The organism is Gottfriedia sp. ABJ_BB2_2, from assembly GCF_055484705.1.
This window is the reverse complement of record NZ_JBVFKR010000002.1, coordinates 519,045-745,108: the sequence shown is the minus strand read 5'-3', so window position 1 is coordinate 745,108 and position 226,064 is coordinate 519,045. Positions and strand designations below refer to the sequence as shown.

Genomic DNA, 226,064 nt, shown 5'->3' with positions numbered 1-226,064 from the left:
TAAGACCCCTGAGAGATGATCAGGTTGATAGGTCAGAGGTGGAAGCGTGGTGACACGTGGAGCTGACTGATACTAATCGGTCGAGGACTTAACTAACAAGTTTGATAATGACATTATCTAGTTTTGAGGGTACAAAAATCATTAATATATTCAATAATATTTCCAAAAAGTCATTGACTTTAGTAGATATTTTGATATAATGATTAATGTCCCAAGGAAATTGAATCAAGTGATGATAGCGAAGAGGTCACACCCGTTCCCATACCGAACACGGCAGTTAAGTTCTTCAGCGTCGATGGTAGTTGGGGGTTTCCCCCTGTGAGAGTAGAACGTCGCTTGGTTCTGATTATTCCGCAGTAGCTCAGTGGTAGAGCACTCGGCTGTTAACCGAGTGGTCGTAGGTTCGAACCCTACCTGCGGAGCCATTTTGGAGAGCTGTCCGAGTGGTCGAAGGAGCACGATTGGAAATCGTGTAGGCGGGTAACCCTGTCTCAAGGGTTCAAATCCCTTGCTCTCCGCCACATTTTAATTAGGACTTCCAATAAATTGGCCCGTTGGTCAAGTGGTTAAGACACCGCCCTTTCACGGCGGTAACACGGGTTCGAATCCCGTACGGGTCACCACTTATAATATGGAGGATTAGCTCAGCTGGGAGAGCACCTGCCTTACAAGCAGGGGGTCGGCGGTTCGAGCCCGTCATCCTCCACCATATTTTTAAAATGAATTTTCATGGATCTAATAAAATAGTATCCACATTATCGCGGGGTGGAGCAGTCTGGTAGCTCGTCGGGCTCATAACCCGAAGGTCGCAGGTTCAAATCCTGTCCCCGCAACCAAATGGTCCCGTGGTGTAGCGGTTAACATGCCTGCCTGTCACGCAGGAGATCGCCGGTTCGATCCCGGTCGGGACCGCCATTTAAGTTGGCTCGGTAGCTCAGTCGGTAGAGCAGAGGACTGAAAATCCTCGTGTCGGCGGTTCGATTCCGTCCCGAGCCACCATCTTAATTAAAAAGATAAAGATATAAAAAATGCCGACTTAGCTCAATTGGTAGAGCAACTGACTTGTAATCAGTAGGTTGGGGGTTCAAGTCCTCTAGTCGGCACTCTTTAACCGGAGGGGTAGCGAAGTGGCTAAACGCGGCGGACTGTAAATCCGCTCCCTGTGGGTTCGGCGGTTCGAATCCGTCCCCCTCCACCATTTATTTTTATAGGGGCATAGTTTAACGGTAGAATAGAGGTCTCCAAAACCTTTGGTGTGGGTTCGATTCCTACTGCCCCTGCCAATTTAATCATAATGGCGGTTGTGGCGAAGTGGTTAACGCATCGGATTGTGGTTCCGACACTCGTGGGTTCGATTCCCATCAGTCGCCCCATATAAATTATTGTAACAATTGAGTAATATAAGTAATTTTTACATTATATAATATATAAATTGATGGGCTATAGCCAAGCGGTAAGGCAACGGATTTTGATTCCGTCATGCCCTGGTTCGAATCCAGGTAGCCCAGCCACATGCGGAAGTAGTTCAGTGGTAGAATACAACCTTGCCAAGGTTGGGGTCGCGGGTTCGAGCCCCGTCTTCCGCTCCAAATTACGGCGGTATAGCCAAGTGGTAAGGCAGAGGTCTGCAAAACCTTTATCATCGGTTCAAATCCGGTTACCGCCTTTTTAAATTATCCCATGCCGGGGTGGTGGAATGGCAGACACACAGGACTTAAAATCCTGCGGGGGTTGACCCCGTGCCGGTTCGAGTCCGGCCCTCGGTATCAAAAAAACCTCTTACAATTGTAAGAGGTTTTTATATTCAGCTTTAGTTGGACAATTAGTAGTACTTGTACTATAATTGTTGTATATCGTTTTGGCGGTGTGGTGGAATGGCAGACACGGTAGACTCAAAATCTATTGTCTTCACGGACGTGCAGGTTCAAGTCCTGTCACCGCTATCATATAAACAGAAGAAGGGTTTTGCTATATGCAAGATCCTTTTTTGTTGTTTACTGTGAAATGGAAGAATATGAAACAAGCGTTATGAAGGGAATTATATAAAAAGACAAATTTACTGATATATTTTTTTCCAATATTTACTAAGACTAAAATTCGACAAAATGTGATTTTATTCTTGAGTTCCTTCCATATGTATGTTAAATTTATATACATAGTTCAGCAATTACTACTTTTTACCTATTACTTAATAGATATATAGTTAGTGGTATGAGCGTTCGAAGATTTATAATAACTTGATAACAACGCAGTGTATTGATTCCATAGAAGAACGATACATTGCGTTTTTTTATGGTTAGTTTAATAAATATCTAAAATATGTAATATGGTGTATGATCATTTTATCTGTACTATTTAAACTATGAACTTTCTGACTAGAATAGTTAATAAATACTGGTACTAATAACTGTAAGGTGATATAGATGAATATTAAAGAATTTCAAAAAGAATTGATACTATATAGTAAGGAAATAGGCATTGATAAAATTGGGTTTACTACAGCAGATCCTTTTGTTACCTTGAAAAGCAGGTTATATAAACAACAAGAATTAAACTATCAATCAGGTTTTGAAGCAAAAGATATTGAACGAAGAACAGACGCGAGAAAGATTATGGGTGAAGCACATTCAATTATTGCAATTGCATTAGCATATCCCTCTAAAATGAAAGATGCTCCGAAAAGTAAAAAAGGTTCTACTAGGGGGATATTCTGTCGTGCTTCATGGGGAGAAGATTATCACTCTGTTGTTAAAAAGAAATTGTTACAACTTGAATCATTTATATTATTGCATTACCCAAATGCAAAAGTTCAATCAATGGTAGATACTGGTGAGTTAGTAGATAGAGCCGTAGCTGAACGAGCAGGGATTGGATGGAGTGCTAAGAATTGTTCGATTATCACCCCAGAATATGGGTCTTATGTTTATTTAGGTGAGATGATAACTTCATTGCCTTTTGAGCCGGATACACCAATTGAAGATCAATGTGGGGATTGTACAAAATGTATGGATGTATGCCCAACAAGTGCAATTGTTGCTCCAGGACAGTTAAATGCTAAAAACTGTATTGCTTTTTTAACGCAATCAAAAGAAATGATTCCATTAGAGTTTCGTAAAGAGATAGGAAATCGTGTTTATGGCTGTGATACATGTCAAACAATTTGTCCAAAGAATAAAGGGATTAATTTTACGCACCACGAAGAAATGACACCAGATCCGGAAACGGTTAAGCCTTTATTACTTTCAGTATTGAAAGTTAGTAATAGAGAATTTAAAAGACAATTTGGTCAAATGTCAGGTTCATGGAGAGGCAAGAATCCAATTCAAAGAAACGCTATTATAGCATTAGCTCATTTTAAGGATGATACAGCATTAGATGACTTAAAGGATCTTGCTATTCATGATGCAAGGCCAGTGATACGCGGAACAGCAATTTGGGCTATCTCAGAGATAGATCCTGAAAAGGGAACAAATTTTATAAATGAATGTCTTAAAACTGAAAATGATGAAATAGTAATTGAAGAAATTCATCGTATTCTTTCAAAGTAATAATAGAAGAGAGGTATAATCTCCATCTTCTCAACATCGTATAGAATATAAGCGATTGTTGAGAAGGGGGGATTTTCTTGTTAAATCGAGACCTTTTAGAACGCTATGTTACAGAGCGTTTAAAATTATACTTTGGAGATGGATCAAGAAGCCATCTCATTCAAGAAAGTGAATATTTAGCAATTCAACGTAAGGTTGAGTTATATGATCAACGAAATGCCTCACTTGTAAAAGCATATGGGAATGTAGAAGTAAAAAATATATGGAACGATGATGACATCACATACGTTAATTATACATTGCATATTCGCTACTTCTTAAAACAAACAGACTTATACTTTGAAGAAGAACAACAAGAAAGACAGATGGCTTTAAATCAGAATGAGATGGTGTACGATATAGAATTTCCAATTGAATATGAAGATGAACATACTGATATTGAAATGATGGTAGAAGATGAGCAAGAAACACCAATGGATCGTAACAATGTATACAATCGATTCAATGCAGTAAAGTATGCTGAAACATGGTGGGATGGGCATAATAAGGAGTACCCTCTATACGCGAATGATTGTACAAATTTTATTTCGCAATGTTTAAGAGCAGGTGGATTGAAGATGACTGGTATGCCTAAAAACGCAGTTGGATGGTGGTATAAGAATTATTCATCGAGTAGCTATAGCTGGAGAGTAGCACACGCATTAAGAAAATTCTTACCAATATCTCAAACTGGGATTAAAGCGGAAGAAGTAGGAAATCCAAAGGAACTAAGTCTAGGTGATATCATCTTATATGATTTTGAAGGAGACGGCAGATGGAACCATTGTACGATTGTAGTTGCCAAGGACGAGAATGGAGAACCGTTAGTTAATGCGCATACTCAAAATAGTAGAAAACGATATTGGTCCTATTATGACTCAACAGCTTACACAGAAAATATAAAGTATAAATATTTCCATATTATAGATGGATTAAATAAACTGTAAATGGAATAATTCCATTCATTATTCTGAATTGGTATAATAGAAGACATTGAAACAATTATAGAGGTGAAATTATGGGAATACACGTTGTATTATATCAACCACAGATTCCAGCAAATACAGGCAATATTGCACGTACTTGTGCAGGAACAGATACTAGTTTGCATTTAATTCGTCCATTGGGATTTTCTACTGATGATAAAATGTTAAAAAGAGCTGGACTAGATTATTGGGAGCATGTGGATATTCACTATCATGATTCTTTAGATGAATTATTCTCAAAATATAAAAATGGAAAGTTTTATTTCATTACTAAATTTGGAGAAAAAACATATTCTAATTTTAATTATTCGAATCAAGATGATGAAATATTTTTCGTATTTGGAAGAGAGACAACCGGCTTACCTAAAGAATTAATTGAAAAAAATATGGAAACATGTTTAAGAATACCGATGACAGATCACATTCGTTCATTAAATCTATCTAATACAGCTGCAATTTTAATTTACGAAGCATTACGACAACAAGATTATCGAGAATTGCTAAAAGTTAAAGATTACTCACAATAAACTAAAAAGTCACCGTTCAGGTGCTTTTTTTTATACAAAAAAAGGTGCTTTTTTTATACAAAAAAAAATGCTTCTTAAATGTGGATTTTAGCGTAACATAACTTTTAAATCCATATTAAGAAGCATCTTCTACTTATTATTTGTTTTTTAGTCCAGGTCTATCATTATAGCCAGAAGTAAAAATTGCAGCTAAAAACGTAACGATAACTAATAAAATTAGTGTTAATCTCATCAGTATGTATCCTCCCAATTGAAAATTTCCATATTCCCTAAACTTATTATACAAAAAAAATATAGAAATATGAAAGTAAAATTATGTATTCTGTGAAATTAGTCTCGATTAAAAAATATTTTCCCTCTTAAGATATAGCATGAGTACGGACATACTCGCATATCTTTTAATAATCTCTCTTACAGATGAGAAAAAGGAGGTACTTGTCCATGGATATATTAAAGAAACTTGAGCAGCATCGTGACATGGAACAACGATTGAAATGGGAAGGCACTTTTGCTGAGTATCTTGAAATGTTAAAAGAGGAGCCATGGGTTGCCCAAACTGCACATTCAAGAATTTATAATATGATTAAAGACGCAGGAATTGAAGAGGTAAACGGAAAAAGAACCTATAGCTTCTTTAATAACAACCTTTATGGATTAGAGGAAGCATTAGAGAGACTCGTTGAAGAATATTTCCATCCAGCTGCGAAAAGATTAGATGTAAAGAAACGTATCTTATTGTTAATGGGTCCTGTAAGTGGTGGTAAATCAACACTTGTTACAATGTTAAAGAGAGGTTTAGAAGCTTATTCACGAACAGAGAAAGGTTCTATTTTTGCTATTAAAGGTTGCCCAATGCATGAAGATCCATTACATCTAATTCCAAATCATTTAAGAGATGATTTTTTCAATGAATATGGGATACGCATTGAAGGAAATCTATCTCCATTAAATCTAATGAGACTTGAACAAGAGTTTGGAGGAAGAATAGAAGATGTAATCGTCGAAAGAGTGTTTTTATCAGAAGATCGACGAGTAGGAATCGGTACATTTAGTCCATCAGATCCTAAATCTCAAGACATAGCTGATTTAACAGGAAGTATAGACTTTTCAACAATTGCACAATTTGGTTCAGAATCAGATCCTCGTGCTTATCGATTTGACGGCGAGTTAAACAAAGCTAACCGTGGAATGATGGAATTCCAAGAGATGTTAAAATGTGATGAAAAGTTCCTATGGCACTTATTATCCCTGACACAAGAAGGAAACTTTAAGGCAGGGCGTTTTGCATTGATTTCTGCGGATGAATTAATTATTGCTCATACAAATGAAACTGAGTACAGATCATTTATAAATAATAAGAAGAATGAAGCTTTGCATTCTAGGATCATTGTTATGCCGATTCCTTATAATTTAAGGGTGAGTGAAGAAGAAAGAATTTATCAAAAAATGATTTCTGAGAGTGATGTAAATAATGTTCACATTGCGCCGCATACTTTACGTGTAGCAGCGATGTTTACTATTTTGACTAGATTAAAGGAACCAAAACGTGGTGATATTGATTTAGTTAAAAAAATGAGATTATATGATGGTGAAATGGTAGAAGGCTATAATACAGTTGATTTGGAAGAATTGAAAAAAGAATATTTGGATGAAGGAATGCACGGAATTGATCCGCGTTATGTCATTAATAGGATATCTTCAACAATTATCCGAAAAGAAATACCTTCTATTAATGCTTTAGATGTTTTACGTTCTTTAAAAGATGGGTTAGACCAGCATCCATCAATTTCGAATGAAGATCGTGAACGGTATATGAACTTTATTTCAATTGCAAGAAAAGAGTATGATGATATTGCTAAACAAGAAGTTCAAAAAGCATTTGTTTATTCATATGAAGAATCAGCAAAAACGCTTATGGATAATTATTTAGATAATGTCGAAGCATATTGCAATAAAAACAAATTACGTGATCCGTTAACTGGAGAAGAAATGAATCCAGATGAGAAATTAATGCGATCAATTGAAGAGCAAATTGGTATTTCTGAAAATGCTAAAAAAGCTTTCCGTGAAGAAATATTAATTCGTATTTCTGCCTATGCACGTAAAGGAAAACGATTTGATTATAATTCACATGAACGATTAAAAGAAGCAATACAAAAGAAACTTTTTTCGGATTTGAAGGATGTTGTTAAAATTACGACGTCCACAAAAACGCCAGATGAGCGTCAATTGAAGAAAATAAATGATGTAGTCAGTCGATTAATAGATGAATATGGTTATAATTCAACATCTGCAAATGAATTATTACGCTATGTAGGTTCATTACTAAATCGATAAACTCTTAAAGCGGCTATCTTTTTGGATAGCCGTTTTTTTTTGCATTTATAAATTTATATTTTTATAATAAGGTAAGATAGAAAAAGAAGGGTGCTACTAATAATGAAAAAAATACGATTAGCAGAAAATCTTGAGTTTTCACAAATAATCCACGGTTTATGGCGCTTATCAGAATGGAATATGTCATCTGATCAATTATTATCATTTATAGAAGAATGTATAGAGTTAGGTATTACAACATTCGACCACGCAGATATATATGGTGGTTATACTTGTGAAGAGATTTTTGGAAACGCGTTAGCACTTAAACCAGAGCTTCGTGAAAAAATCCAAATTGTTACGAAGTGCGGAATTAAATTAAAATCATCAAAGTTTCCTGATCTTAAAATGAATCATTATGATACAAGTAAGGAACACATTTTAATGAGTGTAAATAATTCATTAAAAAATCTACAAACAGATTATATCGATTTACTATTAATACATAGGCCAAATCCTTTCATGAATCCAAAAGAAGTTGCTGAAGCATTTAATCAACTTCAAAAAGAAGGAAAAGTTCGCCATTTTGGTGTATCAAACTTCTTACCTTCTCAGTTCAATATGTTACAGGAGCATTTAGATATGCCTTTAGTAACAAATCAAATTGAAGTATCGCCAATGCAGTTTGAGCATTTTGAAAAGGGAACAGTCGATTTACTTTTAGAAAAATGCGTCGCACCAATGATTTGGTCGCCACTTGCAGGAGGCCAAATTTTTACAAGTCAAACTGAAGCTGCTGTTAGAGTCCGTTCAATGCTAGAGGAAATTGGTGCTGAGATCGGTGCAAATTCAATAGATGAAGTTATGTATGCATGGTTATTAGTTCATCCTGCAAACATGATGCCAATCGTAGGCTCTGGAAAAATTGAAAGAGTAAAAACTGCTGTAGAAGCTTCAAAATTAAGTATGACATCTGAACAATGGTTGCGAATCTATGTGGCCGGAATGGGACATAATTTACCATAATAAAAAGAAGTGGTTATCCTTTTCGTAAAAGGGATACCACTTCTTTTTTTGCTCTTTTCTAAAGATTGTTGTTGATTGGGTTAAGCATCAACTGTCACATTTTTTTATATTAATATACTGTATTTCAAAGACTTGTCCTATTTTCTGAAAAAATGGGTGCAAAAAATAAAAGAAAGATTGTCAATAATTGTGCCGTCTTGCATATGATAGAGTAATCCATAAAAAAGGGTAGAAATCCACCTACCGAATTAGTGTATGCATAGGTGTATTACTGTGTGACGATTTTTTTTATTTTTAAGCTATAAATACAACGAGAGTAAGGGAGGGAAAGAAAATGAGTAATGAAAATATAGAACAAAAGCATAATTTTACCATTTCACAGGAAGACTGGACCCTCCATCGTAAAGGACATGACGATCAACAACGCCACCAAGAGAAGGTACAAGAGGCGATAAAAAAGAACTTAGCAGATTTAATTACAGAAGAAAGTATCATCATGTCCAACGGTAGAGATGTAGTAAAAATCCCTATACGTTCATTAGATGAGTACAAGATTCGTTATAACTATGATAAGAATAAACACGTAGGTCAAGGAACTGGTGATAGTAAAATTGGTGATGTAGTCGCAAGAGACGGATCCCAGAGTGGTCAGCCTCAAAAAGGAGCAGGCAAAGGGCAAGGAGCCGGAAAAGAATCAGGTGAAGATTATTACGAAGCAGAGGTTTCACTAATGGAATTAGAGGAAGCTCTATTTAGTCAGTTAGAGTTACCAGATTTAAAACGAAAAGAACAAGACTTAAATACGGTTGAAAATATAGAATTTAATGATATAAGAAAAACTGGGTTAATGGGAAATATTGATAAGAAACGGACGATGATGTCCGCATTCAAGCGAAATGCTATGAGAGGTACACCAGCGTTTCATCCAATATCACCAGAAGACTTAAAATTCCGTACATGGAATGAAATTAGAAAACCTGAATCAAAAGCAGTTGTTCTCGCAATGATGGATACGAGCGGTAGTATGGGCTTATGGGAAAAATATATGGCTCGCAGCTTCTTCTTTTGGATGACAAGATTCTTAAGAACAAAATATGAATCAGTAGATATTGAATTTATTGCTCATCATACGGAGGCAAAAGTTGTTACTGAAGAAGAATTTTTCACGAAAGGTGAAAGTGGAGGAACAATTTGTTCTTCTGCATATCGAAAAGCACTCGAAGTGATCGACTATAAATACTCACCTGATCGCTACAATATTTATCCATTCCACTTCTCAGATGGTGATAACTTAACTTCTGACAATGCACGTTGCGTCAAGCTAGTGCAGGAACTAATGAAAGTAAGTAATATGTTTGGTTACGGAGAAGTAAACCAATACAACCGTCACTCTACTCTAATGTCCGCATATAAAAACATAAATGATGAAAAATTCCGCCATTATATCTTAAAACAGAAATCAGATGTGTTCCATTCTATGAAGAGCTTTTTTAAACAAGAGCAGGAGAAAGCAGCGAAATAGAAATAGGAAATATGAAAAGGAGCGGGAATCAGTAGAAATTGAAAACAGAAAAACCCTAATGAGGGTTTTTCTGTTTTTTTGAAGTAGGAGCGAATTAATCAATCAAAGTCTGTATTCTAACCAATATTGGAATAGATTAGAAGCTTGTTAGTTATCTATATTTTTGAATTACATTTGTTAGAAATCATTAAAAACCGGGAAAACTTAATATGTATCTCTTAGTTTTAAAAATTAATGTTATTTGTTTTTTACTACTGTTTCACCATACAGCTCTTCTAAATGTACTAGATGAAGATTTCCCCATTGGTTCATTAATTCCAACATTGGAATGATCCCTTTTCCATATTCGGTAATGGAATATTCAACCTTTGGCGGGATTTGAGCATAAACTTTACGATGTACAATATCATGATATTCTAATTCTCTTAGTTGTGATGTCAGCATTTTTTTTGTGATCGCGGGGACTAATCGTTGCAATTCACTAAAACGTAACGTTTCATGTTGAATAATATGAAAAAGTATAATGGGCTTCCATTTTCCTACTAAAATATCTAAAGCAGTTTCAACTGAACCATTACATTCTTTTTCCATTAACATTCCTCCAAGGTATCATTTTGTATACTAGGTCACATTAAAGTGTCTACTTCTAATATGAATTCTTAGGGATTATTATAACAGTAGTAACAATTTTTAAACAAGGAGGAAGAAAAATGACAAGTGCAAAACTATCAATCGGAATTATTTTAGGTAGTACAAGACAAGGGCGAGTAAGTCCACAAGTTGGTGAATGGGTAGAAGGTATTGCTAAACAACGTGGTGATGCGAATTACGAAATTGTTGATATCGCTGATTTTAAACTACCATTTTTAGGTACAACTGATGGAACAGAGCCAGGAATTAAAGCTTGGTCTGAAAAACTATCGAGCTTAGATGGTTTTGTATTTGTTGTTCAAGAATACAATCACAGCATTAGCGGAGCATTAAAAAATGCGGTTGATTTTGCACGTGATGAATGGGCTAATAAAGCAGCTGGAATTGTAAGCTATGGTTCAACAGGCGGTGCTCGTGCAGCTGAGCATTTACGTGGTATATTAGGAGAATTACAAGTTGCAGATGTAAGAGTGCATCCAACACTTTCTTTATTTACAGATTTTGAAAACTTTTCGACTTTTAAACCTGCAGAATTACATAAAAAAAATGTTAATGATATGCTTGACCAAGTTGTCGCTTGGAGCGGCGCATTAAAAACATTAAGATAATATGTTTTAAAGAAAAAGGGATATCAATATATCCCTTTTTTTGTTATTCAAAATACCCTCTCTTTGATAAGAATTATTTTCAAATTGATAAATAAAGGAAAATTTACGTCTAACATAACCTTTACGTGCTTATACTAAAAGTGAACACAAAGGAGTGAATTAGATGGATTTTCGAACAAAAGAACAAATTATGGCGGAGCAGCCTTCAATAGAACGAAAGATTAAGTTTAGAGGAAATACATATAAATTAATCAATACAACTCACGACATTTCAAGGGGCGAATTCACAGACCTTACGTGTTATACATATCGAAATGAAGAGGTACAGCAGAATATTTTACTGTATTGCAAGATAGGTAAGATCGTCATCATTGAGACAGAATAAACAGATCATTGTCATATTATTGAAAAGATCGCTTCGGCGGTCTTTTTTTGTTGTTTATGGAATAGGTAACGAAAAAATTTTGGTAGAAGCTCACAGTTAAACCTTGCAAAACGTAATGAATACGTTTTATAATGAGTTGTTCATTTATAATACGTAAATATTACGTTTTAGTTAATTTAAATTTTGGACCAATTAGGAGGAATAAAGATGAGAGTACCAATTACCGTGTTAAGTGGATTTTTAGGATCTGGAAAAACAACGCTATTAAATCATATACTAGCTAATCGAAATGGGTTGAAAGTTGCTGTAATTGTAAATGACATGAGTGAAATAAATATTGATGCCCAACTTGTAAAAAATAAAGGATTTTCACGTACAGAGGAAAGGCTAGTGGAAATGGAAAACGGATGCATTTGTTGTACTTTGAGAGATGACTTAATGAAAGAAGTAGAAATGCTAGTCGATGCAGGAGGAATTGATTATATTGTCATTGAATCCTCAGGTATTAGTGAACCGATTCCTGTGGCACAAACATTCACATATGTAGATGAAGTATTAGGAATAGATTTAACTAAAAAAACTCGCCTAGACACAATGGTAACAGTTATTGATGCCAACCGATTTTGGGAGGATTATTCATCAGGCGAAACATTATTAGATCGTAATCAGGGAACAGATGAAACAGATAAACGGGAAATTGCAGATTTGCTTCTAGAACAAGCAGAATTTGCTGATGTAATTATTTTAAATAAAGTAGATTTATTAGAAGAACATGATGTAAGGGAGTTATCTGCATTTTTAAAGAAAATTAATGCCGACGCCAAAATTATTCAAACTAAATTTTCTACTGTAAATTTAAAATCTATCCTAAATACACATCTTTTTGACTTTGAGAAGGCAAGTCAAGCAGCAGGATGGATCAAAGAGTTGAATGAGGAACATATTCCTGAATCAGAAGAATACGGAATAAGCTCATTTGTTTATCGTCGTATAAGACCTTTTCATCCAGAACGATTAAGTATGTGGCTAGAAAATTGGCCAATTGATGTTATCCGTGCAAAAGGTTTCTTTTGGTTAGCATCAAGAAATGATACGGTGGGCATGTTATCGCAAGCAGGTTCAACAATTACTATACAAGGAGCGGGTGAATGGATTGTCACGCTACCTAAAGAAGAACAAGATGAATTGAGAAGGGAGGATTTAGCCTTAAATAAAAAATGGGATGAGAATTTTGGTGATCGCATGACAGAACTTGTGTTAATTGGAATTGATATGAATCAAAGAAAAGTAGAGTCATCGCTTGATAAATGTTTATTAACAGATGAAGAAATGCAATCAAATTGGAATGATCTTTTTGATCCCTTGCCAGTATTTGTCCAAGCATAAAGACTATTAAACTGTAACAGAACATTTTTTATCTTGCATTAGATCAAATTTTCCTTAAAACTTCATTAAGACATCACAATTATATATTATACTTTCCCAGGTAGATGAAATTAACCTGAGAGGTAAATGAAATGGACGTAAATACGAATTATGATTCACAGCCAGAACAAGTGATATCTAAAAAAATGTCATTGTATAAGACAATCTGGAGATGGCATTTTTATGGGGGGATGATATTTGCACCTATATTGATTCTGTTAGCAATTACAGGTTCGATTTACTTATTCAAACCTTATGTAGAACCAATGTTGGACCCTAATTTACACTATGTTGAAAAAGGCTCAAAAGAATTAACACCAAGTTTACAATTAAAAGCTGTAAGAGATAAATATCCAGTTGACGCAATAACATCTTTTACAAATGTGAAGGATCCAGAACGTGCAACAGAAGTTGGAATTGCAAAAGGAGACGTTAGTTTTACTGTTTTCGTAAATCCATATACAGGAAAAGTATTAGGAGAACTGCAGAATGATAAACGTTTGATGGAGATCATTGTCAAACTACATGGGGAAGTAATGGTTGGAAAAATCGGGGACCATCTTGTGGAATTATCAGCATCATGGGCAATTATATTGTTAGCTACAGGATTATATTTATATTTCCCTCGTAATAAGCAAACATTTCTTGATGTGATTCGCATTCGTTTAGGCAAAGGATCACGTGTATTTTGGAGAGACTTGCATGCAAGTACTGGATTTTGGATGACAATTATTTTATTAGTTCTAGTTTTAACAGGCTTACCTTGGGCTAGTTCATTCGGAGAACGTTTAAATACATTTGTTGCAAAAGCTGATTTATCAAATGCGCCTGAGCATTTATGGGATGGCAGTGTTCAATCGACTAAAGTGACAAAGGACGTTGCAAAAACACCATGGGCTGCAGAGAATATTCCGGTTCCAGAATCAGTTTATAACAATAAAGGGATGCTACCAATTGAAAATGTAATTAAAATTGCCGAGGAGACAAAGATTCATCCTGGCTATACAATCAATATGCCAGAAGGTGATACAGGTGTATATTTAATTTCTTCGTACGGCTTTGCAGCGGGTAGTGTAAATAATTATGTAACGATGGATATAGATCAATACAGTGGCAAGGTCTTACTTGATTATCGATGGAAAGATTACAGTCTTTTTGATAAAGCGGTTGAAACAGGTATCGCATTACATGAAGGTAGATACTTTGGAGTGGCAAATTTAATCATAGATTTAATTGCTTGCTTATCACTAATCCTAATTGTTTTAAGTGGAATTACAATGTGGTGGAAACGTAGACCAATTGGTAAAATAGGCATACCAAAAGCTTCTGAGGGTAATAAATTTTATTTAGGTGTTTTATTGATTTCTATCATTTGTGGACTTTTAATGCCTATGGTAGGTATATCAATCTTCTTAATTGGTTTAATTGAGTTTATTATTAAATTAATAAAACAAAAAGTACGTCGTCCTGGGATAGAATAAACAAACCATTTTCGTAATAGAATAATAGATTGCTAAGTTTTCGTAGTAACGAGTACTTAGCAATTTTTTGCGACTAGAAAAAAATTTAATTAACGAGAGGTGCAAAATGAGATTAGGTAAAAAATATATTATATTTCCTTTATTAATTGTGATGTTGTTGTCTGGCTGTGGAAAATCAAAAGAAGCTGTTTCTAATAAATACTTAGATAGTCTTACAGTTGCACTCTTAGATGAGCCAACTTCAAAGAACGCAGAGCATACTTATCAAGTATCTGTAACAAATCCTAAAAATGAATTAGTAGATGTTGATTCCGTAGAAATTATATTGACAATGAAAAGTATGAACCATAAAGCTGAAGGGAAACTGAAAAAGACTTCAAAGGGTGTTTATCGTGGGGAAATTAAATTACCAATGGATGGGTCTTGGAGTAAAACTATTGTCTTACATCAAGGGGAACATACTCGTAAAGTAAATGGGACATTTATAAAGTAATCGATAAAAAAACATCTTGGAAAAAGATGTTTTTTTGTTTTAAGAAGGCACTTATTACTCCTGAAGATTCCGTAGAGGAATTCGTTAATAGTTAGAGAATGAATAAGGAATGAAATAAATAAAGATAAGATAGAATGAAAGAGATACTCCATATAACCCATAGGAGGCAGAGGATGAAAAAGAGAGTATTCATTCCATTATTGATTCTAATTTTGATCGCTTTCTCTATCAAACTCATATTATCTGACTATGAATTTGGTAAGTACGATACTTTTGAAGAGGCTATTTATAAAGGGATTCCTTATAAAAACAAGTATATTATTCATACAGAATTACACGATCATGTAACTGTTGTTTTTTATACAACTGTCCCAGTTCTAGATGATGCTACTCCTGTAAATTATGAGGTAATATCAGTTGCTTTCTTTAAAGGTAGCGATGAAAAAGGTTGGGTAAATATTGGACATAATGGTTGGACACATTATGAAAATGACAACATGACAGTTTATTACGAACATCTAAATGTATCTGATGATAAAGGGAAGTTACTCCATGATTTTCATGTGGTTTTTGGTGAAATTCATAATAGTGTAATAGAAAAAGTAGAAACAACAACAGAAGAAGGAATAGAATTTAATCAGGCTAATATGATTACTGATCAAGGGAAACGTTATTATTATCAATTTGGAAAGGACATTATTGTTAGAGGTCTTTCAAAAGATGGAGAAGTAATTGATCGACAAGGTGGATAAATATTGAATAAAAAACAGAAAAACTAATCTCAGGTTTTTCTGTTTTTTGTATTAATATTCTCTTTTGTTCCCTTTTTTTACATAGTTCCAGTCGACTTCAACATTTTTTCTAATTTTTTGAAGTAGGCTAAAAACGATTTCAATTTCGTCTGAAGAAAGACCGGATAATGCTACTTGATTAGAATGGTCGCCTTCTCTTTTTAGAAATGGATAGATTTGTTCTCCTTTATCTGTTGGAAATAATCCTTTGTTTTTTTTATTAACGCCGTCATTTTTCTTTTCAATTAATCCTTGCTGTTCCAGTTTTTGAATGGCGCGGGCTGCAGTTGTTCGATCTACTTTTATCATTTCGGCTAATTTTTCTTGAATAATTCCTGGATTTTCACATATTCTGACAAGATATAAATATTGCCCTTTAGTCAGTTCGAGTTCTTTAAATTCAATATTACTAATAGAATCTAACGCTCTTGCGATCATTCCGATTTCACGAAGTATTTCCTTCATTGATAAAACTCCTTATTATTTTTGTTGTATTTGCAACAAAAATGGTATTATACTGTTTACTAAAGATAATTATATTATGACTCACATATTGAAATAAATCTAGAAAAGGAATGATGAAACATGAATACTAAGAAAATAATTGAAAATCACGATTTGGAAGTGGCTTTTGAAATCAGAAAAAGCGTTTTTGTAGAGGAGCAAGGTGTGCCTTTAGCAGATGAATTTGATCAATTTGATTCACTAGATGGATTAGCAGAGCATATTTTAGCTTATTATGATGGCAAGCCAGTTGGAACAGGACGAATAAGATGGGTTGATGAATTAGGTAAACTGGAAAGAATTTGTATTTTAGAGTCCTATCGAAAGTTTGGCCTGGGAAAAGTGATTATTAAAGCGTTAGAAGCAATTGCGGTAGAAAATGGCATTACCAAAGTAAAATTACACGGACAAACACATGCTGAGGGATTTTATGAAAAACTAGGTTATCAGACTTCATCAGACGTGTTTATGGAAGACGGGATTCCTCATATTTTAATGACAAAAGAGTTAGCTAGAGTATAAGTATTACTTTTAGGAAGGTGAATAAGACGAGATATTTAATATATGGATTAGGAATCATCATTTTAACCTTAGGGGTAGCTTTAACAATATTATCAGATATAGGTACATCGCCCTTTGATGCACTGTTAGTCGGATTATCTAAGACTGTTGGTTTTACCGTAGGGACTTGGGAGATCATCATTGCACTAATCTTGATCTTTTGTAATTCAATTTTAAAAAGAAATAGACCAGAATATTTGGGTTTGGCTACAGCATTAATTACTGGTTTAAGTATTGATATCTGGTTATTTTTACTGGAGCATTTCATACAGCCTGACATTTTTTTAAGTAAACTGATCTGCTTTGGAATCGGTTTAATTGTCACTGGAATTGGCAGTGCAATTTATCTTCTTACAAACTTTGCACCGATTCCTGTAGACCAATCAATGTTAATTATTCGAGATTTATTAAAAGTGAATATTATGTTTTCAAAAACGATAATCTACGTTCTCTTTTTGATATTAGCATTCATTTTTAAAGGACCTATTGGTATTGGTACTGTATTAACAGTTTGTTTAGGCGGTCCAATTTTAAACAGTTGTATGCCATTTATAGAAAGACGTATAAACAAACTACTGATGAAAACATCTAATCATGTGGAAAATAGTTCTTCTATTTAGATAGAGATTTTACTAAAACACATAAAGATAGAAAGAACCCCCTCTTGTAATAGAGGGGGCACTGTTATGTAAGCAAAATATTAGATAAAAATAGACTAGGTATTCATTGTTTTTCGGTGCAATCAGAAATTGCTTTATATAAAATATTTAGCATTTCTTCTAATTCAGATTTAGTAGATGCTAATGGTGGCATAAAGACGATTACATTTCCAAGTGGACGAGTTAACAAACCTAATTCTTTTGCTCTTTTTGTAACTAAAACGCCAATTCGATCATTCCAATGAAATGGCTCTTTTGTCTCTTTAGAGAGGACAAGTTCAATTCCAATCATGACTCCGCTTTGACGAATATCCCCAACATGCCGCAAGTCATAAAATTTTCTTAATGAATCTTGAATATATGATGTTATTTCTTCAACATGGTTTAATAATTGATTTTTCTCAAATAGGTCTAAGTTTGCTAGTGCAACTGCACATCCAAGTGGATTACCTGTATAACTGTGACCGTGGAAGAAAGTTTTTTGTTCTTCATAGTTTCCTAAAAATGCCTCATAAATAGTATTAGTCGTTAAAGTTGCGGAAACAGGAAGATATCCGCCGGTTAATCCTTTTCCACATGTCAAAATATCTGGTGTAATTCCTTCTTGTTCACAAGCAAACATTTTTCCAGTACGACCAAAACCTGTTGCCACTTCATCCGCAATTAATAATACTTCATATTTTTTACATAATGCATCCAATCCTTTTAAATATCCAGGTGGCATCACAATGATACCACTTGCACCTTGAACAATTGGCTCAATGATTAACGCAGCGATTGAGTGTGCTTTTTCCTTAAATAGATTTTCAACATCATTTAAATAAGCTTGTATGATATCCTCACGCGATCCTTCATACTTTGAACGATAAAGATGTGGATAGGGGAGTTTAATACTCGGAAATAGTAAATCACGATAAGCTTGATGAAATAAATCGATTGCTCCTACTGAAACGGCTCCAATAGTATCCCCGTGATAAGCTTCCTTCATAGTGACAAATGTGCTTTTTTCACTTTTTCCGATATTTCTCCAATATTGATAGGCCATTTTAATAGCAATCTCAACAGCTGTTGCACCTGAATCTGAATAAAATACCTTTTCTAAACCATCAGGGGTAATATTGACTAGTCTTTCTGCTAAAAGAATAGCTGGTATATTTGCCATTCCTAATAATGTTGAATGCGCAACCTTGTTTAATTGTTCAGTAATTGCTTCGTTTAATTCTTTAATATTATGCCCGTGAACATTTAACCAAATTGAAGATACGCCATCGTAATATTCATTACCCAAAACATCAAATAATTTTCTATCTTTTCCATGTGAGATGATGAGTGGTTCATCGTTTATGTAATCCTGCATTTGAGTAAATGGGTGCCATACAAATTGTTTATTTTTCAAAGCCAGGTCTTGATAATGATCTTTTTCCATATGTTAACCTCCTATTCATATATGTTAACCTAATTTAATTATTTGGTTGACATATATTTTATTAGCATGTTAATTTAATTTTATTAGTTTGTCAATTTGAAAGATTAATAGGGAGGATGTTATGCAAAACAAAACTTTATCATTAACCGTCATATCTTTATTTGCATCATTAACATCAATTGGAGCATTTATAAAAATTCCTTTACCAGTCATTCCTTTCACGCTTCAGGTATTATTTGTGTTTTTAGCTGGGTGTCTGTTGGGAAGTAAACGAGCATTTTTTAGTCAGTCACTATATGTTGGAATGGGATTAATCGGCATACCAGTTTTTGCTTCTGGGGGAGGTCCAGAGTATATTTTAAAACCGACTTTTGGATATTTAATTGGATTCATTGCTGCTGCATATGTGATTGGATTGATCATCGAAAAAATAAAAGAGCCAAATCACAAGCATTTTATGATTGCTAATTTAGTCGGTTTACTGATTGTTTATGCCTTTGGTGTACTTTATGTTTATATTTCATTAAACACATGGATAGACAGTCCGACTTCATTTAAAGCAGTACTGATGATGGGATTTGTTTATAGTGTTGGTCAGGATATTTGTTTAGCCTTCATTGGCAGTATATTGGCGAAACGATTATATGTACATTTTTCAAAAGTAAGAAGTAATGAAAAGAAGTTGGCTGCGTGATATGGGAAAAGGATATTTTATTACAGGAACAGATACGAATATTGGCAAAACATTTGTCACCTCCCATTTGGTTTCAGCTATGCAGCAGATTAGGGTTGATGCGATTCCTTATAAACCGATTCAAAGTGGAGTTGTGAAAAAGAATAATAGATTAGTAGGGGAAGATGTTGCATTTTATAAAGAATATTTAGATCTGAAGCAGGATTTTTCTTATTACAATACATATACACTTGAAACACCTGTATCCCCACATTTGGCTAGTAAGCTAGAAAATGTAATGATTCATGAAGAGATTATATTGGACCGTTATAAAGAATTAGAACAACAGCATGATGTCATATTTGTGGAAGGTGCTGGAGGCGTAGCAGTTCCTTTAAAAGAAGACTTTGACACCATTGATTTAATGAAGAAATTAAAAATACCTGTCATCATTGTTACAACATTAAAGTTAGGTACATTAAATCATACGTTCTTAACAACTGAATACTTAAAATCTCATCAAGTAGAAATGAAAGGGTTAATTATAAACAAAGTTCCATCCAGATTAAATGTAATGGAAAAAGATAATGTATTGATGATGAAAAAAATGACGGGTCTGGATGTAATTGGATTAATTCCTGAATACAACAAGCCAGAGGATTTTACGAAAATTAGTAGTCATCAGATTCAAAATATGATTATGACTGAAAAATTGATATAAAGTGAGGGATATGATGAATTGGACTAAGTTGGCGCAGGAAGTAATTTTAGGTAAAGAAATCACTGATGAAGAAGCAATGCAAATACTAACATGTGATGACGATGAGATGCTTCTACTGTTACAAGGTGCTTTTACAATACGAAAACATTATTATGGAAAAAAAGTGAAACTAAATATGATCATTAATGCAAAAAGTGGTTATTGTCCAGAGGATTGTGGGTATTGCTCGCAGTCATCTATTTCGAGCGCTCCGATTGAAAAATATCCTTTTTTATCTAAAGAAGAAATTCTAGAAGGGGCAAAGCGTGCGTTTGAGCTAAAAGCTGGAACTTATTGTATTGTAGCAAGTGGTAGAGGTCCAACAAATCGTGATGTTCATACAGTAACCGAGGCTGTAAGAGAGATTAAAGAGATGTACGGATTAAAAGTGTGTGCTTGTTTAGGGATTATTAAAGATGAACAAGCAAGCGAATTAAAAGAAGCTGGTGTAGATCGATATAATCATAATTTAAATACTTCCAAGGAACACCATGATTACATAACGACAACTCATACATATCAGGATCGTATTGATACTGTTGAAAAAATTAAGAAGTCAGGCATTTCACCTTGCTCTGGTGCAATCATTGGTATGAAGGAATCGAAGGAGGATGTTGTTTCCTTAGCAAGATCTTTACGTGAATTAGATGCAGATTCAATTCCAGTAAACTTTCTACACGCAATTAAAGGAACTAAGCTAGAAGGTGTGAATGAGTTGAATCCCCGCTATTGTTTAAAAGTGTTAGCACTTTTTAGATTTATGAACCCAACAAAAGAAATAAGAATCTCTGGCGGTCGAGAAGTAAATCTCCGTAGTTTACAACCACTAGGTTTATATGCAGCTAATAGTATTTTCATAGGTGATTATTTAACTACAGAAGGTCAGGAAACGAATAGTGACCATAAAATGTTAGAAGACCTTGGCTTCGAAATTGAATTGGTACAAAAACAAGAAGAGCTTTGTTTTTAATATGAATAGAAGTTACGTAGTAAAGCTGCTATATATATGCAGCTTTTTCTATTTCTTATGATTGGTAGACAGGGATATTTTGACATAAAAAGAATATCTTCATAACAGGTACTAGTTTGAGAAAGGGTGAAGTATATGTCATATCACTCTAGATTTAAAACGATTAATGGAATGGAAGTCCATTTCACTGAATGGGGGGACTTACAAAAGCCCACAGTCGTATGTTGGCATGGATTAACTAGAAACGGACGTGACTTTGATATCATAGCGCGTAATTTGTCCAAAAACTATCATGTCATTTGCCCGGATACAATCGGAAGAGGATTGAGCCAATGGAGTAAAAACCCTGAGAATGAGTATTGCTTTGAGCACTATAGTAATCTTGCTATCGCATTACTAGATGAACTTGGAATTGACCAAGTAGGTTGGATTGGAACTTCTATGGGAGGTGCAATCGGTATTCGAATTGCCGGAACTCCAGCTCATCAAAATCGCATTAGTCACCTAGTATTAAATGATATTGGTGCAGGTGCATCTGAAAATAGTACTAAGGATATTGAAGGCATAAAACGAATTATACGCTATGTTGGAGCACCGCCAGTTTTCAATACGTTTAGTGAACTGATGACTTATTATAAAATGATTTATTCCTCATTTGGTCTATATAATGAAGATGAATGAAATTACTTTACAAAACATTCATGTAGAAGAAGAGATACTGGTGGGCTTAGTCCAGATTATGATCCAAACATTGCATTACAATTTCAGCATGAAGAAGATTTAAACCTTTGGTCGTTTTGGGAAAATGTTCAGTCCAAGACATTACTAATTAGAGGAGAAATATCTGACGTTTTACCTTTGGACGTTGCGCTAAAAATGGAGCAAAGACAAAATTGTCAATTCGTTACGATTCCCAAAATAGGTCATGCACCAGCATTAAATACAAACGAACAGATTACAACCATCGAAAACTTTTTGCAATCTTAAAAGAAAACAGAAAAACCTTAAAAGGTTTTTTTCTGTTTATATATTAAGTTTTAAGTCTTCTATTTTATATATGATACAATGATTAGTAATTAAATCATTTAAAGGTAAGGGATATTTTATGAAGAAAAAATTAAGTAAACTTTTATTAGGATTACTATTAATCTTTCTCATTTTATTTGGATTGTACAAATTAATGATTTCAAGATCGTATCAATTATTTGGTGGACTGACGGATTCTGTGGAAACAAATCAAAAGGTAGTCGCTTTAACATTCGATGATGGTCCTACTAAAAATGTTGATGAAATTCTGCCATTGTTAGAACAATATAATGTAAAGGCTACTTTTTTCTTAATTGGTAATGATATAGAAAAACATCCTGAAGAAGCTAAAAAAATAGTGAGTGCTGGTCATCAAGTAGGAAACCATACATATTCACATGACCGAATGGTTTTAAAATCGCCATCCTATATAAAAGAAGAAATTGAGAAGACCGACGAATTAATTAGAGAAGTTGGATATAAAGGTGAAATAGATTTCAGACCGCCATACGGTAAAAAAATGATTGGATTACCATATTATTTGAACAAAGTACATAAAGAGACAATCACTTGGAATATTGAGCCAGATACATACTATAGTTCTGCTAATGACAAAATAGAGTATGTTAAAAAAAATATAAAACCAGGTTCAATCATATTACTTCATCCAATGTATGATAAAACTGGAGATGAATTGAAAACAATTGAAGAAATCTTACATTCTTTAACAAAAGAAGGTTACAAGTTTGTGACTGTAGATGAACTTCAAAAAATGGAATAAATAAAAAGTATACATGCCTTGAATGTGAAAACCACCTAAGAGAATTAGGTGGTTTTTTCCATTATTGTTTTTTAATACTTACTTTTATCGGATCCAGTTTTACAGGAGGTGAATTCAAGCCTAGAATGCCAAATGGCACCATTAGTAAATAATCATTTTCATTAAATCCTTTAATGTGTTCGATAGGAAAGATAGATTGATAATGTAATGTTTCTTCATCAACAACACTAGCTTTTTTAGCGTAAAGTATGGAATCTGTTTTTAAATTTTCATATAGAGATTGACCAGTTAGTCCATTTGTATCTTTAGATTTGACTAGTTTAATCTGATCCACAAAGTTTTGTAAAACGTCTTTTCCTACATCTGATGTATTGATATTTTTAAGTGTGTAATCAACAATAAAAAGTTGATTATTTTTTTGTACTTTTTCAATATTTACGATAGATCCAAATCGCCCGCTTACTATTTTAGTAGGAAGTAGACCAATGGATTGAATTGTATCATCTTCAAACCTCGAGAACTCAGGATAAATCATTAAATAATTAGCTTTTTTATCTATTTCACTATTAAATGTAGCTCGTTGATGATCTACTTGTTCTAAGTTTAGTTTTTTTCCATGATCATCATATACTCTCATTGTTAATGCGTCACCTTCATTCATTACTTTCGCTTGATAGTTAATGATTGTAGTTGCTTTGCCTTTGATGACTGACTGCATTTTTAAGGAATAACCACCGTCTTGTGACGAACTTTGGGCATTCGAAGTTATCTCTTCAGCAAGTATTTGTTGAACAGGGACATGAAAACTCCAATTCCCTTTTTTTCCGCCCATATATGTAAATGTTAAAGGTACATTCATTCTTGAAGGTAACGTTTTAAGTGGGTATTCTAATGTCATTGCTCCAATGTATTCATCACCTTTTTTCATTAGCGGCTCTCTTGAACCATCCCACTGTTTTTGTTCAATACCATCAAATAGTTGGAGTGAATAATCTGCCTCGGGTCCAGCACTACTATTAAGACTCTCTGAGAGCCCTTTTCCGTCAGCTTTAAAGGTAATGCCAATATTATTCCCATCATAATAAGCACTGGTAACCGTTACATCAATTCCATTATCAGTTGCTTTTTCATTAAGTTTGCTAACTAGTCCGTTGGATTCTAGTTTTTTTCCTACGTCTGAATGAAAATTCTCATAGATTGAACCTATGATTGGAACACTTGCTAAAACGGCGGTGATAGGTTGAAAAACAAACCCAGACGCAAATAAAAGTGAAGCAGCCATAGTCGTTATATATGCCACTTTCTTTGGTTTAAATTTTTTCTTTGTTTTTTTAATCTCTTCCTTACCTAAAACAATTCCTCTATGTATTGCAGCAAATACTTCCTCTTTTGGAACTTCTATATCAGCTAATTGTTCATTAAACCATTCTTTGTTCATAATTCTTCGCTCCCTCTATCACTTTTTTTAATTCAATTTTGGCACGCCTTAGGTAGGTCTTTATGGTACCTTCAGGTTTCTCCATCGCTTCAGCTATACTCTTAATCGATAAATCATGATAATAAAAAAGAATAATAGCTGTTTGATAGGAATTGTCCAAAGTAGAGAGGGCATAAGGCAAATCGACTTCCATTTCTACATTTTGATGATTCGTTTCTAAAATTTTATGAATGAGTGCATCGCCAGATAATACAGTTTTATTTTTCTTATTTAAAAGCTGGTAAGAAGTATGAATTAAAATTCTTATTAGCCAAGTACTAAAATATTCAGGATTATTTAATTGATTAATAGAAACAAATGCTTTATATACCGTTTCTTGAATAACATCCAATGCATCTTCTTTACTGCGGACATACAAGATTGCGGTTTTATATAACTTATCGCTTTCTGCTTTAATAATTGACTCGAAAGCTTCTTCATCTCCGTTAATAGCGTCCAGTATAAGGTTAGTATCAATCACTCATTAACCCCCTTTCATATATTAGAGTATTTAGAGAGGGGAAAAGTTTCAAATCATTAAAAAATTATTAAAAGAGGTAGTAAGAACTATGTCTTATGTACAAAATTGGGAGCAGTATAGTGCAAATAGACTGAAGAGAACGCTATCCCTAAAAATTATGATAAAATATACTAACTTGGTCATCAAAGTGGAAAATGATGAGAATTCGATTCATCAAGTGAACTTAGTTAAAATAATTATGGAGGAATTTTAGATGGAGCATTTAGAACACGGTTATAATTGGAGATATTATGCCGCAATCATCGTTTTTTTAATTGCTTACGCATTTATTATTAGTGAAAAGATTAATCGAGCGCTAATTGCACTATTGGGTGCGGGAATTATGGTGGCAATCGGTGTAGTTGATTTACATTTTGCATTAACAAAACATATTGAATGGGAAACAATTACGCTATTAATCGGGATGATGATTATCGTATACATAACAAGCACATCAGGATTTTTTGAATTTATTGCGATTAAGGCTGCAAAAATTTCAAAAGGACAACCTATACGAATCTTGGTCACATTGTCATTATTAACAGCATTAGCTTCAGCATTTTTAGATAATGTAACAACTATTTTATTAATAGTTCCGATTACATTATCAATCACTAAAATGTTAAAAGTAGATCCAATTCCTTTTTTGATGCTAGAGGTTATTTATTCCAATATTGGAGGAACAGCAACTTTAATTGGAGATCCACCGAATATCATGATTGGATCTGCTAATAAGCATTTAACATTTAATGAATTTTTATTTAATTTAGCGCCTGTTATAGCAATCATTGTAGCCGTCATAACAGTTATTATTTATTTTATTTATCGAAAACGATTAATAACAACGCCAACTGAAATTCAGAAGCTAATGTCAATTAATGAAGCAGATTATATAAAAAATCGTTTACTAATGTTTAAATCCCTTTTAGTTCTTGGTTTTACATTATTAGGATTTGTCTTACATTCTGTTTTACATTTAGATGCAGCACTTGTTGCAATGTTTGGGGCAACCATATTAATGGTAATTGGTGTAAAAGAACATGATTTAGAAAAAGTATTTGCGAGTGTAGAGTGGGTGACAATCTTTTTCTTTGCTGGTCTTTTTGTTTTAGTAGGTGGATTAATTGATATCGGATTAATTGGATCGTTAGCGAAAAAAGTTTTGGAATTAACGAATGGTGATATGAATGTAGCTGCCCCGTTAATTTTATGGGTCTCAGGAATAGCATCTGCTACGATTGATAATATTCCTTTTGTTGCTACCATGATTCCGTTAATTCAGGACTTAGCTGTTGGCATGGGATATTCACCTGACTCATCTCAGGTTGAAGTACTATGGTGGTCACTGGCTTTAGGAGCTTGTCTTGGTGGGAATGGTACTTTAATTGGTGCTTCAGCCAATGTAGTTGCAGCGGGTATTGCTACTCGTGAAGGATATAAGTTTGGATATTGGGATTTTTTGAAAATTGGTCTACCAATTACAATATTATCACTAGTGATTTCACATATTTATATATTCCTTCGATATTTAGTGTAACAGAACATGGTAGGGTTTAGCTTGTCATCTCAGACTACCCGCTAAACGTTCGCATTCTTCGTTGCTTAGCCTGCTCGCAGTGGCTTATTACCGTCAAAGGTAACTCCGCTCCTCATCTGGCTCCTGAGCCTCGAAAGACAAGCGTTTTTTTCAATCAGTCTGAATCTCTTTGTTTTTGTACTTTAACTACAAACTGAGATGATAAAATATAGCTTTTCAACTTACAAATCCTTCAGATAGGGATGTTATTTCTTTATCTGACCACTAAAAGAATGTTATTTCATTTTAAGAAGTTGAATGGAACGGAAGGTACTCGACTCCTATGGGAATTGCGGGAAAGCTGAGACCCCACAGGCGCTAATGCGCCGAGGAGGCTCAGCTCACGCCCCATGGAAAGCGAGTTCCTAGAGTGGAATTCAACACGCTTCTTTTATCCGTCCTTATTGGAGTATTATCTTAAGATGTTGAATGGTTAGGAATTTAAATTGCACTTACTTCAAATAAAGAAGTAGTGCTTTTTTATATAGAATTAGGATTTATCCTTTTCGAACAACATATATTTAGAAAAACGATGAATTTATAGTATTGATGAAGGGAGTGACAGAATATTATTAAAGATGACTTATCTAATTTAAATTTTGTGATAAATGCAGGGGATATCCCATCCATTCAAGCTGGAACACTTTCTAAACGTCCAGTGAATCCGGAAAGTGGGAGTCTATTTTTAGATACTAGAAATCGAGTATTTTATCGATTTAATGGAATTCGTTGGGAATTATTAATTACAACTGTAAATCTTGGAACATACGGATATTCGGCTCCTCCAATCCCACTCCAAACATCAAATTTATTGTTTTTTACATATTCGGATGGTGTAAGGTCAGTATACACAAGTAAAGATGGCTTAGAAGAATATGGAATCACTGACATCATGTCACCGAATCAGGTATCATATATTAATTTATTTATTAATGGGGTTTTGCAACCTACTGTGAACTATAAAGTTGAAAAAGGTAAGTTAACTTTACTGACAGAAGATATACCAATGAAGGGAGTTGTGATCATTCTTCAATTTATTTCAATTTATCAATCATAATGTGCAAAGCTAAAAAAGTTCCTTTGCGGGAACTTTTTTTGATGCAGTTCATTATGTTGAAACTGTAATATCTGAAGTAGGTGTAAAGCTAATAATTTCTAGTACGACCGGCGTACCTGTCAATATGCTTCCACCGACTGGAACTGCAATTTCTAGAGAACCAACACCTGTTGCACCTGGAGTGTATGTTGAGATACCGTTCATTTGTAAAACACCGTTAATAAATACATTAAAGTAACTATTATTTGTAGGAAGTGTAGGAAGGGAAGTAACAGCTGCACCAGTATCATCTAAAAAACTTGCAGCGTCTATATCTAACGTAGCACCACCTGCTGTAGTTGAAGTAGTAATATAAAAATATCTGGAAGAAGTAGGGTCAGTTTCAATTGTAGCGGTAGCATCAACAAGAATTTTCATTAATTGAAGAGCCATAGGATGTCTCCTTTCTTTGTAAGAATTTTACTCTGAATTATAATATTATGAATAATTCATGTATTATGATTGGGGGACAAACTATATCGTAAAAATCTTTTTTAAAGAACGAAACATTGATAAAAATTGGTAGCTTAGAATTGGTGATAGGAGAAGAAGAAGAAGGCTTACTATGCTTTTAGGACCGTCAAAGACGGTCATTTTTTATTGTTTTTTTACTTCATTTAGTGCCTCTGTATTTGATTTACTTGGAGCAAAATAGCCTTCAGAATTTACGGCAGCAGGTTCTGGTTGACCATTATTTTGCTTTTTCTTTTTTACATGTGCATGTGGATTTTGATTGTGACCCATTTATATCACCTCCAAAAATAGTATGCGCGATATTTCATATATATTTTCGAACAATATCTTAACAATAAGTGGAAGGAATCAGCAGAATAATTGTTGGTGTAATATTAGAAAATAAAAGGACAAATAAAATTGAAAGAAGAATTCTAATAAAGCTGGGTCAGAATTATCCTCAACACAAAAAAGGAACTACTATGAGTTCCTCTAATTATGATCTACTAATTCTAAATGTCGATATTCAGTTGGTGAACAATTTTTAATTTGTCTAAAGATTTTATAGAAGTTTGAGGGACTTTGATAACCTACTTGATAACAAATTTCTAAATTCGTTTTGTCTGTGTTTTTTAAAAGATAAGCTGCTTTATCAATTCTAATCTTTTCTAAATAAGTGCGAGGAGTTTCTGATGTTTCTTGCTTGAAAAGCCTTTCGAGATAGAAAGGGCTAACGCCCACATGATCTGCAATATCTTGTAACACTAGTTTATTTTGATAATGCTTTAATAAGTAGGTAATCACATTTCTAATTAGGGTGACTTTAGGTGAGTAATCGATTTCTGGCTGACATCTTTTACAAGCTCGATAACCTGCTTTTTCAACTTCATTTATGTCATAAAAAAACGTTACATTTAATTTTTTGGGTTTCCTTGACCTACATGAAGGACGACAATATATTCTCGTTGTTTTTACTGCTGTAAAAAATAAGCCGTCATACTTGCGATCACATGCAATAATTTTCTCCCACATTTCTTCAAATGAAAGATTAATATTAGTCATCTAGCACTTTCACCCTTTCATAATTAAACCTCATATAAAATCGATGTATCTTTTCCATTAATTAATTGTTCAACTGTTTTTTCCAAATGTAAGATAATCTGATCTGACAAAGCGTTACCGAAACTAAAGCGTTTCACACCAAGTTCTTTAAGCTTATTACAATTTGTTAATCCAGGTAAAGATAATATGTTAAGTGGTGCATCTATTTGTAAAATGATGTTTTTTATTTCTTCTTCATTTTTTAATCCAGGTATAAAAATGCCACTTGCTCCACTTTCGACATATGACTTTGCGCGATTCAATGTATCAATCAGTGGATTCTCAATATGGAAATAAGAATCAATTCTAGCATTAATGTAAAAGTCTTTAAAACCATTGCTGTCTAAAGCATTTCTAATTTCTGATAAGAGTTTACTTTGTTGTGATATGCTTTTTAGACCCTTATGACTTTTAAATGAATCCTCAATATTAATCCCAGCAACACCAACATCTGCAGTTCGCAAAACATTTTTGACAATTGTTTTAATATCTTCACTATAGCCTGCTTCTATATCTGCTGAGACAGGAATGTTTACATTCTCCACAATAGATTGGATGATTCTTAAATGTCTATCAAAATCAATTAATTCTCCGTCTGCTAATCCGATTGAATTAGCAATTCCCCAACTAGTTGTACCGATTGCCTTAAATCCAACTTTTTCAAGTGTTAATGCTGAGAGTAAATCCCAAGCATTGCCTAAAAATAATAAATCTTCTGATGTATGAAGCTCATTAAAAATTTGTATTTTATTCATGTTTATTCCTCCTAAAAATCAAGTTATTTCCCATTTTAGCAATGAGTTTGATCAAATTCGTCCTCATTCTTGCTCTTATAGTCAAAATTAACGGAAATTTTATAATAAATAGGTATTGTTTAGATAATGCTGTAAACGGATTACAGGCAGTTATAAAAATTAACAAAGGGACAATAACTTAAGATAAAGAATAATAAAAGGAAAACCAAATCATGGTTTTCCTTTTTTAATACTAAAATAGAAAGAATTTATTTAGATAAAGGAGTTAATAGGATGCCTTTCATAGAACACCAACAATACATTATGGCACCAATTGATGTATGTTTTGATCTGGCGAGAAATGTAAATATTCATACGTTGACTACTTCAAAAACAAAGGAAAGTGTTGTTGGCGGTGTAATGGAAGGACATCTAGAGCTTGGTGACACTGTCACCTGGGAAGCCATCCACTTTGGTATTAAGCAAAGATTAACTGCGCAAGTCACATTAATGGATAGACCATATAAATTTCAAGATGTAATGGTAAAAGGAGCGTTCCATTCGTTCACTCATACTCATGAGTTCATGGAATGTAAAGGTGGCACTTTGATGATTGATCTCTTTGAATATAAATCTCCTTTCGGATACATTGGTGAATTAGCTGATTTATTGTTTTTACAGAAATATATGAAATCATTTATTGCTAATCGAGCAAATGAACTGAAAAAAATTGCTGAGACAATGGTATAAAGCTATCATTTTAAATTTCTATATCGATGAGGAGGATGACAATAGGATTTTGATGAATAAAGAGAAATAGATAGTTTGTAAAATTTGTCGAAGGGTTTTATCTTGAAAGTTACGTTTACGTAAACTTTATAATAAAAATAAGTACCAGAAAGGGGAGGGGATTTTGGAGTTTTACACAATTCGTGAACTGACAAAAGAGTTTGAAATGACGCCTAGAACGCTAAGGTATTATGAAGAAATAGGATTGATCCAACCTACTTATTCTGAAAGTGGAAGAAGAAAATACTGTCAAAAAGATCGAACTCGACTTTATTTAATTCAAAGAGGGAAACATTTAGGTTTTAATTTGCAGGAAATAAAAGAAATGATTAATTTATTCACAATTGATCGTACAGGTGAAAAGCAATTGAAAAAGTCGATCGAATATGGCAATCAGAAGATTGAAGAACTTGAACAAAAAATAGATGAACTTACATTATTAAAAAAAGAGATTGAGAAAATGAAAAATATGCTTGAACGTACACTATCCGATATAGAGGTGTAGAGACGAATTTATCTAGTCTGTTACAGATGAATAACAAACAAAGGAAACATTTATTGGGGAAAGGTTAAATACAGGAGACCTAGCAAAAGTTGGTGAACATGGTTTCTATTGGATCGTTGACCAAAAAAGATGTCATCATTTCTGGCTGTGTGAATATCTATCCAAAAGAAGTGGAGGAAGTGCTATTAAACATACCAATGATAAGGGACGTTGCAATTGTTGAATTCATCATGATACGTGGGGAGAAACAGTGAAAGCATTCCTAGTTGTTGATGATCAAACGACTAATTATGATGATTTATGTAAACGTTTTCTTGGTGGTGAATTAGCAAGCTATAAGATTCCTAGATTGTATGAAGTGGTAAATGAGCTTCCGAGAAATGCAACAGAAAAACATTATTAAAAACACGTTAGGAGGGTATGAAAATGAATTTTTATGAAGAAGACGACCATTTACATGAGTTATTAAAAAAACATTTAGATAAAGACTTTTTCAAGTGGGCAAATAATGAATTAATAGAATTCGGAAGTCTATGTGCAAATGAATTTGATAAACGTGCAATTCACACAGATCGCGAAGGGCAGCCTCGATTGATTAAGTATGACGCATACGGAAATGATATTTCTCATGTGTGGGTAAATGAAGGTTATCAACAAACAGTTAAAGATACTTATACTAGAGGAATTGTAGGTTATATTCACAAACCGATACCTGAATTAGGGATAAAAGGAAATTATATATATTCATATGCACAGGGATACTTATTATCTCAAACGGAAGCGGGTTTCTATTGTCCAGTGACATTATCAATGGCAGCAGCATTTTTAGTAGAACGATATGCAGATGTAGCTTTGAAGGAAAAGTATTTACCACATTTACTATCAACGGGAGAGACAGATTTATACGAAGGAGCAACTTTTTTAACAGAGAGACAAGGTGGTTCTGATGTAGGGGCAAACGTTGTAAAAGCGATTAAAGAAGATGAACATTATCGAATTTATGGTGAAAAATATTTTGCTAGTAATGCAGGTCAATGCGGGGTAACAACAATCCTTGCAAGAATTGATGGTGCATCTCCTGGAAGTAAAGGATTAAGTTTATTCTTAGTACCATGGAAAAATGAGGATGGCTCCAATAATGGGATAACCATTCGTCGTTTAAAAGATAAATTAGGTGTGAGAGCAGTTCCTTCCGGGGAAGTAGAATTTGATGGTGCAAAAGCATTTTTAATTGGAGATGCTAGTAGGGGCTTTTATTATATGATGGAGGCATTGAATTTATCTAGAATTTGTAACGCTGTTGCATCTGTTGGCATCATGAGAAGAGCTTATAATGAAGCAAAACAGTATGCAGAAAATAGACCAGCATTTGGACAGATATTAACAAATTATCCGATGATTCAAGAGACCTTATCGAAGCTTGCTTCAATCCAAGAAGTACAAACAAGTGCAGTTTTTGATTTGATAGCATTATACGACCGTGTAATTGGTAAAGAAAATGGAACAAATGAAGAACAAGCCCTAGTCCGATTACTAATTGCAGTTTTAAAAATGCGTACAGCAGAAGAAGCAATTCACTTTTCTCATGAAGCAATTGAAATGCACGGAGGAAATGGATATATTGAAGACTTTGTTACACCACGTTTATTAAGAGATGCTCAAGTATTGACCGTTTGGGAAGGCTCTGCCAATATTTTAGGCTTAGAGGTTCTTCGATTGCTTAAGAAAAACGTTCTTCCAACATTTATTTCATTCATTGAAGCAAAATTAGAAGATTCTCCTGAATCATTAGCGGATGAAACAGAATTAGTTACTCAGAAACTAAATGACTTAAAAGAGGTAGTAAATTATGTTTCAACATTAGATTTTGATATGCAAACATTTTATGCGAAAAAAATTGCAAACAAAATGGCTGATTTATTAGAATCAACGATCGCAATTGAGGATGCTAGTAGAAATACTCGAAAAGTGTATATTGCAAAGGTGATAGTTCAAGAACGATATCAAAGTAATGAATTGAATAAAGAGCCATATACGATAAAGTATTATAATAAAATTGTTCATAACAAAATGAGTATAAAGAAATAAGTTACAGTATACGAAAGCAGGAAACCAAATTATTGGTCTCCTGTTTTTTGTTTCCATCTATTAGAAAAGGTCTTGTAATTGACTTGTAATATGAATGTAGTCTAATTGGCATGGCAACGTTACATTCCTAAGTTAACATGTATAAGTATATGTCAAGACTTAGGGAGAAGAAGATGAAACGAGTTGTTAATAAGTTTGCACTAGTAGCAATAGCAAGTAGTTTGTCATTTGCTTTACTGCCTAATGGCGTATTTGCTTCCAGTAATAAAAGTACAGAGATAAATAGAATTCAAGATAAACGGATAAAGGTTCAAGTACAAGCTCAAAAAGCAAAAAATGAAATAGAGCAATTAAGGAATAAACAAGAAGTTTTAGTAAACTCTTTAGATTCTATCAATACTTCTATTGAAAACGCTAGAGAAGTAATGAGAGAAAAAGAAATAGAATTAGTAAAAGGTAAAAAAGAAATTGCGATCATGCAGGATGAAATCATGAATCTTCAAAACCGTTTAGATCAACGCCAAATCATTATAGACGATCGATTGAGAACACTTCAAAAATCTGGAGGAAATAAGAAGTACTTAGATATCTTATTCGGTGCATCTAATATTGGAGAGTTTTTTCAAAGCATAAATGCAATTGCAAAATTTATGGATTCAGATCAAGATATTTTAATCGACCAACAAAATGATTTGAATAGAGTTGAACAAAAAGAAAAAGAATTATATATTTCTCAAACTAAATTGGAGAACGATAAAGAAACGCTTCAAAATCTAAATCGTACACTTGTAAATCAAGAAATTCAGTTGAAGGCTATACTAGAAAAATTGAAATCTGAAATACATGAAAAAGAACATGATGTACTAAGTTTAGAGGAACAGGAAGAGTTACTAGCAGATCAAGAAAAAGCAATAAAATCTGCCTCAAAAAATTCTCATTCAAGTGGTGATTTTACGCGACCAGCAGATGGTTATGTTTCGTCAGGATTCGGCTACCGATCGTTCGATAATGAAGAGCATTGGGGAGTTGATATTGTCAAAAAAGGAAATGTACCAATCGTCTCAGTTGCTGACGGTGTCGTGATACGTGCATACAAATCATCTAGTTATGGTAATGTTGTATTTATTACACATAATATTAATGGGAAAGTATTTACATCTGTATATGCTCACATGAATAGTTTTAAAGTGTCCTCTGGTCAAAATATTTCAAAAGGCGAAGCAATTGGAACAATGGGGAATACAGGAAAATCATTTGGCCAGCATCTACACTTTGAATTACATGAAGGACAATGGAATCAGAAAAAATCGAATGCAGTTGATCCAACAAAATATATTCATTTTTAAACGAAGCAATTTATTAGTTCTTTAAATAAATCCTTTCATCGATGAAAAAGGCATCCAATTTGGATGCCTTTTTTTGTATAAACAACTTACGAAAATTAGAGATTAAGTTAAAACGATGGGAAACTTCTCTTTTATTGAGAGTGTGAATTATGAGTATCATTTGAAATAAAATTACTTTCAACATGAGAAAAAGAATAATAAACAGTAAAAATAATCAGCAGGCTAGAAATGAAAACTGCTGGAAAGAATGAGGATAAAAGCTTTGGAAATTGATCGCTTAAGAACATGATTGAACAAAAAATAGAAGTACAAGTGACAAGCAATAAACAAATTAATAATAGTGTTTTTGCTTCTGTTACTGTTAGCATTGATACCATCATACTCCCCATCATCCCCGACATCATTCCTGTAAATATTCCTTCTAACAATGCAAGGAAGTTAAGACGCATTCCAATACATAAACCAATTAATGCTGAAAGCCCCATTGAAAATAAAAGTGAATAGAAAAATTGTTGAGGCATCGTGAGTGTAACTAATACACCAATTGCTAACCCAATTGTCATACTAATCATCATCATATACATCATTTGATTCATTCGATCATCCTTAGTTGGACGATTATAAATAGATAGAAAGGATATGAGAACTGATACGCTAATGCAGATCCAACCCGTTAACATATATAATACCCCCTAATTAGTTGCTTTGTACCATCATATGGACAACTAAAAAAAAATAGAATAAAAAATTGACACCTATACCCCCTATGAGTATATAATGTGAGTGAGGTGATAAAATGGAAAATTGTCATGACGATTCTATGGTACCTAGAAGTGAAGAGGAAATTGAAAATTTAATGAAACGTCTTCGCAGAATTGAAGGTCAAGTACGTGGTATTCAGAAAATGGTCGAGGAAGACCGTTATTGTATAGATATATTAACTCAAATAATGGCCATCGAAGCTGCTATGAAAAAAGTAAGCTTTTCATTAATTGAAAGACATGCAAATCATTGTATGGTAAAAGCCGTGAAAGAAAACAACGGAGAAGCATCTGTCAATGAATTAATGGAGGTTATTAAACGCTACGTAAAATAAAGGGGTTTGGTATTTATGAGCGAGGCTAGGCAGTTAACAGTCGGTATTGAAGGAATGACGTGTGCTGCATGTGCAACTAGGATTGAAAACAGCTTAAATCGAATGGATGGCGTTGAGGCGAACGTAAATCTTGCTTTAGAAAAAGCTACTATTATGTACGATCAGAAATATCAAACAACGGATATAATAGATAAAATTCACGACATCGGTTACGAAGTTGCACTTGAACATGCAACACTTGATATTGAAGGTATGACATGTGCAGCATGTTCTGCACGAATTGAAAAAGTAATCGGAAAAATGGAAGGTATAACAAAAATTAACGTAAACTTAGCGATGAACACTGCAACCATTGATTATGTACCCGAAGTTCGTTCACTTCAATCGGTTATAGATAAGATACACCATATTGGTTATAGTGCAGCTGTAAAAAACGAGGATATAAAAAAAGGAAATTCAAAGAGAAAAAAATTTCTTCAATTAATGATCTCAATTATTCTTTCACTACCATTATTGTACTCAATGGTTACGCATTTACCAATTTCAACTAATATTTGGATGCCACATTTATTAATGAATCCTTGGTTTCAATTGATTCTTGCTACACCAGTTCAGTTTATTATTGGTTGGCATTTCTACGAAGGTGCATACCGTGCTTTACGGAATAAAAGTGCGAATATGGATGTACTTGTTGTACTTGGTACTTCTGCCGCTTATTTTTATAGTTTAGTGGAAACACTTAAGACAGTAACAGATCCAATGTATATGCCGCATCTTTATTTCGAAACAAGTGCAGTTCTTATCACATTAGTATTGCTTGGTAAATATTTTGAGCATATTGCAAAGGGTAGAACAACTGAGGCAATTTCGAAATTATTGGAACTACAAGCTAAGGAAGCAACTCTCTTAATAGATGGAAAAGAAGTAAAAGTATCATTTGAAGATGTGAAAGTTGGAGATCACCTTCTTGTGAAACCGGGAGAAAAGATACCCGTAGATGGTATGATTCTTTCAGGAATATCTACTGTAGATGAATCGATGATTACAGGGGAATCCTTGCCAGTTGATAAAAGGAAAGGTGATAAAGTAGTTGGTGCAACTGTAAATGGAAATGGTTTCTTGACGATACAAGCTGAAAAGGTTGGAAAAGATACTGCTTTAGCAAATATCGTGAAAATCGTTGAAGAGGCTCAAGGTTCAAAAGCACCAATTCAACGACTAGCAGACCAAATTTCAAATATATTTGTTCCAATTGTCATAATCATTGCGACTATAACGTTTTTAATTTGGTTTTTCTGGGTTGACCCACAAAATTTACCGAAAGCAATCGAAGCTGCAATTGCAGTTTTAGTGATAGCTTGTCCTTGTGCACTTGGTTTAGCAACTCCTACTTCTATTATGGTAGGAAGTGGAAAAGGTGCAGAACACGGTATTTTATATAAAGGTGGAGAATATTTAGAAACCACTCAAAAAATCAGTGCAATCATTCTTGATAAAACTGGCACAGTAACAAAAGGGAAACCAGAAGTAACTGATGTAATTAATCTTCATCAACGTAATGATTTCTTGAGTCTGGTAGCAAGTGTGGAAAAAATGTCAGAGCATCCTTTAGCACAAGCTATAGTTGACTACGCTAAACAACAAGATTTGAGATTAAGAGAAGTGAAGGAATTCATTGCAATTCCGGGGTACGGTGTAGAGGCAATGATAGAAGAATCTACAATTACGATTGGTACACGAAAACTAATGCAGGAAAAGGATATAAATACTTTCTCTATTGAAGAGCAGCTAATAGAATTCGAAGCTTCCGGTAAGACTGGCATGATTGTTGCCATTAATGGAGAGCTTGAAGGTATTGTTGCAGTTGCAGATACAATAAAGGAAACTTCTAATGAAGCTATTCTGGCATTAAAGAACTTAAACATTGAAGTGTATATGGTAACCGGAGATAATGTACGAACTGCAAAAGCAATTGCAGATGTTGTTGGGATAGAGAATGTATACGCGGAAGTATTACCAGAAAAGAAAGCGGAAATAGTAGAGACACTTCAAAAACAAGGGAAAGTCGTAGCAATGGTGGGGGATGGAATTAATGATGCCCCGGCACTTGCGAAAGCTGATATTGGAATGGCAATTGGAACTGGAGCAGATGTTGCCATTGAAACAGCTGATGTCACACTAGTTGGTGGGGATTTAACTCATATTCCTAGGGCAATTTCACTTAGTAAGAAAACAATGCTTAATATACGACAAAACTTATTCTGGGCACTATTTTATAATAGCTTGGGAATACCAATTGCAGCTATGGGATTACTACAGCCCTGGGTTGCTGGTGCCGCAATGGCATTTAGCTCAGTTTCGGTTGTCATAAATGCACTACGATTAAAAAGAGTAAAAATTTAAGGAGGAAATATCAAATGGAAACAATCTTAAAAGTAAATGGAATGACTTGTGGACACTGTAAAGCAGCAGTTACAAAAGCGGTAGAAAGTGTATCAGATACTAACAATATCGTTGTAAGTTTAGAAAATAAAGAAGTATCATTCAAACATCTAGAATCAGATACTGTAGAAAAAGTGAAAGAAGCAATTGAAGATCAAGGATACGATATCTTATAAAAAAACAAAGGCGGACTAAGGTTCGCTTTTTGTTTGACTGTAAAGAGAAAAGAATGATGTTGAAAGAGAATATACTTATGGGGAGAGTATTGCAATGAAAAAATTGCTGTTAATTCTTAGTACAATCGCATTGATCGGATTAAGCGGATGTGGAACCGATGGTCATCATAATGAATCGAATCATCATGGGATGAATCATGAAAAGGAAGAAAAAGAAAAGCCGACTAAAGTAAGTTTTACATTCAATCAAGATCCAAAAAGTGGAGAGAATTCAGAGCTAGCTATTAACGTAAAGGATTCAGAAGATAAAACAATTAAGGATTTTGAAGTTGAACATGAAAAGTTAATGCATTTAATCGTTGTAAGTAATGATTTATCTTATTTTGATCATATTCACCCAGAATATAAAGGCGGTGGATTATTTACAGTTAAACCTAATTTTCCCTCAGGTGGAAAATATACATTATTTGCAGACTTTGTGCCTAAAGGGTCGGCTAAAACTGTAAAAATAAAATCGGTTCAAGTATTAGGGAATGAACGAAAACCAGTGGTTCTAAAAGAAGACCAGGACCAAACAAAAGTAGTCGCAGGTAAAGAAGTCACATTTAAAACAGATGAGTTGACGACAAATAAAGATATCACTTTATCCTTTACTATGAAGGATGAAAAATCAAAAAAACCGATTAGTGATTTACAACCATACTTGGGTGCAATTGGACATGTAGTCGCAATTAGTGAAGACACTAAAAACTACCTACACGTTCATCCAATGAATGAGGATGCAACAGGACCTGAAGCAAAATTTATGACAAATTTTCCAAAAAGCGGCATGTATAAAATATGGGGACAATTTCAGCAAAACGGACAAAAGTTTACAGTCGATTTTACTGTAAAAGTAAAATGATCTTTAAAAAGAAGTTGAGTCATCAACTTCTTTTTTATTTTGAGAATCAAGAGCAATTGTTACATATTTCTAGTTGGAGATTAATGGTAGTATTTTACTGATATATTTCAAAATAATATTATTGCGAAAGGTAATCTGATAATGTAAGCTAAAAGAAAATGTTGTTGAAATTTGAACGTTTTTGGAAATACCTATCGAATTATTCGCAGATATTAAATTTTTAGATGAGGTAAATTCTCATTATTAAATTTAAAATTTAACAATCCACATGTCTAAATACGTATCACTACTTCTTAGAAAACTACACAAGTCTAAAAGAAAAGTTGGACAGTTCCTCCTTTTGAATTATTAATTCGTAAGATAAACCAAAAATAATGGTTCCTACCTAAAATTCTTTTTTAAAGACGAGCATCCCACAGATTATGATAAAAACTACAGATTATGATAAAAACTTTTATAGTTTGATATTTTGAGAGATAAATTGAAAAAGAAATGACGATAAAATAAATAGTTGGATCATCAATTTAGTTCAATATTTATAGTAAAAAAATGAAATAAACTTTAAATTAGTGGTCAGGTATCACATCAAGTGTAAGGAGGTACCAATGAGGGTATTGATTACTGGAGGATACGGGTTTATCGGGTCCTTCGTTGCAGAAAAGTTTTATCGTGAAGGCCACGAAGTACATATACTGGATAATCTTTCTACGGGTATTAGGAGCAATATACAATTTCGTCACCAATCATATTTGCTTCACGCCCAAGATGAGCAGTGTGAACAGGTTTTTCGAACAAACAGATTTGATATAGTTATTCATTTAGCGGCACAGGTAGATGTTAATCAATCAGTTGAAAACCCAGCAAATGATTCGAAAATTAATTTGTTAGGTCTAATTAACATATTACAATTATCAAAAAAGTATGGCGTCTCAAAATTTGTTTTTTCTTCTTCGGCAGCGGTATATGGAAATAATTCTGAAGAAATTCCACTAAATGAGGAATCAACATGTATGCCCGTTTCACCATACGGAATTAACAAGCTACTAGGAGAGTACTATTGTCAAAAATGGACTGAGTTGTATCAGTTAGACACAATATGTTTCCGATTCTCAAATGTTTATGGACCTAAGCAAGGTGTTAAAGGTGAAGGTGGAGTCGTTTCTATATTTACGAACCAAATCTTAAATAATGAATCATTAACAATTTATGGTGATGGTACACAAACAAGAGATTTTATTTATGTAGAGGATGTGGCAGAAGCTATATTTCGTGCGGTATTAAGTGATGTTTCTGGCGTAATGAATCTTTCTACCAACACAGAAACGAGTGTTAATCAATTAGTTGAGCAATTTGAAAAGTACGCTACTGTGAAGGATATTGTTTTTGCTGATGCAAAAATTGGAGATATACAATTTTCAAGATTAGACAATCATATCGTAAAAAAGGAAGTAGATTGGATACCTAAATACACTTTAGACGAAGGGTTGAAAAATACATTTAAATGGTTCCAAACTCAGAAAAAAAATCAGTTAAAAGAAGAAAAAACTACAAAAATAAAGAAAAAGTTAACGCCGAATCTATTTGATCAAACTGATAAACCTTTCCTACCATACATTGAAAATGGGTTACTTTTTTGTTTTATTGCATTTCTACAACATTCCATTGGTGATGTATTCTATCATATCGATTTATTACTATTATATATAATTACAATCGGTATCATGTTTGGGAAAGTACAGGCTATGCTAGCAAGTGCCTTATCTGTCATTTTATATAGTTGGCAAGGCTTGATAAATGGTAGAGAAATTGTTTCATTATTTACTGATCACAATTCGTTAATTCAATTTGCAGTTTATTTATTTGTAGGATTACTTGTTGGATATGTCATTGAAAATAAGAATATAAAAGAGGAAACAGCAAAAGACGAGTTGCAACTGTTTAAGGAAAAGTATGAATTACTAAACGAGATATATACAGAAACAAGAAAAGTTAAAGATGAACTACAAAATCAAATTTTATTTTCTGAAGATAGTGTCGGAGAAATTTATTCTATTATTAAAAAGATTGATAGTCTAGATCCTGAAGAGGTATTTAATGGAGTTATTAATGTACTGGAACAGATAATGAAAACGAAGGAAGCAGCTATTTATCTAGTTGGACAAGGTGAACGTTATTTAAGACTTGTGTCTAAATCTAATGTAGTTAATTCTAATTTTCCTTCTTCTATCGAAGTAATTCCAAATGGACCGTATGAAAAAGCAATTAGACAAAATGAATTTTTTATTAATCGCAGATTAGAATCAGGGTTACCAATGCTAATCGCACCAGTTTGGAAAGATAATCAAGCTGTTGCCATTATTTGTATTAATGAAGTAAAATTTGAAAATTTAACGCTTTATTATGAAAACTTATTCCATGTTGTTACTAGTTTAATTACTACTTCAATTACACGTTCATATGAATACGTAAGTGCAACACATCACGAGCGATATATAAATGGTACTGTTGTTCTGAAGCCAGAGTATTTAAAGAAAGTAATTGGAAATAAACAAAAAGCATTTGAGCAATTAAATATTCCTTACACTAAAGTGAAGATTGAAAAAGAAAAAAATATGGAACAGCTTGTCAAGGGAATATCTTCCTTACTTAGAGATACAGACTATATCGGTATTGATGAAGTAGATGATTATTGGGTAATTCTATCGAATACGAATCAAGAAAATGCAACTGGTGTAATTCGACGTATTCATTCTTTTATTGATCGATCTCATGTACAAGAGGAAACTTTATATGTTTAAAGCGCTATTGATTTATTATATTATTTCAATCTTTTACTTGTTTTTTCAGTATCGAAAAGATCGTAAAAACATCGTTATTAAACTATTAATCATAGTATTTGGACCTTTTATTGGATTCATTATTCTATATTTTATGTTTCATAATATTGAAAACGATAAGGATTTAATACCTGAAGGATTAATCGAGGTTGATCATGAGGAATCTGAAATATTACGAAAGGTAGATGTTGAAAAAGAGACAAGTATTGTCCCAATGAAAGATGCACTTTTATTAAATAATAATCAAACAAAACGAAAGATGTTAATGGATATATTGAAGAATGATTCTTTCGGTCATATTGAGATTTTACAAACTGCACTAAAAAATGATGATACAGAGACATCACATTATGCTGCAACCGCAATTCAAGATATAATCGGAAAGCTACATAATTCAATCCACCAAATGGAATTTCAACTTGAGAAAAATCCAAATGACTTTACAATTTTAACTTCTTTTGCACAAGTAATTAAGCAATATTTAAATATAGGTTTTTTAGATGAACGATCAGAGAAACAGTATCTTTACCGATATTCACAAATATTTGAGAGACTAATAGAAATCAAACCTTATGAGAAAGAACATTATATTGAAAAGATTAATTGTGATCTTCAATTAGGAGATTTAGAAACTGCTGAGAAATTTACGCTAATATTTATACAAAATTGTTCAAATGAAGAAGAATCTTTCTTTATGGCTATGAAGCTTTACTATATATTGAAAGACCAATTGAAGTTTAAAGAGATATTACAATCACTTAAAGATTCATCTATAAGACTTTCTCCACAAGGATTAAATAAATTAAGATTTTGGTTACACGGTGATAAAAATGGATGATAAATTTAAAATAGGAAATACATTATATTTGGTTATTATTTTTGTTTTCATAATTGGACTCTCATTAGTATTGATAAATTCTAATTATATTCTGAAGTTCTTACCTAAAGGCACTGTATTTTTTGCGAATGAAACAAGCCAAGTCTCTAGATTATCTAAAGATACGATTAATCATTTTGGGGTTGAAGAATACTTAGTCATATATAACGAAGATGATCAGTCAAGTATAAGGATGAAGGATAATATTTCTTATACATTGGCTATGATGAAAAAGCCTGTAAAGGAAACGACAATTTCTAATTTACCTCCAACATACAATCAATATAAAAATGTCATTATTACATTTGAGTCAATTAGTAAAATATCAAATCTTAATACCTTGGAGTCATATACAGCTGAGGGAGGTAAAGTATTTTTTGCCATTCGCCCGGAAATTAATAATTCATTACAAAACATTTATCGTAAGCTAGGAATATATGAAGTAGGCGATTATATTAATCCAGAAGGTATGAACCTAACAACAAATGTATTAATTAAACAAAAAAATCTTGAAATGAAAAAAGACGAGATTTCCCTAAACTCATCATTGCAGGTTGGATTAGATGATAAATGTTCCATCTATATAAAGTCTTTAGATAATGTGCCTCTACTTTGGGACATGCCATATAAAAAAGGTAAATTTATGGTTTTTAATGGGACAATGCTCGAAACGAAGGAAAATAGAGGGTTAATATCTGGTGCAATCAGTATGCTAAATGAAGACTTTATTTATCCAATACTAGACATGAAGATGGTGTTTATCGATGATTTTCCTGCACCAGTTCCAGAAGGGATAAATAAAGATTTATATAAAGAATATCAAAGAGACATTTTAAGTTTTTATCGAGATATTTGGTGGCCAGATATTTTAAAGAGTGCAGCAAAATATAACGTAAAGTATACAGGTGTAGTTATTCAAACATATGAAGATAAAGTTGCGCCTCCATTTAAAAACAGTGAAGTTCAAAGAAATACATTTGTCCAATATGGACGTGAACTATTAAAAATGGGTGGAGAAATAGGTATACATGGTTACAATCACCAATCTTTAATGTTAGATCCTAATAGTGTTAAAGATTTAGGATACAATGCTTGGAAAACTCAAGCGGATATGGAAGCAGCACTGAATATTACTGAAAACTATGTTAAGAAAATGTTTCCTACTTATGATTTTAAAACATATGTCCCGCCTTCAAATCGAATTGATCAAGTAGGAGAAACTGCTGTTAAAAATGCGATTCCTTCTATTAATGTATTGGCTTCTTTATATTTGGCTGATGATAGTCAATACACTACTGTGACAGAGTTTGAAAAAAATGATAGATATATTTATCTTCCAAGGATCACATCTGGATATGAATATACAAAACAAAAGAAGTGGGCGATAGTAAATGCGATCACTTCAATCGGCGTATTTAATCATTTTATTCATCCAGATGATATTTTAGACATCGAACGATCAGGTGGGAAAAACTGGATCAAATTAGAGAAGGAATATGATCACATATTAAGTGATGTAAATAAAAACTACCCATGGCTTGAAAGTAAAACTGCAAGAGATGCCAGTACGAAGCTTTCTAATTATTTAGATTCTGAGGTTTATATAAAAGAAGAAAAAAATCGAATAGTAGTCTCGATTGATCGCTTTTCTAATAAAATGAGTTTTATTTTACGTTCGAAACATAAAATAGGAAAATTAAAAAACTGTACTGTTCATAAAGTGGATGACGATGTTTACTTTGTGGAGGCACAAAAAGCCACTATTGAGATCGGACTGGTTGATTAATATGAAGATTTGTATTATTGCAGAGGGGTCTTATCCCTATATAACTGGGGGAGTTTCTAGTTGGATTCAAACATTGATTAAGAAAAATCATGACCATGAATTCATTATTTATACGATTGGTGCTGAAAAAAAATCAAAAGGAAAATTCAAATATCAAGTGCCATCTAATGTTGTACAAATTCATGAGACCTTTTTAGACGAATTTAATTATGAAGAAAGTAAAAAGCGTCCTAATTATTCATTAAGTATAGAAGAGAAAAAAGCAATAAAGTCATTATTAGATGGAAATGATCCTGACTGGGAAACGATTCTGTCAATGTTCTCGAGTGGTAGAATTGATTCAGCTGTAAACTTTTTAATGAGCAAAGTTTTTTTTGAAATTGTTCATGAGATTTGTTTAGAAAAATATGATCAAGTACCTTTTACAGATATGTTTTGGTCATTACGTTCAATGGTATTGCCGCTTTTTCTATGTATTCAAAACCCTCTGCCTGAGGCAGATCTATATCACAGCGTCTCAACTGGATATGCTGGAATAATTGGAAGTTTAGGTAAATTTTTATACAAAAAACCATTTTTGTTAACCGAACATGGAATCTATACTCGTGAACGAGAAGAAGAAATCATTAAGGCTTCTTGGGTTAAAGGTTACTTTAAAGATTTATGGATTCAGTATTTCTATAATATGTCTACTTGTGCATACCATTTTTCTGATCAGGTTGTAACACTGTTTCAGAAGAACAAAGAAATTCAAGTAGAGCTTGGTTGTCCAAGCCAGAAAATATCGATTATACCTAACGGAGTGACCACCGAGGATTTTAGTTTGTTACCAACTAGAAAAAGAAGTTCATCAGAAGTGTTTAATATAGGTGCTATTGTTCGAGTCGTACCGATTAAGGATATAAAAACAATGTTGCAAAGCTTTTCACTTGTTAAACAAGAGTTAGAAAACGTTAAGTTTTATATTATGGGGCCAACAGAAGAAGATAAAGAGTATTTTGAAGAATGTCTTCAGATGGTAGAAAACTTACAAATTCAAGATGATGTTATTTTTACAGGTGAGGTAAATGTAAAAGATTATATTCATAAGATGGATGTGTTTGTATTATCTAGTATAAGTGAAGGCCAACCATTAGTTTTATTAGAAGGGATGGCATGCGGAAAGCCATTCGTTTCAACAGATGTTGGGAATTGTAGAGGAATGTTGTTAGGTGAAAGTGATGATTTTGGAGAAGCTGGAATCGTCGTACCTATTATGCGTTATGTTGAGATGTCGAGAGCGATCATTCAACTATGTAGAGATGAAAAGCGAAGAGTGAATATGGGGAATGTAGGTAAAAAACGAGTTGCCAGCATTTTTACCGAATCACTGCTAATAGAAAGTTATCAACAATTATATAAAGATATGGTGAATAGCAAATGGCCGGTATAGGTTTTCAACTAAAAAAAATGTTTAATGGCAGAGGATTATTAACAAATATACGTGCATATGGTTATTCAACGATTGTTACAGTTGGTCCACTAGCATTATGTATATTATTAATGACTGGTGCGCAGCAGTTGCTTCTTTCTGTTGATACGCCACATTCTGAGAGGGAATTATTTTTAGCATCAACAGAATATGCGTTAATTTTCTCTCAAATCATTACTGGTGGTTTTAATCTTATTGTCTCCAGATATGTTGCAGATCAGATTTTTTTGAATCAGTATAAAAATATTTTGGCTTCAATGTATGGTGTAATGAGTATTTGTATTTCAATCGGAGGGGTTATTGCATTTGTATTTTTTAGTTTCTCACCATTAAATCTGACATTTAAATTTGTATCATATATCTTTTTTATGGAATTGATCATTATATGGATTCAATGTATGTATGTTTCGGCATTAAAGGATTATATGAAAATAGTAAAAAGTTTTTTCATTGGGGTATTTATTTCAGGCATTGCAATCGTAATTTGTATCACTATTTTTAAATTAAAGAGTGCAACAGCAATGGTGATATGTCTAGATATGGGATTCTTTTTTATGATTGTAAAGTTCACACAATATATACGAGAATTCTTTAAAGTAAATAATTATAAATACTTTGATTTCATTCCTTACTTGAAGAAGTATCCAGTGCTATTTTTTTGTGGTTTTTTATATACATTAGGTCTATATGGTCATAATCTTGTTGTTTGGCAAAGTGATCTTAAGTATACAGTTGCTGATACATTTGTTATTGCACCATACTATGATGTACCTGTCTTTTTTGCCTACTTAAGTGTCCTACCAGCAATGGTATTATTTGTTGTTTCGGTTGAAACAAACTTCTATTCAGCATATAAAACTTACTATAATCGTATATTAAACTCTTTCCCACTAAAGGATATTTTATTAGCAAAAAAAGATATGTTTAAAATTCTCTCACTAGAGCTTACTTTTATCGCAGAAATACAATTACTTGTTGCAATTATTTCTATTGCAATAGGATTAAAATTTCTACCGTTACTAGGTTTTACGTTTGACCAAATTCAAATTTATATCATATTAGTTCTTGGTTATCTCTTTTTTATCATTATGTATACGATTGTTTTACTTTTACTATATTACGATGATCAAAAAGGAGCGAATTGGACGACTGTAATATATACAATAGGCAGTATGCTTTTATCAGTCCTATTTTTACATGGCGGTAATTTTGGATTTCCAGTATTCATATCAGCGTTTTTTAGCTTGTTATTTGGATTATGGAAGTTAACCCATTATTTGAACAATATTGATTATTATACGTTTTGTTCACAACCACTGATACCGAAAGAGAAGTAAGGAAATTAAAGTTAATAAATTGTAAAAAACATCACTAGTTACTATTCAAATAGAGAGGTTTTGCTAAAGCAAAATTAAGTATGCTCTTTTAGACATCCTCTTTTATTATGTTGGAGGAATGAAGATGAGTAAAAGAATCATTTCTTTTATGATGGCAATCAGCATGATCGTTGCTACGGGTTGTTCAAAGGAATCAAAAAAAGTTGATGTAATGGATCAAACGAAAGTTACAAAAATAGAAACAACAAATGAGGCATCGGATGAACTAAACGATGATTCAAGATTATATGAGATGGAAAAAAGAGATTCAATAGATACTTTTTATGTAACGATAGCAGAGGATAATGCTACATCATTTTATGAATTGGATAAATGGTACAGTATACATGATAGCACTACAGATGCCCCTAAACTTGATATTATTATTCAAGAGGGAACAGAAAAAGGAATTAAAAAGGGTGCCTTAGGTTCTAATGAAATAAATCCAAATGCTTCTATTGAATTGAGAGGTAAATCTACTAGAGTTGCAGCACAAAAATCTTTTAAAATTAATTTTTATGACAGTGCGGGTCTTTGGAAAGGTCAAAAAACGCTTAATCTAAATAAACATCCCTACGATGCTACAAGAATACGAAATAAGTTATCATTTGATTATTTTACACTAATTCCACATTTGACAAGCTTGCGTACACAATTTGTTCATTTATATGTAAGAGATTTAACTGATAAAAATTCAAAAGGAAAATTTGTAGATTATGGATTATATACTCATATTGAACAAGCTAATGAAAGATTTTTGGCTTCGCATGGTCTTGATTCAAATGGTAATTTATATAAAGCTACTAATTTTGAATTTTATCGATATCCTAATCAACTGAAACTAGAAACAAATCCTTCTTTTAAGAAAAGTGAATTTGAAAAAATTCTTGAAATCAAGGGTAGTAAAGATCACGAAAAACTTCTGAAAATGTTAGATGATGTTAATGATTATTCACAAAATATAAATGATGTAGTTAATAAACATTTTAATAAAGATAATTATTTAACATGGATTGCAACAAGTATTTTGATGGGGAATAAGGATGTTATTACTCAAAACTTTTACTTATATAGTCCTGTAAATTCAAATAAATGGTACTTTCTTCCATGGGATTATGATGGCGGGTGGAGCACTTCTTTAAAAGTTGAAACAAAAGAAGTACTTCCAGATTGGCAGAACGGATTATCTAATTATTGGGGAGCTGTACTTCATAAACGATATTTTAGGGATCCTAAAAATGTTGAAGCTTTGTCACAAAAAATAGAAGAATTATCAAAGATTATCACTAAGAAACAAACGAAAAAATTCTTAGATGAATATTATCCTGTAGTTAGTAAATTTGTAAAAAAATCTCCGGATAAGGATCATTTAGATATTAAAGTATCCGATTATGAAAAAGCTTTTTACGATTTTTTAGATGAGTCAGACGAGAATAAAAAGATTTATTATCAAAATATAGAGTTTCCAATGCCCTTCTTCTTAAATGAAATTGAGAAGGAGAATAGTTATGAGTTTGAATGGGATGCATCATATGATATCCAAGGTGACGATCTTTCTTATACATTTCAAATAAGTAAGGATCCTTCTTTTTCAAATATGGTTGTTCAGAAAAAAGGTTTAACGAATACAACAATATCAATAAATAAATTAGCTAAAGGAAGTTATTACTGGCGAGTGATTGCGAGTGATACAAAAGGACATAAAAGATTAGCTTTTGATATTTACGAAGATGCAGAAGGCACGAAATATTTTGGGGTTAAGAATTTTGTAGTTAGATGAGACCCCACAGGCGCGAATGAAACAAGGAGGCTCACAGCCAGCCTCAATGGAAAGTGAGCATCCTGGAGTGGAAGCAACCCTTTTTTTGTAAGATATATATAAAGACTATGAAATAGCCATAAATTTAAAGGACATAAATAATGAAAAAATTACGTCATGAACTAAAGTTTTATATAAATTTAAGTGAATATGAAATATTACGTGAAAAATTAAAATTCATCCTGAAAAAAGACAGTTTCTCGGTTGATGAAAATGGTTACCATATTCGAAGTCTATATTTCGATAATGCGCTTGATAATGATCTTTATGAGAAAAGTTTTGGCATTTTTAAACGAAAGAAATTTAGAATTCGAATCTATAATAAGAGTGATCGTGTCATTAAACTTGAAAAGAAAAATCGTTATGGCGAAATGATCAATAAGGAATCATTAACAATCACAAAGGATGAGTATGAAAAAATTCTTTCATGGGATTATGATTTTTTACTTGAAAAGGAAGACCCATTAGCGAGAGATTATTATTTATTTTTACGTAGTGAACATATGTCACCTAAAATTATTGTTGATTATATAAGAGAAGCATATATAGGTGATATTGAGGATGTTCGTATTACATTTGATAAATGTTTAAGTGCAGGACTAAATTCTATCGATCTATTTGACGAAAATATGGTAATAACCGAAACCCTTACATTTCCAATGATGATTATGGAAGTGAAATTTAATTCTTATTTACCAGACTATATACGTGATATTCTTCAGCTTGATAGTCATCATCGTTCAGCGATATCAAAATATGTCATTTGTAGAGAGTCTAATAAATATTTTTATAAGCAATAATTAGAGAGGAAATAAAATTGAATGAGTGATCCAATTAATTTTAATGACGTAATTAAAAAAAGTTTCTTAAATATGGATTCATTTAATAGTGTAACGATTCTTGAGATCTTCTTTGGTACTTTCTCATCTTTTCTAGTCGGTTTATTTATCTATTATGTGTATAAGAAATCATTTCGAAGTGTTGTTTATAGTCACAATTTTAATGTCACATTAGTTTTAATGACAATGATTACGTCACTTGTCATTATGACAATTAGCACGAATGTTGTTTTATCTTTAGGGATGGTCGGTGCCCTAAGTATTGTACGTTTTCGTACAGCAATTAAGGATCCTTTAGATATTGTATTTTTATTTTGGGCAATTGCATCAGGTATTGCGATTGGAGCTGGCATATATCCAGTTGCAATGATCGGCTCTATTTTTGTTGCTCTAGCTGTGTTATTCCTTTCTAAAAACAAGTGGAAGGAAACTACTTATCTATTAATCATTCATTATGATGAAGAAGTGAATGACCAAGTAAAGTCACATTTAGTCAGATTAAATTATGAGTTAAAATCAAAAGTGGTACGAAATAATGTGACTGAATTAACGGTGAAAATAAAACTAAAAGTAGATAATACGGCATTTGTTCATAAAATTTCAAGTATTGAAGGTGTTAAAGACGTTTCACTTGTGCAATATAGTGGAGATTACGCCTCATAATAGAATAAAAATAGAGACAGGCTATCCAAACTACTTCTTGTTTGAAAAGGACTGTCTCTTTTTTTATTTATCATAAATACTATTTTTATTTTGATAAGGGATAAACCCTAGTTTTTTACTGTAGCTTGAACTATTACTTTCAGGTGTAACAGTGAAAACAGCCTTATTCTTTTTCTTTTTCATTGTTTGAAAGTAACTGATCCAATTTTGAGCCCATTTGCTTGAAGATAATTTTTTCTGATTAAAATCTTCCCACATAATTGCATCAACGTAATCTTTTGAAGTTGTATCTAATGTATTAAATCCCCAGTTTTGTAATAATAACAAGTTTTTATATTTATTATTAATAATTTGTAAGAGTCTTAAGTAACCTTTTCGGAGTGGTTTAGCAATTTTCTCATTTTTACTAAAATAGTCATCGATATCCCCAACAGTATCTAAGAGGGTACCATCAAAATCTTTTTGAATGAGTTCAGCATTTATTTCATTAATGAGTAACTGTTGATAATGTTTATTTGATAGATCCATTAAATAAGTGTCCCATTCTTTTATATACACTTTTTTTCCATTTACTTTTAGATAATCACTTTCACTCACATTTTTCATAAACTCTGCATCCCACAATTGTACCTCCATAATACTAATATAACCGAGTACAATTGTTCCTTTTGCTTTAAGAGCAGAAACTTGATCTTTCGTTATTTCGTGAGAGTCAATTACGACCATATCGTAACTACCAAGTTTATCAATAGTGGAATCATTAATGCTGCCATAGTATATTTTATAGCTATTAACATCCAATAAAGGATTATGTGCTTGACTAGAAACAGGAGTACATTGGGTTACCAATAGTGGAATCATAAAATTAATCACAAGAAATAGTTTCTTCAACAAGGATACTTCTCCTTTACATTTCCTTTATGAGGAGTAAATTACAGAAACCGAGCTGTCAAAGAAATATACTTGGATTGAGATTTTCATTTGATCATATCTACTGATTTTCTGTTTCTTATATTATATAGCAATGAAAAATCATCTAATAGGGTCAATTGAATGAAAATAAAATTAATAAAATTGTTTTCTGTTATCTTCACCGATGGTTTATGATTTTGTTATAAATGGTCATTGCTTCGTTAGGTTGATTTGTCCCATGAATAATCGCTCTGCCATCTTTAAATAATACGAGTCTATAATTCTCTAACGTACATGAAAGTAAATATGGATTCACAATTAAGTCCTTCACATATTTCATTAATCTCTTTGATAATTCTTCAAGAGAAAGTGAGAGAGGAGACATATTTCTTAACTGTATTGCATCCCTTCCACATAATATATCTGTTTTCACCTCTGTTTCGCTTTTTAAAAATGGAAAAATAGGTAAATCACCGCATGTAGGACAATTCTTATTTTTTAACTTTTCGATGTTTATGTCGGCCTTTTCATTTTTCCATACATCATAAGATTGTAATAGAGGTAATACTTCTGAACCTGTGATGAGCTTTAAAGCAGAAGTAACTTGAAAAGCAGTGATAATCTGAACAATTGGATTAATGACACCGATCGTATCACAAGTATCATGTAAGGTTGGTATATGTTCTAATAAACAGTTTAAACATGGTGTTTTTCCAGGAATAATTGGAAAAGTGATACCATAGCTAGCGACGCATGCGCCAAAAATAAATGGAGTATCAAATTTTATAGCTGCATCATTTACAACCATTCTTGTTTCAAAATTATCAGTTGCATCAATTAAAACAGTTTGCCCCTTAACATACTTCTCAATATTTTTAGCATTGATGTCGGTTATAAAGCTGTTAATTTTTATGCTGCTATTTAATGATGATAATCTATTTTTTGCTGCAATTGCTTTCGGTAACTTATTGTTTGCATCATCTTCTGAATATAATTGCTGTCTTTGCAAATTACTCCATTCAACATAATCGCGATCAACAATCGTCAATTCTCCAATGCCTGCACGTACTAGCATTTCCGCTATTGATGAGCCGAGTGCTCCTGCTCCAATTACTAGTACACTTGCCTGTTGTAATTTTTTCTGTCCGTCATTTCCTAAAAATAATGCTTGCTTCAAATATCGGTCAATCAAGAACTCACCAACCCTGTAATTGGACTACTTGCCACTCCATAATTTTTTTCACTTATTCTTCCTGCTTCAAAGCCGAGTTTACCTGCTTCAATAGCCATTTTCATAGCAATAGCCATCTTCACAGGATCTGTAGCATCGGAAACAGCAGTATTCAGTAACACACCATCCGCACCTAACTCCATAGCATACGCTGCATCTTTCGGAGAACCAATTCCAGCGTCAATAATAACAGGAACTGACGATTGTTCGATAATAAATTTTAAATGTAAAGGATTTAAAATACCTTTTCCAGATCCAATAGGCGATGCACCAGGCATGATTGCATGGACTCCTAGTTCTTCAAGTCTTCTTGCCAAAACGACGTCATCTGAAGTGTAGGGTAATACAGTAAATCCTTCTGCAAGTAACATTTCTGAGGCTTTTAACGTTTCAACTGGATCCGGTAAAAGCGACTTGTCACAACCAATTACTTCAACCTTAATCATGTCACATAGTCCTGAAGCTTTCGCTAGTTTCGCTATTCTTACTGCTTCTTCAGCTGTTTTAGCGCCAGCGGTATTTGGAAGCAATTTATATTTTGTTAAATCTAATTGTTCAAGAAAGTTTGGTTGAGATTCCTCAAAAATATTCATTCTTCTTACAGCAAACGTTAAAACTTCTGTCTCTGAAACCTCAACAGCTCTTTTTTGAATATCAAAGGAAGGGTATTTACCTGTACCTAGAAACAATCTTGAATGAAATGAATGTTTTCCAATTGTTAACATCATTAACCTCCACCTACAAAATGTATTAATTCTACAATATCTCCGTTTGAAAGAACTGTAGTACCGTACAGTTCTCGATACAATATTTCTTTATTCACTTCTACTACAACGATTCGATTCGCTAATTGATAAGAATGAAGTAAATCTTCTACTGTGCAGATACCTTCAGCTAGCTGAATACTTTTACCATTTAATTGGATGAGCAATATTCATACACCTCTCTTTAAAATTATCGATTCACTTTAAACGCTTCTACCCACTCAGGTCTGACTTTTCGTTTAAGAATAAAATCACGAATCATTTTGCCTGTAGCAGGGGCAAGAAGAATGCCATTTCTAAAGTGTCCAGTAGCAAAAAATATATTGTCGTCATCTGGGTGTTTTCCGATATATGGTTTTTGATCAAATGTTTGTGGTCGTAAACCTCCCCAAAAAGATTCAATGTTCATTTTGCTAATATCAGGTAGCATCTTTTTGGCAGTATTAATTAATGATTCAATACCTTGTAAGTTTGGTTTTTCATCCCAATCGTTTTGAATCATAGTTGCACCAATCACAAGCTTTCCATTGTTTCTAGGAACAATGTAGTTATGATCATGGAAAATTGTATGCTCCAGCGTCATGTGTTCACTTGTTACCGAAAGACACTCCCCCTTAACCGGGGTAAGACGATTACTTAATCCGAGTTGTTCAAAAAAAGATGTGCTCCAAACCCCGTTTGCAATTACGATATTTTTAGCTGTAAACTGACCATTTGTAGATTGAATGGTAAATGTACTTTCATTTTTTCGAATCTCTATAACACTAGTATTCTCGTGTATTGTAGCTCCGAGTACTTGTGCACTTTTACAAAAAGCATTACAGACAGAAGTAGGTAGGACGTTTACATCATCTTCTATATATGCTGCTCCAATTATATTTGTTGTGATATTAGGTATTTTTCTTTGAATTTCATTTGGTTCATACCAAATGACCGTTGGTTGTGAAAGAAGGGAAGCTAATTGCATTTTTTCTGCATTATTATAAGCTAGTTTGAAAATCCCACCAGTTTTCAACTCAATGTCGATGTGACTTAGTTTTTTTAGGTCCTCTTTCAGTTGAAAATAAGATAATTGACTACTTCTTGCAAAAGGCAAAAAAATCTCTGTATCATTACACTCAGAATGAGCTCCCAGCATACCTGCTGCAGCGCTAGTAGATTTAGAACCTATTGTTTGTGCTTCGAGAACGGCAACGTCTATTTTTTCCTTTGCCAAGTAATATCCGATTGAGCATCCAATGATTCCACCACCAATTACAATTACTTCAAAATGTTGTTTCATAGAATACTAATGCACCTCTCCACATATTTTAGAGCAGAATCGCGCGGATTTTCAGAAGAAAAAATACCCGACATGACTGCAATTCCATCAATCTGACATTCTTTTAATATTGGAAGATGATCAGGAGCTATTCCACCAATTGCGTAAACTGGAATTGTAAGAACATTTTTTATCTCAATTAACGGATCAATTCCATTTGGACTTAAACCTTTTTTGCAATTTGTCTCAAAGCAATGTCCATAAATGACATAATTGGCGTGATCTTTTTCAGCTTGTATTGCTTCAGCTACTGAATGGACTGAGCGACCGACATTCATTGTTGGATAATGTTCTTTTACTAACTTGACTGGAAGTCCGTGAGTTGGCAAATGAATGTTGAATAGATTTGTTAGTAATGCTACGTCTAATCTGTCATTCATGATGATCTTGTTCATAGGTACTCCGTTATCGCTTAAAAGGTTTAAAAGCATAAGTAGTTCTAAACTGCTTTTCGATTTTTCTCGTATATAAACAAAATCAACAACATCATGTATTTGAATAATCATTGTTGCAAGTTCATGTATTGAATACATATTATTCGTCACTGCAATTAGCTTCAAATTTGCTCCTCCTTTTTGAAAAATTAGGGTGTATGTATTTTTAAATAAGAAAAACCACTTCCCAAAAATGGAAAGTGGTTTGTAAGTTACACAAATAAACGCATAAAAAGACATTGCGCCACTTTCCTACGCAGGTACGAGCCTGTTCAGGTTATGAGGGTTTAAAAGTAACTACTTTATTCTCAGCCCTTATCAAGGGATCCCCTAGTGATGAATACACTATGAAAATTAAGTTTAGCATAGCATAAAAATAAAATAATTCAAGATTAAAAAAATGATAGTTTGTAAATGGTATTTCAAAAGTTATCAAAATAGACACTGAAAGTTAGCGAAAAAAATAATTTTTTAAATCGAAAATAGTGAATGTTTCCAAGGGTATATATGCATTTTCATACAATATTGTAAAATTTTAGGGGAATAAAATGATTTACAAGATTGAAGCTTAGGTTTATATTAAGTCTGTACAAATGAATAGTTTGACTAGGGGTGTCCAATAAGTTGGGCTGAGAGAGAAACGCGTTTTAAGTTTCTTAACCCTCAGGACCTGATCTGGTTCATACCAGCGTGGGGAAGTTAGCGTTTATTACAGTAGTGTCAATTTAGCATTATTGTAGTCAAACTAACCAATAGCCGGGTCTTATCAAGATAAGATACGGCTTTTTTTCATGCTTATTGTGGATTGGATTTTGTTCTTTTTAATCACATTAAAAAGGGGAAATCATAATGAACAATTCTGTAAATGAAATGAATTTTTCTATCATGTCTAGTTTTTCGGGAAGTAAAAAAGTATATGTCGAAGGATCAAGACCGGACTTGTTGGTTCCAATGCGTGAAATCAAATTAAGTCCAACAACTGGATCATTTGGGGAAGAGGAAAACGCTCCTGTTCGTGTCTACGATACAAGCGGTCCTTATACTGATGAAAGCGAAACAGTTGATATTCGAAAAGGTCTTAAGTCGATAAGAGGAAAATGGATTATCGAACGTGAAGATGTAATCGAGTATGAAGGACGTGAGGTAAAGCCTGAGGATAATGGTTTTAAAAGTGATATTGTACAGAAAAATATAGAGGTCTTCAAGGGACTAGATAGAAAACCATTACGAGCAAAAGATGGTGCAAATATTACACAGTTGCATTACGCACGACAAGGATTGATCACACCGGAAATGGAATTTATTGCAATTAGGGAACATGTTTCTCCTGAGTTTGTCAGGTCCGAAGTAGCGAGAGGAAGAGCAGTCATTCCTTCAAATATAAATCATCCAGAGAGCGAGCCAATGATAATTGGACGTAACTTTCATGTGAAAATTAATGCCAATATTGGTAACTCAGCTGTTACTTCATCTATTGAAGAAGAAGTTGAAAAAATGACTTGGGCAACACGCTGGGGAGCAGATACAATGATGGATCTTTCTACCGGAAAAAATATTCACACAACTCGTGAATGGATTATTAGAAATTCACCAGTACCGGTTGGAACAGTACCTATTTATCAGGCACTGGAAAAAGTTAATGGAATCGCTGAAGACTTATCATGGGAGGTATTCAGAGATACATTAATTGAACAAGCGGAGCAAGGTGTCGACTATTTTACAATTCATGCAGGTGTACTTTTACGCTATATACCATTAACTGCTAAACGTGTTACAGGTATTGTTTCTAGAGGTGGATCGATTATGGCTCAGTGGTGTCTTGCACATCATAAAGAAAATTTTTTATATACTCATTTTGAAGAAATTTGCGACATTATGAAACGATATGATGTGACATTTTCACTTGGTGATGGGCTAAGACCTGGCTCCATTGCTGATGCAAATGATGAAGCTCAGTTTGCTGAATTAGAGACACTTGGGGAACTGACGAAAATAGCATGGAAGCATGATGTCCAAGTAATGATTGAAGGACCAGGTCATGTTCCAATGCATTTAATTAAAGAAAATATGGATAAACAATTAGAAATCTGTAATGAAGCACCTTTTTACACTCTTGGACCACTAACAACTGATATAGCACCAGGTTATGATCATATTACTTCTGCAATTGGTGCAGCCATGATTGGTTGGTTTGGTACAGCAATGCTATGTTATGTAACACCAAAGGAGCATCTTGGATTGCCGAATAAAGAAGACGTAAGAGTAGGTGTTATTACGTACAAAATTGCTGCGCATGCCGCGGATCTAGCGAAGGGCCATCCAGGTGCTCAAAAAAGAGATGATGCGTTATCTAAAGCCAGATTTGAATTTAGATGGAGAGATCAATTTAACCTATCATTGGATCCAGAAAGAGCAATGGAATACCACGATGAGACATTACCTGCTGAGGGTGCAAAAACAGCCCATTTCTGTTCTATGTGTGGTCCAAAGTTTTGTAGTATGAGAATTTCACAAGATATTAGGGATATAGTAAATGAAAAAGAATTTGAATTAACGATTGATGAGGGTCTCAAAGAAAAGGCTGATCAATTCAGAAAAAATGGTGGAGAAATATACCAATGATTGAATGGAGGAGCCTTGTATGAACCGGGTGATCCAAATAGCAAAGCAATTAAAAGAGCTAGAATTAGAAGTAAATCAACTGAAAAAAGAATTAAGCAATATTCAAAAAATTTGCGAACATGAATTTCAAAAGAACGATTCAATACGTGTATGTAAAAAGTGCCACTATATCGAAAGTCTGTATTGGTAAGTAGAAAAATAAACCTCCAATTTTGGAGGTTTATTTTTTTATTAAAGCTCCTCTATTAAGCTGTTTAATGATACTTCTTCTTCGTTCTCCGGTTGACCAAGCGGATAAATTCTAGCAGTTTCTGTTTGATTATCGACGTGTTGAATATAAATTGGAACTCCATTATAAGTAACATTAGCCATAACTGCAGATGAAGCGATTTCTTGTGCGCGCTGTTTATTCATACAATAACCTCCACTAATTATTAAACCTCATATAGTTTGTGCATTGATGATGATTGTATTCAAATTAATTAGTGTTTTTTGCGGAAAACAGTAAGGCTAAGTCGCTCAAATAAGAAAAATAGATTTTATAAAGAAAGAGAGAAATAGAATCCAAAAACTAATTGACAATGATTATCATTATTGTTAATATTTTATCGATAGTGATAATCGTTTTCAATAAATGAGGTGGCAACTGAGGCGACTAATATAATCTAAAATAATTTACAAGTACTAACAACATGATCAGTAGAGGATGCCCAATGGGACGCTTCTAGGCAAAAGAATTGGAGACTAAAATTAATGGAAAAAATGATGCATCTAATAAAAGAAAAGGCATTTCAAGCATTATTCACACTGATGCGAATTCTTTTTGGAGTAGGATGGTTATTTGCTGGAATCACCAAAATAACGCAAAAAAATTGGTACAGCGAACCTGGAGTATTTATTAAAAATTATTTAATAATGGCTGTTGAAAAGCCCAATGTACCTGAATTTTATAAGTATTTCATTCAACACTTTGCTTTAAAGCATTATATGTTTTTTAATTACACGATTCCTGTAGTGCAAATTACAATCGGTATTTTATTGATAGTAGGTCTAATGATCCTTCCTTCAATTCTAATTTGTCTTTTCATGCATATTAATTTTATTCTATCAGGTAATATGAACTTAATCAGTCTTACACTTTATACCAGTGCATTTGCAATTTTACTTTCTTTAAACCGTAGCTATGTATTAAGTTTAGATCGTTACTTAGGATTTGAGAAATATATTCAAGTTAAAAGACAAAAGATTGCTGAAAAACGAAATTATCAACAACCACATGTATTGAACACTTAAATTTATAATAAATAAACTGTTAATCAAAAAACCTCTTGAATATATTCAAGAGGTTTTATAGTTTTTAGTTATTACCAAGCTCCATAGCCGCCTCCAAAATGATCACCTGCGAAACAAGCTGCTCCTACAATGATCAATAGGATGAATAATACAACTATCAATGCAAAGCTGTTATGATGTCTAAATCCATCACTCATACATTATACCTCCTTCATTCTAAATTTGTGGGGCTTTCGAAAAACTTCCCTGTAAGGGGAATGTAGCAATATTACAATTAGGAGAGGTGGATAATGTATCGTATGTTTTTTTGATAACTTTGGAACTAGTCTATACCTAAATAGGCTTTAACCCAATAAGAAATAAGAAATGTTGCTAAAAAAACATTTTCGTTTTGTAAATGAGAATGTTATATAAATGGTATTTCATTATTTGTTTCCTTAGGTGTAGAGATTGCTGAGTCTACAACATATCCATTAGCGAATTTAACCGCGATTGTACCCAAATAGGTATCAGTAGGTTGAAGTGTTTCAGTACAAGTAAAATAACGGATATGTACAACATCAACTGTATCCTTGCTAATCTTTTGACATGCAAGTAAATTACTCAAGCGTTTTAATGCAACTTCTCTTTTCAGTCCTATGATGTCATTTTTAATAAAAGATTCATAGTAATTTTTTAAAGGGAACATTTCATCAACTCCTGTTATCCAAACCTTCACGTTGATTCAAAGTTATTTGTAGATTGAGGTGTTTCTTTTCGTATGGTATGTCATGTTTTGTTTCTAAGATTGGTATTTGATCAATATGCTCAGGGATTTTGCCAGAATTAGTATGATCATAAACTCCGAATTGATTTGAGGAAGATACATTCTTTTTTGTCATTTGGTAAATCATTAAAATACTGATTGAAATCACTAATACTCCAATAAAATAGCTCATTTCAAATCACTCCTAAAATATGATTATCATACTTCCATTTTCAAAATAAATTCAACTATTAAGATACTATACCTTATCATACAAAAAAATATCCCATTATAGTTATCTATAATGGGATATTTTTTAATTAAGCTGAGTGATCCGAATCATTAACTTTGTTTTCAGGATTTAAACGGCTATTTCTGTATCCGTAAGCAGCGTAGATGATTAAACCAATGATTAACCAAATTACGAAACCTTTCCAAGTAAATGCTGAAAGTTGAAGCATTAAATATACACAGAATACGATTGCTAGAACTGGGATAACTGGTACCCAAGGAGTTCTAAAGCCACGTTTTAAATCTGGTTGAGTTTTTCTTAATACTAGAATTCCAAGTGATACAGCTGAGAATGCGAATAGTGTACCAATATTTGTTAATTCTGCTAATTTATTTAATGGAATGAATCCAGCGAATGCTGCAACTAATCCACCAGTGATCCAAGTACTTACTACAGGCACTTGAGTTTTCTTGTTAACTTTAGACATTTTGTTTGGAAGTAAGCCATCTCTACTAATTGCATAGAATAGACGAGTTTGTCCAAACATCATTACCATTAATACTGTTGTAATACCGATGATTGCGCCAAGAGAAATGAATCCAGCTGCCCAATCTTGATGAATGAAGCTTAAAGCAAATGCTACAGGATCTTTAACGCCTAATTGAGCGTATGGAACGATACCAGTAAGAATTAATGAAACAACAATGTAAAGAATCGTACATACTGCTAATGCTGAGATAATACCGATTGGTAAGTTACGTTGAGGATTTTTAACTTCCTCAGCAGCAGTTGATACTGCATCAAATCCAAAGTAAGCAAATACTACAACAGCAGCACCAGCTGTTACGCCGCCAAAGCCCATTGGCATAAATGGTGTCCAGTTTGTAGGCTCAACATACCAAACGCCAATTACGATGAAAAGTAATACTACAGCTAATTTGATAAATACCATTACAGTGTTAAGTTTAGCTGATTCTTTAACACCTCTTGTAAGAATGAATGTAACAATTAAAACAATTAGTACTGCTGGTAAATCAATATACGTTCCTTTACTAGGATCAAATGCACTTGTTAATGCAGTTGGAAAATGAATATTAAAACCAGACAATAAACTTTGGAAATAGCCTGACCATCCACTAGCAACTGCAGATGATGCTAGTCCATACTCAAGAACCATATCCCAACCTAAAATCCAAGCAACTACTTCACCGAAAGCAACATAACTATACGTATAAGCACTTCCTGCTTGGGGAATCATAGAAGCAAATTCAGAGTAACATAAAGCAGCGAAAGTACAGGCTAAACCTGCAATAATAAATGAAAGAATAAGTGCTGGTCCAGCATAATCAGCAGCTGCTACACCTGTTAATACGAAAATACCAGTTCCTATGATAGCTCCAATACCTAGCATTGTAAGGTCAAATGCACCTAGTACCTTATTAAGTGAACTAGATGAAGTTGCACTTGTGACAGTTTTTTTACGAAATAAACTCATATGAACCTCCTTAAAATTCTTGTTGTTATTTTCTAAAATTAACCTAACTAATTTTAATAGTTTTGTATAAAAATAGAAAATTCTGACAATTACTAACGAAAAAATATTATTTGTTAGGATTAATTGAATTTTATAATAACATACGTTTAGAGTTTATACAAAGAATTTTTCGACTATTTTTTCAAAAAAACGCAAAAAAATCTAGGGAATATGTCACTAATTGGTAGAAAATTCGAATAAATGCATAAAAATTACATTGTGCAATTGTTATCTAAAAATAATAATGTAAAAAGACATGAAGTATTTTCATGTCTTTTTTATAAACAAAAAAATGTAAAGATTGATAGTAACAATGAAGTAATCGTAATTGCAATTAAAGGACGAACTGCTTTCATTCTTAGCTCTTTTGCATTGATGTTTAAACCTAAACCAGTCATTGCCATCGTTAATAGGAAAGATGTTAAGAAATTGATCGGATGGGTAAGTTCCTTTGTTTCAAGAAATTCGCCAATATAGAAGCTTCCTAAAAAGCTCATCAGGATAAAACCAATTAGAAACCAAGGGAATGTAAATTTTACTGAATCGTCTTTTTTTATTCCTTTTTTATTCATCCATATAATAAATAAAAAACTGACAGGAATTAGAAGGAATACCCTTGAGAGCTTAGATAAAAAAGCAAATGCTAACGCGTTTTCTCCTGCTGGTTCGGCTGCTAAAGCAACATTTGCAATTTCATGAAGGCTAAGACCGACCCAAGTTCCGTATTCTGCTGGTTTAAGATGTAAGATAGGAAAGAGGAAGGTATAAATAATCGAAAATATCGTTCCCACTAGTGCAATGATTCCAATCCCCATTGCTGTATCTTCTTCTTTCGCTTTCATAATTGGCGAAATAGCCGCGATGGCAGCAGCTCCACATATTCCTGTTCCAATACTTAATAGTAAGGAAAGATTCATATCTGCTTTTAGCCATTTTGCAATCAACATTAGTATGATAAAAGAAAAGAGTACTGTTAGGATACTTTTTATTAGTATCGTAAGACCTTGGTGAAAAATAACATTCATATTTAATTTTAATCCATATAAAACAATCGCCAGTCTTAGAAAGTATTTGGAAGAAAATTGAATGCCAATTCGTATCTTTTCTGGATATCCAAAAATTTGTCGATACAGAACACTAAAGAGAATGGCGTAGGCGAAAGGTCCAATATATCCAAGCTTTGGGATTTTAGATAATCCAAATCCAATGCATGCGATTAATATTGTAAATCCAATTCCAAGTAATAACGAGTAAATTTTCTCCGTATATACATTTGGTTCTTTTGGATTTTCTTGTACGGATAAATTCGGCTCCAAAATTTTTCATCTCCTAATCATTCATTCAAACTATATATTTATCGTACGCGATGATTGACGATAAGAAAAATAAATGATTATGATAGTTATCATAAGTAATAACGATACTAAGAGGTGGACAGATGGATCATTTACTTTTAGTTTTTATTGAAGTGGTTGAGAGAAAGAATTTTTCTCGTGCAGCTGAAGAACTTCATATGACTCAGCCATCAGTTAGTCAACAAATTCAAATACTCGAAAAAAATGTAGGAACAAAGTTATTAAATAGAACAAACAAGTTTGTTGAGTTAACGAAAGCAGGTGAAATAGTTTACTCACATGCAAAAGAAATTACAGGACTGTATAAACGAATGTCTACTTTAGTAGATGATTTAATGCACGAAGCAAACGGATTATTAAAAATTGGAGCTAGTTATACATTTGGAGAATATGTACTTCCGCATATATTAGCAAAATGTAAGCAACAATTTCCAAATGTTACCCCTTCTGTACAAATTGGAAATACAAGAGAAATCGCTCAAGCAGTCTTGACGCATCAAATAGATGTTGGAATAGTCGAGGGCGAGTATGTTCATCAAAATTTATTTATGGAAAAAGTTGCTACTGATGAGTTGCATATTATAGCTGGGGTAGATCATCCTATAGCAAAAAATAAAAAAGTGACATTTGAACAATTAGAACATGAAACCTGGATTGTTCGTGAAGTAGGGTCTGGGACTAGAGAGGCTACTGAACGTTTATTTGAAACATTAAATATTAGACCAATGAAATTAGTTGAGTTTGGTAGTACACAGTTAATTAAAGAAGCTGTAGAAGCTGGTCTTGGAATCAGTTATTTATCCGATCTAACAGTGAAAAAAGAAAAATTACTCCAAACCATTGTACTATTGAATGTAGAAGGTACACCGATAAAAAGAAATTTCTCAATTTTAACAGAACCTATTCAATTGCAAACTAAGTCAATGCAAGTGTTCATCGAGCTAACACAAGATTTTTATAAAAATCGAAAATAAAAACCTCCATTTGTCGTGGAGGTTTTTGTATTGAGTTAGTGTTCCGTCAAATTACTTAATGAAACTTCTTTATCATTATGAGGCTGATCTAGGGGATAAACTCTAGCGGTTGATTCATTTTTATTTACATGCTGAATATAAATTGGAACTCCATCACAAGTTACATTGATCATATTAGGTGAAGCAATTATTTCAAGTGCTCTTTCTGTATCCATTATAATGACCTCCTTTTATTTAGAACCCATCATATTATTTACGAATGCAATAAATAGTATTCAACAAAGGTTTATGATTTCCAATTTTTCTTTTTAAATATTTGCTTTTCTTGTTGTATGATAGCGATAGAAGCAAAAAGTAAGATTGTACTGCACATAAAAATTAAACAAAATAAACCAAATAAAATATTCATATTTGTTCCTCCTTTTTCATTTGAATTTAGCGTAAAGTATGGAACTGGTTTCATAGCAAGAAAAATTTTGAAAAGGTGAAATTATGTCTAATATTAAGGATATTGCAAGGATTGCTGGTGTTTCAGTTACTACTGTTTCAAGGGTATTAAACAATGAACCTTATGTTAGTGATGAAAAGCGTAATGCAGTTTTACGAGCAATGGAAATAACGAATTATCAAAGAAATTTAAATGCTGTTAACTTAAGTAAAGGGAAAACTCATTTAATTGGTGTAGTCGTACCGTATTCTAATCATCCGTATTTTGGGTTATTAATAGAGGGAATTTCTATAGAGGCGATTAAGAAAAATTATAAGCTTGTCTTATTTCAAACAGACTATCATAAGGAGCGAGAATTAGAAGCACTTGAAATGTTGAAGCATAAACAAATAGATTCTCTCATTATTTGTTCAAGAATCTGCCCTTTAGAAGTAGTTGATGCTTACTTAGAATATGGTCCTGTAATTTTATGTGAGGATACAAGGAATACAAGGATTTCTTCGACTTTTGTTGACCACTATAAGAGCTTTACCATTGCTTTAGAATATATGTACAAAAAGAGGCACAGAAAAATTGGATATTGCATCGGACGTAGTAGTGGTACAAATAGTCTTCAAAGAAACTTGGCATATAAGGATTTCCTTCATAAATACAACCTACCTTTCAATGATGAACACATTATGAAGAATTGTAGTTATTTTGAAGATGGGGAACGAATCGTTAATACGTTAATTGAATTAAAAAATAGACCGACAGCTTTACTAGTTACGAGTGATCAAGTAGCAGCCGGGATTCTAACTTGTTGTAATGAGAAAGGCATCGTCATCCCAGATGATCTAGCAATTATTAGCTTTGATAATCAACCAATAGCCAAATACATGAAACTAACAACTGTTGAAATGCCGATAAAAGAAATGGGGCAAAAGCTATTACATCAAGCGCTAATGAATGAACAATCGCAAAAAGAGATGTCAGTTAAATTGATTGAACGTCATACTGTTTAAGTAAAAATTGAAATGAAAAGCACGACCAATTCCTAAATCCTCAATGAAGGTTTGACTCGGATTGGTCGTGCTTTTACTATAAATTCCATCTGCGAGCATGCTCCCTCACAATTTCCTGGAACTTTCTAGCTGCATGGGATTGCCATCTATTTTTATGCCATGACATGATTGTAAATACACTACCAAGATTTGTATCCCATTTAATAGATTGCATTTTTCCTTGTTCAATTTCTTGGTTCGCTGTAACGAGTGGTAGCATAGAAATTCCTAATCCACACATTACGCATTGTTTTATCGCCTCGACACTCCAAAACTCAATTCCAGTTTTTGTTTGGATTCCTTTACTTAACAAAAATGCTTCGAAATAATCACGATAGCTTCCTTGTTCTGTCAGTAAAATATTTTCATTTTCATGAATTGTAAATGAAGAAAGTGTCCTCGTTGAGTCTGAGTGAGTTGGTAATAAAATGACAAGTGGTTCTTCAACAAGTGTTTCCATCATTAATTCAGAATCAGTCACTTTAGCTTGTAAGAAAAATGCAATATCAAGATCGCCTCGTTTTAATGATTCTTGCAAGTCCCAGCAGGAACCAGATTTCATAATGATGTTTACTTTTGGGTATTTTTTTCGAAATGCTTGGATGATAAATGGAAGTCGATAAATCGTTAATGACTCAGGTGCACCAATTCGAAGTGTTGACGTTTCTTCCTTATCCATTTGAAAGACATCCTTCGCTTTTGAATATAATTGAATCATTTCTACCGCATGAGTTAAGAAATGCTCACCAACTTCTGTTAATTGTACCTTTTTACCGATTCGATTAAATAATGGTACGCCAAGTTCTTGTTCTAATGCTTGAACATGTGCTGTTACAGTGGATTGTGCATAGCCTAAATGAACTGCAGCCTTTGAGAATCCACCCATATCTACAATTGATTTAAAAGTAATCAGATGGCGAATTTCCATAGTAACCCCCAATTATCGGAAAATCCGATGGTTTATATCGTAACTATTCATTTTACCGATTGAATCATGTTTCATATACTTAAAATATACGAGATTAGTATTTGATTCAATAACTTTTGAGGTGATTTATGAGAAATCGTAAAATTGGATTTTTATTGCTTAGTGGCTTAATGGTTGGTCCTATTCTAGGTTCGGGTATCATTATATTACCTCCAGCAGTTTTTAATACAGCTGGAAATTACGCAATATTTGCTTGGTTGATTATGTTAGGATTGAGTATGTTATTTGCACATATGTTTGGAAAGCTAAGCTTGATGATCCCTGGAGATTCCGGCGTACCTTTAGCAGTTGAAAGAGCATTCGGGGCTCAAATAAAAAACCTATCGGCTATTTTCTTTTTACTAGCAGTTTGTTTCGGACCAGTTGCAGTATTAGGAACAGCAGGACATTATTTACAGCTCCTTACATCGCAATCACTTTTTCATGAAAAATGGTTAGCACTCGGACTTTTATGTTTTGTTTATTTGATTTTAACAAGAAATATAACAGATGTAGGTAAGTTTGCATTTATTATGTCCACATTTATTGTTGTAACTTTATTAGTAGGAAGCTTGCACACATTATTTACAGTAGATGGTAACATCACATTATCGAATCCAATTACTGTTTCTGATTTTGGTCAAAGCTTACTTCTATTATTTTGGGCACTAATTGGATGGGAAGTCATTGGTAGCTATTCGCTAGAAGTAAAAACACCTGAACGTACAATACCAAAAGCAGTTGCTTTAAGCTTTTCCATTATTGCTGTTGTCAGTCTAACGGTTGCACTCGCATTTCAATGGATTCACTCGGATTCCGAAAGTATAGGAAATCAATCGTTGGCACCATTGCTTGAAAGCTTATTTGGAAATTTGGCCACTCCAATCATATCAACAATTACAATCGCACTATGTATTAGCACCGTCTTGCTTGTTATAGGAGCTGTATCAAGATTAATTTCAGATCAAGCTAAAAACGGATTATTACCAACATGGTTATCGTACAAAAATAAAAATAATGTTGCGACCCGTGGCTTACTAAGTTTGTTTTGTATTCATATTATTGTGTTTACACTTTTCTTTCTGAACATCATTTCCATTCAGCAGTTAGTTGCAATTGCTAATGCTTTCTTCTTATGTAACGCTTTACTAGGCGTCTTAGCATGTATGCGAATTTTTGATTCATTATGGCTAAAAATCGGGTCAGCAATTCTAGCGATTTGCTTTTTTGGTATATTATTATTTTCGTCAATTTATATTTTATTAGCAATTGTTATAGTAACGGTATATTTTGGTTGGAAACAAAGAAAAGAGTCAATGAAAGAGCAAAAAATGATTTGTCAGGTCGGAAATGACTTGTAAGAGGAAATGTGTATATTATAAAAAAATATAAGGCAATTTGACAAAAAAATGATAAGTAAAACATAGAGAGGATCATCAATTTTAGTAACTAGTTCTCCTATTGGAGAGAAAAGTAGAAATTAAATTGCCTAAAGACAGACCAATTTACAAAAAAATGGTCTGTCTTTTTTATCGTTAAATCTGGTTTTCGTTAAATAAGAACTGAAAATAGCAGTAAATTAGCATATTAATTAACATTGTCTCTGCTGATTTATGTGTTATTTTTATGAAAAATAGGCTGTTGAAAACTATGTTATTTTCAAATAAAAAGCTCTGTTAATATTAATTGTTGATTTTAGCAAATGCCATTAGAGTATGAAAAGAGTATCGTACGTTAGAGAGTGATTGGAATGGAAGGTACGAAGACTCCTATGGGAGATGCGGGAAACTTGAGACCCCGCAGGAGGCCCACAGGATGTGGGTCATGCATGCGTTACGACAGGACGTCGTGGTTTTAGCATCCCTACCTTTAGGAGGAGGCTCAAGTCACGCCCCATGGAAAGCGAAGTACCTGGAATAAAAATCAACAGTCTTCTTTAACAGAGCCAAATAAAAAAAAGAGCATTGACTGTTATATCAATTCTCTTTCAGTGTTATTTATAGTGTTAATTTGTTGCGATATATTGCAATTTATACCGTGAAAAATTGTTTTCCCTCCTAGAAGAGAACCCCTTACAATTTTAGGTGATCTTTTTCTTTTTTTATCTCAGATTTTTACTAGAAAAACATAGGGATCCACTAATATTTTAATATTTCTTTTATTAAACTTGAAATCTATAATACTTTACTTTGAATAATTTGCTAGTTATAATGAAACAAATTTGATAATTAGTGTGTCCTTCGGGGTCGGGTGAGAGTCCCAACCGGCGGTGTTGTATAAAATTTTTTTTATACTAAGCCCGTGAGCTGCATATGATTTTTATATGTTTGCTGATCTAGTTAGAATCTAGAGCCGACAGTATAGTCTGGATGGGAGAAGGATGGAGTGCATATATCAATACGAATTTGATTTTTTCAAATTTACGATTGATATAGGCTTAGTTTGTTGTGTTTTTTAATCAATTACACAACAATAAACGCGCAACAATCATGAAAATTTATGAATTGTTTTGGCGTTTATTTAAGTATGCTTCCTTTCTTAAACATCTAAAGCCCCTTAAGTACATTCTTAAGGGGCTTTTTCACTTTTTCAAATTAATTTGAATTAGAGGGTGTGATAAGTTGGATCAACTATTTATGAAATTAGCAATTGAACTTGCGAGCTCAACAATTGGACAAACAAGTCCTAATCCACCAGTAGGAGCTGTGGTTGTAAAAGACGGATCAGTAGTTGGAGTAGGGTGTCATGTAAAAGTAGGCGAACCACACGCAGAGGTTCATGCTTTAAATATGGCTGGTACAAAATCAGTTGGATCAACTGTTTATGTAACATTAGAGCCGTGCAGTCATCATGGTAGAACACCACCATGTGCGGATTTATTAATCGAGAAAAAGGTTAAAAGAGTTGTTATAGCCATTCAAGATGACAATCCAAAAGTTAGTGGTAAAGGATTTTCAAAGTTAAAAGAAGCAGGGATTGAAGTTGAGGTAGGAGTATGTCATGAGGAAGCTAAAAATTTATATAAAGGCTTCTTTACGTTTATAAACAAAAAAAGACCGTTTATTACTTTAAAAGCAGCGCTTAGCTTGGATGGAAAACTGTCGACATATTCAGGAGATAGTAAATGGATTACTGGTGCAAAGGCTAGAGAAAAAGTGCATGAAGAACGTCGTATACACGATTGTATTTTAGTAGGCGTTGGAACTGTTCTTCAAGATAATCCATCTTTAACAGTACGATTGGAGAGTGAAACTAGACAACCTGTTCGAGTCATTTTAGATTCGAGTTTAAGAACGCCAATCGACTCAAAAATAGCAAATACGATCGATACAAAAACAATTATTTTTGTTGGTAATCAAATAACTGAAAAACAACTGATTCCTTATCAAGAAAAAGGAATTGAAATAATAAAAACAAGTGAGTCAAAGGTCAAGGTACGAGAAGTCATTTCTCTATTAGCAGAAAAGGGTTACCATTCCGTTTATGTTGAGGGGGGAAGTGAGATTCACACATCCTTCATAGAAGAAAATCTATTTGACGAACTAATACTATATTATGCACCTAAACTAATTGGTGGCATCCACAATGCTAATCTAGTAAATGGTTTAGGTAATGAAATGATGAAGGATGTTACCAATTTAACATTATTATCGGTCGAAACAATTGGAACTGATATTCGAATGCATCTTCAAAACGAGGTGAATTAACTTGTTTACAGGAATTGTAGAGGAAATCGGAACAGTAAAAAATACAGTTAATAAAGGACAAACACTAGTCCTAACAATTCAAGCGAAAAAAATTCTTGAAGATGTTCATTTAGGGGATAGTATTGCGATAAACGGAGTCTGTTTAACAGTGACTAGTTTTACGAAAGACGAATTTACAGTAGATGTTATGCCAGAAACCTATCAATCTACTAATCTAAAAATGTTATCAAATCACCATAAAGTAAATTTAGAACGAGCAATGGCTGCAAATGGAAGATTTGGTGGACATATAGTTTCCGGACATATTGACACAACGGGTGAAATACTTGCGGTTAAACCTCTTGAAAATGCAGTTATTTATAAACTAAAAATTCCAAGTCGTTATTCGAAATATTGTTTAACAAAAGGGAGCATCACAATTGATGGTACGAGTTTAACAATATTTAAGGTTGAAAATGAAGTCATTACTATATCACTGATTCCTCATACTCGCTTTCATACAATATTAGGAAGTAAAAACGTAGGTGATACGATCAATATCGAATTTGACTTACTAGGTAAATATGTTGAGAAAATGCTTGGGTTACAAGAAATAAAAAAAGACTCAAGCATAACAACTTCATTTTTATCTCAAAATGGCTATTTATAAAGGAGTAATCATATGTTCTCTAACATAGAAGAAGCAATTGAAGATTTAAAAAAAGGCAAAATTGTCATTGTTTGTGATGATGAAGATCGTGAAAATGAAGGCGATTTTGTTGTTATAGGTGAATATGCAACGCCAGAGAATATTAACTTTATGGCTACTTATGGACGTGGATTAATTTGTGTCCCAATATCGGAGGAGATTGCAAATCAGTTTGAGTTGTATCCAATGGTAACAGAAAATACGGACACACATGGTACAGCTTTTACAGTAAGTATTGATCATCATACTTCAACAACTGGTATTTCTGCATTTGAACGATCGAATACAGTTTTACAGTTGTTAAAAGAAGAAGGTAGTGCGAAAGATTTTCGTAGACCGGGTCATATGTTTCCTTTAATTGCAAAAAGTGGTGGAGTCATTGAACGACCAGGTCATACAGAGGCTGCTGTAGATTTAGCACGTCTGTCTGGATCTAGGCAAGTTGGAGTCATCTGTGAAATTATGAATGAAGATGGAACAATGGCAAGAGTACCAGAATTAATCCAAATAGCTAAGAAGTTTCAGTTAAAAATGATAACGATTAAAGACTTAATTGCATATAGACAAAAAAATGAAAAGCTAGTAAATCGAGAAGTTGAAATAAAATTACCAACTGATTTTGGTGATTTTAATATGATTGGTTATTCCAATACAGTCGACGATAAAGAACATGTAGCCATTGTGAAAGGAAATGTTGATGATGGTACGCCAGTCCATGTAAGAGTTCACTCTGAATGTTTGACAGGCGATGTGTTTGGATCATGTCGTTGTGATTGTGGACCTCAATTACATTCTGCTTTAAATATGATTGAAAAAGAAGGAAGAGGCGTAATCATTTATTTGCGACAAGAAGGAAGAGGAATCGGTCTACTTAATAAATTAAAAGCTTATAAACTTCAAGAAGAAGGTCTTGATACTGTTGAAGCGAATCTCCATCTTGGCTTTGAAGCGGATTTAAGAAATTACGAAATCGCTTCTGAAATTTTACAGGACTTAGGGATTACGAAAGTTAATTTATTAACAAATAATCCACATAAAATTGAAGAGTTAACAGCTTATGGAATCAAAATTAATGAGCGGGTTCCTCTACAAACTGAAATGAAAGCAGATAACGAACAATATTTACAAACTAAACTTGAAAAAATGGGTCATTTACTAAACTACTAATAGGAGAGATTAATATGAAAATTGAAGGAAATTTAATAGGATCTGGATTAAAAATTGCAGTTGTTGTTGGACGCTTTAATGAGTTCATCACATCAAAATTACTTGGTGGTGCACAAGATGCTTTACAACGTCATGGTGTAGAAGAATCAGATATTGATGTTATCTGGGTGCCAGGTGCATTTGAAATACCACTTATCTCGAAAAAACTTGCAGATACAAAAAAATATGATGCAATCATTACACTAGGAACAGTAATTCGCGGAGCAACAACGCATTATGATTACGTATGTAATGAAGTAGCAAAAGGAGTTGCTTCAATTTCACTACAAACTGGTATACCAGTCATTTTCGGTGTTCTTACGACTGAAAATATCGAACAAGCAATTGAAAGAGCAGGTACAAAATCAGGAAACAAAGGTTGGGATGCTGGTATATCTGCAATTGAAATGGCGAATTTATTACGAGAAATTAACTAATATCACAATAACACAAAGAAGAGAGGCCACTATGCCTCTCTTTTAATTTTCTTTTGCCATTTGAATACACTCTTGAATTGCGTTAATAACTAATTCTGGTTCGGATAGCTGAGGAAAGTGACCGCTATTAGTAGCTAATATGTGTTTTCCTTGATTACTTAGTTGTACAAGATTCATTTGATTTGATCTTCTGATTTGAATAGCGTGCTCAGGCATCATCTTTGGCATTTTATCTCCAGAAACTACGAGTAACGGGACATTAGGAAAAGAACCTGCCTGCTGTATTTGTTTAACTGTTTCTTCTACATAATTAACTTCATTCCATTTTTTGTGGGACGAAAATGAGTCGAAAACTTTAAAGAATTTATTAATTCCACGGATGAGTAAACCCTGTGTTTCATTAATACTTACATCCTCTGGATGACTAGAATCCAATAAAACAACCCCTGCAATTTCTTCTGGATATTGTCTAGCAAACAAGTTGGTATATAATCCACCTAGGGAATGCCCAACTAGAATATAAGGAGGACTTACGTTTATTTCCTTCAGCAGTTGTCTTAGTGTGTTTACAATAAAAATTCCATGTTGGGGACCTTTAGGCTGATCGCTTTTTCCTACACCTAACCGATTATATGCTAACACAGTAGTGTCATTAGCTAACTCGTGAAATACTTTGTACCATCCTTCAATTGGACCACTTCCTCCATTTATGAGGATGACAGTAGGTACTCCTTCGCCTAATCGAGCGAATTCGATTAAACCGCTATTCGTCAAAATCTTCTTTTTTTGAATCGGTTTCATATTTGCACCTCATTATTTTTTATTGGTTGTTCCAGTCACAGAATCACCGCGAATCAATTGTATGTTGTTTTTGAATGAGATTGGAATTGTTACTGCGTTCGATTGATTCATTTGTGTTGATACTTGAAAATGTATATGGGGCTCGGTGGAGTTTCCTGAATTACCACACTTCCCTAGGAGTTGACCAGCAGTAACTTTATCGCCTGATTTTACTTTGAGAGAACCATTTTTCAAGTGAGCAATTGTGCTATATTCTCCATTACTATGTTTAATGGTAATAAAATTCCCAGCAGGCTGGCTTTCATTAACCTTTCCAACTGGAGAATTATCCACTATGCCATCTATGGACGCAACGACTAATCCGTCTGCGGGAGCTAGAACATCTTCATTAAAGGCGAAATAATTTTCATTTCTATTTGGATTTCCTCTATAGGTAAACCCATTCTGTTCTTTAACAAAATCATATGCATAACGCACCTGTTCATACTCATAGTGGTAATTGACGAATATATTTTTTCCACCCCAGAAGACAAGCCATTCCTTTTTAAATGGCAAATCGAATTTCGTCTTGGAGTACGCTTCATCAGTCTTCGGATGATAAGAGTAATGAATGATTTGAATTCCAGTTATCATTCCTTTTGAATCTATTGTTGCCGTCAAACCTTTATTCCCGGATTGATCATTCCAAACAAATGACTCACTCCCATTTAACTTTATGTTTGAAATTTGATTGAATGAAACAATGTCAGAAACAAATGATTGCGCCATAGAACTGAACTGCTCCAGATTTACAATAGTCTTTAATGAAAGACTAAACTGTTGATAGAGATTTTCATATTCACCAGCTAGTAACATAGAAGCAATGTTTTCTCCGTGAATTGTATTTGTATTACTTTTAATTGTATCTAAATTAGAGTTCATTGAAGCAGCCTCATGATTATTTTTAGTTTGAACTCCACAACTTGCTAAAAAAGGGACTAACATGAATAAAAGTATGGTGGTAATTCCTATTCGTACAAAGCGTCCTTCCAAATAGTTCTCCATTCTTCTGCACCTCCGTTTGATTATGTAATTAAACTTAGTATATTGCACGAAACTTATCTCCCGATTACTTGAAAATTAACTCTACATAAACTATTTATCGTTTAACAAAGAAAAAGTTAAGGTAGTATTAAGATTCCTTTAACAGTGGGGTTATGCAGATATGATAAAATGGAATATATTTCTAGTTGGAGGAATGGGAAATGAAGGAAGTCAAAATCTTGATAGTCGACGATGAACAATCAATTGTAGAAATGATGGTTACTGTGCTTAGAAAAGAAGGTTTTTCTCATATAGATACGGCATTTGATGGTGAGTCAGCTCTTAAGGCATGTGAACAAAAACGGTATGATATTGTGCTGCTAGACGTAATGATGCCTGGTTCAAGCGGTCTGGATATTTGTCCATTTATTCGTCGGACTACTGATGCGCCAATATTGTTCATTACGGCAAAAACATCGGATTTTGATATATTATCAGGATTCGCAGTCGGAGGAGACGACTACATAGCTAAGCCTTTTAACCCGTTGGAAGTTGTAGCAAGGATGCGAGCACAACTACGCAGGTACTTGCAGGCTAAACCACAAGAAAACTCTACTACTGTTTTATTTGATTTTGGCCACTTCCAAGTTGATGAATTAGAAGGAACGTTGACAGTAGACGGCCATACCTCTCATTGTCCGGCACTCGTTTTCCAATTGCTATTGTTTCTCTGTAAGCACCCTAATCGTATATTCAGTAAAAGTGAACTATATCAACGCGTATGGGGTGAGGAAATGTATAATGATGACAACACTGTTATGGTTCATATACATCGCATTCGTGAGAGAATTGAAAAGAATCCATCTAAACCCAAATTCCTTGTTAATGTAAGAGGAATGGGGTATAAACTGATTCAACCTAAAGGGGAAGTATAAGATGATTCGTAGGCGGTTTGCAATACGATTTGCGTTGCAGTTAGCGATGACAGGGCTTTTTTTGGTGGGAATAGCAATTATGATTGTGATTTGGGTGTTGGGAAGGTTAGAAGATATCGAAATTAATCGTAACTTTGCTCCAATGGGAATATCACGTCTCATTTCGGATGCGGAAGTTGACTCGAAAGGGTTGATTGTCGATTCAGTTTTTATAAGGCAGTTAAAAGCAGATGGAGGTTGGTTACAGAGTCTAGATTCGAATGGGAATGTCGTTCAGTCTTTCAATACACCTAATGACTTACCTTCTAGTTATATTCCCGGTCAACTGATGGATTATTGGCTAGACAAAGAGACATTTCAATATAAATTAGGATTATGGATACAAGAGAAGGATGGACACTATTACACATTACTTTACGGAGCACCCAAATCTCCAACAAAGGATCTGCTTCAACAAGTAAAAAATGATGGCCAAATACAGGAACATCAGATTTCATTTTCCTATAGCACAATCGTACAGTTAAACAAATCGGGCAGTTGGGTTCAAGTACTGGATCGTAAGGGGATGGAAGTTGCGTCTTGGAAAAAGCCCAAGGATGCCGTGACATCTTATACCATACAGGAACTTGCGATGAGAACTCATAACCAAGCTCTTTATGGCATCGTGATGGATACGCAATATGATAAAAAAAAGGATCTAACTTGGGTCTTACAATCTCCAATTGAAAAAGCCACAAGTCAACCAGTGCCTGCCCCACTTCTTAAAACTGAAGAACAAGTTATCATTATTGGAATTACTGCTTTCTTAATATCAGCTTTACTAATCTTCATCTTACTTTCCCTCTGGTATGCAAACAGGTTTGGAACGCCAGTCCTTTCTATACTCGGTTGGATTCAAAAGTTAGGAAAAGGTGATTACACTAATATTCAATCGGAAAATGAAGGAAGGAATCAAAAGGGGGATTGGAAGCACGAATATCGTATTTTTAGCGAAGTCATGGACTCCATTAATGCACTAGCAATAACGCTTCAAGCAGGCAAGGACGCTGAAGTGCAAACCCAGAAAAACAGAGAAGATTGGATTGCTGGCGTTACACATGATATGAAGACACCGCTCGCATCTATTCAGGGTTATGCATATATGCTAGAAGCTGAGAAATATAGTTGGTCTGACAAAGAAGTAAGGCAATTTGCTTCTACAATATTAGAGAAGACTCTTTATATGAACAAACTAATCAACGATCTTGCTTTGACGTACAGGCTTAAAAACGGGGTTATCCCTATCAATTTAGAGGAAAAAGACTTATGCTCCCTATTGTCCGATTCAGTATTACGAGCTACATCGCATCCTATATATGTAGATAGTCAAGTTCATTGTATAACTCCGTCCACACCAATTATGGCGAAGATATATCCACAAGGTTTTGATAGAATAGTAGATAATATCGTAGCAAACGGCCTTATTCATAATTCACCAGGAACAAAAATGGATATTGAATTAGTCGCACTTCCAGAAAACGGTTGGCGTATTGATTTTAAAGATAACGGTAAAGGGATGGATCAACAGACGATTGATCGATTATTTGATCGATACTATCTGGGGACGAATACAGATAGCACAATTGAGGGAAGTGGATTAGGTATGGCTGTAACGAAGGAATTAGTTCAAGCTATGGGAGGACAAGTCAAAGTGAACTCTAAGGTTGGACATGGGACAGTAATCAGTATAATTTGGAATGGTATTTGAATTTTGTGGGAAGTTTTACACGCAGTCTTTATGAGCCCGATCATTATTTAAAAAATAGATTATTATTATAGGAATTTAACATAGTTTTAGACAAGACCACATATATCTATGTGGTCTAATTTTTTAGGAGAAATGAATAATGAAATTGATAGATTTATTTGATGAAATAAAACTAGTTATTACCAATATTATCTATTTCATATGAAATGAATTAATACATGTTAAAATATGATTAAAATTATTTCAAGTTTGAATGAAGGGAAGAACATTTTAATGGCAATTTTTCAATTAACCTCGACGAACCCTGATTTTTCATATATTATTTCAAAAAATCCAACATCCGGAATGAGTATTAAATCAATACGAAAAGGTCTTGGTTTTGCTTGGTATTCAAGTAATGACACTTACAATGTTTTTTTTTAAGATGCGGATAATGAAATATCTTATAAAGAACAAGCAGAGGAAGCATTTGAGTACTTAAATACAACTCGATACTGTTCAACATTATTTCCTTTGAATGCTATCAACACATTTTTTTCATCAACAATCAAAAAGTTACATGACAAAGATAGTGCTAATCATTTCACTCAAAGTGTAATGATTAATGCGATTCATGTTCAGAACCCAAGTTATTTAATGTATTTTCAAAAACATTTACCAAATTTTAATTTAACTTTTGAGGAAATAGCTAGTAAAACTTTTCAAATTCGTATAAGTACCTCATACTCACTACATGATTTACTACATTATACAACTGTTTTATGTGTATTTTTAAGTATTGTATCTGAAGAATATATTGATTTTACTGATGACGTTGTTCGAAAATATGTTACTAGCATGGTCACAATTGATGCACCTTACTATATTCGTTATTTATTTGCGCGTAATGTACTAACTAGTCGTAAAAGATTTGTTGAATTTAAAGCGTTGCTTGAACAAACAAATCATGATGATATTGATTTTAAATTTGGTGGGACAGCTAGACAAAGACAAGACTGGATATCAGGTCAACTAAATTTTGATAAACCCATACTTGATATTGGTTGTGGGGAAGGGGCCTATGCAATTCCTTATAGTCAGAAAATCGTAGAACATGAATACTATGCAATAGATATAGATTCTGAGATTCGTGAACGTTTACGTTTTAAGATAAGTCGAAAAGAAATTGAAAATATAGCAATCTACGAGTCTTTATCACATTTTTTAGAGTTCTATGATCGAGATCAAAATGTAGATGTCATCCTAACTGAGGTTGTTGAGCATATGAGTATAAAAGAGGCAACAAAACTAGTTAGGACCATTATGAAAAATATTTCATTTGATACTTTTATCTTAACAACCCCAAATGCAGAATTTAACACGTATTACCAGTTGAACGGGTTCCGTCATGATGATCATAAATGGGAAATGACAAGTGAAGAGTTTAAGAATTGGGTTGAAGAAGTAGTAATTGATACGGACTACAATTATTCATATCAAAAAGTGGGCGATATTGTTAATGGGATATCACTTTCACAGGCAGTCGTTATTACAAAAAAGAAAAATAAGGAGATATACTAGATGAAAATTTCAACAAAAGTGCATACGATTTTTCTCTTAGTTGGATCGACTGAATGTGGAAAATCAACCTTTGCCAAAAATATTCTAATCCCATCTTTATCACATGAAGATCATTCACGCCATTTTAAAACAAATGTACAGTATATTTCTTCAGATGATATAAGAAGAGAAATATTAGGTGCTGATTATGATAAACATAGTCGAATTATGCTTGAAGCAAGTGAGCAATCATTTGAACTATTATTTGCAAAGTTAAGAATGGTTACTGCTTTTCCTATTAATGCAGAATTTATAGTTGTTGATACTACGGGTTTGTCGGAAGCTTTCCGTGATGAAGTTCTAGAGATTGCTAAAGAACATTCATATAATGTTGATTTAATTTTATTTGATTATAAAAATGTAAGAGATTATTATCACTCAGATCGCTCAAAGAAATTAATAGAAAACCATGTGAGACGCCTTAGAAATGAAGTGATTCCTAACTTAAAAAGAGGAAAATACGAAAATATCCATCGAATTCGTGAAAAGAATTTTCTTGATCCCACTGTATTTGAAGTCGTTATTGAAAATATAGAAGACTATCTTTCTCGTAAGCTACCAATTGACTATAAATATACAATTGTTGGTGATGTACATGAACAAGTTCAATCGCTGCTAGCTTTACTTTCAAAAGCAGGTTTTCCTGTTCATAACAATATAATTGAGGAAACAGAAAAAAATAGAAATCATCGCATTTTATTAGTAGGGGATTGGATTGATAAAGGGCATAAAACAAAAGAAATCATAGAGTTTTTATACGCGAATCGATCTTGGTTTTATTTTGTAAAAGGAAACCATGAAAATTTTGTAAGTAAATATTTATTAGGAGAACTGAAAAACTCTTCAATTGACCAAACTTTACTCGAAAGTTTCTTCACTTCAATTCAAACATTGGAACAGGATGGAGAGTTGCGTAAAAAGTTCTTTGAATTAGTCAACGAGAGTAAAGATTTCTTCCACTTTATAGGAGAAGATTTACCCTCTTATTTCATTACACATGCACCTTGTAAAAAGAGATATATAGGAAAAATGGATGCAAATTCTTCTCGTCATCAACGAACTTTTAGACTTGATCGTAATAAAGATGTTGAAGAACAATTATCATTTTTGAACGATGAAGCTGTATCTAATCATCCATTCCATATATTTGGACATGTTGCTGCAAAAAAAATGTTCAGAATAAAAAATAAGTATGGTATTGATACCGGGGCAGCAAGTGGGAATGAATTGACAAGTATACGTATTTATTCAAGTAATCCATTTTTACTAAGTGTGAAAGCAACAGATGAAGAGGTTGTAAAAAAAGAAGAGCTTCCTATTCTTTTTGCACATAGAGAGAAATCAATTAATATAAATGAATTAGATCATAAAGATAAGAAAAGATTGCATTATGTATTAAAAAATTCTATTAATTTTATTTCTGGGACAATGAGTCCGGCTGATAAAGATGCTAATTCAAATGAATTAGAGTCATTACAACAAGGGTTAAAGTATTTCAAAGATCGAAATGTAAAAGAAGTAGTTCTTCAACCAAAATATATGGGGTCACGTTGTAATATTTATTTATCACGTTCAAATGAAGAATGTTATGCAGTAAGTCGCAATGGATTCCGTGTTAAAAATGTTGATTTAACAAATGTCTATTCAACTCTACTCAAACGTTTTAGTCATTTTATGAAAGAAAATAATATTAAAATGCTTATTCTTGATGGTGAGTTATTACCTTGGAGTACACTTGGAAAAGGGTTAATTGAGGATAAATTTAATGTATTATCTAAGTCTTTAAGAAATGAGTTACAGTTGTTAAAGGAAACGGGATTTGATCAACATTTCAATCAATTGTATGAGCGTTATAAAGAATCTGGATTCCATGAAGAGGTTAGTAAAAGTACAAAGCAAGAGCTTTCTACTAAATATGGTCACAATGATTATTCAACTTTTAATGCCGTCAAAGATTCTTTAAAGTCTTATGTATCTGTTGAAGAGCATGAAGAATTATTAGAAATATATGATAAACAATTGGATTTATATGGTAGTGAATCTTCTGTTGAATATAAACCATTTAATATATTAAAAATGATATATAATGATGGAACTGAGCGATTTTCAACATTAACATCTTCTGAAGTATTTTCATTTTTATCTGACGATGATTATTTAGTACTATCACTAGATGATGTTGATTTTTTCGAGCAGGCAAATGCTTACTATCAAACTTTAACGACGAATAGAAAGATGGAAGGTGTCGTCATTAAACCGAACCATCAAACATCTAATTGTGTACCTTTTTTAAAAGTAAGAAATCCAGAATATTTAACACTGGTATATGGTTATGACTATAAACTGCAACATAAATATCAAAAGCTATTAAATCAAAAACGAATATCCAAAAAATTAAATGTTTCATTAAAAGAACATAAACTTGGTCAAAAGATGCTAGAATACCCATTAGCTTCGATACAGATTGAGAACGAAGAATATAAGCAATTAGCTGCTAATAAAATATTTGAAGAGCAAAAAGAAAAAAGTATCGATCCAAGGCTATAAATTTAACAATTGTCTTATCTAACAAAACTAAAAAAAAGCACTTTTTATGTCCATCATAAAAGGTGTTTTTTTGTTCGACAAAAGTATGAAGTATGGGAGTTATTCTTTATATTTGTTTAACAGTAAAACTATATGGTAGTGTTAAAAAAAGCAAGGATTTCAATATTTAAAAAATTAGTTAACAAGGTTTGATCGTTTAACGGATTTTACTTGGAGGGTATTTAGAAAATGTTCTTTATCATTATTTTATTGGTGATCATTCTGATTGCCTTTTTGTTTATGAATAACTATCCACATTTCGGTAAGACATACTCAAAAGAGAAAAAACAATCCTTTCAAAAGTTAGAGAACTATCAGAATGGAAAATTCCAAAATCAAATTCCAACTAGTATGAGTACAGATTTGAGAACGACTTATACAATGTTAAGGGATTTTGCAAAGACTAATCCAAACAGAAAACCAAGTGTTCCAATTCCAATGACAAATATGAAAAATTTTATTTTGTCAGATCAAGATGAAGCCAAAATAACTTGGTTTGGACATTCGGCTGTTCATATCGAAATCGATAAAAAGAATATTTTAGTTGATCCAATGTTTGGTAACGCCCCATCCCCATTCCCTCAGTTTGGAGGAAACCGATATAGTGGAAGCTTACCGTTTGAGATTGCCGATTTGCCAGTTATCGATGCAGTTATTTTGTCACACGATCATTATGATCATTTAGATTATGGAACAATCAAAAAAATAAAGCATAAAGTAAAACATTTCATTGTTCCACTAGGTGTAAGGAATCACCTTGAAAGCTGGGGTGTTGAAACAGATAAAATATCAGATCACAATTGGTGGGATGAATTTTCATTTGAAGGCTTAACAATTGCTTGTACACCTGCAAGACATTTCTCAGGGAGAAGTCTAACAGATCGAAATGCTTCTTTATGGTGTTCATGGATTATAATGAGTAATCAGCATAAAATCTTTTTTAGCGGTGACAGTGGGTATGCGTCGCATTTTAAGGAAATTGGTGAAAAATACGGTCCGTTTGATATCGCATTAATGGAATGTGGCCAATATGATGAACGATGGTCTGCGATACATATGTTGCCTGAGGAAACAGTCCAAGCATTTATTGATGTGAAGGGAGAAGTACTAATACCGATTCACTGGGGGGCATTTACACTTGCATTTCACGATTGGTATGACCCAATTGAAAGAGTATTAAAAGCTGCGAAGCAAAATAATTTGAACATTGCTACTCCTAAAATAGGTGAATTGATCAATATTAGTACAAAAGAATTTCCGACTTCAATTTGGTGGAAATAATACTGTTGATGAAGGATGTTCCGTTAGTATATAGAATTATTACTACATTATAGTAGAAAGAAGTGATCACGATGGGCGTTTTAAAAGAAAGTGCACAAATGGTACAAGACGTGATTTTACAATCAGGGTATAATAATCAAGTAATTGAATTGCCGCAGAGTGCTAGAACTGCACAAGAAGCAGCTGATGCATTAAATTGTAAAATGGCTCAAATTGCCAAGTCAATTATCTTTCGATTAGTAGAGAGTAATCAACCTTTATTAGTGATTGCAAGTGGTGTAAACCGAGTAAATGAACAACAAATTGAACTGCTGTTGAATCAAAAATTGGGGAAAGCTGATGCAGAATTTGTTCGTGAGCACACCGGTTTTGTAATAGGTGGCGTATCACCAATAGGACATAAAAATACAATTTTAACGTTTATAGACGAAGACTTATTTCAATACGAAGAAATTTGGGCTGCAGCGGGTCATCCAAAAGCAATTTTTCAACTAACACCAAATGAACTGCTTGAGATGACGAAAGGGACAGTAGTAAATATAAAATAATTAGATTTTATTAGACATATAAATGTATGGATACGAAGTTAGCATTTTCGAGTCATGACATATTTATATGTCTTTTTTTATTTATGGAAATAACTTTTTATGAAAGAGGGTTGAAACTAGAGATGGAAAACTTTATTTGTACTACTTGTGGAGTCCAATATGAAGGCTCAATTCATCATCCGAAGAGTTGTTTAATCTGTAATGAAGAACGACAATATGTAAACCAAAATGGTCAATCATGGACCACATTAGAATCTATGAAAAAGGGAAGTTATCAAAATAACATAATACTAGAGGAGGATGGATTATATAGTATTAAAACGAGCCCTAAATTTGGAATTGGTCAAACAGCTTATCTAATTCAAATGGATGGATTTAATATTTTATGGGATTGTATCACTTTACTTGATCATCACACGATAGAAACGATTAATCAGTTAGGAGGAATTGATGCGATAGCGTTATCTCATCCGCATTATTATTCAAGCCAAATTGAGTGGGCAGAAGCTTTTGATGTCCCAATTTTTATACATGAAGATGACAAAGAGTGGGTTGTAAGGAATAGTGACCGGATTATTTTTTGGTCTGGTGATACAAATGAAATACATAAAGGAATTGTGCTTCATCGCTTAGGAGGACATTTTAAGGGAGGTGCAGTTTTAGAATGGAAAAATGGAAATAATCAAAAAGGGATTTTATTAACAGGAGATATTATACAAGTGGTTGCCGACCCGAATTGGGTTAGTTTTATGTATAGTTATCCAAATCTAATCCCACTTCCAGCAAGTAAGGTTCAAGACATTTCAAATGCTGTAAATAAGATGGAATTTGATAGAATATATAATGCGTTTCATGGAGTCGTAACAGACAATGCAAAAGATGTGGTAAGAAAATCTGCTAGAAGATATATAGATGCATTAAATGGAAATCTATTTAACACCTAATTTATTTCTTAACAGAAAACAAATAAGGACCAAAGAATGGTCCTTATTTGTTTTTTATATCATTTTTATTCATTTAATGATAACTTTTGTTCCTTCTCAATCTTATTTTGTTTGAATGCAGATGCAAATAATATAATAGTAGAAACTGATGCAATCCATACTAATATGACCATTGCATGACTGAATGATAGTTCCTTCCCAAAGTAGAAAATTTCTCTTAAACCATCAGCTCCAAACCGCATCGGAACCCATGAATAAATCCAATCATGTGTAAATTTTGGTAGAAGCTCTGGTGCCATTCCAATTATTGATCCGGCAAAGAAGAAAATTAGAGCAAATAGACCAACTCCTCCAAAGCCAATCCAAGACATAACTGCAGATATTAATATATGGAAACTAAAATATGCAATCGTTAAATAAAGGGCAGTATCTATGAAGCTAGGTATTGTAAAGCCGATCCAGTCTGCCATCAACGTAATTCCGAACCCAGCTACAAATGCTAAAATAATGGCTAAAGCAACTTGTTCAATGATTACGTTTAATTTGTTAATGGATGTTGTCATATTTGTTTTCTTTTTACCTAAGAAGATAATGACTGCGCCAATTAAGCTAGACATCCATAAAGGGGTAATTAAAATGACTGGTGCATTTCCATTTGCTGTATGTGTACCTATTTCATTTACATTTTCGGTTTTGTTTAGTATTGGACTTACTAAAACACTAGCTTGTTTTGCCGAAATTAAAGTATTATTTTTCTCTAATTCGCTTAAAACTTCGGTACGTATATTCATACTTAATTGGTTAACTACATTGTTTAAGATTTGACCAGCCATTGTAGATGCATTGGCATTCATCCCTTGATTTAACAATACTTTTATTTCAATAGATGATGGATTATTTGTTTTTAATGTAGCTTGTTTTTGACTTAAATTTTTTGGAAGAATTAATGCTGCATAATACTTTTTATCATCTAAGCCTTTTCTTACCTTATCCTCACTAGATACTTGAATCCAATTAACAGCGCTCTCCTTTTGGGAGTTTGTTACTTCATTTATTTTTGAAACCATGATTTTACCTAGATTGATCTCACCTTTTGATGGAACATTAATTCCTTCATCTTCATTTACAATAGCAATAGGCAGATTTTTAGGTGTCGGGTTAACTGATGATGCTAAAGTAAGTGAAAAAATAACGACAACAACTAATACGATAATTGGAGCAAATAGCGCTTGTTTTTGTTTTAGTAAATTCATTTATATGCCTCCTTATTTGTTTGATAAATTACTAAACACCGTGTTGACTATTCTCATGAAAAAATATTACAATGGATTCTAATCAATCACAATAACCAATTAAATGGAAAATGTTCATTAATGAACACTTCCTCAGAATATGTTTAGGGAAATGAAAAAATGTATAGGGATGTTAAAAATGACACAAACATTACGTGAAATAAAGGTAGCAAAAACAAAACAATTAATTAGGGATACATTTGTAGAATTAATTGAAGAAAAAGGCTTTGAATCAATCTCAGTAAGAGATATTACAATGAAGGCTGGTCTTAATCGAGGCACTTTTTACCTTCATTATCAAGATAAGTATGATCTAATGGATAAAAATCAGTCTGAAATACTCGTTGGTTTACAGGAAGCTTTGAAGGATATGAATCCGGCCGAGCTTTTTGAGCATTACTCTAATGATTTAAAATATCCGCCAATCATAAAGGTATTTGAATATTTAACGGAAAATGCTCGTTTTATCAAAGTGCTTATTAGTTCGAAAGGTGACCCAGCATTTCCAAAGAAGATGAAAAATATATTAAAAACGGCATTGTATGAGAAGTTAGTAAAGTTAATTGGTACGGAAAATTCGCTTGCGATACCTTATGAATACTCTACTGCTTTTATTTCATCAGCCTTTTTTGGTGTAATTGAACAGTGGTTAGAAAAAGATATCCCTCATACACCAGAGGAAATGGCTATTGTGCATTTGAAGATTGTTAAATTTATGAGCCAGATCCTTGGTGGAATCGTTAAAGATTAGTTGCTTTTATTAAATAAAGTATGTGTTGAATTCCACTCCAGGATGCTCGCTTTCCATGGGGCGGGCGCTGAGCCTCCTCGGCGCGTTCGCGCCTGTGGGGTCTCAGCTGTCCCGCAACTCCCATAGGAGTCGAGCATCCTTGCGTTCCATTCTATTTCTTAATTAAGGGTCTCTAATTAAAACGCAATTATTTATAAAAGCTTTCTTTCAATTTTCTATAAAAATTACAAACTTATATAAATGCTCTGATAACAATAGGGGTATTTGATTCCACTCCAGGATGCTTGATTTTCACGGGGTGGGCACGTGCCTATTCGGCGCATTCGCGCCTGTAGGGTCTCTGATTAAAACACAATTATTTCTAAAAATTTTCTTTTAACTTTTTCTATAAAAATTATAAACTATATAAATGCTCTGATAAGAATAGGAGTATTGAATTCAACTCCAGGATGCCTGCTTTCCATGGGGCTGGCGCTGAGCCACCTGATTATACAGGATGTGGGGCATGCATGCGTTACACAAAAAGAAGACCAAATCATTTAGATTTGGTCTTCGCATTACTTGCCTAATTTATATTTTGGTTTTTCATCCAAATCCATTAATGAAAAGAATCTAGAATTAGTTGATCACGTTCTTGTTTCTGAGATTGCGGTACGCACTTTTTCAAATGAGGCTTTGGATTTGTGTTCGTTTAAAATCATGACGTTTACATATAATGCATCGATAATACTTAATTGAGCAATTCTAGATGCGAGTGCTTCCGGACGGTATTCTGTTTCTTCTGATGAAGTATAAAGTGCTACGTCTACATTTTGGCTTAATGCCGATTTAGGAAAACCTGTAATTCCAATGGTTTTGGCACCTGAATCCTTTAATACTTGAAGTATTCGAATAGTGTCTTTGTTTGAACCTGAATGTGAGATGACGATTGCTAAATCATCTTTTGTAAGCTGTGAAGCGGCCATTAGTTGAAAATGTGAGTCTGTGTATGAGTTTGCTTTTATGCCAGTTCGAATGAATTTATGAAATGCATCCATAGCAATAACAGATGAACCACCTATTCCATAAAGCTCTACACGGTTTGCAGAAAGAATTAATTCTACTGCTTTTTTAAATGAAGAACCTTCCAAAATTTGTGCTGTATTTTCTAGGGTTCTTATATTAGATTTGAATATTTTATTGGCGATTGTAATTTCATCGTCGTTTTCATTGATCTCTTCATGAATTTGTTGAATAGGTGTCATAATCTCAGTTGCGAGTGCAATTTTTAGAGCTTGATAGCCTTTAAAACCAATTCGTTTACAAAATCTGAAAACGGTTGCATCGGCGACGTTTAAAATCTCAGCAATTTCAGTAATGGTACTGTGAATAATATGTTTTGGATTTTGTAGTATATAATCTGCAATCTTTTTTTCTTTGTCACTTAGTCGTGCGTAGTATGAACGGATTTTGCCTAAACTGTTGGTTTGTTCCATAGTTTTACACCCTTCAAATTGTTTAATAAATAAACATAAATTTTATATTGTATTTAATTTAACTTAAAATGGTACGTTTTTATAAAAAAATAAACTCAATAAACTTATTATATAGGAAAGAAACGGATTTTTTAAATAATATGAAAGCCCTTTCTTGTGAAAAAATTCTTTTTTAGTCTGCTTTAACGAAAAAAAATTTTTCAACTCAAGATTATTTTGAATGATTTAACCTGGTTCGTCCTAGATAAAGTTAAGAGAATACTAAATTTGTGAATTGGTGAAAATTAGCATGATTAAGTAAAACATTATTTTCATTCTAAGTATATTTGTATAATGTCTGACAAGTTTAATTACTAAAAGATTACAAAAAATAGTCTAAAAGAAAGAGTCCATTTTTGGGACTCTTTGTCTTTTTTTAACAAATTTTAATTCTCTTAGGTACATCTTCTTAATTCGTAAAAGTATTAAAGGATATTAATTTTCAAGAAAGAATACATAGATAGATAAAGAGATAAAGAGATAAAGAGGATGATTAAGGGGGGCGAATAATGTTAGAAGGTGAAATCATTAAATTTTATCGAGAAAAAATGGGTCTTACTCAAGCTATGCTTGGGGAAGGAATATGTACAACGACGCATGTAAGCAAAATTGAAAGAGGAAAAACTGCATATTCACCCGACATTATTACCTTATTTTCAGAAAGACTTGGAATTGATATACACCAAGAAATACAGTCCTTCCATCTCATTGAAAATCTACTTCATCAGTGGCATGATGCGTTAATAATGAAAAAAGGACAACAAATTGAAGCTTTAAAAGTAGAGCTTGATCGAATGCCTTTTATTGCTTATACACAATATGCAGCACATTATTTTTTATTAAAAGCTCGATATTATTTTCACCATCAGAATTTAGAATTAGCTTTTCAAACAATTAATGATGTGCAAAAAGAATATACAGATCTATCTGCCTTTGAAAAAAACTTATTATATCACTTAAAAGGAATGTATTATATTCAGATTAATGCAAGTTCAAGTAGTGAAGATCATCAAAAAGCGATACAAATATTAAAAAAGATTAATATAGATGAATATAGAAATGAAGAATATTATTACCATCTTGGTATTGCTTATCACTATGGAAAATCAAAAATATTGGCTTATAAATATACAGAATTGGCATTAGCTTATTTTAAAAGAACAAACAACTATTTATTAGCGATTAGTGCTGAAACAGTCATGCTACTTCAATATGGTAGTGAGGTTGAAATGGATTTTATTGAAACAGTTAAAAGATATACAGACTTAATACATAATTGTGAAATATTAGGTGCACGTGATCGTAAAGCAATTCTCTTAAATAATCTTGGGGTTAAGTACTTTAAAAGAGAAGAATTTGATAAAGCTAAAGAATACTTTGAGAAAAGTATGAATGAAACAGAAAATCAACAATCTATTGTCTATTTAAGAAGGTTATGTAATTATCTTGAAGCAAGTACCGAAGGCGAATTATTACAAAAAGACACTCTGATCAAGAAGCTCAAAATCGGTGCTAGTCTAGCAAAAATGTTAAAAAGTCCAGTTCATACGATCTTAATTAAATTATTTAAATTAAAGGCTGAAAAAATTGAAAGTAAGTACTATCAATTTTTAGTTGATGAAGCACTACCATATTTTTATTCAACTAATAATAATTTTTATATTGAGCAATACGGAAAGCAGCTTTATTTATATTATATAGAGACAAACCAGTATCAAAAGGCAACTGAGTTAGCCCAATCTGTTATTGTGTAAAAAATTGAAATTCTTGAAGAAATACATAGATGTTTAGGCATAACTAGACATCTATGTATTTATTTTATTTTGCGGCTAAAAATTTCAACTCATTTCATTATACTAGTCATTATAAAACATATAGAAAAATTTAAAAATTGGTTTATTTATCATGTTTCCTTGTAGGAGAAATTGTTGATTCGTGTCGAAAACAGAGAAGACTTTGATAGAATCCTAAATAAATAACCCAATTGATAATGCCCTTCATATTTTTCATAATGAAACTAATACAAATGATATCTGTTCAATGAATTTGAAATTCCTGAGAATGTCATCAATTTCAAATTCCTCGTTCAGAATGTTAGTAAATCTTGGACAATGATAAATGGGAGGAAGAAAAATGGGGAAAAGTGTAGAGAAAAAGAAGTTAATAAAAAGCCTTTCAGTATTAGCATTATCATCGAGTATTGTTTTATCTCCACTTGGTCAAACAATGGAGGTTACAAAAGCAGCAAGTAACACGAAGTCTGAAGAAATATTAGCAAATTTAACAGCAGAACAAAGAAATGCTTTACACCAACTGTCAGTTAATGAAGGTTCTGAACAACAGATATCTTCAGAAATAGATTTGACATCTTCAAATCAAGTAAATGTAATCGTTGAGTTTTCAAATAAACCTGCAAAGGTAGCACAGATTGAAGCAAGTGTAGAAGGGAAAACATTAACAGCAAAGGAAGCATCGAAACTAGTTGATGAGGATCATACTATTTTTGCGGAAGATGTTGGACAAGTACTAACAGACAATAAACTGAAAAAAATAAATTATAAAATCCACCGTTCTTATAAACATGCCTTTAGTGGTGTCTCAATGAGTCTACCAGCAAATCAAGTTAAGAATCTTTTAAAATCAAAAGCTGTAAAGAAGGTTTGGAGTAATGAAAAGTTTACGATTAATCCACCCGCAGAGAACCAAGAAAATGAACAATTAAAAGCGGACGAATTTAATGTAGCTAACTATTCTCCATATGACAGTTTAGATCGATTACATGCAGAAGGATATACAGGTAAAGGAGTTAAAATTGGTATTTTAGATACTGGTATGGATTATAACCATCCAGATTTAAAGGATGCATATAAAGGCGGATATGATTTTGTTGATAACGATAAAGATCCGATGGAAACAACATATGAGGATTGGAAAAATTCCGGTCAACCAGAAGTAAACGGAAGTGCTTATTATACTGAGCATGGTACACATGTAGCAGGAATTATCGGTGGACGCGGAATCGTAGATAGTGAGTACTCATCTGTTGGTGCTGCACCAGAAGCAGACCTTTATGCATACCGTGTATTAGGTCCTTATGGTAGTGGAACGAGTGAAGGGATTATTGCCGGAATTGATAAGGCAGTTCAAGATGGTATGGATGTTATTAACATGTCTCTGGGCGCAACATTAAACGATCCACTTTATGCAACGTCAATTGCCGTTAACAATGCTGTTTTAAGCGGTGTTACAACTGTTGTAGCTGCAGGTAATAGCGGTGATAAAATGTGGACACTTGGTTCTCCAGGATCTGCCGCATTAGCATTAACGGTAGGTGCTTCATCTGTTGCAATTGATATTTATCAATATACTGGTGCTTTTGATGGGAAAAATTATAAGTTAAGACAATTAACGAAAAATTATAAAGATGACCTATCAGCTTTAAAAGAGAAAAAGATTCAAGTTGTTGATGTTGGTCTTGGTGATCCAGCGGGATATGCGGGTCAAGATGTAAAGGGAAAATTTGTATTCATGAACCGAGGCGTTTACACATTAGATTCTAAAGTTGCATATGCAAAAGCTCAAGGTGCTGCAGGAGTAATGATGGCGAATGATGAAGCAAACAAAGCTGAAGGAGCAATCCAAACATTTTTAGGTGAATCAATGAATGCGATTCCTTCGTTTTCAGTATCATTTGAAGAAGGAAAAACAATTTCAACTGCAATAAAAGCTGGTAAAACAGAATTCACATTTGGCGATTTTAGTAAAATTCAAACAGCAGCTGATGAATTGGCGGCATTTAGTTCAAGAGGTCCTTCTAAAGTAAATTACGATATTAAACCAGAAGTAACTGCTCCAGGTGTTTCGATTCTTGCGACAGTTCCGTTTTATATAAATGATAAAACTGTTGATGGTTCGAAACCAGAAGATTACAAGTATGCATATGCACGACTGTCAGGTACCTCAATGGCAACACCTTATGTAGCCGGTGTATCAGCATTATTACTTCAATCTAACAAAGATTTAGAACCAGCTGATGTTAAATCCATTTTAATGAATACAGCTGACCCTTTATCTAAAGATTATAGTGTGTTTGAGGTAGGAAGTGGTCGAGTTGATGCATATGAAGCAATTCACTCAAATGTGGAATTCCAAGTAGTAGATAAAACCCCGACTATGATTAATGGAAAACAAAAAATGATAAAAGAATTAACAGGTGGAATTAGCTTTGGTTCATTTGCTTTTGATGAGCAAGATGTATCAGATTCACGAAATGTTACACTGAAAAATCGTAGTGAAAAGGCCAAAACATTTAATGTAGATGTTACATTCCAGACAGGCACTCGAGGATCATTAGATGCAGCAAAAAACAATGTAACGTTAGATGGTCCTACTTCAGTGAAGGTAAATGGAATTAGCTCAAAAACTATCAATTTTAAACTCAACATTCCTAAAACAGCAGAAAAAGGTTCGTATGAAGGATATATTACTTTCACGAATCGTACTGATTCATCAGAACAATATCAAATTCCTTTCGGTGGTAGAGTTGTGAATGAAGGAATTGATTTCTTTAAAGCAGATCCGGCGTTTTCAACTGATACTTCTTGGCCAGCTAATGCGTTTCCGTTTCTTGGTTTTGAATTCTCATTAAAATCTGAAATGAAGACTTTGGATGTGTTATTACATGACCCAACTACTGGGGAAGACCTTGGTTTAATTGGTTCATTTACACCGATTACACTAAACGAAAATCAGGAGTATTTTATTGGAAGAGGATTTAATTCTATTTACTATCCATTTACAGGAGACTCTAAAAATCCGATTAGCTATGAACCAAGCTTTGCGAAACCAGGTCATTATCAATTAAGAATGGTTGGAACAAATAATCAAGGTAAATCATTTTCAAAAGTATCAGATTTCATCTTTGATTTAGGTGCGCCAACGATGAAGACTAGTTTTGATTCATTAGACCAAAAGGTTATTGAATATAAAGATAGTCAATTTGATAAAAATGGTGAATTTTTATATGACTTTAACATTCAGCTAAATGATCCTGAAACGGAACAAGCAAGGCAACTAGGTTTACCAGTCGATCAATCAAGTAATTCAGTTGTTTCGTTTTATAACAGTCCATTTCCTGCGAATCCAATTAAAACAGATCAGAACGGAAATTACTCTGATCAAATTTTAGTTCGTAAACAATCTGCGCCACTTCAAGTTCAGTTTTATGGTTTTGATGCAGCGAGAAACTTTACTGCTAACGCAACCAACATGTTAAGAGTCGTGTTTGTAAATGAAAATTTACCTTATTACTATTTAAAACCAAATAAACAAGTCGTTAATACAGGTGATACGGTAAACTATACTGTTCGTTCTAATAATATGAAAAATTTAAAAACAACTACAATTACGATTAATAATTATGATTATGCTTCAATTGAAAATGTTGTTGTTAATGATGCAGTTAAAGAGTATGGTAATGCGGAGGTTAGTGTAAAAAATACTACAACGAATTATACTCTTACGTTTACTTATTTAGGAGACAAAGAATTACCAGAAGATTTACCGTTATTTAACTTTGACCTAAAAACTGCTAAGAAGTTTACGAAGGAAAGTCCTTACTGGTATGGAATGAGTGCTTCTACGATTGATCAAGCAAATGTAGAGACAAAAGATGTTTACGCTTATATGGAAAATTTTAAAATTAAGCCAACTTTTTCTAGAATACAAGGAGCATTACAAGTTGAAGGTGGAAAAGATCCGGTAACAGGTGAAATGAATTATGCAATTGACTTGAGTAAAGCTAATGCAAAAGTAACAGTTACATCCTATGATGGAAAAACGGTTGTTGATGCACCAATCATCGACAAATATGGCTCATATAATGCTGATGGAATTAAACCAGATAAAAATGCCTATACATTAACAGTAAATGTACCTGGTCATTTTACAATGAACCAGAAAGTTGTCTTATCTGATGAAGTTCGTGGGGAAACACTTGGTAAATGGTTTAGATATAGTTTATCAACAGCAGCGGCGGGCGATATTAATAAGGATGATGTCATCGATGTTTTAGACGCGGTCGTATTACAAGATTTCTGGGGAACTAACAAAGCATCTGCTGATTTAAATTTTGATAAAGTAGTAGATTCTAAGGATATGAATTACATTATGAAAAACTTTGGCTTACAAAATCCAACTGTAGATAATGCGCCAAAAGCTAAGAGTTCCTATAAAGGAAAAACATTGGATAGTATTTTAAAAGAGCTAGGAATGAAGTAAGACAGGGTAAAAAGTAGTGGGAATTTTATAAGATAGGTAATTAGACTTGAAAGGAGAAACCTTATGATGGGTTTCTCTTTTTTTATTAAAAATTGGGCTATTTTGGGTTTTTTTAGTCATTTTTTATAAGATAATATGCCGAATTTTTAAAAACAGTAATGAGAAACATTGCTATTTTAGGGAATCATTAACCCAATTGACCATAATTTGGATATTCTTGATAATTGAAATAGACAAAGTAAGCTTTGGTGAAAAGAAACAGAAAGAATGCTGAAGGGTTTGATTGCTTTCGTGTTCAAAAAACTAATATCATTAAGCTTTACTTTTAGTTGAGAGATTTTTAGGAGGATGAACAATGGGGAAAAGAGTAGAAAAGAATAAGTTTTTAAAAAGCTTTACAGTTTTAGCTCTATCATCTAGTTTTGTTATGGCTCCACTATCACAAGTAACAAATGTGTCAATTGCGGCAAGTAAAACAAAGACAGAAACAATTCTTGCTAATTTAACGTCACAGCAAAGAGCTGCACTGAAAGAACTTTCAACGAACGAACAAACAGGTCTTCAAATTTCTGATGAAATTGATCAAACGACTCCTAGGCAAACTTCTGTAATTGTAGAGTTTTCAAATAAACCAGCAAAAGTTGCTCAAGTCGAAGCGAAGGTTGAAGGAAAGTCATTAACAGAAGTAGAAGCATCAAAATTAGCTGAACAAGATCATGCAACTTTTAGTAAAGATGTGGGACAAGTATTAACGGATGAAAACAATAAGAAGGTAGATTTTAAGATTAAACGCTCTTATAAACACGCATTTAATGGTGTTGCAATGGATCTACCAGCAAATCAAATAAAGAACCTATTAAAATCAAAAGCTGTTAAAACTGTTTGGAGCAATGAAAAATTTACGATTGATCCTCCTAAACAGCCTGAAAAAACTGAAGAATTAAAAGCAGATGAGTTTAATATTGCGAACTATACGCCATATGATGGATTAGATAAGTTGCACGCTGAGGGCTTAACTGGAAAAGGGATTAAAATCGGAATTCTTGATACGGGGATTGATTACAATCACCCAGATTTGAAAGACGCATATAAAGGCGGATAAGACTTTGTAGATGATGATAGCGATCCAATGGAAACTACATATTCAGATTGGGTAAAGGCTGGAAAACCAGGATCTGCAAATGGTGCAGACTACTACACTGAACATGGCACACACGTTGCTGGTATTATAGGTGGGCGTGGTGTATCAGACAGTGAGTATAAACAAGTAGGTGCGGCACCAGATTCTGATCTGTATGCATACCGTGTACTTGGACCAGGTGGAAGTGGTGCAAGTGATGATATTATTGCAGCGATCGATAAAGCAGTGAAGGATGGCATGGATGTAATTAATATGTCATTAGGTGCTACAATAAATGATCCATTATATGCAACTTCTGTAGCGGTTAATAACGCTGTACTAAGTGGAATAACAACAGTTGTAGCAGCAGGGAATAGTGGAGACAAAATGGATACGTTAGGTTCTCCTGGAGCTGCAGCATTAGCATTAACCGTTGGTGCGTCATCAGTAGCAATTGATCTTTATCAATATAGCGGAGTGCAAAATGGTAGTGACTACAATATAAGACAGTTAGCACAAAACTACTCAGATGATCTAACAACATTGAAAGGTAAAGCATTTCAACTGGTAGATGTAGGCTTAGCGAATCCAGCTGACTTTACAGGTAAAGATGTTAAAGGAAAAATTGCTTATATCCAACGTGGCACGATTGCCTTAATTGATAAAATCAAAAATGCAAAGGCTGCTGGTGCAATAGGTGTTTTAATGGCAAACAATGTGGAAAACAAAAACGAAGGAGCAATTCAAGCATTCTTAGGTGAATCCGTTGATGCAATTCCTTCATTCTCAGTTTCATACGATGAAGGTTTAGCAATCACAGAAGCCATTAAGTCTGGTAAAAACGAGTTTACATTTGGTGAGTTTTCGAAGATCCAAACAGCTTCAGATGAATTAGCTGCATTTAGTTCAAGAGGACCTTCTCGAGTAAATTACGATATTAAACCAGAGGTTACTGCACCAGGTGTATCAATCCTTTCAACCGTTCCATTTTATGTAAACAATAAGACGGGTGATGGAACAAAACCAGAGGATTATCAATATGCGTACGAACGATTATCAGGAACATCAATGGCGACACCGTATGTTGCAGGTGTGTCAGCTTTATTACTTCAATCAAATAATGGACTTGAACCAGCAGATATTAAATCAATCTTAATGAATACAGCAGACCCATTATCAAATGCTTATAGTGTATTTGAAGTAGGTAGCGGGCGAGTTGATGCGTACGAAGCAATTCATTCTAATGTAGAATTAGAAGTTGTTGATAAAACACCAACAATTGTTAATGGAGAACAAAAAACGATTACTGAATTAACTGGTGGAATGAGCTTTGGGTCATTTGGATTTGATGGTAATGATATTTCAGAAGCTCGTAATATTACATTGAAAAATCGAAGTGAAAAAGCGAAAACATTTAGTGTAGATGTGAAGTATCAAACAGGAGTAAGAGGTTCAAAAGATGCAGTTTCAAATAACGTTACATTAACTGGTCCATCTTCAGTTAAATTAAATGGAATAAGCTCAAAATCAGTCAAATATAGCTTAAACATTCCAAAGACAGCTGAAGTTGGAACATATGAAGGCTATATTACTTTTACAAATGATGCAGATCCAACAGAACAATATCAAATCCCATTTGGCGTACGTGTTGTTGAAGAGGGTATTCAAACATTTGAATTATTTAACCCACTTTACTCAAATAAAATAACAAATCCAACATATGCGTATCCATTTATGGATGGAAAAGTTGCATTAAAAACTCATATGAAAACGTTAGATGTGGTAATTCAAGATCCGACAACTGGTGAAGATCTAGGTTTGATTGGTTCATTCAATACTTCAGTAATGGCAGAAAATCAAGTTTACAATATTGGTAGACTTGTTGGAGCTACTTACTATCCATTCACAGGAGATGCAAAAAATCCAATTAGTAGTAAATATGAAATCATAAAACCAGGACATTATAAATTAAGATTAGTTGGAACTAGTCCAAGTGGAAAAACATTTGCTGCTGCAGAAGACTTTATGCTGGAATATGGGGTACCAACATTAACTTCCAGCTTTGATAAATTAGAGAAAAAGGTAATCGAATATAAAGATAGTCAACTAGATGAAAACGGACAATTTTTATATGACTTTCATTTAAATATTAACGATCCTGAAATCGATGAAGCAGCAAAGCAATATGATATTCCTGTTGACCAATCAAATAATTCATTTGTTTATATGTATAACTCATTTTTCCCATCACTTCCAATTAATATGGATAAAAATGGTGATTATAAAGATCAAATTTTAGTGGATAGCAAATATCCAACTTTACCAGTAACATTCTATGGAATGGATGCTGCACTAAATCCTACTTCTCAACTCAAAGTAGTGTTTGTTAAAAATACAACACCGTATTACTATTTAAAAGCAAATAAATCGAACATTGCAACTGGTGATACTGTAAATTACTCAGTCAGTTCAAATAACGTACAAAAATTGAAAACGACTAAAATAACAATGCGTGTAGTTAATAATCAAGGAATCATTGAAAATGTAAAAGTGAATGATGCAGTTAAACAATATGGTGATGCAGAGATTTCGGTAGCATCCAAAGCCGTTACAGCGGATTTATCAGAATACACGTTTACTTTTACGTATTTAGGTGTAGATAAGCTACCAAAAGATTTACAGCTATTTAATTTCGATGTAAAAACACTTGATAAAAGTTTTACTACAGGAACTGCTATTCAGACGTGGAACATCAGCGGATCGACGATTAACCAATCAAATGTAGAAACAAATAATGTATTTACGTATATCGAAGATTATCAAGTAAAACCAACAGTTTCAAAACTTACAGGGACACTACAAGCTGAAGGTACAAAAAATCCAACTACAGGTGAAACAAATTATGCATTAGATCAAAGAACAGTTGGTGCAAAAATTACATTAACGTCATACGACGGTAAAACAGTATTAGATGCGCCAATTACTTCAAAGCAAGGTGACTATGCATTTGACGGAGTTAAGATTGATTCTAAACCATATACATTAAAGGTAGATGTACCAGGACACTTTACAATGTCTCAAAAAATGGATCCATTATTTGATACGATTCGTGGTGATTTAATGGGTAGACAGCTTCGTTATTTATTAGATTTAGCAGCAGCTGGTGATGTGAATAAGGACAATGTAATTGATGTCCTAGATGCGATCGAAATTCAGAAATATTGGGGAACTAATAAAGTAACCACTGATGTAAACTTTGACAAAGTGATTGATGAAAAAGATATGAATTATATTGTTAAGAACTTTGGTGATAAAAATCCAACAGTTTCAAATGCTCCGAAAGCTAAAAATTCATATAAAGGGGCTACATTGGACAGTATTTTAGCTGAGTTAGGGTTGAAGTAATAGGAATATTGTTAGTATAAAAGAGAAGCCATTTTTAGCTTCTCTTTTTTGTTAGAAAATGGAATTATTTACATAACTGAACATTCTTTTGGTTACATTATTTGAATAAAAGTTTCTAAGGGGACTGTCATGAATAATAAGGTGATACAATCTGTTCATATATACATACTACTCATCATGTCTACTGGTTTTATGTTACATGTGTTAGTTCTACCAAGTATTTTATCTTCATCGCATAGAGATTCGTGGTTAACTGTTATTTCTAGTATTTTTCCATTTTTAATATGGAGTTTCTTGCTATTCTTTGTTTATAAGAAAATGAACAATGAAGATTTATTATCTATACTATACAAGGTGCTAAAGAAACCATTTTACTATTTCTTTGTAGGTATTTTTATTATCTATTTTTTGTTTACTGCTTACATCTCACTAAAAACTACTTTTTATTGGGCGAATACAAACTATACACAGGAAGTACCTGATTTTTTTGTTGTTTTCCTGTTTACTCTTATTTGTTTTTACGCTTCATCAAAAGGCATACGAACAATTAGTTCGATTGCGTGGGTAATATTGCCAATTGTAGTGTTTTTTGGTTTTTTAGTCGCTATAGGAAATACTCATAATAAAAAGTATGAATTGTTATTTCCTATTTTTGAAAATGGGTATAAAGACTACTTTCAAGGTTTTTTATATACATGTTCAGGGTTCTTTGAAATACTTTTTATTTTATTTTTAACACCTTTTCTATCTGATCAGTTAAAGAAAAAGTGGATATTAGTCGTCAGCTGTGTGTTACTAATGTTAATACTAGGACCGTTAATCGGTGCAATTACAGAGTTTGGGGCGAGTGAGGCAGAAAAACTAAGAAACCCTGCATATGAGCAATGGAGAATATTAACGCTAGGTTTACATATTACAAGACTTGATTTTCTTTCTATTTTTCAGTGGATATCAGGTACTTTTATTCGTATTAGCCTTAGTGCTTTTATTGCAAATAGTATTCTAAATCATAACGGTACAAAAAAATGGAGTCTTCCAATTTTATATTTATTTATTATGGTAGGAGCAATGATCCCTTGGGGAGGGACATCATTTTTTTATTTCTTACATCATTATTATTTTCCAATCAATTTAATTTTTTTGTGTACAACAATGGTATTTTTATTGATTATTATGACATTAAAAGGTGAAACATCATGATGAATGACTTAACTTCCATAGATCAATTAAACTTGATTGAGCTGCTAGACTCTTTTGATAATTCTTCAGATATTAAAATTCGGACGAAATCGTATAATGATGGTGAAACATTACATTTTATTAAAGCAATTTATTGTCATAACTTAGTGAATACAGAATACATTAGTCAAGTCCTTCCGAAGGTATATGAAGTTGTAAAAAAAGAGAATATGCTAAATTATGAATTGATTAGTAATGTTGTTGAAACAAATAAAATTGATAAACAAAAAAATGTATTGAATCAAATAGAAGAGGGGCTTTTTTCAGGGAATTTAGTAATTTTAAGTTCATTTTTAAATGATATTTTCTTAATCCCGGTGGCAAACCCTGCTAAAAGATCTCCAGAGGAATCAAATATAGAAACATCGGTCAGAGGACCAAAGGATGGTTTTGTCGAAAATATCTCAGATAATATGGCATTAATTAGACAAAGGTTAAAGACGTCCTCTTTAAAAAGTATAGAGTTTTTCATCGGTGATAGAAGTAAAACAAAAGTTATCTTACTTTATATGGATGATATTCTAAATCCAACTATCCTCTCTACTGTAAAAGAACGATTAAGTTCACTTAAGCTTGATATTGTTGTTAGTAGTTATGAAATTGAAGAATTATTATATGATCATTCTTTTTCTATTTTTCCATTAATGGATCACACAGGACGTCCTGATTATATTGTCCAATCATTAAATCAAGGGAGATTTGGGATTTTAGTGGATGGGAATCCTACTTGTTTAGTCGGACCAACTAGCATTAATCAGCTACTTTATTCACCTGAAGATATTCATGGCAGTTTTTTTTATGCTAATTTAGTACGCTATCTAAGAATGATGGCTTTATTTACAACAATTCTATTACCGGGATTTTACTTAGCTTTAGTTACGTATCATTTGGATCAAGTACCTTATCCTTATATTGCAACAATTGCAGTTTCCAGATTAGGGTTGCCGTTATCATCTACAATTGAAACATTTATCATGTTAGCTTTTTTTGAATTATTTAAAGAAGCAGGTGTTCGATTACCAAAAGCTGTTGGGCAAACAGTTGCTGTATTAGGTGGGTTATTTATTGGAGATGCTGCAATTCGCGCAGGTCTAACTTCCCCTACGATGTTGGTAGTCATTGCGATAACAGTAATATCTGGTTATACACTAGTTAACCAAAATATAGCTGCAAATATTGTCATACTTAGAGTATTTGTTCTCATATGCTCTACTATTTTGGGATTATTAGGGTTTTTCTCAGCGTTTTTCCTTATTCTAACCCATGTAGCTTCGTTGACTAGCTTTGGTAATTCGTACGCATTAACAGCTTCAAGCCCTAATAAATTCGATATTATGGCTATGATTTTTAGGCTTCCTCAGAAATTTTTGAAAAAACGTCATCAAGCTATACATCCTATTGATGACACGCGGAAAAAGGAGTAACCAGAAATGAAAAAAACGGTTGGGATTGTACTACTTATTTTTCATTTAATGATGTTATCAGGATGCTGGGGAGAAAAATTAGTTCAAGCGCAGACATTTGTAACAGGTCTAGGTTTTGATTTTAAAGATAATCAATATATCGTTACATTTCAGGCGTTAAACTTTTCAAATATTGCAAAACAGGAAGGTGGATCATTGGTTGATGCACCACCAGTTTTAATAGGACAGGCAACTGGCTCAACCATTCAGTTAGCTTTAAACAAATTAGAACAGGAAGCTCCATTACCACTCTATTATGGACATGTTATCAGTATCGTACTTAGTAAGAATATAATTGAAAAACAATTGAAGAATGTGAATGCATTTATTAGTCAGAAGTCATTATTAAGGTATAATACATGGTTATTTGGTACGGAGGAAGACATAAAGGACATTTTTACTAGTGAAAGCTTCTTTAATTTACCAACATTATATACTGTTCTTGATCTACCGCAGCTTCAACAAGATAGAAAAAACTTAATCTTTTCAAATATTAGATACTTGGATTATATTTCAAGATACAATGAACCTGTAGGAACCATACTAATCCCTTCTTTAGCAATGAATGAAGAAAATTATGAAGAAGATGTAATGAAAAAAATTGCTTATGTGAATGGAGCTTATATTTTATCAGATAAAAATTATAGTGGATTCGTTACAACAGGAGATCTAATTGGCGTCAGGTGGCTAAAACAAAAGAATGATGTAATTAATATTAGTTTTGAAAAGGAAAAGCTTAATTTAGAAGTTAGTAAATCAAAATCTAGAATAAAGGTACTAAACGGAAAAGAGCCACAATATAAAATCCAAATTAATGCTGTAGCAATTGTAGAACAAAATGAAGATTCACTTGGAACGAAAAAAATACAGAAATTAATTGAAGCTAAAATCAAAGATGATTTAAATGTAACTTTAACTAAGTCAACAGATATTGATGCAGATCTGTTGAATATAACTGAAAGGGCTTATCGATATCATTCGAAGCAATGGGAGATAAAAGAAATAAATGAGTTAAAGAAGGATTCAGTTAAAGATATTGACGTTGATGTATATATACAAGAAAATCAAACTTATAAAAGGTAAATAGAAATGATGGGAGGTTAGTGACTAACCTTCTTTTTTTATGGCTGTTTTCGTATACATGCTTTTTAAGAATGCGTTAGTTGATTACAACTCCAGGTTGCTCCCTTTCCGTGGGGCGAGAGCTGAGCCTCCTCGGCAAGCCTCCGGGGTCTCTGCCTTCGCGCTATTCCCACAGGAGTTTCGCACCTTCCGTTGTAATCAACTTTTGTGATAGTCGATTTATATCTCAAAAGAAACAACCTTATAGAATAGAACCTTTTTTATGAAAAAAAACCGGTTAAAAACAACTGATAAAATGCACCAATCAGTCAAGAAAAATCATCTGAGACTTTCATAAGTCCTTGACGAGGTTTCAGGAAGTAGCTTACGATTATTTTAACAAACAATCAGTTCGTACCCCTTTAGGGGGTATTTGTTTTTTACGAAAAGTTGAGATTATTCGAGGTGAATCAGTTTGATTTTTGTAATTGGTGGCGCACGTAGTGGAAAGAGTTCGTATGCTGAAAAACGGATGAAAGAAATACAAGAAAGAACGAATGATGTTTTATATATTGCAACTGCAATGCCTATCGATGGGGATATGACCGACCGAATTAAGCGACATCAACAAGATCGGGAAAAAGAATGGCATACAATTGAGCAGTATAAGGATTTTCACTTACTAGACGTGAATCCTACATTTAAAGAAGTAAATCATATTTTACTTGATTGCTTAACGATTATGATTACAAATATCATGTTTGATGGTTATACTGATTTTGACCATATTACAAATGACGAAATTGAACAGCTTGAAAGTAGTATTAAAGAAGAGGTTTTAAAGCTAATTGATGTATGTGAGCGAAATAAAAAAACATTATGTATTGTATCTAATGAGGTTGGTTTTGGTCTTGTACCCTCATATCGTTTAGGTATTATTTTTAGAGATATTGCAGGACGAATGAATCAACTGATTGCTTCTAAAGCAACTGAAGTAATACTCGTAACAGCCGGTATTCCATTACGAATTAAATAGAGGTAAAATAATGAATCGATTTAAAATGATCCTTAGTTTTTTTTCAACCATTCCAGTAAAGAATGTTCAATTTATAGAATCAGAGCTTGGAAAAGGAATTAGACTACTTCCTTTAATAGGTATAATATTTGGCTGTTTATTAGGTGGATTACATATGCTTTTGCAGTTACTAAATATAGAGAATGAAATTAGTGCTTTTTTAATCATTTTATTCTATATTTTTTTAACTGGTGGATTACATCTTGATGGTGTTGCTGATACTTGTGATGGTATTTTTAGTCATCGATCTAAAGAGAGAATACTAGAAATTATGAAAGATAGTCGAATTGGAACATTTGGCGTTGTTTCGTTAATCGTACTTTTATTAGGCGATTGGTTATTTTTATCTAAAAGCACTAATTTTGCAATCATTTTATTTCCAATTATAGGTCGCTGGATTGCATTATGGACGTGTCGAATGAGTACTTATGCTAGAAAAGAAGGCTTTGGAAATCAGTTTATATTAGAGGCAAAAAATACAAAGTCATTAATTGTTTTCATTTTATTTATAGTCCTTATTTGTATAGGAAGTATTGTTTTTCACCAGTTAGAGGTGATTGTAGCACTAATTTTTACATACTTAATCATGATTTCGGTTATTAAAAGAATCAATCGTAAACTTGATGGAATAACAGGGGATATCATTGGGTTTTCAATTGAATTTTCTCAGTTGTGCTTTTTATGCCTTGTCCTAATTGGTGGTAAATTCATATGAAGATATTTTTAGTAAGACATACTGAAAGTGAAGGGAATTTGAAAAAGGTATATGCTGGATTAACAGATTATGCGTTAACAGAGCATGGGGAACAGCAAGTTGTAGAAGTTATGATGAAGCTTTTCCAGATACTTTCTCCTACATCGAATTTTTCATTATATTCTAGCCCACTTCAAAGATGTACGAGGCTAGCAGACGAAATTGAAAGACTACTACAGACTACTAAAATCATAGATTCAAGGTTAAGTGAAACGAATTTTGGAATATTTGAAGATAAAACATATGAAGAATTAATTCAAATATATCCAGATCTAGTAGAGTCATGGTTTCAAGATAGCATAAATTTTCAAATTCCAAATGGTGAAAGTTTAAGCATTTGTTTTAAACGGGTAAGTGCATTTTGTAAGGATTTAATCAGTAGGAATAAAGATGCAGTCATTGTATCACATGGTGGCATTATAAAATTAATTATACTAGCATTATTGGATTTAGACTTAAAGGAATTTTGGAAGTTTTATACAAGTAATGGGTGTGTGATAGAAATAGCTTATGATAATGGATTTGGATATATCAAAAATATAAGTCAAATGAAATATGGGGATGAGGAATTTGGAGATTAGAAGACTTGTCGTACTTTCACTTTTTATTTCAATTAGTGCAGTATTGTCTAACATTAAAATTTTTTCTACGTTTGCGCTAGATTCTATGCCAGCATTTTTAGCAGCCATGCTTTTATCTCCAATGGCAGGTGCCATTGTTGGAGCAATAGGACATTTACTTTCTTCATTTACATCTGGTTTTCCACTGACAGTACCGATGCATATATTGATTGCATTTCAAATGTTTTGTATCGTTTGGCTATTTGGAGTGTTATATAAACGCTCAAAACGTGTAATCGCCATTGGCATAGCGATTTTGTTAAATGGTCCAATCGCAACTTTTTTAAGTGGTATTTTATTTGCATACCTAAATGACACGATGACAGTCATTGGCTTTTTTAAGTTAATGGTACTTCCTTTAACACTAGTTTCGGCGGTAAACATTATTTTTGCATACATAATTCAAAGGGTGATGAATCGTGCACGTATCCAAGTATAGAGATTTGACCTTATTACAAATCGACAAATCCAGATATTTTACAATTGCTTGTGATAGTTGCGGTGGAATTGGAATGAGTGACTTAGATATTGTAAAGGTAGAAGAGTCAATCGTTGGTTATTTAACTTCACGCGTTTGCTTATTTGAAACATTAGCATTTCGTGCAAAACCGACTTTGCTAATTAATACTTTATGTGTTGAGATGGAAGATAGGGGACAACGTATTTTAACGGGTATTAAACAGGCGATTAAAGAGTATAATGAAGTTCAATTTTTTAATGATGCGCTAGATATAAACATTACTGGTAGTACAGAAGAAAATATTCCTACTTTACAAACAGCATTAGGTATTACAGTAATCGGAGAAATCTATAATCCTTTTGAAAGGCCAATTGTAAATAAGGGTGATGTAGTTATCTTAATTGGATATCCTAAAGTTGGACCAGAAGTTTTAATTGATATGAATGAAAATTTAAATGAAATCGTTAGCTTTCAATCGTTAAAACAGTTAACAGTTCTGCCGAATGTTAAGGATATTTTGCCTGTTGGATCCCAGGGTGTGAATTATGAATTAAAACAATTAAGCCAAACACATAATAAGGAGATTCAAATTTATGAGAATGATCCTACTTTATTAGAAAAATCAGCAGGCCCAGCTACTTGTGTTTTGGCAGTTGTTGATCGGAATCATTTTCAAAAAGTACGGGAATGTATTTCGCAACAAATTACACTATTAGGTGAATTTAAATAAAGTTAATGGAGAATGTATATGGCTAACGCTTTAAAAGATATTTATAACGAAGACTTTATATCTAAAATTGCTCAGTCAATTAAAGAAGTTTATCCAAATTTTGAGGATAAGACTTTTACTGAATTAGTTTTCAATGAACAATGGGTTGAAAAAACATTGAAGGAAAGAATGAGACATATCACACTTTGTTTAGGTACTACTTTACCAAAAGATTATCTTGAAGCGCTTGGCATACTAAAGCAAATTGTAAATAGGTTTCCTAAAAATAACTTAGGCTGTATCTTCTTTCCAGATTTTGTAGAAGTTTATGGTCTAGCAAACTGGGATTCATCTATTGAAGCCCTAGCATTGTTTACTCAACACTCTACATCGGAGTTTGCAGTTAGACCTTTTATTGTTGAAGATGAAGAAAAAATGATGGCTCAAATGTTAGAATGGTCTAAACATCCAAATGAACATGTAAGAAGATTAGCAAGTGAAGGGAGCCGCCCTAGATTACCATGGGGAATGGTGCTAAGAAGTCTAAAAAATGATCCATCTCCAATTTTACCAATCTTAGAGAATTTAAAAGAAGATGAATCTCTTTATGTTCGAAAAAGTGTAGCGAATAATATAAATGACATTTCAAGAGACCATCCGGATCTTGTATTAAATCTTGCAAAAAGTTGGTACGGAACAAATATATATACAAACTGGATTGTAAAGCATGCATGTAGAACATTATTAAAACAAGGGAATAAAGAAGCTATGTCGATCTTTGGGTTTGAGACAGCTGCTTTTGTTTCGATTGAAGATTTTACATTAAGTCCTGAGAAATTAAGTATTGGAGAAGACTTGCACTTCTCGTTTAAAGTGACAAGTAACCTAACAACGCCTTCCAAAATTCGTATTGAATATAAAATTGATTATGTGAAAGCAAATGGTAGTCGTTCAAAGAAAATATTTAAAGTAAGTGAGAATCAAGTTGATCAAATGAAACCATTACACTACAATAAAACCCATTCTTTTAAAGACTTATCTACTAGAAAGCACTATAGTGGAATGCACACCATAACCATCTTACTTAACGGAAACGAGATAGTGAGTAAAGACTTTATGGTTTTGAATAACAAGATATAGTAAATCTTCTTTCATCTAAATGAAAATAAAAAATAGAGTTGCCTGAGCAACTCTATTTTTTATTTTCCAAAGCTATTCACTATTATTTTCTTTTCTAAACGAGAGGATTGATGTTTTTAAGGAAGCATATGAACCGATTGCTGCATAACCGTAAAACCACCCCATAAAAATACCGGAAAACAAATGTTGTCTATGACTAATGAATATGGAAAAACAAAGCCCCAATACTAGGGCTAGCATCGGTACATATGGTTTCTTTATTCTTAAAAATATTTTAAGTAGTTGGGTGACCACCATTACGATGGGAACAGCAAGAACAGCATCCCAAAAATTTGTTTGAATCGTAGGAAAGTCCATCGAGACACACCTTTTTAACTTATTATCTACCTAATTAGAAAAGTTATATTCAATTATTTAAGTTAATTTTGGATTTTATATCAAAGTAATAATTTATTACAAATATCAAATTTCATTTGAAAGTCATGAATCCAGGTTAGAAATAAGTAATCTAAGGGTTAAAAATTTTGGACAAGTATTATTTGATTTGTCCAAACAAATTATCCAACAGCAGGTACGCAGAGGTTTCCTTTAGCTACAACGCAGGTTAATGTTCCACCTGCTAATGCCACTTCCACTTATAGTGTAAGAATAATTGTAACAACAGCTACGAATATTACTTCTGCTATAGCAATCAATCGTGACTTAAACATCATTACGTTTGCACCGTAGAAAAAAGGGAATCGTTATACTAAAAACAAACAAAGCCTAAGTCTCACTTTAAATAGAGATACTTAGGCTTTGCTTTTTAATTAAATTAAGTAAACGGATTTGCCTGGCAAATTTATACTTGTTGTTCTTTCCTCAAATACATCATGACATCTTCAGTTAAAGCAGTAAAACCTAATTTTTCTAGAATAATTCCTTTTGGAAGATGGGATTTCGACATCGTAACAGTTTTTACTTTTCGCTTAATATTTTCATTATGTACTAGTGTTAGTAAGTCATAAAAATAAGGGATAGCTTTCTGGTCTAGTGCTACTGCAAGTATTTCTGAATAATTTGTATCAGCTCGAATTGTCATACCAAAATAGGCAATTGGTTCATCCGCAATTTTACATTCCAATGCATAGTCAAATTCTATTGAACCGTAATATTCACTTAACATTGAGAGTTGTTCATTCGTTAATGCTTGCTGCTTCGTTTTTATATTTTTCCATTCATCAAAATGAAAGTTATCTTTTATTTCAAAAGAGAAGTCTGGAATCTGTTGAATATTTTTTAATAATATGGGATATTGTGCTCCTATTATTTGAGACTGACTTGTAATTTGGAATCCCTTTGATAAAAAATAATCTATTTGCTTATTCCATTGGCTTCTAAATCTCTGTGCAAAGACTTTTCCACCATACTCATCACTCTTAGCAAAATTGAATACTTTCTCAAATAATTCATCCTGAACTGCTGAACCTTCATATTCTGGTAAAACCCAAGGGTATCCTAGTGAAACAAAATCACCTTTTCCTGAAAAGCTCATATAGCCAATTAAATTTTCATTTTCAAAAGCGAATACACGTGACTTTTCATTAAACTCTTTTTGAGACTCATATAATTTAGGAGATAATGTTGGCTTCCATGCATATGGTAAGTTTATGGTCATGTTATTCCAAAAAGAATATTGCAAATCAAGGTCTGAAGAGTTCTCATAAAATCTGAATGTAATTGTCATATCAGGATCCCTTCCTTGTTTTTTTTCTTTAATATTAACAAATTTATGTTGTAGCAAGAGAAATAATAATGAATTAATTTGATTACTAGTAAAAAAGTAAAGAAATATTACATCATGTCATTGTTTGGATTTAGTAGCAATTAATTAAAAATGTAAAAATATAGTGTGTAAAAACCAAATTTCGCTTAATATATACGTTAAATACGAACGATAAGCAAATATATCAGTAATATTATTCACTTTTTCATTGTATTCCATTGATAAGTTTGTTATATTATCAAAGTAATAATCTTTACAAATCGTTACTCGTATATGCTCGGTAATATGGTCTGAGCGTCTCTACCTGGTTCCCACTAAAAAGAACTAGACTACGAGTTAAAGTATAGAGCATCTTGGTTGTGTACCACTGGTGACATGGTTTTGCATTCATTTTTCTTGTTTGCTTTATTATGTATACTTTAACTATCGTAGGTCTAGAAAGTAGGTATTTTCTACATTTTCTAGACTTTTTTCATTGGGACAAAGCCTCGAGTATAACAAACATCTAGGAGGACATTAGAATGAAAGAAAGATTGGTTATGGGAAGTAAGCCGTTAAAGAAGTACACTTTATTAGGTGTTATTACAGTATTTATATTCGCTTTATTTGTAGGTTTTAGTTCTAAACCAACTATTTCAATCGCTAAGAAAAAAACGTTAAAGCCTATTATTATTCAAGGTCCAATGCCGATAGAAGCTGAAAATTTTGCGAAAAAATTAAAAAATGTTAAAGAAGAAAAGTCAGGAAGTTTTGTATTTTACAAGGGAACTTTAAATAATTATCCAGTTATCGTTGCAAAAACAGGTAAGGGAATGGAAAATACTGCAGCTGCTACTGCTGTAGCGATTGAGAAATATAACCCTATTGCTATTATCAATCAAGGAACATCTGGTGGACATGATCCAAATTTAAATGTATTTGATATTGTTTTAGGACAAAAAACTGTAAATATTGGCTCTTTAAAAACAGTATCTAAAGAAGAAAATGAAGGAATTGATCCAACAGTATGGAAGCCGATGGACTTAATGGCTTCTGAAGGTAGTGCTGGGGAAGATCCTAATGCTGAAAAGCCTCGTTTCTACGAAGGCGATAAAGAGTTACTTGCTGTAGCAAATGCAGTGAAAGAAACATATACAAAGGGAAAAATTGTTGAAGGAACGATCGGTTCTGCAGACGTTTGGAACAATGAAGTTGACCGAATTAAATGGTTCAATAGTAAGTATGGTACATCTGTTGAGGAAATGGAAGGTGCTTCAGCAGCACAAATTGCTAAAGCATACGATGTTGCGTTCTTAGGAATTAGAGTATTATCTAATAACAAAGTGAACGGTGGTAAATACAATCCCAACACAGCTGCGGCATGTCAGGAATATGTTTTTGAAGTCGTTAAGAAATATATTTCTACGAAAACTAGCAAATAAGAAGTTTAATATATGACGATAAAGCCTAATTTCTCGATTGTAAAACTGAGAAATTAGGCTTCTTTTATTTAATAAAGCAATTATAGGCAGTTCTTCATTAAGTTTAATAATCATGAAAGAAACCGAGATTGAAAAGTTAGCAATCTCGGTTTTAGTAATTAAGTAGCTGGAATCTCAATGATATCTGCGGATAATTTCTCTCCATTATACTCAATCCAATATTCAACTTTTTGAACTGCTGATGTGGATTTAATATTTTCAACAGTAATTGTTGCAGTAGTTTTGTCTTCACTTAAAGTTATACTTTGTGGTGTAATGACTTGCTCAGAACCTGCGTTAATGATTACAGATACTTTTACATTATCTGTAGTTAGTGATTGTACTGCCATATCAAACTCAAGTGTCAGTTTACCATTAAGTGCTTCAATATAATTTAGTTCAGCGACAGGTGGTTTAGTTGCATCCATATAGACTTCAACTAAATCTGTATATTCTTTTGTTAATTCTGTATTGAATGTTGAAGAAGTATGGCTTAGTAACGGCTTAGTTGTCTTTAATACACTATAAGCACTTTCTAACTTTCCAGATTCTAGTAGGCTAGTAGCTTGCTCTAGTTTATATGATACTTTTATATCATAATTATATTTTTTATATTTAGTAGTCTGATCATAAAATTCATTAAAGAATGCTTTTTTCGCTTTAAAATCATAAACTTCATCGTAAGTTGCAAATTGTCTTGAAGTAATGTATTTTGCAAGTTTTTCATGAGCGATTTGTAAAGATTCAATATCCTCATCTAATACAGCTGATTGAAGTTGAGCTTCAATATTTGTTGATGCATCATACACAGAAGCAGCTTTTAAGTAAGGCTCTACTCGATCTGTGATGAATGTTTTGTATGCACTATTTAATTCTGCTAAATATTTTTTCTTATTACTTTTTGCATACTTTTCAATCGTCTTTTTTGTTGTAATGTATTGTTTTTTCGCTTTGTTATATTCAGTAACGACAGTAGACTTTTTAGCGAATGTGCCAGTCTTTTCAAGTGGTGTGATATATGAACTATATGCTTTTTTCATTTGTGATTTTGTTACGCTAACGACTTTTGAAATATTAATAGCAGCTTCTGATGAAGAAGGGTTAGCGGTAAAAAGTGCAGCAACAATAATTGCGCCTGCAGCAGCTATATGATAAACAGATTTTACATTCATTATTTGGAAATTCTCCCCTCAAAAATAGATAAATAGATTAAATAATGGTTATGAAAGTGAAGGTACATAAGTGTATTGATGAATAATTCTCATTTTCGATGTAATCATAATTGATAATGATAACCATTGTCAATTAGTTTTTTGAAAATATTCTGCAAAATAAAAACCACTCTCACTAAGTAGAAGTTGTTATGTGAAAGTGGTCTGTTATGTAGTATTGATAATCTGTGATATTACTTGTTTTTATCTACAACGACATGGGCAAATTTATTAGCAGAAAGATCAACGTCAAATGCAGCACCGAAGCCAATTACATAGCGGCCCTCTGAAGGTGTCAGCTTAAATAGCGACATATCAATTCCTCGTAACATATTCATCATTGGTAACCCATGAATTTGTTCAAACTTATTAAAAATTTCTTCTTGATCTTCATTTCCGATATTTTCAGAAGCACATCGGAAACGTGCTCGTTCTCTAGCAAATAGATTAGGAGATTTTGACTCATCAGCAATTAGCATGATGTAAATATTCTCATTATCTTCTATAAATTGATAGTGATCTGAAATTTTACTAATAAATATATAGAAACTTTCTTCATGTTTAACAAAAGGTGCATAACTAATAAAAGGATCACCATTTCGATCTTTTGTGCTAATGACGATCGTTTTTGTTTCATTGATAAAATCATCGTATTTCTGTTTAAACGTTTCAATATTCAGTTGTTTTTGCATGAATATCCTCCTAAGAGTACAAAAGTATTTTAAATTATGGCTTTTAAATGTAATTCAATAAAAGCTAATTCGAATGATAACAATTATCATTTTCAATTGCAATATAAATATTTTTATTATTTTTAATTTTTAGAAGAAAATCTAGAAGTATCTAAGGATTGTAAGAATAGGTAGATAAATATGTCGATTGATATATCAGAGAACATGTAAAAAAGTAATTGACAATCATTCTCAACGTAATCTAATATCAAGTCGAAGGGCATAATTGATAATGATAATCATTAATAATTACCAAAGGAGATATATTCATGAAGAAATTTATACTTAGTATGTTATCAGTTTTATTAACTTTTAGTTTAATAGCTTTTAATACATCTACAACAGAGGCAGCAAGTAAAAAAATTACGGTAAAGGATTTTGCTGGTCGTTCAGTTACTTTTAGTAAAGCCCCTACAAGAATTGCAGTATTAAGCTCAGGAGATCTTGGTACAGTGAAAGCATTAGGTTCTAAAATAGTAGGTCGACCAACGACGGTTTCAACTGTAGATTCAAGTCTAAAAAACATTACACAAATTGGTACAGTTTTTTCTCCAAATTATGAAAAGATTGCTAGTGTAAAACCAGATGTAGTCATTGCAAGTACTGCTTTTAAAGCAAATATTAAAAAAGTAGAAAATTTAGGGATCAAAGTCATTATTACTTCTGGAGCATCTGTAAATGATATAAAATCAAGCATTACATTATTAGGAAAAGTGCTGAATAAAGCACAAAAAGCAAAAGTATTAACTGGAAAAATTGATAGCAGAATTAAAAAATATAGTAAGAGTAAAACAAATGTGAAAGCAGTCATTTTATTTGGTTCAGGTACTAGCTCATTAGTTGCATTACCGAGCTCATTTTCGGGTGATGTTTTAAAGAAAACAGGTGGAATTAATATTGCCTCTAGCTTTTCTGAAGTAAAAGATTTTCCTGGTTACGCTAATTTAAGTACAGAAAAAATTATCGTTTCTAACCCAGATGTTATTTTCATGATTACGCATACAGATCCAAAGAAAACGAAAGCAGCAATGGTTAAATTGATGTCTTCTAGTGCTTGGAAAAATTTAAATGCTGTTAAAAAGAAAAATATCGTCTTTTTACCAAGTGATTTATTTGCTTCAAGCCCAGGAATTAAAATTACAGATGCAATGGATTACATGAATAAAGAATTATTAAAAGTAAAAGCGAAAAAAAATAAATAATGAACTCGAAAAGGGTGTTTTTAAGAGGAGAAATGGTCTTTAAAGCACCCTTTCTCATTGTGGGAAATCTACTTTTAATTATTGAATTTTATGGGGGAAATGGATGATGGAAAGGCAATCAAATGTAGCAGAAGCACAAATTGAGCCAACGATTAGTAAAGAAAAAAGAGTACATCCATATACAAAGAAAAGAGTTTTAACATACATTTTCTTAATAGTTGCAATTGTGTTAGTTGCTCTTTATTCGACAATTACTGGAAGTGTTAAGCTAAATCTACATGAAGTTTGGGCAGGATTAACAAATTCAAAAGATCCAATGCTTCATGCAATTGTTTGGGACTTGAGATTACCTAGAATAATAGTTGGATTAATTGTTGGGATGTGTTTAGCCGTATCGGGATCAATTATGCAAGGGGTAATGAAAAATCCGCTTGCAGATCCAGGAATAATTGGTGTGTCAGCAGGTGCTGCATTTATGGCAGTTATCATTATGATTGTTCTCCCACAATATATTCTTTTATTACCAATCGCTGCTTTTTCAGGTGGATTTGTAACAGCTATGTTAATTTATGGTCTTGCTTGGCAAAATGGTTCTTCACCTTCAAGAATTATACTAGTTGGTGTTGCAGTTAACTCGGTAATTGGCGCAGCGATGAGTGCGCTAATGCTATTATTTAGTGACAGAGTGCAGGCAGTTTTACCTTGGATGGCAGGTGGAATTTCTGGGGTAACATGGGACCAAGCTAGAGTGGTATCAATATACGCAATACCAGCATTAGTATTATCACTGCTTGCCATTAAGCATATTAAAATCCTAAGTTTAGGTGATGAAGTAGCTAAAATATTAGGGCACAATGTTGAACGTAGTCGTTTCTTTCTCATTCTAATCAGTACATTTTTAGCGGGTATTGCAGTTAGTGTTTCTGGATTAATTGGTTTTATCGGTCTAGTTATTCCACATATCATGCGAATGATTGTAGGGAATGATTACCGTTATGTCTTACCTTTGTCAGCTTTAGGTGGAGGCGTATTCTTAGTATTTGCAGATACAATTGCACGTAGTTGGTTTGATCCAATTGAATTACCAGTTGGTGTTTTACTATCATTCCTTGGTGGACCGTTCTTCTTATATATTTTAAATAAAGGAGGAAAAACACGTGCTTTTAACTAAAAAAGTTTCCTTTAAACACTCAGAATCTTTTTCACTAGATAACATCAATTTCGAAATTAAAAATGGAGAAATTGTTAGTTTAATCGGTCCGAATGGTTCAGGAAAGTCTACAATGCTACGGATTGTGACTAATTTACTAAAGCCAAATGAAGGGGCAGTTTTATTAGATGGAGATGAGATTAAAAATCTAAGTAGGCAGGCAATAGCGAAAAAACTATCGATGCTACCACAAGTTCATAATAATGAATTAGATTTGACTGTTAGGGAACTCGTTTCATTCGGTAGAAATCCACATAAAGGCTGGTTTCAAAAATTAGATTTTGAAGACGAAAAGATTATTGATTGGGCACTAGAAGTGACGAATTTACAATCTTATGAATTTAGATTTCTTCAGTCATTATCGGGTGGAGAGAGACAAAGGGCTTGGATTGCAATGGCCATTGCAGGACGCCCAAATGTGTTATTATTAGATGAACCAACTACATTTTTAGATATCGCGCATCAATTAGAAGTAATGGAACTGATTCAAATGTTAAATGATCGTTTTGGTATGACCATTGTTATGGTATTACATGATATCAACCAAGCTGCCGCATATAGTGACAGATTAATTGTTTTGAAAAATGGTTGCATAGAATATGATGGGAATTCACAATACGTGATTTGCAAAGAGATGTTCCATGATATATTTGAGATTGATGTAGAAATATTTAAGGACGGGGATAGACCGTTTTTTAAACCTATCAGAAATGTAGGCAAATTAAAAGAAGTAGAACGTGAACGAGTACATAGTTAAAGAAGTAATTAGATTTTTATCATTTAGAGGAGGGACATAAAAAATGATTATGACAACCAATGCAATTCGTGTCGTGAAAGGGCATGGAGATCAAGTCGTTGAGCGATTTAAAGTTTCAAAAGGGATTCATAAGTTTCCTGGTTTTATTCGTATGCAAGTTTTAAAAACATTGGATCTTGAAGAGTACGATGAAGTGAGAGTTTGTACAACTTGGGAAACAATGGAGCATTTCCAAGGATGGGTAAATTCAGATTCTTTTAAAGCAGCTCATGCAAAGAGGCAAGAACAGCAAGCTACAAATGAAAATAGTATCATTTTAGGTTCACAATTAACATGCTATGAGATACCTGTAGAGCACTTACGCGAAGAGGTTGAAAAGTAATACTTATATAAAAGTCATTTAAAACCATAAGATAATACGAAAAAAAGAGAGGTATGTAGAACTCTCTTTTTTCTATTTACTACAATTCGAACCATGATATAGTAGTGATTGTCACTAAGAGGATACCTGAATTGGAGGAGTGTTAATGAAAAAACAAGTGATTGAATCTTTTAATCAATTATCAGTTGCTTATGAAAACACAGTAGACCTTGAAAGCCCATATAATACGCACTATGAAAGACCTGCAATGATGGAACAGTTAGAAAAGAATCTCGAGAAATATCATATTTTAGATGCTGGTTGTGCAGCAGGCTGGTATACAGATGCCTTATTAAATAGAGGTGCGAATGTTACTGCAATTGATATTAGTCAAAGCATGGTTGAAGCTGCAAAACGAAGAGTGGGAAATAAAGCTAAAATATTATGTCATGATTTAGAGGAGACACTTCCATTCCCAAATGAAACATTTCATATCATTATTTGTTCTTTAACCTTGCACTACATAAAGGATTGGAATTCAGTATTTACAGAGTTTAATCGAGTACTAAAGCCAAATGGAGTATTATTGTTCTCAGTCCATCATCCATTTTCAGATTACACGATATTTACCTGTGAAAATTACTTCACAAAAGAGTTACTCACTGACCAATGGAAGAAAGCAGGAAAAGAAATTGAAGTAGTTTTTTATAGAAGACCACTACACGAAATCATCCAATCAACCGTTAATCATTTTATGTTATCTTCTCTCATAGAACCGCAACCTATACCTGAACTAAAAAATATAAATCCAAAAGCATTTCATACATTATCAAGTGAACCAAGATTTTTAATGATCAAAGCAGTTAAGAAAAATTGAAGTAAAAAAGAGTTCTTAAAGTAGAACTCTTTTTTCTTGGAAATAATAAAGTTGTAATGAATCATCATGTTACATTGAAATTTTATTTTGTTTATAATCCAATTGTTTTGAATGTGCCATTTTATATGCCATTATACCAAAGAGTACACCTGCAAGACCTCTAAAAATTGTAGAAATAACCATTGCAAAATTCATGCTATAAGATTCAAGTAAAAATACACCAACTTGCGGTGCAATGAATGCAATAATTGAAAGCAAAAAGTTGTAGTTAGCAATATAGGAAGTACGATGGTCTTCTTCAGTTGCATCTAATAAACTATTAAAAAGAATTAAAACAGTTCCAGATACGAAAAATCCTGAAAAGAAATTGACGATAAATAAGTAAATAAAATTTGTAGAAAGAATGTTTAAAATTGGTGCTGTAGCCATTCCAATTGAGATCCATATTAACAGTTGTGTGTTACTATATCGATTTGCCATTTTTGCCCACCAAGGATAGCTAACGATTTGCGATAATTGATTACTTACAGTAAATAAACTTACCCAAAATGCAGTTGCATGTGCAATTCGAATTTGATAAATCGAAAAAAGTGACCATGCCATTTGCCAAGCAAAGTTAAAAAAAAGCGCACAAATTAAGAAAGTTACATAGGGTTTGTATTGAAAAAGATGTTTTGAAAAGGGAGAATAGTGTTCTGTTAGTTGAAGATTTGACTTCTCCTCTTTATGTTTCAAAATATAATATAACTCAAACATCCCAAAAATAAATGCAACTAAAAATAGTAATTGATAAGGAAGTGCATTAGATGAATGATAGGCTTTCATGCATAATCCTACAATTAACGTTGCAATCATACCGATAAATGTTAAAACTTTATTTCGTTGACCAAAAAATAGATTTCTTCGTTCAGCAGGTATCAAATCTCCTATAAATGCTTGCCAACTTAAATTCATAAATGTTCCTGGCAAATTCATGATTGCAATTAAAATAACAAATAACCACGCGATATGATCTGATTTTATAAACGGAAGAAATACCATTAGAAGAAGAAACAAACGCGTAAATAAAATGGAGTAAGCTGTAAATTTTCTTTTTTCTTCAAGTTTATTAACGATAAATGCAGCTGGAAGCATTGCAGCCATTCCGACAATAGAAGGCAATGAAGAGATTAAACTAACTTGGTAATTAGATGCACCTAAAATTGCAATTGCAAACAAAATGAAATAGTTATTAGACAAACTAAGTGCAATCGTTTGTGCAGCCCCGTTTTTAATGCTCTGGGATTCATTATGAAGAACGTCTTGTTTACTGTAAATCAACTGATTTTCCTTCTTCCTTTATTAATGTTATTGAAATGAGTTCGAATACTGATAAAATATTGGTTATTTAGTTGATTTTTAATTTTTAAATAATTCATTTGAACAATAGCATATTTATGATGAAATATCTATGGATAAAACCAAAGTTTTACGTAAAAAAAAATCAATAAATTCTTGAAAAAAAGCTTAAGAAAAAAAGTACTTAAAAATTGCATTTACACATAAAATTGACTAAACTTATATAATCTTTGTTTACAAAAATAAAAGATAGTTCATTTAAACCCATTAAATATTGGAAAGTACATTTTTAAATAGTTAAGCCATACTAATTATTAGAGTTGACGTTTAAATAATTCATTATTTTAAACGTCAATTTTTTATTGGAAATATGTTGTTTTATACATAATTAAGTTTACAACAAGGAGAAGAGACATATGTTTACACCAGTTTATAAAGTGAATGACCAGGGAGAGATTTACTTAAGTACAAATAGTTTTTCAGTATCGTACGATCAATTTAAAGAAGATGAAATGGGTAACGCATATGTAATTGTAAAAAGTGGCGAAGAACCAATCTTAAAAGTAAAACTTCTTCTACATAATATTGGTAATGCTAGAACACAAGAGCTTGAAGTAAAAAACAAATCGGGACTAGGATTAGTTGAAATTCGACTTATGCATGTGAAAATTAGAAAGTTTAAAAATGGTTGGGGCGCAAAGATTCAATTACAAAATGGAGAAGTAACAATTAAAGGGGATATCCCGAAACACGTAAAAATACAAGTAGTTCGGAAAGTAAAACTCGGATAAGAAAGAAGCGTATCAATCTGTCTGATCCATTAGTTTTTGTACTTTGTCTAGAATTTGTGAAAGAAGCTATTAAAAAATAGCTTCTTTTTTTTGTCTATTTTTCGCTATGAATCAATGTTTAATAGAGAGTCAATAAAAAGAAAACATGGGATTCGACCAACCTAGAGGGAAATTTATTACCTAAAACAATTTTAAGAAAAAATTAAGGAATCTATTACATAATGCAATTAATCAATTAAAAGGAGTGTTATTTATGGAAAACATAGAAACAAATGAGATCACACAAAAGCTAAATAAACTGGAGAAAAACATAAGAAATAAATCAAAATTTGATATGAATCCAAAATTATTAGCAATCTTATTAATCGCAAATTTAGTGATAGGTATTTTTAGTTTAGCTGGAATTGGATACTTAAGCTTTAAAGACATCAATCGAAATCAAATGATCAGAACAAACTTCCCTAATGGTGGTAACTTCAATGCTCCTAATGGTGATATGTTTAATCAACAAAATCAAGGACAACCATCTAATAACTAAGGGGGAGAAAAAATGAAAAAGTGGATCATAGGAATATTAGTCATTATTATTTGTGCGGGTACAGGCGGGTATTTTTATTTAAAACCAAAGGCACAAGAAACTTCAACAATCACAAGGACACAGGTAGCTCAAAAAGGTACATTAGAAGTAAAAGTAAGTGGATCAGGTTCGATTGCAGCAACGAATAGTGAAGATTTGATGTCAGAAACAAATTCTGAAGTCGATGAAATTCTAGTTTCCAAAAATGAAACAGTAGAAGAAGGAGATGAGCTAGTCAGTTTTACAGATGGTAGCGATTCGATTGAAGCACCATTTTCAGGAACAATCACTTCTATTGCTGTTGAAGAAGGAGATATGGTGAATCAAGGAACAGTTGTCATGCATATTACTGACTATAAAAATTTAGAAACGACAATTGGTGTTGATGAATTAGATATCGCAAAAGTAAAAGTTGGACAAAGTGTAACGGTTGATGTAAGTGCTTTTCCAGATACAACATATAAGGGGAAAGTAAGTGAGGTTTCAAAAGAAGGAGAAGTTTCAAATGGCGTTTCAACTTTTAATGTAAAAGTTAAACTAAATAAATCAAATAATTTAAAAGTGGGCATGACAACAGAATCTGCAGTTTTAGTTCAAAAGAAAGAAAATGTGACATATGTTCCAGTTGAAGCCATTAATACAAGAAATAATGTGAAATACGTGATCGTTAATGATACTTCTTCTGCGAATTCAGAAGATCAAGCAACAACAAGTACAGTTGAAGTTAAGACCGGAATAACAAATGAGAACTACGTTGAAATAGTATCAGGAATTCAAGCTGGTCAACAGGTCGTATTACCACAAATTCAATCATCTAATACTAATAACTTTGGTCCAGGTGGCGGATTTCAAATGGGAGGAAACTTTACTGGACCAAGTGGACAGGGTGGTCAAAGAATGATGATTCGTGGTGGTGATAGTAGTGGAAAGTAATCTAATTCAAATCACAGATATGAACAGATATTATGAATTTGGTGGAGAAACTCTTCAAGTATTAAAGAATGTTTCTATCACCATCAATAAAGGAGATTTTGTAGCAATTGTAGGACCATCGGGGTCAGGAAAATCTACCTTTATGAATATGATTGGTTGCTTGGATCAGCCAGATTCAGGGAGTTATTTGTTTGACGGAGAAGCAATTGAGGAAATGAATGATAGAGAGTTAGCACTTATTCGAAATCAAAAAATTGGATTTATCTTTCAAAACTTTAATCTATTAACAAAGTTAAGTGCGCTAGAAAACGTTGAATTACCTTTAAGTTATAGAGGACTTTCTCAAAAAGATCGAACAAATATGGCAATACAGGTATTAAGAGAAGTTGGATTGGAAGAGAGAATGCATCATCTTCCATCGCAGCTTTCGGGTGGTCAGCAACAAAGGGTGGCAATTGCCAGAGCACTTGCAGGTAGACCAGATATTTTATTAGCAGATGAACCTACTGGAGCATTAGATCAAAAGACAGGTAGAGAAATATTAGATTTAATGAAAAAACTTCATAAAGAGGGACATACGATTATCCTTATTACACATGACGATAAGATAGCGAAAGAAGCTTCTAGGATCGTAAGAATTGAGGACGGATGCCTAAGTGAGGAAGGAGGGATTCCACTTGGGAATGTCACAATTAATCAAAATGGCAGTAAAAAGTATAGTTAGTAATAAACTAAGAGCATTTCTAACAATGCTAGGTATGATAATAGGAGTTTCATCGGTGATTATCCTAGTATCAATCAGCCAAGGATCAAGTAAGCAAATTTCAGATCAAATTGGTGAACTTGGTACAAATTTATTAACTGTTAATTTCTATAATACGGACTCAACCTCATTTAAAGAGAAGGATTTGTCGACACTAAAAGAATTAAATAGTGTAAAAGAAGTAGCGCCAGTTGTATCGGGAAGAGTTACAGTTAAAAATGGAAAGACTTCTTCAGAAGTATCTGTAACAGGTACTACTAGCTCTTATCAGGATGTAAGAAATGTGAAAGTAAGTTCAGGACGTTTTTTTACAGATTTTGATAATGAGGAGCGATTAAAAACTGCTATTTTAGGTTCGGATACGGCGACAACATTATTTGGCCTATCAAATCCAATTGGAGAGTCAGTACAAATAAATGGAACTTCATTTAAAGTAGTAGGAGTACTTGAATCAAGTGGTAGTTCTTTAGGACAAAGTGGTGATGATATTGTATTACTTCCTATTAAAGTAGCACAAAGACTACTTCAAAATACAACTATCAATTCAATTTATGTACAAGCACAAAATGAAAATGTAGTAAACTTTGCAAAAGCTAATATAGAGAGCTCTCTATCGGTGTTATTCGGTGGTAGCCAAGATAATTTCAGCGTAACAAATCAACAAGACGTAATTGATACTGTCAGCTCTGTATCAAATACAATGTCAATCATGTTAGGTGGAATAGCATGTATTTCATTAGTTGTTGGTGGAATTGGAATTATGAATATTATGTTGGTTTCAGTTTCTGAGAGAACAAAAGAAATTGGAATTAGAAAAGCGATTGGTGCACAAAAAATGGATATTTTACTACAATTTCTAATTGAATCCATCGTACTAAGCTCGTTTGGTGGTATGATAGGGGTAGGCTTAGGTGTAAGTTTAGCGAAAATATATTCAATCATTTCAGGAACAGCAATTTCTTTCTCAATTCCTGTCATCATTTTATCATTTACGTTTTCTTTATTAGTTGGGGTGATTTTTGGGGTATTCCCAGCTTACAAAGCTTCTAATATGAGGCCGATTCAAGCATTACGATTTGAGTAAATTAAGAAATGAAGCGTAACCTTTAGGAGCGCTTCTTTTTTAGCATTTTGGAGGAAGAAGATAAATGAAGATATTAGTTGTTGAAGATCATGAGGAAGTTTTAAAATCCATTGTTGAGTTATTATCGGCTGATTTTACTGTCGATTCGGCTTTAGATGGTGATGAAGGATTATTTTTAGCGATGCAAAATATATATGATGTGATTGTATTAGATGTGATGTTACCGTATAAAAATGGATTTGAGATTGTAAAGGATTTGAGAGAACAAGGTATACCCACACCAGTCTTGTTTTTGACTGCAAAGGATTCTCTTGAGGATCGAGTTGAAGGTTTGAATTTAGGTGCAGATGATTATCTTGTTAAGCCATTTCAAGGCCCAGAATTACTTGCTCGAATATACGCTCTTTTAAGAAGAAGTGGAAAGCTTTCAATTGATAGTTCATTAAAGTATGAAGGAATTGTTTTAAAAGGGAAGGAACATCCAGTTGAAGTAAATGGAGAAACGATTCATTTAACAATTAAGCAATTTGAATTATTAGAGTATTTAATTCAAAATCAAGGTAAGATTTTAATGAAGGAGCAAATTTTTGATAGGGTTTGGGGATTTGATTCTGATACAACTGTCGCAATCGTTGAAGTTTATGTACATCAGCTTCGTAAAAAGTTAGAGCCATTCAATTATGGGACTGCTATAAAAACAGTAAGAGGTATTGGATATATTATGAAAGAAGATTAGGTGAAGTATGTTTAAGAAAACAAAAATTCGATTAACCATTATCAATTCAGTTGTATTTAGTCTATTGATTGGAATACTGTCTATTATTATTTTCACATATACAAATACACGCTTGTATAAGGATGTGGATCAATCTTTATTATGGACAATCGAACGTATTCAAAAAAGTGATAATCCAGTTGGATTGCAAATTCCGAATCGAGATCCTAGAATACTAATGATCATGTGGGACGAAAAAAAGCAACGTTCAAATCCGTTGCCAGGTGGAAATGCTATTTTTTTAGAGGATGAACTGAAATATCCTAAAAGAATAAATGAGCTGTACGATGATAAAATCGGAAACATGAACTACCGAACAATTTCAATTCAAGGTGATACTAGGTACGGAAAAGTAACGCTTCAGCTTTTACGAAATATAGAGTCTGAAAAAGAGTTATTAGACACCTTGTTAATTATCTTAATTGTTGGTTGGTTTATCGGTAGTATATTGTCTGTGGTAGCTGGAAACATGCTTGCCGAACGTGCGCTAATTCCTATCAAAAATGCATGGCAAAAGCAGCAAGAATTTGTTTCAGATGCATCGCATGAAATTAGAACACCTTTAACCGTTATTCAATCTAGACTAGAGCTAATATTAAGAAGTCCAAATGCTACTATTGAAGAAAAAGCTCAAGACTTTTCAATCCTATTAAAAGAAAATAGAAGACTATCTAAACTTGTAGCAAGTCTTCTAACTTTAGCTAGATCGGACTCGGGCCAAATTCAGCTGAACAAAAAAATGTTTTCTCTTAATGAATTATTAGAGGAAGTTATTTCTCACTTCTCTGAAATTGTGTCATTACAAGATAAAGAAATTTCATTATTAATAAATAATACTCATTTCTATTATGGTGACCAAGAACGAATACATCAATTACTTGTCATATTAATCGATAATGCATTAAAGTTTACAAAAGAAAATGATTCGATTCAAATTAGCTGTGAACAAATAAGAAATAGTATTGTATTAAAAGTTCAAGACAGTGGCGTTGGGATCAAAGAAGAAAACGTATCAAGGATATTTGACCGATTTTTCCAAGAAGATGAATCACGGACGTCTAAATCTGGTATCGGTTTAGGATTGTCTATAGCAAAGTGGATTGTAGATGAACATAATGGGAAAATCCGAGTGAACAGTAAGAAGGATGAAGGAACAACCTTTGAAATTAGCTTACCGATTCATTCAACTAAATAATGTAATAAAGCGTTATTTCTTAGGAAATATTGTAGAAAAAGAATGAAATCGTCATAATGAGATGTCAAATTCACCTAAAAAAGTACACATGTAGTGTACTTTTTTCATTGTTTTGGAAGACAATCAGGTCTAGTATCACAACTAAATATTTATCATTTATGCTTTTGCAGAGAGAAAAACTAGGAAGCAAAATAATAATATATTGTAAACGTATTCATTAATGAATAAGATAGAAATATAAGGTGGGAGGAAGAATGAAATTCGATAAATGGATTTTAAGTTTTACGATATTACTAATATTGTTCATCTATGTTCTTCTAAGGTATGAAGCTAGCTCAAATCAAATTGAGCGTGCAATAGAGTCTTTGTCTATTAGTGAAGATACGAAGGTGGGGAAAAAGCATTTTATTTTAATTGGTCAAGAATATGACAACCCATATTGGAAAAGTGTTGATAAGGGTGCAAAAGATAGTGCGAAAAAATATGATATAAATATAGAATATGTTGCTCCACTTCGAACGAGTGTTGATGAACAATTAAAACTTTTAGAAAAAGCGGTTGCTTCAAAAGTTGATGGAATCATTGTTCAAAGTTTAGATAATCATAAGTTTACCCCTATTATCAATCAAGCAATTTCGAAAAATATCCCAGTCATTACGATTGATACCGATGCGCCAGATAGTTTAAGAAAATCATATATTGGTACTGACAATTATAAAGCAGGTATTCAATTGGGACAAACAGTTGCTCAAATGACGAATGGAAAAGGAAACATTGGCATTATTATAGGTAGTGAAACATCAGAAAGCCAAAAAATGAGACTGAATGGTTTATTAAATGTGATTGGTCAATATCCGAATCTACATGTGATTGATAGGTCTAGTTCGAATATTTCAAAAATTCAAGCATCACTCCAAGCAGAACGAATGCTACGAAAATATAACAATATCAATATTATGGTTGGAATTAGTGCGTTAGACGCGATTGGGATTTCAAATGCAACAAACAATGTGTTTGATCGCGAAATTCAAATTTATGGATTTGATGGTTTAGAGGAAACGATGAAAGGAATCATTGATCATAAAATAAAAGCTACAATTGTCCAAAAGCCATATGATATGGGGTTTCAAGGTGTAGAATTGCTCTATAAATCAATACAGGGAGAAAAAACTGTTAAAATTAATTATACGCCAACCGAGGTCATTACTAGTGATAATGTCCTTCAGGAGGTAAGGCATTGAAAATACGTACAAAGCTTTTTATATTTATACCAATTATTGTTTTGTTACTAAATCTGGTTTCATTTTTTATCTTTGAAAGCGGAAAAAAAGTGCAAGAAAGCTATAATCTCATGATTGATAAAATTTATATTTATAAACAAATCTCGAATGAAACAGATAAAAATTTACGATTTTTAAGTAGTTATATCATATATCAAGATACAAAAAACTATAAACTATTAATCAAGCATAAGGAAAAGCTGAAACAGTTAAAAAATGAATTAATTAAGCAAAGTGTCAAAAAAAATAATCTACTGAATGTAGAAAACTATTACTATACATTAAATTCATTTTTGGAAGAAGAAGACAGCATTACAAATAGTCTCATTCAAAAAAATTATTCGAATTATGTTGAGCAGTATAGGGAAGTAGAAAAGATTGCCTCATTTATTAAAGAGGATAGTCAAAACCTAGTTGATATTGAATTAAATACATATTATCCAATTTATAATAATGTCGTTAAATATACGAATTCTATGAATAAACTTGGGGTTATGTTATTTATTATCACAACAATTATGAGTATTATTTTTGCGATTTGGTTGTCTAGAAGTATAATTCTGCCGATTAATAAACTCATTTATATGGCTAAACAAATTGGTAAAGGGAATTTCGAGGTTGGTCCATTTACTACATCAACAAAGGATGAAGTAGGTATTCTAGGTGAAATATTTAATGAAATGATGCATAATTTAAAAATTCTAATGTCGAAAAATTTAGAAATGGTTGAAAAAGACCGTCTAGTTAAGGAGCTTGAGTTAAAAGCTCTTCAAAGCCAAATTAATCCTCATTTTTTATTTAATACTTTAAATGTTATTTCTAAATTGGCTTATATAGAGGGAGCAGAACAAACAAGTGATTTAACAATTTCTACTTCTAATTTATTGAGATATAATCTTCGGAAGCTTGATGAAGCTGTAACGATTTCAGATGAAATTCTTAATGCAAAAGAATACTTCTCAATTCAAAAAGCGAGATTTCGAGACCGCGTAAGTTTCGAGATTGATGTTGACGATGAATGTCTAGAGCAATTAATTCCTTGTTTATCAATCCAACCACTACTTGAAAATGCTTTTATTCACGGAATTGAGCACATGGAAAAAGGTGCTGTTATTGGTTTAGAAATAAAAAAGTCTACTGATGTAATCATCATAACCGTTTATGATAACGGAAAGGGAATGACCGAAGAAATAAAAATGAGTTTATTAAATACAACAAATACGATACATGAAAAACGCAAATCTACTGGATTAGGAACAATCAATGTATTTAAACGTTTAGAATTATATTATGGAAAAGAAGATATAGTGGCAATTGAGACCAAAATGAATGAAGGAACTAAAATTATTTTAACGATACCTTGCAGTTCATAACGAAAGGAGGAACCATAATGTATCGATTGTTAATCGCAGATGATGAACCTTTAGAAAGAGAAGGATTAGAGCTTACGATTAAGAAGGGTTTACCTGATTTATTTAAAATTGATCACGCTGAAAATGGACGAGTAGCAATAGAATGTACAGAAAAAAATCATTACGATATTATCTTCATGGATATAAAAATGCCAGGTATTCAAGGGCTTGAAGCAGTGGAAGTCATTCGAAAGAAATTACCTTTAGCTAAAATAATCATTGTATCTGCATATGATTATTTTTCATATGCTAAAGCCGCTATTTCTTTAGGAGTAAAGGATTATATCTTAAAACCGGCAAAACGAGATCATATTATTTCCTTATTAAAAGGATTGATTACAGAAATCGAACATGATCATCAAAAAAGAGTCGAGGAATTACATCACATTGAAATGCTCTCGCACTTTAGACCGTTAACAGAAAATGAATTGTCCTTAATGATTATGCTAAATACGATTCAGGATATAAGCCCAAACGAGATGACTAATTTACTAGACTTCCAGATCGAGTATGGCTTTAGCAAGGTTGTATGTATTGATTCGCATGAACGATTACAAGATATAGATTTAAAAAGAATATATGAATGTGTAAAGCACTATATGAAGTCAGAAAATAACTGTATTGTGAGCCCCATTGTTGAAGGTAAAATCGCTATTTTTGAACCGATTGAATTAAATAGATTACACCTGATTCAAGAAATCGAAATTAAAAATGGCGCAAAAAAATTAAGAGAATATGTTCATAAGCAAACAGGATATTCTATCCGATGTGAAGTTGGCTCCATCCAAAAAGGAATCGATGGTTGGAGAAAATCTTATTTTGAAGCAATGTACTTATTTAATGCTGGTATAAACGAGGCTTCAGAAACCAATCTATCTTCAAAATCTTTAAAGTTTATAAAGATTACAAATGATGAATTACTAGCAATTTGTAGCTCGATTAACATGCTTGATTTTGACTTATCACTTGAACACTTTAGTCGAATTTATGACAGGTTAACACTTGAACTAAATTTAGATACAAAGAAATTGAAGGCAGAATTAATCATTTTATTCAATCATCTGGAACAATTCCTGAAACAGCAAAACTATCACATAACAACATTCGAACTTCCAGATATAGACGAAATAGAACTAATTAAGAAAGTATCTGAACAACAATTGATTAAATTAATCCAAATTATGAGTAAAGAAAAGGAAACAAGGATTAACCATTTTGTCGAACTTGCAAAAGCTTATATATATGAGAATTATCGTGAAGACATCTCGCTCGTACAAATTGCAAACCATGTTAACCTAAATTCGTTCTACTTTAGCAAAATGTTTAAAAAGAAAACCGGTGAAACATTTAGTGATTTTGTTATGAAAGTGCGAATTGAACAAGCGAAGAAGTTAATGCAGGATGACAGATTGAACTTAAAAGAAATTAGTTATGAGGTTGGATATAAGGATCCGAATTATTTTAGTAGGGTGTTTAAGAAGTATGCGAATGAATCACCGAAGCAATACCGGAATAAGTTGATTAATAGGTAAATAGAGACGACTCAGGATTGGGTCGTTTTTTTTGTGTATATGTAGTTGGGTAGAAGATTGATGGAGGACGAGTAATTGAAAAATATATTTTAAGAAATCTATCAAATATTGTGAAATTTATCACTTAAACTAAATGGCAGTATAGTTTAAGTGAAAATATTCACAAATTGGTGCATATTTTAATATTGCAAAACCTAAATCCCTCCGTGTTTTTTACAAATAAACAAATAATAAGGAAGGGAAGTAATAAACACTATACTCCCATTTAATAATAATGATTTATGTATGTAAACATAATTACAATTAAGGTATGTGATTGTTGTTGCCAAATTCAGGAGTCGGTAATTATCGACTCTTTTTTAGTACTTGGTTTTTAGCTGTATTGGATTGAAGATAAAATAGTAAATTTTCCCTTGTTAAGTTGTAGTGAATTGGTGTTAAGATTATGAAATAATGATGGTTTATTTACTATAACTTTTTCGAATTTGAAGATAGGTGTGGGCAGCAATGTTAAGACTAGTTAAATCGGAAATAAATATTAATTCACTACTTTTTTATGAAGGTGGAATTGCAAAACCAAATAAAAGTAAGAAGTATCAATCGCAATTTTTTATCGATCAAACTAGATTTATTTATGGAGATCTAATACTAACATATCCAAAAGTTAATAAAACTCGTTTTGTTAATTTAGAATATGTATACCAAGCCCAAGATGGAATCATCTTGGATAAAAAGAATTTAAAAATTGAGTTAAAAGAAGGAACAAGCACCTTTACTTTAACTTTTCGAAATGGATTAGACAAATTTCATCAATGGAACCTTGGTGAATATAAAGTTAACATATTTTTAGATGGAAAAAAAATTGCAGTAGAATCATTTTTAATAGTAGAATCTAAAGATAATTTTTTAGACAAAGTAAAAGCTGATTCAATACTTTTATTTCAATCCAGTTTTATAAATTTAACTGAAAGAGAAAAAAGGGAGTATAAAACACAATTCCCGCAATTAGAGACAGGAAGAATTGCTTGTGAAATCGATTTATCTTACAAAACATTAGAAATGGATAGACGTGTCATTATTGAGCAGGTTATCTATTACTCTGATGGTGAATTATTAGCAAGAGAATATTATGAAGAAAAATTATTAAAGGGCTCAAATTCTTCAAAATCTGAAATGAAGTGGGGATATGGAAAAAAAGGACAGTGGCTATGTGGAAAATATAGAATGGAAATTTTACTTAATGGTAAAATTTTAGGGGCAAAAGAGTTCGAAGTAATAAACAAGGATGTATTGGTTCTTCCAACGCTTACTTTTGATTCAATTCACTTTTATAATTCTGAATATAATGGTGTAGATAAAAAGAATCGCGTCTATAAAAGGAAATTTACAAGGGAAACTGCTTCTTATATATTTTGGGAAATAAGACTTTCTATGACAACAATTCCAGAAAGAAGAAGGATAAAAGTAGAATTTGTCTATCTTAGACCAGATAAATCAGAACTAGCTAACGAGAGAACCTTTTTCTATTTAGAAAGAGGATGGTGCGATGCCTGGTATAGTCATGGATGGGGCTATAGTGATCTGGGAAATTGGCAAAAGGGATTGTATACAGTAAAAATTAAAATAGATGGCAAAAATTTTTGTGATGGACAATTTGAAATAGTTGATTAAAAGGTTTTTATTTTTAATATAACTTGATTGAACTCTTTCAGATATTACATAGTAATCGAAGTATACGGATTTTAGATACGACTAACTAATTGGCGCGATAGTTCAACAAGAACACGAGTCGCTAATGCGACTTTTTTAATTGAAGTAAAGGGCAGTATTGTTGAATTGAAATTTTAATATTAAGTTAATGAACCAACTTGTCCAATTTTCATAAAATAAAATGTATGTAAATTTTAAAAGAGAGGTGCAAAAATTGACACTAAATATAATTGGACAAGGACCAACTGGACCAACTGGAGCAACAGGTCCAAGAGGTCGAAGAGGTGAAGAGGGTGAAAGAGCAAAGAGAGGTCGAAGGGGCGAAGAAGGAGAAAGGGGGAAAAGAGGAGCGGTAGGAGCAACTGGAGTGACAGGTGCCACAGGATCAGCAGGAGCAGTTGGAGCAACAGGGGCAACGGGAATAACAGGTGCTACAGGAGCAACAGGACCAACAGGAGAAGTTGAAGGATGTCTTTGTGACTGCTGTGTTTTTCCTATGCAAAATGTTTTACAACAACTTGTCGGTGAAACTGTGCTTATCGCTACAATAGCAGACCAACCAAATTCACCTCCTATCATATTTTTATTTACTATTACTTCAGTAAATGATTTTTTAGTTACTGCTACAGATGGTGCTACAACCTATGTAGTTAGTATTGCTGATGTAATAGGAGTTGGATTTTCGCCACTAAGACCTATTCCCAACTTGTTACCACCAGTCGATTCTGGGTGTGAATGTGACTGTCGTGAGAGACCGATTAGACAATTACTAGATACACTTATCGGTTCTACAGTAAATATCTTAGTTAGAAATGGCTCTACAGCCACAGATTTTAACGTAGAGGAAACAGGACTTGGTATATTGATCGGTACTTTATTTCTTAATCCAACTGATCCAACATCTCAATTTAGGTTTGCAATTTCAACGTGTCAAATTACAGCAGTGAATATATAAGCCATCCACCTATTTCTCCTTAGTTGTTCTCACGATTTTTTGTTCCGAATAGTGTCTCTCACTTCACGTGAGGAAAATGGTAGATCGACTTGCTTTACAGTAGACATCACGACTAAATCAATTCTTACAATAGAAGGTTTAATATAATTTCCTATACAACTAACGGATGCGTTAGTAGAACATTATGAGTAGCCAAGGGTTGCTCATTTTTTATTGTTTAAAAAGGATAATTCATCTTTACTATTTAATATCTATAAATTAGAACTTATTTTCTAGGGAGTGTTCAGGATTATGGTCGTAGTTGAAAGGAAAAAAAGTGTTAATAAAGGGATTTTACTTTTGTTAGTTATAGTTGCTATTATTTTAGCTGCGAGTTTTCCAACAATTCAAAATGCATATAGCAAAAATAGCATTCAAAAGACAAAGGAAGAGAATACTGTTACCAAGATTCTAACTAAAGATGAAATTTACAAAATTGAACGTCATCAACGAGAACTAGCCGCAAAATATCAAGAGAAAAACGAATGGTTGCATAAAGAAATTACAAAAGCAGCAAGCATGGTGTTGAATAACTATGATTTCATGTATCAACATCCTGAGTACGATTCAGTTAAGATTACATTTCCAGTAACTAAATACAAAGTCGATGGAAAAACAATTGAATTTATGTCAGGTGAAGGGAAAATAACTCAAGTGCATTCAGAAAGTGGTTGGGAAGATAAATAGAATTAATATTCCTTATGCAACTAACGGATGTTAGTTCAATAGCATGAGTTGCCACTGGCAGCTCTTTCTTTTTGTATTAACTGGCAGATTAGTTCAATAAGAATAACTTGAAAAACTATGTAAAAAGGTAAAAATTTCCTAAATTACAAAACTTACTCAGTTGATATAATTAAGTGAACGTTATAAAAAAGTTAGGGGATAAAAATGAAACAAACAATAACTACCAGAGAATTCATTAAAGAACAAGACTTTAACATAGCAATTAATCTAACATTGATAATTTCAATTTTATTGATATACACAGGAGTAGTAGAAAAAGGGTTTAAATTTCTAGTAATTGGTTTTTTTATTCTTTTAGCCTGTTTATTAATAGTTAAATTAATAAATAAATTGTTCTTAAAAATAAATTTATTCAAAGAAGTATTAGAGGAAAAAAGCAAAAATAAATATGTAAAATTAATAGAATGGTCTTTTCGTATATTGTTGCTTATTATAATTTGGGAAAGCTAATTTAGCTGTTTGATTTGTTCATATTTAACTAATTGGCGCGTTAGTTGAAAATCGCGAAAGGCTGTTTCGACAGTCTTTTTATTATGCTAATTGGCAGGATAGTTGAACAAGGATTTGGAATAAAATGTTAAAATAAATATAAAATTCAGCAAATTTATTTTGAGTGGGGGAACTAAATTGAAGCTTAATGATATTGCAGACCTTTTTATGGTTAAGCGTACAGTAGGTAATATGGATGTTGAAATAACAGGCTTACAAATGGATTCTAGAAAAATCGAAAATGGAAATCTATTTATTTGTGTTCCTGGTATTGAGGGATTTCTTGAGGATAGACATTCATTTGCCAAAGACGCAGTTAAAAAAGGTGCAGTTGCATTAATAGTCGAGCGTGATGTAGATATTGATGTTCCAAAAATATTTGTTAAGGATGCTAGACGAGCAATGGCTATAATCGCTTCACATATGTACGGTTATCCTTCGCACGAGATGAAATTAGTAGGAATAACAGGGACGAATGGAAAAACAACAACATCTTTTATCATCGAAAAGATATTTGCTGACTTTGGAGTGAAAACAGGTTTGATGGGTAATAACGGTGTGAAAATAAATGGAATGATGCTTCCAACAGATATCAACACTCAAGAACCTCCTGCACTTCAACAAAATCTTCGGAAAATGAGAGATCATGATACGGAACTTTGCGTAATGGAAGTTTCATCACAAGGACTAGACATGAAAAGAGTGTTAGGTTGTAACTTCAGGACAGCTGTTTTTACCAATCTAACACAAGACCATTTAGATTATCATGGTACATTTGAGGAATATAAAAATACTAAAAGTCTCTTATTTTCAAGATTAGGTAACACTTTTAACCCTGGTGATAGTAAGTATGTCGTGTTAAATGCAGACGATCCTGTTGTTGAAGATTTGCGAAGGGTGACTTCAGCTGAAGTAATTACTTATGGAATAAATGAAGAATCAGATGTTTCTGCTAAAAATATCCGCATGACTTCAAAAGGTATTCATTTTATACTTTCATCATTTAAAGGGGAGATTGAAATTGAACTTCATTTGGTTGGTCGCTTCAATGTATACAACGTCCTAGCTGGTATAACAGTTGCATTAATTGAAGGTATTCCACTAGATGATATTAAAAAGAGTTTATCAACATTAACAAATGTTGGCGGAAGGATGGAAATCGTTGATGAAAAACAGGAATTTCTCGTTTTAGTCGACTACGCCCATACACCAGATGCTTTAGATAATGTACTGAAATCAATTAAGGAATTTTCAAATGGAAAAATAATTACTGTATTTGGTTGTGGAGGAGATCGAGACAAGGGAAAAAGGCCAATTATGGGAGAAATAGCTAGCCTTTATAGTGATATTGTATTGATTACATCCGATAACCCTCGAACTGAAGATCCAAATATAATCTTAGATGAAATTGAAAAAGGGATTAAGAAAACGGATTTACTACATGTAGAATCAATAGTTGACCGAAAAGAAGCTATCAATAAAGCGATAAAAATGGCTTCTCGAAACGATGTTGTCATTATTGCAGGAAAAGGCCATGAGACTTATCAAATTCTGAAAGACAAAACCATACCATTCGACGATATAGAAGTTGCAAAATTGGCTATTTCCGAAAATAGAATTTGATTTTACTTATTAAACTAACGGATGCGTTAGTTGAACAATACCAGCTGCATATTATGTAGCTTTTTTTTATTTCTTACGTAAAGTTAGTAATACTTTTAAAAATATAACTCTAGAAAGGACTAGCTTGCAATGTTTGAATCATTTACACTATGAAATAGTGAATCAACTAGGGGGAAACAGCATGAAACATTTTGTTGCAATATTATTGCTACTATTAGTGGTTTTTACTTTAAGCGGATGTGAAAGTGAAAGCGAAAAAGAAGTAGATAAACTTGTTAATAGTTATATAAAAAAAGAATATAGAGTTAACAGTACTATCGTTGAATCAGAAGACGTAAACGAAGGGAATATGGGAGACCGTACCTTTATTATGAAAAGCAAAGAAAAGATACCTGTTACTTTTAGAGTTTATTTAGAAGGCATGTTTCATTCGAAAGTTGTGGGAGATGACTATCAAAAACAGAAAAAAGCAGCGATTTCAGGTGGGAAATTTTGGGAGAAGAACAAAAAGGAATTACAATCTCTAGGATTTTCATATGTAAAGTATTCAAACGTGGATAATTCACTTCACGCAACTGTGTTCTACAATCACGAAGTGAACTTGTTTGATCCTAAAACAGTTAAAGAGTTGTCACATTTTTTCAAATTGTTTATGGACACAGAACCAACTCCATCTTTGTTATCATTTAAGTCAAAGTCAATTGATGCGCCAATTGGAATTACCGATTATAGTGGATTAGACGATGAAGAAACATTGAAAAATAATTTTCTAGAAAATAATATTTACTTTGCCAATCTGTCTTTATTCAAACGGGATTATAAAGGATTTGATGCAATGCGTAAGGGCATCGAAAAAAGAGGGTATAAACTCGAGTTTGGGATGACAGGGGGATATGACGGTGACAAATCGTTCTATTGTTACAAAGAATATTATCACAACCATGAGTGTACTGGCGGATACACCGTTTCATTAATAGGAGGAAAACCGGAAAAGGAGAGTCTGTTCGAATTAGTTCAGTTTATAAAATCGCAAAGTATCAAAGTTCGAAATGTTTCCTTCCACGACCATGGTATCTACATGGAAGACCTATCTACCATTAACAAGCCTGAAGACATTGAAATTATCGATTATGGAGAATAAAAAGTCATCTTACTTTTATTTATTTTATTCTTATTAAACTAACTGGCGCGTTAGTTGAACAGCGAGAGCAGCCAATGGCTGTTCTTTTTTTATTTAAGTATTTGGCAGTATAGTTATTTACAACCGATACTAAAAAGTGTAAAATTACACTATAAGTTGATTTAGGTAACTTTTCGGTGAAATACATAATAATTATGAATCTATCTGTTTGGATGTGAACTAATATGAATAAAGATAAACTAATTGAGATTATCTCACAAAATGTGAGGTTGATTCGCCTCGAAAAAGGGTATTCGCAAGAGAAAATGGCAACTGTTCTTGGTATTTCAAAGAAAACACTAGTTCAAATTGAAAAAGAACGAACATCATTAGGCTGGACGAATACAGTTGCAGTATGTGCTTTGTTCAAGGATAGTATGATTTTAAAAAACTTTTTTGGTGATGAACCGTTTGAGGTTATCGAAACACTCGCACATGATGGAATGAATACTCCAAAAGAAAAAACACTAGGTGGAAAATTGTTTTGGCTTGAAATTGAGAAAAAAGAGGTTTATCGTGTACAACAAAATGTAATAAGTCAACATTATCGTATTTTAGATGATTCAGACTATCGATGGTATAGCTCGTTTGATAAGGAAGATGTAATGAATCGACTTTCTGAATTAACAAACAGTTAATTGATTGATGATTAAGAAAGGTAAAGTAGATATTAGTATGGAGAGAAATTGATGATAAAAACAAAAGCAGCCATCTTGAGTAGTGTAATTTTAGCAAGTTTCTTAGGGATATTCGGTCAAGGAATGGCTTACTATTTCAATGAAAATTTCTTTAGAATATCTCCGTTATTCTATTTAACTTTGCTAACTATAGTAAGTTTATTCTTATATATAACTTCTATTTTATTAACATTTATTTTATATATGAAACGAGAAATATTAAGTGTTGATTTCTGGACATATTTTTCACTAATTGGTGTCATTGGCTTATTTATATCTATTTGGTCTATATTCGTTTTGGCTATGTGGTGGGGTTAGTTTTCAAACTTAAGGTTAATTCATATGTAACTAACGATCATCTTTAGTTGAACAAAAATGATAATAATTAATACATATTTGAATATAAAAATATGTTAGGAGAACATCAATGAGTAAACTACAAGATTCAAAGCATATTCGATCAAATAGGGAATTGAAATTTAATAAAAAGAAAATTCTAATTGCACTTTTATTAATTATTTTATTATTAATTTCACCATTTAAATATGATGACTTTAGAAAAGATTCCATCAAAAAAGAAGCAGAAGTTTATTTAAAACTTCGTGGATACATTAAAAATGATATTGTTGAGTTAAAACCTTTCCGAAGTGCAAAAGGGCCAGAAAAATATATGGTCGAACTAAAATTAAAAGGTGATAAAGGTGGATATAATCTTTATAAAGACAGTAAAGACGACAAAATAAAAGTTGATTCTTATGTCATAGTTGGAGAAACTCACCTTGTTAAAGATGTAAAACAAAAGCCTTAAAAAAAAGTAGCTTTTTATTTTTCTTATTGAACTAAATGGCGCGTTAGTTGAAGATCACAAGCTGCTAAAATGCAGCTTTTTTTATTGAGATAACTGGCAGAATAGTTCAATTAAGGATTTTTTTTAAATTGGTATAATAAACATACACATTTAACGAGGTGACCTATGAAAAAATATGAAAAAATGCTAATTGGAATTAATGAAGAAGAATTTAATTGTTTTGCTAATAAAGGCGATTGGCTTTATATTGCAAATAAAAGAGATACAAAAAAAGGCTTATTTAGATTACCAAATTATATATACTTCTTTGTTTCTTTAAATTATGAACGTATGCCGTCTGAAATTGGAGTAGTAAAGAAATTAGATGAATGCATCACTGCAAGAGATTTAGCAGAGCTTGATTTTAACAGCAGAAAAAAGGACATTACACTTATTAATGATGAAGTAATTGCAGAGTATGAATCGTTTTTGGATAAAGTTAATGCACAGCCAGAACATACTCCTATGGCGGTAACCTGGTTTGAAAGAATCTTTCCAAAGAAAGAGAGGGAATTGAGAGTTCATAAAAAATTTTTTACTGGTTTAAGTAAAGACGAAAAGAAGCAATTGTTCGTAGATTGAATCTCCTTATGCAACTAACTGGCGCTTTAGTTGAACAACATGATCGGCTGTATGGTCGATTTTTTTATTGAGCTAACTGGCAATTAGTTGAAAATCGAATGATATAATCTATAAAATTAAGATGTTTTATTAAAAAAATGAGGTAATAATATGGAGATCGTATATAAAGATAGGTATGTAGAAATATTTAAAAAAGCTAGTAATTATTACTTGCGTACAGATTCTGGTGGTATGGTTAGTTGGCTAATAGAATATGAGATAACAAATGAAGATGTCGAAAAGATTCAAGCTAATCCTGAGGAGACATATCAAGTACTGTTAAAATATGATGGTAAAGGAAAACGTGTGACTGAGTAACTTTTAATCGTGATTAGTGTGTTATATAACTAACTAGCGCGTTAGTTCAAAAAAATAGGATGCAATGGCAGTCTATTTTTTTTTTGAACTTTTATAGTAAATAAAAAGTTATATTCAAAAAAACAACAAAAAACCGATAGAGTAATAGGTGTTAAAAACTGGGGTTTATTATTTTCACAAATATTTCACTTGTCCCACTGAAAAACTTATTACTTATTGAATTAAAGGAGAAAAAATGCAAAAATTAAAGAGTTTTATCTTAATCGTATTAACTTTGATTCTGACATTTTCAACTGTAGCTTGCGGAAAATCGAAGCAACATCAGAAAAATAATAAAGAAATGAAAAGCAAATTCTCGGTCGAACAGATTTATGATCAAACAACAGAGGCAATGAAAGAAATAAAGAGTGTTTCGTTTAAAAAGATAATTGAAGAAAACGATAATGGTTGGATTCAAGCATCTGAATTGGATTCTCAAATGACGATGTCCCCTGAAATAGCGCTTTATGAAACGTTTGTATTTTCGGATATCTCATGTGATGAATCATGTGAAACAATAATCGAAAAAACGATTGTAGATGATCAATTTTTTTTAAAAGTAGACGGAGAATGGAATACTGACGATTCTGGTATTGACGCAATCAATCAATTGCATGAGATGGTTGAGGAAAAAAGATTTCTGATGCTTATTGATAAGCATTATTTAAAAGATGCGATTGTAATGGAAAGTGACGATGCATATATTATCCGCCTGGAAAAGGGCAATAAGGAGTTAATAGATTTAATAGAAGATACCATTGGGTCACAATTACTTCTAAATAAATCAGAAGAGTACCAATATGAAGTATCCAAATTAAAATACAATGTTATTATTGATAAAAAGTCAAACCATATTTTGGGAATTAATTCATCAATTAATCTTGTGGCTAGGAATGGAAGTGAAGAAGTTAAGATTAAACATGTCCAAAAATCAACAGATTTTGAATATAACAATGTTAAACAGATTAAAGTACCAGATATTCAATAAATTCTGAAGTAGTTATTGAACTAACTGGCGCGTTAAATCAATAAAAGAGTCACATATGTGACTCTTTTTTGTAGTAAATGGCAGCTCAGTTGAACAAGGACTATATATAGGGGTGTAGAAATATATTATAGATAAATCTTTACAATAGGGCTTTTCGTGGAGGTGTTTGGTATGTACATTTGGGCGATTATACTAATTACGCTTTTAACTGTCATTTTGTACCAGTCCAGTAAACGTATGAGACAAATAAAAGGCTTTATATTGGATAAAAAAATAAATGCCATGGATATTACTGAATACAACGATTTACCAGATTTTTTACCAGTTGAAAAGTTAGCGTTATTGTTCGAGAAAGTATTAAATGAATATAATTTAAACAAATTAAATGATTTATTATTTTTAGAAATACTTGTTGAATTGTCAGATAGACAATCGAACACTTATGAATTATTAAGAGATGATATTAGAAATTGCATTGATACAACACTATCCAAATTGTGGAATACTAAATCACTTGATGAGGTAGAAACAATTACTTATTTAATTGTAAATCTTGGATTAGAGAAATGTTTTGAAATGGCTAAGGAGTCGTTAATTTTAGACAAAAATATGGATATGGCAATAAGACAAGAAATTGAAGAAACTATCGAAGAAGTTGGTGAAAATATTAGAAATCCATTTTATGATTTAGATTCTAAGTTTAAACATAAACAGGATTGAAGTTATCACTATGATATTCCAAAATGACTTTTAAAGTATTTTTTCTTGTTCAACTAACTGGCGCATTAGTTGATAAAAGATCGACAATTTTGTCGATCTTTTTTAATGAGCTACCTGGCAGTTTAGTTAAATAAGAAAGGTTATAGTTGATATGTTAAACTTTAAATTGAGGAATATAGTCTATTTGTAGATTTGTTATTGAAAGAAGGGGAATAGGATTAATTATAAAAAAGTAATATTGATAACGTTGATAATATTAGTATGTTTTGTGGCAATCATTCAATTAGAAAATAAAGGTTATTTCGATAAAGTTGACGATATTCGAGAGCCAATATCTATGAAGACAATCGATTGGAATTATTTAGCTGTAGAAGGTAATGAAATGAGGGTAGAAAAAATAGTTGTATATTCACCAGGACATACTTTTGGAATTGACCATAATAATACCTATTTATTGAGTAAATTAATACTTGAAAATCAAAATAAAATATTTGATAGTCCTAAAGAAAATTCTATTAAAATTTATATGCGATTTGATGAATTATACGTAATAAATGGCTTGTATGATATTGATAAATATAATGGTAAAGAATCAATTTTATACGTAGATAGGTCTTTACTAAATGAACTTAAAAAAATTCATTATACGAATATTGGACACCGAATCAAGTAATATTCTAATAACAATCTATATTACCTATCAAACTAACTGGCTCTAATGCTAAATTAAAGGAGTTCAATCAAATGGAGCAATACAGTTATAAGGAATTTCTAGAAGATTTAATTATGGGTAGTGAGATACATTTTATTTACAAAAGTGAAAATTACTATATTGGTTGTGGAACAGGTCAATTTATGTTTTGGAAGGCTTTTGATTCATCTAGTGAAATCATTGGAGAAAACCTTGATGATTTACTTCGAAAAGTAATTCTGAATGGGAAACATATTGAAGAAGTATGGGACTTAATTGAGATTGATACAATTTTTTAATGTAAAAGAGAAATAGATTCCTTATATAACAAACTGGCGCGTTAGTTAAACAACGAGGACTACTTCGGTAGTCCTTTTTTTGATGCACTAAATGGGAGTTTAGTTAATAAGAAAAGGACTTTTAAGTATTTAATTGAATTGAATAAATAAAATAAATCAATAAAATTTAAAGGGTGAGGTAGCAGCTATGAAAGACAATTTTAATAAATTAATACTAAGTGGTATTTTTATTTGTTTAGTAGTTATTGCATTTAAAATAAATAATGAAAGTGATGTGCAATATCCAAACCAGAATGTCGATATAGATAATCGTGGTAGAGTGGTGCAAATTGCGCCAAACAGGGTAGGAGTTATTGATACAGGAATTGGTAGTGGATGGGAGCAACTTGTAATTTTTGAATACAATCCTAGTTCAGGGAGGTTTAATGTAGTTGGTACATTGCCTTATGAAGATATATTTAATCACCCCAAAGAGAATGGCATTCCTGTAAGAAGTGATAAGTATGGCAACTAATTTTATTACATTCTTATATAACTAACGGATGCGTTAGTTCAATAAGACCATGTATCGAATAAATCCTAAAGGAGAAGCAAAATGGCATCGAGTGAAAGAAAAAAGATGGATCATGCTTTAAAAAATATCGTAATTCCTTATTTAAGAGAACAAGGTTTTAAAGGCTCATTACCACACTTTAGAAGAATGAATGAATCTAATATAGACTTAATTACATTTCAATTTAGCAGATGGGGTGGCTCATTTGTAGTTGAATTGACGAACTGTTCGATAGAAGGCGTAACGACTTACGAGGGGGAACATATTCCACCCAACAAGGTGACTGCACATGATATTAACAACCGATATAGATTGGGAGCTAAATCAAAAGATGAAGATGGAATTTGGTTTGAATTTGAGGAAGCAAAATCAGAAATAGATTTTGAGAATGTTGCTATCAATGTTTTAAAGTTATTAAACTTATCAGATCGTAATTGGGTTACAAGCTTATGTAACTAACTGGCGCGTTAGATGAACAAGTATAGGCTGCTGCTACGGCAGTCTATTTTTTACGGACTAAAAGGTATTTCAAGTAAAATAAAGAATAAGAATTAATAAAATGTATCGTTTAAAGTAGAATCTCTTTGAGCAAATTTGATAAAATTGCATTATACGTTTTTGGAATAGCTCTTTTAATTGGACTGTATTTTATTGGTTTTCAAATTCATGATTTAAAAGAAAGTTTAGACAATATATCAGGTCAATTATGGAATATTTCTCAATTATTGGATTCAAAATGAATTTGGGGATATAACTGATTTTCTATTTTTATTAAACTAACGGATGCGTTAGTTGCGCAAAAGTGCTGCCAAAAGCAGCACTTTTTTATTATTATCGGTAAGATAATTCAATAAAATTTGTGTTAGAATTAGACCAAAAGGAGAGTAATTATGAATGATATTTTAATGTTGGTTATTTTCGTTCTGATAACGATTTATATAATATTTAAAAATAGAAACTTATTAAAAGGGCTAACTAAGTTCCAAATATCAGGTGTATTGATCTCATATCTTATTACCATCGTTTTAGCTTTCATTTGTATATATTACGGTGCGAATTGGATAGCAGGTTTCTTTACAAGTTTTATTTTAAGATTAATTATTAAAATCATAGTAATTTACATAGTACTCGCAGTCTGTGTAAATAGTTTAAACAAAGTAACAACAAAGGTTACTAAATGAATTCTTAATCAAAACTAGAAAATAAACCTAATTGTTATTGAACTAACTGGCGCGTTAGTTGAACTCTAAAGACTGCTTTGGTAGTCTTTTTTCTATTTTAATAGAGGCTTATAATTGATTTTAGAATTTACTAAAATTTATATTGCTATAATTTACTTTGCTATAATTAAGAAAAAACCATTTTGTACATTAGCAATAGTAGTGTAGTTGGTAATCAGAATAGGAAAAATAGGGGAATTAAATGATGAAGCAGAAGTTTATATTTTTATTGGGAGTAGTATTAGTTTTACTTTCTGTGCAAAACAGCATGTTCAAAGAATTGGTATATAATTGGGATATGAATCGAAAATACAAAATTACTGAATTAAATGAAATGTATGAAGGGTTACCTTCTAAGTATCAATTTGGAACAAATAATATAGATACAAGGCATAAATTAATTGATGCACCAGTATATCGTGATCCGTGGGATAACTTTGTCCAATTGGCTGATGTCTATATTACAATTAATGGTCAACAAAAAGATGTATTAAAGTATTACCCAGTAAAAATAAGTGAAGACGGACTAAATCAATATACACATTATGTTTCTTATTGGCTCATATTTGATAAAAAGAAAAAAGAAAAATCTTTTGCCATTGTTCTTAAAACAACTAGGGAAATCGTGGACACTTTGGATGATATCATACCAAATGAAGAACTAAATCCCAAATACCGAGTTATTACGGTAAATAAAGATGGAAAAGTAAAGACGGAAGATTTTTCGTTCAAAAATAAATCTAAATTACAAACAAAACTTATTCCTACTATGGATGAAGGCCCTGTTGGCTACTATACAGACTCTTGGTCTTCTTATCCCTCGTTCTTAGTTTTCATATATCCGTTTTTTTATCCAATGGCTACATTTGGTATTGGTATTATATTAACTTTTAGTAGTTTAATTTTAATAGTAATAAAAAAATATAAAGCGAAGAAAATGTAGTTCAATAAAAGGAGTATTCATCATGTTTGTATATTTATATCTGTTTGTAGCCTTTGTTACAGTCCTATTATTAACATTTTTCTTCTACTTTTCTTACAAAATGATAAGAGGAAAAAAGACAATTAATTCTTGGATTACATTAATTGGATTATCTGCATTTATCTTTATTATTATATGGCAGGTGTTAATTGAACTTGGTATTGTTGGAACATGAGATAATTTATGTAACTAACTGGGCCGTTAGTTAAACAAAAAGGGGATGATTAATAATTGATCGTCCTCTTTTTTACTATTTGGATTTTAATTAAGAATTTCAAATTATATATTGTAAGTTTAAAGTAGGATTTTTTAGTTTTTTGTCGAATTAAAAACAAGGCAAAATTTGGAAATTCCATAGAGCAGAGGAGAGTATATTTATGTTGCTTGCAGGTATAATATTGGGTATTATCGGTGGAATATATATTTTGGCTTTTGAAAAAATCAACAAATGGTACAAGAGTATTTTTACTAATGGTTCATTAGTTAATGCTGGAGCTGGGACATATTTCGTCGAATGTCCAAAGTGTAGTAAACAAGTAAAAAGAGCGGGAAATGGATCGCAGCACTGTAATTCTTGTCATACATATTTTTAAATATAAAATTATTATACTATTTAACGATATGGCGCGTTAGTTAAAGATAGAGCAGCATTTGGCTGTTCTTTTTTTATTGAGCTAAATGACAGAGTGGTTGCATAAAGTTAGAGGATAAATAAATTTTTTATAGAATAATATAGTGAGTTTAAATTGTTAAATTTTGGTAATCAGTTTTTGGCAAACAAATATTAAGGGGGATTTTTATGAAAAATCAAATTAAGTTTTTTATAATAGGGATTTTTATAATTTTAGTAAGTACACCATTAGCATATAAATCAGTAAATGTGATTTATAATAATAAAAACTTAACTGGTGAATATGTTCCAATATTAAATGGTTATATTCATTCATATATGCTAATTGGTATTTTAATATTTAGTGTTGGATTACTGAATACATTTAGAAATAAGTAATTTTTATAAAAAAATAGAAGTGATGTATTAAGGAATGGAGTAATTATATTGAATAAATATAGTATATTTTCTTTTCTATTTTTAGGTTTGTTTATAATATTGTCATATTTACTTATTAGTAGCCCGTTTGGAACTTTTGGTCAATTTGGTAAATTGATAATTATTACAATGGGGCTCTTGCCTTTAATTGGATTTTTTACAGGATTTAAAGGTAAAAAGGGAATAATAAAATGGATACCAATTGCTTTTAACTTGATTTCATTTTGTACAATAGTCTCACTTCTCGTGCTTGGTTTTGGGATGGGTGAAAAATAAACTGAACGTTTTCTTATGGAACTAACTGGCGCGTTAGTTCAACAACAGTAAGCTGCTTTGGCAGCTTTTTTTTGTACTATCTGGCAGAATAGTTCAAAAAGGAAAATGGTTATTTGTGGTAAAATATATAAATAAAGAATGGTTATTTAATTTATTGGGGGTGTTTAAATGCAAGAAAACAAAGAAACACCTGAACAAAAAAGAGAGAGATTAAGACAACAAGAATTAAAAGGTAATCCAACTGGCAATCTAAATGATGCTTTTAATAGGGTAAACAATGGCAGTCTTGTAGATTCGGTAAATAGTTGGGGTTGGAAAGGTACTGGAATACTTATTCTTGTACTAATAGTAGGGGCTATAATATATTCTGTCTTCTTTCGTTAACTGGCGCGTTAGTTGATGAAAACGAGTTGCTTGCAGCTCGTTTTTTTAATGCAGTTAATAGCACATTAGGTTAATTAAGAATGGTATTATTATACATAGACAACAAGAATTAGAGGAGAAATTATGATTAAGTCTATTAATATTGGTTTTATCTATGGAATGATTATTGGTTTAACAATAGGTCTATTTAAAGTACCGTATAAAATCGAAGAGAATGATGGTTATGGTACTACTGTCTCAACATTTGTAAATTACTTAGATTATTTAGTTCCTTTAATTAGAGTAATACTAGTAATAGGTATTTTAGGTGCAATTGTTGGCCTAGGAATATGTGTATTGCAGAATAAAAAATTATTTAGATAACTGGCGCATTAGTTGAACTTCGTGATTAAAGTATAGGTGGTTAGCTATGAATAATAGTATAGAGCAAAAAAGTTGGACAATCAGAGACTCGCACTCAATAATCTCTTTTGAAACAACGGGTGGAGATGATTGGGATATATGGGATAGATATATTGCAATTGATGGAAAAAAGCTTTTCATATCGGTAATATTTGTGGAACTTGTTCATTTTTCTTTGAAAGGTTAGAAGGGGCAAATGGCTCTAATCAAGGAGTATTATCAAAAAAAATTAGTAATGCATTACAAGAAGGGATATCAAATATAGAAAATGATTTTCTTTCCAATGTATCGTTAATTCTCCCTAACGGAGATTACGAGGTTTCTCTTAAAGAAATTAGCCCTAAATTGGTTGAATTAGGTTCAGACCAAGACTACTTTTATAACGAACAAGTTCAAGTTTGGGGGATTGATGGGTTCTGGGGGTTGCCTCACTCACCAAAAATTAAATACTATAGAGGTTTAACAGAAGAGATTACAAACACTTCAAAGTTATTTGAATTTATAGTTCCTACTTTTCCAATAAATTGGTTAGAAGAGGAAACAATTAAGAAATACGATTCAATTATTTCTGATCTAAAAAAGCCAACTGCGTTGTGTATATCGGTCTTAGACATAAAAGAACCTGTTGATTTTGATGATGATGCAACTCACACCCAACATTGGTGTTTGACCCATTACATTATAGATGGACACCATAAGGTGTATTCAGCTTCATTGCAAAATAAACCTATTACAATACTCTCTTTTTTAGCAAAGAATGAATGTATCGCAAACAAAGATGAGATTTCTGAGTTATTTAATTATCTGAAAAAAATAGATTGATACGATTAACATGAAAGTATTATGCAACTAAAGGATGCGTTAGTTACTAAGTTGGACTGCTTCGGCGGTCTTATTTTTTACACTCAAAATAGACTATAAAAAGAAGACTATTTTGATCGAGGTGAAAAATGAGAACTTATATTTTAAAAAGGGTTAAAACATTTATAGGTATTTTTACTGGCGTATTAATTGCAATCTTATTGACCTTATTGATAAATCAAAAAATAACATTAGAATCGAATAAGATCTATATAATTATATTGATAGTAGTTGTATATTTGATAACTGAAGTCGTTCTTTTTTTCATTGGTATCATAAAAGGGATAAGAGCTAATTCAACTAATGGATGCGTTAGTTCAATAGCATGAGTTGCCACTGGCAGCTCTTTCTTTTTGTATTAACTGGCAGATTAGTTCAATAAGAATAATTTGAAAAACTATGTAAAAAGGTAAAAATTTCCTAAATTACAAAACTTACTCAATTGATATAATTAAGTGCACGTTATAAAAAAAGTTAGGGGATAAAAATGAAACAAACAATAACTACCAGAGAATTCATTAAAGAACAAGACTTTAACATAGCAATTAATCTAACATTGATAATTTCAATTTTATTGATATACACAGGAGTAGTAGAAAAAGGGTTTAAATTTCTAGTAATTGGTTTTTTTATTCTTTTAGCCTGTTTATTAATAGTTAAATTAATAAATAAATTGTTCTTAAAAATAAATTTATTCAAAGAAGTATTAGAGGAAAAAAGCAAAAATAAATATGTAAAATTAATAGAATGGTCTTTTCGTATATTGTTGCTTATTATAATTTGGGAAAGCTAATTTAACTGTTTAATTTGTTCATATTCAACAAACTGGCGCTTTAGTTCAATAACAAAAAATGAGTTGTAGGAGCCACAACTCATTTTTTGTTGTTATATAGAAACTAGAAGATTACACTAGATTTAAACGTAAAATCTATGGAGGAACAAATGAATTGATTTCTAAAGCTGAATTAATTAATATGCCATATTCGGGACAATACAAAGAAAGAATTTACGATATACCAAGTCCTTGGTATTCACAAGAATGGACATGGGTTAAATTTGAAAATGATGATTTTGAGGAATGGTGTGGAGAATTCAGAGGGTCTCCAAGAGCAGTTGCACTATCCAAGAAGTTTAACAAAATTTTAGTACTGACTTCTGATTATTTATTTCAAATTGATACTCTAAGTGGAGATTTAATCGAATATGAATCACAACCTCAATATCGATGCTTAACAGTAACACCTGCTGGAGATTTCATTGTAGCTGATTATTATACAATTGAAAAAATAGGATCGACATTAAAAGATTCGGAACTATTAGAAAGTCCAATTAAAATGGACATGATTAAGTTTAATGGTTGGAATAATAATAATAAATTATCAATCTCATGTGATGAATTTTTAAACTGGGAGAACCATGTAGAACTAGAGCTTGATAGTGAGAAATTTAAGATAACTATAATTGGCTCTTATTGAACTAACGGATGCGTTAGTTGAAGATTGAGAGCAGCCCCTTAGGCTGTTTTTTTTTGAAGTAAATGGCAGTTTAGTGGAATGAGATAGTCCCATAAATTTGTGATGACTTAATAAGCATTTTTTGTTACACTCCAAAAAGAGCAAGTTAGGATGGTGAAATAAAATGAAAAAATTTATTTTGTATTTTGTAGCTGGTACATTAATAATTCTTTTAATAACAAACTTATGTAGTATACAGACATTTGAAAATTTTTTAGCATTTGAAAAAGGTATTACTACTGCTGATAATCATCTATTAGGTTGGAATGGTCCGAATGGAAAACTTAGATATGATTCTTCTTATACTAGGGATGGTTTTTTTATTTCAAAACATGAAATTACTTTCATAGACAAAAATGGGAAAAAGATTGAAATTTCAGCTATAAGAATATTTGGGTTTTACTTTAATAATCCAAAATAAAAATTCAATTTTAAGATTTTAGGTTCCTACTTATCGAACTAACAGGCGCGTTAGTTGAAGATTAAAAGTAGCCAATGGCTGCTTTTTTATTTATGTATATGGCAGGTTAGTAGAATTAGTAATGTTATAATAATATTAAAAAATTAAGAAATGTAGGGTAGAAAAAGAAGAATATTGAAAGGCTCATTCAATCTATCTTAGAAAGGAACACCATTCCTAATTCTTAGTGGAGTTCTTATTTATATAAAGAAGATCTGAATCTAAAAAAAAAGGAATATTTGAAAACAAACTAAGGAATACGAGGTAAGTTACGTATTTTAAGAAAGGGATATTAATGAAGAAAGATATTTTAGGAGCTATTTTTTGCTTAGTAAATCTTATTTTCTCCATTTGGAGATTAACAAATCTAAATTCGCGAGGTAATTTTTTTGACAATCTTTTTTCATATGTAATTATTATCACCTTGCTATTATTAAGTATAATTTTTCTTATTCTTTTTATAAAAGCTATAATTAAGCAACTATAGAGTGCAGATTATTTTACCTTTAACTTTAAAATAGACTGAGTTGTACAATAGCACCTTTAAAGGATTAATAAATTCCTTATCGAACTAACTGGCGGGTTAGTTCAATATCGAGAAGACTGGTTTGACAGTCTTCTTTTTATTTTGTTAATGGCCAAATAGTTTAGAGGAATACGATGAAAGGAAGGAAATACATATTTTAATGAAGAAATAATTCAAAGTTAGATAAGTATGACTCAAGGAGAGTTTAATAATGGATCGACAAAGGACATTTTTTTATGGATTTATTATCGGAGTTACTTTAATGATTGTTCCTATTCATCCTTTCTTCTTTTGGAGAGATGTCATGGATAATGTGGAAACTATTTTTCGATATCTTGGTTTTGTACTTTTCCTTATTTGTGGAGTTTCTTTAATTATTGATTTATATAAGGTCCTATTGAATAGGAAATAGCATGTATAGCTAACGGATGCGTTAGATCAATATATTTTAAGAGGTATTTTGTATCCATAATGGAGGCTTGGTATGGTATGACAACTTATAAAGAAATTATCGGTAAATTTGAATCACACCGACTTTGGATTGGGACTCTAGGAGAGAAAGGTAAAAAACTAGGTATAGATGAGATTGATATGAGAGATGTAGATTTATCCCTATATCTACTAAATCAGGCATATATTACATCAAGTATATTTGATGGCATGAATTTATTTAATAAGGATATTTCGTCATCGTTACTATGTTCATCAACTTATATATCTGCAAATTTAGAAGGTGCAGATTTCTGTAAATCTAATGTCTCTTATGTGGACTTCACAGGTGCCAATATTAAATCTGCTAGATTTGCAGATAGTGAATGTATTGAAACGGTGTTTGTTAATGCTGATTTATCGGAGGCTAATTTAGTAGGAGGTCTTTTTGATGAGGCAGATTCTCGTAACGCAATTTTAATTAATGTTGATATACGATTAGCTACCTTTGATGGGGTATTATTAAACGGTTCTAAATTAACTGGAATTCAGGGAATAGAAGAAGCTTTTATAAATAGTATTAATATTGGCTCACCAGAACTACCAGTAATTCTAAAAGGTGAAGAAGCAAAGAAGTGGCTACAAGATAACAGTTTAAATAAGTGAAATTTAAGGAATACACTAAGATAAAAACACTATTTAGTTCATAATAAATTTCAAGAACCTTGATTGGCTATGTGTCTTTCAAGGTTTTTTTATGGGGAAGAAGGTAGTACTCGTATTAAAAAAATGTTTATAGTTAATATGTACGCTTATACATGGATTGAACCAGTGAACCACAAGGATTAAAGTGAGAACTTCAGTCCAAAATCCACCCTGAAAAAAATATTACTCCACAATAAAACAATCCATTTCAAACATTTTAAAGCAAAAGAAATCCGAAATTGATTCAAAGAACTTGGATATGTTGGTGGAAATGGAAAACCACTTAGAGTCGATGTAAAAGCTGGGCCAAAGGCAAAAGCTAAATTATTTGGAACAAACCCACCAAGAGCTAAACGAAGAAACAACAAGAAATACGAGTCAAAATGGATAATGAAAACATTAAAGATTATTATTTTAATAATGAAAAATGGTGGGGAAGAGATTTAACATTAGATTGATTCCCTAACATTTTAACCACTTTGTTTATTTTTCTTAATATTCATATAGTAATGACGATATAATAATTGGGTTATTATGGAAATAGAACGGAGGAGATTGTATGAAAAAGTTTACTAGTCTAGTTATATCATTATTGGTAGTTTTATTCTTTGTTCAGGGTTATACAAACAGCGCATCCGCTGCAACTGTAAAACCATCTATCAAACTAACACAATCAAAATTAAGCATCTATGTAGGTCAAAGTAAACAACTAACATATAAGGCACAAAATATTAAGAACAATCCTGTTGTATGGTCAACAAGTAATATTGGAGTATTGTCAGTGAAAAATGGCAAAGTAACAGCATTAAAGCCAGGTAAAGCTAACATTACTGTTTCTGTTCCTAAACTGAAAATCAAAAGTGTAGCTACAGTTTCAGTATCCAAAAAGAAACTATCTGCTAAAGAAGCATTTGATAAAGTAAATAAAAGCGTTGTATACATAGAATCATATAACCAACATAATCAATTGGTTGGAACTGGTAGTGGGTTCATTGTTTCAAAAGACGGAAAAATCGTTACTAACCATCACGTGGTTTCAGATGTATCTTTAGTATCAAGAGTTAAAATTAAACTCTCAAATGGCATAACTTACGAGACTAGTAGGGTTAAAGGGTATAACGCGGATAAAGATATTGTAATTCTGAAGATTGATGGTCCTACAAATTTACCTGTTGTAACACTTGCTGATTCAAGTAAAGTTCAAACAGGTGAAAAAGTATATGCCCTTGGTTCACCTAGAGGAGTTCAAAATACGATTACAGAAGGTATTGTTAGCAATAGAAATGTAGCAATTGGAAAGAATCAATTTATCCAAACAAGTGCGCCGATTACGCCAGGTAATTCAGGTGGTGTACTCGTGAATGTATATGGAGAAGTAATTGGAGTGAATGACTTAACACTAGTAGATGCACAAAATATGAATTACGCTATACCAATTAATGTGTATAAGCAAATTCCAGCAAACTCTAACTATGATTTACTAGAAATAAATAAGGCATATTATGTTCCGGCACAAGGTAAGGGTTCTGTTGATGAAGAAGAGAGTAATAATACGATTGATGATGCAGATTATATCCCTTACGAAGATGCAATGTTATATGGAACGTTTTCAAATAATCAAGATATGGATTTCTATTACTTTTTAATTACAGATAATGAAACTGTATCTATTATTGCTTCAACGACAGATGCTAAATATAGTGAAGACCTAACGTTTGCTTTATATGACGTTGATGGTGAGTTCATTGATGTCTGTACTGCAGAATGGGATCCAGAGCGCCAAAGGTACTATTGTTATTTATCAAATGATTTAACTCCAGGCTTTTATCACATTGGTGTCTATGTAGATCCTCAAGCAAAGTACAATAACGCTGGTCAAGAATATTCGGTTTCAGTTTGGATTGGACAATAATAATTGTAATTATTAATATGGAGCTTCCAAAATAGGAAGCTCTTTATCTATTTAATTAGATAAATTCCTCTTCTTTATATTTAACAGTACGATTAAGATATTCAAGTGAAAGAGATTTAGACTAAATAGCTCGATTTTTTGATCGTGTTTCTTGATCCTCAAGGTTACTTAAATCAATTCGGTTTTGTTTAAATTATTATTACTAATGTAATCGAAACTTGTACGTCAATTGGTTTGAAAACCTCGATCTAAGAAATTATTTTGAAAATCCATAGCATCATACATAATATTAAATCTAACTATTTAATATTATATTTTGAGAAGTTTATCACTTAATCTAAATGGCAGGTTATTTAAATAAGGAAATGGAAATAAATGAAATTATATGTTAAAAAAGATTCCAACTATTCATCTTAAGGGTGAACTAGACAATGGATTATGTTTTGTGATATTTTATTATTGTAACAATTCATTTAAAACTGTATATTTTTAAATCGATGAAAAGGAAAGTAGTTTATGCTATATTCTATAGCGAGCCGGGGACGGTGAAAGCCTGGCGATGAAGCATGAATGAAGAACACCTTTGAGTTCTAACCGAAAGAGATAACTTAAGTAGGCTTAGACGTTACCAGAACGTTATTTAACTGGGATAAGCAATATTAGCTTTTAAGTTGGTCATATTATGACAATTTGGGTGGTACCGCGGAAGTTAGTCTTTCGTCCCTTTTATAGGGATAGAAGGCTTTTTTTTATGGGAAATTAACATATGGAGGCAAATTATGATAAAAACTGTAGTTAAAGATTTATATAGAAATCAAGAAAATTATAATGACAAGACTGTTCAAATTTCAGGGTGGATTCGTACTCTTCGCGATTCCAAAACGATTGGCTTTATGGAGTTAAACGATGGTACATTTTTTAAGAGTGTACAAATAGTATTTGAGGACAATTTAGATAACTTCAAAGAAATTACGAAGTTACCTATTAGCTCTACTGTTACAATAGAAGGTGAGTTTATTCCAACTCCAGAAATGAAACAGCCTTTTGAAATTAAAGCGACAAAAATTATTGTTGAGGGATTATCGGATGTAGATTTTCCTTTACAAAAAAAGAGACATTCTCTTGAGTATTTAAGAACAATCGCTCATTTACGTCCAAGAACGAATGCTTACTCAGCGGTTTTCAGAGTAAGATCTCTTGCATCATATGCTATTCATAAATTCTTCCAAGAAAAAGGATATGTATATGTACATACACCAATCATTACAGGAAGCGATACTGAAGGCGCAGGAGAAATGTTCCGTGTGTCAACAATGGATTTAAACCAGCTTCCAAAAACTGAAGACGGTAAAGTGGACGAAAGTGCAGATTTCTTCGGTAAAGAGACGAATTTAACTGTTAGTGGTCAATTAAATGGGGAAGCGTATGCACTTGCTTTCCGTAATGTATATACATTTGGTCCGACTTTTAGAGCAGAAAATTCAAATACTGCACGACATGCTGCAGAATTCTGGATGATCGAGCCAGAGGTTGCATTTGCAGAACTTCCGGATATTATGGATCTTGGTGAAGATATGGTCAAGTATGTTATTAATTACGTATTTGAACAAGCACCTGAAGAAATGGAATTCTTTAATAGTTTTATTGATAAAACACTTATCGAGCGATTAAAGAATGCGTTAGAATCTGACTTTGGTCGAGTTACTTATACTGAAGCAGTTGAATTATTACAGAACTCAGGTAAAAAGTTTGACTACCCTGTTGAATGGGGAACAGATTTGCAAACAGAACATGAACGTTACCTAAGTGAGGAAATTTACAAGCGTCCTGTCTACGTTACTGACTATCCTAAAGAAATTAAGGCATTTTATATGAGAGCTAACGAGGATGGTAAAACAGTGGCTGCAACAGACTTACTAGTTCCTGGTATTGGCGAGTTAATTGGGGGAAGTCAACGTGAAGAAAGAGAAGACGTCCTTGTAGAACGAATTAAAGAACTTGGTATGAATGAAGAAGATTACTGGTGGTATCTGGAGCTTAGAAAATACGGTGGTACAAAGCATTCTGGCTATGGAATTGGATTTGAACGACTTGTTATGTATTTAACAGGAATGAAGAACATCCGTGATGTAATACCATTCCCTCGTACACCGGGAAATGCAGATTTTTAATTTAATATAAAGATGAAGAATAGGATGCTGAGGCATCCTATTTTTTTTAAAAAGGTCAACTAGTAAAAACTGAATGATCGATCTTATAATACGAATGGCAGTTTAGTTCAGTTAAGAGAATTGTTTTGTAGATAATAAATATAGGAATTCGAATATTATTTTTTGAAATATATTAAAAAAGGAGTACGGAAAAAATTATATCTCATTAATCGTTTTAACTATCGGATTAGGTTTAGGCTTAATTTCTAGATACTTTACTACACGACAAAAAAATAACCTTTTCCTTATTCAACTACTGGTGAGTTAGCTGAATATCGTATAGGCTGCTTCGGCAGCTTTTTTTATTTTGTTTTTATTTTATAGGGCAATTGTCTTTTTAATTTGAACTGAATACTTAAGACATATAGATATTCAGTCGATTAAAAATACAGGTGAATATATTTAAGGATAAAGGGTTTGTAATCAAAGTCCCAAAAGAACTATCCAACAATATAATTCAGTTTTTTGTTTAGGGTCCGATTAGACAATTTTACCAGCAATTATTTTTAGTACTAATTTCTTAAAATTCATAAAGATTACTAATATAATTAAAAGTTTATATACTTTTCAATTGAGGTTTGGAATTTGGAAGTTATTAGAAATAAATTTGATTAAAATCATAGATAAAAGCTAAAGCTTTTGTAATATTGTGTAAAGGATACTAATTAGTTATTTTGATTGCATTTAAAATCTATAAGGAGACTTAGAAAATTATTATGGATATGATAACCAGCAATTATTATTTGCCCCTCGTTTTATTTTCAATTATTATCGCAATTATCGCCTCTTTTGCAGCATTGGATCTTAGTATTCGGATTCATCAAACAAAAGGTATTCAATGTTTCTTATGGTTAGCTGGTGGCTCCTTAGCAATGGGTCTAGGCATTTGGTCAATGCATTTTATAGCTATGCTTGCCTTTCATTTACATATCCCTGTTACATATGACCTTACTTTAGTCATACTATCTATCATTCCTGCAATTATTTCATCGGGGTTAGCGTTATTTATTGTTAGTAGATATTCGAGGCGTAAATATCAATTCACAATTGGAGCTTTTTTTATTGCGATTGGAATTGTAACTATGCACTACACTGGAATGGAAGCTATGATTATGAAAGCAACAATCGAATATAATCCTTATCTATTTGTCCTTTCAGCAATTATTGCTTATGTTGTTTCATTTGTAGCTTTATTACTATTGTTTTTTGCTCAACAAAAATACGACTCACCTGGATTTTTGTGGAGAAAAGTACTCAGCTCGGTCGTAATGGGACTCGCAGTATCAGGAATGCATTACACAGGTATGGCAGCAGCAACATTTAAACATAATCATAATCAATCAAATATACCTAATTCAATGTTAGATAGTACTTTTTTAGCGTATTCAATTGGAACCGGTGTCTTAATCATTTTAGGAATAGTCTTGATAAGTTCGTTTATTAAAAGACGTTTTGAATCTCAATCTATTAAATTAGAAAGAAAGTTTCGTTCCGTAATCGAGTCTGCAAATGATGCTATTATACTAGCGGACAGTAATGGACACATAATTTCTTGGAATAAGGGAGCTCATTTTATTTTTGGATATCAGGAAATGGATGTGTTGGGTAAGAATTTACAAATCATAATACCTAATAGATTTAAAGAGGCTCATCAAAACGGAATGGAACGATACAAGTCTACAGGTAAAGCTCATGTGATTGGAAAAACAGTTGAGCTATTTGGATTAACAAAAGACGGAAGTGAATTTCCAATTGAAATGTCTCTAGCTGCATGGGAAGAGGAAGGAAAAACGTATTTTAGTAGTATCATTCGAGATATAACAGATCGAAAAAGAGCTGAAGCGAAAATCAACCAAATGGTTTACCGTGATCATCTAACTGGGTTACCAAATCGTCATCTATTAAATGATCGACTAGCTCTGGCGTTAGAGCAAGCTAAAGAAAATCATTTAAACGTAGGAATTATGTTTATCGATTTGGATCGATTTAAGTATATTAATGACACATTAGGACATGCAATGGGTGATCGTTTATTAATAGAAGTTTCAAAAAGGCTTCAATCTTGTATAGGAAAATCTGACACGGTTTCACGCCAAGGGGGAGATGAGTTTGTTGTACTTCTTAATAACACGAATTCTGATGAATTAACAACAAAAGCACAACAAATTAATAATTTATTTACAGAGTCTTTTAAATTAGAGCAAGAGATGTTTGTTACTCCATCTATTGGTATAAGTATGTACCCGGCGGATGGTAGGGACATAGAAACACTAATAAAAAATGCAGACACAGCTATGTACCGAGCAAAAGAACAAGGAAGAAATAATTTTCAGTTTTATACACCAGATATGAATGATGTTGTAACTCATAGAATGAAATTAGAGATTGCCTTACGTAAAGCATTGGATCGAAATGAGTTTAATGTTCTTTATCAACCTCAAGTTGATGTATATAGTGGTAAAACAATTGGTGCAGAAGCACTAATTCGCTGGGAACATCCGGAATGGGGGAATATACCTCCAAACGAATTTATTCCATTAGCAGAGGATACTGGATTAATTATTCCAATAGGTGAATGGGTTCTTTATGAAGCATGTCGTCAAAATAAAGAATGGCAAAATGAAGGATTTCCCCCTATAAGGATAGCTGTTAATATTTCTTCACGTCAGTTTAAGCAAAACAATTTAGTGGAAGTAATAAGTAAAATTTTAAAAGAAACAGAGCTCAAGCCTCAATATCTTGAATTGGAGCTAACTGAAAGTATTATTCAAGATTCAAAGTATGCTATTACAACAATGAAAAAATTAAAATCAATGGGGATTCATTTATCAATTGACGATTTTGGAACAGGCTACTCTTCGTTAAGTTATCTTAAGCTATTTCCTATCGAGACATTAAAAATTGACCAATCTTTTACAAAAAATATATTTGAAGATTCGAAAGATGCAGCACTTGTTCATACCATTATTAACATGGCTCACAACCTAGATTTAAAAGTAATTGCTGAAGGGGTAGAAACCCAGGAACAACTAGATTTTCTTCAACAGAGAAAATGCAACCAAGCTCAAGGATACTTTTTTAGCCGACCTATATCAGCTAAAGAATTAACTAATATTTTTAAGGAACATGCTCAATCAGTGTAAATGTTTTAATAAAAGTAAAGTATAGAGAATGATCATTCTCTATTTTAGCGACTCAATTCTTGAGTCGTTTTTTTCATTCTTTTATTTCTTGAATTTGGTGAATTTTAATCAAATTCAAACACCTTAAATATGTTATTTCTTATATAACTGACGCCTGAGTTAGTTGAAGAGCAAGAAGACTGTTATGGCAGTTTTTTTCTTACAATTAGTCAATCTCTCTCAAACTTATAATCTAGTCTTTCTAGCGATCCAATAATTATTAATAAGTTGTCATAACAGATAGTACGAAAGTATAATGAATAGTCTATGACCTGTGTCACATAATCTTATGACAATATGTAACTAGTAAATGTGATATTGATTAAATAACAATTGAATGAAGGCAATTGATTCGTGTTAGTACATGAATCAATCTTGCTTTTTTTAAATAATTCAATTGAGGTGAGGAATAATGAATAAGAAGATGTATTGTGCAATGGCTAGTGCAGCTTTATTAGTTGCAGGATGTGGTGGAGAAGGAAAAGCCCAAACGGTAGCAGTCGAGGATTCAGCTCAACTAAACCAAAAACATATCGTTAAATCAATACATTCACAGGCAAAGCCATTAAAAACGATAGAACCATCAAAACCATTTGACGATTTAAAACCACTTAGGAACATGATTGGGAGCGCACACTATGTGGGATTAGGAGAGAATACTCATGGTAGCTCTGAAATTTTCACCATGAAGTTTCGCCTTGTGAAATACTTGGTTACTGAGATGGGTTTTACGAATTTTGGTATGGAAGAAGATTGGGGAAACGGCTTAAAGCTAAATGAATATATCCAAACAGGAAAAGGAAACCCTAGGGAATTTTTAAAATTGTTATATCCTACTGATGAAATTGTAGCCATGGTTGAGTGGATGAAAGATTATAATGCTGATCCATCCAATAAAAAGAAGATTCAATTTATCGGACTTGACTTAAAAACAATGGATCAAAGTGTCTTTGATAGAGTAATAGATTATGTAAAGCTGCATCGACCAGATTTGCGGGCAGAAGTGGAAGCAAGCTATAAAGAGCTATCTTCTTACACTGGAAGTATACAGGAATATATGCAGCTTACTCCTGAAACAAAAGAAAAATTCAAGGCAAATGCTGAGAAAGTAGTTAAATTGCTAAATGATGAAAATGAACAAGCAAACACAGAGAGAGTTTCATCCGAGGTTATTTGGGTGAAAGCGACGGCGAGTGCAATAGAGAAATTTACCACAATGCTACTTCCTAATGATTATCCAAGTATAGTGAAGCTACACGATCAATATTTGGCTGATCATGCAATGTGGGCACAAGAGACATTTGGCGGTAAAACTATGGTATGGGCACACAATATTCACATAGCCAAAGGTATTATCGATGAGGAATTATATCCTAATGTTGCAGGACAGTTTTTGAAAGAACGATTAGGCAATAATTATGTCACAGTTGGTAGTACAACTACGGAGGGGAAATTCACCTTATATAGCGAATATAATCCTTCCACCGGAGGTAAGATTGCAACCGAAACTATTCTACAAGATTTGAATAGTTTCAATTATACCCTTGGAAAAGTCCCATATGAAAAATTTTTATTGGATAACCGTCACCTTAAAGGTCAAGCAAAGAAATGGGTTAGAGAAAAGAGGCCATTACTAAGTATAGGGGGACAAATCGTCCCAAACGTTTCGTTATATTTTGAAACTTCATTGCTTGAGCAGTTCGATATAATTTTTCATATCCGAAAAACAAGTCCATCTCATATTAAATAAGTGAATAAAACAATCCCTTCTTGCAGAGTCAAGAACGGGATTGTTTTGTATAGGATTAATAAAATTATTTTGTTTTAAACCAGGAGTAGGCAGTTCCTCCTTATTAGCATCATTTACACTGGTGAGTATGACAAAGTAAGCAGTATGATGCGGTTATTAAACAGAGAGGAGTATTGAACATTATGAAATCAAGATTCATCCAAAATGGATATTTGTAGGATAGGGAAATGAAAGATTGAAGAGCTAAATTTTGTTTATAAACTATTAAGGAGAAGAATGATTAATTCAATTTTATCAAGATATATGATGGAGGAAGAGATGAATAAAAAAATTATTTTAGCAATCGCAACGTCTGCCTTTGTATTGACTCAAGGCACTACTTATGCAAACACAAAAACAGAGGCTTCAATAAATAATATAAGTGCACAAGAAGGTATTAAAAATGACATAAGGAATATTAAATGGCTTGAAGAGAATTCAAAGGCTATTAATACGACGATCCCCACTGATTCTATTCATGATCTAAAACCACTTAATGAAATGGTTGGTTCAGCATCGATTGTAGGTCTAGGTGAAGCAACTCATGGAGCTCATGAAATTTTTACAATGAAGCATCGAATTGTTAATTACTTAGTTTCAGAAAAAGGATTTTCAAATATAGTTTTAGAAGATAATTGGGATAATGCATTAATGCTAGATAAATATGTTCTTACGGGTAAGGGAGATCCAAGTAAATATCTAAATCCTGTCTTAAATACGAAAGAAATCGTTAACATGTTAAAATGGATAAAAAATTATAATGCAGATCCAAAACACAAAAAGAAAATACGTATCATTGGAATGGATATACAAACAGTAAATAAAGGTGTTTATGATAAAATAAAAAGATATGTAAAGAAATATAGTCCTGACCTAGTTCCTAGTATAGAAGAAAAGTTAAATGGACTTATGCTTGTTACAAAGGATCTTAACGAGTTCAGTAGTCTACCAAAAGAAGAAAAAGAAAAATATATTTCAGATGGTAAGCAAATAAGTACGTTATTAAAGCAGAATAAAAGTAAATTAAATGGAAATTCAAAAGAATTTGCTTGGATTCAACAACATGCTCGAATTATTGAGCAATTTACAACAATGACAACTGAAATGCCAGAGAATCCTTCTGAATTTTATTTGAAACACGATATAGCAATGTATGAAAATGCAAAATGGACAGAAGAACATTTAGGGAAAACAATTGTTTGGGCACATAATGGACATATTTCTAAAACGAATATGTTACCATTTGTGTATCCAAAAATGTCAGGCCAGCATCTAGTTGAACATTATGGAAAGAGGTATGTAACAATCGGGACGTCTGTCTATAAAGGAAAATATAACGTTTATAATACTTACTATGAGTATGGGCCTTATGGGGATTTGGACACTAAAAATACAAACAGTTATAACTACACTTTAGGAAAAGTCAAAAAAGACCAATACCTTATTGATCTGCGTAAAGCAAAAGGCTCGACAAAAGCTTGGTTAAATGAAGAACATCCAATATTTGCCGGTATTACAACTGTTGGACCTGGTATTCCATCTACAGTTGATATTAAATTGGTTCAAGCCTTTGATATACTTGTACAAATCCAAAATGTAAGTCCGACTCAAATAAATAAATAAATAAATAAATAAATAAATAAATAATTATTTAAGTTGTTTGAAATAACAGGGTTAATATAAATAATCCTTGGGATACGAAAATGAAGTGAACCCACTCTTTTGGATATCAGTTCAAAAGACTACCCATATTTTATTACAACAAAGCAACAAACGTATTTCTAATGATGACGCAGACTTTGTTGCTTCACTTTCTCCCACCTATCGAGAAGTGAAAATTAAAATGTCCAGATGTGCTTAAAATAGATTATTATTACTTATAGAATTAATACGGATAGAAAATTTAAAATCACACCAGAAAAAAAGACTAATCAAGTGTACATTATCGGTGTTAGTTTCAAACGAGAAGATCGGCAGAATGTCTGTCGATCTTTTTATTTGTTCTAAAGTCTTGTTTTGTAAGATTAAAAGTATTCGAATATTTTTTATAGAAAGCATAGAAAAATGCTGAACCAACCAATAAAAAGAAGAACCAATCTATCGGACTTTAATTTAATGGTCTCTTTTCTCTAACCCATTTCTTTGCTTCCTTTTAGGTGACGGTGATCCAACAAAAACATTTCATATGGGACTTTTCCAAGGGTATAATTGAAACTATTGACATATTGTGGAATTATTTCAGTTGCAAGCTTACCTCCTGTGGAAGGATCCATCATTTAAAAATGTCATATGACATTTTTACACTGGTGAGTATGACAAAGTAAACAGTATGATGCGGTTATTAAACAGAGAGGAGTGATGAACCTTATGAAATCAAGATTCATCCAAAATGGTTATTTTTTATTACTAACTTTCGTTACAGGATTATTTTATTTTTGTTTTTACCTGGTAGCTCTGGTATTCAGTTTCACCCTTTCATTTACCATAGTTGGGCTTCCACTAGTTATACGCGTGCTACAGACTACAACACCCTTTATCCAATATGAGCGTATACAAACGAAAATTTATACTGATATTTCTACAGACTCTTACAATAGTGGTGTAACAACGGATACATCGGACTGGGCTCAAGTGAAGTTCGTGCTAACGAATCGTCGCACTTGGTCTGCTGTCTTTTGGTTAATGCAGAAATTTGTGATTGGAATTTTCAGCCTCATTAGTGCAGTTATTTTTTATGTAATGCCACTTATGTTTCTGTTGGCACCACTATTATATCGGTACATCGACATGAATATCCTTTTTATGCAGGTAGATACTTTTGCCAAGTCACTCCTTGTGATGTTTATGGGTATAGTGTTTACCGTCGTAAGTATTAAAATAGTAGATGGTTTGGCAAAAAAAATTGGAGGTTATACACACAGTATGTTACGGCAGCTAAATCAATAGAAGTTTACAGTCTAACTTAAAAGTATAAAAATCCAAGAAAAATTATTTTATAATATAGAAATAAGAAGGAAGGCTACTTAGGGGGTAAATGACTTGTTGGATTTGGTTAAGTATTGGTTTTGGTATGATTGGATCATGTTAGGAATCCGTCTACTTACTAGTGTGTCTATCATCCTAGCTACATTAAATTTTCAGGATGGTTTAACATTACCACTTTGGATTATTATTCTTTGGGAGGTTGTTGCCTTCTCTATTCCATGGGTAGCCTTACTGTTCAATTACAAAAATTACTTGTTTACAGAAATACTACTTTTTGGCGGACTATGTATCTATTTAACCTCTTTATTTCCAGAAGCTTACAATGCTTTTCTTGTATCAGTGTTTCTTATCGCAGCAAATAGTAAGCATTTGTCCTATTATTGGACAGCTCCAACAACAGTTTTTATAATAACTGGAATTTTCTATGTGGTTGCGCCAAGTAATAACTATTGGATTATGGTCACCTATTACGGACTCGCTTATGTAATGGGGTTCGCTTTTCATTTATTAATTGTCAATCATAAGCAAAATGAAGCGATTTGTAAACAAAACGCGGTACTTGAGCAATATATGTCTCAGATCGAACGCATTACACTTGCAGAGGAACGAAGCAGGCTGTCTAGTGAGCTTCATGATACAGTTGGCCACGCTTATACTTCCATTATTTTGGGAATGGAAACGTTGCGTACCGAACTTGCTACCGAAATGGGTATACAGAGGTTAGATTCTCTGCTTGAAATGGGGCGTAAAAGCATCGAGGACGTGAGAGGTTACCTACATCAAATGGAATCCCCGTGTCAATCGCTTTCCTTGATTCAATCTCTACAAAATCTTGGAGCTGAATTTCAGGAGCATGCTCAGGTGAATGTAAGCTTTCGAGCATTCGGAGAGGAATACCAACTGTCTAGGCAAGCGAGGATAGCGTTCATTCGTTGCTTACAAGAATCCCTTACGAATGCAGTACGTCATGGTCAGGGGAATGAAATTATCGTTTCATTACAGTTTGAACAACAATATACGAGGTTGGAAGTGCAAGATAATGGAAAGGGAAGTGTAGAATGGCAGGAAGGCTTCGGAATTAATGCGATGAAAGAGCGGGCAATGAATTTGCAAGGTCAATTGTCAGTATATACAAAGCCAGATGAAGGAATGCTTGTTACATGTACAATACCGCGACAAACTGAAATCAAAGATGAAGTTATTCGTTTGTTAATTGTCGACGACCAGCAATTTGTTCGGGAAAGTTTGAGTAGACTGCTCAACGGATATGAAGATTTAAATGTAATCGGTTTGGCTAAAGATGGAATTCAAGCCATCGACTTGTGTGAGCGCCTTCAACCCCACGTTGTACTTATGGACTTAGATATGCAGCACATGGATGGAGTCGAAGCGACAAAAAAGATTAAGCAACAATGGCCACATATCCACGTATTGATTTTTACATCGTTTCAGGATACTGAACAGGCGTTGGACTCGCTTCGTAACGGTGCGGATGGTTTTTTACTAAAATCTATGGAAACATTGGAACTAGCTAATACGATCCGACTGATTCACAGAGGTGGGACACTCATTGATCAGGAAATGTCTCACAAAATATTTGAGAAGTTTGATGAGCAAAACGAAACACCACAATCAAAAGGAAATGCTTATGAGCTAACTGCCAGAGAGATAGAAATATTGCAGCTAGTAGCAAAGGGACTCCGATACACTACGATAGCTTCAAGGTTATATTTGTCAAAAGGTACAGTCAGAAACTATGCTTCCGTGGCTTACACAAAGTTAGGAGTGCGTAACAAGGAAGAAGCTGTCCTGAAGGCTCAAGAAATCGGAATTATTGTTTAAGGAAAATTTGTGGCATTTGTAACTAATGCTAAAGTCATTTTGCGCCATTGTTTAATAGATTCAAATATAAAAATCAGCACCTATAAAATATTTCCAAGAATGACAAAAAAGGAAGCGACGATCAGTCGCTCCCTTTTTATTTTTCTCTGTTAATTCCCAGATCTACATTACCAAGATGTACGTTGATTTTGAATTTGATCTGTTGATTTATCTATATCATCCATCATTTGCTTTAATCGTTTTAAGCCGTCTGCCACTTGATTTTGATGAGTATCAATACGGTAAGCAAATGCACGTAACCCTTCACGACTGATCGGATTTGTTGCATTTGACGCATCCACAATTTCTTTTTCGATTGTATCGAATCCTCGCAATGCAGATTCTAACATTTCGATTGCAAATTTGGCTTTATCAGAAATTGCATCGATATGAAATGCTGTCATTTTTGTATTAGAGTTACCCCAATCTGAGCTCATATAATTTGGTGACTTAGGATTTGGATTGTAATTATTCATGTACCATTCTCCCCGAATTTTAGATTACTTTTGATACTTGTCAGTAATTGAATCAATCTTGTTTGTTAAATCATCGATTTCATCTGTTAAGCGGTCAATTTCATCTGTATAGCGGTCTACATCTTTGATATTTTTTTGAACTTCTAGAATATTACTTGTTGTGCTTGTTACTTTTGACATAATTTCTGTACAGATAGAACCAACTAATACTTGTACATGATCTGGTGCGTTACCACCAACTTGTTGAACTAAGCGGTCAACTAATGGTTTGATTTGAGTTAATGTATCTGAAGCATTTGTTAATTCACGTCCACAAGAATTTAATTCAGCATCAATTTTATCTGAAACCCTATCGATTTTTGATTGAGTAATTTGGTCAATCTCACGAACAACCTTGTCAATTTCATTACATACTTCACGTACTGCGCCTTTACCTACGATCATGTTTCTCTTCCTCCAGGAGTGTTAATATTTTTTTATTTTTTTATTTGGCCCACAGGTAGGACTCGAACCTACATACGATACCGCACTTTTTATGCGGTTGCTCTGCCATTGAGCTACTGTGAAATATTCTTATGCTATCGTCAATATGACGAAATTTATCATACTTTTATCAATTTTATTTCCTAGCCATCAAAATAAGTGACTTTACACGATCCAAGATCACCGTCTCGTTTTTGAATAACAAAACTTCTTTTCCAATCCTTATAATAATAAGTTATATATGTATTTCGCAAAATCCTTCGTCATTAAATAAACATTAATAAGAATTTTTTCTTCTCAATCTAAGCTTTTCATATTCCTTTGCTGATGGCAAGAATATTTTCATATTTTTTATCTTGATTATAAAGAGCTACTTGAATATAAAATAAAGCTCCCCTAAAAACGTAATTTTAATATTCTTATTATTTTCATTCTATCATTTCTTTTTAAATATTTTATTAGTAAATAAAACCAGTACTCATTAAACTTAGACTACTGTCCTTCGCAATAAAAAAATCTACTTACACAGTCGATTATATTAATTAATTAACGCTGTAATAGGGGAGGTCAAAGGGGCGTTTTAAGCAACTTTTTTTATTTGTGATTAGGATATTGATAGTTGTACTAGAACATATAATATATAGAATAGTGAAAATACAAAGGGCATGAACAGATGGAACAAGCAGACCTCTATTGGGGAGGTCTAATTTTTTGGGATTTAACTGCAGGACATAAAAATACTTAATTAGGAGTGAAACAGTAAATGATTAAAATCATCGGGTTCATTGCTGCGATATTAACGACGGCGTCCTTTTTACCACAAGCAATCAAAACGATAAAAACAAAAGACACATCAGGCATTTCATTAATGATGTACATTTTTTTTAGTGCTGGAATTGTTCTTTGGTTAGTTTACGGAATATTTATTAATGATCTTGCAGTTATTTTGGCGAATGCAGTAACACTTGTATTTGCAATAATCATTTTATTTTATAAGTTAAAAAGTCTGCGCTCATAAATTTCATACATAGGTACTATAACTATAGAAATTTTAACATACAATAATCAACTAAAGCTCAGCTTTGTTCTATAGTAAAAGCAGTCATTGGCTGCTTTTTTATTTATGTATTATAGGCTTTTAATAGATACACCTTCAAAATCGATAAATAAGGAAAAAAACAAATGATTCCTGGATAACTTTGATTGGATTATCTGCATTAAACATAATCTGCATTAAACTTTATTATTATATGGCAGGATCCAGTTAATGAGGAAAATCAGATGTTAACTGATTTATTTATCTAATGCAATCTGATAAGGATTTAAATTTTGATAATGATATAATCATATAAATTAGATTTATATCGAGGAGAATATTGATTTGGAAGCTAAATGTCTTAAGTTCTACGAGTTTGGTAGTCCTCAAAATGTAATTAAGGTTGAATACAAAAGTATAGAACCACCTAATGACCATGAAGTTATTGTTCGAATGCTGGCATGCCCAATAAATCCATCAGACTTAATACCAATAAGAGGGTCATATGCTCACCGAATTTCTTTACCAAATATTCCGGGATATGAAGGAGTTGGTATTGTAGAAGATGTAGGCTCTTTAGTTTCTAAAGATCTTATTGGTAAACGTGTATTACCATTACGTGGGGAAGGGACTTGGCAAGAATTTGTTACAACTTCAGCAGAATTTGTAGTTCCTTTACCTAACTCTATTGATAACTTTACAGCAGCACAAATGTACATTAACCCAATTACTTCTTGGGTAACTTGTACAGAAATTTTAAAGTTAAAGCCGGATGATGTTTTATTAGTTAACGCTTGTGGTTCTGCAATTGGGCGTGTTTTTGCTCAATTGTCAAAAGTATTGGGTTTTCGGTTAATCGCAGTCACTAGAAATAATATCCATACAGAAGATTTACTTCATCTTGGTGCCTCATATGTTATAGATACCTCCACTGATCCATTGTTTGAAACAGTTATGGAATTAACAAATGGAGTTGGAGCGGATGCTGCTATTGATTCTATTGGAGGGGCTTCTGGAAATGAATTGGCATTTTGTGTGCACCCTAACGGAAATTTTTTAACAATTGGCCTACTATCGGGTATCCAAGTTAATTGGTCAGAAATTGTAAATAAAGCAAAGGTTAATGCAAACATTTTTCATTTGCGAAATTGGAATCATAATGTTTCATCTATTAAATGGCAAAAAACCTTTGAAAGTTTGATCCAGCTCATACATGATAAAAAATTACGTTTAATGAATGTAGATTCCACGTTTGTCTTATCGGATATAAAAAAGGCTGTTGATGTTGTGGAGTCTCCTAATGGTACCAAGGGGAAAGTATTTTTAACTAGTTATTGAGTTCACTGTGGTTTTACATAAACAAACATCAGTGACAAGAATTATATTTGTTTAAAAACCTGTAAAGGGGTGTTTAATTAGAATAATATTGGCAATAACATATTTTTACTAACCGTACCAACAGCAACAGCTATATAAATGTTATTGAGTAAACAGGAAATATACATTTCTTAATTGAAATATTAATAAATGAATGTGAACTTTAATAATCGAAGGTGAGGATTTTTAGGTGCCTAAATTGTCAATTAATGATGTAGAAATAAACTTTGAAATGATTGGAGAAGGAAGACCAGTAATAATGATTCATGGATTTACTCCAGATTCAAGATTAATGAAGGGCTGTATGGAGCCTATCTTCTCTAAAAGAGAGAATTATAAAAGGATCTATTTAGACTTACCGGGAATGGGTAAAACAGCAGGAAGTAAAACCGTTAACAGTACGGACGATATGTTGGATGTAGTGATTAACTTTATCGATATGCTTATACCTGGTCAATCATTCTTGTTGGTTGGTGAATCATATGGAGGTTACTTATCAAGAGGAATTATAGCTAAAAGAAAAGATAAAGTAGAAGGGGTGGCTTTCATCTGCCCAATGATCGTTCCAGAAATGGAAAAAAGGTCATTACCAGAGCATGTTGTAATAATTGAAGATGAAGAGTTTATGAATAAGTTAAGTGAAGATGAGAGGAAAGATTTTCGTTCGAATAATGTTGTTTTAGATAAGAATACTTGGTACCGCTATAAAAACGAAGTGGTAAGTGGTTGTTCGATTGCCGATCAGCAATTCTTATCTAAAATAAGGAAAAGTTACGGTTTCAAATTTGATGTCGACTCGGTATTGTTTGAATCTCCGAGTATTTTTCTTTTAGGTTTACAGGATTCAGTCGTTGGATATAAAGATGCATTTAATCTATTGAACAAATTCCCACGTGCAACTTTTGCAATATTAGACAAAGCAGGACACAATCTGCAAATTGAGCAAGAAGTATTATTTAATAATCTTATTAATGAATGGTTAGACAGACTATTAGAAGTAGATGATAAACAAGCTTAATGCGATAATTACATACTTTAGTTCAATAAGAATCAAAAAGGATCTTCATGTAAGATCCTTTTATCATTTTTCAATTAAGTATTTATGTTTATGTGTCTTTTGTTAAAGTCATTAAAAAACTAGTATTTTTATAAAGGTTAGTAAATCAAAATTGTTGTGTAGTGTGAAGGAATACTATTTTGCGGTTGAAGTAGTTGCTTCATTTTTGCAAGTTTCACAAGTTGAATAGATTTTCGTAATTTTTTTATACTCCGCGTAAGCAATGGTTTCTTCGCATTCTTTACAGATTAAAATTTGCATGAGAAACACCTCCTACGCCCACTATACCATGTCTGATTCAGCATTTCTCCAGGGACTTTACCCACCCTATGGACACAAATTGACCAAGTTGAAAAAACGCTGATATAGCAAGGTTTTAAATCGGAAAAAGACTTAAAAAAATTTTTAATGCATGATAAAAAGCTAGAAGAGTATGTAATAATGTGTTTGAAATCGATTTTGTCTTGGAGATACAATTTAGGACTTATGAACAACTCTATATAAAATATATAAATCCAGACCAATTTGCATTAGCGGACTGGTCTTTTTAATGATGACATATTATTTGATCAAATTAATAATAGATAAAAGTAAAAATCGTCTAGTTCATTATTAATCTATTGATCATTTTTTCTAGGTTAGATAAATATGCCTTGAAAATTCTGTACAAATTTATTCAAAAGTCAAAATAATGCTAGTTTTAAAGTTTAAATTGAAAACGCTTTCTAGTCTAGTTAAATAAGTACAGGTAATAGACAAATGAGTGAAGGAAATAGTGAAGCGTTTTCAAACAAGTCCATGATACCTTAATTATGTAGACGTAAATAGAAAAATTAAGGGGGAAATGTTTTGAGAAAGTTAAAAAATATTTTTGTAATTATTTCAGCATTTTTAGTATTTGCTGTATTTGCAACAGGCTGTGGCTCTTCTTCTACTTCGAATGAAAGCTCTAATGTTGGTAAGAAAAATAAAGATGGCAAAGTTGATATTGGTATCGTTTTACCAACAAAGGATGAGCCACGTTGGACTCAAGACGAAACACGTTTTAAAGATGCATTAAAAGATACAGATTATTCAGTTCAAATTTTATTCTCACAAGGTGATTCTGCAAAAGAAAAAGCAAATGTTGATTCTTTAATTGCAAAAGGAATCAAAGTATTAATCATTTGTCCACAAGATGGAGCAGCGGCTGCAGCTTCAGCTGAAGCAGCAAAAGCGGCTGGCGTTAAAGTAATTTCTTACGATCGTTTAATTACAGATACTGATGCAGTTGATTACTATGTATCATTCGATAGCATTGCAGTAGGTGCTGCACAAGCTCAATATCTAGTAGATCATGCTTCTGGTAAAAAAGGTCAACCTTTAAACCTTTATGCTGGAGCTGCAAGTGATAACAACGCATTCTTATTCTTCCAAGGTGCTTGGAGTGTTCTTCAACCTAAAATTGCTGATGGTACATTCAAAGTTGTGAATTCATCTGAAGCAGTAAAATTAAAAGATAAAGCTGAATTAACTCGTGATGAGCAAGCAAAAATCATCGGTCAAGTAACAACAAACTGGGATTTTAACGTTGCAAAAACATTAGCATCATCTAATTTAACAAAAGCTACTAAAGCTGATAAAGGTGATGTATTAGTACTTGCTCCAAACGATGGAACAGCTCGTTCAATCGCAGATACATTTAAAGCAGATAAAGATATTACTTCTTATGTAATTTCTGGTCAAGATGCTGAAAAAGCTTCTGTTCAATACATCATTGATGGATTACAATCTATGACTGTATTCAAAGATGTTCGTACATTAGTTACAGATGCAATTGCTACGGCTACTTCAATCTTAGAAGATCAAACTCCTGACGCTGCAGGTGTTACAAACAACGGTAAGGCTGATATTAAAACTAAACAAACTGACATCATTGTTGTTGATCAAGATAGTGTTAATAGCGCATTAATTGATTCTGGTTACTACCAAGCTTCTGATTTCACAGGACTAAAGTAATTAGATGAAATATATTAAACTGGCAAAATAGTGATGGTGCCTCCCGTCACTATTTTGTTAGTTATTCTAATATTTTGTTACTGAATCTATTTGCAATCTCAGGAGACGGATTATATGAGCGAATTTATATTAGAGATGAGAAACATCTCAAAGGAATTTCCAGGTGTCAAAGCTTTAAGTAATGTAAATTTTAAAGTCAAAAAAGGTGAAATTCATTGCTTAGTAGGTGAAAATGGCGCAGGTAAATCGACCTTAATGAAAGTATTAAGTGGTATTTATCCGTTTGGAACATATGCAGGAGATATTGTATTCGGAGATGAAATACAAAAGTTTTCAAAAATAAGTGATAGTGAAAAAGAAGGAATTGGTATTATCTATCAAGAGCTATCTCTATTTCCAGAGCTTTCTGTATTCGAAAACATCTTCATTGGTCATGAAATTAAAAAGGGAATGACTGTTGATTTCAATGAAACGATTGTGAAAGCAATGGAAATGTTAAAGAAGGTTAAATTAGATGTTAATCCAGAAGTTCAAATCAAGGAACTAGGTGTTGGTAAACAGCAACTTGTTGAAATTGCCAAAGCACTTAGTAAAGACGTTAAACTATTAATTCTAGATGAGCCAACTGCTGCGTTAAATGAAGATGATAGCGAAAATCTTTTATTCTTAATGGAAGAGTTAAAGAAACAAGGTATCTCTTGTATTATGATTTCACACAAGCTTAAAGAGGTTATTGCAGTTGCGGACACTGTTACAGTACTTCGAGATGGGCAAACAATTTGTTCGTTAGATAAGAACAAAGGTGAAATTAGTGAAAATACAATTATTAAACATATGGTCGGTCGAGAAATTGATGATATTTATCCGAAGCGCCCAGATCAAAAGTTTGGGGAGACGGCATTAGAATTAAAAGATTGGAATGTTTACAATCCAAAACTAGGTCGAAAGATTCTTCATCATATCAACCTTAATGTTCGAAAAGGTGAAATTATTGGAATCGCTGGATTAATGGGTTCGGGAAGAACTGAACTAGCTAAGAGTATCTTTGGTAATCCAACAAAGTTCAAACTTGATGGTTCGGTTTTAGTGCAAGGTGAAACGAAGCGATTTACTCACCCAAAAGATGCAATAAAAGCTGGCATAGCATATGTAACTGAGGATCGAAAAGGAGATGGATTGATTCTCGAGCAAGATATAAAAAATAATATTTCAATTACAGACTTATTTAAGATTTCCAAAAAAAGTGTAATCAATCAACATGAAGAAATAGTCGTTGCGAATGAGTATTTAAATAAGTTGAATATTAAAGCACCATCCATAGCCTCAGTTGTTGGAAAATTGAGTGGTGGTAATCAACAAAAAGTATCATTGAGTAAATGGTTGTTTACGAATCCAAACGTACTGATTCTTGATGAACCAACACGTGGAATTGATGTAGGTGCAAAATTTGAAATCTATACATTTATGAATCTTTTGGTTGAACAAGGTATGAGTATTATCATGATTTCTTCTGAACTCCCAGAAGTCCTTGGTATGAGTGATCGAATTTATGTTATGGCAGAAGGTAAAATAACTGGGGAATTGTCAAGAGAAGAAGCAACGCAAGAGAGTGTTATGGCCCTTGCTACGATTTAGGAGAGGTTGAATAATATGAATTTTTTTCAAGAAGCGGGTATGTTATTAAAGAAAAACATTCGTGAATATGGAATGTATATTGCTCTAGCAGTGATTATGCTAGTATTTACGATTAATACGGATGGATTGTTTATGTCCTCTCGTAACTTAAGTGATTTAATTAATATGACGGGTTATGTTGCTGTTCTTGCTGTTGGGATGACCCTTGTCATTGTTATTAGACACATTGATCTGTCAGTAGGTTTTGTAGCAGGTTTTCTTGGAGCAGTTGTTGCTCTGTTTTTAACAAAGTTTGGATTACCTGTATGGTTAGCAATCGTTGCAGTACTTGTAATTGGTGCAATTATTGGTTTAATTAATGCCTTTTTTGTTGCCAATTTAGGAATTCCTTCTTTCGTTGTTTCATTAGCAGGAATGCTAATTTTTAAGGGATTTTTACTTATGTCACTTGTTGAAACTGGTACGATTATCATTTCTGACGAAAACTTTAAGGCGATTGGAAATGGTTATATTCCGAGTCTAGGTAATTGGAATGGGTTACACGTATCAACTTTAATAATTGGTGCTCTTTCAATTATTCTTTTAATTTGGAGTGATTTCAAAAAGAGAAAAGTAAATATAACTTATGGATTTGAAGTACTTTCAGTTCCAATGCAAGTATTAAAATTAGTATTTATTTCAGGAATTATTGGCTATATTAGCTATATCCTTGCAGGGTACCAAGGAATTTCTTGGACTGCTGTCATTATGCTAATTGTTGTGATAATCTATCATTTCATCTCAACAAGAACGCCGTTAGGACGTCACATCTACGCAGTTGGTGGAAATCCAGAGGCAGCAGAACTAAGTGGGATTAGCGTGAAAAAAGTTACTTATATTGTGTTTGGTTCTATGAGTATGCTTGCAGCTCTTTCAGGTGTATTATTTACAGCAAGACTTGCATCTGCTTCTCCACAAGCAGGTACAATGTTTGAGTTAGATGCGATTGCAGCTGCTTATGTTGGTGGTGTTTCAGCAGCAGGTGGTGTTGGTAAAATTACAGGTACAATCATCGGTGCATTCGTAATGGCTTCACTAACAAGTGGTATGAATTTAATGGGTATAGATATATCTTACCAATACATCATTCGTGGTGCAGTTCTAGTTCTTGCGGTTGTGTTTGATGTAATAACTAGAAATAAAGGCAAGTAATATAAAAAATATTCATCTAAAAACAGAAACTGTCGTTTGTTATGACATGTTTCTGTTTTTTTGTACTTTCTTATAGTTTAGCAATCTAGAAATATAATTGAAGAGAGTTTGAAAATGTATGAACTGAGCATAGTTTATCTCTTAAGGGCTAGCAGAATTATTAAGGAGAGCCATTTTTGATAACCAGAATCGTAACTTAATAAGTTCCTAATTTCATGTATTTCACACATTAACTTTTATTAAGACTAATAAGCTAATAGAATGAGACGTAAAATTTACATAACTCACATTTATTGTTTATTCCTTACAAAACAACTTCTACGAGAAAAATAACTAAAGTGAGGTTTCAAATAATGAATGAACCATTTTCGTATTTTAGTAGAAAGAGTATTAAAAAACATTTAGCTGAAGAGGAATTTGATGTACTGATTATTGGAGGCGGGATAACTGGCTGTGGAATTGCACTTGATGCAGTGACACGAGGGATGAGTACGGCACTTGTCGAAATGCAGGATTTTTCTTCAGGAACTTCAAGTCGATCCACTAAGCTTGTTCATGGTGGATTACGTTATTTAAAGCAGTTTGAGTTTAGTATCGTAGCAGAAGTTGGGAAAGAACGCGAGATCGTGTATGAAAATGGGCCTCATGTTACGACACCGGAATGGATGCTTTTACCAATTCATAAAGGAGGAACATTCGGGAGATTTAGTACTTCGATTGGTTTAAAACTATATGATTATTTAGCGGGAGTGAACAAAAAAGAACGACGAAAAATGTTAAATAAAAAACAAGCAATTGCGAAAGAACCACTCATTAAAAAAGATGGTTTAAAGGGTGGAGGCTACTATGTAGAATATCGTACAGATGATGCCAGGTTAACGATTGAGGTTATAAAAAAAGCAGTTGAGCATGGTGCAAAGGCAATTAATTATGTTCAAGTGACGGATTTTACTTACGAAAATGATCTGATTAATGGTGTTAAGGTTCTTGATTGTATAACAAGAGTACCTTTTACAATCAAAGCCAAAAAAGTAGTAAATGCAACTGGACCATGGGTTGATCAATTACGTGAAAAAGATAAAATCGAAAATGATAAAAATCTACGTTTAACAAAAGGTGTTCATTTAGTCATTGATCATAAAAAATTCCCATTAAAACAATCTGTTTATTTTGATACAGAGGATGGGCGAATGGTATTTGCCATTCCAAGAGACAAAAAGACATATGTTGGTACAACGGATACAATCTTTGATAATGAACCGGTTAATCCCAAAGTCAGCCTAGATGATAGACGTTATATTCTAAATTGCATTCGATTTATGTTTCCAACAATTCAACTTGATGAAGAAGATATTGAATCAAGTTGGGCAGGAGTCAGACCGCTTATTTTTGAGAAAGGAAAGGATCCTTCAGAAATATCTAGAAGGGATGAAATATGGCTATCAAATTCAGGATTAATAACGATAGCTGGAGGAAAGTTGACTGGATACCGCAAAATGGCAGAAACTGTAGTTGATCATATTTCAAAAGAATTTTCTATCAATACAAATAAAATCTACAAGGAATGCCAAACAAAGGAATTACCTATCTCTGGCGGTGAAGTTGGGGGTTCAAAAGGATTTCAATATTATAAAAAGAGATTTGAATCAGTAGGTATTGCAATTGGTTTAAGTGAAATTGAATATGAGCAATTGAGTCGTAGATACGGTTCAAATATTGACCAATTATTAAATATTGGACTTCAAAACATTAAGAATCAAGATAATTTACCTTTGACATTATACTTACCGTTAGAGTATGGAATTCAGAATGAAATGATTGTAAAGCCAGTAGATTTTTTTGTAAGACGAACCGGCACTTTATATTTTCAAATAGATGTTGTAAATGAATACAAAAATAAAGTAATAAATTATATGGCGAAAAGATTTGGCTGGAGTCACTACCAAACAAAGGAATATCGATTAGAGCTAGAAGAACAAATAATTGGTGCAACTACAGGTTTTAGGGAATGATTGAATAAAGGCAAACTTAATTTATAAGGTTCCTATCTGTGGGGACAAAACGCTTCTAAATCATCAAGGCTACTAATTAACATTTCAATTAGTAGCCTTGGTGATTTATTTGTCTTAAGGCAATTGTAGGATTGTGCTAAATATTAGCATCTTGAAGAGGAAATCAAAGGATTTCCTTTTTTTTATCAATTGGTCGCACTATTTCCTTGAAATAAATGGATTATCAGTAATCCAAAATCTCCAAGGGTAATCTCTTGCTTCTCCAGTATTCTCAATGCCAATACGAGGTCCAGAACTAATAGTGTCTGGCTTGGTACCTTCCGCAATAAATACAGGTGGCTCCCAGCTTTTTTGTCCATAGGAAGACATTGTGATATTCATAGCCTTCGTTAATTTACCTGGTCCATTAGTTAAATTTGAAATAGGCTGGTTATTTCTCATTTTGAACATAAAATCGATTCCATCTATTGGTTCAATAGCCCTGATCAGAACTGCCTCGGGACAATCTATATCTCCACTTACAATATTAATTAAAGTATGTGTATGCATTTGGTATGTATAAATTAGTCCAGCCTCATGAAACATGATTTCAGTCCGTTTTGTACGGCGGTTTTGAAAGCTGTGCGCGGCGCGATCTATTGGCCCCATGTAAGCTTCTGTTTCCACAATTTTTCCAGAAATTACAATATTATCCATTGAATGGACTAAGATACAACCAAGTAAATCTTTCGACAATTGAAGTGTAGGCTTATTAAAAAAGCTTTTATTAATGGGAGTAATCATATGGATTTCACCTTTTTCATATTAGATTTTTTGAGTATTAATTGTCGAAATAATCCAACAATTTACCTCTACCTTTTTTGTTTTACATTCGAATATAGTAAAAATTATTTATTGACTAACTTGAAAATTGTTAATAAAGACTCATTGTCGAGAGTGAACGTAGCTTGTACTATTTATTTACTGTTATGAAAATTCAGAATAGAGGTGCAAGTTATGGGAAAACCATCGTATTGGAAAGTTTTATCAAGTATTTCACTTGTCACAGCATTAAGTTTTTCAGTTCTTTCAGCGGGACTAACGACAAAAGCTGCAGTCCCTACTGAAGAAAAAAGTCAGCAAGTAATGGATTCTCCGTATTTAGATTTAAATGTTGTAGATGAAGAACGATTAGAAAAAGCGTTAAAAGACAGAGGTATTATTAAAGCATCTGATAGTTCTGAAACTGCTAAAGCAAAGGTTAAAGCATACATAAAGAAAAAACAAGGCGATAAGCTAAAAAATTCAACACATGATCACAGTACTGATATTGCGGAAAAACAAAAGAATACGTTAGAAAAACGTAAACAACAATTGTTAAAACAATTAGATAAAGGTCATGGAAATTACAAAAAAGGTAAGCCAAATGGAATCGTCAAGGTAGATTCTGCTAAGCAAGCAAACTACAATGGCGGTGTTCGTGAAGATAAAGTATTAGTTGTATTAGCAGAATTTGCAGATTTTAAACATAATAGTATTGAGCAAGAAGAAGGATATATGTATTCTTCAGACTTCAATAAAGCTCATTATGAAAATATGCTTTTTGGAGACAAGGACTTTACATTATTTGACGGATCAAAAGTAAAAACATTTAAACAATTTTATGAAGAACAGTCTGGTGGAAGCTACACTGTAAAAGGTACAGTAACCGACTGGTTAACAGTACCAGGTAAGGCGGCTGATTATGGTGATGATAGTGCAACAGGTCACGATAATTTAGCTCCAAAAGGTCCACGTGATTTCATTAAAGATGCATTAAAAGCAGCAATTAACTCTGGTGTGAATTTAGCTGATTTTGATGACCTAGATATTTACGATATCGATGGTGACGGTAATACAAATGAGCCAGATGGTTTAGTTGATCACTTAATGGTAATTCATGCTGGAGTTGGACAAGAAGCAGGTGGCGGAGCATTAGGTGATGATGCTATTTGGTCACACCGTTGGGTATTAAATGGTGTTACGCCATTTGCAGGAACACAAGCTTCTGTTCCATATTGGGGCGGATATATGGCAGCTTATGACTACACTGTTGAACCAGAAGATGGTGCAGTAGGTGTATTTGCTCATGAATACGGGCATGATTTAGGTTTACCAGATGAATATGATACACAATATACTGGTGATGGTGAGCCGGTTGCTTCTTGGTCTATCATGAGTGGTGGTAGTTGGAATGGTGCAATTGCTGGTACAACTCCTACTAGTTTCTCTCCACAAAATAAAGAGTTTTTCCAAAAAACAATTGGTGGAAACTGGGCTAACATGACTGAAGTAAATTACAAAGATATCGATAAAGAAGGTATTGCGGCATTTATCGATCAAAGTGTAACGAAATCAAACAATCCAGGTATTGTTAAAGTAAATTTACCAGATAAAGAGGTTAAGAGTGAAATTCAACCTCAATTCGGTGCAAAATACTACTATAGTTCAAAAGGTGATGACTTACACACTACAATGACTTCACCAGTGTTTGATTTAACTGGGGCAACAAGTGCTAATTTCTCAGTAAAAGCGAACTATCAAGTAGAATTCGATTATGACTATCTGTATGTAAATGTATTAGATGAGAATGGCAATAAACTTGCGAAAATTGATACAATTGGTGATGAAAATACAGCTGGTGGATATGAAACATCACAAGGTCAATGGGTTGAGAAATCGTATGACTTAGCAGCTTTCAAAGGCAAAAAAGTAAAAGTTCAATTTGAATATGTAACTGATGGCGGATTAGCTCCAAATGGTTTTGCGTTTGATGAAGCGAAGTTAACAGTAAATGATCAAGTAGTATTTACTGACGGAGCAGAAGGAACACCTGAGTTCACATTAGATGGTGCAAGCGTATCAAATGGAACTGATTTCAAGAAACATTACTACTACTTAGAGTGGAGAAATTATGCAGGAAGTGATAAAGCATTAGAATTCGCTCGTGGCGTTAAGTATAATACTGGTTTAGTAGTTTGGTATGGTGATGATAGCTATACTGATAACTGGGTAGGTGTACATCCAGGAGAAGGATTCTTAGGTGTAGTTGACGCTCATCCATCAGCAATTGTTGGTAACTTAAATGGACAACAATCTGTTGAACAAAGTACTAGATACCAAGTTTCAGATGCTGCATTCAGTTATGATCAATCTCCAGAATGGTATATTAATTCACCATCTCGTGGAATTTTCGATTATGATGGATTAGCTGGGGTAACAAAATTCGACGATTCAAATAAATACATGAATGATTTAATTCCTGATGCAGGAAGAAACCTTCCAAACTTTGGCTTAAAATTCCAAGTAATTGGAGAAGCTAAGGATAACTCTGCTGGAGCTGTTTGGATTCATAAATAAACCGATTAATGAAAAATACGAGCTGATTTATTCAGTCTCGTATTTTTTTTTTGTAAAAAAAACCTAGAGAAAGAAGATGTTCTAATGCAATAGTATATGTACATTTACCTTTGAAAGTTTACTTTGTATAGATATAAAATCACTGTGGTTTTTATGAACAAAATGGTTTTAATGATACTTACGTATTTAACGTTCATAATCATATTTTTCAGAATTATTAAACTATAATACTTGTATAAGTAAGCGTTTACAATCTAAGGGGGTTTAATAATGAATCGTAAGAAAGCTAGTTTATTATTATTGTCATCTATTTTAACTGTAAGTCTATCAGCGTGTAATAGCGGTAAAGAAACTTCAGGAAGTAAATCTTCTTATCCGGATAAAGCAATTTCGGTTGTAGCACCTTCAGGGGCAGGTGGAGGATGGGACTTAACATCTAGATCATTTGTAAAAATTTTAAGTGAAACAAAGCTTGTAGAGGAACCAATGACAGTAGAGAATAAGCCTGGTGGTGGCGGAGCAGTATTTATGGCAGAATATGCTACGAAAGATAAAGCTAATAATGAAAAACTATTTGTAAACTCACCTCCAATTATTATTAATAACTTAAAAAAAGAGGGAAACAGTCCATATGGCTATAAAAATACAACTCCTTTAGCACAGTTAACAATTGATTACGGTGCAATTGTTGTTAGGGGCGATTCGAAATATACAGATTTAAAATCGCTTTTAGATGATATGAAAAAAGACCCTAGTAAAGTGACGTTAGCTGGTGGTTCTGCACCTGGTTCAATGGATCATTTAATTGGAATCTTACCAGCCTACAAATATGGTATTGATCCTACTAAAATTAAATACGTTTCATATGATGGCGGTTCGGAAGCAATAACAGCTCTTTTAGGAAAAAATGCAGATGTTATTTCTACCGATATTTCAAGTACACTTGAATTCGTAAAAGCTGGTAAAGTGAAAATCCTTGCAGTTACAGCACCTGAACGTATTGAAGGAAAGGTTTTATCAGAAGTACCAACAGCTAAAGAACAAGGTGTGGATGCGGAGTTTGTCATTTGGCGTGGCGTTTTCGGTCCAGAAAAAATGTCTAAGGATGCATACAAATTTTGGGAAGATACAATTGCTAAATTAGTAGAAACAGATGAGTGGAAAACAGAAGTAGAGACCCAAGGCTGGCAGCCAGAATATAGAAACGGTGAAGATTTTAAAACGTTCTTAGCAGAACAAGAAACACAAGTTAATGATTTATTAGAAGTGTTGGGCATGAAAAAATAAACGATGAAAGGAAGGAGAGTATTCTCCTTCTACTATTACTAAATTGAGAGGTGAATTAATTGAATAAAAAGTTTGATAGAATTGCTGCAATCATATTTTTAATAATCGGTCTAACATTTATGATACAAAGCCGGGGGATTGCTACATCTGCATATGGCAGTGTTGTAGGACCAAATGTCTTTCCTTTTATACTTGGCTGTATTTTGGCTTTATTGAGTTGTCGTCTATTTTACGAAACAATTTTTTATAAACAAGAAAACACAGGTACAATTCAATTTAATTACAAACGTTTTTTAATTGTCTTAGTTTCAGCCATTATGTATGCACTTTTACTTGAAAAAATTGGTTTTATGATTAGCTCATTTTTGTTTTTATTGGTTTGCTTTCAAGCATTAGAACGTGGAAAATGGTTGAAATCAATTTCTATTTCTCTAACATATTCAATCGTTATTTACTTTGTATTTGTGAATGTCATGAAAGGTACATTACCAGGATGGCCAATTTGGTTTTAAACGACTAGAAGGGAGACAAACAATTGGGTACAATTCAATATTTAGCTCAAGGTTTTGAAACTGCATTTATTTGGTATAACTTATTATTCGCCTTTGTCGGAGTGTTAATTGGTACAGCTGTAGGTGTTTTGCCTGGTATTGGACCCATGAGTGGGGTAGCACTTCTTATACCTGTAACAGCTTCTGCAACGGGTTTTTTAGCACCAGAGCAAGCAGCAACAAGTTCGATTATATTACTTGCTGGTGTATATTATGGTGCAATGTATGGCGGATCAACGACATCTATTCTTTTAAATACACCGGGGGAATCGTCATCTGTTGTTACGACATTAGATGGTTACCAGATGGCTAAAAAAGGAAGAGCTGGTAGTGCTTTATCTATCGCTGCTATTGGTTCATTTGTTGCAGGTGTTGTTACACTTGTAGCATTAATACTACTAGCGAAACCTTTGTCTGCTGTCGCCATTAAATTTGGACCAGCAGAGTATTTTTCATTAATGCTTTTAGGTTTATGTGCAGTTAGTGGACTGGCAGGTAAATCAATAACAAAGGCATTGATTATGACAATTGTAGGGTTACTTCTTGCGACGATTGGTATTGATTCAGTTTCTGGAGTTTCACGATTTACATATGATATTCCTTGGTTATATCAAGGGTTAGAATTTCTAACAATTGCTGTTGGACTATTTGCCCTTGGAGAAGTATTTAAAACGATTCTCGAAAATGAAGTAGAGGATGGAGAAATCGCAAAAATAAAGAATTTAGTACCATCAAAAGAGGAATTAAAGGAAAGTGCTGCACCTATTGCTAGGGGCTCATTATTAGGGTTTTTTATCGGTATTTTACCCGGAGCAGGTGCAACATTGGCGTCATTTTTTGCTTATATAGTTGAGAAAAAGTTAAGTAAAACTCCTGAAAAGTTTGGTACTGGTACAATTGCAGGAGTTGCCTCACCTGAATCAGCTAATAATGCTGCATCTGGAGGAGCAATGATTCCACTATTAACTTTAGGAATTCCCGGCTCTGGTACAACTGCGATATTAATGGGTGCATTTATGATGTATAACATTCAACCAGGACCACTTTTATTTGAAGAACACCCAGATGTTGCATGGGGATTAATTGCAAGTATGTTTATCGGGAATGTTATGTTATTAGTTCTAAACATGCCATTGGTAAAATTATTTGCAAAGATTATCCAAACACCGAAAAAATATTTACTACCGATCATTATCGCAATATCAATATTTGGGGTTTATGCAGTACAAGTTTCTGTGAATGATTTACTACTATTAATTGCTTGTGGTATTTTTGGTTATTTCCTTTCTAAAAATGATTTTCCAATTGCACCTTTAGTATTAGGATTAGTGTTAGGACCAATGATCGAAAATAACTTAAGAAGAGCATTAACAGTTTCAAATGGTGATTATAGCATATTTATCACACATCCTATTTCTGCTTCATTTTTAGTCGTTGCAGCATTGTGGATTATCGTTCCAATCATAATTAAATTAAAAGGTAAAAGTGTGGTAGTAAATATAGAAGCATAAAATATCTAGCAAAACTCCTTTAATAAAAGGAGTTTTTTGATTATTATAAAAATATAAGGAGAATTTTATGCGCTTACACTATAAACTAATCATCTTTATATCAGTTCTAATCTTATGTATTAGCGGCGTTTTTGAATTAGTGTCACAAGAAATGCTTCAAAAAAATGCCAAACACGAAAAAGGATTAAAAGCCTTAGCAATCTCTCAAGCAGTTGCAAATATGCCAGAAATACGCACTGCATTTTTGAAAGAAAATCCATCTGTAACCATTCAGCCGATTGTAGAAAAAATTAGAAAAAAAGTTGGAGCTGAGTTTATCGTTGTTGGAAACAAGAATGAAATTCGTTATTCACATCCAAATCCAATGTTAATTGGTAAAAGGATGGTCGGCGGTGATAACGAGAAAGTATTTAAAGGTAAGGAAATCATATCTGAATCTACCGGTACACTAGGTCCTTCATTAAGAGGAAAATCACCGATTATAAATGATCAAGGAGATGTAATAGGGGTAGTTTCCGTCGGTTATTTAATTAGGGATATTGAAGAGGAAGCTAATAAGTTTCATAAAAAATTATTATTTAATAGCTTAATTATATTAGTGCTTGGCATATCGGCAGCGTTTATAATCTCATTTAATATAAAGAAATCTATTTTTGGATTGGAACCAAAAGAAATTGGAAGAATGTATCAAGAAAAACATGCTATTTTAGAATCTATTCATGAAGGTATCATTGCAATAGATGAAAATTGTGAAATTACAGTCGTTAATGAAAATGCTCATAAAGTACTTTCTATACCAAATAATATAAAGCTTAGAGGATTAAAAATAGAAGATATTTTACATAATTCTCACTTGAAAAAAGTAGTAGAAACAGGAGAAGCCATTTATGATTTAGAATTTCTAATAAACGAAAAAATGGTGATAATCAATTGTGTTCCCATCTCTGGCGTAAACGGTAATATTGTCGGTGCAGTAACTTCCTTTAGAGAAAAATCGGAATTGAATAAAGTACTGAATGAATTATCGCAAATAAAGGCTTATTCTGAAGGATTAAGAGCACAGTCACATGAATACTCAAATAAATTGCATACGATTTTAGGATTGATGCAGCTTGAATCATATCAAGAAGCCATTGAATTAATTTCAAAGGAGTCAAATATAACTCAAAATATTATTCAATTCATTATGGAAGAAATTTCTGATCCAGTTGTCGCTGGACTGTTATTAGGGAAAATAAGTTTAGCAAATGAACTAAAAGTAGATTTCATATTAGATCATAATAGTAGTTTTGCGGATGTACCAAAAGAGGTTAATCGAGAGGATTTAATAACGATAATAGGGAATCTACTTAACAATGCATTTGACGCTGTGGTTGAATCAAACAAAGCAGAAAAGAAAGTATCATTATTTCTTACCGACATTGGCCAAGATTTAATTATTGAAATAGATGATAATGGAAATGGAATTCCAGAAGAATTAGTGGATGATATATTCTTATATGGTGTTACGACAAAAAAGAAGGACAAAAATTCAGGCATTGGACTACATCTAGTTCAAAGATTACTCCATAAATTAAATGGCCAAATAACATTTCATTCTAATGAAAACGGAGGAACAACCTTTATTGTTGCAATTCCTAAACAACAAAAGGAGAATAACATAATCTATGAAAAAGAATTTAATAGAAGTATTAATAGTTGAGGATGATAGTAGAATTGCAGAAATTCACCAGAGATTTATTGATAAAATTGATGGTTTCACCGTAATAGGTATTGCGACTAATTATCAAGAAGCACTTGAGCTATTTGAAATCGTAAAACCACAATTAGTAATACTAGATGTTTATTTTCCAGATATGAACGGACTAGATTTTTTAAAATGGATAAAAGATAACTCATCAACTTCGAATGTAATTATGATTACCGCCTCTAAAGAAATAGAGTCAGTTAATCAAGCTATTCATTACGGAGTATTTGACTTCATTATTAAACCAGTTATTTTTGAACGCTTAAAAAATTCATTAATTAGATATGCGAATTATGCAAAGAAAGTTAGTCATTTACAATCCAAAAGTGCTTATATTACTCAAGACGAGATTGATAGTTTAATTGGGAAGAATATTGGCATCATCGAAGAACAAAGTCAATTTCCTAAAGGAATAGATAAACTTACCTTAGAAAAAGTTTTAATAGCGATTCATGAAGAAAGAAATGGAAAGACTGCAGAGCATGTTAGTCATGAAATTGGCGTCAGTCGCACAACTGCAAGAAGATATTTAGAGTACTTAGTATCAGAAGGAAAGGTAGTTGCTGATTTAGCCTATGGAACGATTGGAAGACCTGAAAGAGTCTATCTAATAAATAAGCTCGGTTAAATCTATCAAGTATCACATTTCTTACTAATGTAAAGTCGAGTATGACAAAGCTAACAATTCTGTAACAGCTTTTCCTTAAATTGGACAGGTTGAATCTGTTTAAATACTGATATAAAGGGGTTTTTTGGACATTTTTACAAATATATGACAGTTTTAGCATACCTTTTAAAGCGTTGAAAACTTACTTTGAGTTAGTTAAAATTTATTTGTGCAATCAACACGGAGGAGATAGAAATGAAAATACGCTTATTAACGAAGGAAGATGCAGAAATCTATCTTAATATTCGTCTAGAAGGTTTAGAAAAAAATCCAGAAGTATTTAGTACAACGATGGATGACATACTTGAACAAGATGACCCAATAGAATATAAAGCTGAAATATTAGATAAAGACATCAATTATACATTTGGAGCGTTTACAAATAATGGTGAATTAATTGGAATCGCAACTTTAAAAACATTTGAAAAAACGAAATCAGAGCACAAAGGAAAAATCGAGTCAGTTTATGTATCTACTAGAGCACGTAGATTGGGTGCTGGACATAGATTGATCGAAGAAGTCATTCATTTAGCAAAAAGCTTGGAGCTAGAACAAATTACGTTAAATGTTGTCGAAGGGAATACATCTGCAAAAAAACTATATAAAACATTTGGTTTTGAAACATTTGCGGTAACACCAGACAGCTTAAAACTGAAAGATGAATATTGGGATCAAGAACATATGTTGCTTAATTTAAGAGAACAAAAAGTGAGATTATCGAGTTAGCGAAGTGAAACGCTCGAAATCTTTTATGTAAATGTAAACGAAGAATACAGCTTTTTAAAAGGGCAGATAGATAACTATCTGTCTTTTTTCTTTCAAAGATGACTTAAAAACACTGAAATGATTGAATTTTCTTTCTTTTAATAATCTAGCAATTTATAATATAAATAGATAATAGAAAGCTTTATTGGGGGAAACACTGTGGTGAAAATATTACTTTGTGATGATGAACAGCGTATCCGAAGAGTACTTGTAGACTTTTTAAAGCGAGAGTCGTTTGAAGTTTTAGAAGCAGCAAATGGTGAAGAGGCAATTAACTTATTCAAAACAAATCAAGACGAATTGAAACTAATTCTACTAGATGTGATGATGCCTAAAATAGATGGATGGGAAGTATGTAAAGAGATTCGAAAGCACTCTAGCATACCAATTATTATGATCACTGCAAAAAGTGAAGAATATGACGAATTATATGGTTTTCAGGTTGGAGCAGATGAATATATAACAAAGCCGGTCAAACCATTAATTCTAATTGCTAGAATGAAGGCGTTACTAAAAAGAGTAGTAGCTGAATCTAGTAAATATGAGCATAGTATATTCAGAGCGAAAGATATAGAAATCGATTTTAGCGCAAGGAAATTATTCATACAAGATCAACAAGTGATCCTGACGCAGAAGGAATTCGATCTACTCTATTATTTTATTAAAAACCAAAAATTAGCATTAGAGCGAGAACAAATTTTATCTGCAGTTTGGGGATATGAATATTATGGTGAGGATCGAACATTAGACACACATATTAATAGACTTCGTATAAAGCTAGGAGCTTGTTCTTCCTATATTCACACTGTTCGCGGGGTTGGTTATCGTTTTGAGGTTTCATAAATGAAATCAATTCGTTCAAAACTGTTGCTTACATTTATTCTACTAATTATTAGTTTAGTCGGAATCGGACTATTAATTAATCTGTTTTTTTTAGAAACATTTTATATTCATCAAAAAACAAACAAAATCAAAAATAGTAGCCAAGAACTAAAAGTATTATACGAACAAAAAAATAATGATCAGCTCATATCGTTTGTTGATAATTTAGAGAAATCACATGGTTTTTCAATTGAAGTTCTTTCTTCGAGTGGCATTACTTTATATAGTACCTTAAAAGGAGATAGTAAGGAAAAGCTCCGTACAATAGATGAATTTCAGGATTTACAAAATAAGCCGAATGTATCCGAAAATGGTATGAATCGGTTAAAAAATGAATTAAAGAAAGAAACCTTTTATGTCACAAAAACGAATTTGAAAAGCATAGAATTAGAGTTTCTATTAGTGGGAAGTAAGCTCGATCGAAATAAAATCTTAATTATCCGTACACCAATTACAGCTATTAATGAGAGTGTAGAGATATACAACTATTTTTTAATTTATATTGGTCTAGCACTTTTATGTGTTGGAATGGTCATTGGATTAATAATGGCTAAATCATTTACAAAACCAATTTTAGAAATTAGTAGTATGGCAAAAGAAATGACTAGTTTGTCCTTTTCAAGAAAATGGAATCGCAATAGGAAGGATGAATTAGGAGAGTTGGGCGATTCAATGAATGAACTAAGTAACATCATTTCAGATTTCATTGAAAAGTTAAATATCAAAAATAAAACATTAATGAATGAACTAGAAGAAAAAGTAAAGTTTGAAAAAAAGCGACGTACCTTTATATCAAACGTTTCCCATGAATTAAAAACACCTATTACAATCATTCAAAGTTACACAGAAGGATTACAAGTTGGTGTAAATCAAACAGAGGAAGATCAACAAGAGTACCTCGACATTATCATGGATGAAGCAAACAAGATGGAGAAAATGGTTTACGATTTATTAAATCTTTCAAAACTACAAAATAGTAAGATGGAAGTTCATTATGAGGAAGTTGATTTAAATCAGTTAGTAAATGAGATGTTCAAGTTATATTCTCCACAATTTACTGAAAATCTTATTGTATTCCATCACGAACAAAGTGAAATAAAACCAGTAATGACAGATCGTATTAAATTAGTACAAATCATGAGTAATTACTTAAATAATGCATTAACTCATGTAAATGAAAAAAAAGAAATTGTAATATCAGTAAAAGAGAGAGAAAATACATACCGTCTATCGGTTTTTAATAGTGGTGAAATCATACCTGAAAGCGAACTAGAAAGTATATGGGAAAGTTTTTACCGAGCGGATTTAGCAAGAAACCGAACAAATGGAAATGTTGGCTTAGGTCTAAGTATAGTAAAAGAGCTAGCAATCATGATTCAAGCAACTATTGGAGTTAATAATGAGGGGAATGGTGTGTCATTTTGGATTGAATTACCTAAAATGACGAATAACAACTAATATTCTCTAAAGAAAGGCCGTAAAAATTTGGGTAAGGAATTACGGAGGATAAAATGAAAAAGTATATTATTCCGTTGATATTGCTCTTTATATTAATTGGTTGTTCATATATTGATAACAATTATAATGGGAAAAATAATTCTAAACCTTCAAAACAAACATTCACTGAAGAAAAAAATGCTACTGAAGATAAAGCTTCAGAAGAGACGACCTTTGAAGAACAACTGGGTGAGATGCTTGAGGAAATTGATAACTTAGAATTCGAACAAGAAGATGATGGATTTCCAAACGATTTAAAATAATACTAGAGGTGAAGTATGCGGAAATTACAATACTTTTTACTTGTTTTAATCTCCATGGGGAGTATAATAATTTTTTCTACTACAAGTGAAGCAGCTTCAGGCAATAAGGAATTAATGGATGGGAAAGAGATTAGTAGAAACATCTCTACAAAACTTAAAAGTTTACAGCTAGAAGTAAAGAAGCTAAATGGTGAAAAAGAAAAATTAAATCAACAGATTAAAGAGTTGTATCCGAAGAAAAAAAAGCTATTAGTAAACCAATTAAAAGAATTAGAAAAGAGCAATTACTCAAGATACAACCAAGATAAATTAAATAAAATTCAAAGTAAAATTGATGTTTATAAAGAAGCTATTGCTATTAATAAGCAGTTGAAAAGCGAACGGAAAATGTTATGGGAGAGCTATAAGAAACAGATGGTAAATGAAAATATAAAAGGTGCATATCAAACATTGAAACTAATACGTCAAAACTTAGAAAGTACCATTCTGAATAGTAGAGAGTTTCTTAAAAATTTAACAGCTGACTAATTGGGAATATAGTGGCCCAAAAGTTGTTTATTGTTTTCTTTCATCATCAGTCCTTAAAATATAGTTTGTAACCCCTAATGCAAAATGCGTAAGGGGTTTTCTTTTTGTAGAAATGAGTAACCGTAAATTTCGTTGGACAAGAATCTTCTAATTTAGTTATTGTTTAACTAACGAAATCATTGAAAAATGTTGAGCTTATGAATGAGATTGTTCTTGATTGTAAATAAGGAAGATATAGAAAGAACTATAATGTTAACAATCTACATCTATTCAAAATCTTAACATTGCCCATATTAAAATGAATGAAAATGATACTATTGTGAGGATGAAAAAGATGAATGATGTAATTAATATTTTAATAATTGAAGATGATGAAGATATCAATCGATTACTGTGTAATATTATTAGCAAAAACGGTTATCATGCTAAGTCAGCTTACTCTGGAACTGAGGCGCTGATTTATTTAGAAAATCAAAAGTGGGATATGGTTCTGCTAGATTTAATGTTACCTGGATTATCTGGTGAAGAATTACTTAATAAAATAAGGAAAGAAAGCGAAATTCCTGTCATCATTATTTCAGCAAAGATTGAGACCAAAACGAAAATAGATACTCTTAGGGCAGGTGCAGATGACTATATAACGAAACCCTTTGATATTGAAGAGGTTTCTGCCAGAATTGATTCTTGCTTAAGAAGATTCAAGCGTATGGCAGACATTCCAAAAATCAATCAGATTTGTTATAAAGATCTCGTGTTGAATACAGATTCCAAAGAAGTGACTGTTAATGGTAGTGAATTAAAGTTCACAGCTCTTGAATTTGATATTTTGTTTCTACTAATGTCTTCTCCAAAGAAGGTGTTTACGAAGGCCAATTTATTTGAGAGTGTTTGGCATGAGGAATTCTATGGAGATGATAATACGATTAATGTTCATATGAGCAATATAAGAAGCAAGCTTTCAAAGGCAAACCCGAATGAAGAGTATATTGAAACAATTTGGGGAATGGGGTACAAACTAAAAACTTAAGGTTTTCTTAAGATTTAACTTAATACTTTCTTATGGTTTCCTTCTTATAGTTATAAATAATAAAGATAAAAATGAATGAATGAGATAAATCTTCATTCTATTTAGTCACTGTAATAAGTAATTAAAGGAGGAAATGCTTTGAATGAGTATGTACTAAAAACCAATCATTTATCTAAAAAATATCAAAAAAAAATGGCACTTAATAAAGTTAATTTATCAATTAAAAAGGGATCTATTTATGGATTTATCGGACAAAATGGCGCTGGAAAGTCAACTTTGATTCGAGTCATAACTGGCCTTGCATACCCAACTTCAGGGTCATTTGAATTATTCGGAGAAAGTAATGAAAGAGGGCTGACTGAAGCAAGAAAAAGAGTCGGAACAATTATTGAAGGCCCAGCATTATATCCACATTTAAGTGCTTCAGAAAATTTAGAAGCTCATAGACTACTGAAAGGAATTCCTGGTAAAGAATGTATCGATAGAACCCTTAAATTAGTTGGTTTACAAGATACTGGTAAAAAGAAAGCGAAAAATTTCTCATTAGGTATGAAACAACGCCTTGGTCTTGCAATCGCATTACTAGGTGACCCTGAATTTTTAATACTAGATGAACCAATCAATGGACTGGACCCAATGGGTGTTGTAGAAATTCGTGAATTATTGAAAAAGCTAAATCAAGAGTATGGCATTACCATTTTAATTTCGAGTCATATTTTAAGTGAGCTACATTTATTAGCAACGCATTATGGCATTATTCATGAGGGCGAGCTATTAGAAGAGTTATCTACAAGTGAATTAAATGAAAAATGTAAACACTTTTTGCATATTAAGGTTGATGATCCAAATAAAGCTGCTACAGTTATTGAGGGAATTTTGTCTACACAAAATTTTGAGGTGTTACCTGATGGTTCAATTAAGTTATTTGATTATGTTGATAAAGCACGGGAAGTTTCCAAAGCACTAACAGGTGAAGGATTAATTATTGAAGAATTTATGCCTATGGGTGAAGATTTGGAAGCATATTTTACAACTCGAATTGGGGGTGTAAATCGTGGGTAATCTTATGAAAACTGAATGGTACAAATTAATAAAGGATCGCTCATTTCGAACATTAGCATTCATCTTAATCATTTTTTCGGCATTGTATCCATTAACTATGCAATCAAATGATGCTGTATCAAAATTAAGTTTATATGAATTCTTTTTATATCAAGTTGTAAGTATTAACAGTGATATCGTTAAGCTTATTCCATGTATCTTTGCTGGCTTCTTTATTACGAGTGAATATTCAAATGGTACGATGAAAAGTATCGCTTCATCAGGAAATAGTAGATTACGAATCTATTTTGCAAAATTAATCATGTTTTCAATTGGTAGTATCTTTATCATGTTAATATTACCTATTTTTATGACAACCTCAGTCAATATCTTTTTTGATTTTAATGGCGCAACGGACTGGATATTAATACTGAAAACATTTGGTGTCATTTCACTTTATGCAGCCGCATTTGCATCCATTATGGCAATTATTGCAACTATTTTCACTGACAGTGGTAAAACAATTGGCTTACTTATTATGTTTTTTGCTTTAGTAAATCCTATTTTGGATTTTATTCGCTCTAAATTGACTAGCTTAGAAACGATTATCGATAACTCAGTTTTTATGTTATATCCGAAAATATTTAAACTCGATCAATTAGATCAAACTGAATTAACCACTTTAATGTTCATCCCGATTTTAACCTTTATTATTTTAGGAATTTTGGGAAGTTTCATTTTTAGTAAAAAAGAAATTAAGTAAGAAAGGAAGCGGGTGGCCGAATGATTTATGTAATGATTTTCATTATGATTGCACTACTGATTGTTCTCACCCGTTACTTTTTATTAAAAAAGGAAATTAAACGAGCTAGGAAACAATTAAATGAAATCAACAACAATAAAGTTGAAAAAAAGATAGATCTAATCTATTTTGAAAAAGAGATTGAAATGCTTGCTGTGGAAATTAATAAACAAATCGATTTAACAAAAAAAGCGAAAGCTGAAAAGCGATTGTCTGAAAATGAATTAAAGCAAGCAATATCATACATTTCACATGATATTAGAACACCTATGACTTCTATATTAGGGTATATTCAGTTTCTAGAGTCAGATGATTTATCAACAGAAATGAGAAAAGAATATACGAATGTCGTTAAACAAAGCGCGTTAAGATTAAAAGTTTTACTTGAAGATTTTTTTGAACTCTCAATTATTAATCAATTAGAATTTCCAATAAAAATTGAAAAACTTAAATTAAATAATCTAATTTCTGAGGTTTTATTAGCTTTTTACGAGGAGTTTCATAAAAGGAAAATATCGCCTGTGATTATCATTCCAGAAAATGAAATATATATTATGGCAGACTCTTCTGCTGTCAAACGCGTTGTTGAAAATCTTTTGTTGAATGCGATTAGACACTCAAGCGGAAATGTGACCATTCGTCTAGAAAAGCTTGACCATTCTGCACACTTTTCAATTAGTAATTCAGTTAATCAGCTAAGTCAACATGATGTAAATCACATGTTTGATCGATTTTACAAAGCAGATCAAACAAGAACTGGAAAAGGTACAGGGCTGGGTTTACCGATTGCAAAAAGCCTTATGGAAAAAATGAACGGAAGCATTACGGCCGAGTTAATAGAAAATGAATTATTGATGAAGTGTGAATGGACATATTAGTAAAATAAATGAACAAAGCACAATTCCAAATCAAAAAAAGAGCTACTTCATATGAAGAAAGCTCTTTTTTGTTTATACCCTGAGATTCCATTTAATCACCAAGTCATTTTTACCCAAACCAATGCTCATTTATCACATACCTTAATATAAAACACAAAATATAAGGATGTGCACGAATGAATCGTTCTTATCATCAAAAACCAGATCAATTAAAATATGAAATTGAATACAGAACCCAATTTACATTTACTGCAAATGATCAAACCTTTTCGAATATCTTAAATGGCATTGCTAAACACTCTGTTAACCTCTTGAGTCTTACGACAACTAAAAATCGTGATAAAAATAACTTTATTAGAATCGTAGCGGGCACTACTGAAACTGAGACCAATAGAGACCTAAATGTAGTAAGAAGAACACTTAATTCACTTAATGTATCATTTAAAGAAGAAACAATCATCGCTTTATTAAACATTCCAGCGGGAGTACCAGGCGTATTTAACCTACTTTACGGCAGCCTCTGGTGTAAAGTAGAAGTCAAATCAATGTACTTAGGAGAAAACGATATTCTATTTTTAAATGTATCCAACATAAAAAAAGCAACAGAAATACTGTCGCAAGAACAATTGAAGCGATGTCAAAATGATTGTTAGTCTATGTAATGAAAAGAAAGGGCTATTATTTAAATGCTCTTATAAGAAGTTGATTGAAGTGGAAGATACTCGACTCCTATGGGAGTAGCGGAAAGGGGGAGACCCCACAGGAGGCCCACAGGACGTGGGTCATGCATGCGTTACGAAAGGATGTCGTGGTTTTAGCATGCCTTCCTTTTTCTCCAGGAGGCTCACCTCACGCCCCATGGAAAGCAAGCAACCTGAAGCGGAAATCAACAACCTTCTTTTTACCAAATTAAAAGGCTCTTCCTCCAGAAGAGTCTTCTTTTATTGAAATTGTTAACAAGAACTTCAGATTGTTGTTACTTCCTTGTGACAATAGTACAGTATATTATTTTTAGAATAAGAAATTAGTAGCATACATCAAAAGATTAGCAAATACGTATCATAACTGAAAAGACAACTTTAAGATTGCTATTTTTTCTTATTTAATCTTTCAAATGAGGGATTCTTATCCATCAAGTTATCCTTTATCATTACTTCAAGAATTGCCAATTGATTCATCAACAAGAAAGCAAACACAATAGCTTGGATAAAAAATGCATCATAGAATGAGTCTCTCGCATTTGAAAGAATAGAAGTATAAACAATTTGGAGGTTTTAATATGAAAAAAAGAGTCATCGTTCCATTTATGTTTGCAATGTCATTAGGAGTATCAGCAGTCCACGCTGACGAAGTAAAACCCTCTACTAATGTATCAGTAGAAGCAAAACAAAAACAAACAAAAGTACAAAAGCCACAACAATTAAAAGACTTACAAACTGAAATTAAAGCTCTAAGAGAACAAAAGGCTCAATTAAATACTCAAATCAAATCAGCTTATCATTTAAAAATAGAATCTATAAAAAAAGAAGCAAAACTAATTCAATCTGCAAAAGATAAAACAAAAGCAGAAAAGATGGCAGCGTTAAATGATATTAAATCTAAATTAACTACCCTTAAAAATGAACATAAAGCATATTCTACTGAAGTAAAAAAACTTTGGGAAGATCGAAAAAGCAATTGGGAAACATTTAAGGGGACATTAAAAGAAAGAGATTATGATATATCTATTAATTCACTACAAACAATTAAGACGAATTTAATTAAGGCAATCGAACTTAAGAAAGAGTTTTTAGCAAAGATTACAAACTAATATCGCCCCCATTTTTTTTATTTATATAAGAAAGGGTTAGCCACTTGGCTAACCCTTTTTAATGAATTTATTTTGAAAAAGTCTTCTCGATATCATCTAACATTAAGTAAGCAGCTTTGATACCACCAGCAGTGTTCCAAATTACATCGCTAACTTTGTATACATGACCATTTTTAGAAGCATTTAATTTTTTGAATAAAGGATCTTCTGTAAATTCTTTTTCGAATTTAGCACCAGATTCAGTCTCAGCTTCATAAGTAAAGTAGAAAATATAATCTCCATCCATTGCTGGAATTCTTTCTTTTGTTACACCTTTTTCAGCAAAGTCATTTACATTTTGAGACTCTGGACGTTTAAAGCCCAACTGATTAAGAACAACACCAGAGAAAGTATCCAGGTGATAAATACGTACATCTGCACCCATGAAACGGACCATAGAAATTTCATTGTTTACTTTATCGCCTAAATTAGTTTTAACTTCTTCAACGCGTTTAGCATAATCATCTAAGATTTTTTTGCCTTCTGCTTCTTTATTTAATACTTTTGCATAGAATTTAAAGTTTTCTTGCCAATCTCCACGAAGTGTTTCAGCCATTACAGTTGGAGCAATAGCATTTAATTGCTCATACACTTTTTCCTGACGCATTTTGTTACCAATAATTAAATCTGGTTCTAAGCCTGCGATTGTTTCAAGGCTAACTTCGCTTTCTAATCCAACTACTTCTACGCCTTCCATATCTTTAGAAATATGGTCATACCAAGGCTTACCTGTCCAAGATTGTACAGCACCTACAGGTTTAACACCTAATGCTAATAAAGCTTCAGTACCTTCATTTGTTAAAATAACAACTTTTTTCGGGTCTGCAGGAATTTTTGTTTTACCCATTGCATGTTCAATCGTAACTGTTTTTGCTTTGCTTTCATTTGAAGATGTTTTCTCATCTTTCTTTGAACCACATGCACCTAATACCATTACAGCTGCAATTAGCAGTGCAATTATTGAGGAAAATTTGAATTTTTTCACGTTTATACTCTCCTTCTAGTTGATAACCATTTTCATTTGTTGACAAATCGTATTATAGATTACTATTTTAGTGGAGTCAACAACAAATTGAAAACGCTTCTCATTGACTTGATAATTTATATCATTTAGACTAAGGAGAGAGAATAGATATAGTAGGAGACAGCGAATGCTTATTCATTTTAAATCAAGATTGATTGTTTTTATTGCCTGTATTTTATTATTAGTAGTTTGCTTTTTTTCTAGTATATTACTAGGTTATACAGACACTAGTTTTACAAACTTAATTCATACGTTTACCAATTTTAATGGATCGAATGAACAATTGATTATACAAAATGTTAGAATACCAAGAGCAATCATTGCATCAGTAGTTGGTGCGAGTCTTGCGATTGCTGGTTTATTCATGCAGGTCTTAACAAAAAATCCATTAGCATCTCCAAGTGTTCTAGGAATTAATGCTGGTGCATCTATGTTAATCGTGTTAAGTATTACTTTTTTTAATTTGCAATCAGTGACAGCTACAATTTGGTTGTCTTTTATTGGAGCAGCATTATCATCATTATTTGTATTTGGATTAAGCTCTCTTGGAAAAGATGGAGCAACGCCTTTGAAAATTACATTAGCAGGGGTGTCGATTGCTGCAATGTTTAGTTCAATAACCCAAGGGTTACTTGTTACAAATGAGGTAGCTTTAGATCAAGTATTATTTTGGTTAGCTGGTTCGGTACAAGGGCGTTCACTAGATTCATTGGTGATGGTTCTTCCATATATTATAGTAGCTTGGGTTATTTCACTTTCACTTGGTAGTAAAATAAATACATTTATGCTAGGTGAAGACTTATCTAAAGCATTAGGTCAGAATACAGCGCTGCTAAAAATTACTTTAGTAGTTTTAGTCGTCCTACTTGCTGGAGGTGCAGTTAGTGTCGCTGGTCCAATTGGTCTTATTGGCATTATTGTTCCGCAAATTGTAAGAATGTTTGTCAAAAATGATTATCGATGGATGATTCCTTTTACTGGTGTGGTAGGAGCTATTTTATTATTATTAGCTGATATTGCTTCGCGTTATGTATTAATGCCAGAAGAAACGCCAGTTGGTATTACAACAGCTGTTATAGGAGCTCCATTCTTTATTTACTTAGCAAGAAAAGGCGGTACGATTAAATGAACATGATCAAAGTACGTAATAGATTCTTTTCATATTTACTTAATAAACGTTCATTAATCGTTTTGTTCATTACTTTTATTCTATTACTTAGTACATTTTTAATTAGTTTAACACTTGGTGATCGATATATTTCTATTTCGAAAGTTCTTTCCGTTCTCCTTGGAGAAGGTAAAAAAATAGATGAACTATTTATTCAAGCTTTTCGTATGCCTAGAATTGTCATTGCAATGTTAGCAGGTCTTTCATTAGCAATTGCTGGGGCGATACTTCAAGGTTTAGTTAGAAATCCTTTGGCTTCACCAGATATTTTAGGGATTACAGGTGGAGCAGGTGCGGCAGTTGTATTATTTTTAGCGATTTTTAGTGATGATCGTACAAATCAATTGACTGTTAGTATTAAGTGGTTACCACTTGCAGCTTTTATTGGTGCCATCATAAGTTTAATTTTTGTTTATGGATTAGCCTATAAAGATGGTGAATTAAGACCATTACGTTTAGTGTTAGTAGGTGTAGGATTTTCTGCGCTTGCACAGGCTATTACTTCATTCTTTATGATTGTTGGCCCAATTTTTAGAGCATCTGAGGCAAATATGTGGTTAACAGGTAGTGTTTATGGTGCAAATTGGGAACAAGTAAAGATTTTACTTCTCTGGACGATTGTATTTATACTTTTAGCTCTTTTATTTATTCGAAATTTAAACACACAGCAATTAGGTGATGAAGTCTCTACAAGTTTAGGGGTACAAGTCGAGAAAAACAGACTTATCCTATTATTTATTAGTACAGCTTTAGTAGCTGGTGCAGTTTCATTTGCAGGAGCAATTGGTTTTGTTGGACTGATTGCACCTCATATTGCCCGTAAAATAGTAGGCGCATCTTATGGTGTTTTAATTCCTTTATCTGGTATGATTGGAGCAGTAATGGTATTAATTGCAGATACAATTGGGCGAACGGTATTTCTACCAATTCAGATTCCAGCGGGAGTATTTACAGCGGTAATTGGTGCCCCGTATTTTATATATTTATTATTCAAAACAGGAAAAAGGTGATAGCATGACTAATGCGATTGTAACTGATAAATTAACCTTATCGTATGATGATAAAACGATTATAAATGAATTAAACTTCGAAGTTCCAAAAGGGAAGATAACAGTATTAATAGGTGCGAACGGATGTGGGAAATCTACATTACTTCGTTCTCTTGCTAGATTACTTCAACCAAAAAGTGGAACAATTTTACTGGATGGAAAAGAAATCAGTAAACGTCCTACAAAAGAAGTTGCACGTAATTTGTCTATATTACCTCAAAGCCCAGTAGCACCTGAAGGATTGACTGTTTTCCAATTAGTAAAACAAGGAAGATACCCATATCAAACGTGGTTAAAGCAATGGTCTAAAGAAGATGAAGAAAAAGTAAACCATGCTTTAAAAATGACCAATATGTTTGATTTAAAAGATCAGTTCGTAGATTCTCTTTCTGGTGGTCAGCGTCAACGCGCTTGGATTGCTATGACTTTGGCACAAGATACAGACACGATTTTACTTGATGAACCTACTACTTATCTAGATTTAACACATCAAATTGAAATACTAGATTTATTATATGAATTAAATGAAAAAGAAAAACGTACAATTGTTATGGTTCTACATGATATTAATTTGGCATGTAGATATGCTCATAACGTTGTGGCGATCTCAAATGGTGAAGTTTATGCTGAGGGTGACCCTGAAAAAATCATAAATCAGGAATTAATTTGTGATGTTTTTTGTATGAACTGTGATATCGTTAAGGACCCATTGTTTGGAACACCTCTTTGTATTCCACATGGCCGAGGTCGAAAAATACTTTAAAAGTGAATCGAAAGGTGTCCTTCATTAAAATAGGGCACCTTTTGTTTAATGTAAGGGGGATTTAAGTGGTCTATGATATAAAAAACATAAGTGTTGAAATTCATGGAAATCAAATTCTTAAAAATATTTCCTTTCAAATAGATGAAGGAGAGATATTTTGTGTGATTGGGACTTCTGGCTCGGGAAAATCAACACTACTTCGAACTTTAAATCGACTACAAAAAATAAAAGAGGGTGAGATTTTATTGAATGGTCAATCGATCTACTCAGTCTCACCACAAAAATTGAGAAAAAATGCAATGATGATATTACAGAGTCCTTCTTTATTTGAGGGCACTGTTCAGGATAATATTTTATTAGGTTTACAATTTAGTGGCGAAATTCAAAGAAAAGATAATTTTGTATTAGCAACAAATATGTTAGATAAAGTAGGACTTGAGTCAAACCTTCTAGAACGTAATGCTTTATCTTTGTCAATTGGACAACAGCAAAGGGTCTCTATTGCTAGAACATTAGCGATGAGCTCAAATATATTATTATGCGATGAAATTACATCGGCATTAGATCCACAATCAACAATACATATTCAGCAGCTTTTATTAGATTTAAAAAGAGAAGAGAAAAAAACGATTATTTTAGTTACTCATAATATGGATTTAGTTCAACAAATTGCAGATAGAGTAGGTTTACTAATTGAAGGAAGGTTAGTTGAAGTAAGTACGGCAAAAGAATTCTTTGATAATCCAAGTACAGAATTTGGCAAAAACTTTCTCTCAACTATCGCTTAAAAAAGGAGTTTATTATGGAAGGCAATTTGCAAATTACCGGTGTATCACTGACATTTTTATTAATCGTCATTGCCATTGGGTTATCGTATTATCAAAAGCTAGGTGTCGAAAAAGAGTTAGGTATTTCATCGGTCCGGACTGTTATTCAGTTAATGCTTATGGGATATGTCCTTGAATATGTATTAAGCATTGAGCATTTTTTAGTCGTCATTTTAATTTTATTTTGCATGATTCTATTTGGAGCCTATACATCTAGTAAACGTTCCTTTCAAATAGAAGGAGTATTTTTCATTTCGTTTATCAGTATATTATTAGGCGTCGCCATTTCCCTAGGAGTCGTTTTAGTGGCAAATAGTATTGCATTAAAGGCCCAATATGTTATTCCAATCTCAAGTATGATTATTAGTACTTCAATGAATGCGAATAGCTTAGCGTTAACTAGGCTTAGAGCTGAAATAATAGCAAATAGACATCAGATTGAAGCTGCCCTATGTTTAGGAGCTACTACAAAACAAGCTTCAAACGCTGTTATTAAAAGCTCAATTAAAGCTGCACTGATCCCATCAATTGATCGCGCTAAGACAGTTGGTATTGTTACATTACCAGGTTCAATGACAGGTATGATTTTTGCAGGTATTAGCCCGCTATATGCCATTAAATATCAATTATTAATTGAATGTATCTTAATTGGCTCAATTGCCATCAGTGTTTTTTGTTCGACTTTATTATCATACAGGAAATTCTTCACGACAGATGATGCATTGGATATACAACTATAAATGAAAAGAGCAGGATGAAAACTGGGTAACTCCTAGTTTATTCCTGCTCTTTTTGCTTTTGCCTTTATTAACCGATTACTCTCAGTTGTACATCCATATTACCTTTCGTTGCTTTTGAATATGGGCAAACACCATGAGCTGCTTTAACTAATTCAACCGCTACTTCTGTTGGTACACCTTTCACTTTTACATCAAGCTGTGTTGCTAATTTGAATCCACCATCAACTGGATCCTTACCAATTGTTACATTTGCAGTTACAGATGTAGACTCCAATTTCACTTTTTGTTGGCGTGCAACTAGGTTTAACGCGCTATCAAAGCAAGCTGAATAGCCAGCAGCAAAAAGCTGCTCAGGGTTTGTCGCGCCACCAGGTCCACCTAATTCAACTGGCGGCTTAAGTGCTAAGTTAACAAATTCGTCAGATGAAATAACTCTACCATCTCGTCCACCAGTAGCTGTTGCTGTTGCAGTATATAAATGTTCCATCAAAATCTCTCCCTTTTTACTTCTATTTATTTTTTATGTTCATTTACAGAATGGATTTTCTGTAATAGTGATTTCGTTTGATTTAGCAGTGATAAAAATTCTTCTTGAGTGGCACTACTTTCTTTAAAAAATTGTTCGGGAATGCAGTATGCTTCTTCTTTTAATTTCTTTCCATCTTCGGTTAAGGAGATGAAAACTTTTCTTTCATCGATTGAATCACGTTGTCGCATAATTAAACCTGTTGACTCCATACGCTTTAACATTGGGGTTAAAGTACCGGAATCTAAAAATAGGGAATCACCTAAATCTTTAACGGTTTGCTGGTCATGTTCCCATAAAGACAACATAACTAAATATTGTGGATAAGTAATTCCGATTTCATCAAGCATTGGACGGTAAAGCTTTGTAATTTCACGAGAACATGCATAAATAGAAAAACAAAGCTGATTTTCAAGTAATAACATTTCTTCTTTTTTCATTTTCCCAACATCCTTTATATTAATTGTGCACAATTTAATATGACACAATCATAATTGATATTATTTCTTTTTGCAAGTAGTAAGTTTTATTCTTTATTTTTATTCTTTATTTTTATATAGTATTTTGTGTTTGAGAATGAAGAGTGTTGATTTCCCTCCAGGATGCTCGCTTTCCGTGGGGCGTAAGTTGAGCCTCCTAGAGAAAAAGGAAGGCATGCTAAAACCACGACGTCCTGTCGTAACGCTTGCATGACCCACGTCCTGTGGGCCTCCTGTGGGGTATCAACTTTCCCGCTACTCCCACAGGAGTCGAGCAACCTTCCGTTCCAAATCAACTTCTAAAAAAGAGTAATATTTAAATTCTGACTTAAACAACAATCTTTAATACAAAGGCTTTTTGGAAAATAACGACAAAAAACATTACAATACAAAATATGGAACACCTTCATTTTAAATCAATATCTTAATAAATTAAAAAAACAAGCTAGCTAATGTAGTATTCATTAACTAGCTTGTTTCTTTAATTTTTTCTTGATCTAGATATAAGTGATGTAATTTGTAGCATTGTAATTGGTAAAGAAGTTTTTTTATGATATGCAAGAAACTTTGGTGTCCATTTATGAACGTATTTTTCTTTAAAACTTCTTAAACCTTGAAAATGATATAAAAACTGACCGTATTGATAAATTTGTGAAGCTATTTTTTCACTCGTAAATGAATATTTAGATAATCCCACGTTTGCTAATGGTGTCATACCGACATTAAAATAAGTGAAATTTTTATCTTTAGACCACTCAATTAAGTTCACAAACATATAATCCATTATGCCTTTTGGGGCGTCTTTCGTATGACGCATTAAATCAACCGAAATGGTTTGATCAGTATAGCTTGGCATAATTGATGCAAAAGCGATCAACTCATTTTCACTGTTTTTAATCAGTGCAACTGGCGCTAATTGAATATAATCTTCATAAAAATACCCAAGGGAGAACCCTTTCTCTTTACGTCCATTCAGCCACTGTGTAGATAGTTGTCTTAATTGCTTTAGTATTTCATCTGAAAAAGGTGGTTCTAGTAGCTCAAAACTATATTGTTCTCGCTCAAATTTATTATAAAGTGCGCGTAATCCTTTGTTACGTTTCCCTGAAAGGTTAAATGTTGTAGTTTCAGTAAAACCTTCTTCTCCTAATTTGAAGAAATCAAATCCATTTTCATGTAAGTAAGGTAATGAGTTTGAATTAACTTGATAAAAAACAAGTGTATATCCATAACGGTCTGCACAATTTAATAATTCCTCGATTGCTGGATATACGCGCGTCGATTCTCCAATCGGATCACCTAAAATAACTAGCTTATCTGCATATGGTTGGAAAATAAATAAAACAGTATCTTCCTGTGCCCAATACACAAACTTATCATGTAAAAATACTAAATGAGATAGTTCATTTCCACCGTACTTATTCAAGTGTTCTCTAATTTTATCTTCTTCTTTTTTTGTACTGATAAATTGGAATTGTTTAATTTTCACTTTAAAGAATGCTATATAAAATAAAAATAATGCAGCAGCAAATCCAAGCACAGCACTAACAACTATATCTTCAGAATCTACAAGTACATAAGGGAGATACTTAGCTGGTATTTTTACATTCGATTGAGGAAGATTAAGATATGCGATCAACAAGTAACTTCCTAAAAAGAAAAATAAAATAAAATTATCGACAATCAGTTTTCCCCAGGTCAGTACAAAGCTCTCTCGATAAAATTGTTTTCTTGAAATAAACAAGACAAACGCTACGCCTAGAACAAATAATGCTTCCTCATAATCAAGACCTTTTGAATATGTAGTAACAGCACCAATCACGAGCATAAAAAGTGTAATGTACCAAGCTCGTTTCACCTTATAATCAATACCACGAGATAGCCCAAGTAAAGTAAAGCCAACTGTGACAGAAAGTACATGTGAGATATTAATGATTGTTGAAGATAGAATGATTTGTAAAATACTTATTCTTAACAACATACTAGGTACAGCGGCTGACATTAAAAGGATTACACCAGATAAAAACACTAAAATTGTAATCGCTTTGTGACCCAAATATGTAGAAATTTGATTTGGTAGTTCATTAAATGATTCATTTAAACGATTCCATAATAATTTTAAAACAATGACCAATCCACAAGCGAAAGGAAAGAAGAAATAGCTGAAACGATAGATTAGTAATACAAGTAAAGTTGTTTCTTTATCGATTCCAAAGTAAGTAAAACCAAGCAGAAACAAAAAGTCAAAAGAACCAAGACCACCTGGAATCATACTAATTAAAGCTGCAACGGATGCAACTAAAAACACGGGAAGTACTTCAATTAAAGAAATGTCTACATGTAGGAATAAACAAATAAAATAAATAAAAAGTAGAATAAATGTCCATTCTGCAAGTGAAATAATCACTAAGCTAATCATAAACTTCGCAGAAAAATCTTCTGAGAAAAAATTACGTTTCATATAAACGACAACAAACATAATTGGGAAATATAAGATAGCAATAATAATGGCAATATACATAGACTTATATTCATTTAAAAAAGATACGTCAAAAATGCCTGTGAATAATAAAAGACTTAATATTGATAAGCCTGAAAGTAAGAAAATCGTCACGCTACTTACAGCTTTAATGATTTCAGGTGCTGAACGATCTTTTCGATAAAACATTGTTCGAATTGTCGTCCCAGCAATTCCTCCAAGCCCAATTAAATTTGAAGTTGTATTGGCTAGCCAAGCAACAACCATTATTTTACGGAAACTAAAATCTAAATTTAGAAGTCTTACAAGAACAAAATCATATAAAAACATTGGTGAAACAGCTATGATTCCTAAGGCAAAGATCATAAAGTATTCAAATAATGTAAGTGAATCCATGTAATTAAAAAACATTTTAAAATCAAAGTTTAAAAGTACATTTTTTCCAACAAAAATAAATGCAACTAGTAATATAGAGATAAATAATAGCTTAAACAAACCTACTTTACTCAATTGAATCTTATTCATAGGACACTCCTGAAGTTGTAATCAAACCTAGTTAAAAATTTCATCTAATCATAGTATTCCATATTCTTCCACACTATAACAAGGAGAATCTAAATCTTAATTGTTTTTTAAGGATAATTTAATTTTTATAAGTAGGCTTTGTTCCAAAATATTGGGTAATTTCTTAAACAATCAATTGGAATGTCCGATTTAGTATGAGAATGGATGAAACCATTCTCTTTTTTTATGGGTTAATGAATTTACCTAGGATACGTCCTTAGACTGATTTCTTTATTCATATTAAGTTCATAATGTACTTATATAATATATTCATCAAATGTATACAATGGGATTAAGTAGGTGAGAAACATGAATACAGTTAATGTATTAGTTGTTGATGATGATGATCATATTAGAGAGTTAATTTCAATTTTTTTGAGTGGGGAAGGTTACTCAGTAATTGAAGCAGAAAATGGAGAAAAAGCTTTAACATTGCTAGAGTCTAATCAAATACAAATCGCGGTAGTAGATGTGATGATGCCAGAAGTAGATGGTTATGAATTCACGAAAGAATTAAAGCGATTTTATGATATTCCAGTGTTAATGGTGACTGCAAAGGGAGAATCTCAAGATAAATTAAAAGGATTCGATCTAGGGGTTGATGATTATGTAGTAAAGCCATTTGATCCATTAGAAATGGTTGCTAGAGTAAAAGCACTTCTAAGAAGATATCAATTATTAGTCGATAAAAATCTTCATGTTGGCAATCTAACCATCAATCAAATCAAATATGAAATAGCTGTAAATGAACATTCTATTATGCTTCCGTTAAAGGAGTTTGAACTTTTATTCAAACTGGCTAGTCAGGGCGGAAGAATTTTCACACGAAATGATTTAATAGAACAAATATGGGGACTTGATTATGAGGGTGATGAACGAACTGTGGATGTTCATATAAAGAGAGTACGCGAACGTTTAAGAGAATTAAACGCTACAGTGGAGATTGTAACTGTCAGAGGACTTGGATATAAGTTAGAGGAAATACGTTCATGAAAAGCATTTATACAAAATTAGTCCTTATATTTATTTCAGTTATTATTTTAAGTTTAGTCTTTACCTTTTTTATTGCATCGAAATATTTTATTAAAAATATTATTGCTGAAGTTCAAGGAGATTTGAACGAAGTTGGTGAAAATTTCATTTCAATATATCAGAAAAATGATGGAAGTAATCAAGTAGAAACAACGTTAAATATACTTAGTAAAAATTACAGTCTGACAATTTATGACGACTCCTATAAAGTGATCATTAAAAATAATGCACCAAAAAAGTTTCCGGTTAAGAAAGAAATGATAGAGTCAGTTTTGTATGGACATCATTTCCCTCAGAATATTAGTAAATCAACAGATAAACATCCTTATATAGTTGGTATTCCTTTTGAGGAAAATGGCCATAACTATGCATTATTTGTTCAGCCGAATTTTGAACGTGGTTTCTTTAAAATGCATAGAATTGTTTTTTCTAGTCTTCTTACTACATTAATTATCGGCTCAATTACATTCTTATTTGTTGCAAAATTATTAGTAAAACCAATAAAGGCCTTAACAGAAGCTACAAATGAAATAGCTAAGGGTAATTACGATGTACGGGTTGCTGTAAATCGGAAAGATGAAATCGGATTTTTATCAACACATTTTAATGTCATGACAGAGAAATTAGGTAAGTTAGAAGAAATGAGAAGTGAGTTTGTTTCAAACGTATCACATGAGATTCAATCACCTTTAACTTCAATTAAGGGCTTTGCTAAAGTGTTGAAGAATAGGGAATTAGTAGATGAAAAAAGAGAGTATTATATCTCTATTATTGAAGAAGAAACTGAACGCTTATCTATATTGAGTGAAAGATTGTTAAAATTGGCATCGCTCGATTCTGACCAACATCCATTTGAACCAACTTCGTATCATCTAGATGAACAAATCAGAAAAGTAATTGTTGCGTTGGAACCTCATTGGGAAAGAAAGAAGCTTCAATTAATACTGAATTTACCGCAAACAAAAATATTTGCAGACCGATTATTACTAGAGCAAGTTTGGATTAATCTTTTACAAAATGCATTTAAATACTCAAATATTGGTGGAATTATATCAGTTGATATTATTGATCAACCACATGAATGTAGTGTCATTATTAAAGACAACGGAATTGGTATCAGTAAAGAAAATATTGATCGAATCTTTGAGCGTTTTTTCCAAGCTGATCAGTCTAGACATAAACATGGAACTGGATTAGGGCTATCAATAGTACAAAAAATTATTGAAATGCATGAAGCAAAAATTATGGTAAATAGCACAATAGGTGATGGGACAAGCTTTACAGTGATCTTACCGAAAAGTTAAGAATAAATGAGAAAAGATTAGAATGTTCATATTCTGTTCATAAATGTTTGATAATCTATTCACATGATAAAGTAAGAGTTAGTGAAAGGGGAAAAATAGATGTTTTCGAGTTTGACGAAATTGAGTTTAAAGAACACAATCGCTGTTATTATTTTAAGTGTTCTAGTATTAATTGGTGGGATTTTTTCTGCCCAAAAAATTCAAATTGAAACATTCCCGGATGTTTCATTTCCAGCAGTAGCAGTTCAAGTAGTCTATCCAGGTGCTTCATCTGAGGATATAGAAGAAAAAATTACAAAGCCAATTGAAGAAGGACTAATGAAGTTAGAGAATTATGATCAGTTAACTAGTTCTTCTAGTGAAAATATGGCATCGATCTTCTTAATCTATCCATTTGGTACTGATATGGATAAAATCGAAAAAGATGTTGATAGTGTCTTAAATAAAACAGAGTTACCTGAAAAAGCTGAAGCAACAGTTCAACGCATTGCAATTGATTCAACACCAATTTACCAGGTTGCAATTGTAAATAATGGTGATGTGAAGAACTTACAACAATCAATCGAAAAAGATTTACTTCCACACATAAAAAAAGTAAATGGAGTTAGTGAAGTAAGTTTACAAGGTACGAAAGAAGAAGAAATCCAAATCGTTGTTGATAATAAAAAAGCAGCACAATATGGAATTTCATTAGATACTATTAAAACGGCAATTCAAGGACAAGATTATGCAATTCCATTAGGTTCAGTAGAGAATGATGGAAAAACAGTATCCGTTCGAATGAAGGGAAATTTACAGTCAGTAAAACAAATTGAAAAAACAGTATTATCAAATGGTTCATCAGCTCAAATGGGTCCACAAGCAAATGTCCAAGGCCAACAAGCTCAACAGGTGCAATCACAGGCACCTAAAAATGTAACTGTAGCCGATATCGCTGATGTAAAAGTAGTTTCAATTCAAGAGCAAATTTCACGTTTTAATGGAAAAGAGAGCTATATTTTATCAGTTTCTCAAACTCAAGATTCAAACACTGCAGAAGTAGCAACAGAAGTTAAACAAGCAGTAAAAGAATTTAAAAAAGATCATACCGTAGAAACACATATTATTCTCGATAACGGAAAAGAAATTGAGAAATCTGTTAGTTCTTTAATTAAGGAAGGACTTCTAGGTGCGTTGTTTACAGTTGTCGTAATCCTATTATTCTTACGTAATATTAGAGCGACATTAATCTCAATCTTATCTCTACCAATTTCAATATTTGCTACGATTGCTGTATTAAATTCAATGGGCTATACATTAAACATCATGACATTAGGTGGTCTTGTAGTTGCGATTGGCCGAATTGTTGATGATAGTATCGTTGTTATTGAAAATATTTACAGATGGAGACAAGAAAAAAATAATCAATTTAAGAAAAAAGAATTAGCTTTATATGCAACTAAAGAAGTTATTGGTGCAGTTGCATCTTCAACATTTGCTACGATTGTTGTATTTTTACCATTAGCATTTGTAAGTGGCATTATCGGAGAATTCTTTAGACCGTTTGCGATTTCAGTAGTTGTTTCAATCTTAACGTCATTACTAGTTGCGATTATTTTAATACCTACATTAGGAGCGAAATTCTTAACGAAGCCATTAAAAGAACATAAAACTGATACTCGTTTTATGAGAAACTATGAAAAATTATTACGTACTGCCTTAAAACGTAAATGGATCGTATTATCATTTTCGATCGTATTACTACTAGGTTCGTTATCAATGATTCCGTTTCTTGGTTTTTCATTCTTACCAGGTAGTGTAAATAAAACACTTCAAGTAACGGCTACACTTCCATCGAATAGTACAGTAGAGCAATCTGATGAAGTAGCGAAAGAATTAGAGAACTATTTTGCAGATTCAGATTTAATTGAAACTGTTCAGGCAACAGTCGGTGGTAAACGTGACTTTATCATGAACATGGATGGTGGCAAAAATAAGGCTGTATTCCAAATCAACCTGAAAAATGGTAATGATATGGATAAAGCAATCACGAAAATTAATAAAGAAGTTCCAGCAATTGTTGATTCAAAGGTTGATGGTACAACAATCAACGCAAAAGAGTTCACTCAAGATGGTCCACCAACTGGAAATAATATCGATGTCAGTTTATATTCATCTAATTTCGATGAATTAAAAGAAGCTGCCTCAAAAATAGAAAAAGAATTAAACGATGATGATCGTTTGAAAAACGTATCAAATAATTTAAAAGACGTACAACCTAAATGGGAAATTACATTAAGTGAAAAAGCTCTAGATGAAAACATCTCAATGCTTCAGATAATGGGAGCAATTAACGAGAATATTAATGATGTTGAAATCGGTGATTATGACTTAAATGGAGAAACAAATAAACTATCTGTTGGTTATAAAGAAAAAGCTAGTTCAAGAGCAGATTTAGAAGACATTAAAATTATGACTGCTACAGGTCCTAAAGAAATTAAGGACTATGTGAAGATTTCTCAGAAAGATGCACCTGTTTCAATCAACCATGAAGATGGAAAAATGTATGCATCTATCAGTGCTACTGTGAAAGGAAAAGACACAGCAGCTGTCACAAAAGAAGTAACTGATCAATTAAATAAAATTGATATACCAAGTAGTGTTGACATGAAAATTGGTGGCGGATTAGATATGATTACTGATGGATTCAGTGATTTAGGTCTAGCAATGATCGTCGCAGTTGGATTAGTATTCTTAATCATGAGTATGACATTTGGTGGATTAAGAACGCCATTAGTCATTTTATCATCATTAATATTTGTACCGATTGGTGCGTTCCTAGCATTATTCATCTCTAACCAAACATTATCTATGAGTGCAATGATTGGGTTACTGATGTTAATTGGTATAGTTGTAACAAACGCAGTAGTATTATTAGATCGAGTTGAACATAATCGTCGTGAGGGATTAGAAGTTATTGATGCGTTAATCGAAGCATCTAAAACGAGATTACGTCCTATTCTAATGACAGCATTAGCAACTATTCTTGCTTTAGTTCCTATGGCTGTATCAAACTCAACTTCTGGATTAATTTCAAAAGGTTTAGCAATAACTGTTATTGGTGGTTTAACAACGTCTACATTCCTTACACTAATCATCATCCCAGTTATTTATCAATTAGTGAGTAGAAAGAAGCAAAAAATAGAAGAGTAAAAAAGATGCCCCACTAATTAAGTGGGGCACTTTTTTGTTTGTGACTTTGATTTTCAAAACTGTGTTCTCTTATTTTATAGGATCATATGTAAATTGTAATTCATTGCGATCATTTAGAATTACGTTTAGATCATAATCTTTAAAATACCAAAGATCTGTTTCATTAATGTAATAAACTACATCATCAATCGTTATTGATTCACCGATATCAATAGGCTTTTCTTTTGTTACGCCTAAGGAGTATCCAGAATGTATTGTACTATTTCCGCCGTATCGTGCAAAAAAACGAATTGTGTCTCCGGCCACTACTTCCATTTCATTTTGGAACCATTGTATTGCATCATTACTAATTGTTATTTTCATATTATGTAATCCGACCTTTCTAACCTTTATAAAAGTATTATAGTATGAATGTGAAAAACTATACAGAAATGTGACTAGGAAGAAAAAGTAAGACATGTTTAAAATCATATCTCTTTCACACAATATGGTAAAATTGAAGAAATATGAAAACGAAGGATTGAATGAAGTAGATGAACACTTTTACTAGTAATGTTATTGAGATAATCCGTAAAATTCCAAAAGGTAAAGTGATGACATATGGTCAAATTGCTAAACTTGCAGGTAGTCCTAGAGGTGCAAGGCAAGTGGTAAGAATCTTGCACTCAATGAGTCAAAAATACAATCTTCCATGGCACAGAGTCATTAATTCAAAAGGGGAAATTGGAATCCAAGATGAAGAGGGATTTTTACAACAAAAAAATGCATTAGAAAATGAAGGAATCACATTTATTAAAGAACGTAAAATTGATCTTAACTTGTTTCAATATGTACCAATTCCAGTATTAGAAAAAGCTGATGTCGATTTAATTTAAACTCAAAATTCTTTATTGGATTTTGAGTTTTTTTATTTCTTCGCACATATTTTGAAACATTGTTACGTAAGATTAGTTGTTCATCCTTTACTAGTATTGTATGTTCAATTATGTAACTTTACAATAGAACATTGTTTTGTTATACTCGTCGTAGGAGGAATGTCATATGAGTGAAGAATTAATTTCAAAGAAAGATTTACTACAACTTACAGGCATATCGTACGGACAGCTTTATCGTTGGAAAAGAAAAAATATTATTCCTGAAGATTGGTTTATGAAAAAATCAAGTTTTACAGGACAAGAAACGTTTTTTCCAAAAGGAAAAATACTTGAGCGGATTGAAAAGATTATGGAATTAAAAGATGATCAGTCATTGGATGATATTGCTAGGGTATTCTCTATTAGTAAAGAAAAGATAGCAGGTTTTCAAAATGTTTCACTAACTTTAGATAAAATCCCTAAACAAGTATTACAAATTTATCAATCATTATTCCCAAATTCTAAATTAGAGCAACTAAATACAGTTCAATTATGTTCACTTTTATTTGTGAATGACTGGTTATTAAAAGGCAGTGTCACAATTGAAGAAGTAAAACAATTTTTACTCTTAGTTGAAACTCATAAAACACAAATAAAATTGGAAGATACGGTCGTTATCTATATTCGGAAATTTGGTGTAGGCTCATGGGTAATCGGAAAACGAAATGAAACTTTTGTCGATCAAAAAGATGCGATATTAATTCATGTTGAGCTTGTTAATTATCTTAATAGCTTTAAATAATGATCATGTTAGGAGGAGAATGAATGGTTAACGTGCAACCAAGACAAGATGCGTATGTAAGCGGTTCGGGTACAATTTCGGCTGGTAAGTATGACGATGTGAGAGTTAGTGGGAGTGGGCGCATACTAGGCGACATCCAATGTACTAAAGTAAAAGTTAGCGGTTCTGCTAAGTTTAATGGAAAAATAGAAAGTGAATTTATGAACTGTAGTGGTAGTGCAAAATGTTTAAGTGATGTCGAAGTACAAAAACTAAACGTGAGTGGATCATTATATATAGATGGAAAAGTTACTGGTGGGGACGTTCATGTAAGTGGTAGCTTTAAGACAAAAAATGATTTAAATGTGGATAGTGTTAATGTCTCTGGTTCAATGAGAACAATCGGAATGGTAAAAGCTGAAGTGATTTCAGTTAAAGGCTCTCTTTCGGCAGAAAAAGGGGCTGAATGTGAAGCATTTACAGCAAAAGGTCATATCTCTATGAACGGATTATTAAATGCAGAAAATGTGAAGATCACTCACAGTGGGTTTAGTTATGGATATAGTTATGTACCTGAGATTGGTGGAGAAACGATTGAGATTAGTCGTTTTGACGATAGCAACATCTTTACACGTGTATTTACAAGGGTGTTTAATTCACGTACGAATTTTCGTTCAGATGTAATTGAAGGTAGCGCAATCAAAATCGACTATACTTCATCAAGTGTGGTAAGAGGAGATGCAGTAACAATCGGCCCAAAATGTAAAATAGATCTTGTTGAATATACTGATGATGTGCAAATTCATCCTTCTGCGAAAGTGAAGGAAGTTAAAAAAATTGAACAGTAATATGAACGATCTAAAAACAAAGTAACTTGTTGGAGGGGATTCATCCTTTTGATAAGTTGCTCTTTTTTTTGATTTTCTTATGTTCTTCGATGCAAATTAGAAAATAATCCACTTCATTCAAGCAAACGAAAGCATAGTTCATTGCACAAAACCATATTATACCTTTAGTAGTGGAAGGTATCTTAATACCAATCAAACAAGAAGTAGATGCATTTTAAATTAAGAATGTTGAAGAAACTTAGTTAGAGTGTTAAGATAAAGGAACAATGCAAACGATTGCAAGAATTGATGCGAAATTTTTCATTCAACTATTTGATATAGACAGAAATGTAAACGCTTTTAAAAATGGGAGGAGAAATTAATATGACAAAACAGAATTGGTGGAAGGAAGCTGTAGCATATCAAATCTATCCACGTAGCTTCATGGATTCAAATGGTGATGGAATTGGTGACTTAAGAGGAGTCATTTCTAAATTAGATTATATTGAAGACTTAGGGATTGATGTAATTTGGATTTGTCCATTTTATAAATCACCTAATGATGATAATGGATATGATATTTCAGATTATCAAGACATCATGGAAGAGTTTGGCACAATGGCAGATTTCGATGATCTTTTGTCAGCCGTACATGAAAGAGGAATGAAATTAATTTTAGATTTAGTCGTTAATCATACAAGTGACGAGCATCCTTGGTTCCTAGAATCGAAAAAGTCGAAGGATAACCCTTACCGCGATTTCTATATTTGGAAAGAGGGTTCAGAAGAGGGAGAAGAACCAAACAATTGGGAGAGTATTTTTGGTGGTTCAGCTTGGGAATTTGATGAAGCAACAAATGAATACTTTTTACATCTTTTTTCAAAGAGACAGCCAGACTTAAATTGGGAAAATAAAGAAGTTCGTCAAAAAGTTTACGACATGATTAATTGGTGGTTAGATAAAGGGATTGATGGTTTCCGTGTTGATGCAATTAGCCATATTAAAAAACGAGATGGCTTCCCAAATATGCCAAACCCAGAAAATGAAAAGTATGTTTCTTGCTTTGACATGCATATGAATCAAGAAGGAATTCATGAGTATTTAGATGAGTTGAAACAGGAGACATTTGCAAAATATGACATTATGACTGTTGGCGAAGCAAATGGTGTAAAAATCGAAGAAGCGGATTTATGGGTTGGAGAGGAAAATGGAAAGTTTAATATGATTTTCCAATTTGAAAGTATGGACCTATGGAGAAAAACAGATGATTCGGCTACATCTATTTCTGATTTAAAAGAAGTATTAACAAAATGGCAAAATGGATTAGAAGGGCATGGTTGGAATGCTTTATTCATTGAAAATCATGATATTCCAAGAGCAGTTAGTACGTTAGGAAATGATGAAGAAGCATATTGGGGAAAATCTGCTAAGGCAATCGGTACAATGTATTTCTTTATGAAGGGTACGCCATTTATTTATCAAGGACAAGAAATTGGAATGACAAATGTCCACTTCCAATCAATTGAAGATTATAATGATGTCAATGCGAAAAATATGTATCAATTAATGAAAGAAAATGGTTCTACTGAACAAGAAATTTTAAACATTCTTTGGAAAAATGGTAGAGATAATGCGCGAACACCAATGCATTGGAATGCAAATGAGCATGCAGGCTTTACAAATGGTAAACCATGGATTAAAACAAATGAAAACTACAAAACACTGAATGTAGCTGCACAAGAACATGATGAAAACTCAATCCTATCATATTACAAAAAGATGATTAACTTACGTAAAGAACATAAAACGCTAGTTTATGCACCTTATGAATTATTAGATGTTGCAAGTGAGCCAGTATATGCATACACACGAAAGAATGAAAATGAAACGTTCTTAATCATTAGTAACCTTTCAACTGAAAAACAATCCTTTGAAATCCCTGGTGAATTGTTGAAAATGAATGCTGAATTATGTTTATCAAATGGGAATTCTATTGAAAATACTTTAAGTGAAAATATGGAATTTAGTCCATTTGAAGCAAGAGTATATCGATTATCATAATATTTGGGAAAACCTGTCTAATAAGGGCAGGTTTTCTTTTTTTTGATATAATCTGGCAAAATCTTACATATTACAGTTCTTTTACAAGAATTTCGACAATTTGTAACATTCTTGTAATGGTTTTCTAAAAAGTATTTTGATAGACTTACATTATTAAAGGGAAGGGGAGACACCAATGAATAGGCAACTTGTAATCGCTTTAGTATGTTTAATTAGCATGATCTTCTTTACAAAGGAATCTCAGGCAGCAACTACAAATGAGTTAAAAAAAGGGATGACTGGTAAAGCAGTTATGCAATTACAAATCAAACTAAAGGAACAGCGCTATTACACTGGTAACCCTACTGAATACTTCGGAAGTGATGTTGAAACAGCACTTAAAAAATATCAAACTGCTAAGAAGTTAAAGGTTACAGGCGTTTTCAATGACCAAACTTCAATGAAGCTATTTGGTAAAAGTGTTGCAGCATTCATCAAACAATACCCAAATAGTAAAACAGCAACAGCATCATATGACCCATATTCTAAGAAAGAACAAGTAACGACAATCGCAAAGCAATACACAGGTGTACCATATAAATTTGGTGGTACAACAACCAAAGGTTTTGACTGCTCTGGATATGTTGGTTATGTTTATAATAAAGTAGGAACAGCATTACCTCGTACAGCAGCTTCTATGTATACTGCTAGTTCGATCGTAAAAAAGCCAGTTCCTGGAGACTTAGTATTCTTCAAAAATACATATAAAAAAGGTATTAGCCATGTTGGAATATTCATGGGTGATAATAATTTTATCTCGGCGACTTCAAGTAAGGGAGTTGCAGTAGTTAGTCTTTCGAATTCATATTGGAAAGATAAATTTGCAGGTTCAGGTAGTGTAATCAATTAATATAACTTAAAAAGCTAATCTATCTTTCTATTTGGAAGATAGATTTTTTTATGGTTTTAAATTAAACTAATTATATGCTTCTATAAAAAATGTATTGTAGATAATGGAAATCTCCTTAAATGCTCTCATGAAGTTACTAGTACGATCAATTCTATTCAACAACTAATCTTCGAACCTTGCTATTTATTTTTTTGTATTCAATATATCCTCTCATCCTTTCTTTATTTCTTTTAACTATTTAGAATGAAGGGTTTGGTAATAATGTTCCTCTTTTACTCCTGTTTTTTCATTTTAGGTCTTGTATTCGGCTCATTTTTTAATGTAATTGGCTTACGTGTACCTTTAAAGAAATCAATTATTTCGCCTCGTTCAGCTTGTTCAAATTGCGGACATACTCTACATTCAAGTGAATTAGTTCCTGTATTTTCGTATATTTTACAAAAGGGGAAATGTCGTAACTGTGGTGCGCATATTTCAATATTATATCCATTGATTGAATTGTTAACGGGATGTTTATTTGTATTTGCTCTGATTCAGATTGGATTTCAAATGGAGTTATTGATTGCATTGACTTTAATATCTTTACTTGTCATTATTGTCGTTTCAGATTTAGCTTATATGCTAATCCCCGACGGAATCTTATTGTTCTTTCTATCAATTTTCATTATTGAACGTTTTTTTATCCCATTAGATTCATGGTGGAACAGTATGATAGGAGCGGTAGGGGCATTTTTAGTTTTATTTTTAATTGCGCTAGTTAGCAATGGTGGAATGGGCGGGGGAGATATTAAATTATTTGGAGTGCTTGGTTTCATTTTAGGATGGAAGCTAATTTTGATAACTTTTATGATTGCTTGTTTTACTGGTACAATCTTTGGTTTGGTTTCAATGAAAGCCGGAAGTATACATAAGAGAAATCCTATACCATTTGGACCATTTATTGGATTCGGTGGGTTGGTAAGTTACTTTTATGGAAATGAACTTATAGGTTGGTATTTATCAACTTTAGGTTAGGATGAGTACGTCTGAATCCCTTTGTTTTTATAATGTGTCTACAAACTGAAGGACTACCCGCTGGGTAGCCCTTTACATATATTATGATAATAATTTTTGTTCAACACTTTCAATAACTGAAGTCCATAGTGCTTTGTTTGCCACGAAAGTTTCACGAATCGTTTTTAAAACTGCTGCTTGTTTTTCTTGGAAATTTGGGTCATCTTTTGCAGGGAAATCTTTTTTCATTTCAGAAACAAGTCCTTCAACTTGCTCAGAACGAGGTCCCCATACCTTCATTTCATTTCCCTCTGCATCCATAAAAATGAAAATAGGAATAGAACGCGATTTTCCGTTTGTTAAATATTGATCCATTAGTTCAAGGTTTTCATCTCGAATTAAGAAGCGTGTATTTATGTTAGCAATATCCGCCATTTTTTGAATAACTGGTACATTTAAAAGTGCATCACCACACCAATCTGCTGTGAGTGCAACCACTTTCCAGTTTTTCTCTTTCAGAGAAGAGAGCTTTTGAACAGTATCTTCTGGTATCGAAACTTCATTATAAATGTATTGAAGCTGTTCCTTATTTACACTCATTGAATCAACATATTCCCCAAACGTCATACCTTTATCAAACCATGAATTTAATGACATATGCATTCTCCTTTTTCATTGATATATAGTATTATAACTCATTCGTTCAAAGAAGGAATGTTTTAAGACTTGCAGAATTAATATAATGTATATCTTTTAAATACAGTTTCATAGGAGGATCATGATGAGCACGTCGATTGAAGTGAATCAAAAACGAAAGCGCTTTCCAAAATGGCTCAAAATTACTTCAACAATCATAATTGTAATTATTTTACTAATAACCGGATCCGGTTTTTATTTAACCAAAAAGGCTTTGCCTGAAATTAAAGGAAATTTAGAAGTCGGTTTGTTAGAGCATAATGTGTCAGTCATTCGAGACACAAAAGGCGTACCCCATATTGAAGCTAAAAATTTGCATGATATGTATGTGGCTCAAGGTTTTGTAACTGCTCAAGACCGCTTGTTTCAAATGGATTTGAGTAGAAGACAAGCTTCGGGTCAATTAAGTGAAGTAATAGGAGATGCGACAGTTGAGCGTGATTCATACTTTCGAACTTTAGGCTTACGAAGAGCGGCTGAAGCTTCATATAGTAAATATTCCAAGGAAGCTCAAAACGTACTAAATTGGTATGCAGATGGTGTTAACGAATATATAAAATACGCAACAAAAGAAGGGAAATTACCAGTTGAATTTAAAATTTTGCAGTATAAACCGACTGAATGGTCAGCCATTGATTCACTAGCGATTGGGAAATATATGGCTTTTGACTTAGGTGGTCACTGGAATGAACAAGCATTTCGTTACTATGCAATGAATAAATTCCCAAAAGACAAAGCTTTAGAGCTATTTCCAGCAGACAACGACTTAGACCCGTATATCATTCCTAGTAGTACTTCTAAAATTGATGTAGAGGAGAGCTTTGCTAGTGCGATTATCCCACCTACTTGGAATGGGAGTAATGACTGGGTTGTTAGTGGTTCGAAAACTAAATCCGGTAAACCACTTTTAGCTGATGATCCTCATTTAGGATTAGCTACACCAGCAATATGGTATGAAACACATTTAAAATCTACTGATATGAATGTAAAAGGAGTAATATTTGCCGGGGTACCTGGTATTATTGTTGGTCACAATGATCATGTTGCGTGGGGAGTGACAAATGTTGGTCCTGATGTACAGGATTTATATATTGAGAAACGAAATCCAAATAAACCTGATGAATTTTTATATGATGGTAAGTGGGAAAAAGCAACTGTTGTAAATGAGACGATTAAAATTAAAGATGAAAAAAGCAAGATACTACCGGTTATGATTACAAGACATGGTCCAGTCATTTCGGAGTTTGCTAGTGAAGCTGGAAAAGACACGGTATTCTCCTTACAATGGACAGCTCTTCAGCCTACTAGAGAACTAGAGGGTGTACTTAAATTTAATGTAGCGAAGGATTGGAATACGTTTAAAGAAGGGTTGGCTTTATTTGAGGCCCCTGCTCAAAATTTTGTATTTGCTTCTGATGATGGAACAATTGCGTATCGAGCAAATGGGAATATCCCTATTCGTAAAAAAGGTAATGGATTAATGCCAGTACCAGGTTGGACTAGTGAATACGGCTGGAAGGGCTATATACCTTATGAGGAATTACCTACGTTAATCAATCCGGAAGAAGGATTCATTTCAACTGCAAATAATAAGGTTGTTGATGATTCATACCCATATCATATTTCTCATTCATGGGCACAGCCATACCGCCAATTAAGAATAAGAGAAGTATTAAGTCAAAATGATAAATTAACGGTAAAGGATATGCAAAATCTACAAATGGATGAAATGAACCTACAGGCAAAAGAACATATGCCGAAATTTATTCAATCAATTAAGAAGCAAAACAAAGAGTTAACTTCAATTGAAAAATCAGCTCTAGCCGAACTTGAAAAATGGAACTTTGTAGATGATGAGGATGAAGCATCACCGCTTATTTTCCAAAGATGGATGACAGAAATTAATAAAGCATTATTTGATAAACAAATATCAAAAGAAATGATGGATTTATTCGGTGACCGTAAAGTCGTTGTAGATCAATTATTACGCAATAGTCTAAGTGGAAAGAACGTTATTTGGATTGATGAAAAAGGTGGAATTGATCAATTATTACTAGATACGTATCAGAAAACGATTAAAAATATTAGTAAGTCTGATGGTGATGATGTATCAAAATGGAGTTGGGGAGACCATCACAAAGTAGCATTTACTCATCCTTTATCTAGTATTAAAGTACTGAGTTATTTCTTTAATGCTAAAGATCCAATTCCGGTAGGAGGCAGTTCAACAACTGTAAAGGCTGCTGGATATGACGAAGACGGAATTGTCGACCATGGAGCATCTTGGAGAACCGTTGTAGATTTCTCAGATTTAAGTAAATCGGTTAATATTGTTGGTCCAGGTCAATCAGGAAATATTGGTAGCAAATGGTACAGTGATCAGATGGATGACTGGGCTAATGGGGTATATCACACTACTACTAGCAAAAACGTAAAAGGGATAAAAGAAATATTGAAGGCAGGAAAATAGAAAGAAGGAAATAAGGATAAAGTTAAGAAGTATATTCTTTTGCTTTATTCTTTTTTCTTTGGTTGTTTTCGAATAATGTGTAACTATTTATGAATCTCTTAAGTTGATTACAACTCCAGGATGCTCCCATTCCGCAGGGCGTGGGGTTTTAGAAGATATGAAAACTCTTGAATTAATTGTATATAGTTATGGAGTTTAACGTAGCATTCATAAATAAATTAATGGGATAATTTAACATTTTATTGACAGTATTCTTAATATTCCATTAACATTAGTTTGTTATTTTAAATAAGTACACATTAAAAAGGAGTGAAATGTATGATTCGTAAAAAGTTATCCGTTTTTGCATTACTCATTTTGATTTTATCTCCAGTTTATTATTATGTTACACCACTTGTTTCAGCTGAAAATGCAAGTGATCCTGCACCGCAGCTACAACCAGTTGGTACTGCGAATGGAAAAAAGGTGTTATTCGATAATACTCACGGTCAAACAGCAGGCGCAGCAGATTGGGTATTAGATGGTGGGTTCTCTGATTTTGCAAACGCTTTAGCGAATAAAGGGTACTATGCAAAAGAGTTAAGGAAAAGTAGTCCAATTACATATGAAGATTTACAAGGCTATAATGTGTTTATCATCGGAGAAGCAAATATACCATACAAAACTTCTGAGCAAGCTGCAATGATTCAATATGTTCAAAATGGTGGAAGTATCTTTTTTATTGGTGATCATTACAATGCTGATCGAAATAAAAATCGTTGGGATGCTTCAGAGGTTTTTAATGGTTACCGTAGGGGAGCTTATTCAAATCCAACTAAAGGAATGGGAACAGAGGAAGCAAATTCTGCAGCGATGCAAGGAGTTACAGGTTCGGATTGGTTATCTGACAACTTTGGAATTAGATTCCGTTATAATGCGATCGGAGATGTAACGGCTAATGATATAGTTGCACCAAGCCAAGCTTTTGGTATTACGACGGGTGTATCTACTGTTGCGATGCATGCGGGTTCAACATTAGCGGTTACAAATCCAAACAAGGCAAAAGGTATTGTGTATCTTCCAACAACAACGGCAGCTTGGGGCAGTGCAGTTGACCAAGGTGTTTATAATGGAGGAGGCAGAGCTGAGGGCCCTTATGCGGCGGTTTCGAAACTTGGTTTAGGAAAGGCAGCATTTATTGGTGATTCTTCACCAGTAGAAGACGCGACACCTAAATATTTACGTGAGGAAACTGGCACAAAGAAAACAACGTATGATGGTTTTAAAGAACAAAATGATGGAACATTGCTTGTTAACATCATTGATTGGTTATCAAAACAAGAAAGCTATACGTCATTATCTCAGGTTAGTGGATTACAGCTTGATCAAGCAACTTCATTATTAGCAATCGAAACGCCACAAACATCAACTGAACCTGAAGCAGAGCCATGGGCTGCACCTGCTGCAGGGTATAAGTGGTATGACCCTACAACATTTAAGTCTGGTTCTTACGGATATGGCGTTGGCGGACCAGTCCAACCTGCAACAATAAATGAGAATTTTGAATCAGGTACAAAAACAGCTTATACATCTGGAAATGTAACACTTTCAAGTGGTTCATGGTATTTCGATAATGCCTTAATTGGTGATTTATCTGGGGATAAGAAAAATGGCACGAAATCTGCACGTGTTCGTTCTGCTGGTGCTTTAACGATGAACTTCAATGTAAGTGGAGCTACTAGTGTGAAAATTACACACGCTAATTTCAGTACCGATAGTGGAGCAAATTGGCAGCTTCAGATGTCTACAAATAGTGGTTCTACATGGACGAATGTAGGAAGTGTGAACACTAGTACAGCAACACTAGCAACAAAAACATTTACACTTACTCAAACAGCTCCAGTTAGATTCAGAATTGTCGTTTCAGGTACGTCAGGACAAAGAATTAATTTCGATGATATTGTGATTAGTAATTAAGTAATTTAATGACTTCGGAGTACAACCGAAGTCATTTTTCTATTCATTACAAAAGAAGGGAAATTGATTTCATTCTTAAAATCAACTTCAACAGTGGTATATGATTTTTAACATTCTATTATAGTGAGGTGAGAGGATGAAAATAAGAGAAGCAAAGCTAACTGATGCAACTGGAATTGCAAAAGTACATGTTGATAGCTGGAGAACGACTTATAAAAACATCATCTCAAATGAATTTTTACAGAAGCTGTCATATGAACAAAGAACCAATTCTTGGATTCAGAACTTATCTAATCAAAATAACTACGTTTATGTAGCAGAAAATAATGCTGGTGAAATTGTCGGTTTTGCAGATTGCGGAAAAAGACTTAGTAATCAAATAGACCATTCAGGTGATATAACATCTATTTATATTTTAGAAGAATATCAAGGGCAGGGAATCGGTAAGCAATTAATGCAGCAATTGTTTATACAATGTAAGACACTCGGTTTTAATAGAGTATTTGTAGAGGTTTTGGAAGACAATAAAACACGTTTTTTCTATGAATATTACGGTGCAAAATTACGAAAAACTGAAAAGATAATAATTGGTGGTACTGATTTGAACTTGTTAGTATATGAATGGGATTGTATTAGCAAAGCGTTAAACAAATTCTAAAATATAGGATATTGCTCATTTTTAAGCATCCTCTTTTTTAGATGACTTTACACTTCCTTAAGCTTCCTACCCTGAGCTCTTATACTAGTAATTATTATGAGGTTGTACTAAAATATGAAAATAGGTTTACAAAATGTCAAAGAAAAGGGGGCTGTGAAATGGACGGAATTGGTTTAGTTCTGGAAGGTGGCGGTATGAGAGGCATTTACACTGCTGGTGTACTTGATTATTTTTTAGAACAAAATATAGAAATTCCTTATGTAATAGGTGTTTCAGCGGGTGCATGCATGGGTTCTTCATATATTTCAAAACAACACGGACGAAATAAACGTGTGAATACAGAATTTTTACAGCATCCAGACTATATTTCGGTAAAAAATTTAATTCGTAATAAGCAATTATTTGGTATGGACTTATTATTTGATATTATTCCAAATGAATTGGATCCTTTTGATTTTGAGTCATTTTATGAAGCAAATCAAAAATTCGTTGTAGGAACGACAAATTGTATAACTGGTGAACCTACATATTTTGAAAAAGATGAAATTGTAGATTCAAAAGATATGCTTAATATTATACGAGCTTCGAGCTCACTTCCATTAATGGCTCCGATTGTAGAGTATCAAAATCATATATTATTGGATGGTGGAATTGCAGATCCGATACCATTACTCAAATCTGAGGAAGATGGAAATAAAAAAAATATCGTTGTATTAACTCGAAATGCAGGATATCGAAAAAAACCATCTCGAGGTAATTGGTATTTGCAAAGAAAATATAGAGATTATCCTGGATTAATTCAAGCAGTTTTAAAACGTTATGAAGTTTATAATAAACAACTAGAATATATAGAGGAACAAGAAAAAGCAGGTAATGTATTGGTTATTCGTCCTTTACAAAAATTAAAGGTTGGACGTGTTGAACGAAATAAAGATCGATTATTAGAGCTTTACAAAGAAGGCTATGAAGATGCAAAACGTCTTGGTGAACAGGTGCTAGAATTCTTATCATATGAAAAAACGACCAGTTGATAAACTAACCGACAATCACTCGAATTCTTCGTTGCTTCGCCTGCTTGCGGTGCTCATTACTGACTAAGTAAGATAACTTCGCTTCTCATCTGGCTTCTGAGCCTCGAAAGACAAACGTTTTTTGTTAGTTTTGAATCTCTTTGTCTTAAAAATTAGCAAACTGAAACGACCTGTTAAAAACAGGTCGTTTTTTTTAGGGGGAGGATATATTAATCATTTTATTAATCTTTATTATTGTCTTTATCGTTATCCTTGTCTTTATTTCCATCTTTTGAATCCATATATGACCAATCATAATCTAAATATGGTTTCATACATCCACAAATAGGTTTCTGTTTACAGCAACAAACACATTGACAATGGCTATCATGATGACAGCAGCTGTGACAATTACAGTTACGGTGACAGTCACATTGACAGTTATTTCGTCTGCAACGATCGTGGTCATCACAACAGCAATGACGATTCCAATTATTCCAATTGTTACAATTAGAATTGGAGTTGCGATTACTCTGGTTGTTCCACACAGTAGAACACCTCCTTGACATATCTACATAAACAAATTATGCAAAACTGTCCTACTTCGTTAAGGCTAGTACCTATATATCATAATAAAAAAGCACACGAATCAATTTAGATTCATGTGCTTTCATCAATTCTTCATTAATGTGGGAAGAAAATTAATTGGATTAAAAATAATACAGCGAATAAATAAATGACTGGTTTTATTTCTTTCGCTTTACCTTTAACGACTTTTAATAGTGGATATGTGATAAAACCAAGTGCAATACCTGTTGCAATGCTTGATGTCAGCGGCATTGTAATCACTACAAGAAATGCAGGGAAGGCTTCTTCAAAATTATCCCATTCAATATGACGAACATTTCCCATCATTAAACATCCTACTACGATTAAAGATGGAGATGTAATGGCTGCAACCTCTGAAATTGAATTAACAAGTGGACTGAAAAATGCAGCAAAAACGAAAAGTATTGCAACGACTAAAGCTGTTAGACCAGTTCTACCACCAGCAGCAACACCTGCAGTGGATTCAATATAAGCAGTTGTTGGTGATGTACCAAACATCGCACCGATTGTTGTACCGAATGAATCTGATAACATTGCACGGCCAGTACGTTTCTCATCTTTGTTTTTTAATAAACCTGCTTGGGATGCTACACCAAGGAATGTACCAGTTGTATCGAAAATCGTTACTAATAAGAATGAGAACACAACTGAATACAAACCGTATTGAACTACATCTGAAGCTGCTGTGATCGGATTTGCGATAATAATCCCATCAGGTAATTTTGGTAAAGAAAAAATACTTCCTTTTAAGTGAAGCTGACCCATAAACGCTGCAACAATGGCAGTAGACACCATTCCGAAGAATAATGCTCCATTTACATTTAAGGCAAATAATATAACTGTGATAGATATTCCAATCAAAGTGAGAACAACTTCACGAGAATGTAGATCACCTAAACCAACAAGATTACTTGGGTTAGCTACGATAATGTGAGAAAGACGTAAACCGATAAAAGCGATAAATAACCCAATACCAACACTAATTGCATGCTTTAGTGTATTTGGAATTGCATCTATTAAATGAGTTCTAAACTTAGTCAATGATAAAATGACAAACAGTAATCCTGTAATAAAAACTGCAGAGAATGCTAATTGATACGAAATTCCATGTGCTTTAGATACAACTGAATATGCGAAATATGCATTCATTCCCATACCAGGTGCAATGGCTATTGGATAATTTCCGAACAATGCCATAAATAATGTTCCTACTAATGTAGCGATGATTGTTGCTGTAAACGCTTGTTGGAATGGTACACCAGCATCAGAAAGAATAATCGGATTTACGATGATAATGTAAGCCATTGTTAAAAACGTTGTAAAACCAGCTACAACTTCTGTTTTAACTGATGTATTTGCTTCATTTAATTTAAACATAAGTGTTCTCCTTATAAAAACGAATGATTTACTCAACAGTTATTAATAATATTCGTTTTATTGTCATTGCGCAATACTTTTTTCATGAAAAAATTTTTAAATGGCTTAAGATGAGTATTCCCAAAAGTACCATTTGGGTATGCTAATCTCGAATTATTTATAAGGAGGAAGGGAAATGAATCAGAAACAGTATCCGACGAAGTTTTCACCACAGCACCAAAATAGGCAGCCTGGAATAGAAAAGGAAATGACGCCAATTCCGATTTCAGATGATCCAAATTATCAAGCCAGTGGGAAATTAAAAGATAAGGTTGCCATTATTACAGGCGGTGATAGTGGAATAGGAAAAGCCGTGGCAATATTATTTGCAAAAGAAGGCGCATCAGTTTTTATTCCCTATTACGATGAAGATACTGATGCGAATGAAACAAAGCAAAAGATTGAAAGTCTAGGCGGCAAATGTGAGATTATGAAATGCGATATTCGAACAGAAGCTGTATGTAAACAAATTGTACAAAAAACAATTGAATCATTCGGACAAGTCAATATCGTGGTGAATAACGCGGCTGTACAATTTCCTCAAAAGAACTTAGAAGACATTACGGAGGAACAATTAAAGAGAACGTTTGAAACAAATATATATCCGCTATTCTTCTTAACGAAAGCGTGTTTACCACATATGAAGCAAGGTGACTCTGTAATCAATACTGCATCTGTTACTGCCTATGCTGGTCACGATCAATTACTCGATTATTCTTCAACAAAAGGAGCCATAGTTACGTTTACAAGGTCACTATCTGCAAATCTTGCCCAAAAAGGTATTAGAGTTAATGGTGTTGCACCAGGACCTATTTGGACGCCATTAATTCCTGCTAGTTTTGATCAGCAAAAGGTTGGGAAATTTGGAGTGGATACACCTTTGAAGCGTGCTGGTCAACCAGTAGAGGTAGCGCCTGCATATTTATATTTAGCGAGTAATGAATCATCTTACGTAACAGGACAAATCATTCATGTTAATGGCGGGGTTATTGTAAACGGGTAATCTAAAAGAGCCATGTACTTGTTAATTGTACATGGCTCATATTTGTTAATACTTAGGTAGGAATGTGTGACAGCAAGTTTCACCACTATGAGCTGCAGAACTTGTTAAATCACCCTCCAACACTGCGTTTTCAATTTTTTGGTCATAGTCATTTGAATATTCATATGCTTCGGTTTGAACAATGATAGAGCTTGCTTGACAAAAGTTTCCTTGTCCCCAATACGAACAGTTTGCAACGCTACATCTAATTTCAGGCATAAAAACTCCCTCCTTTACAGTTATTTTCTTCATTCTTTACAATCTCATTCAAGCTAAAATTTAGTACTTTTCAAGTCGTTTTATTTTTTGTTCATTTAAAATTACTGAATAGTAAATAAAAGATATTGTAAACTTTTGTAAGGTTTTGTAATGTAGAAGGAGAATTATGTTTTATACCGAATAACTCTGATTAAGTATAGGAGGAGAAGCAGAATGAATTGGGAAACAACTTATGAAAAATGGATTCAAACACCATCACTTGATAAAGAGTTAAAAGAACAATTAAATGAACTAAAGAGTAATCACCTTATACTTAAGGAAAGTTTTTACAGAAACTTAGAATTCGGAACTGGTGGTATGCGTGGAGAGATTGGTCCTGGAACGAATCGTATGAACATTTATACAATCCGCAAAGCTTCTGCTGGTTTCGCAAAATACATTGCGAGCTTTGGAGAAGAGGCAAAAAATCGTGGAGTTGCGATTGCATATGATTCACGATACAAAAGTCCAGAATTTGCAATGGAAGCTGCAAAAACACTAGCCACTTTTGGCATTAAAGCATATGTATTTAAAGAATTACGTCCGACACCAGA

The 226,064-nt window shown here is 32.7% G+C and carries 212 protein-coding genes, 17 tRNA genes, 2 rRNA genes, 5 pseudogenes, 4 riboswitches and 1 other annotated feature (1 of these 241 only partly in view); of the genes and pseudogenes, 189 read left to right on the top strand and 47 right to left on the bottom strand.

Features of this window, described 5'->3' with window-relative positions; genetic code table 11:
• The 24 genes from ACX6U0_RS08710 to yhbH form a co-directional block, all read left to right on the top strand.
• Positions 1–96, top strand: a 23S ribosomal RNA gene (locus tag ACX6U0_RS08710); the annotation flags it as partial.
• Positions 97–225: 129 nt separating this feature from the next.
• A 5S ribosomal RNA gene (gene rrf, locus ACX6U0_RS08705) occupies positions 226–341 on the top strand.
• 9 nt (positions 342–350) lie between these two features.
• Positions 351–425, top strand: a tRNA-Asn gene (locus tag ACX6U0_RS08700).
• Between the two features lie 4 nt (positions 426–429).
• A tRNA-Ser gene (locus ACX6U0_RS08695) sits at positions 430–521 on the top strand.
• Between the two features lie 27 nt (positions 522–548).
• Positions 549–623 (top strand) — tRNA-Glu (locus ACX6U0_RS08690).
• A 10-nt stretch (positions 624–633) separates the two neighbouring features.
• Positions 634–709: transfer RNA gene (locus ACX6U0_RS08685), tRNA-Val, on the top strand.
• 50 nt (positions 710–759) lie between these two features.
• Positions 760–836 (top strand) — tRNA-Met (locus tag ACX6U0_RS08680).
• A 3-nt stretch (positions 837–839) separates the two neighbouring features.
• Positions 840–915 (top strand) — tRNA-Asp (locus tag ACX6U0_RS08675).
• A gap of 8 nt (positions 916–923) precedes the next feature.
• Positions 924–999: transfer RNA gene (locus ACX6U0_RS08670), tRNA-Phe, on the top strand.
• Between the two features lie 31 nt (positions 1,000–1,030).
• A tRNA-Thr gene (locus ACX6U0_RS08665) sits at positions 1,031–1,103 on the top strand.
• Between the two features lie 10 nt (positions 1,104–1,113).
• Positions 1,114–1,198, top strand: a tRNA-Tyr gene (locus ACX6U0_RS08660).
• Positions 1,199–1,209: 11 nt separating this feature from the next.
• Positions 1,210–1,283: transfer RNA gene (locus tag ACX6U0_RS08655), tRNA-Trp, on the top strand.
• A gap of 14 nt (positions 1,284–1,297) precedes the next feature.
• A tRNA-His gene (locus tag ACX6U0_RS08650) sits at positions 1,298–1,373 on the top strand.
• Positions 1,374–1,436: 63 nt separating this feature from the next.
• Positions 1,437–1,511 (top strand) — tRNA-Gln (locus ACX6U0_RS08645).
• Between the two features lie 3 nt (positions 1,512–1,514).
• Positions 1,515–1,589: transfer RNA gene (locus ACX6U0_RS08640), tRNA-Gly, on the top strand.
• 6 nt (positions 1,590–1,595) lie between these two features.
• A tRNA-Cys gene (locus tag ACX6U0_RS08635) sits at positions 1,596–1,666 on the top strand.
• A 16-nt stretch (positions 1,667–1,682) separates the two neighbouring features.
• Positions 1,683–1,766: transfer RNA gene (locus ACX6U0_RS08630), tRNA-Leu, on the top strand.
• Positions 1,767–1,860: 94 nt separating this feature from the next.
• Positions 1,861–1,943: transfer RNA gene (locus ACX6U0_RS08625), tRNA-Leu, on the top strand.
• Between the two features lie 480 nt (positions 1,944–2,423).
• The gene (gene queG, locus ACX6U0_RS08620) at positions 2,424–3,548 is read left to right on the top strand and encodes a tRNA epoxyqueuosine(34) reductase QueG (RefSeq protein ID WP_464959541.1); all 1,125 of its coding nucleotides are present in this window, start codon (positions 2,424–2,426) and stop codon (positions 3,546–3,548) included.
• Between the two features lie 77 nt (positions 3,549–3,625).
• Positions 3,626–4,534 (top strand): amidase domain-containing protein, encoded by a 909-nt coding sequence (locus ACX6U0_RS08615; protein WP_464959540.1) that lies wholly within the window; start codon positions 3,626–3,628, stop codon positions 4,532–4,534.
• Between the two features lie 71 nt (positions 4,535–4,605).
• The gene (gene trmL / locus ACX6U0_RS08610; RefSeq protein ID WP_464959539.1) at positions 4,606–5,100 is read left to right on the top strand and encodes a tRNA (uridine(34)/cytosine(34)/5-carboxymethylaminomethyluridine(34)-2'-O)-methyltransferase TrmL; all 495 of its coding nucleotides are present in this window, start codon (positions 4,606–4,608) and stop codon (positions 5,098–5,100) included.
• A gap of 441 nt (positions 5,101–5,541) precedes the next feature.
• A complete protein-coding gene (locus ACX6U0_RS08605) occupies positions 5,542–7,437 on the top strand; it encodes a PrkA family serine protein kinase (protein WP_464959538.1) in 1,896 nt (631 codons plus the stop codon).
• A gap of 102 nt (positions 7,438–7,539) precedes the next feature.
• Complete coding sequence (locus tag ACX6U0_RS08600; RefSeq protein ID WP_464959537.1) at positions 7,540–8,442, top strand: aldo/keto reductase; 903 nt, start codon at positions 7,540–7,542, stop codon at positions 8,440–8,442.
• Between the two features lie 334 nt (positions 8,443–8,776).
• Positions 8,777–9,964, top strand: coding sequence for a sporulation protein YhbH (gene yhbH / locus ACX6U0_RS08595; protein ID WP_464959536.1), 1,188 nt, complete (start codon positions 8,777–8,779; stop codon positions 9,962–9,964).
• A 237-nt stretch (positions 9,965–10,201) separates the two neighbouring features.
• Here the strand turns inward: yhbH and ACX6U0_RS08590 are convergent, their stop codons facing one another.
• Entirely contained in the window at positions 10,202–10,555 is a 354-nt protein-coding gene (locus ACX6U0_RS08590; protein ID WP_464959535.1) for a winged helix-turn-helix transcriptional regulator, read from the bottom strand.
• Between the two features lie 119 nt (positions 10,556–10,674).
• Here ACX6U0_RS08590 and ACX6U0_RS08585 point away from each other — a divergent pair, with 119 nt between their 5' ends.
• From ACX6U0_RS08585 to ACX6U0_RS08560, 6 genes are all read left to right on the top strand, one after another.
• On the top strand, positions 10,675–11,223 hold the full coding sequence (locus ACX6U0_RS08585; RefSeq protein WP_464959534.1) for an NADPH-dependent FMN reductase: 549 nt from the start codon (positions 10,675–10,677) through the stop codon (positions 11,221–11,223).
• A 163-nt stretch (positions 11,224–11,386) separates the two neighbouring features.
• A complete protein-coding gene (locus tag ACX6U0_RS08580) occupies positions 11,387–11,608 on the top strand; it encodes a hypothetical protein (protein ID WP_464959533.1) in 222 nt (73 codons plus the stop codon).
• Between the two features lie 207 nt (positions 11,609–11,815).
• The gene (locus ACX6U0_RS08575; protein WP_464959532.1) at positions 11,816–12,994 is read left to right on the top strand and encodes a GTP-binding protein; all 1,179 of its coding nucleotides are present in this window, start codon (positions 11,816–11,818) and stop codon (positions 12,992–12,994) included.
• A gap of 131 nt (positions 12,995–13,125) precedes the next feature.
• A complete protein-coding gene (locus ACX6U0_RS08570) occupies positions 13,126–14,514 on the top strand; it encodes a PepSY-associated TM helix domain-containing protein (protein ID WP_464959531.1) in 1,389 nt (462 codons plus the stop codon).
• A 106-nt stretch (positions 14,515–14,620) separates the two neighbouring features.
• Positions 14,621–15,007, top strand: a complete 387-nt coding sequence (locus ACX6U0_RS08565; RefSeq protein ID WP_464959530.1) for a FixH family protein — start codon at positions 14,621–14,623, stop codon at positions 15,005–15,007.
• A gap of 173 nt (positions 15,008–15,180) precedes the next feature.
• The gene (locus ACX6U0_RS08560) at positions 15,181–15,759 is read left to right on the top strand and encodes a hypothetical protein (RefSeq protein ID WP_464959529.1); all 579 of its coding nucleotides are present in this window, start codon (positions 15,181–15,183) and stop codon (positions 15,757–15,759) included.
• 51 nt (positions 15,760–15,810) lie between these two features.
• Here ACX6U0_RS08560 and ACX6U0_RS08555 read toward each other — a convergent pair whose 3' ends face one another.
• Positions 15,811–16,263, bottom strand: a complete 453-nt coding sequence (locus ACX6U0_RS08555) for a MarR family winged helix-turn-helix transcriptional regulator (protein ID WP_464959528.1) — start codon at positions 16,261–16,263, stop codon at positions 15,811–15,813.
• 120 nt (positions 16,264–16,383) lie between these two features.
• On the opposite strand from ACX6U0_RS08555, the gene ACX6U0_RS08550 reads away from it, so the two are divergent.
• Together ACX6U0_RS08550 and ACX6U0_RS08545 are read left to right on the top strand one after the other, a co-directional pair.
• Positions 16,384–16,824 (top strand): GNAT family N-acetyltransferase, encoded by a 441-nt coding sequence (locus ACX6U0_RS08550; RefSeq protein ID WP_464959527.1) that lies wholly within the window; start codon positions 16,384–16,386, stop codon positions 16,822–16,824.
• A gap of 17 nt (positions 16,825–16,841) precedes the next feature.
• Complete coding sequence (locus ACX6U0_RS08545) at positions 16,842–17,483, top strand: YczE/YyaS/YitT family protein (protein ID WP_464959526.1); 642 nt, start codon at positions 16,842–16,844, stop codon at positions 17,481–17,483.
• A 103-nt stretch (positions 17,484–17,586) separates the two neighbouring features.
• Here the strand turns inward: ACX6U0_RS08545 and bioA are convergent, their stop codons facing one another.
• A complete protein-coding gene (gene bioA / locus ACX6U0_RS08540; RefSeq protein ID WP_464959525.1) occupies positions 17,587–18,948 on the bottom strand; it encodes an adenosylmethionine--8-amino-7-oxononanoate transaminase in 1,362 nt (453 codons plus the stop codon).
• Between the two features lie 121 nt (positions 18,949–19,069).
• Between bioA and ACX6U0_RS08535 the strand changes: the two genes are divergently transcribed.
• From ACX6U0_RS08535 to ACX6U0_RS08515, 5 genes are all read left to right on the top strand, one after another.
• The gene (locus tag ACX6U0_RS08535; protein WP_464959524.1) at positions 19,070–19,642 is read left to right on the top strand and encodes a biotin transporter BioY; all 573 of its coding nucleotides are present in this window, start codon (positions 19,070–19,072) and stop codon (positions 19,640–19,642) included.
• The gene (gene bioD / locus ACX6U0_RS08530; RefSeq protein WP_464959523.1) at positions 19,620–20,342 is read left to right on the top strand and encodes a dethiobiotin synthase; all 723 of its coding nucleotides are present in this window, start codon (positions 19,620–19,622) and stop codon (positions 20,340–20,342) included. The genes ACX6U0_RS08535 and bioD overlap by 23 nt, the downstream gene beginning before the upstream one ends.
• A 13-nt stretch (positions 20,343–20,355) precedes the next feature.
• Positions 20,356–21,351 (top strand): biotin synthase BioB, encoded by a 996-nt coding sequence (bioB, locus tag ACX6U0_RS08525; RefSeq protein ID WP_464959522.1) that lies wholly within the window; start codon positions 20,356–20,358, stop codon positions 21,349–21,351.
• Between the two features lie 135 nt (positions 21,352–21,486).
• Positions 21,487–22,032 (top strand): alpha/beta fold hydrolase, encoded by a 546-nt coding sequence (locus tag ACX6U0_RS08520; RefSeq protein WP_464959521.1) that lies wholly within the window; start codon positions 21,487–21,489, stop codon positions 22,030–22,032.
• A gap of 424 nt (positions 22,033–22,456) precedes the next feature.
• A complete protein-coding gene (locus ACX6U0_RS08515; RefSeq protein ID WP_464959520.1) occupies positions 22,457–23,158 on the top strand; it encodes a polysaccharide deacetylase family protein in 702 nt (233 codons plus the stop codon).
• Positions 23,159–23,219: 61 nt separating this feature from the next.
• On the opposite strand, the gene ACX6U0_RS08510 is transcribed toward ACX6U0_RS08515, so the two are convergent.
• Positions 23,220–24,596 carry a DUF4179 domain-containing protein gene (locus ACX6U0_RS08510; RefSeq protein ID WP_464959519.1) on the bottom strand — a complete coding sequence of 459 codons (1,377 nt, stop codon included), beginning with the start codon at positions 24,594–24,596 and terminating at the stop codon, positions 23,220–23,222.
• Positions 24,577–25,116, bottom strand: a complete 540-nt coding sequence (locus ACX6U0_RS08505; protein WP_464959518.1) for a sigma-70 family RNA polymerase sigma factor — start codon at positions 25,114–25,116, stop codon at positions 24,577–24,579. Before ACX6U0_RS08505 ends, ACX6U0_RS08510 begins: the two co-directional genes overlap by 20 nt.
• Before the next feature lie 253 nt (positions 25,117–25,369).
• Here ACX6U0_RS08505 and ACX6U0_RS08500 point away from each other — a divergent pair, with 253 nt between their 5' ends.
• Positions 25,370–26,692 (top strand): ArsB/NhaD family transporter, encoded by a 1,323-nt coding sequence (locus ACX6U0_RS08500; RefSeq protein WP_464959517.1) that lies wholly within the window; start codon positions 25,370–25,372, stop codon positions 26,690–26,692.
• Between the two features lie 640 nt (positions 26,693–27,332).
• Positions 27,333–27,788: a DUF4183 domain-containing protein gene (locus ACX6U0_RS08495; RefSeq protein ID WP_464959516.1), complete on the top strand. Its 456-nt coding sequence runs from the start codon at positions 27,333–27,335 to the stop codon at positions 27,786–27,788.
• A 51-nt stretch (positions 27,789–27,839) separates the two neighbouring features.
• On the opposite strand, the gene ACX6U0_RS08490 is transcribed toward ACX6U0_RS08495, so the two are convergent.
• The 4 genes from ACX6U0_RS08490 to ACX6U0_RS08475 form a co-directional block, all read right to left on the bottom strand.
• A complete protein-coding gene (locus ACX6U0_RS08490) occupies positions 27,840–28,220 on the bottom strand; it encodes a DUF4183 domain-containing protein (protein WP_464959515.1) in 381 nt (126 codons plus the stop codon).
• 204 nt (positions 28,221–28,424) lie between these two features.
• Entirely contained in the window at positions 28,425–28,571 is a 147-nt protein-coding gene (locus ACX6U0_RS08485) for a hypothetical protein (protein ID WP_158093232.1), read from the bottom strand.
• A gap of 201 nt (positions 28,572–28,772) precedes the next feature.
• Positions 28,773–29,342 carry a bifunctional transcriptional activator/DNA repair enzyme AdaA gene (locus ACX6U0_RS08480; RefSeq protein ID WP_464959514.1) on the bottom strand — a complete coding sequence of 190 codons (570 nt, stop codon included), beginning with the start codon at positions 29,340–29,342 and terminating at the stop codon, positions 28,773–28,775.
• Between the two features lie 23 nt (positions 29,343–29,365).
• Complete coding sequence (locus ACX6U0_RS08475) at positions 29,366–30,136, bottom strand: isocitrate lyase/PEP mutase family protein (RefSeq protein ID WP_464959513.1); 771 nt, start codon at positions 30,134–30,136, stop codon at positions 29,366–29,368.
• A 273-nt stretch (positions 30,137–30,409) separates the two neighbouring features.
• On the opposite strand from ACX6U0_RS08475, the gene ACX6U0_RS08470 reads away from it, so the two are divergent.
• The 6 genes from ACX6U0_RS08470 to ACX6U0_RS08445 all read left to right on the top strand — a co-directional run bounded on the left by ACX6U0_RS08470 (position 30,410) and on the right by ACX6U0_RS08445 (position 34,843).
• Entirely contained in the window at positions 30,410–30,865 is a 456-nt protein-coding gene (locus tag ACX6U0_RS08470) for an SRPBCC family protein (RefSeq protein ID WP_464959512.1), read from the top strand.
• Between the two features lie 163 nt (positions 30,866–31,028).
• Complete coding sequence (locus ACX6U0_RS08465) at positions 31,029–31,409, top strand: MerR family transcriptional regulator (RefSeq protein ID WP_464959511.1); 381 nt, start codon at positions 31,029–31,031, stop codon at positions 31,407–31,409.
• An 89-nt stretch (positions 31,410–31,498) separates the two neighbouring features.
• Positions 31,499–31,663, top strand: a complete 165-nt coding sequence (locus ACX6U0_RS08460) for a hypothetical protein (RefSeq protein ID WP_464959510.1) — start codon at positions 31,499–31,501, stop codon at positions 31,661–31,663.
• Positions 31,660–31,812: a hypothetical protein gene (locus ACX6U0_RS08455; protein WP_464959509.1), complete on the top strand. Its 153-nt coding sequence runs from the start codon at positions 31,660–31,662 to the stop codon at positions 31,810–31,812. The genes ACX6U0_RS08460 and ACX6U0_RS08455 overlap by 4 nt, the downstream gene beginning before the upstream one ends.
• A 23-nt stretch (positions 31,813–31,835) precedes the next feature.
• Positions 31,836–33,497: an acyl-CoA dehydrogenase family protein gene (locus ACX6U0_RS08450; RefSeq protein ID WP_464959508.1), complete on the top strand. Its 1,662-nt coding sequence runs from the start codon at positions 31,836–31,838 to the stop codon at positions 33,495–33,497.
• A gap of 173 nt (positions 33,498–33,670) precedes the next feature.
• Positions 33,671–34,843: a murein hydrolase activator EnvC family protein gene (locus tag ACX6U0_RS08445; protein ID WP_464959507.1), complete on the top strand. Its 1,173-nt coding sequence runs from the start codon at positions 33,671–33,673 to the stop codon at positions 34,841–34,843.
• A 131-nt stretch (positions 34,844–34,974) separates the two neighbouring features.
• On the opposite strand, the gene ACX6U0_RS08440 is transcribed toward ACX6U0_RS08445, so the two are convergent.
• Positions 34,975–35,523 carry a hypothetical protein gene (locus ACX6U0_RS08440; protein ID WP_464959506.1) on the bottom strand — a complete coding sequence of 183 codons (549 nt, stop codon included), beginning with the start codon at positions 35,521–35,523 and terminating at the stop codon, positions 34,975–34,977.
• A 116-nt stretch (positions 35,524–35,639) separates the two neighbouring features.
• Between ACX6U0_RS08440 and ACX6U0_RS08435 the strand changes: the two genes are divergently transcribed.
• From ACX6U0_RS08435 to ACX6U0_RS08380, 12 genes are all read left to right on the top strand, one after another.
• On the top strand, positions 35,640–35,939 hold the full coding sequence (locus ACX6U0_RS08435) for a metal-sensing transcriptional repressor (protein WP_464959505.1): 300 nt from the start codon (positions 35,640–35,642) through the stop codon (positions 35,937–35,939).
• A gap of 15 nt (positions 35,940–35,954) precedes the next feature.
• Positions 35,955–38,342 (top strand): heavy metal translocating P-type ATPase, encoded by a 2,388-nt coding sequence (locus ACX6U0_RS08430; protein WP_464959504.1) that lies wholly within the window; start codon positions 35,955–35,957, stop codon positions 38,340–38,342.
• A 14-nt stretch (positions 38,343–38,356) separates the two neighbouring features.
• Positions 38,357–38,557, top strand: a complete 201-nt coding sequence (locus ACX6U0_RS08425; RefSeq protein WP_464959503.1) for a cation transporter — start codon at positions 38,357–38,359, stop codon at positions 38,555–38,557.
• 94 nt (positions 38,558–38,651) lie between these two features.
• Positions 38,652–39,461 (top strand): hypothetical protein, encoded by an 810-nt coding sequence (locus ACX6U0_RS08420; RefSeq protein ID WP_464959502.1) that lies wholly within the window; start codon positions 38,652–38,654, stop codon positions 39,459–39,461.
• Between the two features lie 605 nt (positions 39,462–40,066).
• Positions 40,067–42,259, top strand: a complete 2,193-nt coding sequence (locus ACX6U0_RS08415) for an NAD-dependent epimerase/dehydratase family protein (protein WP_464959501.1) — start codon at positions 40,067–40,069, stop codon at positions 42,257–42,259.
• Positions 42,252–43,136 carry a hypothetical protein gene (locus ACX6U0_RS08410; RefSeq protein ID WP_464959500.1) on the top strand — a complete coding sequence of 295 codons (885 nt, stop codon included), beginning with the start codon at positions 42,252–42,254 and terminating at the stop codon, positions 43,134–43,136. Before ACX6U0_RS08415 ends, ACX6U0_RS08410 begins: the two co-directional genes overlap by 8 nt.
• The gene (locus ACX6U0_RS08405) at positions 43,129–44,961 is read left to right on the top strand and encodes a DUF2194 domain-containing protein (protein WP_464959499.1); all 1,833 of its coding nucleotides are present in this window, start codon (positions 43,129–43,131) and stop codon (positions 44,959–44,961) included. The genes ACX6U0_RS08410 and ACX6U0_RS08405 overlap by 8 nt, the downstream gene beginning before the upstream one ends.
• 1 nt (position 44,962) lies before the next feature.
• Positions 44,963–46,393: a GT4 family glycosyltransferase PelF gene (pelF, locus tag ACX6U0_RS08400; RefSeq protein ID WP_464959498.1), complete on the top strand. Its 1,431-nt coding sequence runs from the start codon at positions 44,963–44,965 to the stop codon at positions 46,391–46,393.
• Complete coding sequence (gene pelG / locus ACX6U0_RS08395; RefSeq protein WP_464959497.1) at positions 46,381–47,769, top strand: exopolysaccharide Pel transporter PelG; 1,389 nt, start codon at positions 46,381–46,383, stop codon at positions 47,767–47,769. The genes pelF and pelG overlap by 13 nt, the downstream gene beginning before the upstream one ends.
• A 124-nt stretch (positions 47,770–47,893) precedes the next feature.
• On the top strand, positions 47,894–49,588 hold the full coding sequence (locus ACX6U0_RS08390; RefSeq protein WP_464959496.1) for a CotH kinase family protein: 1,695 nt from the start codon (positions 47,894–47,896) through the stop codon (positions 49,586–49,588).
• Positions 49,589–49,728: 140 nt separating this feature from the next.
• Positions 49,729–50,427: a polyphosphate polymerase domain-containing protein gene (locus tag ACX6U0_RS08385; RefSeq protein ID WP_464959495.1), complete on the top strand. Its 699-nt coding sequence runs from the start codon at positions 49,729–49,731 to the stop codon at positions 50,425–50,427.
• Between the two features lie 21 nt (positions 50,428–50,448).
• The gene (locus ACX6U0_RS08380; protein ID WP_464959494.1) at positions 50,449–51,129 is read left to right on the top strand and encodes a DUF4956 domain-containing protein; all 681 of its coding nucleotides are present in this window, start codon (positions 50,449–50,451) and stop codon (positions 51,127–51,129) included.
• 63 nt (positions 51,130–51,192) lie between these two features.
• On the opposite strand, the gene ACX6U0_RS08375 is transcribed toward ACX6U0_RS08380, so the two are convergent.
• From ACX6U0_RS08375 to ACX6U0_RS08350, 6 genes are all read right to left on the bottom strand, one after another.
• Entirely contained in the window at positions 51,193–52,020 is an 828-nt protein-coding gene (locus ACX6U0_RS08375) for an endo alpha-1,4 polygalactosaminidase (RefSeq protein WP_464959493.1), read from the bottom strand.
• A gap of 199 nt (positions 52,021–52,219) precedes the next feature.
• Complete coding sequence (locus tag ACX6U0_RS08370; protein WP_464959492.1) at positions 52,220–53,233, bottom strand: ThiF family adenylyltransferase; 1,014 nt, start codon at positions 53,231–53,233, stop codon at positions 52,220–52,222.
• Positions 53,230–53,997: a thiazole synthase gene (locus ACX6U0_RS08365; protein WP_464959491.1), complete on the bottom strand. Its 768-nt coding sequence runs from the start codon at positions 53,995–53,997 to the stop codon at positions 53,230–53,232. Before ACX6U0_RS08365 ends, ACX6U0_RS08370 begins: the two co-directional genes overlap by 4 nt.
• A 2-nt stretch (positions 53,998–53,999) precedes the next feature.
• Positions 54,000–54,203, bottom strand: a complete 204-nt coding sequence (thiS, locus tag ACX6U0_RS08360; protein WP_464959490.1) for a sulfur carrier protein ThiS — start codon at positions 54,201–54,203, stop codon at positions 54,000–54,002.
• 23 nt (positions 54,204–54,226) lie between these two features.
• Positions 54,227–55,318 carry a glycine oxidase ThiO gene (gene thiO / locus ACX6U0_RS08355; RefSeq protein ID WP_464959489.1) on the bottom strand — a complete coding sequence of 364 codons (1,092 nt, stop codon included), beginning with the start codon at positions 55,316–55,318 and terminating at the stop codon, positions 54,227–54,229.
• A complete protein-coding gene (locus ACX6U0_RS08350) occupies positions 55,315–55,917 on the bottom strand; it encodes a thiamine phosphate synthase (RefSeq protein ID WP_464959488.1) in 603 nt (200 codons plus the stop codon). Before ACX6U0_RS08350 ends, thiO begins: the two co-directional genes overlap by 4 nt.
• 106 nt (positions 55,918–56,023) lie before the next feature.
• Positions 56,024–56,133, bottom strand: a riboswitch (TPP riboswitch).
• 256 nt (positions 56,134–56,389) lie between these two features.
• A riboswitch (TPP riboswitch) is annotated at positions 56,390–56,505 on the top strand.
• Positions 56,506–56,637: 132 nt separating this feature from the next.
• On the opposite strand from ACX6U0_RS08350, the gene thiC reads away from it, so the two are divergent.
• Together thiC and ACX6U0_RS08340 are read left to right on the top strand one after the other, a co-directional pair.
• Complete coding sequence (gene thiC, locus ACX6U0_RS08345) at positions 56,638–58,413, top strand: phosphomethylpyrimidine synthase ThiC (protein ID WP_464959572.1); 1,776 nt, start codon at positions 56,638–56,640, stop codon at positions 58,411–58,413.
• Between the two features lie 19 nt (positions 58,414–58,432).
• Positions 58,433–58,603 carry a hypothetical protein gene (locus tag ACX6U0_RS08340; RefSeq protein ID WP_464959487.1) on the top strand — a complete coding sequence of 57 codons (171 nt, stop codon included), beginning with the start codon at positions 58,433–58,435 and terminating at the stop codon, positions 58,601–58,603.
• A gap of 41 nt (positions 58,604–58,644) precedes the next feature.
• Here the strand turns inward: ACX6U0_RS08340 and ACX6U0_RS08335 are convergent, their stop codons facing one another.
• The gene (locus ACX6U0_RS08335) at positions 58,645–58,827 is read right to left on the bottom strand and encodes a small acid-soluble spore protein H (RefSeq protein WP_464959486.1); all 183 of its coding nucleotides are present in this window, start codon (positions 58,825–58,827) and stop codon (positions 58,645–58,647) included.
• 339 nt (positions 58,828–59,166) lie between these two features.
• Here ACX6U0_RS08335 and ACX6U0_RS08330 point away from each other — a divergent pair, with 339 nt between their 5' ends.
• Entirely contained in the window at positions 59,167–59,706 is a 540-nt protein-coding gene (locus ACX6U0_RS08330; protein ID WP_464959485.1) for a hypothetical protein, read from the top strand.
• Between the two features lie 116 nt (positions 59,707–59,822).
• Here the strand turns inward: ACX6U0_RS08330 and ACX6U0_RS08325 are convergent.
• The 5 genes and pseudogenes from ACX6U0_RS08325 to ACX6U0_RS08305 form a co-directional block, all read right to left on the bottom strand.
• Positions 59,823–59,903 (bottom strand): annotated as a pseudogene (locus ACX6U0_RS08325) (YjcZ family sporulation protein); the annotation flags it as partial.
• Positions 59,904–60,112: 209 nt separating this feature from the next.
• Positions 60,113–60,394: a hypothetical protein gene (locus ACX6U0_RS08320; protein WP_464959484.1), complete on the bottom strand. Its 282-nt coding sequence runs from the start codon at positions 60,392–60,394 to the stop codon at positions 60,113–60,115.
• A 4-nt stretch (positions 60,395–60,398) separates the two neighbouring features.
• A complete protein-coding gene (locus ACX6U0_RS08315; RefSeq protein ID WP_464959483.1) occupies positions 60,399–60,644 on the bottom strand; it encodes a hypothetical protein in 246 nt (81 codons plus the stop codon).
• A 127-nt stretch (positions 60,645–60,771) separates the two neighbouring features.
• Entirely contained in the window at positions 60,772–62,178 is a 1,407-nt protein-coding gene (locus tag ACX6U0_RS08310) for an amino acid permease (RefSeq protein WP_464959482.1), read from the bottom strand.
• Positions 62,179–62,495: 317 nt separating this feature from the next.
• Complete coding sequence (locus ACX6U0_RS08305; RefSeq protein ID WP_464959481.1) at positions 62,496–63,533, bottom strand: YeiH family protein; 1,038 nt, start codon at positions 63,531–63,533, stop codon at positions 62,496–62,498.
• A gap of 122 nt (positions 63,534–63,655) precedes the next feature.
• Between ACX6U0_RS08305 and ACX6U0_RS08300 the strand changes: the two genes are divergently transcribed.
• Positions 63,656–64,546, top strand: coding sequence for a LysR family transcriptional regulator (locus ACX6U0_RS08300; protein ID WP_464959480.1), 891 nt, complete (start codon positions 63,656–63,658; stop codon positions 64,544–64,546).
• Positions 64,547–64,581: 35 nt separating this feature from the next.
• Here ACX6U0_RS08300 and ACX6U0_RS08295 read toward each other — a convergent pair whose 3' ends face one another.
• On the bottom strand, positions 64,582–64,761 hold the full coding sequence (locus tag ACX6U0_RS08295; RefSeq protein WP_464959479.1) for an H-type small acid-soluble spore protein: 180 nt from the start codon (positions 64,759–64,761) through the stop codon (positions 64,582–64,584).
• 277 nt (positions 64,762–65,038) lie between these two features.
• Here ACX6U0_RS08295 and ACX6U0_RS08290 point away from each other — a divergent pair, with 277 nt between their 5' ends.
• Positions 65,039–65,998 (top strand): LacI family DNA-binding transcriptional regulator, encoded by a 960-nt coding sequence (locus ACX6U0_RS08290; RefSeq protein WP_464959478.1) that lies wholly within the window; start codon positions 65,039–65,041, stop codon positions 65,996–65,998.
• 76 nt (positions 65,999–66,074) lie between these two features.
• Here ACX6U0_RS08290 and ACX6U0_RS08285 read toward each other — a convergent pair whose 3' ends face one another.
• Positions 66,075–66,965, bottom strand: coding sequence for a LysR family transcriptional regulator (locus tag ACX6U0_RS08285; RefSeq protein WP_464959477.1), 891 nt, complete (start codon positions 66,963–66,965; stop codon positions 66,075–66,077).
• 128 nt (positions 66,966–67,093) lie between these two features.
• Here ACX6U0_RS08285 and ACX6U0_RS08280 point away from each other — a divergent pair, with 128 nt between their 5' ends.
• From ACX6U0_RS08280 to ribH, 5 genes and pseudogenes are all read left to right on the top strand, one after another.
• Positions 67,094–68,365, top strand: coding sequence for an APC family permease (locus tag ACX6U0_RS08280; RefSeq protein WP_464959476.1), 1,272 nt, complete (start codon positions 67,094–67,096; stop codon positions 68,363–68,365).
• Between the two features lie 871 nt (positions 68,366–69,236).
• Positions 69,237–69,389, top strand: a riboswitch (FMN riboswitch).
• Positions 69,390–69,640: 251 nt separating this feature from the next.
• Positions 69,641–70,731: pseudogene (ribD, locus tag ACX6U0_RS08275) on the top strand (bifunctional diaminohydroxyphosphoribosylaminopyrimidine deaminase/5-amino-6-(5-phosphoribosylamino)uracil reductase RibD).
• On the top strand, positions 70,713–71,360 hold the full coding sequence (ribE, locus tag ACX6U0_RS08270; protein WP_464959475.1) for a riboflavin synthase: 648 nt from the start codon (positions 70,713–70,715) through the stop codon (positions 71,358–71,360). The pseudogene ribD and the gene ribE overlap by 19 nt, the downstream one beginning before the upstream one ends.
• A 12-nt stretch (positions 71,361–71,372) precedes the next feature.
• Positions 71,373–72,566 carry a bifunctional 3,4-dihydroxy-2-butanone-4-phosphate synthase/GTP cyclohydrolase II gene (locus tag ACX6U0_RS08265; RefSeq protein WP_464959474.1) on the top strand — a complete coding sequence of 398 codons (1,194 nt, stop codon included), beginning with the start codon at positions 71,373–71,375 and terminating at the stop codon, positions 72,564–72,566.
• 14 nt (positions 72,567–72,580) lie between these two features.
• Positions 72,581–73,042, top strand: a complete 462-nt coding sequence (gene ribH / locus ACX6U0_RS08260; RefSeq protein ID WP_464959473.1) for a 6,7-dimethyl-8-ribityllumazine synthase — start codon at positions 72,581–72,583, stop codon at positions 73,040–73,042.
• 42 nt (positions 73,043–73,084) lie between these two features.
• Here the strand turns inward: ribH and ACX6U0_RS08255 are convergent, their stop codons facing one another.
• Positions 73,085–73,843 (bottom strand): alpha/beta fold hydrolase, encoded by a 759-nt coding sequence (locus ACX6U0_RS08255; protein WP_464959472.1) that lies wholly within the window; start codon positions 73,841–73,843, stop codon positions 73,085–73,087.
• A gap of 12 nt (positions 73,844–73,855) precedes the next feature.
• Positions 73,856–74,887, bottom strand: a complete 1,032-nt coding sequence (locus ACX6U0_RS08250; RefSeq protein ID WP_464959471.1) for a M23 family metallopeptidase — start codon at positions 74,885–74,887, stop codon at positions 73,856–73,858.
• Between the two features lie 200 nt (positions 74,888–75,087).
• Between ACX6U0_RS08250 and ACX6U0_RS08245 the strand changes: the two genes are divergently transcribed.
• The 8 genes and pseudogenes from ACX6U0_RS08245 to ACX6U0_RS08210 all read left to right on the top strand — a co-directional run bounded on the left by ACX6U0_RS08245 (position 75,088) and on the right by ACX6U0_RS08210 (position 84,506).
• Complete coding sequence (locus ACX6U0_RS08245; RefSeq protein ID WP_464959470.1) at positions 75,088–75,801, top strand: response regulator transcription factor; 714 nt, start codon at positions 75,088–75,090, stop codon at positions 75,799–75,801.
• A 1-nt stretch (position 75,802) separates the two neighbouring features.
• Positions 75,803–77,548, top strand: a complete 1,746-nt coding sequence (locus ACX6U0_RS08240) for a sensor histidine kinase (protein ID WP_464959469.1) — start codon at positions 75,803–75,805, stop codon at positions 77,546–77,548.
• 228 nt (positions 77,549–77,776) lie between these two features.
• Positions 77,777–78,481 (top strand): annotated as a pseudogene (locus ACX6U0_RS08235) (SAM-dependent methyltransferase); the annotation flags it as partial.
• Complete coding sequence (locus ACX6U0_RS08230) at positions 78,476–79,108, top strand: class I SAM-dependent methyltransferase (protein WP_464959571.1); 633 nt, start codon at positions 78,476–78,478, stop codon at positions 79,106–79,108. The pseudogene ACX6U0_RS08235 and the gene ACX6U0_RS08230, both read left to right, overlap by 6 nt.
• On the top strand, positions 79,109–81,694 hold the full coding sequence (locus ACX6U0_RS08225) for a metallophosphoesterase (RefSeq protein WP_464959468.1): 2,586 nt from the start codon (positions 79,109–79,111) through the stop codon (positions 81,692–81,694).
• Between the two features lie 228 nt (positions 81,695–81,922).
• A complete protein-coding gene (locus ACX6U0_RS08220) occupies positions 81,923–83,014 on the top strand; it encodes an MBL fold metallo-hydrolase (protein ID WP_464959467.1) in 1,092 nt (363 codons plus the stop codon).
• Positions 83,015–83,085: 71 nt separating this feature from the next.
• Positions 83,086–83,562: a YbaK/EbsC family protein gene (locus ACX6U0_RS08215; RefSeq protein WP_464959466.1), complete on the top strand. Its 477-nt coding sequence runs from the start codon at positions 83,086–83,088 to the stop codon at positions 83,560–83,562.
• Positions 83,563–83,684: 122 nt separating this feature from the next.
• Positions 83,685–84,506 (top strand): MBL fold metallo-hydrolase, encoded by an 822-nt coding sequence (locus tag ACX6U0_RS08210; RefSeq protein ID WP_464959465.1) that lies wholly within the window; start codon positions 83,685–83,687, stop codon positions 84,504–84,506.
• A 65-nt stretch (positions 84,507–84,571) separates the two neighbouring features.
• Here the strand turns inward: ACX6U0_RS08210 and ACX6U0_RS08205 are convergent, their stop codons facing one another.
• Positions 84,572–85,759 (bottom strand): YhgE/Pip domain-containing protein, encoded by a 1,188-nt coding sequence (locus tag ACX6U0_RS08205; RefSeq protein WP_464959464.1) that lies wholly within the window; start codon positions 85,757–85,759, stop codon positions 84,572–84,574.
• Positions 85,760–85,937: 178 nt separating this feature from the next.
• Here ACX6U0_RS08205 and ACX6U0_RS08200 point away from each other — a divergent pair, with 178 nt between their 5' ends.
• Complete coding sequence (locus ACX6U0_RS08200) at positions 85,938–86,549, top strand: TetR/AcrR family transcriptional regulator (protein ID WP_464959463.1); 612 nt, start codon at positions 85,938–85,940, stop codon at positions 86,547–86,549.
• Positions 86,550–87,175: 626 nt separating this feature from the next.
• Here the strand turns inward: ACX6U0_RS08200 and ACX6U0_RS08195 are convergent.
• On the bottom strand, positions 87,176–88,024 hold the full coding sequence (locus ACX6U0_RS08195) for a MurR/RpiR family transcriptional regulator (RefSeq protein WP_464959462.1): 849 nt from the start codon (positions 88,022–88,024) through the stop codon (positions 87,176–87,178).
• Between the two features lie 548 nt (positions 88,025–88,572).
• On the opposite strand from ACX6U0_RS08195, the gene ACX6U0_RS08190 reads away from it, so the two are divergent.
• The 13 genes and pseudogenes from ACX6U0_RS08190 (at position 88,573) to ACX6U0_RS08130 (ending at position 107,389) form a co-directional block, all read left to right on the top strand.
• Positions 88,573–89,817 carry a helix-turn-helix domain-containing protein gene (locus ACX6U0_RS08190; protein WP_464959461.1) on the top strand — a complete coding sequence of 415 codons (1,245 nt, stop codon included), beginning with the start codon at positions 88,573–88,575 and terminating at the stop codon, positions 89,815–89,817.
• A gap of 379 nt (positions 89,818–90,196) precedes the next feature.
• The gene (locus ACX6U0_RS08185; protein ID WP_464959460.1) at positions 90,197–94,342 is read left to right on the top strand and encodes a S8 family serine peptidase; all 4,146 of its coding nucleotides are present in this window, start codon (positions 90,197–90,199) and stop codon (positions 94,340–94,342) included.
• A gap of 355 nt (positions 94,343–94,697) precedes the next feature.
• Positions 94,698–96,662, top strand: a pseudogene (locus ACX6U0_RS08180) (S8 family serine peptidase); the annotation flags it as partial.
• 123 nt (positions 96,663–96,785) lie between these two features.
• Positions 96,786–98,867 (top strand): dockerin type I domain-containing protein, encoded by a 2,082-nt coding sequence (locus ACX6U0_RS08175; protein ID WP_464959570.1) that lies wholly within the window; start codon positions 96,786–96,788, stop codon positions 98,865–98,867.
• A 129-nt stretch (positions 98,868–98,996) separates the two neighbouring features.
• Positions 98,997–100,067, top strand: coding sequence for a GerAB/ArcD/ProY family transporter (locus ACX6U0_RS08170; RefSeq protein ID WP_464959459.1), 1,071 nt, complete (start codon positions 98,997–98,999; stop codon positions 100,065–100,067).
• Entirely contained in the window at positions 100,064–101,530 is a 1,467-nt protein-coding gene (locus ACX6U0_RS08165) for a spore germination protein (RefSeq protein ID WP_464959458.1), read from the top strand. The genes ACX6U0_RS08170 and ACX6U0_RS08165 overlap by 4 nt, the downstream gene beginning before the upstream one ends.
• 6 nt (positions 101,531–101,536) lie before the next feature.
• A complete protein-coding gene (locus ACX6U0_RS08160; protein WP_464959457.1) occupies positions 101,537–102,652 on the top strand; it encodes a Ger(x)C family spore germination protein in 1,116 nt (371 codons plus the stop codon).
• Positions 102,653–103,106: 454 nt separating this feature from the next.
• Positions 103,107–103,667 (top strand): bifunctional adenosylcobinamide kinase/adenosylcobinamide-phosphate guanylyltransferase, encoded by a 561-nt coding sequence (cobU, locus tag ACX6U0_RS08155; RefSeq protein WP_464959456.1) that lies wholly within the window; start codon positions 103,107–103,109, stop codon positions 103,665–103,667.
• 10 nt (positions 103,668–103,677) lie between these two features.
• On the top strand, positions 103,678–104,421 hold the full coding sequence (cobS, locus tag ACX6U0_RS08150) for an adenosylcobinamide-GDP ribazoletransferase (protein WP_464959455.1): 744 nt from the start codon (positions 103,678–103,680) through the stop codon (positions 104,419–104,421).
• Positions 104,418–105,041: a histidine phosphatase family protein gene (locus ACX6U0_RS08145; protein ID WP_464959454.1), complete on the top strand. Its 624-nt coding sequence runs from the start codon at positions 104,418–104,420 to the stop codon at positions 105,039–105,041. The genes cobS and ACX6U0_RS08145 overlap by 4 nt, the downstream gene beginning before the upstream one ends.
• Positions 105,031–105,519, top strand: a complete 489-nt coding sequence (locus ACX6U0_RS08140; RefSeq protein ID WP_464959453.1) for an ECF transporter S component — start codon at positions 105,031–105,033, stop codon at positions 105,517–105,519. The genes ACX6U0_RS08145 and ACX6U0_RS08140 overlap by 11 nt, the downstream gene beginning before the upstream one ends.
• On the top strand, positions 105,500–106,270 hold the full coding sequence (locus ACX6U0_RS08135; protein ID WP_464959452.1) for an AIR synthase related protein: 771 nt from the start codon (positions 105,500–105,502) through the stop codon (positions 106,268–106,270). The genes ACX6U0_RS08140 and ACX6U0_RS08135 overlap by 20 nt, the downstream gene beginning before the upstream one ends.
• An 18-nt stretch (positions 106,271–106,288) precedes the next feature.
• Positions 106,289–107,389: a DNA alkylation repair protein gene (locus tag ACX6U0_RS08130; RefSeq protein ID WP_464959451.1), complete on the top strand. Its 1,101-nt coding sequence runs from the start codon at positions 106,289–106,291 to the stop codon at positions 107,387–107,389.
• 72 nt (positions 107,390–107,461) lie between these two features.
• Here the strand turns inward: ACX6U0_RS08130 and ACX6U0_RS08125 are convergent, their stop codons facing one another.
• Together ACX6U0_RS08125 and ACX6U0_RS08120 are read right to left on the bottom strand one after the other, a co-directional pair.
• Positions 107,462–107,746: a hypothetical protein gene (locus ACX6U0_RS08125; protein ID WP_464959450.1), complete on the bottom strand. Its 285-nt coding sequence runs from the start codon at positions 107,744–107,746 to the stop codon at positions 107,462–107,464.
• 484 nt (positions 107,747–108,230) lie between these two features.
• Positions 108,231–109,115 (bottom strand): hypothetical protein, encoded by an 885-nt coding sequence (locus ACX6U0_RS08120; RefSeq protein ID WP_464959449.1) that lies wholly within the window; start codon positions 109,113–109,115, stop codon positions 108,231–108,233.
• 286 nt (positions 109,116–109,401) lie between these two features.
• Positions 109,402–109,506, top strand: a riboswitch (purine riboswitch).
• 169 nt (positions 109,507–109,675) lie between these two features.
• Here ACX6U0_RS08120 and ACX6U0_RS08115 point away from each other — a divergent pair.
• On the top strand, positions 109,676–110,575 hold the full coding sequence (locus ACX6U0_RS08115; protein WP_464959448.1) for a 5'-methylthioadenosine/S-adenosylhomocysteine nucleosidase: 900 nt from the start codon (positions 109,676–109,678) through the stop codon (positions 110,573–110,575).
• Between the two features lie 158 nt (positions 110,576–110,733).
• On the opposite strand, the gene ACX6U0_RS08110 is transcribed toward ACX6U0_RS08115, so the two are convergent.
• Together ACX6U0_RS08110 and ACX6U0_RS08105 are read right to left on the bottom strand one after the other, a co-directional pair.
• The gene (locus ACX6U0_RS08110; RefSeq protein ID WP_464959447.1) at positions 110,734–111,786 is read right to left on the bottom strand and encodes a Surface layer protein; all 1,053 of its coding nucleotides are present in this window, start codon (positions 111,784–111,786) and stop codon (positions 110,734–110,736) included.
• A gap of 233 nt (positions 111,787–112,019) precedes the next feature.
• Complete coding sequence (locus ACX6U0_RS08105) at positions 112,020–112,517, bottom strand: HugZ family pyridoxamine 5'-phosphate oxidase (protein WP_464959446.1); 498 nt, start codon at positions 112,515–112,517, stop codon at positions 112,020–112,022.
• Positions 112,518–112,825: 308 nt separating this feature from the next.
• Here ACX6U0_RS08105 and ACX6U0_RS08100 point away from each other — a divergent pair, with 308 nt between their 5' ends.
• The 5 genes from ACX6U0_RS08100 (at position 112,826) to ACX6U0_RS08080 (ending at position 116,963) form a co-directional block, all read left to right on the top strand.
• Complete coding sequence (locus ACX6U0_RS08100; protein ID WP_464959445.1) at positions 112,826–113,758, top strand: ABC transporter substrate-binding protein; 933 nt, start codon at positions 112,826–112,828, stop codon at positions 113,756–113,758.
• A 106-nt stretch (positions 113,759–113,864) separates the two neighbouring features.
• Positions 113,865–114,929, top strand: a complete 1,065-nt coding sequence (locus ACX6U0_RS08095; protein ID WP_464959569.1) for a FecCD family ABC transporter permease — start codon at positions 113,865–113,867, stop codon at positions 114,927–114,929.
• Positions 114,916–115,725: an ABC transporter ATP-binding protein gene (locus tag ACX6U0_RS08090; RefSeq protein ID WP_464959444.1), complete on the top strand. Its 810-nt coding sequence runs from the start codon at positions 114,916–114,918 to the stop codon at positions 115,723–115,725. The genes ACX6U0_RS08095 and ACX6U0_RS08090 overlap by 14 nt, the downstream gene beginning before the upstream one ends.
• 43 nt (positions 115,726–115,768) lie before the next feature.
• A complete protein-coding gene (locus ACX6U0_RS08085) occupies positions 115,769–116,107 on the top strand; it encodes an antibiotic biosynthesis monooxygenase (RefSeq protein ID WP_464959443.1) in 339 nt (112 codons plus the stop codon).
• A gap of 145 nt (positions 116,108–116,252) precedes the next feature.
• Entirely contained in the window at positions 116,253–116,963 is a 711-nt protein-coding gene (locus tag ACX6U0_RS08080; RefSeq protein ID WP_464959442.1) for a class I SAM-dependent methyltransferase, read from the top strand.
• 69 nt (positions 116,964–117,032) lie between these two features.
• Here ACX6U0_RS08080 and ACX6U0_RS08075 read toward each other — a convergent pair whose 3' ends face one another.
• Positions 117,033–118,283, bottom strand: coding sequence for an MFS transporter (locus ACX6U0_RS08075; RefSeq protein ID WP_464959441.1), 1,251 nt, complete (start codon positions 118,281–118,283; stop codon positions 117,033–117,035).
• A gap of 434 nt (positions 118,284–118,717) precedes the next feature.
• On the opposite strand from ACX6U0_RS08075, the gene ACX6U0_RS08070 reads away from it, so the two are divergent.
• The 47 genes from ACX6U0_RS08070 to ACX6U0_RS07840 all read left to right on the top strand — a co-directional run bounded on the left by ACX6U0_RS08070 (position 118,718) and on the right by ACX6U0_RS07840 (position 160,662).
• The gene (locus ACX6U0_RS08070; protein WP_464959440.1) at positions 118,718–119,092 is read left to right on the top strand and encodes a hypothetical protein; all 375 of its coding nucleotides are present in this window, start codon (positions 118,718–118,720) and stop codon (positions 119,090–119,092) included.
• A 253-nt stretch (positions 119,093–119,345) separates the two neighbouring features.
• Positions 119,346–119,630 carry a hypothetical protein gene (locus tag ACX6U0_RS08065; RefSeq protein WP_464959439.1) on the top strand — a complete coding sequence of 95 codons (285 nt, stop codon included), beginning with the start codon at positions 119,346–119,348 and terminating at the stop codon, positions 119,628–119,630.
• Positions 119,631–119,642: 12 nt separating this feature from the next.
• Positions 119,643–120,602 (top strand): efflux RND transporter periplasmic adaptor subunit, encoded by a 960-nt coding sequence (locus tag ACX6U0_RS08060; protein WP_464959438.1) that lies wholly within the window; start codon positions 119,643–119,645, stop codon positions 120,600–120,602.
• Entirely contained in the window at positions 120,592–121,326 is a 735-nt protein-coding gene (locus tag ACX6U0_RS08055; RefSeq protein ID WP_464959437.1) for an ABC transporter ATP-binding protein, read from the top strand. The genes ACX6U0_RS08060 and ACX6U0_RS08055 overlap by 11 nt, the downstream gene beginning before the upstream one ends.
• Positions 121,286–122,449 carry an ABC transporter permease gene (locus ACX6U0_RS08050; protein WP_464959568.1) on the top strand — a complete coding sequence of 388 codons (1,164 nt, stop codon included), beginning with the start codon at positions 121,286–121,288 and terminating at the stop codon, positions 122,447–122,449. Before ACX6U0_RS08055 ends, ACX6U0_RS08050 begins: the two co-directional genes overlap by 41 nt.
• 64 nt (positions 122,450–122,513) lie before the next feature.
• Positions 122,514–123,185, top strand: coding sequence for a response regulator transcription factor (locus ACX6U0_RS08045; RefSeq protein ID WP_464959436.1), 672 nt, complete (start codon positions 122,514–122,516; stop codon positions 123,183–123,185).
• Between the two features lie 7 nt (positions 123,186–123,192).
• Positions 123,193–124,419 (top strand): sensor histidine kinase, encoded by a 1,227-nt coding sequence (locus ACX6U0_RS08040; protein WP_464959435.1) that lies wholly within the window; start codon positions 123,193–123,195, stop codon positions 124,417–124,419.
• A gap of 254 nt (positions 124,420–124,673) precedes the next feature.
• Positions 124,674–125,660 carry a sugar-binding protein gene (locus ACX6U0_RS08035; RefSeq protein ID WP_464959434.1) on the top strand — a complete coding sequence of 329 codons (987 nt, stop codon included), beginning with the start codon at positions 124,674–124,676 and terminating at the stop codon, positions 125,658–125,660.
• Positions 125,657–127,072, top strand: a complete 1,416-nt coding sequence (locus ACX6U0_RS08030) for a sensor histidine kinase (protein WP_464959433.1) — start codon at positions 125,657–125,659, stop codon at positions 127,070–127,072. The genes ACX6U0_RS08035 and ACX6U0_RS08030 overlap by 4 nt, the downstream gene beginning before the upstream one ends.
• A gap of 17 nt (positions 127,073–127,089) precedes the next feature.
• Positions 127,090–128,643, top strand: a complete 1,554-nt coding sequence (locus tag ACX6U0_RS08025; protein ID WP_464959432.1) for a response regulator transcription factor — start codon at positions 127,090–127,092, stop codon at positions 128,641–128,643.
• A 507-nt stretch (positions 128,644–129,150) separates the two neighbouring features.
• Positions 129,151–130,314 carry a hypothetical protein gene (locus ACX6U0_RS08020; protein WP_464959431.1) on the top strand — a complete coding sequence of 388 codons (1,164 nt, stop codon included), beginning with the start codon at positions 129,151–129,153 and terminating at the stop codon, positions 130,312–130,314.
• Positions 130,315–130,534: 220 nt separating this feature from the next.
• Positions 130,535–131,308, top strand: coding sequence for a hypothetical protein (locus ACX6U0_RS08015; protein ID WP_464959430.1), 774 nt, complete (start codon positions 130,535–130,537; stop codon positions 131,306–131,308).
• Between the two features lie 291 nt (positions 131,309–131,599).
• On the top strand, positions 131,600–132,034 hold the full coding sequence (locus ACX6U0_RS08010; protein ID WP_464959429.1) for a hypothetical protein: 435 nt from the start codon (positions 131,600–131,602) through the stop codon (positions 132,032–132,034).
• Positions 132,035–132,238: 204 nt separating this feature from the next.
• Positions 132,239–132,544 carry a hypothetical protein gene (locus ACX6U0_RS08005; protein ID WP_464959405.1) on the top strand — a complete coding sequence of 102 codons (306 nt, stop codon included), beginning with the start codon at positions 132,239–132,241 and terminating at the stop codon, positions 132,542–132,544.
• Positions 132,545–132,721: 177 nt separating this feature from the next.
• The gene (locus ACX6U0_RS08000; RefSeq protein ID WP_464959428.1) at positions 132,722–134,206 is read left to right on the top strand and encodes a UDP-N-acetylmuramoyl-L-alanyl-D-glutamate--2,6-diaminopimelate ligase; all 1,485 of its coding nucleotides are present in this window, start codon (positions 132,722–132,724) and stop codon (positions 134,204–134,206) included.
• Between the two features lie 181 nt (positions 134,207–134,387).
• Entirely contained in the window at positions 134,388–135,347 is a 960-nt protein-coding gene (locus ACX6U0_RS07995) for a hypothetical protein (protein WP_464959427.1), read from the top strand.
• Positions 135,348–135,571: 224 nt separating this feature from the next.
• The gene (locus ACX6U0_RS07990; protein ID WP_464959426.1) at positions 135,572–136,024 is read left to right on the top strand and encodes a helix-turn-helix domain-containing protein; all 453 of its coding nucleotides are present in this window, start codon (positions 135,572–135,574) and stop codon (positions 136,022–136,024) included.
• 51 nt (positions 136,025–136,075) lie between these two features.
• Positions 136,076–136,381, top strand: coding sequence for a hypothetical protein (locus tag ACX6U0_RS07985; RefSeq protein ID WP_464959425.1), 306 nt, complete (start codon positions 136,076–136,078; stop codon positions 136,379–136,381).
• A 109-nt stretch (positions 136,382–136,490) separates the two neighbouring features.
• On the top strand, positions 136,491–136,871 hold the full coding sequence (locus tag ACX6U0_RS07980) for a hypothetical protein (RefSeq protein WP_464959424.1): 381 nt from the start codon (positions 136,491–136,493) through the stop codon (positions 136,869–136,871).
• A 165-nt stretch (positions 136,872–137,036) separates the two neighbouring features.
• Positions 137,037–137,492, top strand: a complete 456-nt coding sequence (locus tag ACX6U0_RS07975; protein WP_464959423.1) for a hypothetical protein — start codon at positions 137,037–137,039, stop codon at positions 137,490–137,492.
• A gap of 150 nt (positions 137,493–137,642) precedes the next feature.
• Positions 137,643–137,849 (top strand): hypothetical protein, encoded by a 207-nt coding sequence (locus ACX6U0_RS07970; RefSeq protein WP_464959422.1) that lies wholly within the window; start codon positions 137,643–137,645, stop codon positions 137,847–137,849.
• 235 nt (positions 137,850–138,084) lie between these two features.
• Positions 138,085–138,876, top strand: a complete 792-nt coding sequence (locus ACX6U0_RS07965; RefSeq protein WP_464959421.1) for a DUF6612 family protein — start codon at positions 138,085–138,087, stop codon at positions 138,874–138,876.
• A gap of 171 nt (positions 138,877–139,047) precedes the next feature.
• Complete coding sequence (locus ACX6U0_RS07960) at positions 139,048–139,596, top strand: hypothetical protein (protein WP_464959420.1); 549 nt, start codon at positions 139,048–139,050, stop codon at positions 139,594–139,596.
• A gap of 337 nt (positions 139,597–139,933) precedes the next feature.
• Positions 139,934–140,269: a hypothetical protein gene (locus ACX6U0_RS07955; protein ID WP_464959419.1), complete on the top strand. Its 336-nt coding sequence runs from the start codon at positions 139,934–139,936 to the stop codon at positions 140,267–140,269.
• 71 nt (positions 140,270–140,340) lie between these two features.
• Positions 140,341–140,586 carry a hypothetical protein gene (locus tag ACX6U0_RS07950; protein ID WP_464959418.1) on the top strand — a complete coding sequence of 82 codons (246 nt, stop codon included), beginning with the start codon at positions 140,341–140,343 and terminating at the stop codon, positions 140,584–140,586.
• A 187-nt stretch (positions 140,587–140,773) separates the two neighbouring features.
• Complete coding sequence (locus ACX6U0_RS07945; protein WP_464959417.1) at positions 140,774–141,100, top strand: hypothetical protein; 327 nt, start codon at positions 140,774–140,776, stop codon at positions 141,098–141,100.
• A gap of 81 nt (positions 141,101–141,181) precedes the next feature.
• Positions 141,182–141,598 carry a DUF4304 domain-containing protein gene (locus tag ACX6U0_RS07940; RefSeq protein WP_464959416.1) on the top strand — a complete coding sequence of 139 codons (417 nt, stop codon included), beginning with the start codon at positions 141,182–141,184 and terminating at the stop codon, positions 141,596–141,598.
• A 125-nt stretch (positions 141,599–141,723) separates the two neighbouring features.
• Positions 141,724–141,879 carry a hypothetical protein gene (locus ACX6U0_RS07935; protein ID WP_464959415.1) on the top strand — a complete coding sequence of 52 codons (156 nt, stop codon included), beginning with the start codon at positions 141,724–141,726 and terminating at the stop codon, positions 141,877–141,879.
• Positions 141,880–142,564: 685 nt separating this feature from the next.
• Positions 142,565–143,302: a hypothetical protein gene (locus tag ACX6U0_RS07930; RefSeq protein ID WP_464959414.1), complete on the top strand. Its 738-nt coding sequence runs from the start codon at positions 142,565–142,567 to the stop codon at positions 143,300–143,302.
• A 22-nt stretch (positions 143,303–143,324) separates the two neighbouring features.
• Positions 143,325–143,516 carry a hypothetical protein gene (locus tag ACX6U0_RS07925; protein WP_464959413.1) on the top strand — a complete coding sequence of 64 codons (192 nt, stop codon included), beginning with the start codon at positions 143,325–143,327 and terminating at the stop codon, positions 143,514–143,516.
• A gap of 202 nt (positions 143,517–143,718) precedes the next feature.
• Entirely contained in the window at positions 143,719–143,934 is a 216-nt protein-coding gene (locus ACX6U0_RS07920) for a hypothetical protein (RefSeq protein WP_464959412.1), read from the top strand.
• Between the two features lie 206 nt (positions 143,935–144,140).
• Positions 144,141–144,350, top strand: coding sequence for a glycosyl transferase (locus tag ACX6U0_RS07915; RefSeq protein WP_464959411.1), 210 nt, complete (start codon positions 144,141–144,143; stop codon positions 144,348–144,350).
• 48 nt (positions 144,351–144,398) lie between these two features.
• On the top strand, positions 144,399–144,665 hold the full coding sequence (locus ACX6U0_RS07910) for a hypothetical protein (RefSeq protein ID WP_464959410.1): 267 nt from the start codon (positions 144,399–144,401) through the stop codon (positions 144,663–144,665).
• A 168-nt stretch (positions 144,666–144,833) separates the two neighbouring features.
• Positions 144,834–145,049, top strand: coding sequence for a DUF6366 family protein (locus tag ACX6U0_RS07905; RefSeq protein WP_464959409.1), 216 nt, complete (start codon positions 144,834–144,836; stop codon positions 145,047–145,049).
• A gap of 123 nt (positions 145,050–145,172) precedes the next feature.
• On the top strand, positions 145,173–145,412 hold the full coding sequence (locus ACX6U0_RS07900) for a hypothetical protein (RefSeq protein WP_464959408.1): 240 nt from the start codon (positions 145,173–145,175) through the stop codon (positions 145,410–145,412).
• A gap of 46 nt (positions 145,413–145,458) precedes the next feature.
• Positions 145,459–145,638: a hypothetical protein gene (locus tag ACX6U0_RS07895; RefSeq protein WP_464959407.1), complete on the top strand. Its 180-nt coding sequence runs from the start codon at positions 145,459–145,461 to the stop codon at positions 145,636–145,638.
• A 158-nt stretch (positions 145,639–145,796) separates the two neighbouring features.
• On the top strand, positions 145,797–146,273 hold the full coding sequence (locus ACX6U0_RS07890) for a hypothetical protein (RefSeq protein ID WP_464959406.1): 477 nt from the start codon (positions 145,797–145,799) through the stop codon (positions 146,271–146,273).
• A gap of 526 nt (positions 146,274–146,799) precedes the next feature.
• A complete protein-coding gene (locus ACX6U0_RS07885; protein WP_464959405.1) occupies positions 146,800–147,105 on the top strand; it encodes a hypothetical protein in 306 nt (101 codons plus the stop codon).
• Between the two features lie 154 nt (positions 147,106–147,259).
• Positions 147,260–147,787, top strand: a complete 528-nt coding sequence (locus tag ACX6U0_RS07880; protein ID WP_464959404.1) for a hypothetical protein — start codon at positions 147,260–147,262, stop codon at positions 147,785–147,787.
• A 163-nt stretch (positions 147,788–147,950) separates the two neighbouring features.
• Positions 147,951–148,247 (top strand): hypothetical protein, encoded by a 297-nt coding sequence (locus ACX6U0_RS07875; protein WP_464959403.1) that lies wholly within the window; start codon positions 147,951–147,953, stop codon positions 148,245–148,247.
• A 776-nt stretch (positions 148,248–149,023) separates the two neighbouring features.
• Positions 149,024–149,224 (top strand): hypothetical protein, encoded by a 201-nt coding sequence (locus tag ACX6U0_RS07870; RefSeq protein WP_464959402.1) that lies wholly within the window; start codon positions 149,024–149,026, stop codon positions 149,222–149,224.
• Positions 149,225–149,283: 59 nt separating this feature from the next.
• Positions 149,284–149,907, top strand: coding sequence for a pentapeptide repeat-containing protein (locus ACX6U0_RS07865; protein ID WP_464959401.1), 624 nt, complete (start codon positions 149,284–149,286; stop codon positions 149,905–149,907).
• Positions 149,908–150,505: 598 nt separating this feature from the next.
• Positions 150,506–151,858, top strand: a complete 1,353-nt coding sequence (locus ACX6U0_RS07860; protein WP_464959400.1) for a trypsin-like peptidase domain-containing protein — start codon at positions 150,506–150,508, stop codon at positions 151,856–151,858.
• Positions 151,859–152,346: 488 nt separating this feature from the next.
• Positions 152,347–152,586: a binding site (T-box leader), on the top strand.
• Positions 152,587–152,637: 51 nt separating this feature from the next.
• Positions 152,638–154,029 (top strand): asparagine--tRNA ligase, encoded by a 1,392-nt coding sequence (gene asnS / locus ACX6U0_RS07855; protein WP_464959399.1) that lies wholly within the window; start codon positions 152,638–152,640, stop codon positions 154,027–154,029.
• 755 nt (positions 154,030–154,784) lie between these two features.
• Positions 154,785–157,211 (top strand): EAL domain-containing protein, encoded by a 2,427-nt coding sequence (locus tag ACX6U0_RS07850; RefSeq protein ID WP_464959398.1) that lies wholly within the window; start codon positions 154,785–154,787, stop codon positions 157,209–157,211.
• Between the two features lie 451 nt (positions 157,212–157,662).
• Positions 157,663–159,000: an erythromycin esterase family protein gene (locus tag ACX6U0_RS07845; protein ID WP_464959397.1), complete on the top strand. Its 1,338-nt coding sequence runs from the start codon at positions 157,663–157,665 to the stop codon at positions 158,998–159,000.
• A gap of 318 nt (positions 159,001–159,318) precedes the next feature.
• Entirely contained in the window at positions 159,319–160,662 is a 1,344-nt protein-coding gene (locus ACX6U0_RS07840; RefSeq protein ID WP_464959396.1) for an erythromycin esterase family protein, read from the top strand.
• Positions 160,663–161,152: 490 nt separating this feature from the next.
• On the opposite strand, the pseudogene ACX6U0_RS07835 reads toward ACX6U0_RS07840, so the two are convergent.
• Positions 161,153–161,309 (bottom strand): annotated as a pseudogene (locus ACX6U0_RS07835) (erythromycin esterase family protein); the annotation flags it as partial.
• Positions 161,310–161,406: 97 nt separating this feature from the next.
• Between ACX6U0_RS07835 and ACX6U0_RS07830 the strand changes: the two are divergent.
• Complete coding sequence (locus ACX6U0_RS07830) at positions 161,407–161,985, top strand: sensor domain-containing protein (RefSeq protein WP_464959395.1); 579 nt, start codon at positions 161,407–161,409, stop codon at positions 161,983–161,985.
• A gap of 93 nt (positions 161,986–162,078) precedes the next feature.
• Complete coding sequence (locus ACX6U0_RS07825; RefSeq protein WP_464959394.1) at positions 162,079–163,866, top strand: response regulator; 1,788 nt, start codon at positions 162,079–162,081, stop codon at positions 163,864–163,866.
• A 167-nt stretch (positions 163,867–164,033) separates the two neighbouring features.
• Here ACX6U0_RS07825 and ACX6U0_RS07820 read toward each other — a convergent pair whose 3' ends face one another.
• The 3 genes from ACX6U0_RS07820 to ACX6U0_RS07810 form a co-directional block, all read right to left on the bottom strand.
• Positions 164,034–164,381: a hypothetical protein gene (locus tag ACX6U0_RS07820; protein WP_464959393.1), complete on the bottom strand. Its 348-nt coding sequence runs from the start codon at positions 164,379–164,381 to the stop codon at positions 164,034–164,036.
• 24 nt (positions 164,382–164,405) lie between these two features.
• Positions 164,406–164,825: a hypothetical protein gene (locus ACX6U0_RS07815; protein ID WP_098808293.1), complete on the bottom strand. Its 420-nt coding sequence runs from the start codon at positions 164,823–164,825 to the stop codon at positions 164,406–164,408.
• Positions 164,826–164,870: 45 nt separating this feature from the next.
• Positions 164,871–164,947: transfer RNA gene (locus tag ACX6U0_RS07810), tRNA-Phe, on the bottom strand.
• Positions 164,948–165,627: 680 nt separating this feature from the next.
• On the opposite strand from ACX6U0_RS07810, the gene ACX6U0_RS07805 reads away from it, so the two are divergent.
• The 3 genes from ACX6U0_RS07805 (at position 165,628) to ACX6U0_RS07795 (ending at position 168,295) form a co-directional block, all read left to right on the top strand.
• Positions 165,628–165,882 carry a SemiSWEET transporter gene (locus ACX6U0_RS07805; protein ID WP_464959392.1) on the top strand — a complete coding sequence of 85 codons (255 nt, stop codon included), beginning with the start codon at positions 165,628–165,630 and terminating at the stop codon, positions 165,880–165,882.
• A 363-nt stretch (positions 165,883–166,245) separates the two neighbouring features.
• Positions 166,246–167,238: a zinc-dependent alcohol dehydrogenase family protein gene (locus ACX6U0_RS07800; protein ID WP_464959391.1), complete on the top strand. Its 993-nt coding sequence runs from the start codon at positions 166,246–166,248 to the stop codon at positions 167,236–167,238.
• Between the two features lie 229 nt (positions 167,239–167,467).
• Positions 167,468–168,295 (top strand): alpha/beta fold hydrolase, encoded by an 828-nt coding sequence (locus ACX6U0_RS07795; protein ID WP_464959390.1) that lies wholly within the window; start codon positions 167,468–167,470, stop codon positions 168,293–168,295.
• 174 nt (positions 168,296–168,469) lie between these two features.
• On the opposite strand, the gene ACX6U0_RS07790 is transcribed toward ACX6U0_RS07795, so the two are convergent.
• A complete protein-coding gene (locus ACX6U0_RS07790; RefSeq protein WP_464959389.1) occupies positions 168,470–168,595 on the bottom strand; it encodes a GapA-binding peptide SR1P in 126 nt (41 codons plus the stop codon).
• A 588-nt stretch (positions 168,596–169,183) separates the two neighbouring features.
• On the opposite strand from ACX6U0_RS07790, the gene ACX6U0_RS07785 reads away from it, so the two are divergent.
• From ACX6U0_RS07785 to ACX6U0_RS07770, 4 genes are all read left to right on the top strand, one after another.
• Positions 169,184–170,332, top strand: a complete 1,149-nt coding sequence (locus tag ACX6U0_RS07785) for a sugar ABC transporter substrate-binding protein (protein WP_464959388.1) — start codon at positions 169,184–169,186, stop codon at positions 170,330–170,332.
• A gap of 114 nt (positions 170,333–170,446) precedes the next feature.
• Positions 170,447–171,967, top strand: coding sequence for an ATP-binding cassette domain-containing protein (locus ACX6U0_RS07780; RefSeq protein ID WP_464959387.1), 1,521 nt, complete (start codon positions 170,447–170,449; stop codon positions 171,965–171,967).
• A 15-nt stretch (positions 171,968–171,982) separates the two neighbouring features.
• A complete protein-coding gene (locus ACX6U0_RS07775) occupies positions 171,983–173,158 on the top strand; it encodes a sugar ABC transporter permease (RefSeq protein ID WP_464959386.1) in 1,176 nt (391 codons plus the stop codon).
• Between the two features lie 353 nt (positions 173,159–173,511).
• Entirely contained in the window at positions 173,512–175,170 is a 1,659-nt protein-coding gene (locus ACX6U0_RS07770) for a glycerol-3-phosphate dehydrogenase/oxidase (RefSeq protein WP_464959385.1), read from the top strand.
• A 198-nt stretch (positions 175,171–175,368) separates the two neighbouring features.
• On the opposite strand, the gene ACX6U0_RS07765 is transcribed toward ACX6U0_RS07770, so the two are convergent.
• Positions 175,369–175,953 (bottom strand): DNA-3-methyladenine glycosylase, encoded by a 585-nt coding sequence (locus tag ACX6U0_RS07765; RefSeq protein ID WP_464959384.1) that lies wholly within the window; start codon positions 175,951–175,953, stop codon positions 175,369–175,371.
• 213 nt (positions 175,954–176,166) lie between these two features.
• Between ACX6U0_RS07765 and ACX6U0_RS07760 the strand changes: the two genes are divergently transcribed.
• The 17 genes from ACX6U0_RS07760 to ACX6U0_RS07680 all read left to right on the top strand — a co-directional run bounded on the left by ACX6U0_RS07760 (position 176,167) and on the right by ACX6U0_RS07680 (position 193,804).
• Complete coding sequence (locus ACX6U0_RS07760) at positions 176,167–178,548, top strand: immune inhibitor A domain-containing protein (RefSeq protein WP_464959383.1); 2,382 nt, start codon at positions 176,167–176,169, stop codon at positions 178,546–178,548.
• A gap of 270 nt (positions 178,549–178,818) precedes the next feature.
• Positions 178,819–179,835, top strand: coding sequence for a Bug family tripartite tricarboxylate transporter substrate binding protein (locus ACX6U0_RS07755; protein WP_464959382.1), 1,017 nt, complete (start codon positions 178,819–178,821; stop codon positions 179,833–179,835).
• A gap of 59 nt (positions 179,836–179,894) precedes the next feature.
• Complete coding sequence (locus ACX6U0_RS07750) at positions 179,895–180,347, top strand: tripartite tricarboxylate transporter TctB family protein (RefSeq protein WP_464959381.1); 453 nt, start codon at positions 179,895–179,897, stop codon at positions 180,345–180,347.
• 23 nt (positions 180,348–180,370) lie between these two features.
• Entirely contained in the window at positions 180,371–181,897 is a 1,527-nt protein-coding gene (locus tag ACX6U0_RS07745) for a tripartite tricarboxylate transporter permease (RefSeq protein WP_464959380.1), read from the top strand.
• Positions 181,898–181,964: 67 nt separating this feature from the next.
• Positions 181,965–183,599 (top strand): ATP-binding protein, encoded by a 1,635-nt coding sequence (locus ACX6U0_RS07740; RefSeq protein ID WP_464959379.1) that lies wholly within the window; start codon positions 181,965–181,967, stop codon positions 183,597–183,599.
• Positions 183,565–184,272 (top strand): response regulator, encoded by a 708-nt coding sequence (locus ACX6U0_RS07735; RefSeq protein ID WP_464959378.1) that lies wholly within the window; start codon positions 183,565–183,567, stop codon positions 184,270–184,272. Before ACX6U0_RS07740 ends, ACX6U0_RS07735 begins: the two co-directional genes overlap by 35 nt.
• A gap of 234 nt (positions 184,273–184,506) precedes the next feature.
• Positions 184,507–185,037 carry an N-acetyltransferase family protein gene (locus ACX6U0_RS07730; RefSeq protein WP_464959377.1) on the top strand — a complete coding sequence of 177 codons (531 nt, stop codon included), beginning with the start codon at positions 184,507–184,509 and terminating at the stop codon, positions 185,035–185,037.
• A gap of 198 nt (positions 185,038–185,235) precedes the next feature.
• On the top strand, positions 185,236–185,919 hold the full coding sequence (locus ACX6U0_RS07725; protein WP_464959376.1) for a response regulator transcription factor: 684 nt from the start codon (positions 185,236–185,238) through the stop codon (positions 185,917–185,919).
• A complete protein-coding gene (locus ACX6U0_RS07720; protein WP_464959375.1) occupies positions 185,920–187,416 on the top strand; it encodes a sensor histidine kinase in 1,497 nt (498 codons plus the stop codon).
• Between the two features lie 53 nt (positions 187,417–187,469).
• Positions 187,470–187,718 (top strand): hypothetical protein, encoded by a 249-nt coding sequence (locus tag ACX6U0_RS07715; protein WP_464959374.1) that lies wholly within the window; start codon positions 187,470–187,472, stop codon positions 187,716–187,718.
• 15 nt (positions 187,719–187,733) lie between these two features.
• On the top strand, positions 187,734–188,246 hold the full coding sequence (locus ACX6U0_RS07710; protein ID WP_464959373.1) for a hypothetical protein: 513 nt from the start codon (positions 187,734–187,736) through the stop codon (positions 188,244–188,246).
• Positions 188,247–188,580: 334 nt separating this feature from the next.
• A complete protein-coding gene (locus tag ACX6U0_RS07705) occupies positions 188,581–189,273 on the top strand; it encodes a response regulator transcription factor (RefSeq protein WP_464959372.1) in 693 nt (230 codons plus the stop codon).
• Positions 189,274–189,411: 138 nt separating this feature from the next.
• Entirely contained in the window at positions 189,412–190,335 is a 924-nt protein-coding gene (locus tag ACX6U0_RS07700) for an ABC transporter ATP-binding protein (protein WP_464959371.1), read from the top strand.
• Positions 190,328–191,077, top strand: a complete 750-nt coding sequence (locus tag ACX6U0_RS07695; protein WP_464959370.1) for an ABC transporter permease — start codon at positions 190,328–190,330, stop codon at positions 191,075–191,077. Before ACX6U0_RS07700 ends, ACX6U0_RS07695 begins: the two co-directional genes overlap by 8 nt.
• A gap of 20 nt (positions 191,078–191,097) precedes the next feature.
• Positions 191,098–191,994 (top strand): sensor histidine kinase, encoded by an 897-nt coding sequence (locus tag ACX6U0_RS07690; RefSeq protein ID WP_464959369.1) that lies wholly within the window; start codon positions 191,098–191,100, stop codon positions 191,992–191,994.
• 176 nt (positions 191,995–192,170) lie between these two features.
• Positions 192,171–192,647 carry a hypothetical protein gene (locus ACX6U0_RS07685; RefSeq protein ID WP_464959368.1) on the top strand — a complete coding sequence of 159 codons (477 nt, stop codon included), beginning with the start codon at positions 192,171–192,173 and terminating at the stop codon, positions 192,645–192,647.
• A gap of 626 nt (positions 192,648–193,273) precedes the next feature.
• Positions 193,274–193,804 carry a zinc ribbon domain-containing protein gene (locus ACX6U0_RS07680; protein ID WP_464959367.1) on the top strand — a complete coding sequence of 177 codons (531 nt, stop codon included), beginning with the start codon at positions 193,274–193,276 and terminating at the stop codon, positions 193,802–193,804.
• A gap of 67 nt (positions 193,805–193,871) precedes the next feature.
• Here the strand turns inward: ACX6U0_RS07680 and ACX6U0_RS07675 are convergent, their stop codons facing one another.
• Positions 193,872–194,834 (bottom strand): ABC transporter substrate-binding protein, encoded by a 963-nt coding sequence (locus ACX6U0_RS07675; RefSeq protein WP_464959567.1) that lies wholly within the window; start codon positions 194,832–194,834, stop codon positions 193,872–193,874.
• Positions 194,835–194,994: 160 nt separating this feature from the next.
• On the opposite strand from ACX6U0_RS07675, the gene ACX6U0_RS07670 reads away from it, so the two are divergent.
• From ACX6U0_RS07670 to ACX6U0_RS07650, 5 genes are all read left to right on the top strand, one after another.
• Positions 194,995–195,996, top strand: a complete 1,002-nt coding sequence (locus tag ACX6U0_RS07670; protein ID WP_464959366.1) for a FecCD family ABC transporter permease — start codon at positions 194,995–194,997, stop codon at positions 195,994–195,996.
• Positions 195,993–197,045: a FecCD family ABC transporter permease gene (locus tag ACX6U0_RS07665; protein WP_464959365.1), complete on the top strand. Its 1,053-nt coding sequence runs from the start codon at positions 195,993–195,995 to the stop codon at positions 197,043–197,045. Before ACX6U0_RS07670 ends, ACX6U0_RS07665 begins: the two co-directional genes overlap by 4 nt.
• A 4-nt stretch (positions 197,046–197,049) precedes the next feature.
• Positions 197,050–197,847, top strand: a complete 798-nt coding sequence (locus ACX6U0_RS07660) for an ABC transporter ATP-binding protein (RefSeq protein ID WP_464959364.1) — start codon at positions 197,050–197,052, stop codon at positions 197,845–197,847.
• Between the two features lie 65 nt (positions 197,848–197,912).
• Complete coding sequence (locus tag ACX6U0_RS07655; RefSeq protein WP_464959363.1) at positions 197,913–198,635, top strand: ABC transporter ATP-binding protein; 723 nt, start codon at positions 197,913–197,915, stop codon at positions 198,633–198,635.
• Between the two features lie 14 nt (positions 198,636–198,649).
• Complete coding sequence (locus ACX6U0_RS07650) at positions 198,650–199,414, top strand: ABC transporter permease (protein ID WP_464959362.1); 765 nt, start codon at positions 198,650–198,652, stop codon at positions 199,412–199,414.
• Between the two features lie 67 nt (positions 199,415–199,481).
• Here ACX6U0_RS07650 and ACX6U0_RS07645 read toward each other — a convergent pair whose 3' ends face one another.
• From ACX6U0_RS07645 to mprF, 3 genes are all read right to left on the bottom strand, one after another.
• The gene (locus ACX6U0_RS07645; protein WP_464959361.1) at positions 199,482–199,901 is read right to left on the bottom strand and encodes an organic hydroperoxide resistance protein; all 420 of its coding nucleotides are present in this window, start codon (positions 199,899–199,901) and stop codon (positions 199,482–199,484) included.
• Positions 199,902–199,927: 26 nt separating this feature from the next.
• Entirely contained in the window at positions 199,928–200,380 is a 453-nt protein-coding gene (locus tag ACX6U0_RS07640) for a MarR family winged helix-turn-helix transcriptional regulator (protein WP_464959360.1), read from the bottom strand.
• 520 nt (positions 200,381–200,900) lie between these two features.
• A complete protein-coding gene (gene mprF / locus ACX6U0_RS07635; protein WP_464959359.1) occupies positions 200,901–203,423 on the bottom strand; it encodes a bifunctional lysylphosphatidylglycerol flippase/synthetase MprF in 2,523 nt (840 codons plus the stop codon).
• Positions 203,424–203,771: 348 nt separating this feature from the next.
• Between mprF and ACX6U0_RS07630 the strand changes: the two genes are divergently transcribed.
• From ACX6U0_RS07630 to ACX6U0_RS07620, 3 genes are all read left to right on the top strand, one after another.
• Complete coding sequence (locus tag ACX6U0_RS07630) at positions 203,772–204,455, top strand: response regulator transcription factor (protein ID WP_464959358.1); 684 nt, start codon at positions 203,772–203,774, stop codon at positions 204,453–204,455.
• Positions 204,452–205,798, top strand: coding sequence for a sensor histidine kinase (locus ACX6U0_RS07625; protein ID WP_464959357.1), 1,347 nt, complete (start codon positions 204,452–204,454; stop codon positions 205,796–205,798). Before ACX6U0_RS07630 ends, ACX6U0_RS07625 begins: the two co-directional genes overlap by 4 nt.
• Before the next feature lie 99 nt (positions 205,799–205,897).
• Entirely contained in the window at positions 205,898–208,990 is a 3,093-nt protein-coding gene (locus ACX6U0_RS07620; RefSeq protein ID WP_464959356.1) for an efflux RND transporter permease subunit, read from the top strand.
• A gap of 69 nt (positions 208,991–209,059) precedes the next feature.
• On the opposite strand, the gene ACX6U0_RS07615 is transcribed toward ACX6U0_RS07620, so the two are convergent.
• Complete coding sequence (locus tag ACX6U0_RS07615) at positions 209,060–209,353, bottom strand: HesB/YadR/YfhF family protein (RefSeq protein ID WP_464959355.1); 294 nt, start codon at positions 209,351–209,353, stop codon at positions 209,060–209,062.
• Positions 209,354–209,523: 170 nt separating this feature from the next.
• On the opposite strand from ACX6U0_RS07615, the gene ACX6U0_RS07610 reads away from it, so the two are divergent.
• From ACX6U0_RS07610 to ACX6U0_RS07585, 6 genes are all read left to right on the top strand, one after another.
• A complete protein-coding gene (locus ACX6U0_RS07610; protein WP_464959354.1) occupies positions 209,524–209,865 on the top strand; it encodes an MGMT family protein in 342 nt (113 codons plus the stop codon).
• Between the two features lie 166 nt (positions 209,866–210,031).
• A complete protein-coding gene (locus tag ACX6U0_RS07605; RefSeq protein ID WP_464959353.1) occupies positions 210,032–210,646 on the top strand; it encodes a DUF4004 family protein in 615 nt (204 codons plus the stop codon).
• A gap of 23 nt (positions 210,647–210,669) precedes the next feature.
• Complete coding sequence (locus tag ACX6U0_RS07600; RefSeq protein ID WP_464959352.1) at positions 210,670–211,473, top strand: polymer-forming cytoskeletal protein; 804 nt, start codon at positions 210,670–210,672, stop codon at positions 211,471–211,473.
• 363 nt (positions 211,474–211,836) lie between these two features.
• Complete coding sequence (locus ACX6U0_RS07595) at positions 211,837–213,513, top strand: glycoside hydrolase family 13 protein (protein ID WP_464959351.1); 1,677 nt, start codon at positions 211,837–211,839, stop codon at positions 213,511–213,513.
• A gap of 175 nt (positions 213,514–213,688) precedes the next feature.
• The gene (locus tag ACX6U0_RS07590; protein WP_464959350.1) at positions 213,689–214,402 is read left to right on the top strand and encodes a C40 family peptidase; all 714 of its coding nucleotides are present in this window, start codon (positions 213,689–213,691) and stop codon (positions 214,400–214,402) included.
• Between the two features lie 261 nt (positions 214,403–214,663).
• Complete coding sequence (locus ACX6U0_RS07585; RefSeq protein WP_464959349.1) at positions 214,664–215,416, top strand: prepilin peptidase; 753 nt, start codon at positions 214,664–214,666, stop codon at positions 215,414–215,416.
• 81 nt (positions 215,417–215,497) lie between these two features.
• On the opposite strand, the gene ACX6U0_RS07580 is transcribed toward ACX6U0_RS07585, so the two are convergent.
• Entirely contained in the window at positions 215,498–216,052 is a 555-nt protein-coding gene (locus tag ACX6U0_RS07580) for a thioredoxin family protein (RefSeq protein WP_464959348.1), read from the bottom strand.
• A 124-nt stretch (positions 216,053–216,176) separates the two neighbouring features.
• Between ACX6U0_RS07580 and ACX6U0_RS07575 the strand changes: the two genes are divergently transcribed.
• From ACX6U0_RS07575 to ACX6U0_RS07555, 5 genes are all read left to right on the top strand, one after another.
• Positions 216,177–218,561: a penicillin acylase family protein gene (locus ACX6U0_RS07575; RefSeq protein WP_464959347.1), complete on the top strand. Its 2,385-nt coding sequence runs from the start codon at positions 216,177–216,179 to the stop codon at positions 218,559–218,561.
• Positions 218,562–218,879: 318 nt separating this feature from the next.
• Complete coding sequence (locus tag ACX6U0_RS07570) at positions 218,880–220,517, top strand: Ig domain protein group 2 domain protein (protein WP_464959346.1); 1,638 nt, start codon at positions 218,880–218,882, stop codon at positions 220,515–220,517.
• Positions 220,518–220,653: 136 nt separating this feature from the next.
• On the top strand, positions 220,654–221,175 hold the full coding sequence (locus tag ACX6U0_RS07565) for an N-acetyltransferase family protein (protein WP_464959345.1): 522 nt from the start codon (positions 220,654–220,656) through the stop codon (positions 221,173–221,175).
• 158 nt (positions 221,176–221,333) lie between these two features.
• Positions 221,334–222,206: a patatin-like phospholipase family protein gene (locus tag ACX6U0_RS07560; RefSeq protein WP_464959344.1), complete on the top strand. Its 873-nt coding sequence runs from the start codon at positions 221,334–221,336 to the stop codon at positions 222,204–222,206.
• Positions 222,207–222,559: 353 nt separating this feature from the next.
• Positions 222,560–222,751 (top strand): hypothetical protein, encoded by a 192-nt coding sequence (locus ACX6U0_RS07555; RefSeq protein ID WP_464959343.1) that lies wholly within the window; start codon positions 222,560–222,562, stop codon positions 222,749–222,751.
• A gap of 118 nt (positions 222,752–222,869) precedes the next feature.
• Here the strand turns inward: ACX6U0_RS07555 and ACX6U0_RS07550 are convergent, their stop codons facing one another.
• Positions 222,870–224,171: an NCS2 family permease gene (locus ACX6U0_RS07550; protein ID WP_464959342.1), complete on the bottom strand. Its 1,302-nt coding sequence runs from the start codon at positions 224,169–224,171 to the stop codon at positions 222,870–222,872.
• A gap of 175 nt (positions 224,172–224,346) precedes the next feature.
• Here ACX6U0_RS07550 and ACX6U0_RS07545 point away from each other — a divergent pair, with 175 nt between their 5' ends.
• On the top strand, positions 224,347–225,213 hold the full coding sequence (locus tag ACX6U0_RS07545) for an SDR family oxidoreductase (protein ID WP_464959341.1): 867 nt from the start codon (positions 224,347–224,349) through the stop codon (positions 225,211–225,213).
• A gap of 45 nt (positions 225,214–225,258) precedes the next feature.
• Here the strand turns inward: ACX6U0_RS07545 and ACX6U0_RS07540 are convergent, their stop codons facing one another.
• Positions 225,259–225,471, bottom strand: a complete 213-nt coding sequence (locus ACX6U0_RS07540) for a DUF1540 domain-containing protein (RefSeq protein ID WP_107900871.1) — start codon at positions 225,469–225,471, stop codon at positions 225,259–225,261.
• 213 nt (positions 225,472–225,684) lie between these two features.
• On the opposite strand from ACX6U0_RS07540, the gene ACX6U0_RS07535 reads away from it, so the two are divergent.
• On the top strand, positions 225,685–226,064 hold the start of the coding sequence (locus ACX6U0_RS07535; protein WP_464959340.1) for a phospho-sugar mutase. It continues 1,348 nt past the right edge of the window; 380 of the gene's 1,728 nt are visible here — the first part of the coding sequence; its start codon is at positions 225,685–225,687; its stop codon lies beyond the right edge, outside the window.

Excerpts from the sequence above, each read along its gene's own strand:
- queG (WP_464959541.1), top strand. The coding sequence starts at position 2,424 with ATGAATATTAAAGAATTTCAAAAAGAATTGATACTATATAGTAAGGAA.
- trmL (WP_464959539.1), top strand. The coding sequence starts at position 4,606 with ATGGGAATACACGTTGTATTATATCAACCACAGATTCCAGCAAATACA.
- ACX6U0_RS08605 (WP_464959538.1), top strand. The coding sequence starts at position 5,542 with ATGGATATATTAAAGAAACTTGAGCAGCATCGTGACATGGAACAACGA.
- ACX6U0_RS08600 (WP_464959537.1), top strand. The coding sequence starts at position 7,540 with ATGAAAAAAATACGATTAGCAGAAAATCTTGAGTTTTCACAAATAATC.
- yhbH (WP_464959536.1), top strand. The coding sequence starts at position 8,777 with ATGAGTAATGAAAATATAGAACAAAAGCATAATTTTACCATTTCACAG.
- ACX6U0_RS08590 (WP_464959535.1), bottom strand. The coding sequence starts at position 10,555 with ATGGAAAAAGAATGTAATGGTTCAGTTGAAACTGCTTTAGATATTTTA.
- ACX6U0_RS08585 (WP_464959534.1), top strand. The coding sequence starts at position 10,675 with ATGACAAGTGCAAAACTATCAATCGGAATTATTTTAGGTAGTACAAGA.
- ACX6U0_RS08580 (WP_464959533.1), top strand. The coding sequence starts at position 11,387 with ATGGATTTTCGAACAAAAGAACAAATTATGGCGGAGCAGCCTTCAATA.
- ACX6U0_RS08575 (WP_464959532.1), top strand. The coding sequence starts at position 11,816 with ATGAGAGTACCAATTACCGTGTTAAGTGGATTTTTAGGATCTGGAAAA.
- ACX6U0_RS08570 (WP_464959531.1), top strand. The coding sequence starts at position 13,126 with ATGGACGTAAATACGAATTATGATTCACAGCCAGAACAAGTGATATCT.
- ACX6U0_RS08565 (WP_464959530.1), top strand. The coding sequence starts at position 14,621 with ATGAGATTAGGTAAAAAATATATTATATTTCCTTTATTAATTGTGATG.
- ACX6U0_RS08560 (WP_464959529.1), top strand. The coding sequence starts at position 15,181 with ATGAAAAAGAGAGTATTCATTCCATTATTGATTCTAATTTTGATCGCT.
- ACX6U0_RS08555 (WP_464959528.1), bottom strand. The coding sequence starts at position 16,263 with ATGAAGGAAATACTTCGTGAAATCGGAATGATCGCAAGAGCGTTAGAT.
- ACX6U0_RS08550 (WP_464959527.1), top strand. The coding sequence starts at position 16,384 with ATGAATACTAAGAAAATAATTGAAAATCACGATTTGGAAGTGGCTTTT.
- bioA (WP_464959525.1), bottom strand. The coding sequence starts at position 18,948 with ATGGAAAAAGATCATTATCAAGACCTGGCTTTGAAAAATAAACAATTT.
- ACX6U0_RS08535 (WP_464959524.1), top strand. The coding sequence starts at position 19,070 with ATGCAAAACAAAACTTTATCATTAACCGTCATATCTTTATTTGCATCA.
- bioD (WP_464959523.1), top strand. The coding sequence starts at position 19,620 with ATGAAAAGAAGTTGGCTGCGTGATATGGGAAAAGGATATTTTATTACA.
- bioB (WP_464959522.1), top strand. The coding sequence starts at position 20,356 with ATGAATTGGACTAAGTTGGCGCAGGAAGTAATTTTAGGTAAAGAAATC.
- ACX6U0_RS08520 (WP_464959521.1), top strand. The coding sequence starts at position 21,487 with ATGTCATATCACTCTAGATTTAAAACGATTAATGGAATGGAAGTCCAT.
- ACX6U0_RS08515 (WP_464959520.1), top strand. The coding sequence starts at position 22,457 with ATGAAGAAAAAATTAAGTAAACTTTTATTAGGATTACTATTAATCTTT.
- ACX6U0_RS08510 (WP_464959519.1), bottom strand. The coding sequence starts at position 24,596 with ATGAACAAAGAATGGTTTAATGAACAATTAGCTGATATAGAAGTTCCA.
- ACX6U0_RS08500 (WP_464959517.1), top strand. The coding sequence starts at position 25,370 with ATGGAGCATTTAGAACACGGTTATAATTGGAGATATTATGCCGCAATC.
- ACX6U0_RS08490 (WP_464959515.1), bottom strand. The coding sequence starts at position 28,220 with ATGGCTCTTCAATTAATGAAAATTCTTGTTGATGCTACCGCTACAATT.
- ACX6U0_RS08485 (WP_158093232.1), bottom strand. The coding sequence starts at position 28,571 with ATGGGTCACAATCAAAATCCACATGCACATGTAAAAAAGAAAAAGCAA.
- ACX6U0_RS08480 (WP_464959514.1), bottom strand. The coding sequence starts at position 29,342 with ATGACTAATATTAATCTTTCATTTGAAGAAATGTGGGAGAAAATTATT.
- ACX6U0_RS08475 (WP_464959513.1), bottom strand. The coding sequence starts at position 30,136 with ATGAATAAAATACAAATTTTTAATGAGCTTCATACATCAGAAGATTTA.
- ACX6U0_RS08470 (WP_464959512.1), top strand. The coding sequence starts at position 30,410 with ATGCCTTTCATAGAACACCAACAATACATTATGGCACCAATTGATGTA.
- ACX6U0_RS08450 (WP_464959508.1), top strand. The coding sequence starts at position 31,836 with ATGAATTTTTATGAAGAAGACGACCATTTACATGAGTTATTAAAAAAA.
- ACX6U0_RS08445 (WP_464959507.1), top strand. The coding sequence starts at position 33,671 with ATGAAACGAGTTGTTAATAAGTTTGCACTAGTAGCAATAGCAAGTAGT.
- ACX6U0_RS08440 (WP_464959506.1), bottom strand. The coding sequence starts at position 35,523 with ATGTTAACGGGTTGGATCTGCATTAGCGTATCAGTTCTCATATCCTTT.
- ACX6U0_RS08435 (WP_464959505.1), top strand. The coding sequence starts at position 35,640 with ATGGAAAATTGTCATGACGATTCTATGGTACCTAGAAGTGAAGAGGAA.
- ACX6U0_RS08430 (WP_464959504.1), top strand. The coding sequence starts at position 35,955 with ATGAGCGAGGCTAGGCAGTTAACAGTCGGTATTGAAGGAATGACGTGT.
- ACX6U0_RS08425 (WP_464959503.1), top strand. The coding sequence starts at position 38,357 with ATGGAAACAATCTTAAAAGTAAATGGAATGACTTGTGGACACTGTAAA.
- ACX6U0_RS08420 (WP_464959502.1), top strand. The coding sequence starts at position 38,652 with ATGAAAAAATTGCTGTTAATTCTTAGTACAATCGCATTGATCGGATTA.
- ACX6U0_RS08415 (WP_464959501.1), top strand. The coding sequence starts at position 40,067 with ATGAGGGTATTGATTACTGGAGGATACGGGTTTATCGGGTCCTTCGTT.
- ACX6U0_RS08410 (WP_464959500.1), top strand. The coding sequence starts at position 42,252 with ATGTTTAAAGCGCTATTGATTTATTATATTATTTCAATCTTTTACTTG.
- ACX6U0_RS08405 (WP_464959499.1), top strand. The coding sequence starts at position 43,129 with ATGGATGATAAATTTAAAATAGGAAATACATTATATTTGGTTATTATT.
- pelF (WP_464959498.1), top strand. The coding sequence starts at position 44,963 with ATGAAGATTTGTATTATTGCAGAGGGGTCTTATCCCTATATAACTGGG.
- pelG (WP_464959497.1), top strand. The coding sequence starts at position 46,381 with ATGGCCGGTATAGGTTTTCAACTAAAAAAAATGTTTAATGGCAGAGGA.
- ACX6U0_RS08390 (WP_464959496.1), top strand. The coding sequence starts at position 47,894 with ATGAGTAAAAGAATCATTTCTTTTATGATGGCAATCAGCATGATCGTT.
- ACX6U0_RS08385 (WP_464959495.1), top strand. The coding sequence starts at position 49,729 with ATGAAAAAATTACGTCATGAACTAAAGTTTTATATAAATTTAAGTGAA.
- ACX6U0_RS08380 (WP_464959494.1), top strand. The coding sequence starts at position 50,449 with ATGAGTGATCCAATTAATTTTAATGACGTAATTAAAAAAAGTTTCTTA.
- ACX6U0_RS08365 (WP_464959491.1), bottom strand. The coding sequence starts at position 53,997 with ATGTTAACAATTGGAAAACATTCATTTCATTCAAGATTGTTTCTAGGT.
- thiO (WP_464959489.1), bottom strand. The coding sequence starts at position 55,318 with ATGAAACAACATTTTGAAGTAATTGTAATTGGTGGTGGAATCATTGGA.
- ACX6U0_RS08340 (WP_464959487.1), top strand. The coding sequence starts at position 58,433 with ATGAACCGGGTGATCCAAATAGCAAAGCAATTAAAAGAGCTAGAATTA.
- ACX6U0_RS08335 (WP_464959486.1), bottom strand. The coding sequence starts at position 58,827 with ATGAATAAACAGCGCGCACAAGAAATCGCTTCATCTGCAGTTATGGCT.
- ACX6U0_RS08330 (WP_464959485.1), top strand. The coding sequence starts at position 59,167 with ATGGAAAAAATGATGCATCTAATAAAAGAAAAGGCATTTCAAGCATTA.
- ACX6U0_RS08320 (WP_464959484.1), bottom strand. The coding sequence starts at position 60,394 with ATGTTCCCTTTAAAAAATTACTATGAATCTTTTATTAAAAATGACATC.
- ACX6U0_RS08315 (WP_464959483.1), bottom strand. The coding sequence starts at position 60,644 with ATGAGCTATTTTATTGGAGTATTAGTGATTTCAATCAGTATTTTAATG.
- ACX6U0_RS08310 (WP_464959482.1), bottom strand. The coding sequence starts at position 62,178 with ATGAGTTTATTTCGTAAAAAAACTGTCACAAGTGCAACTTCATCTAGT.
- ACX6U0_RS08300 (WP_464959480.1), top strand. The coding sequence starts at position 63,656 with ATGGATCATTTACTTTTAGTTTTTATTGAAGTGGTTGAGAGAAAGAAT.
- ACX6U0_RS08295 (WP_464959479.1), bottom strand. The coding sequence starts at position 64,761 with ATGGATACAGAAAGAGCACTTGAAATAATTGCTTCACCTAATATGATC.
- ACX6U0_RS08290 (WP_464959478.1), top strand. The coding sequence starts at position 65,039 with ATGTCTAATATTAAGGATATTGCAAGGATTGCTGGTGTTTCAGTTACT.
- ACX6U0_RS08285 (WP_464959477.1), bottom strand. The coding sequence starts at position 66,965 with ATGGAAATTCGCCATCTGATTACTTTTAAATCAATTGTAGATATGGGT.
- ACX6U0_RS08280 (WP_464959476.1), top strand. The coding sequence starts at position 67,094 with ATGAGAAATCGTAAAATTGGATTTTTATTGCTTAGTGGCTTAATGGTT.
- ACX6U0_RS08265 (WP_464959474.1), top strand. The coding sequence starts at position 71,373 with ATGTTCTCTAACATAGAAGAAGCAATTGAAGATTTAAAAAAAGGCAAA.
- ribH (WP_464959473.1), top strand. The coding sequence starts at position 72,581 with ATGAAAATTGAAGGAAATTTAATAGGATCTGGATTAAAAATTGCAGTT.
- ACX6U0_RS08255 (WP_464959472.1), bottom strand. The coding sequence starts at position 73,843 with ATGAAACCGATTCAAAAAAAGAAGATTTTGACGAATAGCGGTTTAATC.
- ACX6U0_RS08250 (WP_464959471.1), bottom strand. The coding sequence starts at position 74,887 with ATGGAGAACTATTTGGAAGGACGCTTTGTACGAATAGGAATTACCACC.
- ACX6U0_RS08245 (WP_464959470.1), top strand. The coding sequence starts at position 75,088 with ATGAAGGAAGTCAAAATCTTGATAGTCGACGATGAACAATCAATTGTA.
- ACX6U0_RS08240 (WP_464959469.1), top strand. The coding sequence starts at position 75,803 with ATGATTCGTAGGCGGTTTGCAATACGATTTGCGTTGCAGTTAGCGATG.
- ACX6U0_RS08225 (WP_464959468.1), top strand. The coding sequence starts at position 79,109 with ATGAAAATTTCAACAAAAGTGCATACGATTTTTCTCTTAGTTGGATCG.
- ACX6U0_RS08220 (WP_464959467.1), top strand. The coding sequence starts at position 81,923 with ATGTTCTTTATCATTATTTTATTGGTGATCATTCTGATTGCCTTTTTG.
- ACX6U0_RS08215 (WP_464959466.1), top strand. The coding sequence starts at position 83,086 with ATGGGCGTTTTAAAAGAAAGTGCACAAATGGTACAAGACGTGATTTTA.
- ACX6U0_RS08210 (WP_464959465.1), top strand. The coding sequence starts at position 83,685 with ATGGAAAACTTTATTTGTACTACTTGTGGAGTCCAATATGAAGGCTCA.
- ACX6U0_RS08205 (WP_464959464.1), bottom strand. The coding sequence starts at position 85,759 with ATGAATTTACTAAAACAAAAACAAGCGCTATTTGCTCCAATTATCGTA.
- ACX6U0_RS08200 (WP_464959463.1), top strand. The coding sequence starts at position 85,938 with ATGACACAAACATTACGTGAAATAAAGGTAGCAAAAACAAAACAATTA.
- ACX6U0_RS08195 (WP_464959462.1), bottom strand. The coding sequence starts at position 88,024 with ATGGAACAAACCAACAGTTTAGGCAAAATCCGTTCATACTACGCACGA.
- ACX6U0_RS08190 (WP_464959461.1), top strand. The coding sequence starts at position 88,573 with ATGTTAGAAGGTGAAATCATTAAATTTTATCGAGAAAAAATGGGTCTT.
- ACX6U0_RS08185 (WP_464959460.1), top strand. The coding sequence starts at position 90,197 with ATGGGGAAAAGTGTAGAGAAAAAGAAGTTAATAAAAAGCCTTTCAGTA.
- ACX6U0_RS08175 (WP_464959570.1), top strand. The coding sequence starts at position 96,786 with ATGAGCTTTGGGTCATTTGGATTTGATGGTAATGATATTTCAGAAGCT.
- ACX6U0_RS08170 (WP_464959459.1), top strand. The coding sequence starts at position 98,997 with ATGAATAATAAGGTGATACAATCTGTTCATATATACATACTACTCATC.
- ACX6U0_RS08165 (WP_464959458.1), top strand. The coding sequence starts at position 100,064 with ATGATGAATGACTTAACTTCCATAGATCAATTAAACTTGATTGAGCTG.
- ACX6U0_RS08160 (WP_464959457.1), top strand. The coding sequence starts at position 101,537 with ATGAAAAAAACGGTTGGGATTGTACTACTTATTTTTCATTTAATGATG.
- cobS (WP_464959455.1), top strand. The coding sequence starts at position 103,678 with ATGAATCGATTTAAAATGATCCTTAGTTTTTTTTCAACCATTCCAGTA.
- ACX6U0_RS08145 (WP_464959454.1), top strand. The coding sequence starts at position 104,418 with ATGAAGATATTTTTAGTAAGACATACTGAAAGTGAAGGGAATTTGAAA.
- ACX6U0_RS08130 (WP_464959451.1), top strand. The coding sequence starts at position 106,289 with ATGGCTAACGCTTTAAAAGATATTTATAACGAAGACTTTATATCTAAA.
- ACX6U0_RS08125 (WP_464959450.1), bottom strand. The coding sequence starts at position 107,746 with ATGGACTTTCCTACGATTCAAACAAATTTTTGGGATGCTGTTCTTGCT.
- ACX6U0_RS08120 (WP_464959449.1), bottom strand. The coding sequence starts at position 109,115 with ATGACAATTACATTCAGATTTTATGAGAACTCTTCAGACCTTGATTTG.
- ACX6U0_RS08115 (WP_464959448.1), top strand. The coding sequence starts at position 109,676 with ATGAAAGAAAGATTGGTTATGGGAAGTAAGCCGTTAAAGAAGTACACT.
- ACX6U0_RS08110 (WP_464959447.1), bottom strand. The coding sequence starts at position 111,786 with ATGAATGTAAAATCTGTTTATCATATAGCTGCTGCAGGCGCAATTATT.
- ACX6U0_RS08105 (WP_464959446.1), bottom strand. The coding sequence starts at position 112,517 with ATGCAAAAACAACTGAATATTGAAACGTTTAAACAGAAATACGATGAT.
- ACX6U0_RS08100 (WP_464959445.1), top strand. The coding sequence starts at position 112,826 with ATGAAGAAATTTATACTTAGTATGTTATCAGTTTTATTAACTTTTAGT.
- ACX6U0_RS08095 (WP_464959569.1), top strand. The coding sequence starts at position 113,865 with ATGGAAAGGCAATCAAATGTAGCAGAAGCACAAATTGAGCCAACGATT.
- ACX6U0_RS08085 (WP_464959443.1), top strand. The coding sequence starts at position 115,769 with ATGATTATGACAACCAATGCAATTCGTGTCGTGAAAGGGCATGGAGAT.
- ACX6U0_RS08080 (WP_464959442.1), top strand. The coding sequence starts at position 116,253 with ATGAAAAAACAAGTGATTGAATCTTTTAATCAATTATCAGTTGCTTAT.
- ACX6U0_RS08070 (WP_464959440.1), top strand. The coding sequence starts at position 118,718 with ATGTTTACACCAGTTTATAAAGTGAATGACCAGGGAGAGATTTACTTA.
- ACX6U0_RS08065 (WP_464959439.1), top strand. The coding sequence starts at position 119,346 with ATGGAAAACATAGAAACAAATGAGATCACACAAAAGCTAAATAAACTG.
- ACX6U0_RS08060 (WP_464959438.1), top strand. The coding sequence starts at position 119,643 with ATGAAAAAGTGGATCATAGGAATATTAGTCATTATTATTTGTGCGGGT.
- ACX6U0_RS08050 (WP_464959568.1), top strand. The coding sequence starts at position 121,286 with ATGTCACAATTAATCAAAATGGCAGTAAAAAGTATAGTTAGTAATAAA.
- ACX6U0_RS08045 (WP_464959436.1), top strand. The coding sequence starts at position 122,514 with ATGAAGATATTAGTTGTTGAAGATCATGAGGAAGTTTTAAAATCCATT.
- ACX6U0_RS08040 (WP_464959435.1), top strand. The coding sequence starts at position 123,193 with ATGTTTAAGAAAACAAAAATTCGATTAACCATTATCAATTCAGTTGTA.
- ACX6U0_RS08035 (WP_464959434.1), top strand. The coding sequence starts at position 124,674 with ATGAAATTCGATAAATGGATTTTAAGTTTTACGATATTACTAATATTG.
- ACX6U0_RS08025 (WP_464959432.1), top strand. The coding sequence starts at position 127,090 with ATGTATCGATTGTTAATCGCAGATGATGAACCTTTAGAAAGAGAAGGA.
- ACX6U0_RS08020 (WP_464959431.1), top strand. The coding sequence starts at position 129,151 with ATGTTAAGACTAGTTAAATCGGAAATAAATATTAATTCACTACTTTTT.
- ACX6U0_RS08015 (WP_464959430.1), top strand. The coding sequence starts at position 130,535 with ATGTATGTAAATTTTAAAAGAGAGGTGCAAAAATTGACACTAAATATA.
- ACX6U0_RS08010 (WP_464959429.1), top strand. The coding sequence starts at position 131,600 with ATGGTCGTAGTTGAAAGGAAAAAAAGTGTTAATAAAGGGATTTTACTT.
- ACX6U0_RS08005 (WP_464959405.1), top strand. The coding sequence starts at position 132,239 with ATGAAACAAACAATAACTACCAGAGAATTCATTAAAGAACAAGACTTT.
- ACX6U0_RS07995 (WP_464959427.1), top strand. The coding sequence starts at position 134,388 with ATGAAACATTTTGTTGCAATATTATTGCTACTATTAGTGGTTTTTACT.
- ACX6U0_RS07990 (WP_464959426.1), top strand. The coding sequence starts at position 135,572 with ATGAATAAAGATAAACTAATTGAGATTATCTCACAAAATGTGAGGTTG.
- ACX6U0_RS07985 (WP_464959425.1), top strand. The coding sequence starts at position 136,076 with ATGATAAAAACAAAAGCAGCCATCTTGAGTAGTGTAATTTTAGCAAGT.
- ACX6U0_RS07980 (WP_464959424.1), top strand. The coding sequence starts at position 136,491 with ATGAGTAAACTACAAGATTCAAAGCATATTCGATCAAATAGGGAATTG.
- ACX6U0_RS07975 (WP_464959423.1), top strand. The coding sequence starts at position 137,037 with ATGAAAAAATATGAAAAAATGCTAATTGGAATTAATGAAGAAGAATTT.
- ACX6U0_RS07970 (WP_464959422.1), top strand. The coding sequence starts at position 137,643 with ATGGAGATCGTATATAAAGATAGGTATGTAGAAATATTTAAAAAAGCT.
- ACX6U0_RS07965 (WP_464959421.1), top strand. The coding sequence starts at position 138,085 with ATGCAAAAATTAAAGAGTTTTATCTTAATCGTATTAACTTTGATTCTG.
- ACX6U0_RS07960 (WP_464959420.1), top strand. The coding sequence starts at position 139,048 with ATGTACATTTGGGCGATTATACTAATTACGCTTTTAACTGTCATTTTG.
- ACX6U0_RS07955 (WP_464959419.1), top strand. The coding sequence starts at position 139,934 with ATGAAGACAATCGATTGGAATTATTTAGCTGTAGAAGGTAATGAAATG.
- ACX6U0_RS07950 (WP_464959418.1), top strand. The coding sequence starts at position 140,341 with ATGGAGCAATACAGTTATAAGGAATTTCTAGAAGATTTAATTATGGGT.
- ACX6U0_RS07945 (WP_464959417.1), top strand. The coding sequence starts at position 140,774 with ATGAAAGACAATTTTAATAAATTAATACTAAGTGGTATTTTTATTTGT.
- ACX6U0_RS07940 (WP_464959416.1), top strand. The coding sequence starts at position 141,182 with ATGGCATCGAGTGAAAGAAAAAAGATGGATCATGCTTTAAAAAATATC.
- ACX6U0_RS07930 (WP_464959414.1), top strand. The coding sequence starts at position 142,565 with ATGAAGCAGAAGTTTATATTTTTATTGGGAGTAGTATTAGTTTTACTT.
- ACX6U0_RS07925 (WP_464959413.1), top strand. The coding sequence starts at position 143,325 with ATGTTTGTATATTTATATCTGTTTGTAGCCTTTGTTACAGTCCTATTA.
- ACX6U0_RS07920 (WP_464959412.1), top strand. The coding sequence starts at position 143,719 with ATGTTGCTTGCAGGTATAATATTGGGTATTATCGGTGGAATATATATT.
- ACX6U0_RS07915 (WP_464959411.1), top strand. The coding sequence starts at position 144,141 with ATGAAAAATCAAATTAAGTTTTTTATAATAGGGATTTTTATAATTTTA.
- ACX6U0_RS07905 (WP_464959409.1), top strand. The coding sequence starts at position 144,834 with ATGCAAGAAAACAAAGAAACACCTGAACAAAAAAGAGAGAGATTAAGA.
- ACX6U0_RS07900 (WP_464959408.1), top strand. The coding sequence starts at position 145,173 with ATGATTAAGTCTATTAATATTGGTTTTATCTATGGAATGATTATTGGT.
- ACX6U0_RS07895 (WP_464959407.1), top strand. The coding sequence starts at position 145,459 with ATGAATAATAGTATAGAGCAAAAAAGTTGGACAATCAGAGACTCGCAC.
- ACX6U0_RS07885 (WP_464959405.1), top strand. The coding sequence starts at position 146,800 with ATGAAACAAACAATAACTACCAGAGAATTCATTAAAGAACAAGACTTT.
- ACX6U0_RS07875 (WP_464959403.1), top strand. The coding sequence starts at position 147,951 with ATGAAAAAATTTATTTTGTATTTTGTAGCTGGTACATTAATAATTCTT.
- ACX6U0_RS07870 (WP_464959402.1), top strand. The coding sequence starts at position 149,024 with ATGGATCGACAAAGGACATTTTTTTATGGATTTATTATCGGAGTTACT.
- ACX6U0_RS07865 (WP_464959401.1), top strand. The coding sequence starts at position 149,284 with ATGGAGGCTTGGTATGGTATGACAACTTATAAAGAAATTATCGGTAAA.
- ACX6U0_RS07860 (WP_464959400.1), top strand. The coding sequence starts at position 150,506 with ATGAAAAAGTTTACTAGTCTAGTTATATCATTATTGGTAGTTTTATTC.
- asnS (WP_464959399.1), top strand. The coding sequence starts at position 152,638 with ATGATAAAAACTGTAGTTAAAGATTTATATAGAAATCAAGAAAATTAT.
- ACX6U0_RS07850 (WP_464959398.1), top strand. The coding sequence starts at position 154,785 with ATGGATATGATAACCAGCAATTATTATTTGCCCCTCGTTTTATTTTCA.
- ACX6U0_RS07845 (WP_464959397.1), top strand. The coding sequence starts at position 157,663 with ATGAATAAGAAGATGTATTGTGCAATGGCTAGTGCAGCTTTATTAGTT.
- ACX6U0_RS07840 (WP_464959396.1), top strand. The coding sequence starts at position 159,319 with ATGAATAAAAAAATTATTTTAGCAATCGCAACGTCTGCCTTTGTATTG.
- ACX6U0_RS07830 (WP_464959395.1), top strand. The coding sequence starts at position 161,407 with ATGAAATCAAGATTCATCCAAAATGGTTATTTTTTATTACTAACTTTC.
- ACX6U0_RS07820 (WP_464959393.1), bottom strand. The coding sequence starts at position 164,381 with ATGAATAATTACAATCCAAATCCTAAGTCACCAAATTATATGAGCTCA.
- ACX6U0_RS07815 (WP_098808293.1), bottom strand. The coding sequence starts at position 164,825 with ATGATCGTAGGTAAAGGCGCAGTACGTGAAGTATGTAATGAAATTGAC.
- ACX6U0_RS07805 (WP_464959392.1), top strand. The coding sequence starts at position 165,628 with ATGATTAAAATCATCGGGTTCATTGCTGCGATATTAACGACGGCGTCC.
- ACX6U0_RS07790 (WP_464959389.1), bottom strand. The coding sequence starts at position 168,595 with ATGCAAATTTTAATCTGTAAAGAATGCGAAGAAACCATTGCTTACGCG.
- ACX6U0_RS07780 (WP_464959387.1), top strand. The coding sequence starts at position 170,447 with ATGAGCGAATTTATATTAGAGATGAGAAACATCTCAAAGGAATTTCCA.
- ACX6U0_RS07775 (WP_464959386.1), top strand. The coding sequence starts at position 171,983 with ATGAATTTTTTTCAAGAAGCGGGTATGTTATTAAAGAAAAACATTCGT.
- ACX6U0_RS07770 (WP_464959385.1), top strand. The coding sequence starts at position 173,512 with ATGAATGAACCATTTTCGTATTTTAGTAGAAAGAGTATTAAAAAACAT.
- ACX6U0_RS07765 (WP_464959384.1), bottom strand. The coding sequence starts at position 175,953 with ATGATTACTCCCATTAATAAAAGCTTTTTTAATAAGCCTACACTTCAA.
- ACX6U0_RS07760 (WP_464959383.1), top strand. The coding sequence starts at position 176,167 with ATGGGAAAACCATCGTATTGGAAAGTTTTATCAAGTATTTCACTTGTC.
- ACX6U0_RS07755 (WP_464959382.1), top strand. The coding sequence starts at position 178,819 with ATGAATCGTAAGAAAGCTAGTTTATTATTATTGTCATCTATTTTAACT.
- ACX6U0_RS07740 (WP_464959379.1), top strand. The coding sequence starts at position 181,965 with ATGCGCTTACACTATAAACTAATCATCTTTATATCAGTTCTAATCTTA.
- ACX6U0_RS07735 (WP_464959378.1), top strand. The coding sequence starts at position 183,565 with ATGAAAAAGAATTTAATAGAAGTATTAATAGTTGAGGATGATAGTAGA.
- ACX6U0_RS07730 (WP_464959377.1), top strand. The coding sequence starts at position 184,507 with ATGAAAATACGCTTATTAACGAAGGAAGATGCAGAAATCTATCTTAAT.
- ACX6U0_RS07720 (WP_464959375.1), top strand. The coding sequence starts at position 185,920 with ATGAAATCAATTCGTTCAAAACTGTTGCTTACATTTATTCTACTAATT.
- ACX6U0_RS07715 (WP_464959374.1), top strand. The coding sequence starts at position 187,470 with ATGAAAAAGTATATTATTCCGTTGATATTGCTCTTTATATTAATTGGT.
- ACX6U0_RS07710 (WP_464959373.1), top strand. The coding sequence starts at position 187,734 with ATGCGGAAATTACAATACTTTTTACTTGTTTTAATCTCCATGGGGAGT.
- ACX6U0_RS07705 (WP_464959372.1), top strand. The coding sequence starts at position 188,581 with ATGAATGATGTAATTAATATTTTAATAATTGAAGATGATGAAGATATC.
- ACX6U0_RS07690 (WP_464959369.1), top strand. The coding sequence starts at position 191,098 with ATGATTTATGTAATGATTTTCATTATGATTGCACTACTGATTGTTCTC.
- ACX6U0_RS07685 (WP_464959368.1), top strand. The coding sequence starts at position 192,171 with ATGAATCGTTCTTATCATCAAAAACCAGATCAATTAAAATATGAAATT.
- ACX6U0_RS07680 (WP_464959367.1), top strand. The coding sequence starts at position 193,274 with ATGAAAAAAAGAGTCATCGTTCCATTTATGTTTGCAATGTCATTAGGA.
- ACX6U0_RS07670 (WP_464959366.1), top strand. The coding sequence starts at position 194,995 with ATGCTTATTCATTTTAAATCAAGATTGATTGTTTTTATTGCCTGTATT.
- ACX6U0_RS07665 (WP_464959365.1), top strand. The coding sequence starts at position 195,993 with ATGAACATGATCAAAGTACGTAATAGATTCTTTTCATATTTACTTAAT.
- ACX6U0_RS07660 (WP_464959364.1), top strand. The coding sequence starts at position 197,050 with ATGACTAATGCGATTGTAACTGATAAATTAACCTTATCGTATGATGAT.
- ACX6U0_RS07650 (WP_464959362.1), top strand. The coding sequence starts at position 198,650 with ATGGAAGGCAATTTGCAAATTACCGGTGTATCACTGACATTTTTATTA.
- ACX6U0_RS07645 (WP_464959361.1), bottom strand. The coding sequence starts at position 199,901 with ATGGAACATTTATATACTGCAACAGCAACAGCTACTGGTGGACGAGAT.
- ACX6U0_RS07640 (WP_464959360.1), bottom strand. The coding sequence starts at position 200,380 with ATGAAAAAAGAAGAAATGTTATTACTTGAAAATCAGCTTTGTTTTTCT.
- mprF (WP_464959359.1), bottom strand. The coding sequence starts at position 203,423 with ATGAATAAGATTCAATTGAGTAAAGTAGGTTTGTTTAAGCTATTATTT.
- ACX6U0_RS07630 (WP_464959358.1), top strand. The coding sequence starts at position 203,772 with ATGAATACAGTTAATGTATTAGTTGTTGATGATGATGATCATATTAGA.
- ACX6U0_RS07625 (WP_464959357.1), top strand. The coding sequence starts at position 204,452 with ATGAAAAGCATTTATACAAAATTAGTCCTTATATTTATTTCAGTTATT.
- ACX6U0_RS07620 (WP_464959356.1), top strand. The coding sequence starts at position 205,898 with ATGTTTTCGAGTTTGACGAAATTGAGTTTAAAGAACACAATCGCTGTT.
- ACX6U0_RS07615 (WP_464959355.1), bottom strand. The coding sequence starts at position 209,353 with ATGAAAATAACAATTAGTAATGATGCAATACAATGGTTCCAAAATGAA.
- ACX6U0_RS07610 (WP_464959354.1), top strand. The coding sequence starts at position 209,524 with ATGAACACTTTTACTAGTAATGTTATTGAGATAATCCGTAAAATTCCA.
- ACX6U0_RS07605 (WP_464959353.1), top strand. The coding sequence starts at position 210,032 with ATGAGTGAAGAATTAATTTCAAAGAAAGATTTACTACAACTTACAGGC.
- ACX6U0_RS07600 (WP_464959352.1), top strand. The coding sequence starts at position 210,670 with ATGGTTAACGTGCAACCAAGACAAGATGCGTATGTAAGCGGTTCGGGT.
- ACX6U0_RS07595 (WP_464959351.1), top strand. The coding sequence starts at position 211,837 with ATGACAAAACAGAATTGGTGGAAGGAAGCTGTAGCATATCAAATCTAT.
- ACX6U0_RS07590 (WP_464959350.1), top strand. The coding sequence starts at position 213,689 with ATGAATAGGCAACTTGTAATCGCTTTAGTATGTTTAATTAGCATGATC.
- ACX6U0_RS07585 (WP_464959349.1), top strand. The coding sequence starts at position 214,664 with ATGTTCCTCTTTTACTCCTGTTTTTTCATTTTAGGTCTTGTATTCGGC.
- ACX6U0_RS07580 (WP_464959348.1), bottom strand. The coding sequence starts at position 216,052 with ATGTCATTAAATTCATGGTTTGATAAAGGTATGACGTTTGGGGAATAT.
- ACX6U0_RS07575 (WP_464959347.1), top strand. The coding sequence starts at position 216,177 with ATGAGCACGTCGATTGAAGTGAATCAAAAACGAAAGCGCTTTCCAAAA.
- ACX6U0_RS07570 (WP_464959346.1), top strand. The coding sequence starts at position 218,880 with ATGATTCGTAAAAAGTTATCCGTTTTTGCATTACTCATTTTGATTTTA.
- ACX6U0_RS07565 (WP_464959345.1), top strand. The coding sequence starts at position 220,654 with ATGAAAATAAGAGAAGCAAAGCTAACTGATGCAACTGGAATTGCAAAA.
- ACX6U0_RS07560 (WP_464959344.1), top strand. The coding sequence starts at position 221,334 with ATGGACGGAATTGGTTTAGTTCTGGAAGGTGGCGGTATGAGAGGCATT.
- ACX6U0_RS07550 (WP_464959342.1), bottom strand. The coding sequence starts at position 224,171 with ATGTTTAAATTAAATGAAGCAAATACATCAGTTAAAACAGAAGTTGTA.
- ACX6U0_RS07545 (WP_464959341.1), top strand. The coding sequence starts at position 224,347 with ATGAATCAGAAACAGTATCCGACGAAGTTTTCACCACAGCACCAAAAT.
- ACX6U0_RS07540 (WP_107900871.1), bottom strand. The coding sequence starts at position 225,471 with ATGCCTGAAATTAGATGTAGCGTTGCAAACTGTTCGTATTGGGGACAA.